General features: G+C 62.9%; 122 protein-coding genes, 1 tRNA gene and 2 pseudogenes. 72 read left to right on the forward strand and 53 right to left on the reverse strand.

Annotated features, from left to right (window positions below; all coding sequences use genetic code 11):
- Nucleotides 1-293: 293 nt before the first annotated feature.
- Nucleotides 294-965, reverse strand: a complete 672-nt coding sequence (locus C0Z18_RS16960) for a dihydrofolate reductase family protein (RefSeq protein WP_102646592.1) — start codon at nucleotides 963-965, stop codon at nucleotides 294-296.
- Nucleotides 966-1,900: 935 nt separating this feature from the next.
- On the opposite strand from C0Z18_RS16960, the gene C0Z18_RS16970 reads away from it, so the two are divergent.
- The 3 genes from C0Z18_RS16970 (at nucleotide 1,901) to C0Z18_RS16980 (ending at nucleotide 4,591) form a co-directional block, all read left to right on the forward strand.
- A complete protein-coding gene (locus tag C0Z18_RS16970) occupies nucleotides 1,901-3,208 on the forward strand; it encodes a hypothetical protein (RefSeq protein ID WP_233217349.1) in 1,308 nt (435 codons plus the stop codon).
- A gap of 228 nt (nucleotides 3,209-3,436) precedes the next feature.
- Nucleotides 3,437-4,243, forward strand: coding sequence for a hypothetical protein (locus C0Z18_RS16975; RefSeq protein ID WP_102646594.1), 807 nt, complete (start codon nucleotides 3,437-3,439; stop codon nucleotides 4,241-4,243).
- Between the two features lie 18 nt (nucleotides 4,244-4,261).
- Nucleotides 4,262-4,591 (forward strand): hypothetical protein, encoded by a 330-nt coding sequence (locus tag C0Z18_RS16980; protein ID WP_102646595.1) that lies wholly within the window; start codon nucleotides 4,262-4,264, stop codon nucleotides 4,589-4,591.
- A gap of 30 nt (nucleotides 4,592-4,621) precedes the next feature.
- Here C0Z18_RS16980 and C0Z18_RS16985 read toward each other — a convergent pair whose 3' ends face one another.
- Complete coding sequence (locus tag C0Z18_RS16985) at nucleotides 4,622-4,933, reverse strand: PDDEXK nuclease domain-containing protein (protein WP_102646596.1); 312 nt, start codon at nucleotides 4,931-4,933, stop codon at nucleotides 4,622-4,624.
- Between the two features lie 696 nt (nucleotides 4,934-5,629).
- On the opposite strand from C0Z18_RS16985, the gene C0Z18_RS16990 reads away from it, so the two are divergent.
- A complete protein-coding gene (locus C0Z18_RS16990) occupies nucleotides 5,630-5,854 on the forward strand; it encodes a hypothetical protein (RefSeq protein ID WP_233217350.1) in 225 nt (74 codons plus the stop codon).
- Between the two features lie 139 nt (nucleotides 5,855-5,993).
- Nucleotides 5,994-7,211, forward strand: a complete 1,218-nt coding sequence (gene bamC / locus C0Z18_RS16995) for an outer membrane protein assembly factor BamC (protein ID WP_102646597.1) — start codon at nucleotides 5,994-5,996, stop codon at nucleotides 7,209-7,211.
- 575 nt (nucleotides 7,212-7,786) lie between these two features.
- Here bamC and C0Z18_RS17000 read toward each other — a convergent pair.
- The 3 genes from C0Z18_RS17000 to C0Z18_RS17010 form a co-directional block, all read right to left on the reverse strand.
- Nucleotides 7,787-8,044: a DNA-binding protein gene (locus C0Z18_RS17000; RefSeq protein ID WP_102646598.1), complete on the reverse strand. Its 258-nt coding sequence runs from the start codon at nucleotides 8,042-8,044 to the stop codon at nucleotides 7,787-7,789.
- Between the two features lie 169 nt (nucleotides 8,045-8,213).
- The gene (locus C0Z18_RS17005) at nucleotides 8,214-8,504 is read right to left on the reverse strand and encodes a hypothetical protein (protein WP_102646599.1); all 291 of its coding nucleotides are present in this window, start codon (nucleotides 8,502-8,504) and stop codon (nucleotides 8,214-8,216) included.
- A gap of 156 nt (nucleotides 8,505-8,660) precedes the next feature.
- On the reverse strand, nucleotides 8,661-9,338 hold the full coding sequence (locus tag C0Z18_RS17010; protein ID WP_233217351.1) for a YdcF family protein: 678 nt from the start codon (nucleotides 9,336-9,338) through the stop codon (nucleotides 8,661-8,663).
- Between the two features lie 288 nt (nucleotides 9,339-9,626).
- Here C0Z18_RS17010 and C0Z18_RS17015 point away from each other — a divergent pair, with 288 nt between their 5' ends.
- The gene (locus C0Z18_RS17015; protein WP_102646601.1) at nucleotides 9,627-9,938 is read left to right on the forward strand and encodes a hypothetical protein; all 312 of its coding nucleotides are present in this window, start codon (nucleotides 9,627-9,629) and stop codon (nucleotides 9,936-9,938) included.
- 216 nt (nucleotides 9,939-10,154) lie between these two features.
- Here C0Z18_RS17015 and C0Z18_RS17020 read toward each other — a convergent pair whose 3' ends face one another.
- Entirely contained in the window at nucleotides 10,155-10,412 is a 258-nt protein-coding gene (locus C0Z18_RS17020) for a hypothetical protein (RefSeq protein WP_146014027.1), read from the reverse strand.
- A gap of 226 nt (nucleotides 10,413-10,638) precedes the next feature.
- Nucleotides 10,639-11,034 (reverse strand): annotated as a pseudogene (locus C0Z18_RS17025) (transposase); the annotation flags it as partial.
- Between the two features lie 741 nt (nucleotides 11,035-11,775).
- On the opposite strand from C0Z18_RS17025, the gene scpB reads away from it, so the two are divergent.
- Together scpB and rluB are read left to right on the forward strand one after the other, a co-directional pair.
- Nucleotides 11,776-12,879: an SMC-Scp complex subunit ScpB gene (scpB, locus tag C0Z18_RS17030; protein ID WP_102646604.1), complete on the forward strand. Its 1,104-nt coding sequence runs from the start codon at nucleotides 11,776-11,778 to the stop codon at nucleotides 12,877-12,879.
- A 59-nt stretch (nucleotides 12,880-12,938) separates the two neighbouring features.
- Entirely contained in the window at nucleotides 12,939-14,690 is a 1,752-nt protein-coding gene (gene rluB, locus C0Z18_RS17035; protein WP_102646605.1) for a 23S rRNA pseudouridine(2605) synthase RluB, read from the forward strand.
- Nucleotides 14,691-14,913: 223 nt separating this feature from the next.
- Here the strand turns inward: rluB and C0Z18_RS33210 are convergent, their stop codons facing one another.
- On the reverse strand, nucleotides 14,914-15,081 hold the full coding sequence (locus C0Z18_RS33210; RefSeq protein WP_199189482.1) for a hypothetical protein: 168 nt from the start codon (nucleotides 15,079-15,081) through the stop codon (nucleotides 14,914-14,916).
- Between C0Z18_RS33210 and rimP the strand changes: the two genes are divergently transcribed.
- From rimP to truB, 5 genes are all read left to right on the forward strand, one after another.
- Nucleotides 15,041-15,499 carry a ribosome maturation factor RimP gene (rimP, locus tag C0Z18_RS17040; RefSeq protein WP_102646606.1) on the forward strand — a complete coding sequence of 153 codons (459 nt, stop codon included), beginning with the start codon at nucleotides 15,041-15,043 and terminating at the stop codon, nucleotides 15,497-15,499. The two genes, C0Z18_RS33210 and rimP, sit on opposite strands and share 41 nt — an antisense overlap.
- Nucleotides 15,496-16,971 carry a transcription termination factor NusA gene (gene nusA / locus C0Z18_RS17045; RefSeq protein ID WP_102646607.1) on the forward strand — a complete coding sequence of 492 codons (1,476 nt, stop codon included), beginning with the start codon at nucleotides 15,496-15,498 and terminating at the stop codon, nucleotides 16,969-16,971. The genes rimP and nusA overlap by 4 nt, the downstream gene beginning before the upstream one ends.
- 95 nt (nucleotides 16,972-17,066) lie before the next feature.
- Nucleotides 17,067-19,970, forward strand: coding sequence for a translation initiation factor IF-2 (gene infB / locus C0Z18_RS17050; RefSeq protein WP_102646608.1), 2,904 nt, complete (start codon nucleotides 17,067-17,069; stop codon nucleotides 19,968-19,970).
- A 166-nt stretch (nucleotides 19,971-20,136) separates the two neighbouring features.
- Nucleotides 20,137-20,505: a 30S ribosome-binding factor RbfA gene (rbfA, locus tag C0Z18_RS17055; protein WP_102646609.1), complete on the forward strand. Its 369-nt coding sequence runs from the start codon at nucleotides 20,137-20,139 to the stop codon at nucleotides 20,503-20,505.
- Nucleotides 20,506-20,565: 60 nt separating this feature from the next.
- On the forward strand, nucleotides 20,566-21,537 hold the full coding sequence (truB, locus tag C0Z18_RS17060) for a tRNA pseudouridine(55) synthase TruB (protein WP_102646610.1): 972 nt from the start codon (nucleotides 20,566-20,568) through the stop codon (nucleotides 21,535-21,537).
- A gap of 119 nt (nucleotides 21,538-21,656) precedes the next feature.
- Here the strand turns inward: truB and C0Z18_RS17065 are convergent, their stop codons facing one another.
- The 4 genes from C0Z18_RS17065 to C0Z18_RS17080 form a co-directional block, all read right to left on the reverse strand.
- Entirely contained in the window at nucleotides 21,657-23,216 is a 1,560-nt protein-coding gene (locus C0Z18_RS17065; protein ID WP_102646611.1) for a DHA2 family efflux MFS transporter permease subunit, read from the reverse strand.
- 52 nt (nucleotides 23,217-23,268) lie between these two features.
- Entirely contained in the window at nucleotides 23,269-24,537 is a 1,269-nt protein-coding gene (locus C0Z18_RS17070; protein WP_102646612.1) for an HlyD family secretion protein, read from the reverse strand.
- A 90-nt stretch (nucleotides 24,538-24,627) separates the two neighbouring features.
- A complete protein-coding gene (locus C0Z18_RS17075) occupies nucleotides 24,628-26,130 on the reverse strand; it encodes an efflux transporter outer membrane subunit (RefSeq protein ID WP_102646697.1) in 1,503 nt (500 codons plus the stop codon).
- Nucleotides 26,131-26,248: 118 nt separating this feature from the next.
- The gene (locus C0Z18_RS17080; protein WP_102646613.1) at nucleotides 26,249-26,728 is read right to left on the reverse strand and encodes a MarR family winged helix-turn-helix transcriptional regulator; all 480 of its coding nucleotides are present in this window, start codon (nucleotides 26,726-26,728) and stop codon (nucleotides 26,249-26,251) included.
- Nucleotides 26,729-27,052: 324 nt separating this feature from the next.
- Here C0Z18_RS17080 and typA point away from each other — a divergent pair, with 324 nt between their 5' ends.
- The 6 genes from typA to C0Z18_RS17110 all read left to right on the forward strand — a co-directional run bounded on the left by typA (nucleotide 27,053) and on the right by C0Z18_RS17110 (nucleotide 36,627).
- On the forward strand, nucleotides 27,053-28,879 hold the full coding sequence (gene typA / locus C0Z18_RS17085; RefSeq protein WP_102646614.1) for a translational GTPase TypA: 1,827 nt from the start codon (nucleotides 27,053-27,055) through the stop codon (nucleotides 28,877-28,879).
- Nucleotides 28,880-29,138: 259 nt separating this feature from the next.
- The gene (locus C0Z18_RS17090; RefSeq protein ID WP_102646615.1) at nucleotides 29,139-32,000 is read left to right on the forward strand and encodes a 2-oxoglutarate dehydrogenase E1 component; all 2,862 of its coding nucleotides are present in this window, start codon (nucleotides 29,139-29,141) and stop codon (nucleotides 31,998-32,000) included.
- Nucleotides 32,001-32,108: 108 nt separating this feature from the next.
- Nucleotides 32,109-33,377, forward strand: a complete 1,269-nt coding sequence (gene odhB, locus C0Z18_RS17095) for a 2-oxoglutarate dehydrogenase complex dihydrolipoyllysine-residue succinyltransferase (protein ID WP_102646616.1) — start codon at nucleotides 32,109-32,111, stop codon at nucleotides 33,375-33,377.
- A 107-nt stretch (nucleotides 33,378-33,484) separates the two neighbouring features.
- Nucleotides 33,485-34,915 (forward strand): dihydrolipoyl dehydrogenase, encoded by a 1,431-nt coding sequence (gene lpdA, locus C0Z18_RS17100; RefSeq protein ID WP_102646617.1) that lies wholly within the window; start codon nucleotides 33,485-33,487, stop codon nucleotides 34,913-34,915.
- Nucleotides 34,916-35,019: 104 nt separating this feature from the next.
- Nucleotides 35,020-36,117 (forward strand): cell division protein ZapE, encoded by a 1,098-nt coding sequence (gene zapE, locus C0Z18_RS17105; RefSeq protein WP_102646618.1) that lies wholly within the window; start codon nucleotides 35,020-35,022, stop codon nucleotides 36,115-36,117.
- Between the two features lie 99 nt (nucleotides 36,118-36,216).
- Nucleotides 36,217-36,627, forward strand: coding sequence for a transposase (locus tag C0Z18_RS17110; protein ID WP_102646619.1), 411 nt, complete (start codon nucleotides 36,217-36,219; stop codon nucleotides 36,625-36,627).
- A gap of 134 nt (nucleotides 36,628-36,761) precedes the next feature.
- Here C0Z18_RS17110 and C0Z18_RS17115 read toward each other — a convergent pair whose 3' ends face one another.
- The 4 genes and pseudogenes from C0Z18_RS17115 to C0Z18_RS17130 form a co-directional block, all read right to left on the reverse strand.
- The gene (locus C0Z18_RS17115) at nucleotides 36,762-37,268 is read right to left on the reverse strand and encodes a DUF2147 domain-containing protein (RefSeq protein WP_102646620.1); all 507 of its coding nucleotides are present in this window, start codon (nucleotides 37,266-37,268) and stop codon (nucleotides 36,762-36,764) included.
- A gap of 154 nt (nucleotides 37,269-37,422) precedes the next feature.
- Nucleotides 37,423-39,111 (reverse strand): ShlB/FhaC/HecB family hemolysin secretion/activation protein, encoded by a 1,689-nt coding sequence (locus C0Z18_RS17120; protein ID WP_102646621.1) that lies wholly within the window; start codon nucleotides 39,109-39,111, stop codon nucleotides 37,423-37,425.
- A 154-nt stretch (nucleotides 39,112-39,265) separates the two neighbouring features.
- The gene (locus C0Z18_RS17125) at nucleotides 39,266-40,498 is read right to left on the reverse strand and encodes a collagen-like triple helix repeat-containing protein (protein ID WP_233217352.1); all 1,233 of its coding nucleotides are present in this window, start codon (nucleotides 40,496-40,498) and stop codon (nucleotides 39,266-39,268) included.
- Nucleotides 40,499-40,534: 36 nt separating this feature from the next.
- Nucleotides 40,535-41,827: pseudogene (locus C0Z18_RS17130) on the reverse strand (collagen-like triple helix repeat-containing protein); the annotation flags it as partial.
- Between the two features lie 651 nt (nucleotides 41,828-42,478).
- Between C0Z18_RS17130 and C0Z18_RS17135 the strand changes: the two are divergent.
- The 14 genes from C0Z18_RS17135 (at nucleotide 42,479) to C0Z18_RS17200 (ending at nucleotide 56,362) form a co-directional block, all read left to right on the forward strand.
- The gene (locus C0Z18_RS17135) at nucleotides 42,479-42,646 is read left to right on the forward strand and encodes a Flp family type IVb pilin (RefSeq protein ID WP_102646698.1); all 168 of its coding nucleotides are present in this window, start codon (nucleotides 42,479-42,481) and stop codon (nucleotides 42,644-42,646) included.
- 126 nt (nucleotides 42,647-42,772) lie between these two features.
- A complete protein-coding gene (locus tag C0Z18_RS17140; RefSeq protein ID WP_102646699.1) occupies nucleotides 42,773-43,282 on the forward strand; it encodes a prepilin peptidase in 510 nt (169 codons plus the stop codon).
- Complete coding sequence (locus C0Z18_RS17145) at nucleotides 43,279-43,746, forward strand: TadE/TadG family type IV pilus assembly protein (protein ID WP_408647029.1); 468 nt, start codon at nucleotides 43,279-43,281, stop codon at nucleotides 43,744-43,746. Before C0Z18_RS17140 ends, C0Z18_RS17145 begins: the two co-directional genes overlap by 4 nt.
- A 97-nt stretch (nucleotides 43,747-43,843) precedes the next feature.
- On the forward strand, nucleotides 43,844-44,770 hold the full coding sequence (gene cpaB, locus C0Z18_RS17150; protein ID WP_102646700.1) for a Flp pilus assembly protein CpaB: 927 nt from the start codon (nucleotides 43,844-43,846) through the stop codon (nucleotides 44,768-44,770).
- Nucleotides 44,771-44,811: 41 nt separating this feature from the next.
- Nucleotides 44,812-46,293 (forward strand): type II and III secretion system protein family protein, encoded by a 1,482-nt coding sequence (locus C0Z18_RS17155; protein WP_102646624.1) that lies wholly within the window; start codon nucleotides 44,812-44,814, stop codon nucleotides 46,291-46,293.
- A 49-nt stretch (nucleotides 46,294-46,342) separates the two neighbouring features.
- Nucleotides 46,343-47,614: a fimbrial protein gene (locus C0Z18_RS17160; RefSeq protein ID WP_102646625.1), complete on the forward strand. Its 1,272-nt coding sequence runs from the start codon at nucleotides 46,343-46,345 to the stop codon at nucleotides 47,612-47,614.
- A 3-nt stretch (nucleotides 47,615-47,617) separates the two neighbouring features.
- A complete protein-coding gene (locus C0Z18_RS17165; protein ID WP_102646626.1) occupies nucleotides 47,618-48,949 on the forward strand; it encodes a CpaF family protein in 1,332 nt (443 codons plus the stop codon).
- A complete protein-coding gene (locus C0Z18_RS17170) occupies nucleotides 48,942-49,910 on the forward strand; it encodes a type II secretion system F family protein (protein ID WP_408647030.1) in 969 nt (322 codons plus the stop codon). The genes C0Z18_RS17165 and C0Z18_RS17170 overlap by 8 nt, the downstream gene beginning before the upstream one ends.
- Nucleotides 49,911-49,913: 3 nt before the next feature.
- Complete coding sequence (locus C0Z18_RS17175) at nucleotides 49,914-51,002, forward strand: type II secretion system F family protein (protein WP_102646627.1); 1,089 nt, start codon at nucleotides 49,914-49,916, stop codon at nucleotides 51,000-51,002.
- A 64-nt stretch (nucleotides 51,003-51,066) separates the two neighbouring features.
- A complete protein-coding gene (locus tag C0Z18_RS17180) occupies nucleotides 51,067-51,924 on the forward strand; it encodes a tetratricopeptide repeat protein (RefSeq protein WP_146014028.1) in 858 nt (285 codons plus the stop codon).
- A gap of 23 nt (nucleotides 51,925-51,947) precedes the next feature.
- Nucleotides 51,948-52,322, forward strand: coding sequence for a DUF3613 domain-containing protein (locus C0Z18_RS17185; RefSeq protein ID WP_199189475.1), 375 nt, complete (start codon nucleotides 51,948-51,950; stop codon nucleotides 52,320-52,322).
- Nucleotides 52,323-52,330: 8 nt separating this feature from the next.
- The gene (locus C0Z18_RS17190) at nucleotides 52,331-54,106 is read left to right on the forward strand and encodes a TadG family pilus assembly protein (RefSeq protein WP_233217353.1); all 1,776 of its coding nucleotides are present in this window, start codon (nucleotides 52,331-52,333) and stop codon (nucleotides 54,104-54,106) included.
- Nucleotides 54,107-54,127: 21 nt separating this feature from the next.
- Nucleotides 54,128-55,522, forward strand: coding sequence for a sigma 54-interacting transcriptional regulator (locus tag C0Z18_RS17195; protein WP_102646629.1), 1,395 nt, complete (start codon nucleotides 54,128-54,130; stop codon nucleotides 55,520-55,522).
- Between the two features lie 57 nt (nucleotides 55,523-55,579).
- Nucleotides 55,580-56,362 (forward strand): DUF2968 domain-containing protein, encoded by a 783-nt coding sequence (locus tag C0Z18_RS17200; RefSeq protein ID WP_102646630.1) that lies wholly within the window; start codon nucleotides 55,580-55,582, stop codon nucleotides 56,360-56,362.
- A 106-nt stretch (nucleotides 56,363-56,468) separates the two neighbouring features.
- On the opposite strand, the gene C0Z18_RS17205 is transcribed toward C0Z18_RS17200, so the two are convergent.
- A complete protein-coding gene (locus C0Z18_RS17205) occupies nucleotides 56,469-57,128 on the reverse strand; it encodes a GntR family transcriptional regulator (RefSeq protein WP_102646704.1) in 660 nt (219 codons plus the stop codon).
- 44 nt (nucleotides 57,129-57,172) lie between these two features.
- A complete protein-coding gene (gene hfq, locus C0Z18_RS17210) occupies nucleotides 57,173-57,658 on the reverse strand; it encodes an RNA chaperone Hfq (protein ID WP_102646631.1) in 486 nt (161 codons plus the stop codon).
- Between the two features lie 372 nt (nucleotides 57,659-58,030).
- Here hfq and C0Z18_RS17215 point away from each other — a divergent pair, with 372 nt between their 5' ends.
- Nucleotides 58,031-59,608, forward strand: a complete 1,578-nt coding sequence (locus C0Z18_RS17215; protein WP_102646632.1) for an FAD-binding oxidoreductase — start codon at nucleotides 58,031-58,033, stop codon at nucleotides 59,606-59,608.
- Nucleotides 59,609-59,644: 36 nt separating this feature from the next.
- A complete protein-coding gene (locus C0Z18_RS17220) occupies nucleotides 59,645-60,061 on the forward strand; it encodes a hypothetical protein (RefSeq protein ID WP_146014029.1) in 417 nt (138 codons plus the stop codon).
- A gap of 44 nt (nucleotides 60,062-60,105) precedes the next feature.
- Here the strand turns inward: C0Z18_RS17220 and C0Z18_RS17225 are convergent, their stop codons facing one another.
- The 4 genes from C0Z18_RS17225 to C0Z18_RS17240 all read right to left on the reverse strand — a co-directional run bounded on the left by C0Z18_RS17225 (nucleotide 60,106) and on the right by C0Z18_RS17240 (nucleotide 67,040).
- Nucleotides 60,106-61,965, reverse strand: a complete 1,860-nt coding sequence (locus C0Z18_RS17225) for an AMP-binding protein (protein WP_102646705.1) — start codon at nucleotides 61,963-61,965, stop codon at nucleotides 60,106-60,108.
- A gap of 97 nt (nucleotides 61,966-62,062) precedes the next feature.
- Nucleotides 62,063-64,624, reverse strand: coding sequence for an acyl-CoA dehydrogenase (locus tag C0Z18_RS17230; protein ID WP_102646634.1), 2,562 nt, complete (start codon nucleotides 64,622-64,624; stop codon nucleotides 62,063-62,065).
- 37 nt (nucleotides 64,625-64,661) lie between these two features.
- Nucleotides 64,662-65,561, reverse strand: coding sequence for a TetR/AcrR family transcriptional regulator (locus tag C0Z18_RS17235; protein WP_102646635.1), 900 nt, complete (start codon nucleotides 65,559-65,561; stop codon nucleotides 64,662-64,664).
- Between the two features lie 243 nt (nucleotides 65,562-65,804).
- Nucleotides 65,805-67,040, reverse strand: a complete 1,236-nt coding sequence (locus C0Z18_RS17240) for an MFS transporter (protein ID WP_102646636.1) — start codon at nucleotides 67,038-67,040, stop codon at nucleotides 65,805-65,807.
- A gap of 233 nt (nucleotides 67,041-67,273) precedes the next feature.
- Here C0Z18_RS17240 and C0Z18_RS17245 point away from each other — a divergent pair, with 233 nt between their 5' ends.
- Complete coding sequence (locus C0Z18_RS17245; protein ID WP_102646637.1) at nucleotides 67,274-67,837, forward strand: GNAT family N-acetyltransferase; 564 nt, start codon at nucleotides 67,274-67,276, stop codon at nucleotides 67,835-67,837.
- 22 nt (nucleotides 67,838-67,859) lie between these two features.
- On the opposite strand, the gene C0Z18_RS17250 is transcribed toward C0Z18_RS17245, so the two are convergent.
- The 5 genes from C0Z18_RS17250 to C0Z18_RS17270 form a co-directional block, all read right to left on the reverse strand.
- Entirely contained in the window at nucleotides 67,860-68,702 is an 843-nt protein-coding gene (locus C0Z18_RS17250) for an RHS repeat-associated core domain-containing protein (RefSeq protein WP_199189476.1), read from the reverse strand.
- A 98-nt stretch (nucleotides 68,703-68,800) separates the two neighbouring features.
- A complete protein-coding gene (locus tag C0Z18_RS17255; RefSeq protein ID WP_102646639.1) occupies nucleotides 68,801-69,649 on the reverse strand; it encodes an RHS repeat-associated core domain-containing protein in 849 nt (282 codons plus the stop codon).
- 65 nt (nucleotides 69,650-69,714) lie between these two features.
- Complete coding sequence (locus C0Z18_RS17260; RefSeq protein WP_102646640.1) at nucleotides 69,715-70,623, reverse strand: RHS repeat-associated core domain-containing protein; 909 nt, start codon at nucleotides 70,621-70,623, stop codon at nucleotides 69,715-69,717.
- The gene (locus C0Z18_RS17265) at nucleotides 70,620-71,450 is read right to left on the reverse strand and encodes an RHS repeat-associated core domain-containing protein (protein ID WP_102646641.1); all 831 of its coding nucleotides are present in this window, start codon (nucleotides 71,448-71,450) and stop codon (nucleotides 70,620-70,622) included. The genes C0Z18_RS17260 and C0Z18_RS17265 overlap by 4 nt, the downstream gene beginning before the upstream one ends.
- Before the next feature lie 51 nt (nucleotides 71,451-71,501).
- Entirely contained in the window at nucleotides 71,502-72,338 is an 837-nt protein-coding gene (locus tag C0Z18_RS17270) for an RHS repeat-associated core domain-containing protein (RefSeq protein WP_102646642.1), read from the reverse strand.
- A 276-nt stretch (nucleotides 72,339-72,614) separates the two neighbouring features.
- On the opposite strand from C0Z18_RS17270, the gene C0Z18_RS33215 reads away from it, so the two are divergent.
- The 5 genes from C0Z18_RS33215 to C0Z18_RS17295 all read left to right on the forward strand — a co-directional run bounded on the left by C0Z18_RS33215 (nucleotide 72,615) and on the right by C0Z18_RS17295 (nucleotide 81,119).
- Nucleotides 72,615-73,577 (forward strand): RHS repeat-associated core domain-containing protein, encoded by a 963-nt coding sequence (locus C0Z18_RS33215; RefSeq protein ID WP_199189477.1) that lies wholly within the window; start codon nucleotides 72,615-72,617, stop codon nucleotides 73,575-73,577.
- Nucleotides 73,578-73,709: 132 nt separating this feature from the next.
- Nucleotides 73,710-77,819 (forward strand): RHS repeat domain-containing protein, encoded by a 4,110-nt coding sequence (locus C0Z18_RS17280; protein ID WP_146014030.1) that lies wholly within the window; start codon nucleotides 73,710-73,712, stop codon nucleotides 77,817-77,819.
- Nucleotides 77,820-77,853: 34 nt separating this feature from the next.
- A complete protein-coding gene (locus C0Z18_RS17285; RefSeq protein WP_146014031.1) occupies nucleotides 77,854-78,873 on the forward strand; it encodes a hypothetical protein in 1,020 nt (339 codons plus the stop codon).
- A 78-nt stretch (nucleotides 78,874-78,951) separates the two neighbouring features.
- Entirely contained in the window at nucleotides 78,952-80,412 is a 1,461-nt protein-coding gene (locus tag C0Z18_RS17290) for a hypothetical protein (RefSeq protein ID WP_102646645.1), read from the forward strand.
- Nucleotides 80,413-80,516: 104 nt separating this feature from the next.
- Nucleotides 80,517-81,119: a TetR/AcrR family transcriptional regulator gene (locus C0Z18_RS17295; RefSeq protein ID WP_102646646.1), complete on the forward strand. Its 603-nt coding sequence runs from the start codon at nucleotides 80,517-80,519 to the stop codon at nucleotides 81,117-81,119.
- A gap of 12 nt (nucleotides 81,120-81,131) precedes the next feature.
- Here the strand turns inward: C0Z18_RS17295 and C0Z18_RS17300 are convergent, their stop codons facing one another.
- The 6 genes from C0Z18_RS17300 to C0Z18_RS17325 form a co-directional block, all read right to left on the reverse strand.
- Nucleotides 81,132-81,626, reverse strand: coding sequence for a PhzA/PhzB family protein (locus C0Z18_RS17300; RefSeq protein WP_102646647.1), 495 nt, complete (start codon nucleotides 81,624-81,626; stop codon nucleotides 81,132-81,134).
- A gap of 46 nt (nucleotides 81,627-81,672) precedes the next feature.
- A complete protein-coding gene (locus tag C0Z18_RS17305) occupies nucleotides 81,673-82,542 on the reverse strand; it encodes a PhzF family phenazine biosynthesis protein (RefSeq protein WP_102646648.1) in 870 nt (289 codons plus the stop codon).
- Nucleotides 82,543-82,574: 32 nt separating this feature from the next.
- Nucleotides 82,575-84,461, reverse strand: coding sequence for an anthranilate synthase family protein (locus C0Z18_RS17310; RefSeq protein WP_102646649.1), 1,887 nt, complete (start codon nucleotides 84,459-84,461; stop codon nucleotides 82,575-82,577).
- Nucleotides 84,458-85,084: an isochorismatase family protein gene (locus C0Z18_RS17315; protein WP_102646650.1), complete on the reverse strand. Its 627-nt coding sequence runs from the start codon at nucleotides 85,082-85,084 to the stop codon at nucleotides 84,458-84,460. The genes C0Z18_RS17310 and C0Z18_RS17315 overlap by 4 nt, the downstream gene beginning before the upstream one ends.
- A gap of 124 nt (nucleotides 85,085-85,208) precedes the next feature.
- Nucleotides 85,209-85,826 (reverse strand): pyridoxal 5'-phosphate synthase, encoded by a 618-nt coding sequence (locus tag C0Z18_RS17320; protein ID WP_102646651.1) that lies wholly within the window; start codon nucleotides 85,824-85,826, stop codon nucleotides 85,209-85,211.
- Between the two features lie 43 nt (nucleotides 85,827-85,869).
- On the reverse strand, nucleotides 85,870-87,021 hold the full coding sequence (locus tag C0Z18_RS17325) for an acyl-CoA dehydrogenase family protein (protein WP_158244250.1): 1,152 nt from the start codon (nucleotides 87,019-87,021) through the stop codon (nucleotides 85,870-85,872).
- Between the two features lie 595 nt (nucleotides 87,022-87,616).
- Here C0Z18_RS17325 and C0Z18_RS17330 point away from each other — a divergent pair.
- Nucleotides 87,617-88,708: a 3-deoxy-7-phosphoheptulonate synthase gene (locus C0Z18_RS17330; protein WP_102646653.1), complete on the forward strand. Its 1,092-nt coding sequence runs from the start codon at nucleotides 87,617-87,619 to the stop codon at nucleotides 88,706-88,708.
- 102 nt (nucleotides 88,709-88,810) lie between these two features.
- Here the strand turns inward: C0Z18_RS17330 and C0Z18_RS17335 are convergent, their stop codons facing one another.
- Nucleotides 88,811-91,090 (reverse strand): two-partner secretion domain-containing protein, encoded by a 2,280-nt coding sequence (locus tag C0Z18_RS17335; protein ID WP_233217355.1) that lies wholly within the window; start codon nucleotides 91,088-91,090, stop codon nucleotides 88,811-88,813.
- 534 nt (nucleotides 91,091-91,624) lie between these two features.
- Between C0Z18_RS17335 and C0Z18_RS17340 the strand changes: the two genes are divergently transcribed.
- The gene (locus C0Z18_RS17340; RefSeq protein ID WP_102646654.1) at nucleotides 91,625-94,024 is read left to right on the forward strand and encodes a glucose/quinate/shikimate family membrane-bound PQQ-dependent dehydrogenase; all 2,400 of its coding nucleotides are present in this window, start codon (nucleotides 91,625-91,627) and stop codon (nucleotides 94,022-94,024) included.
- Nucleotides 94,025-94,047: 23 nt separating this feature from the next.
- Here the strand turns inward: C0Z18_RS17340 and C0Z18_RS17345 are convergent, their stop codons facing one another.
- The gene (locus C0Z18_RS17345) at nucleotides 94,048-95,550 is read right to left on the reverse strand and encodes an acetyl-CoA hydrolase/transferase family protein (RefSeq protein WP_102646655.1); all 1,503 of its coding nucleotides are present in this window, start codon (nucleotides 95,548-95,550) and stop codon (nucleotides 94,048-94,050) included.
- A 317-nt stretch (nucleotides 95,551-95,867) separates the two neighbouring features.
- On the opposite strand from C0Z18_RS17345, the gene C0Z18_RS17350 reads away from it, so the two are divergent.
- Genes C0Z18_RS17350 through C0Z18_RS17360 form a run of 3 tightly spaced genes read left to right on the forward strand, consistent with a single transcriptional unit; the run spans nucleotide 95,868 to nucleotide 97,851 of the window.
- Nucleotides 95,868-96,500 carry a LemA family protein gene (locus tag C0Z18_RS17350; protein WP_102646656.1) on the forward strand — a complete coding sequence of 211 codons (633 nt, stop codon included), beginning with the start codon at nucleotides 95,868-95,870 and terminating at the stop codon, nucleotides 96,498-96,500.
- A 2-nt stretch (nucleotides 96,501-96,502) separates the two neighbouring features.
- A complete protein-coding gene (locus C0Z18_RS17355; protein WP_102646657.1) occupies nucleotides 96,503-97,351 on the forward strand; it encodes a TPM domain-containing protein in 849 nt (282 codons plus the stop codon).
- A gap of 2 nt (nucleotides 97,352-97,353) precedes the next feature.
- Nucleotides 97,354-97,851 (forward strand): TPM domain-containing protein, encoded by a 498-nt coding sequence (locus tag C0Z18_RS17360; RefSeq protein WP_102646658.1) that lies wholly within the window; start codon nucleotides 97,354-97,356, stop codon nucleotides 97,849-97,851.
- Nucleotides 97,852-97,915: 64 nt separating this feature from the next.
- On the opposite strand, the gene C0Z18_RS17365 is transcribed toward C0Z18_RS17360, so the two are convergent.
- The 3 genes from C0Z18_RS17365 to C0Z18_RS17375 are packed head-to-tail and all read right to left on the reverse strand — an operon-like array spanning nucleotide 97,916 to nucleotide 101,678.
- On the reverse strand, nucleotides 97,916-98,215 hold the full coding sequence (locus C0Z18_RS17365) for an ArsR/SmtB family transcription factor (RefSeq protein WP_102646707.1): 300 nt from the start codon (nucleotides 98,213-98,215) through the stop codon (nucleotides 97,916-97,918).
- A gap of 37 nt (nucleotides 98,216-98,252) precedes the next feature.
- Nucleotides 98,253-98,831: a GlxA family transcriptional regulator gene (locus C0Z18_RS17370; RefSeq protein WP_102646659.1), complete on the reverse strand. Its 579-nt coding sequence runs from the start codon at nucleotides 98,829-98,831 to the stop codon at nucleotides 98,253-98,255.
- A gap of 6 nt (nucleotides 98,832-98,837) precedes the next feature.
- Entirely contained in the window at nucleotides 98,838-101,678 is a 2,841-nt protein-coding gene (locus C0Z18_RS17375) for a 2-oxoglutarate dehydrogenase E1 component (protein WP_102646708.1), read from the reverse strand.
- A 387-nt stretch (nucleotides 101,679-102,065) separates the two neighbouring features.
- Between C0Z18_RS17375 and C0Z18_RS17380 the strand changes: the two genes are divergently transcribed.
- The 5 genes from C0Z18_RS17380 to C0Z18_RS17400 all read left to right on the forward strand — a co-directional run bounded on the left by C0Z18_RS17380 (nucleotide 102,066) and on the right by C0Z18_RS17400 (nucleotide 108,024).
- Nucleotides 102,066-103,031 carry a GlxA family transcriptional regulator gene (locus tag C0Z18_RS17380; protein ID WP_102646660.1) on the forward strand — a complete coding sequence of 322 codons (966 nt, stop codon included), beginning with the start codon at nucleotides 102,066-102,068 and terminating at the stop codon, nucleotides 103,029-103,031.
- On the forward strand, nucleotides 103,024-103,575 hold the full coding sequence (gene mug / locus C0Z18_RS17385; RefSeq protein WP_233217356.1) for a G/U mismatch-specific DNA glycosylase: 552 nt from the start codon (nucleotides 103,024-103,026) through the stop codon (nucleotides 103,573-103,575). Before C0Z18_RS17380 ends, mug begins: the two co-directional genes overlap by 8 nt.
- A 214-nt stretch (nucleotides 103,576-103,789) precedes the next feature.
- Complete coding sequence (locus C0Z18_RS17390) at nucleotides 103,790-105,397, forward strand: MFS transporter (RefSeq protein ID WP_102646662.1); 1,608 nt, start codon at nucleotides 103,790-103,792, stop codon at nucleotides 105,395-105,397.
- 12 nt (nucleotides 105,398-105,409) lie between these two features.
- Nucleotides 105,410-106,504, forward strand: coding sequence for an HlyD family secretion protein (locus tag C0Z18_RS17395; protein ID WP_102646663.1), 1,095 nt, complete (start codon nucleotides 105,410-105,412; stop codon nucleotides 106,502-106,504).
- Nucleotides 106,501-108,024: an efflux transporter outer membrane subunit gene (locus C0Z18_RS17400; protein WP_102646664.1), complete on the forward strand. Its 1,524-nt coding sequence runs from the start codon at nucleotides 106,501-106,503 to the stop codon at nucleotides 108,022-108,024. The genes C0Z18_RS17395 and C0Z18_RS17400 overlap by 4 nt, the downstream gene beginning before the upstream one ends.
- A 53-nt stretch (nucleotides 108,025-108,077) precedes the next feature.
- Here C0Z18_RS17400 and C0Z18_RS17405 read toward each other — a convergent pair whose 3' ends face one another.
- Nucleotides 108,078-108,998, reverse strand: a complete 921-nt coding sequence (locus C0Z18_RS17405; protein WP_102646665.1) for a LysR family transcriptional regulator — start codon at nucleotides 108,996-108,998, stop codon at nucleotides 108,078-108,080.
- Between the two features lie 141 nt (nucleotides 108,999-109,139).
- Between C0Z18_RS17405 and C0Z18_RS17410 the strand changes: the two genes are divergently transcribed.
- From C0Z18_RS17410 to C0Z18_RS17425, 4 genes are all read left to right on the forward strand, one after another.
- Nucleotides 109,140-110,384: an MFS transporter gene (locus C0Z18_RS17410; RefSeq protein WP_102646666.1), complete on the forward strand. Its 1,245-nt coding sequence runs from the start codon at nucleotides 109,140-109,142 to the stop codon at nucleotides 110,382-110,384.
- Between the two features lie 44 nt (nucleotides 110,385-110,428).
- Nucleotides 110,429-110,629 (forward strand): hypothetical protein, encoded by a 201-nt coding sequence (locus C0Z18_RS17415; protein WP_102646667.1) that lies wholly within the window; start codon nucleotides 110,429-110,431, stop codon nucleotides 110,627-110,629.
- 111 nt (nucleotides 110,630-110,740) lie between these two features.
- On the forward strand, nucleotides 110,741-111,673 hold the full coding sequence (locus C0Z18_RS17420) for a LysR family transcriptional regulator (RefSeq protein WP_102646668.1): 933 nt from the start codon (nucleotides 110,741-110,743) through the stop codon (nucleotides 111,671-111,673).
- 154 nt (nucleotides 111,674-111,827) lie between these two features.
- On the forward strand, nucleotides 111,828-112,046 hold the full coding sequence (locus tag C0Z18_RS17425) for a suppressor of fused domain protein (protein WP_102646669.1): 219 nt from the start codon (nucleotides 111,828-111,830) through the stop codon (nucleotides 112,044-112,046).
- 49 nt (nucleotides 112,047-112,095) lie between these two features.
- On the opposite strand, the gene C0Z18_RS17430 is transcribed toward C0Z18_RS17425, so the two are convergent.
- Nucleotides 112,096-114,543 carry a two-partner secretion domain-containing protein gene (locus C0Z18_RS17430; protein ID WP_233217357.1) on the reverse strand — a complete coding sequence of 816 codons (2,448 nt, stop codon included), beginning with the start codon at nucleotides 114,541-114,543 and terminating at the stop codon, nucleotides 112,096-112,098.
- Between the two features lie 362 nt (nucleotides 114,544-114,905).
- On the opposite strand from C0Z18_RS17430, the gene C0Z18_RS17435 reads away from it, so the two are divergent.
- Nucleotides 114,906-115,307, forward strand: coding sequence for a DUF6795 domain-containing protein (locus C0Z18_RS17435; RefSeq protein ID WP_102646670.1), 402 nt, complete (start codon nucleotides 114,906-114,908; stop codon nucleotides 115,305-115,307).
- A 443-nt stretch (nucleotides 115,308-115,750) separates the two neighbouring features.
- Nucleotides 115,751-116,899, forward strand: coding sequence for an ADP-ribosylglycohydrolase family protein (locus tag C0Z18_RS17440; RefSeq protein ID WP_233217358.1), 1,149 nt, complete (start codon nucleotides 115,751-115,753; stop codon nucleotides 116,897-116,899).
- Between the two features lie 226 nt (nucleotides 116,900-117,125).
- Here C0Z18_RS17440 and C0Z18_RS17445 read toward each other — a convergent pair.
- From C0Z18_RS17445 to C0Z18_RS33780, 3 genes are all read right to left on the reverse strand, one after another.
- Nucleotides 117,126-117,212 (reverse strand) — tRNA-Leu (locus C0Z18_RS17445).
- A gap of 46 nt (nucleotides 117,213-117,258) precedes the next feature.
- A complete protein-coding gene (locus tag C0Z18_RS17450; protein ID WP_102646672.1) occupies nucleotides 117,259-119,016 on the reverse strand; it encodes a ShlB/FhaC/HecB family hemolysin secretion/activation protein in 1,758 nt (585 codons plus the stop codon).
- Between the two features lie 53 nt (nucleotides 119,017-119,069).
- Complete coding sequence (locus C0Z18_RS33780) at nucleotides 119,070-119,603, reverse strand: acyltransferase (RefSeq protein ID WP_269845318.1); 534 nt, start codon at nucleotides 119,601-119,603, stop codon at nucleotides 119,070-119,072.
- A gap of 736 nt (nucleotides 119,604-120,339) precedes the next feature.
- Between C0Z18_RS33780 and C0Z18_RS17460 the strand changes: the two genes are divergently transcribed.
- Nucleotides 120,340-121,914: a hypothetical protein gene (locus tag C0Z18_RS17460; RefSeq protein ID WP_102646674.1), complete on the forward strand. Its 1,575-nt coding sequence runs from the start codon at nucleotides 120,340-120,342 to the stop codon at nucleotides 121,912-121,914.
- A 116-nt stretch (nucleotides 121,915-122,030) separates the two neighbouring features.
- Here C0Z18_RS17460 and C0Z18_RS17465 read toward each other — a convergent pair whose 3' ends face one another.
- The 4 genes from C0Z18_RS17465 to C0Z18_RS17480 all read right to left on the reverse strand — a co-directional run bounded on the left by C0Z18_RS17465 (nucleotide 122,031) and on the right by C0Z18_RS17480 (nucleotide 127,003).
- Nucleotides 122,031-123,332, reverse strand: coding sequence for an O-antigen ligase family protein (locus C0Z18_RS17465; RefSeq protein ID WP_102646675.1), 1,302 nt, complete (start codon nucleotides 123,330-123,332; stop codon nucleotides 122,031-122,033).
- A gap of 17 nt (nucleotides 123,333-123,349) precedes the next feature.
- Nucleotides 123,350-124,525, reverse strand: coding sequence for a polysaccharide biosynthesis/export family protein (locus C0Z18_RS17470; RefSeq protein ID WP_102646676.1), 1,176 nt, complete (start codon nucleotides 124,523-124,525; stop codon nucleotides 123,350-123,352).
- Between the two features lie 18 nt (nucleotides 124,526-124,543).
- A complete protein-coding gene (locus C0Z18_RS17475; protein ID WP_102646677.1) occupies nucleotides 124,544-125,926 on the reverse strand; it encodes an undecaprenyl-phosphate glucose phosphotransferase in 1,383 nt (460 codons plus the stop codon).
- Nucleotides 125,927-126,091: 165 nt separating this feature from the next.
- Nucleotides 126,092-127,003 (reverse strand): helix-turn-helix domain-containing protein, encoded by a 912-nt coding sequence (locus tag C0Z18_RS17480; protein WP_158244251.1) that lies wholly within the window; start codon nucleotides 127,001-127,003, stop codon nucleotides 126,092-126,094.
- Nucleotides 127,004-127,579: 576 nt separating this feature from the next.
- On the opposite strand from C0Z18_RS17480, the gene C0Z18_RS17485 reads away from it, so the two are divergent.
- From C0Z18_RS17485 to C0Z18_RS17520, 9 genes are all read left to right on the forward strand, one after another.
- The gene (locus C0Z18_RS17485) at nucleotides 127,580-129,115 is read left to right on the forward strand and encodes a mannose-1-phosphate guanylyltransferase/mannose-6-phosphate isomerase (RefSeq protein WP_233217359.1); all 1,536 of its coding nucleotides are present in this window, start codon (nucleotides 127,580-127,582) and stop codon (nucleotides 129,113-129,115) included.
- Nucleotides 129,116-129,202: 87 nt separating this feature from the next.
- Nucleotides 129,203-129,373, forward strand: a complete 171-nt coding sequence (locus C0Z18_RS32975; RefSeq protein WP_158244252.1) for a hypothetical protein — start codon at nucleotides 129,203-129,205, stop codon at nucleotides 129,371-129,373.
- Between the two features lie 118 nt (nucleotides 129,374-129,491).
- Nucleotides 129,492-131,747 (forward strand): polysaccharide biosynthesis tyrosine autokinase, encoded by a 2,256-nt coding sequence (locus C0Z18_RS17490; RefSeq protein ID WP_199189478.1) that lies wholly within the window; start codon nucleotides 129,492-129,494, stop codon nucleotides 131,745-131,747.
- Nucleotides 131,748-131,804: 57 nt separating this feature from the next.
- Nucleotides 131,805-132,932 (forward strand): glycosyltransferase family 4 protein, encoded by a 1,128-nt coding sequence (locus tag C0Z18_RS17495; RefSeq protein WP_102646681.1) that lies wholly within the window; start codon nucleotides 131,805-131,807, stop codon nucleotides 132,930-132,932.
- Nucleotides 132,933-132,959: 27 nt separating this feature from the next.
- Nucleotides 132,960-134,396 (forward strand): hypothetical protein, encoded by a 1,437-nt coding sequence (locus C0Z18_RS17500; protein ID WP_102646682.1) that lies wholly within the window; start codon nucleotides 132,960-132,962, stop codon nucleotides 134,394-134,396.
- Between the two features lie 43 nt (nucleotides 134,397-134,439).
- Nucleotides 134,440-135,498, forward strand: a complete 1,059-nt coding sequence (locus C0Z18_RS17505; RefSeq protein WP_233217360.1) for an ATP-grasp fold amidoligase family protein — start codon at nucleotides 134,440-134,442, stop codon at nucleotides 135,496-135,498.
- 93 nt (nucleotides 135,499-135,591) lie between these two features.
- The gene (locus C0Z18_RS17510; protein WP_102646683.1) at nucleotides 135,592-136,050 is read left to right on the forward strand and encodes a response regulator; all 459 of its coding nucleotides are present in this window, start codon (nucleotides 135,592-135,594) and stop codon (nucleotides 136,048-136,050) included.
- A gap of 208 nt (nucleotides 136,051-136,258) precedes the next feature.
- The gene (locus C0Z18_RS17515) at nucleotides 136,259-137,269 is read left to right on the forward strand and encodes a glycosyltransferase family 2 protein (RefSeq protein ID WP_102646684.1); all 1,011 of its coding nucleotides are present in this window, start codon (nucleotides 136,259-136,261) and stop codon (nucleotides 137,267-137,269) included.
- 65 nt (nucleotides 137,270-137,334) lie between these two features.
- Complete coding sequence (locus tag C0Z18_RS17520) at nucleotides 137,335-138,684, forward strand: lipopolysaccharide biosynthesis protein (protein WP_102646685.1); 1,350 nt, start codon at nucleotides 137,335-137,337, stop codon at nucleotides 138,682-138,684.
- Nucleotides 138,685-138,717: 33 nt separating this feature from the next.
- Here the strand turns inward: C0Z18_RS17520 and C0Z18_RS17525 are convergent, their stop codons facing one another.
- The 6 genes from C0Z18_RS17525 to C0Z18_RS17550 form a co-directional block, all read right to left on the reverse strand.
- Complete coding sequence (locus C0Z18_RS17525; RefSeq protein ID WP_146014032.1) at nucleotides 138,718-153,741, reverse strand: non-ribosomal peptide synthetase; 15,024 nt, start codon at nucleotides 153,739-153,741, stop codon at nucleotides 138,718-138,720.
- A 511-nt stretch (nucleotides 153,742-154,252) separates the two neighbouring features.
- Complete coding sequence (locus tag C0Z18_RS17530; RefSeq protein WP_102646711.1) at nucleotides 154,253-155,785, reverse strand: methyl-accepting chemotaxis protein; 1,533 nt, start codon at nucleotides 155,783-155,785, stop codon at nucleotides 154,253-154,255.
- Between the two features lie 191 nt (nucleotides 155,786-155,976).
- Nucleotides 155,977-156,612: a polar amino acid ABC transporter permease gene (locus C0Z18_RS17535; protein WP_102646687.1), complete on the reverse strand. Its 636-nt coding sequence runs from the start codon at nucleotides 156,610-156,612 to the stop codon at nucleotides 155,977-155,979.
- Nucleotides 156,599-158,185 (reverse strand): transporter substrate-binding domain-containing protein, encoded by a 1,587-nt coding sequence (locus tag C0Z18_RS17540; protein WP_158244253.1) that lies wholly within the window; start codon nucleotides 158,183-158,185, stop codon nucleotides 156,599-156,601. Before C0Z18_RS17540 ends, C0Z18_RS17535 begins: the two co-directional genes overlap by 14 nt.
- 53 nt (nucleotides 158,186-158,238) lie before the next feature.
- Nucleotides 158,239-159,039, reverse strand: a complete 801-nt coding sequence (locus C0Z18_RS17545) for a class I SAM-dependent methyltransferase (RefSeq protein ID WP_158244254.1) — start codon at nucleotides 159,037-159,039, stop codon at nucleotides 158,239-158,241.
- 41 nt (nucleotides 159,040-159,080) lie between these two features.
- Nucleotides 159,081-160,307, reverse strand: coding sequence for a TAXI family TRAP transporter solute-binding subunit (locus C0Z18_RS17550; protein ID WP_158244255.1), 1,227 nt, complete (start codon nucleotides 160,305-160,307; stop codon nucleotides 159,081-159,083).
- A 433-nt stretch (nucleotides 160,308-160,740) separates the two neighbouring features.
- On the opposite strand from C0Z18_RS17550, the gene tssI reads away from it, so the two are divergent.
- From tssI to C0Z18_RS17575, 5 genes are all read left to right on the forward strand, one after another.
- Nucleotides 160,741-163,419 (forward strand): type VI secretion system tip protein VgrG, encoded by a 2,679-nt coding sequence (tssI, locus tag C0Z18_RS17555; protein WP_102646691.1) that lies wholly within the window; start codon nucleotides 160,741-160,743, stop codon nucleotides 163,417-163,419.
- The gene (locus tag C0Z18_RS33220; protein ID WP_199189479.1) at nucleotides 163,416-164,750 is read left to right on the forward strand and encodes a lysozyme family protein; all 1,335 of its coding nucleotides are present in this window, start codon (nucleotides 163,416-163,418) and stop codon (nucleotides 164,748-164,750) included. The genes tssI and C0Z18_RS33220 overlap by 4 nt, the downstream gene beginning before the upstream one ends.
- A 9-nt stretch (nucleotides 164,751-164,759) precedes the next feature.
- Nucleotides 164,760-165,173 carry a lysozyme inhibitor LprI family protein gene (locus tag C0Z18_RS17565; RefSeq protein ID WP_158244256.1) on the forward strand — a complete coding sequence of 138 codons (414 nt, stop codon included), beginning with the start codon at nucleotides 164,760-164,762 and terminating at the stop codon, nucleotides 165,171-165,173.
- Nucleotides 165,174-165,401: 228 nt separating this feature from the next.
- Complete coding sequence (locus C0Z18_RS17570) at nucleotides 165,402-165,710, forward strand: hypothetical protein (RefSeq protein ID WP_146014034.1); 309 nt, start codon at nucleotides 165,402-165,404, stop codon at nucleotides 165,708-165,710.
- 8 nt (nucleotides 165,711-165,718) lie between these two features.
- Nucleotides 165,719-166,285 carry a hypothetical protein gene (locus C0Z18_RS17575; protein WP_102646694.1) on the forward strand — a complete coding sequence of 189 codons (567 nt, stop codon included), beginning with the start codon at nucleotides 165,719-165,721 and terminating at the stop codon, nucleotides 166,283-166,285.
- Nucleotides 166,286-167,106 lie beyond the last annotated feature (821 nt).

Raw genomic sequence — 167,106 nt, forward strand, 5'->3', positions numbered from 1 at the left:
GAGCGGAGGAGGCTTCAGGCGCGGGAATCGACGCGGTAGGGGCGGGCGCCGGTACGTTCGAAGCGGCGGCTGCATCCGATGCGGCGGGGGCGGCCGTCTCGTCGCTGCTCTTGCTGCACGCCGCGATGGTCATCGTGCCGAGGAGGAGGGCCACAACGATAGGTTTGTTCACGATCACGTCCTTTTTCGCAATTGGAAATGGGTGAGCAGAGCATGCCGCCTTCAACCGCTCATGCACCGATCTTCAGATTAGCCAATGCGGCCCATCGCTGCTAGCGCGAGGATCGACGCGCTTATTTCGTAGCCTCATCACTCGTTCGGGGCCGCCGCAGGACGACGTGCGTGGCCTTTTGCGAGGGTACCGATTCGACGCATTGGTATCCCAGCGCCCGCAAGTCGACCCCGTCGAACAGTGACTCTCCTTTGCCGAGCAGAACCGGTGAGATAGCGATATGCATTTCATCGATGAGGCCCGCGCGAAGATACTGCCGGATCGTGGCAGCTCCGCCGCCGATGCGCACGTCCATGCCGGCTGCCGCTTCGCGCGCGAGTTCGAGCGCCTTGTGAATGCCTTCGGTGACGAAATGAAACGTCGTGCCGCCCTCCATTTCGATCGGCGGACGAGCGTGATGGGTCAAGATGAAAACCGGTGTGTGGTAGGGCGGGTTCTCTCCCCACCAGCCTTTCCAGTTTTCGTCCGGCCAGGCGCCGCGAATGGGGCCGAACATGTTTCTGCCGAGAATCCAGGCGCCGACGTTTTTAAAGCCGCGTGCGGCGAAATCGTCGTCGACGCCGGTCGTGCCGCCGTCGTTGCCGAACAAGGTTTGCTGGAATGTGCGGGTCGGAAACAACCACTGATGCAGTTCCGTGCCGCCGAGGCCGAGCGGATTATCGATGCTTTGATCGGGACCCGCGCCGTATCCGTCGAGCGAGAGGGTGAAGCCGTTAACGCGAACGCTTGTCATCGGTGTCTCCTGGGGTGGATGCTGGTCCTCTATACGTTGCGGCGACGCGTGGAGCGGATAGTTAGGGCGGCGATGGCGCCGGACATAGCATCGGACGTAAAACGTTAGCCCGCATTTCTGCTCACACCGGTCAACGCATTGCATAGGTAAGTAATCGACTTTCGCCGACGACCGGCACAACGGCGAAAGGTCGAGGCACATCAGTGTTCGCTGTGCATTCTATCCCGCGTCGGCGCCGAGTGCGGTCAGGTCATTGCATTTGTGCAGCAGGTTGCTGCACAAATGGACTGTCTGGCCAAGCCTCGGCGGAATCCCTCAAGTATTTGAGGTCGCGTGGCGAAAAACCCGCTTGTCGGGAAATGCGGCTTTTAGGTCCCACGCCAACTGATCGATTACTTTTGCCATCCGTCCTTGACGCTATTGTCGCTCGCGGATGCCGCGGCCAATTTGCCTGGCTGGCGCTTTCCTCGTTGCTGCGAAATAAACTGAGTTGCATGGGTTGGCTGTGAAGCAAATGCGTACTACGGTGTTGCTGCGGAGCGGCTTAACTGTGCGCGCATGCTTATCGAGCGAGCTGATTGACCTAAAGGTCAGCCTTCTCGATAGGATGGAGTCGGCGTAATGTCAGTGCGCATGGATAATAGTTTACATGCGACCCAATGCTTTTATGAAGCGAGCGGCTACTTACATGTGACAATTCGGTGCATTATGTATTTATGCATAAATGCAGGGCGAAGGAGCAATTGCATCTTGCAAACTTGCCGCCTTGTCCTAGAATGACTCACACTTAGTTTAAAAAAGTCGACGCTCGCGTCGATAGCCGCACATGGCGCGCGCTTCGCGATTCTATTCGACGCGCCGTCGATAACAATAGATTCGACCAAAACGGTATAAAGAGTTTTTCGAATTGAAGCGCGGAACGGGGGCGAACGCGTATGAACACGACGACTAAGCGGCGCATTTCTCTGTTTTCGTGGCGACCCGCCGCCTGGCAGCGCTTCTTCCTACTGATGGGATGCCTTCTCCTCGTCAATCTCGTAGGGTGGGTCATAAACTGGTCAATGCGTGGCTGCACCGTCGCGCAACGCGGGTACGCCGGAATTCTCGGCGGATTCGTAACGGTTCTGGTTGGCTCACCACTAATCGCGTTTCTTTGCATTGGCTGGTACGCTCGCTTTCACGAATTCGAAAACAGCTTAAAAGACAAGGCGCTGTCCGCTTATCTGCAGCGCTATTGGTCCAAGCGTCTCATCGATGAGTTGAACGGCTCATACGGTGATTCCGATGCTTCCAACGGTAATGGGTGGCGCGAGCGTGCCGACAGTTCGCCGGAGTTGTGCGATCGCTTGTTCACGCGCATTTATCACGAACAGTACGGACTGCTCGCTTTCGTGCTTCCCTACTTAATCTTGTTGAGCGTGGCCTACGCGGCGGCGACGGTGCTCGCTCGGAACTATACGTTTGGACCGTGTAACGGTATCAACGCATCGACTTGTGTATATGGCATTACGCAGCAGATTCTGGTCGCGTCGTTCGGCGGAGCGTTGATGTTCATCGTGAGCGACTCCGTATTAAGCATTAGGCGGCGGGCACTGAACGTCTCCGATGTCTACTGGTATGCGTTGCGAATTATGCTCGCCATTCCTCTTGCACTCGTCGCTGGCGGAATGGACGGCAAGTCCGTGGTGATCGTGTTCGCATTGGCAACCTTCCCCATCGATGCTTTGATGAAGGTCGTCAGACGCATGGGTTTCCCGCAGGTGACGCAGGCTGAAACTGATCTGAGTGCGCCGGACAAGCTGCTGTCGCTGAGCGGTGTGACCTTGCCAATCGTAGCGGTATTCGAGGCTGAAGGCGTCAATTCCATCGAGCAGGTCGGCGCCGCAGATCCGGTCGTTCTATCGATACGCACGGGTTTCCCGTTTCGCTTCACGCTGCGCCTGTGCTCGCAAGCGATCGTACAGCGTCATCTCGGCAACGACGTCGACAAGCTGATCCCGGTTGGTCTTGCTGATGTCCTGCCGATCTATTTCATCGCCAAGACACTGAACAATGAATGGGAACCCAAATTTCCGAAGGTGGACGACGTCGACGAGATAATCAAGAACGCGGCGGCGCGACTGCTTCCAAAGGATGATGAAACGCAGCGAATCGCCATCATCAAAATGAAGTTCAGGCAGATCGCTGCCGAGGAGTTTACGGTCATGCTCGCGCGCATCACGCCGCTTGATCCCGGATTGTAATGCAGCGAGGCGCGGAGAAATGGCGTTCGAGTAGCACCTTTCAGTAGCGCAACGTGGCGATCTCACACAGACCCGAATAGTAAAAATTGGTGCGCGTTCCGTGCCGGCTTCCGTTGTTGCATTCCAACGATATTGATATGGGGTGTCCAAATGCAAAATCGAACCTATAGCATAGTTGCGTCTCTGGTCGCGAGCGCGCTACTCGGATCGTTCACAGGTTGTGCCGATATGACACAAGTGCAGTCTTCCTCTCAGGAGTTTAGCGAAGCCGCAACGAGCCTTGCCAGCGCCCAGCGGCAGATCTTGAACGATCTGAACGCGACCATCGTTCAGTCCTTGCGGGATCGTCAGGAAGAAGCTTATCTCATGGGTAAGCCTTTCAAGCTAGACGCCATATCTCAACCGATACCGCAACCCATTATCGATGCAAGAGTGAGAGCCGCGCAGGCTATTCAGGCGTATGGTCAAGCGTTACTGAATGTCGCCAGCGGCAGCAATGAGACGACGGTCGATTCCTACACCGAAACCCTCGCGAAGGACGTCAAGAAAGCGCTCCCGAACGTGAATATGAACAAAACCGGAGAGGCCGCGGCGGGCGTGACAGGCATTGCCAACATCGCGTTGCAATGGTACGAGTACAAATCGATCACGCAGATCGCGCAGGCGGCCCAACCACATATCATTTCCATTGCCCGGCTCTTTGCCGATGATTCAGTGATTGAGGAGGTATCGGACCAGACGGCCGTCATGATGGACGTGGGAGCGCGCGAACTAATTCTTGCAAAGATCCGCGACGACGAGCGAGTGCCGACCGACAGGCGCGATGAGGCGTTCGTGAAGATGTCCGCACGCTCGCCGTTCGATAGACTGTCGAATGAACAGGCCAATCTCAACCAACTGATGGCCACTCTCGTGCGGTGCAACGCTGCGTTAGCGGCGGGTCAACAGCAGACGTTTTCGAGCCTCGCGCATGCGGCCTATCTTCGCGGAAAAGACATGTATTCGGTATATCTCGATGTTAAAAGCGACAAGTAATCGGCGAGGGGATAGATCATGACAACTACGTATCAGAGCGCCGTGAGCACCCTATCCGCGTCGCTCGATAGCCTGAATCAGGCGTTTAAGGCAGCCAATACCGTCGATGCGAAAGACAAGATCTTCAGCGCGATGGAGGTAATTCAGGATGAGATCAATGCGATCGCAACGGAAGGGCTGACTCGATCGACAGATGCTTATACAGCGCAAGCGGAAGACTTCAAGGCATCGGCGCAGGAACTGGCGCAGCTTCAAAGTGACATCAGGACTTACGTGAATTTCATCTCAACTGCGAATTCCGTGATTACCGCGATCGGGAAAGTGTTGCTGTTGTTCGCGAAGGTCTGATGCCGGGGGAGTGGCCGCCGCTTCACTGCATCACCGCACGCAACGCGGCGCGGCGCGGGCGCTAGCACGAAGCTGATATTGCGCAACGCACATCGGATTGGTCATCCCGCGCAGTGCGTACTCGGCGACCAACCGCTTCTTCTCTCGACATAACAGCAAGCCGATCGTCGACTGATCCTCGGGGCCCTTGAGTTCCTCGTCGAGCGATTGAGCTGCATACCAACTGCGTGCGCTGGGCTCCTTCAGCTTGTCCAGCAGGGTAACACTATGAGACCAAAGCAATTGTGCAACGGCCTGTTGCACAATTGCAGGCGCCGGCCATGCCTGTGCCAACGCCCGCATCTACTTGAGAATGCGCGGTGAGAATCCTTGCATGTCGGGAAACGCGGCCTTTAGATCCCGTGCGAGCCGGTCGATGACCCTCGCTCCCCGAAAAGGAAAGAGAAACTAGCAAGACCTTGATCCGGCAGGGTTCTTCGGAACACATCGGCAAAAGCCGCAACATATCCATGGTGCCCGGGACCGGACTCGAACCGGCAAGCCGTGAGGCGGCGGATTTTCGTCACACTGCATCTTTCGATGCCGGCGATGTGTGCATCGCCGTTCGTGCGCTGGACTATGCCTTCGCCGTCGGGATACACGATGCTGATCGTGCAAGCCGCATTAGGCGCCCCCCGTCTAGTCTCTACACCTTCCGCGAAGCAGCGTTGCGGCTGCGTTTCGGGCTTGGCTCGGCGTTGCCTCGGCGCGCTCGCAACGCTTTCGCGATTGCGTTCGTCCAGGGGGTTCACCGAATTTGAAGGGTTCTGCACCGGTCGTTTCCGGCCGGGCACTCAATTGCTTAAGTCCGCTATGTTTACCAATTTCATCACCCGGGCAGGGCGGACGCGATTCTACCACCGGTCGAGCCGAATTCAATCGCGCAGGGCGATCGGGCCATCCATGCCGCGACCCGTGCGAATCGATCATGCGTCCGCGGTGCTAGCATGGTCGCCATGTTCGTTCACGAGCGGCGAGGAGGCAGCGATGGATGGCTTCATGCGGCATCAGCTGGAAGGCGTGTCGGTCGATATACAAATCGTGCCGGTCGAGCCGAGCGGTTATGCGGCTCGCTTCAGGGTGTCGGGCGAGCCCGGCGACGAGGCGAACTGGCCCGTCGTGCATGTTGCACGCGGTCCGTTCGCCACCGAGCAGCAAGCCGAGGAGGCCGCGAAATCGGCGGCGCTCGAACATATTCTCGAGCAGGGCGGCGGCGCGACCTGAATCCGCTCACGACGCATATCCGATTCGCCGATGAGAGCAGCTCCGGGGTGTGTTTTTACACATGCTTCGCCGGGCCCGGTAAAATGCTCGGCTGACCCATTCACACACTGGCTGGCGAAAGCGCAAGGATTTCCCGAACATGACCGATCTTCGTTTTACCTCGCGGTTCGCCGCTTTGGTTTTGGCCGGCGGCCTCGTGGCCGGTTGTAGTACCTCGTCTCCTACCAAGGTCGATTACAAAAGCGATTCGAAGTCGAAGCAAGCTTCGCTCGCCGTTCCGCCGAATATGCTCGACGAGGCGGCCGATCAGCGTTCATTGCCGCCTCAAGGCGGGGCAACGTCCGCATCGGCGCTCGCGCAAGTACAAAAGGCCGCTCCGCCCGAAAATGCCGTGATGCCGCAAGTCAAAGGCATGCATATCCAGCGCGACGGCACGGAAAGCTGGCTCGTCATCGATGGCCGCACGCCCGACGAAGTATGGCCGCGCGTGCGCCGCTTCTGGCAAGAACAAGGCTTCTTGCTCGTGGTCGACGAGCGCAACAAGCACGTGCTCGAGACGGACTGGAACGAAACGCGGCCCGAAATCAACCTTGGGCTGATTCGCAACACGCTATCCAAGGCAATGGGCAATGCCTACGTCGCGGCGGAGCGCAATAAATTCCGCACACGTCTAGAGGCGGCGCCGAACGGCGGCACCTATGTGTTCATCAGCCAGAAGGGCATGCGCGAAGCGCTCAGCGGCGTGAACAACGACACGACGAAGTGGGAAACGAAGCCCAACGATCCGGCGCTCGAACTCGAGTATCTGAAACGCCTGATGGCGGGTCTGGCACTGGCCGACGCGCGCGGCGACCAAGCGGGCCCCGTGGCCGCGGATATCGCGCCTGCGCCCGCCAGCGATGCCGCTGCGAAGGGCGGCAAGGCGGACGCGGCCGCCGCGGCCGTTGCGGCGCGCAACGCCGAACTGGCCGCGCAGTCGCAATCGTCGCAAAGCTCGGCGACGAACGCGCAGTACACCTCGACCGAACTGACGCTCGACGAATCGTACGATCAAGCGTGGCAGCGCGTGGGCATCGCACTCGATCGCTCGAATTTCACGGTGGACGATAGCGATCGCATGAAGGGCCTATACCAAGTACGCTACGTCGATCCGGGTGATAAGAGCTCCGAAGAGCAGGGGTTCTGGAGTCAAGTGTTCCACGGCCGCAAGGAGAAAGTGGCCAAGCAATACCTCGTCAACGTGAAGGCCGTGACGGAAAACCAAACCCGCGTGGCCGTGGTGGACGACAAGGGCAACGTGGAGACTTCGCGTCCCGCGAAGGAAATCATGTCGTTGCTCGTTAATCAACTGCGCTGATCAACTGCGCTGATTCAGCCGCGCCGCAACGCGCGATTCAAGCAAGCCCGCCGCTCAACACGGCGGGCTTTTTTTCGAGGTGTCGTTTCGCTTCGACGCGTCGAAATGCGCCCCGCCTGTGTCCCTCACACGCCGTCATGTCACGTGACGTTACGCCGTAACGTCACCGCTCGCCGTTTCGGCTACGAAACGATTTCGGCTCTTCGTCGGTGAAATTTTCTTTTGGAATCAGCGATTTGACCGCGTGTCTTAGCATGGCACACAAGCTGCTTTATGGGGTCCGTAGGCAAAAAGCAGGGAGGACGAGGCAGTTGAGGCAGCCTTCGGCCAACAACAAAAGCGCGCCATTGCAAGGCGGCGTCCAACGACGCCATGTTGCCGGTTAGTGCTCGGCAGTCCGAATCGATCCGGAGTCTAGCCTCGAAAGAAACACGGCTCGCGTGTGTCGCGCGAGCCATGGTGGCCCCGTCGCCTATCCTCGTAAGGCGACGGTTTTACCCGCGTTCCACGGAGCGCGGGTATTTTTTTGGGCTTCCGATAACCGATTGGTTAGGACACCGAACGATGCGTATCGATCAATGATTGGCTTGCGGCACGTCGAGGATCAAGATGATGGTCCAATCCGCATCGCCGTCATGATGGTATTGCCGCTCTACAACGATGAACGGTTGCTGCTTGCCGGCCGGCCCGAGGAAGAGTACGTCTCCTTCCATCGGTAAGCATTCGACGGGCGGCAGGGCGAGAAACGCTTCTTGCGAACCGCGCGGCATCAGTTTCTCGATCTTGCGCGATGCGGCTTCGGTCCATTCGATATCCAACTGAATGTTGCTCATGCTGTCCTCTGGCGCACGACGGTGCGCGCGGGTTGCGAAAAATTCGGGTGTTTCGGGTGCGCGACTTTAGCATACCGGGCGCAGCGGTCTTGCCAAACGAAAAAGCCGAAGCCGGCGGTACCGGCTTCGGCTTGTCATATCCCCGCGGCGCACCGCCGCGGCAGTGCGGTTACTGGCTCGCGCCGCTCGCGGGCGCCGCGCCGGCAGCCTTCGCCGCGCCCTTGGCCGCATGTTTGTGCATGGGCTTATGGTGCATCGGCTTGTGATGCATGGGCATAGTTTCGTGCTGTTGCATCGGCATCTGATCTTGCTGCTGCTGGAGCGCTTGTGCCCGCTGCTCGATGTCGGCAGCCTTGGCCGGGTCAGTGCTCATGGTGACCCCGCCTTCATCGGTTTGCGCATAAGCGGCGCCGGCCAGCAGCGAAAGGGAAAACAAGACAGTCAGGGACGCTTTCTTCATTATTGCCTCCGTGCGAAAAGTGGATGGATGGTGGTCCAGATGCTGCCCGTCCGGCTGGACATTGCAAATTCTAGCCAGCATAAGCCCAAGAACGCGATTCGTGTGGAGCAAATGCGACGGTCCGTTACGTCTGGTTACATGTCGGGAATCTCGCCGTCAAAACCAGCCCAACGCTCGATACACGCGGAACTGGACCATACCGATCAGTTCATGCAGCGCGATATTGGCCGCCGCCAAGTTCGGCCGCCGCGGCAGCAGGCCGCAACGAACGGTGCGGCCTGCTGCCGCGCTCGGCTGCGGCGTAAGGCCAAAGCGCCGGAAATCCAGGAGTGCGCGCGGCATGTGATAAGCCGACGTCACGAGCATCAACGAATCGTAACGTTCGCTGCGCAAAATACGTGCGACGTGCTCGGCGTTCTCGTACGTCGTGAGGCTCGTGTCCTCGAGCACGAGATCTCTCGCCTCGACATGCGCTTGCAACAAATACGGCGCATAAGTCTTCGCTTCGGACGCGCTGTGCCGTTGCGGGTTGCCGCCGCTTACGATGACTTCGCAGTGCGGCGTTTGCTGCTTGCATTGCGCATAAAGCGAGGCGGTCAGCGCCAGACGCGGCAACACGTCGGGTTTCGGCACGAGGTTGCCGGCCGCATCGTATCGGGTTCCGCCGCCTAATACGACGATCACGGTGCGCTCGCCGAATCTGGGCGGTGGGGCCCGCTGCGCGTCGCGCTGTACGGCCGCGAGTAGCGGAGCCGTCAGCCATCCGGCCGAGAGCAGCCAAAACACGACGAGGGCGGTGACGGCGATCGCCTTCCTCGCTCGCCGCCAAAGCACGAAAACCGCTGAAAAAAGCGCGAATAAAGTGAATATGATCAATTGAGATAGGGTAACGTATGGTTTCGGGGACAGCGCCGCGTATAGCGGCGATACGTTGAAAGGACCATGGGCGATCGCGCATTCCGAGATGCGGCGAAACGCCCGATTATAGGCAGTACGTACGACATGACGGGACCGGTACGGCCGGTTGCCGCCCCGGCTCGGCGGCTGGCGCTCACCGTACCGGCCGCCGTAAGGCATGCGCCGTCACGCGTGACGGCGGCCGCACTTTAAGAAAGAGTCGAGATGACCACGTATTCCAACGAAGCGGTGCTCGAAGCGCTTAGGCGAGTGCAATATCGTCAGGTTCCCTGGGCCAAACGTCCCGGAGTGTTCGAATATCTGCGCGGGCTTGGCCTGATGGAAACGGTCCGACAGCGGACGGTAGCACCTGGGGCGGGGTTTCATGCTCCCGTGGATATTGCCGTGCTCACCGAAAAAGGCCGCGCGGAATTCAATAGGTTGGCGCGCGAAGAACGAGCGCTCAACTGGTCCGATGCGAAAACCGGCGAATACGCACCGAGCGAAGCGGCTGCCGCTATCGAGCTGCGTTCGTAGTTCGATCCCTTCCGCTTGCCGGCGTCGTCCACGTCACGACGTTGGCGTCACGACGTTCGCGTCAATATCGAACCGAAAAAAAACCCGTATCGCGAGGATACGGGTACCGGATATTTCTGCTGCCACGCTGTGCTCATGGCATTTACTCCGACTGGCCGAACGGCGAGTGGTTCCCTTCGTTTCAATTCGAATTGCGCGAATAACGAATGGCGCGGGTCAGCGCCTTTGACGTCCCTGTGGGCGGGGGCTCGATTCGTTCCAGCGCGCATTGTTCTCGATGTCGCCGCGCAAATTGCCGCGCGGGGCCGATGCGCCGCTCGGCGCTGCCGCGCCGGGCGCGCGCCAGTCCGCTGACATCGCCGGTGGGCGCGGGGCTGCCGGCGGCGTAGCCTGCGCGCGGGCAAGCGTGCCCTGCGCGACAACGATGCCGACGCTGAAAACGAGCAGTCCCGCTGCGTGAATGATTCCCTTCATTCGAATGTCCGGCACGAAATGCCGGCGGCGTGTCGGCATGCCGACACGATAAGCGGGCGGGCGAAAGCGCGCTGTAAATATTAGTAAATGGATGTTTCGGAGCCGCGCCGCCGCGTTGCGCGGCGGACGGCCGGAGAGGGCGCGGCGGCTCTGTTCTCAGCCGCCGCCGGCGAACGGCGCGCTTTCGAGCGCGCTCGGGAGATTGAGGTCCGACCCGTCGGCGTCAGGCCATTTTGGCCGGCGCGCGCCACGATTCCGGGTTGGTCCAGAATGCGCCGCGCAAGCGTTCCGGGCTGCGAGGCGCGGGCGGCTTGACCGCGGTCGCGCCGATGCGTCCGCGCAGCGAAACCTGCCGGCCGCAGGTGCTCAAGCGTTTGACGATCTCGGCAAGCGTGCCATCCGCTTGCCACTCGTCGAAGCGGCGCCGGCACGTGGGCGGCGACGGATAGCGGCCCGGCAGCTTCGACCAGCCCTCTCCCGTCGACAGCACCCACAGCACTGCGTTACAGACGGCGCGCGCTTCGACGCGCGGGCGTCCGCGTCGCTCGCTCCGTGCAGGTTCGGCACAGAACAGCGCTTCGACCAGCGCCCACTCGTTATCTCTCAAATCGTCGAACACCATATGTCCTCACCTCAGCGAAACTGACCCCGGTGCGCTGCCCCGTGCCGCACACCCCTGTGACACCCTCTTGGGGTATCGAGCGAGCCGGTGGGCGCCGGGAGCGATGTGGATCATCGAACGGCGCGCCGACCGCAGCGCGCCGAGCAACGCATGGACCGTGCCATGTCGATGGCGAATGCCTGGAAGCCCTGTTGCCACGGGCTTGTCGGGACGTCAGCTAGGGGCGTATAAGACGCCAAAACGCCGGGGTCGGAAATCAGGGCAATCACCAATCTAGTGCAGCTCCGCGCGTCTAAAGTGCGTCGGCGCCCGCTTATTGCGTTGCGATAAATCGGCGCCACCCGGTGCGATCCCGCGCCGCGGGGCTCGCTTGTGGCGGGAGCATGCGACGTATGCGGCTTGCTTTGCTAGCGCAGCAAGACGGCGCGATCCGCGATGTCTTTCGCCCGGCGGGGGATTGTTCAATATTTGGGCTTCGGTGCGCTTTACGCCACGGCAACGCGAGTTTGATTCGCTGTTTACGCCCCCGGGCTTTTTGCGTAAGATGGCGTTCAGTCACGCGGCGCCTTCTCCGGAAAACCGCTGCTTTGTCCGGCTGGGTCTGGCTCGAGCGCTGCTCGATTCGCCGCCCCCCGGTCCGTGCTCCCATCAATATGACCGATCAAAATCGGGCGAGCGCGTCTTCTGTTCCATATCGTCTGTTTGATCCGGTTCGTTGACCACAGGGTCTGACCTAGCTGCATGAATACCCAAGAGGCGAAGATCGTCCTCGAGACTGCTTTGATTTGCGCGCAGGAGCCGCTCAAGGTCGGCGATTTGCGCAAGCTATTCGCCGATGCCGTATCGGCGGATACAGTCCGTGCGTTACTTGAGGATCTGAGAAACGAATGGTCCGGGCGAGGCGTCGAACTCGTCGGACTCGCAACCGGCTGGCGCTTTCAGAGCAAGCCGAGCATGCGCGGTTATCTCGACCGCTTGCATCCGGAGAAGCCGCCGAAGTATTCGCGAGCCGTTCTCGAGACGCTCGCGATCATCGCTTATCGCCAACCGGTCACGCGCGGCGATATCGAGGAGATTCGCGGCGTCACCGTCAATACGCAGGTGATCAAGCAGCTCGAGGATCGCAGTTGGGTCGAGGTGATCGGTCATCGCGACGTACCGGGCCGTCCCGCGCTGTACGCGACGACGAAGCAGTTCCTCGACGATCTGGGTTTGAAGGCGCTCGACGAGCTGCCGCCGCTTGAAGATCCGACGACGCAAAACGCCGCCGACCTGCTGGCGCAGCACGCGATCGAGTTTCCGGACGATGCGGCGCTGCTCGAAGCCATGGGGCAGGAAAGCGCGGTGGGCTCGCCGGCGAGCACCGTCGAGGGTGAAGCCGCGAGTCGGGTCGAGAGTGAAGCCGAGAGCGGCGTCGCGCCTAGCGAGGCCGCGGCAGCCGGGCAGGCCGGGAGCTTGCTGGAAAGCGACGAGGGCGCGATCGCGGATGGCGGCGAAGACGATCATGCCGAATCGCCGGCGCTCGCTCGAGAGGCAAGCGCGCCCAATGATCGCGAGGACGTGGCCGCGAACGCATCGCACGACGGGCAGGCAAACGTTGCACCGCCCGGCGGCGATACACACGATGCAGGCGGCGCCGATCGCGATGAGGATCGCGACCGGTCGCAAGCGGCATCGGACGAAAGTGACACCGAGCCGCCAAGCCATGCGCATGAAGAGGGGGCTTTACCGAGCGCCGATGCGCGGGCGGCGGACGCCTTCGGCGAACCCGCCCCTGATCGCGGCCAACCGGCCGACGACGCGGACGCTTATACAGACGACGCACCCGCGTCGCGAAGTGCCTGACGTAATCGAACGCACGCTGCGCCTGCAACGGGTGCGCGCAATTGACATTTGAGGTTGTTTTGACGAATACCCACGACACCGATTTGTCCGCATCCGGGCATGCCGTAGACGCCGCGGGCCGCGACGATGCTGCGGGCGGCTCCGAGCACGGCGCCCATAGCGCGGAAACGGGCGATCAAGATCGTCCGCGGCGCGGTTTGCGCCGAGGCCCGCGTAGCCTGATCGCGCGGCGCCGCGCCGCGGCCAAGACGAAGGGCGAGGGCGGCGCCACGGCGCCGGGCCAGGAGGGCGAGGACGCGCAAGTTTCCGCCCCGGCACCTTCGGCCGAGAGCGATTCGCCGGCCTCGGCGCCCACCCGCGCGCCGCGCAAGGCCGCGCAAAAGGGCGGCCGCAAGCCGGCCGGCAATCGCCGCGAAGATGGCGCGGCTCAGGAGCGTGACGGCAAGGAAAAGGATAAGCCCGCGAAGCGCGCCGAGCCGGCCGCGGGCGGGCAGGACGATTTGTTCGCCTACGTCACGTCCCCCGCGTTCGATGCCGATAACGGTACGACGGGCGGCGTGCGCGCGCCGATGTTGCGCCGCGGCCGCCAAGCCCCGCAAAAGCGGGTGCTCGCTCCCGACGACGACGCGCCGAAGCTCCACAAGGTGCTGGCCGAAGCCGGCATGGGCTCGCGCCGCGAAATGGAAGAGTTGATCGTCGCCGGCCGTGTATCGGTCAACGGCGAGCCGGCGCATATCGGTCAGCGCATCATGCCGACCGATCAGGTGCGGATCAACGGCAAGCCGGTCAAGCGCCGCGTGCAAACGAAGCCGCCGCGCGTGCTGCTGTATCACAAGCCGACCGGCGAAATCGTCAGTCACGCCGATCCCGAAGGGCGCCCGTCGGTATTCGACAAGCTGCCGCCGATGAAAACGGCCAAGTGGCTCGCCGTGGGCCGGCTCGACTTCAATACCGAAGGTTTGTTGATGTTGACGACCTCGGGCGACCTGGCCAATCGGTTCATGCATCCGCGCTACAGCGTGGAGCGCGAATACGCGGTGCGCGTCGTCGGCGAGCTCTCGGAGAGTTCGCGGCAAAAGCTGCTGCACGGCATCGAGCTCGATGACGGCCCGGCCAACTTCCTGCGTATTCGCGACGGCGGCGGCGAAGGCACGAATCACTGGTACCACGTCGCGCTCGCCGAAGGGCGTAACCGCGAAGTGCGGCGCATGTTCGAGGCGGTCGGCCTCATGGTCAGCCGGCTCATTCGCACCCGCCACGGCCCGATTTCGCTGCCGCGCGGTTTGCGCCGCGGCCGTTGGGAGGAACTCGAGGAAGCGCAAGTGCGCAGCCTCATGGCGGCCGTGGGCCTGAAGGCGCCGACCGAGGAGAAGGGCGGGCGCCGCCAGGGTGCGGAGCGCCGCCAGCCCGATCCGATGGAGACGTCGATGGGCTTCATCAACCGGGAACCCGTGCTGACCGCGCATGGACGCTTCGAGCAACCGGGCCGTGGCGCGGGACGCCGCGGTGCGGGCGGCTTCGGCGCGGGTGCCGGCGGGTTCGGCGATACGTTGGGCGGCGGCTACGGCAACCGCGGTCGCGGGCAGGGCGGCGGTGGTGGCAGTGGTGGCGGTCAGAAGGGCGGGCGCCCCCCGCGCGACGTGGACGGCAACCGCGCTCCGTCGTCCGGCGCTGCCGGCGGCAAGCGTGCCTTCGGCGGCGGCAACGCCAACCCCAATCGTGCGCCGGGCGGTAACCGCGCCGGTGGCGGCGGTAATCGCGGCGGCGGCGGTCAAGGCCCCACGCCGCGCGGTCGTTCGCGCGGCCGCTAATCCGGCGATCGCGCGCGTGCCCGCCGCGAGCGGCCGCGCGCAGGGACGAGGCCGCAGCGCCATATCGCTAGTCGAAGCTGTTGCGTGAAAGCCCCGTCGCCGGGGCATTCACGCGGCTGCTGCTTTGCAACGCGCCGTGAAAAATGCTAAACTTACAAAGTCGCTGGGCGTGCGGCTTTCTGTGCGGCTCAGGTGCGACCACCGGTAAGAAGATGATGGGCGTTTAGCCCATTTTTTTTTGGCGGTAACGGTTCGGCATCTCGGCCAGCAGCACCATTTCGCGCGCCGGCATGGCGTGGCGCGCGGCCCCGAGGGTTAAACGCGCGAGCGCGAACACCTTAGAGGGCACTGTGCAACTGACGGAACTGATAGAAACCACGGTCTCGAGCATGGGCTACGAGCTCGTGGACCTCGAGCGCACCGGGCGCGGCATGCTGTGTATCTACATCGACCAGCCCGCCGGCATCGCGATCGAGGATTGCGAAAAAGTCACACGTCAGCTCCAGCACGTTCTGACGGTTGAGAACATCGACTACGAACGGCTCGAAGTCTCGTCGCCGGGGCTCGATCGTCCGCTCAAGAAATTGGCGGACTTTTCGCGCTTCGCCGGCAGCGAGGCAGTCGTGACATTGAAAAAGCCGTTGGACGGGCGCAAGACGTTCCGGGGCATCCTGCATGCGCCGAACGGCGAAACGATTGGTTTGGAATTTGAAGGAAAGGAAGGCGCCGCGATGCTCGATTTCACGCTCGCGGACATGGACCGCGCACGCCTGGTCCCGCACGTTGACTTTAGGAGCCGGAAACAATGAGTCGCGAAGTACTGATGCTGGTCGATGCACTGGCGCGCGAGAAGAACGTCAATAAAGATGTGGTGTTCGCCGCGCTTGAAGCCGCACTTGCGTCGGCCACCAAGAAGCTCTTCGAAGAAGACGTGGACATTCGCGTGCATATCGATCGGGAATCGGGCGAGCACGAGACGTATCGCCGTTGGCGCGTGGTGCCGGACGAAGCCGGCTTGCAAGAACCGGATCAAGAAATCCTGCTCTTCGAAGCCCGCGAGCAAGAACCCGAAATCGAAATCGACCAATACATCGAAGAGCCGATTCCGTCGATCGAATTCGGCCGCATTGGTGCGCAAGCTGCGAAGCAAGTCATCTTGCAAAAGGTTCGCGACGCCGAACGCGAGCAAATCCTGAACGATTTCCTCGAGCGCGGCGAGAAGATCATGACCGGCTCGGTCAAGCGCCTGGACAAAGGTAACTTCATCGTCGAATCGGGCCGTGTCGAGGCGCTGCTGCGCCGCGATCAGCTCATTCCGAAGGAAAACCTGCGCGTGGGCGACCGCGTGCGTGCCTATATCGCCAAGGTCGATCGCACGGCGCGCGGCCCGCAGATCGAACTCTCGCGCACGGCGCCCGAGTTCTTGATGAAGCTGTTCGAAATGGAAGTGCCCGAGATCGAGCAAGGCCTGCTCGAGATCAAGGCGGCGGCGCGCGATCCCGGCGTGCGGGCGAAAATCGGTGTCGTCGCTTACGATAAGCGCATCGATCCGATCGGTACCTGCGTGGGTATTCGCGGCTCGCGCGTGCAGGCCGTGCGCAACGAACTCGGCGGCGAAAACGTCGACATCGTGCTATGGTCCGAGGACCCCGCCCAGTTCGTGATCGGCGCGCTCGCGCCCGCCGCGGTTCAGTCGATCGTCGTCGATGAAGAGAAGCACTCGATGGACGTCGTCGTCGACGAAAACGAGCTCGCCGTCGCGATCGGCCGTAGCGGCCAGAACGTGCGTCTGGCCAGCGAGTTGACCGGCTGGCAAATCAATATCATGACGCCCGACGAGTCGGCGCAGAAGCAGAACCAAGAGCGCGGCGTTTTGCGCGACTTGTTCATGGCGCGGCTCGACGTCGACGAGGAAGTCGCCGACATCCTCATCGACGAGGGCTTCACGAGCCTCGAAGAGATCGCCTACGTGCCGCTCAACGAGATGCTCGAAATCGAGGCGTTCGACGAAGACACCGTCCACGAATTGCGCAATCGCTCGCGCGACGCGTTGCTGACGATGGCCATCGCGAACGAAGAGAAGGTCGAGGGCGTTGCACTCGATCTGAAGAGCCTCGACGGAATGGATGCCGACCTGCTGGCCAAGCTCGCCGAGCATCAGATTCAAACGCGCGACGAGCTGGCCGAGCTAGCTGTCGACGAATTGGTCGAAATGACCGGAATGCAAGAGGAAGCCGCGAAGGCGTTGATCATGAAAGCACGTGAACACTGGTTCCAGTGAGTGAATGACCATGGCGCACTGATTAGATAGCGATCTTTGGATCGCATGACCCGATGTTAACCGCAAGGAATCGGTCCTTGCATTAAGAGGAATGAATGGCGAGTAACAACGTAGCCCAATTTGCCGCGGAACTGAAAATGCCGGCTGGGGTGCTGCTCGAGCAGCTCCAGGCGGCGGGTGTCCAGAAAGCGAGCGAGGACGATGCACTGTCCGAAGCGGACAAAGCGCGTCTGCTCGATCATTTGCGCAAGTCGCACGGCTCGGCCGATACCGACAAGCGCAAGATCACGCTGACGCGCCGGCACACGTCGGAGATCAAGCAATCCGACGCGACGGGCAAGGCTCGCACCATTCAGGTCGAAGTGCGCAAGAAACGTGTATTCGTGAAACGCGACGAGGCGGGCGAAGCCGGGGCGGAAGCCGCGGTGTCGCAGGAAGCGCCCGCCGCCGCGGACGAGAGCGCCGAATTGCAGCGCCGCGAGGAAGAAGCGCGCCGCGAAGCGGAGTTGCTCGAGAAGCAAGCGCAAGAACTGCGCGAGCGCCAAGAGGCGCTCGAGCGCGAGGAAGCCGAGCGTCAAGCACGCGAGAAGGCTGCCGAGGCCGAGCGTCAGCGCGCCGAGGAAGAGGCGGTGAAAAAGCGTGCCGAAGTCGCGGCTCGTGAGCAAGCCGAAGCGGAACGCGTCGCCGGCGACGACGAGCGCGCCGCCGCCGAACGCGCGGCTCAGCGTGAAGCGGCCAAGAAGGCCGAGGATGCTGCCCGCGAAGCCGCCGAAAAGGCGCGCGCCGAGCAGGAAGAGATTCGCAAACGCCGCGAGAAGGCCGAGGCCGAGGCACGCGCTATCCGCGAAATGATGAACACGCCGCGTAAGGCGCAGGTCAAGGCGCCCGAGCCGCCCCCGGCACCGAAGCCCGTCGAAGCCGCGAAGGCGGCCGAGGCGAAGGGCACGCTGCACAAGCCCGTGCGTCCCGCCGGCGAGGCCGCGCGGCCCGCGCAAGCGCGCAAGCCGGCCACGGGCGGTACGGCCGCACCGGCAAGCACGCAGCCTTCTTCCACGGCGCCGGGTTCGGCCGATAAGAAGAAGCAAGGCGGCAAGGGCGGCTGGCAGGACGACGCCGCGAAACGCCGCGGCATCAAGACGCGCGGCGATTCGAGCGGCGGTGTGGACCGTGGCTGGCGCGGCGGCCCGAAGGGGCGCGGCAAGCATCAGGATTCGGCTACGTCGTTCCAAGCGCCGACCGAGCCGATCGTGCGCGAAGTGCACGTGCCGGAAACGATCACCGTGGCCGACCTCGCTCACAAGATGTCCGTGAAGGCGTCGGAAGTCATCAAGGTCATGATGAAGCTCGGCCAGATGGTGACGATCAACCAGATGCTCGACCAAGAAACGGCGATGATCATCGTGGAAGAGCTCGGCCACCATGCTGTCGCGGCCAAGCTCGACGATCCGGAAGCGTTGCTCGTCGAAGGCGAAGCGAACGATGCGGAGCAACTGCCGCGTCCGCCGGTCGTCACGGTCATGGGTCACGTCGACCACGGCAAGACCTCGCTGCTCGACTACATTCGCCGCGCGAAGGTTGCGGCGGGCGAAGCGGGTGGGATTACGCAGCACATCGGCGCTTACCACGTCGAAACGCCGCGCGGCGTCATCACGTTCCTCGACACGCCGGGTCACGAGGCCTTTACGGCCATGCGTGCCCGCGGTGCGAAGGCCACCGACATCGTCATTCTGGTGGTGGCGGCCGACGACGGCGTGATGCCACAGACGAAGGAAGCGATTGCCCACGCGAAGGCGGGTGGCGTGCCGATCGTCGTGGCGATCAACAAGATCGACAAGCCCGAGGCCAACCCCGAGCGCGTCAAGCAAGAGCTCGTCGCCGAAGGCGTCGTGCCGGAAGAGTACGGCGGCGATTCGCCGTTCGTCCCGGTTTCGGCGAAGACGGGCACGGGCATCGACGATCTGCTCGAGAACGTGCTGCTGCAAGCCGAAGTGCTGGAATTGAAGGCACCGGTGGAAGCGCCGGCCAAGGGTCTCGTCATCGAAGCGAAGCTCGACAAGGGTAAGGGCCCGGTGGCAACGATTCTCGTGCAGTCGGGCACGCTCTCGCGCGGCGACGTCGTGCTGGCCGGCAGTGCATACGGGCGCGTCCGCGCCATGCTCGACGAGACGGGCAAGGCGACGAAGGAAGCGGGTCCGTCGATTCCGGTCGAGATTCAAGGTTTGTCGGAAGTGCCGGCCGCGGGCGAGGAAGTCATCGTCCTGCCGGACGAGCGCAAGGCGCGTGAAATCGCGCTGTTCCGCCAGGGCAAGTTCCGCGACGTCAAGCTCGCGAAGCAGCAGGCCGCGAAGCTCGAAAGCATGCTCGAACAGATGGGCGAGGGCGAAGTGCAGACGCTGCCGCTCATCGTCAAGGCCGACGTGCAAGGTTCGCAGGAAGCGCTGGTCCAGTCGTTGCAAAAGCTTTCGACCGACGAAGTGCGCGTGCAGATCGTGCACGGCGCCGTGGGCGGCATCAGCGAGTCGGACGTCAACTTGGCCACGGCATCGAAGGCGGTCATCATCGGCTTCAACACGCGTGCGGACGCACAAGCGCGCAAGCTTGCCGAGACGAACGGCATCGACATTCGCTACTACAACATCATCTATGACGCAGTGGATGAAGTGAAGGCGGCGATGTCGGGCATGCTCGCCCCCGAGAAGCGCGAGGTCGTCACGGGCATGGTCGAAGTGCGCCAAGTGTTCAAGGTGCCGAAGGTCGGCACGGTGGCCGGCTGTATGGTCACGGACGGTTTCGTCAAGCGCTCGTCGTCGGTGCGCGTGCTGCGCAACAACGTCGTCATCTTCACGGGCGAACTCGATTCGCTCAAGCGCTTCAAGGACGACGTGAAGGAAGTGAAGCAAGGCTTCGAGTGCGGTATGTCGATCAAGAACTTCAACGATATCGTCGAAGGCGATCAGTTCGAGGTGTTCGAAGTCACGGAAGTCGCGCGTACGCTCTGACGCGAAGCGCGCGGCTCGGGGCGGAGCGGGCGGTAAGCCTCCTCCGCCCCGTTGTTTTTATAGCGGCGCTTCGGCGCGAGCGGCGGGCATAGCCCGCGTTCGTGCCGGACGTTCGCCGGGGTGCATCGGTCATGACAATGCGCCCAAACCGCTAGACGGGTTCACCATGTCGAAGAAACGCACATCCCCAAATCGCAACGTTCAGATCGCCGATCAGATTCAACGCGATCTGTCCGAACTCATCATGCGCGAGGTCAAAGACCCGCGCATCGGTCTCGTCACCATCCAGAGCGTCGAGCTGACGCCGGACTATGCGCACGCGAAGGTTTACTTCACGACGCTGACGGGCGACGCGCAATCCACGCAGGTCGCGCTCAATCATGCCGCCGGGCATTTGCACAATCTGCTGTTCAAGCGGCTGCATATCCATACGGTGCCGACGCTGCATTTCCATTACGACAAAACGATCGAGAAGGCGGTGGAGATGTCGCGCTTGATCGACGAAGCGAACGCCACGCGCGCGAAAGACGACTGAACTGAACGATGGAACGCGCGCGCATCGCAGGCCCGCCGTTCGCGCACTAGAAACGATTCGATGAAACCCTCTCAACGTCCGCGCGTGCCGCGCCGCGCGCTCGACGGCGTCTTGCTGCTCGACAAAGGCCTCGGCCTTTCGAGCAACGATGCGCTCGTACGCGCCAAGCGTCTCTATCTCGCTCAGAAAGCCGGTCACACCGGTACGCTCGATCCGCTCGCATCGGGACTGCTGCCGCTGTGCTTCGGGGAGGCGACCAAGTTCTCGCAAGATCTGCTCGAAGCCGACAAGACGTATGAGGCAACGATGCGTCTCGGCGTGACCACGAGCACGGGCGACGCGGAAGGCGAAGTACTGGAAACGCGGCCCGTCGACGTGGATCTGCCGCGCATCGAAGCGGCGCTCGAGCGGTTTCGCGGTCCGATTTCGCAAGTCCCGCCGATGTATTCGGCCCTCAAGCGAGACGGCAAGCCGCTTTACGAATACGCGCGCGCCGGCCAGGTCGTTGCGCGCGAGGCACGAGAGGTGACGATACATCGGCTCGAGTTGCTGGGATCGGCTTTGCCCGACGTCACGTTCCGCGTCACGTGCAGTAAAGGCACTTATGTGCGCACACTGGCTGAGGACATCGGCGCCGAGCTCGGTTGCGGCGCGCACCTCGTGGCGTTGAGGCGTACGGGCGTGGGCGCGCTCACGCTCGAACATGCGGTGACGCTAGAGGCGTTGGAGGCCATGCCGGCCGCGGAGCGCGATGCGTGTTTGCGGCCCGTCGATGCGCTGCTTTCCACGTTTCCGTCGATTCGCTTGGGCGCCGTGGAAGCGAAGCGTTTTCTGCAAGGGCAGCGATTGCGGTTAGCCGATTTGCCGCCGCTGATCCCCACGCAGCAGCAGGCAGTGGATTTCGGCGAAAGCGCCGACAGCCGTGTGCGAGTCTATCGCGATGAAGACGGCGCTTTGCTTGGCGTTGCGCGCGCCGGACAAGGGGTGCTCGCGCCCGAACGGTTGATCGTGACGGCGCCCGTGCCTGAGTAGTTGGACGCAACCCGACGATAAAAAAATGCCCGGCGGTTCTGAACTGATGAACCGGCCTGGCATTTTCGTTTTGCGGAGTCGCTCTTCATCGGCGCGGCCGGGAAGGCCGCGCGCGGGCACTAGTGTGCGGCCGATGCCGCGGCGCTCGAGTCGCCGCCGCCGGAACGCTCCGGTCGCGTAATCCAGATCAGCCCGATCAGGACGATGAAGATGACCGCGGAGATGTAGAACAAGTCGTTCACGCCGAGTTGCGCCGCTTGCTGCGTCACGAGCCGATCGAACATGCTGTAGCGCTGCGCGTTGTCGAGCCCGAAGGTGCCGAGTTGCGTCATCGATTGGCCGAACGTCGGGTCGAACGCGCTGGCGCGCTCGGTCAACTGCGCATGGTGAAAACTCGTGCGGTGATCCCAAGCGGTCGTGAAGATCGACGTTCCGATCCCGCCGCACATGATCCGCACGAAGTTCGACAGGCCCGATGCGGCGGCGATGCGATTACCCGGCAGCCCCGAGAGCGTGATCGACACGAGCGGAATGAAGAAACCGGCCATGGCGATCCCTTGCACGAGGGTCGGCAACGTGAGCGACCAGGTGTCGACGCCGGTCGTATAGCGCGATCGCATCCAGAAACACAGCGCGAACACGACGAACGCGGCCGTGGCGATCTTGCGCGGATCGGTGCGGGGCAAGAACTTACCGGTGATCGGCGAGAGCAAGACCGCAAACACGCCCACGGGCGCCATCACGAGGCCCGCATCGGTTGCCGTATAACCGATATCGGTTTGCAGCCACAGCGGCAACAGCACGAGATTGCCGAAGTACAGGCCATAGCCGATCGACAGCGCGATCGTGCCGCCCGTGAAGTTGCGCTTCTTGAACAGCGACAAGTCGACCACGGGGTGGTCGGCCGTCAACTCCCATACGACGAAGAACGCGAACCCGATAAGGGCCGTCAAGGCGAGCACGACAACCGTCGTGGACGAGAACCAATCGAGGTCTTTGCCTTTATCGAGCATCACCTGCAGCGAGCCGACCCAGATCACGAGCAGCCCGAGGCCCACCGAATCGATCGGTGCCTTCTTGATGGCCGAATCGCGCGTGCGGAAGATGGCCCAGGTGGCGAGCGCCGCCACGATCCCGACGGGAATGTTGACGTAGAAGATCCAGGGCCACGAGATGTTGTCCGAGATCCACCCGCCGAGAATCGGACCCGCAACGGGCGCGATCAGCGTCGTCATCGACCACATCGATAACGCGAGCGGCGCTTTCGCGCGCGGATAGCTGGCGAGCAACAGCGTTTGCGACAGCGGGATCATCGGGCCCGCCACGGCGCCTTGGATCACGCGCGACATGAGCAGAAACGGCAGCGTCGGCGCGAGCCCGCACATCCACGAGGAGATGACGAACAGCACGATCGATGCGAGGAATAGGCGCACCTGGCCGAGCCGCTCCGTCAGCCAGCCCGTAAGCGGCACGGAGATCGCATTGGCAACGGCGAACGACGTGATGACCCAGGTGCCCTGATCGGCAGACACCCCGAGATCGCCCGAGATCGTCGGGATCGACACGTTCGCGATCGACGTGTCGAGCACGTTCATGAACACCGCGAGCGAAACGGCGATCGTGCCGATCACGAGCGATGCGCCGGTCAGCGGCGGGTGAGGGGCTTGGGGCTGAGCCATTGTGCGGGTGACCTCGGAGCGTTCGTTATGGTGTCGACGGGCAATGCGCCGCTCACATCAGCTTCGCGCCGCCGCTCGCGACCTTCGCGGCGTGGCCGGCGTTCGCGTTTGCGTGCGCGCTGGCGCTCGGCTGCTTTTGCTGCGCGAGGCCGTTGTTGCCGCCGGCATTCTCGGCGATGATGCGGGCAATTTCGGCATTCGCTTCGTCGCCGTACTTCTCGAACACGTTCGTTTGATAAACCGTGTTCGGCGCGGTGCTCAACTGGCTGCCCGTGTCGTTCTTGATGTTCACGTCGGCTTGCATCGACAGGCCGATCCGCAGCGGATGCGCGCGCAATTCGGCCGGATCGAGTGCGACCCGCACCGGCAGCCGTTGCACGACCTTGATCCAGTTACCCGTCGCGTTTTGGGCCGGCAGCAGCGAGAAGGCCGAACCCGTGCCGGCCGAGAAGCCGACCACCTTGCCGTGATAGACCACGGACGAACCGTAGATGTCGGCCGTGAGCCGCACGTCCTGGCCGATGCGCATATGCGTGAGCTGCACTTCCTTGAAGTTCGCGTCCACCCAGACCGATTCGAGCGGCACGATCGCCATCAGCGGCGTACCGGGCGAGACGCGTTGGCCCACTTGCACGGCACGCTTCGCAACGTAGCCGGTGACGGGCGCGGGCAGTACGTTGCGCGCGTTGTTCAGGTACGCATCGCGCACTTTCGCGGCCGCCGCGAGCACGTTCGGGTGCGTGGCGATCGTCGTGTTCGAGGTCAACGCGCGGTTCGAGGCGAGCTGTTGCTGCGCGGCGTCGAGCGCGGCTTGGGCGGCCTTCACCGTGTCGCGGGCGTGCGAGATCTCTTCTTGCGAGACCGCGCCCGTTTGGGCCACGGCGACGCGGCGGCGCAGGTCGTCCTGCGCGCGCGACAGATCGGCTTCGCGTTGCGCGATTTGCGCTTGGAATTGGTCGTTGTTGACGAACAGGCCGCGCACTTGCCGCACGGTTTGCGCGAGGTTGGCCTCGGCCTGCTGCAGGGCGACGCGCGCATCGGCGCCGTCGAGCACGACGAGCGGCGCGCCGGCGGTGACCGTTTGCGTGTCGTCGGCGTTCACGGCGATGACCGTGCCCGTCACTTGCGGCGTGATCTGCACGACGTTGCCGTTGACGTAGGCATCGTCGGTGTCCTCGTGAAAGCGCGCATCGAGGAAGTAATAAAAGCCGTAGGCGACGGCCGCGATGAGGATCACGCCGACGAGCAGCGTCATCAAGCGCTTGCGCCTATTGCTGTTTTGCGACTGCACGCTCGCGGCGGTTTGTTGAGTGTCGCTCATGGAAATGCTCTCCGTTTCTCGAGTCTCGACTTTTCGAAGCTCTATCGTTGAATCTTGCTTGGGTTATTTGTCTGCGTTGCCCGGTGCCGCTCAGCCCTTCGCCGCCGCTTGCGCGACCGTGCCTTCCGAAGCGGGCACGGCGACGCCGGCGGCCTGGGCGTCGAAGCCGCCGCCCAGCGCGCGAATCAGCGCGAATTGCAGATCGCGCCGCTTCATCGTGAGGTTCGTCACGGTCTGCTCCGCGGCGAGCCGGTTGTTGTCGGCGGTCAGCACTTGCAATTGCGGCGACAACCCCGCCTTGTAGCGGATGACCGCCAAGCGGTACGCCTGCGTCGATGCGTCGAGCGCGCGCTGCGCATCGCTCATCTCCGTGTCGATGGCGCGAATCGACGCCACTTGCGTGGCCACGTCGGACATCGCGTTGATCAACGCCTGGTTGTAGTTCGCCACGTCGAGCTCGAAATCCGCGTAACGGCCCTTCAACTGAGCACGCAGAGCGCCGGCATCGAAGATCGGCAGATGAATCGCGGGGCCCGCTTGCAATTGGCGGCTCGCCGCCGTCAAGAAGCGGCCCCAGCCGAAGGCGTCGAAACCGATTCCGGCCGCGAGATTGATGTCGGGGAAGAATTCGGCTTTGGCTTCCTTCACGTTCGCGAGCGCGGCCTGCACTTGCCAGCGCGCCGCGACGATATCGGGGCGGCGCGAGACGAGATCGGCGGGCAGGTTCGAGGGCAGCGTCACCGCGCCGCCCGGTGCGAGCACCGGCTCGGCGATGGCGAGCCCGCGATCGGGGCCCTTGCCGAGCAGCGCCGCCAATTGGAAGCGCACGGCTTTGATCTGGCCGTCGAGATCGGACAGCGTCGCTTGGCTCGTCGCGACGTTGCCGCGCGCCGTTTCCTTTTCGACGTTCGTGTCGAGGCCGGCTGCGACGCGGCCGTTCGTGATCGTGCCGACTTCCTGGCGATTGCGGATTTCGCGGGCCGCGATGTCACGCAGCGCATAAAGCTGCGCGAGCTGGTTATAGGTGCGCGCGACCGATGAAGCGAGCGTGATGCGCGCTTCCTGCATGTCGGCTTCGGCCGACTTCTCCTGCGAGAGCGATGCGTTCACGCGCGCGCGGTTCTTACCCCACAGGTCGAGGTCCCATGAGGCGCTCGCCAGAACGTTGTGCTCGGTGAACCAGCCGCCGCCGAAGGGCGGGGGGTAGAGCCCGTTCGCGGAGAAGCGATCGCGCGTGACCGAGTAGCTGCCCTCGACGGTGGGCAGCAGGGCCGAACGCGCGCTTTCGATGTAGGACTGCGCCTTGGCGATGCGGGCGCGGGCCTGCGCGATCGACGGACTGCCTTGCAGCGCTTCGTCGATGAGCGAGGGCAATTGCGGATCGCCGAACGTGCTAGCCCAGTCGAGCGACGGCCATGCGCCGCCTTCGTTCGGCAGGCTCTGCGCCGATTCGAGCGAGGTGGCCGACGTGATCTGCTTGTCGCTCTTGATACCCGCGTAATTCGCGCATCCGGCCATCACGAGCACGGCCACCGCGGCCGCGATGGCGGCGCGGCCGGACCGCACGCGAGCCGTGATGGAAGAGGAGATCATCGCCCGGCCTTTCGAGGTGAATGTAATCATGGACTTTGCAACTTATTTTTTACGATTGAAGGTCGAAACTCGTTGCCATGTCAGCCAACCGCGCCGACGTAAAGCGCTGCCGGCGCCGCTAATCCGCGGTTGAATCGGCGGTATTGGCGAGAATCCGCCGAAGCATGCTTTTCAAGAACCCCACTTCCTCGGGCGTGAAGCCCGCGAGCGCCTTTTCGACCACGCCGCCGAAGATCGCCGGCATGCGCGCGGCCAGCGCGCGGCCTTCCTCCGTGACGGCGAGGTGAACGGCGCGGCGGTCTTCGGAGCTGCGCACCCGCGACAGCAGATTACGCTTTTCCAGCCGATCGATCAGCCGAGTCACCGCGCTTGCGTCAATCCCGTAGTCGCGCGCCAATTCCGCCGCGAGCGAACAGCGTCCGCTCGCGATCATGAACAGCATGCTGGCCTGGGTGCTCGTGATGCCGAGCTCATCGAGCGTCTTTTGCGTCACCAGGTTCGACAGGCTCGATTTCGCGCGTGCAATCAGATAGCCGACGCTCTCGTCCAACTGGTAGCCGCACACCTCGGGCGGCAGCGGCGCGGGTGTTTTCGTCATGTCGGTTTCCGTGCGATTGCAATAGTTGACTAGGCATGATTATAGGCGCACAACGGTTGACTCGGCAAGCATCGGATCGGGTGGCCGATCCGTACGATTTAAGTAAATCCTTAAAGCGGGCGGCCATTATGGGGCTTTCCGGATAACCTTGCTCGCGGCAGGGTTGCCTCGGCACGGCGCGTGCGACGGTAGGGTTCGGGCCACGTGTTAGGGCATTCGCTGTCACGCTCGCGTGGTAGAATGCCAAGTTACCCAGAAAGTGCGCGCACCCGTTTTGGCTTTCGTCGCATTCCGTTTCGCGCACGCAACCGCCTCCTTATTTCTATGACTCGCGCTATCCGCAACATTGCCATCATTGCCCACGTCGACCACGGCAAAACCACGCTCGTCGACCAACTGCTTCGCCAGTCGGGCACGTTCCGAGAAAACCAGCAGATCGCGGAACGCGTGATGGACTCGAACGACATCGAAAAAGAGCGCGGCATCACGATCTTGGCGAAGAACTGCGCGGTCGAGTACGAGGGTACGCACATCAACATCGTCGATACCCCGGGCCACGCCGACTTCGGCGGCGAGGTCGAGCGCGTGCTGTCGATGGTCGATTCCGTGCTGCTGCTCGTCGATGCCGTCGAAGGCCCGATGCCGCAAACGCGCTTCGTGACGAAAAAGGCGCTCGCGCTCGGTTTGAAGCCGATCGTCGTCGTCAACAAGATCGATCGTCCGGGCGCCCGGATCGACTGGGTCATCAACCAAACGTTCGATCTGTTCGATAAGCTCGGCGCCACCGAAGAGCAGCTCGACTTCCCGATCGTCTATGCGTCGGGGCTGAACGGCTATGCCTCGCTCGACGCCAGCGCGCGCGAAGGCGACATGCGTCCGCTGTTCGAAGCCATTCTCGAGCACGTGCCCGTGCGCGACGCCGATCCGGACGGTCCGCTCCAGTTGCAGATCACCTCGCTCGATTACTCGACCTACGTCGGCCGTATCGGCGTGGGGCGCGTCGCGCGCGGCCGCATCAAGCCCGGCCAGCCCGTTGCCTTGCGCTTCGGGCCGGAAGGCGCGGTGCTGAACCGCAAGATCAATCAAGTGCTCTCGTTCCACGGGCTCGATCGCGTGCAGGTCGAGGAAGCCCAGGCCGGCGACATCGTGCTCATCAACGGCATCGAGGATATCGGCATCGGCGCGACGATCTGCTCGCCCGAGGCCCCGGAAGCCTTGCCGATGATCACGGTGGACGAACCCACGCTGACGATGAACTTCCTCGTGAATTCGTCGCCGCTGGCGGGTAAGGAAGGCAAATTCGTCACGAGCCGCCAGATTCGCGATCGTCTGACGAAAGAGTTGAATCACAACGTGGCGTTGCGCGTGCGCGACACCGGCGACGAAACGGTCTTCGAAGTATCGGGCCGCGGCGAGCTGCACCTGACGATCCTGATCGAAAACATGCGCCGCGAGGGTTACGAGCTGGCGGTGTCGCGTCCGCGCGTCGTGTTGCACGAAATCGACGGCGTCAAGCACGAGCCGTACGAAATGCTGACGGTCGACGTGGAAGACGGCCACCAGGGCGGCGTCATGGAAGAGCTCGGCCGCCGCAAGGGCGAGTTGCTCGACATGGCCTCCGACGGCCGCGGCCGTACGCGTCTGGAGTACAAGATTCCGGCGCGCGGGCTGATCGGTTTCCAGGGTGAATTCATGACGCTCACGCGCGGCACGGGCCTCATGAGCCACGTGTTCGACGAGTACGCGCCCGTGAAGGAAGGCACGCTCGGCGAGCGCCGCAACGGCGTGCTGATCTCGCAAGACGACGGCGCCGCCGTCGCCTACGCGCTGTGGAAGCTGCAAGACCGCGGCCGCATGTTCGTGAAGCCCGGCGATGCGCTCTACGAGGGCATGATCATCGGCATTCACAGCCGCGACAACGACCTCGTCGTGAACCCGATCAAGGGCAAGCAACTGACGAACGTGCGCGCGTCGGGCACCGACGAAGCCGTGCGCCTCGTGCCGCCGATCCAGATGTCGCTCGAGTACGCCGTCGAATTCATCGACGACGACGAGCTCGTCGAGGTCACGCCGCAATCGATCCGCTTGCGCAAGCGTCATTTGAAGGAACACGAGCGCCGTCGCGCGAGCCGCGAAACCGCGGTCGACTAAAGCCGGGGCCGTGAAGGAAAATCCGCGCAATTAACGCGCGGCAGCGAAAAAAGCCACCTTTCGAGGTGGCTTTTTTCTATGCTGGACGGGCATGTGCCGCGATCTAGACTATTCGTTCTGTGATATGCTCCGCGGAGCTAGTTTTAGGTCCTTCCAAGCAAGACTTGATTCGCGCAATCCGCTAAACGGTCAGGCCGTGTCGCGGAAGGTTGAGTAACCCGCTATTTCTCGAGAAGCTCGAAGAAAGGTGAGCGTAAACATGATGAAGCAATTCCAGCTGAACTCGTATTTGTTCGGCGGCAATGCTCCGTACGTTGAAGAACTGTACGAGCAATACCTTGATAATCCGGCGTCGGTCCCCGATAACTGGCGCGAATACTTCGATGCGTTGCAAAACGTGCCTGCCTCGGACGGCAGCGCGGCGAGCGACGTGGCCCATGGCCCCATCGTCGAATCGTTCGCCCAGCGCGCGAAGGCTAATGCGTTCATTCCGCGCGAAACCGAAGCCGGCGGTAATCTCGCCACCGCGCGCAAGCAAGTCCACGTTCAGTCGCTGATCAGCGCTTATCGATTCATGGGCTCGCAATGGGCCAATCTCGATCCGCTCAAGCGCCGCGAGCGTCCCGCCATTCCCGAGCTCGAACCTGCGTTCTACGACTTCACCGAAGCCGACATGGACCAGACGTTCAGCGCGAGCAATCTGTACTTCGGCTTCGAGCAAGCGTCGCTGCGCGATATCGTCAAGGGTCTGCGCGACACGTACTGCGGCACGATCGGCGCCGAGTTCATGTACATCAGCGATCCCGAACAAAAGCGCTGGTGGCAAGAAAAGCTCGAATCGATCCGCGCGACGCCGAGCTTCTCGCCCGACAAAAAGAAGCACATCCTCAATCGCTTGACGGCCGCCGAAGGCCTCGAGCGCTACCTGCATACGAAATACGTCGGCCAAAAGCGCTTCTCGCTCGAAGGCGGTGAAAGCTTCATCGCCTCGATGGACGAAGTCGTTCGTCACGCGGGCGCGAAGGGCGTGCAGGAAATCGTCATCGGCATGGCCCACCGCGGCCGCCTGAACGTGCTCGTGAACACGCTCGGCAAGATGCCGTCCGATCTGTTCGCCGAATTCGAAGGCAAGCACGTGGACGATCTGCCGGCCGGCGACGTGAAGTACCACAAGGGCTTCTCGTCGGACGTCTCGACCGAAGGCGGCCCCGTGCACCTGTCGCTCGCGTTCAACCCGTCGCACCTCGAAATCGTCAACCCGGTGGTCGAAGGTTCGGCCAAGGCGCGGATGGACCGCCGCGGCGACGACGCCGGCTTGCAAGTGCTGCCCGTGCAAATCCACGGCGATGCGGCCTTCGCGGGTCAGGGCGTCGTGATGGAAACGCTGAACCTCGCGCAAACGCGCGGTTACGGCACGCACGGCACGCTGCACATCGTCATCAACAACCAGATCGGCTTCACGACGTCCGATCCGCGCGATGCGCGCTCGACGCTGTACTGCTCGGACGTCGTCAAGATGATCGAAGCGCCGGTGCTGCACGTGAACGGCGACGATCCCGAAGCGGTCGTGCTCGCCACGCAGATCGCGATCGATTTCCGGATGCAGTTCCACAAGGATGTCGTGCTCGACATCGTCTGCTTCCGTAAGCTCGGCCACAACGAGCAAGACACGCCGGCGGTCACGCAGCCGCTGATGTACAAGAAGATCGCCCAGCATCCGGGCACGCGCGCGCTGTACGCCGAAAAGCTCGTGCAGCAAGGCGTGATCACGGCCGACGACGTGGAAAACTTCGTCAAGGCGTTCCGTCAGGCGATGGACGAAGGCCACCATACGATCGACCCGGTGCTCTCGAACTACAAGAGCAAGTACGCCGTCGACTGGGTGCCGTTCCTGAACCGCAAGTGGACCGATGCCGCCGATACGGCCGTGCCGCTGGCCGAACTGAAGCGTCTGGCCGAGCGCATCACGACGGTGCCCCAGAACTTCAAGGTGCACCCGCTCGTCGAGCGCGTGGTCAACGACCGCCGTGCGATGGGCCGTGGCGAAGCGCCGCTCGACTGGGGCATGGGCGAACACCTGGCCTACGCGTCGCTCGTCGCATCGGGCTACGCCGTGCGTCTGACGGGTCAAGACTCGGGTCGCGGTACGTTCACGCACCGTCACGCGGTGCTGCACGATCAAAACCGTGAGCGTTGGAACGACGGCACGTACATTCCGCTGCAAAACGTGGCCGACGGCCAAGCGAAGTTCACGGTGATCGATTCGGTGCTGTCCGAAGAAGCCGTGCTCGGCTTCGAATACGGCTACTCGACGGCCGAGCCGAACACGCTCGTCGCCTGGGAAGCGCAGTTCGGCGACTTCGCCAACGGCGCGCAAGTCGTGATCGACCAGTTCATCTCCTCGGGCGAAGTGAAGTGGGGCCGCGTGTCGGGTCTGACGATGCTGTTGCCGCACGGCTACGAAGGCCAAGGCCCCGAGCACTCGTCGGCGCGTATCGAGCGCTACCTGCAACTGTGCGCCGAGCACAACATGCAAGTCGTGCAGCCCACGACGCCCGCGCAGATCTTCCACCTGCTGCGCCGCCAGATGATCCGCTTGTTCCGCAAGCCGCTCATCGTCGCCACGCCGAAGTCGCTGCTGCGCCACAAGGAAGCCGTGTCGGATCTGTCCGAACTGGCTAACGGTTCGTTCCAGCCGGTGCTGGGCGAAGTCGACGGCACGATCGATGCGAAGAAGGTCAAGCGTGTCGTCGTCTGCTCGGGCCGCGTCTACTACGATCTGATCGCTCACCGTCGCGAAGCGAAGGCGAACGACGTCGCGATCGTCCGTATCGAGCAGCTCTATCCGTTCGCGCACAAGCAGTTCGAAGCGGAGATCAAGAAGTACGACAACGCGACGGAAGTGGTGTGGGTGCAGGACGAGCCGCAAAACCAAGGCCCGTGGTTCTACATCGAGCACCATCTGAAGGAAGGCATGAAGGAAGGGCAAAAGCTCGCGTACAGCGGCCGCCCGGCTTCGGCCTCGCCCGCGGTCGGTTACTACGCGAAACACTACGAGCAGCAAAAGGCGCTGATCGAAGGCGCGTTCGGCCGGCTCAAGAGCGCGCAGATCGCTAAATAACTAGATTGACGGTGAACCGGGAAAGCGCGAGTGCGCTTTCCCGCGTCGCATGGCGACGCGAAATCCGGTTTGCCTCCCACACCAGATAAAGAGTTCAGGAAAGATCAAATGGCTATTGTTGAGGTCAAGGTTCCGCAGTTTTCGGAGTCGGTTTCGGAAGGCACGATGCTTCAGTGGAAGAAGAAGCCGGGTGAGGCCGTGACGCGCGACGAGATCCTCGTCGAAATCGAAACGGACAAGGTGGTGCTCGAAGTGCCGGCCCCGGATTCGGGCGTGTTGGCCGAAGTCATCGTCGCCGACGGCGAAGTGGTCGCGTCCGAGCAACTGCTCGCGAAGATCGACACGGAAGGCAAGGCAGGCGCCGCCGCCGCGCCGGCCGCCGCCGCTGCTCCGGCTGCCGCCGCCCCGGCCGCTGCCGCTGCCGCGCCCGCCGCCACGGCGAGCACGGCCGCTGCCGGCATCGCTTCGCCGGCTGCCGGCAAGCTGATGGCCGAAAAGAACCTCTCGGCCGACCAAGTGCAAGGCTCGGGCCGCGATGGCCGCATCACGAAGGGCGACGTCCTCTCGGCAGGCGCCCCTGCCGCGCGCGCGCCCGCCGCCGCCCCGGCCGCGAAGCCGGCCAAGCCGTCGCTGCCGGACGTGAAGGCACCGGCTTCGGCCGACGCATGGCTGCAAAACCGTCCGGAACAGCGCGTGCCGATGTCGCGTCTGCGTGCGCGTATCGCCGAGCGTCTGCTCGAGTCGCAACAGACCAACGCCATCCTCACGACGTTCAACGAAGTGAACATGGCGCCGGTCATGGATCTGCGCAACAAGTACAAGGACAAGTTCGAAAAGGAACACGGCGTGAAGCTCGGCTTCATGTCGTTCTTCGTCAAGGCCGCGGTGCATGCCCTGAAGAAGTTCCCGCTCGTGAACGCGTCGATCGACGGTAACGACATCGTCTACCACGGCTACTTCGACATCGGTATCGCCGTCGGTTCGCCGCGCGGCCTCGTCGTGCCGATCCTGCGCAACGCCGACCAAATGTCGCTCGCCGATATCGAAAAGAAGATCGCCGAGTTCGGTCAAAAGGCCAAGGACGGCAAGCTCTCGATCGAGGAAATGACGGGCGGTACGTTCTCGATCTCGAACGGCGGCGTGTTCGGCTCGATGCTCTCCACCCCGATCATCAACCCGCCGCAGTCGGCCATCCTCGGCGTGCACGCGACGAAGGAGCGCCCGGTCGTCGAAAACGGCCAGATCGTCATCCGTCCGATGAACTATCTCGCGCTCTCGTACGACCACCGCATCATCGACGGCCGCGAAGCCGTGCTCTCGCTCGTCGCCATGAAGGACGCGCTCGAAGATCCGGCGCGCCTGCTGCTCGACCTGTAAAAGCCGCATGCGCTCGCTCGATTCGAGCGAGCGCCCCCATCGCAATGACCGAAACCGCGGCGGCGCGTATCTGAGCCTCACGCCGCCGCGCATTCAAAAGGATTGTCATGTCTCAAGAATTTGACGTCGTCGTGATCGGCGCGGGCCCGGGCGGCTATATCGCCGCGATCCGTGCGGCGCAGCTCGGCAAGACCGTCGCCTGTATCGAGAAGTGGAAGAACCCGGCCGGTGCGCTCAAGCTCGGCGGCACCTGCTTGAACGTGGGCTGCATTCCGTCGAAGGCGCTGCTCGCTTCGTCGGAGGAGTTCGAAAACGCATCGCACCATCTCGACGTGCACGGCATCAGCGTGGGCGACGTGAAGATGGACGTCGCGAAGATGATGGCCCGCAAGGACGGCATCGTCGAAAAGATGACGGGCGGTATCGAATACCTGTTCAAGAAGAACAAGATCACGTGGCTCAAGGGCCATGGCAAGTTCGTCGGCAAGAACGACGCCGCCGTGCAGATCGAGGTCAGCGGCGAAGGCGAGACGCAGGTCGTCTCGGCCAAGAACGTCATCATTGCCACGGGTTCGAAGGCGCGTCACCTGCCGAACGTCCCGGTCGACAACAAGATCGTGGCCGACAACGAAGGTGCGCTCGCGTTCGATGCAGTGCCCAAGAAGCTCGCCGTCATCGGCGCAGGCGTGATCGGTCTCGAACTCGGCTCGGTGTGGCGCCGCCTGGGTGCCGACGTGACGGTGCTCGAAGCGCTGCCCGCGTTCCTCGGCGCGGCCGACGAAGCGCTCGCCAAGGAAGCGGCGAAGGTCTTCAAGAAGCAAGGCCTCGACATCCACCTCGGCGTGAGCATCGGCGAAGTCAAGGCGTCCAAGGACGGCGTCGCCATCGCCTACAAGGACAAGGACGGCAACGCGCAAACGCTCGACGCCGACCGCCTGATCGTGTCGGTGGGCCGTGTGCCGAATACCGACAACCTGGGCCTCGAATCGATCGGCTTGAAGGCGAACGAGCGCGGCTTCATCGACGTGGACGATCACTGCCGCACGAGCGTGCCGAACGTCTACGCGATCGGCGATGTCGTGCGCGGACCGATGCTCGCGCACAAGGCCGAAGACGAAGGCGTGCTGGTGGCGGAAGTCATCGACGGTCAAAAGCCGCACATCGATTACAACTGCATCCCGTGGGTCATCTACACCGAGCCGGAAATCGCTTGGGTGGGTAAGACGGAACAGCAACTGAAGGCCGAAGGCCGCGAAATCAAGAAGGGGCAATTCCCGTTCTCGATCAACGGCCGCGCGCTCGGCATCGCGAAGTCGGACGGCTTCGTCAAGATGATCGCCGATGCGAAGACCGACGAGTTGCTCGGCGTGCACATCATCGCGGCGAACGCGTCGGATCTGATCGCCGAAGCCGTCGTGGCGATGGAATTCAAGGCTGCGTCGGAAGACATCGGCCGCATCTGCCATCCGCACCCGTCGCTGTCCGAAGTGATGCGCGAAGCGGCGCTCGACGTCGACAAACGCTCGCTCAATAAGTAACGCTCACGCGCCGGCTACGGACACCCGATAGACCGGCAGCGAGACGCCACGATGAAGGCGGGCAGGGCGAACCCCTCCCGCCTTTTTCTTTTTGTATTTGCACGATGAACGTCATCGAATACTACGAGCACGAGCTCAAGACACGCGGTTACTCGTCAGATGCGGCGCAGCGCGCGGCCGTCGATCGTCTACAACAGTGCTACGGGGAGTGGGTGGCCTACAAGGCGCGCCGCTCGTCCGCGTTGCGCAAGCTGATCGTCCACCCGCAATTGCCGCGCGGCGTCTATATGTGGGGCGGAGTGGGCCGCGGTAAAAGCTTTTTGATGGACAGCTTTTATGCGGTCGTGCCGGTGCAGCGCAAGACGCGTATTCACTTTCACGAATTCATGCGTGAAGTGCATCGGGTGCTCGAAGAGCTCAAAGGCCAAGCCGATCCGCTCGACGAACTCGCGCGGCGGATCGCCAAGCGGTATCGCTTGATCTGCTTCGACGAATTTCACGTCTCCGATATTGCGGACGCGATGATTTTATATCGCTTGCTCGATCGGCTTTTTACGAACGGCGTGCAGTTCGTGATGACCTCCAACTACGACCCGGATACGCTCTATCCGGACGGTTTGCATCGGGACCGCTTACTGCCCGCGATCGAGCTGATCAAGGCCAATCTCGACGTGCTCAATGTCGATGCGGGCGTCGATTATCGTCAGCGCACGCTCGCCCAGGTGAACGTCTATCACACGCCGCTTGGCGCGCAAGCCGATCGCGAGTTGCGCGCGGCCTATGCGCAACTGACCGCGGTGCCCGACGAGAGCCCGATACTCCATATCGAGAAGCGCGAGATCAAGGCCTTGCGACGCGCCGACGGCGTCGTCTGGTTCGATTTCGCGACGCTATGCGGCGGCCCGCGTTCGCAAAACGACTATCTCGAATTGGCGACGCGGTTTCACACGGTCATTCTCTCGGACGTTCCGCAAATGTCGCCGCGCATGGCCTCGGAAGCGCGCCGCTTCACTTGGCTCGTCGATGTGTTCTACGACCACAAGGTCAAGCTGCTGATCTCGGCGGCCGTGCGGGCCGAAGAGTTGTACACCGAAGGCCCCATGGCGAACGAGTTCAGCCGAACCGTCTCGCGTCTCGTGGAGATGCAATCGAAGGAGTATCTGGAGACGCCGCGCAGGATCGTGGATACGTCGCTCACTTGACGCTGTCGTGCCGCGCCTTCCACTTTAGGAGTATTCCGATAGGCAGCGCCCGCTCGGGCGCATATCGTGCCCTTTCCTCGTTTGGAGAAGGAGGCGCGGATGACGCCCTATTGCGACATTACCGACGAACAATGGGCGCGTATCTTGCCGCTCTTCCCGGAACTCTGCTCTCGCGGGCGGGTCCGGGGGCGCCCCGTGACCGATACGCGTGCCGTGCTCAACGGCGTGCTATGGGTGATGTACAGCAACGCGGCATGGGCTTCGATCCCGAAGCGCTATCCCGCCTATCAAACCTGTCACCGGCGCTTCACGTGTTGGTACTCGGCAGGGGTGTTCAAGCAGGTATTGATGCGGTTGTACGGCGAGGCCGGCGAGGCGCTGTGCGACACGATGAAAGCACGCATGCGGGAGAAACGTCCGGCCAAGCCACGCAACCCCACGTCGCCGGCATTCGTTACCGTTGATTTGCCGAGGCTCACTTACCTCGCGTCGCTGCGCCGTGCCGCTTAGCACGTGCTTGGTGAGTTAGAGGGCGTCGATGTCATGCGACAAAGGGCGAACGCGGCGACGGCAAACCGCGTTCATGCCGGGGTTGGCATGAACGCATAGCGGCATTGCGTGCAAGCCGGCGCGCATTCGATGCGTTAGTTCTGCGCTTGCGCGGACCCTTGCCGCATCCATGTCTGCGAGCGGCCGAGCAGCGAAATGCCGATGTAGCCGCGCACGACGAGCTTTTGTCCGCCATCCTCGAGATGCATGTTGCATTTGTAGACCTTCCCGTTTTCCGGGTCGAGGATGCTGCCGCCATCCCACTTTTCGCCGTCCTGTTTCATGCTCTTGATGATGGTCATGCCTAGGATCGGCTGGTCCTTGCGCTCATCGGTACACGCCGTGCATAGCTTGCCCGGCTTGTCGTGCGGATCGAGGCCCTTGATCACCTTGCCGCTCAACGTGCCATCGTCGCTTTGCGAGATCTGCACGAGCGCCTTCGGCTGATGCGTGCTGTCGTCGATCGTCTGCCAGACGCCAACGGGCGTATCGGTGCCCTGCGCGAATGCGGCGGTGGCGGCCATGAAGAAAGCGCCGGCCACGGCGGCGCGTTTGACGGTGTTCAAGGCCGTCCGTTTGGCGTGCTGCGAGAAGTGCGTCATGTCTTCCTCCTGGTGATGAACTGTCTGTCGTTCGATGCGCGGCGATCCGCGTCTTATCGGAATCCGCTCAGGATACGCGCGAAAGGTGCGGCTCAATTGATAGTGGAACCTCTAATCAGAAGGGGCGGACAGCCGCTAGCGGCCGCTCGCCTACTCAATACAACTGATACGAGAACGTCGCGTTCAAACGCGGGCTGCGCGACGGGCTTTCGATCGGCGCGTCGCCCACCGCCTTCGCGATCGATAGGTCGACGTTGTAATGCTTGTTGTCGGTCATACGAAATCCGAGTGCGATCGAGGCGAGTTTGTTGGGCGCACTCGTTCCGGTGTGCAAGTAGACACGCGCCATGTCGCAGGCGGCGTAAGGCGTAAAGGTCTGCATGTAGCGGGCGCCGACGGCGATCGCGCGATTGATCTCGAAAGAGGCGCCGAAGCCCGAGTCGCCCGACGCCTCGCCGGGCTCGTAGCCGAGCGCGAAACGCTGCGCACCGAAAGCGATCTGCTCGGACGTGGGCAGCGAATCCGCGCTGTACTGGCCCGTGAACGCAATCGTGGTGGCGAGCTTGAAGGGCCATTCGTTCGTTTGCGAAAAGCTTGCACCTGTCCGCACGAACGTGAGCGAAGCGGGATTGATTTGCACGATGCCGGGTACGTTCGACTCGCCGGCCTTGGAGGCGCCCAGCAGATCGAACGCCTTGGCCACGTTCAAGCTCGCGCGGCGCGTTTGTCCCGCGCGCGTATCGACATAGTCGAGCTGAGCTTGCACGACGCGCACCTGCGAGCGCAGCGCAATCGCGGCGCCGGTCAGCGTGTTCTCGTAACGGTTCTCGTCGTGCGAAGCGTAGGCCGAGAGCGTGCCGAGCAGACTGCGCGCATTGCTCAAATGAAGCGGATAGGCCGCGGCGAGGCCGAGCTTGTCGTTGACCACCGTGCGTTTGACGTATGACGGCAGCCCCGGATTGTCGACGGGATGGCCGCGATAGTGCGAGGCGTTCAGTTTTCCGATCAAGCCTTCGCTGCCGATCGGCAACGCTCCGTTGGCGGCGTAATACGTTTGATCGTCGCGCCCTTTCGGCACGAGCGTGGATACGCTGAGGTCTTCGCCGAGCGAGGCGAGACCGTTTTCCGTCACGGTCACGAGCCCTTGCACGCCCGGATGGTGGAAGTCGATCCCGGTGGCGACGTTGAACGCTTTGCGCTCGACGCTCAAATCGAGCGACGTTGCGCCGTCGGTCGATTTCGGCGGCTGAACGGTCGCGGCGATTTTCACGCCGGGCAGCAGCCCCAGCGCATTGACGTAGTGTTCGAAGCTCGCGCGTTTGAGCGGGCGTTCGTTGCGGATGTGATCGGCGATCGCGCGAATCCGGCGCTCCGTGTGGCCGGGGTTGCCCGTGACGTTGACACTCGAGATGTAGCCCTCGACCACCGTAATGCGAACAGCGCCGTTCGCGAAGGTCTGCGCCGGAACGAAGGCGAACGAGAGCGCGTAGCCGCGGTTTTGATAAAGGCGCGTCACCTCGTCGGCCGCCGCGACGAGCTGGCCGATCGTGATGTCCTTGCCGACGAGCGGCGAGAAATGCCGCGCCACGTCCGCGAACGCGATCGCCTTGACGCCCTCGATCTGGAACGCGCTCGGCGTGAGGTGCGTGTCGAGCAATCGCTGCAACTGCGCCTCGTTCGGCTCGATCCGAAGACTGACGTTCGGTGCGCGGCTAGGCGTTTGAATCTCGGGAAGCGCACCGAGCGGGTTGCCGCTCGCGGGCGGTCTCGTTTGAGCGATGGCCGGGCTCGCGGCCGCGGCGGCAACGGCGAGCCAAAGCCAATGGTTTGGTGTCCTAATCATTGTGTGTTCCTCGTTGGCCGATCGATGAGCGATCCCGGTCGGATCGCCTCTTGTTGTTTTGCTTTTCCGCGCGTGCGTTGGCGTTCGATGCTCGGCACGCATCGGACGCGGGGCACGCGGGCCGCTCGCTCGGCCCGCGTATCGAATGCGGCGGTTACGGGAGCTTGCCGACGAGCGGAAGTCCACCGCCGAAGAGCGAGCTCACGCCGCTCGTCGGCGAACCGGTGGCGGTCGTGGAACTCGTCGAGCCAGTGGAGCCCGGCGCGCCGCCGACGGTGGTGCCGATGGAACCAAGCGCACCCGTCAAGGAGGAAAGCGGGCCGGTGCCGGCGCTCGAGCCGAGCGCGCCGGTCACGGAAGACAGAGGGCTCGCGCCGCCGAGTGCGCCGGTCAGCGAGGAGAGCGGGCCGCTGCCGCCCGTGCCCGCCGACGAGCCACCGGGTTGAACGGTTGCCGTGGAACTGCCCACGAGGCTCGTGATGAGGCCGGGAATCGGTGCGGCGCCGTTCGGGCCGTTCGGATTCACGAGCCCGCCCGCGTTGGTCACGGTGTTGCCGACGCTCGAGACGAGATGCCCCACATCCGCCGCCAATGGATTCGAGGAAGCGCCGGCCACTTGCGCCCCGGCGCTTTGCACGGCGGAGCCGATTTGGGCGAGCGCGCCGGACAGGGGCGCGCCGACGCCGCTCGTCGTTCCAACCGCCTGGGTTTGTTGGCCGAGCGTCACGACGAGCGGTGTGATGGCCGAACTCAGGGGCTGGGTGACTTGCTGCACGGCGGACGAGGACATCGTATTCGCCAAGACTTGGCCGCCGGCGCTCACCCCGTTGGCCGCCGTGTCGAGTGCGCCGGCGAGCGGGGTCGTGACGGGGGCGAGCGGTGCCAACGGCCCGGTGCCGAGCGCGTTCACGGTGGACGCGACGCCGGCGATGACGCCGCCCGTCGCACCGACGGTCGTGCCGAGTCCGGCGGCCGTGGTGCCGACCGGGTCGGGCGTCGAGCCGATTTGGCCGAGACCGCTGCTGAGCGCGTTGGCGGCCGCATTGATGACGCCGCCCGTCGCGGATACCGTGCCGCCCACGCCCTGCGTAACCGCCGGATCGACGCCGGGGACCGACGTGGAGGAAATGGTGGAGCCGAGGTCGCCCGCGGTCGAGCCGAGCGTCGTGAGCGCGCCCGAGGTCGAGTTGGCGGCCGGCGTCGGGTTGGGTGAGGGTGTCGGCGTGACCGTGCCGCCCGCCGAGGACGCGGCGGGTGGCGCCGTCAATCCGCTGCCGCCGCAGGCGGACAGCAGATAGGCGACGGCGAAGGCGGTGAACGGCGCGCGCAGCGACGTCGCATTGGTGCGGGCCGCTTCGATGATCAGGCGTTGCTGTTTCTTGGACATGATGTGCTCCTCGTGGGCTGGGCGTTATTTCTTGGCGAGCGATCCGGTGAGTCCGCTGGTGAGCGAGGTCAGGCCGCCCAATGGGTTCGAACCCGTGGCGCCGGCGCTGCCGGCGCCTGTCAATGCACCGGTGACGGTATTGAGCAGACCGGTCACCGGCGCCAATGCGTTGCTGCTGCCGGTGCTCGTGGCGCCCGTCGTGCCGACGGCCCCGGTAACGGTCGAAACGAGCCCTGTGACGGGCGCGAGCGGACCGGTCGACGTACCGGTGCCGCCTGCCGTCGCAAGCGTGCCGGTGACGGTCGAGACCAAGCCGGTGACGGGCGCGAGCGGATTGGCGGTGCCGGTGCCCGTGACGAGTCCGCCGAGCGAGGCGGTTGCGTTGCCGGTGGAGGCGAGGACGTTGCCGACGCCGCTCGTGACGGGATTGCCGCCCGCCGAGGCGACGGCGCTGCCCGCTTGCTTCAGAGCGCCGCCGGCGGTGCCCAGCAAGCCGGCAAGCTGCGGCCCCGCGCCGCTCGTCATCCCGACCGTTTGCGTCGTCGACGCAAGCGTGGACGTGATCGGGACGATCGCGCTGCTGAGCGGCTCGGTGACTTGCTGAACGGCGCCGCTCGCCAGCGTGTTGCCGAGCGTCGCGCCGCCCGCGGCAATCGCGTTGCCGAGCGTGCTGAGCGCACCGCCGAGCGGCGAGGTGAGGGGGGCGAGCGGCGAGAGCGGACCGCTTGCGCCTAAGCTCGTCGTGAGCGTCCCCGCGCTCGTGACGGCATTGCCCAACTGAGATACCGCGGGACCCGCGCTCACGAGGGTCGTGCCGATCGGATCGCCGGTGGCGCCGAGCTGCCCGAGTCCTTGCGAGATGCCGTTGCCGAGCGCGGATACGCTCGCGCCGACGCTTTGCACGACAGCGCCGGCGGCTTGCGTGGTTTGTGGGTTCGTGCCGGGCAACGATTGTTGACCGATGACGGTACCTAGGCTCGAGACGGTCGAGCCCGTCGCGCTGACGATGTCGCCGCCGCCTCCCAGTGTCTGACCGATCGCGTTGGCCGTCGCGGTGCCGCTCGTGCCGGTGCTTGTCGTGCCGCCGCTCGTGCTGGAGCCGCTCGTGCCGCTCGTGCCGCTCGTGCCGGTAGCACCGCTGCCGCCGGCCCCCGCACCGGCCCCGGTAGTGCCTCCGCTCGTCGCGGCGGTGCTGCCCGCTCCGCCTCCCGACCCGAGGCCTTGGCTCAGCGTGCCCGATCCGCCGCAGGCCGTCAGCGCCAGCATCGTCGCGACCGCTGCCGCACACCATGTCTTGCGCAAAACCCCGTCTTGCTTCCGTGTGTTCATTGCTGCTCCTCGCTTTTCGTTTATCGGATTGGTTGCGGGCGCAAGCTCTGCAATGGGCGTGCCAACGCGGGTACGCGCGGCGTACGAGATATAGGAAGCGGCGTGCGAATGTCGATGACGTCAGCGCTGCCGCGGCAAGCGCGGGCGGATGAGGCTTACGAGCAATGCCGCGTGCGATGGCACGGGCGAGGGCGGCACGAAGCGCACGTAACGTAACGAGTGGGCTGCGTTGTTACCGCCGCGGCCGTAACGTGACATCGGCCCGCGCGGGTTAATGCCGGGGCGAAGGGGCTGTAATGGGCGACTAAGAAAATTAGTAGACCTAATCTAAACTATCGTTTGCCCTAACTCGAAAGCGATCACAAGGCGCCGTCGATGAGGGTAGAGTCGCCCTGTAGTGAAAACGCATCGTCAACGCGCATCGGCCATAAGACAAAAAGCAATGCCGACCGGCCAAGGAGGACGTTATCGATACATCACTCGCAGTTCATTACTAAAACGCACTGCCATAGTCGCATTGCGGGCGAACGGCACATCAACGAAGCCTTATCACGAAGTGCACTCAGTCGGGCAACGAAGCTTGCTCCGACCTTTCGTTGCATGCCGGCGAGCCAATCCCGCGCGACGTTCGTCGATTTTTCGAGGGGCATCATGAACAAGCTCGTCAAGCGTTTCCTTATCGAAGACCGTGGCGTCACCGCCATCGAATATGCACTGATCGCCGGTCTCATCGCAGCCGCCATCGCCACGGTGGTCGGCTCCGTCAGCACGAATATCCAAGCGGTGTTCACCACCGTCGCCGCCGCTATCAAGACGTGATGGCGCGAGTTGTAACTAAATATTAAATAGCCGATTTAGGCATTTCTCGAGAGCGTTTGTATGTGCTGATTGCTTCGGCAATCGGCATGGATCGATTCGAACATTTTCGGGCTTTTCAAAATTCGCATGCTGCTTTCAAGTGCTGTATTCGTGGTTTGGGCCGCACTCGTCGCTTGGTTCGATTGCCGCACGCGTCGTGTGGCGAACCGGCTCGTCGCCGTTGGCGCCGCGGCCGCGTTCGCTTGCGCCGCCGTGCACGCGGCGCCGTTCGGCGTTGCGCCCGCCGCCGCGGCCCTCGGTGCGCTTGTGGGCTGCGCGGCCCTGCTGCCGTTTTTCGCGTTCGGCCTGATGGGCGCCGCCGACGTTAAAGTGTTCGCCGTACTCGGCGCATGGTGCGGGACCGGTCCGCTGCTCGGATTGTGGGTGGCCGCGAGTCTCGCGGCGGCCGTGCATGCGCTCACGCTGCTCGCAAGCGAGCGGTGGCGAGCCTGCTCGGGCGTTCGCTGGTCGCCTTGGCGCAATGGGCAACCGGCGTTCGAGATCGGTACTCGCCGTGCGACGCCCTATGCGGCCTTGCTCGTGGGCGCCGCATCCCTTCATCTGTTGGGCGGCGCCTTGCAAGGGGCGGTGCATTGATGCGTGCGACCCGTTCGTTGCGCGCGCGCATGCGCTGCTCCGGCAGCGCGGCCGTGGAGTTCGCGCTCGTCTTCCCGCTGTTGTTCTTGGTGCTGTACGGCATCGTGACCTACAGCGTGTTGTTCGTCGCCGAGCAGAACCTCACGTTGGCCGCGGAGGAGGGCGCACGCGCAGCGCTCAACTATCAGAGCGCGAGCAGCGTTGCGGCCGCGCTCGCGGCGCGCGGCGGCAACGCGTGCACGGTGGCAAATCAATCGACAGGCTGGCTGGCCGCATACGCGCAATGCGCATCGCAGGTGCAAGGATGCAGTTACGACAGCGCCATGTCGTGCATGCGGATCACGCTGACCTATGACTATGCAAATCACCCGCTCGTACCGAAATTGCCGCTCATAGGGCTCGCGCTACCGCAAACGTTGTCCAGCGCCGCGACGGTGCAACTCAATCCGGAGAACGTGCTGTGAGCGCACGCCGGTCTAGGGTACGCATCGGCGCGCGTGGCGCGGCGTTCGCGCCGCGTCGGAGTTGGAGTTGGAGTTGGAGCTTCGCGAGGACGCAAGCATGAGGCATCTGAACATCACGAAGACGGTGGCGATCGCGTTGATCGCGGCCGCGCTGCTGCTGGCGTTTTATGCGTGGGCATTGAGCCGGCGCCCGAGCGCGGCACCCGCCGTCGTCAAGGCGCAAGCGGTGCCGGCGACGTTTCCGGTCGTGATCGCCACGCATCTGTTGCCGGCCGGCACCGCGATCGCCGGCGGCGACCTGCGCGTCGTCATGCTGCCGGTGCGTCCGAGCGGCGCGTTCGCCGATACCGCGCTCGTTGCGCGGCGCGTGCCGCTCACGGATATCGGCGCGAACGTGCCCGTGCTCGAGGGACAGTTGTCGTCGGGTTTCGCGGAACAAGTGGCGCCGGGCGAGCGCGCCGTGGCCATTCACGTCGATGAGGCGAGTTCGGTTGGCGAACGCGTGCGCCCCGGCAACTTCGTCGATGTTTTCCTGACGCTCAAACGTGACGGCATGAGCGCTGGGCCGCATGCGGAGATCACGCAGTCGCAAACGCGCCTGCTGCTCTCGCGTGTGCGCGTGCTTGCGTTCGGCACGACGGTCTCGGGTGCGGGCAATCCCGCGCAGTTCGGCGTGGGCGCGCATACCGCGGTGTTGGCGGTGCCGACAGCCGAGGTCGATCGGCTTGCATTGGCCGACAGCGCCGGCCATATCGTGCTGGCGCTGCGCAACCCGCACGACGAGGATGCGATCGAGCCCGGCGACGCAGCGAATGACGAAGGTGCGCGACGCGTGAGCGCTGCGCGCGTCGCCGCCGAGCCCCCTTCGGTGCAGGCGGCCGCGGGGGTTTCGCTGAGCGAGCTGTCGCGCGAGCGAGTGCGCTTGCGCGTACCCGAACAACCGCTAGCGCCGCGCAAGCGCACGTATGCCGGTGTCGGCATCGAAGTCATACGAGGCGGCCAAGCGCAAACGCTCGGCAATTGATCGGCAACAAGAAAAGGCCTAAGGCGAGGGCCATCGAAGACATGGCGAACCAAGCAGCGATAGTGAAACGGAGCGCGGCGCTTCTCATAGCGGCGTGTTGCCTCGCGCTCTTCTTATACGGCTTGCCGGATGCGGCGTGCGCCGCGGGAGATCGCGCGCGCCCGCTCGAATCTCGTGCGCCCTCGACGATTGCACTTTCGGTCGGCGAGCAACGGCAGATCGAACCGGGAACGCGTCTGGCGCGCGTGGCGGTGGCCGATCCGGCTGTCGCCGACGTCCTCGTGATTCGCGATGGCGATGGGCGCGGGGGCATACTCGCGATCGGCAAAGCGCCGGGGCGCACGAGCCTGTTGCTCTGGGAGCAGGGCCGGCCGGCGCCGCGAACGTTGACGCTCGTCGTGCAGCCCGCCGCCGCGGCGGCACTCGCGGGCAACGGTGTTCCGAATGTCGAAACTTATGGACAGGACGTGGTCGTGTCGGGCGACGCGCCGACGATGGAGGCGCATCAACGCGGCAGGGATCTCGCGCGCCTCGCGGCGAACGCAGGCAGCCGCGCGAGCGCGAGGCACGGCGATGCGCGAACGGCACAAAGCGGGCTCGCTGGCGGAGGCAAGGGCGAGAGCGCCGATTCGAGCACGATCGTCGACGAGTCGAGCGTCGCCACGCGCAGTGTCGTTCAGGTCGACGTACGCGTGGTCGAATTCAGTCGCACGGTACTGAAACAAGCGGGCTTGAACTTGTTCAAGCAGAGCAACGGTTTTTCGTTCGGCACGTTTGCGCCTTCCGGCTTGAACTCGGTCTCGGGTGGCGGCACATCGAGCTTCCAAGTGACGAGCACCGCGCCGATCGCGTCGGCTTTCAATCTCGTGCTCAATTCGGCGGGGCGCGGCCTATTCGCCGATTTGAGCTTGATGGAGAGCAACAACCTCGCGCGGGTGCTGGCCGAACCCACGCTCGTCGCGCTCTCGGGACAAAGCGCGAGTTTCCTCGCTGGCGGCGAGATCCCCGTGCCCGTTCCCCAGGCGCTCGGTACGACGTCCATTGACTACAAACCCTATGGCGTCGGCTTGACGTTGACGCCCACGGTGCTGAGCGCGCAACGCATCGCGCTGAAGGTCGCCCCCGAGGCGAGCCAACTCGACTTTCAAAACGCCGTGACGATCAACGGCGTATCCGTGCCGGCGATTACGACGCGTCGCGCCGACACGACTGTTGAGCTCGGCGACGGCGAAAGCTTCGTCATCGGCGGGCTCATCGATCGGGAAACGATGTCGAACGTCAACAAGGTTCCGTTGCTCGGCGATTTGCCGATCATCGGCGCTTTCTTCAAACAGTTGAACTATCAGCAAAACGACAAAGAACTCGTGATCGTCGTGACGCCGCATCTCGTCTCGCCGCTCGCGAAGGACGCTGCGTTGCCGGCGACGCCCGGCGAGCGCTCCGAGCAGCGCGACGGCGCCGTGTGGCGCTCGTACTTGGGCGGCGCGCTCTCGCGCGATGCCGGTCCGGGGTTCTCGCGATGACGCGCGCCCGCAACCAGTGCGATGCAGGCGACGCACGAGGAGGTGCACCATGAACGCAAGAGCGCCATCGTTGAATGAAGGCGAGTGCACGATCGCCCGCCACTTCGTGTTCGCGACGAGCGAGGAGGGCAGCGCGCGTTGGCTCGGCGATGCCCTTGCCACGACGGGCGCCGTGCAAAGCGCGCCGCATGATCCGGCCGCGCTCGCGCAACGCGTCGCTGCACTGCGGCCGTCGCTCGTTTTCGTCGATTTCTCAGGAGCCCTAATCGATTCCGCTACGCGGGCCGTGCAGGCCGTGCGCGCGTTGGCGCCGCAGGTGCCGATCATCGCGGTGGGCCGGCTCGCGCAGCCCGAGGGCGCGATCGCCGCGCTGCGCGCCGGCGTACGCGACTTCGTCGATCTGGCGGGCGGCGCGCAGGAGGCGGCGCGAATCGCGCGCGAAGCGCTCGAACACACCGCGCGTCTGCCCGCGCGCCATGGCCGGCTCACGGTGCTGCTCGGCGCGCGCGTGGGCGTCGGCGTGTCCACGCTCGCGGCGCATTTGAGCGTACTCGTCCACAAGCGCGGCGCCCGCGCGCGGCGCCAGGCGGCGCTCATCGATCTGGGATTGCCCGCCGGCGACGGCTTGCTCTATCTGGATACACGAAGCGAATTCGACTTCGTCGAAGCGGTTCGCAACCTAGGCCGCTTCGACGAGACGTTCGTCCACACGGCGCTCGCGCGGCACGCAAGCGGGCTCGCCTTGACGGCGCTCGCGCCCGATCTCGCGTCGTTGCGCACGGTGTCGTATGCGTCGGCCGTGGCGTTGCTCGCGCGTTTGCGGACGTTTTTCGATCATCAAGTCGTCGACCTCGGCGGCTTTTCCAATCACGAGTTCGTCGCGCAGGTCGCGCAGGCCGCGGACGACGTCTGGCTCGTTTGCGACCCCGCGATCGCCTCGCTCGTATCGGCTGTCGAGTTGCTGCGCGAGTTGGCCGCGGTGCAGTTCGACACGGCTCGCATCGGCCTCGTCGTGACGAAATACGACGCGCGCCTCGGGCTGACCGCCGAACAGATCGCGGCGCGTCTTGCCTTGCCGCTCGTCGCGACGCTGCCGTCGCGGCGCGTGCCGCTGCTGCAAGCCGCCAATCAGGGCAAGTTGCTGATCGATACGGCCGAGCGCGATCCATACGTGCGCGCGGTCGACGCGCTTGCCGAGCGTATCGCGCCCGCCGCCGACGATCTCGCGCAGGGCGAGGCGGGTTCGTGCGACGAGCCGGCCGCGCCTGCTCGATCGATGCGCCTGACGCGATTTTTCCACCTTCCACCGAAGCGGTCATAGACGATGGCAAACGAAATCGAATTTGCCGACGATGCTTCCTCGTTCGCGCACACGCAGCAGTTCCAGGACATCAAGAACGCGGCGCACGAGCATTTGCTCACGCGTATCGAGGAGCTCGGGGCGGAGTTCGGCCGCTGGTCGCGCACGGCGATCAATCAGTTCGTCGATCTGGAGATGGACAGCTTCGTGCGGCTTCGCAGAATCCCGATCAACGAAAGCGAAGTGAGGCTCATCGCCGAGGCGCTGACGAAGGAGCTCGCGGGCTTCGGGCCGATCGAGGACTTGCTCGGCGATCCCGCGGTCGAAGACATCCTCGTCAACGGCTACCGCGACGTGTACGTGTCGCGCCACGGGATCTTGACGAAGATGCCGGTGCGCTTCGCCGACAACGCGCATTTGCTGCGCATCGTGCGGCGTATCCTCGCGCCGATCGGCCGGCGCTTGGACGAATCCAACCCGATGGTCGATGCGCGCCTGCCCGACGGCGGGCGCGTGAACGTCGTGATCGAGCCGCTGTCGATCGATGGGCCCGTCGTCTCGATTCGCAAGTTCCGCAAAGATCCGCTGCGGCCATCCGATCTATTGGCGAACGCAACGTACAACGCCGAAATCGGCGCGCTGCTCGAGGCGGCCGTGGCGGCGCGTTGCAACGTGCTGGTCTCCGGCGGAACGAGCTCGGGCAAGACGTCGCTTTTGAACGCACTGGCGTTTCATATCCCCGAGCCGGAGCGCGTCGTCACGATCGAGGATACGGCCGAGCTGTCGTTGAATCATCCGCACGTCGTGCGTCTGGAGAGCCGGCCCGGCGGCTTCGACGGCTCGGGGCTCGTCACGATTCGCGACTTGCTGCGCAATACGCTGCGGATGCGGCCCGATCGCATCATCGTCGGCGAAGTGCGCGGCGGCGAAGTGCTCGAGATGTTGCAAGCGATGAATACGGGGCACGACGGCTCGATGGGTACGGTGCATGCCAGCTCGCCGCGCGAGTGCCTCTATCGGCTCGAAATGTTGGCCGGTTTCGCAGGTTTTCAAGGCACGGAATCGAGCTTGCGCAGGCAGATCGCCAATGCGATCGACTTCATCGTGCAAATCGGCCGGCTTTCCAATGGACGGCGGCGCATCTTGTCGGTTACCGAGGTCACCGGTCTTTCCGACACGATCATCGCGACGCAAGAGTTGTATCGCTACGAACCCATCGCGGGACAGGACGGCGATGAGCTCGATCATTGGGTGTCGCTCGGCATTCACCCGCACTCGCCGAAGCTCGCGCGCTTCAGAAGCGTGCTCGGCGCGAGCTTCGACGACGGCTTCTCGCAAGGAGGATTCCGTGTCTGAAGGCGTGGCGGCATTGTTGGCGGTGGCGCTGGTGTGCGCGGCGCTCGCGCTGATGCTCTGGCAACGCGCCGCGCGCAGCCAGCGCCGGCTCACGATCGAACGCTTCGTCGAGCGCCGTGTGCTCGCGTCCGGAGCCGGGGGGGCGGCCAGCGTGCCGATGTCCGGCAAGGCCGCGTCCGCGCCGCCGCAGGTGGAACGCGCAAGACAAGAGGCGGTGCCGTTTTGGCCCGAGGTGCTCGAGCATCTTGCGGTGCGCGCCGGGTTGGCCGGCGCGGGCAAGCCTGTGGCGATCGCGTCGGCGGGTATCGCGCTCGGCGTCGTATGGATCGGCGTACGCGTGAGCGTCGTGGCGGCTTGCGCCGCCGCGGTCGCATCGGCCGCGGCGGTCGCGCTCGCGGTGACGGCGCGCGCGCAACGGCGGCGGCTCGCGATCGTCACGCAGCTTCCCGCGTTTTTGGACGGCATCGTGCGCCTCGTCACGCTCGGCAACAGCGTGCCGGCCGCGTTCCAAGCAGCGTTGAAAAGCACCGAGGCGCCGTTGCGCGAATGTCTCGACCACGTCTCGCGCATGATGCGAGCCGGTGCGGAGATCGATCGCGCGCTCGCGCACGTCGCGATCGTCTATCGAACGCGCGAGTTCGAGTTCGTCGGGGCGGTCTTGCGCTTGTCGGTCAAATACGGGGGACGGGCCGATGTCATGCTCGAGCGGATGTCGGCTTTCATGCGCGATCTCGAACAGGCCGAGCGAGAGCTATCCGCGATGTCGGCGGAGACGCGGCTGTCGGCCTGGGTGCTCGTCGCGCTGCCGATTCTGATCGGAGGGTTCCTCGTGGCGACGAACCCCACGTATTTCCAGGCGATGTGGGGCGACGCCGACGGGCGCCGCCTCATTTGTCTCGCGTTCGCTTTGCAGGCCGTCGGGGGCTATCTGCTGTATCGCATGACTCGGTTGAGGGCATGAGCGATGAGAGCCGATCGAATCATGGCGCTGGCACTCGCGCTCGGCGCACTGGGATGCCTGTTGCTCGCTTACGTTGCGGTGAACCGCCTGAAGGCCGCGCGGCGCGGAGCCCGCACGCTCGAGAACGCGCTCGAGCGGCGTGCGGCGATGGCGGCGGCACGCGCCGAGACCGACGCACGCGCGGCGCCTGGCGGCGTGCCGCTCGGCGCTGTGCCGCAGGCTCGCTATATGACGGCGCCGGCCACGGCGCAACGCGGCGAGGCCGGTGCGCCCGGTGCGCCGCCGCTGGCTGCGCCGCCCAGGACGATCGCCCAACAACTGACGGCATGGCGGGCGCGCTGCGGCCAAGCAGGCGCGCGATGGCTCGATACGCCGCTGGGCAGGCAAGTCGTCGCGGCCGAAGACCGGCGCCTCATCGAGCAATGCGGGTTCGTCGACATCAACGCGCGGGGACTGTTTCTGCTCTCGCGCCTGGCTTGCGCACTGGCGGCGCCGCCTTTGGCGGGTTGGCTATGGGGCGCCGACGTACCGGGTGCATACCGCATCGCTTTTGTCGCGGCGGCTTTCACGATCGGCTTCATGGTGCCCAAATTCGCGCTGGGGCGGCGCGCGGCCGGGCGCCGCGGCGCGGTGGCCGACGAAATGCCGGTGCTCGTCGATTTGCTGCGCCTGCTGCAAGGGGTGGGTCTGTCGCTCGACCAAAGCCTGCAAGTGACGATCAACGATTTCCGCGCGATGCTGCCGGTGCTCGCGGGGGAGCTCGAATTGGCGCAGCGTCAATTCGTGGCGGGACGGACGCGCGAGCAATCGCTGCAGCGTTTGGCGGCCAGTTTCGACAACGAGGATTTGCGCGCGGTCGTGCGGCTGATGATCCAGGTCGATCGGCACGGGGGCGCGGTGCAAGAACCGCTGAAACAGTTCGGCGATCGGTTGCGCGAGACGCGGCGCGCGAGGTTGCGCGAAAAGATAGGACAACTAACGGTCAAGATGACCGGCGTCATGATTTTGACGCTTTTGCCGGCGCTGTTGATCGTGACGGCCGGCCCTGGTTTGCTGGCGGTGATCCGGTCGCTGGCCGGTGTGCATCGATAAAGATCGAGCGCGGCGGCCGGCCCGCAAACCAATGCCGGGTTCCACAGAGAGATTGAACGAATCGATGAACGAGGCGATGAACGAGGCGATGAATCGAATGATCCATGATCGTCCGGCGATCCGGGTGGGCCGGACGCGTTCGCGGCCACGCGCCTTGCTCGCCGCGGCGCTCGTCATCTCGTGCGCCGCCTGCGCGTTCAAGCCCTCCGGTTACGGTGCCGGCGTACAGGCGGAACGCGCGGCGGCGCAGTCCGTGGCTGAAAAGGACCCGGCGCCCGATACGCCGGGTATGTACCTCGCGTTGATCGACCGGATGCAGCGGCAGGGGCTCTACTACGCCTCGCTGGCGCATATCGACGCCTACGAAAAGCAGTATGGCGTGACGCCCGATTCGACCTTGCTGCGGGCGCAGGCGCTGCGCGAAACGGGCCAGAGCGCCGCGAGCGCGGATGCCTATCGGGCGTTGCTCCCGACATCGCTCGCGGCGAGCGGCTACCACGGCCTGGGCTTGCTTGCCGGCGCCGCCGGGGACTTCCGAGGTGCGTGCCGCGCGTTGCAGCAAGCGGCTGCGCTCGCGCCCACCGATGCCGCCACACTGTCCGATCTCGGTTATGCGCGGCTGCGCGAGGGCGACGTGGCGGGTGCGCGCGTACCGCTGATGCAAGCGGCCGAGCTCGATTCGGGCAACGCCCGCGTACAGGCGAACGTCGTGTTGCTATTGCTGGCGCAGGGTCGAGTGAAGCAAGCGCGCGCGTTGATGGACGCGCGGCAGTTCACGCCTGCAGTGCGTTCGGCCCTGCATGACGATGCGGCGAAAGTCGCGCGCGCCGCGCGTGAGTTCAAGAGCGATCCCAAGAACGATCCGATCGCGGCGCGCGATCCCGCGGACGTGCAAACGATTTCCGGGCGCAGCGATCGATGAATGCCCGTAACGAAGGAGAGGCGATGTATCGACGAAACCCCGTCACGAATCGGCGAGCGCGCGTCGCGATCGTCGTGATGCTCATCGCGGCCGGCCTAGGCGCCGCGGTCGAAGCGTGCGCACAGTCGGGCGCAAAACTGGGCGCAAAACGGGGCGCCGCCGATATCGGGCAGAGCACACGTTCGTGGCTCGAGTTGCAGCGCACGAACGCCGCGGCGGCGCCCGCGTTGCCGATGCCGGGTGCCCAAGCGACGTTGGCTTACGAGCGCTATATGGACTCGTTCCGCACGAAAATCCCGGAGTCGTTCGGCTCGACGCTCTCGGGCGAGAGCGGGGCGGCACGCTTCGATCGGTGGAACGCCGGATCCGGGGCGATTGCGCCGCCGGGTGACAACTGAGCGCTCCCGTGATCGTGCCGCGCGCCCTCATGCGCCATGCGAGCGCCGGTTTGCCGCTCGTTCCGAAGCGGCCGATGCGTCGCGCTCAGCGCGGCACGATTGCGCCGATCGTCGCGCTGTTCATGACGGTCGTGATCGCATCGCTCGGTGCGCTCGACGTGGGCAACGCGTTCTTCGCTCGACGCGCCTTGCAGCGCACGGCCGATCTCGCGGCCTTGGCCGCGGCGCAGACCATGGACGACGCGTGCGCGAAGCCGACGGCCATCGCGCGGGCGAACGCGGCGGCCAACGGCTTTTCGACCGATGCGGCGGGCCAATCGATGAGCGTCGTGTGCGGACGTTGGGATACGAGCGCCAATGCCGCCCCCAGCTATTTTGCCGCGACGAGTGCGGCGACGCCGCTCAACGCGGTCCAAGTGACGGCGACGCGTAGCGTGCCGTATTTCTTTCTCGGCCCGGCGCGGCAGATGAGCGCCAGCGCAACGGCCGAGGCGACGAATCTCGGCGCGTTTACCGTGGGTACCACGCTCGCGCAACTGCAAGGTGGCCTCGTGGGGGCGTTGCTCAACGCGCTGCTGGGTGCCGATGTGAATGTATCCGTTGCCTCGTACGAATCGCTAGCGAACGCGCGCGTGCGGATGCGCGATCTGATGGCGGCGGCCGGCGTCGGCACCGTCGACCAGTTGCTGGCCACGCAGGTGAACGTCGAGCAATTGGCCCGTTTGATGGTCACGGCGTTGTCGTCGACATCGATTGCCGATGCGAATTTGCAAACCGACGTGGCGACACTGCAGGCGATCGCGGGGAGCAGCGGCGCCGCGAATGCGGTCTCGTTCGCGCTCGGCGGCGAGCAGGGCGGCCACGGCGTGATCGCGCTCGGCGCGGCCGATGGCCAAAGCGCGCTCGACGCGACGATCAGCCCCTTCGATGCGCTGCTCGTCGCGGCCGAGATCGCCAAGGCGGGGCAACCGCCCATCGACGTGGCGACCGGACTTCAGATCGCCGGCTTCGGCGCGACGCTGAAGGTGCAGATCGTCGAGCCGCCCGTGTTGGCCGTCGGCGAAGCCGGCGTCGATTCGGTCAAGCAACGCTGGCGCACGCAGGCGAGTACCGCGCAGGTCCGCGTTTATCTCGACGTAACGCTCGGCACGCCGGCGCTGCCCGTCATCGGCGGCGTGCTCCTGCATGTGCCGCTCTCGCTCGAGGTCGCGCCCGGCACGGCCTGGTTGCAGGCGACGAACTGTGCGGCGACGCAGGCGGCCAGCACCTCGACGATCGGCGTGCAACCAGGCTTGGCGAATCTTTGCCTGGGCGATCCGCCCACCGACCTCTCGGCGTCGCAGCCGTTTTCGTGCACGCGGCCCGCGACGCTCGTGAACGTCGCAAACGTCGTCACCGTCACGGCCAACGCCGCGCTGCCCGCCGTCGTGCCGCCGTCGTCCGCCACGACGCTGACCTTCGTGGGCGCGACCCCGACCGACGGCGCGTACCAAAGCGCCAATTCGAACGCCGTCGGCGGCGTGTTGGCCAATGGGCTCGATGGCCTCGCCGCGTCCCTCGCCCAACCCGACGCGTTGAACGTGACGCTGCTCGGCGCGCTGTCGCTGCCGGTCGGTCCGCTCGTGGACGCGCTGCTCACCGTGCTGACTCCCGCGCTGGGCCAGTTGCTCTCGGGGTTCGATGCGGCCGTCGATCCGCTACTGCAGCTGCTCGGCGCGCAAGTCGGCGTCGCGACCGTCCACGATCTCTCGCTGACCTGCGGCGTGTCGAAATTGGTCTATTGATGTTTAGGATCCCTAATAACGATGAAAACCGGCCATACGATCGAGGAACTGGACATTTATGTCTGGGAGGGCAAGGCTGACATCGTCGAGCGCGTGGTGCGCTGCATGTCGAGCTTCGACGTCGACGTGATCCGCGCCGACGATATGACGAACGCCCCCGAGCGCAGCGTCTCGCGCGCGTCGCTAGCCGTCATCAGCGTGAGCGTGATCGGCGCCAGCGGCGCCAAGCTGCGCGATTGGCAGGCGCATACCGGCATGCCGGTGATTTGGGTGGGCGCGCTGCCGCGCGAGCGCGACCCCGCCACGTACCCGCCCGAGTACTCGCATGTGCTGCCGCTCGATTTCACGTGCGCCGAGCTGCGCGGCATGGTGGGCAAGCTGCTGACCCAGTTGCGCGCACATGCGGCGCAAGCGCCCGAGCCGAGCGTGCTCGTCGCCCATTCCGAGTGCATGCAGGCGCTGCTGCACGAGGTCGATACGTTCGCCGATTGCGACACGAGCGTGCTGATCCGCGGCGAGACGGGGGTGGGCAAGGAGCGCATCGCGCAGCTTCTGCACGAAAAGCACTCGCGCTATCGCGACGGCCCGTTCGTCGCGGTCAATTGCGGCGCGATTCCGGACGGGCTTTTCGAGTCGCTGTTCTTCGGTCATGCGAAGGGGTCGTTCACCGGTGCGGTGGGCGCGCACAAAGGCTACTTCGAGCAGGCGGACGGGGGCACCTTGTTCCTGGACGAGATCGGCGACTTGCCGTTGTATCAGCAAGTGAAGCTGCTGCGCGTGCTCGAGGATTGCGCGGTGACGCGGATTGGATCGGCGATGCCCGTCAAGGTCGATTTCCGCCTCGTGGCGGCGACCAACAAGGACTTGCCGCAACTGGTGAAGGACGGCACCTTCCGGGCCGATCTGTACTACCGGCTCGCCGTGATCGAGTTGCGCATCCCGTCGCTGGAGGAGCGCGGGGCGGTGGAAAAGATCGCGATCTTCAAGGCGTTCATCGCCGCCGTCGTGGGCGCCGAGCGATTGGCGGCGCTGCCGGAGATCCCTTATTGGCTCGCCGATGCCGTGGCCGATACCTACTTCCCCGGCAACGTGCGCGAATTGCGCAACCTCGCCGAGCGTATCGGCGTGACGGTGCGTCAGATCGGCGCGTGGGATGCCGCGCGGCTGCGCCGGCTCATAGCCCACGCCCGCAATGCGCAGAGCGCGCCGGCCGAGACCGCGGTGCAAGGGCTCGTCGACCGCAGCAAATGGGACATGGCCGAGCGCGAGCGTGTGCTCGCGGCGCTTGCCTCGAACGCGTGGCGAAGGCAAGACACAGCACAATACCTCGGGATTAGCCGGAAAGTCTTGTGGGAAAAAATGAGGAAGTACCAGATATTCGATGAGGAGCCCGAAACGCGAGAAAGTGAGGGATAATGGCGCGCTTGAGTCAAGCTGTCTCAAAAGTAGAACTATTCCAGCAGGAAACGACACATGAGCCACTATTCGCGTATGCGGGGGACCGCGCTAACAGCGCTTATCGCAATCGGGGGATTGGGTATAAACGGTTGTGCCACGGCGCAGTCGGCCGCGGACGACACCGCAAACGTTGCACCGGCCGCAGCGGCTCCGGCTGCTCCGGCGGTGCCTGCCGTCACGGCTTCGCCGGTGGCATCGACGCAGTTGTCGAGTCCGGTTACGGCACCGGATCAGTCCGCGTCGGCGGCCGCTGACACGACCGATGGGCAGGGCGATGTTGCGCAATTGCAACAGCTCATGCGCGGCAACGAGCTGTCCGAATTGCGTACCGCATACAACGGCACGTATGGCGCGAGTCTGTTACTGCACGGCGAGGATATGACCTACTACGCCGTGCTGTTCCAGCAGAAGAATTTCTGGCGCGTGATCAAGACGACGAACGCCGATTACGCGGAATCGGTCTACGCCGAATTCGTGCGGCGCAGCGCGCAGCTTGCCGACGTCGAAATCAAGCGCACGGTGCTCGCGGCGCAAAAGGCCTATACGGAAGCGTTGCTCGCCAAGGCTCAAGCCCGAGCCGATCGCTTGCAAGCGGATCTCGAGGTGGCGCACAAGCAGCAGGCGCTCGTCGCGAGCCGCCAGAAGCAGGCGCGCGAAGAGGCGGCTGCGCTGCAATCGCAAAAGCGCGCGGCTCAGGAGCAGTTGAGCGCCATGCAGCACCAGATTCATCTGTTGCAGCGTGAAACGCAGCAAGGCTTGCCCGCCACGCATCCGCATCCGCGCCGCCGTAAGCATTGAGCCGCAGGTGTGTCGAGCGCGCATGGGTGCGCTCGATACATCGCATCGACTCGCTTAGCCCCGCTTCGCGGACGCGGCTCGCATGCGGGTTTCGGATGGGCTGGCGCTAGCGCCGCCCCTCGGGGCGCGCTTGTGTGACGACGCGTTCGACGATCTGCTTGGCGCTGGTCAAGTGCGCCACCGTCATGGCACGCGCGCCGCGCGCGTCGCGCTCGCGGCATGCTTGCAAGATCGCGGCGTGCTCGTGCTGAAACGCTTCCGTATCGGCGAGCAGCATGCTTTGCAGCCGCTCGTAGCGCTCTACTTGACCTCGCAACTCGCGAATCGCTTTCAATTGCCGGCCATTGCCGCACGGCGCGTACAACAGTTCGTGAAACTCGCGGTTGAGCTCCCCTTGCTTATCGGCCGTCTTCGTCTTGCCCAGCAAGCGATGCACGAGTTCGGCGCGCACGAGCGTTTCCTCGTCCATGCGCTTGACGGCGCGATAGATCGCATCGCCCTCAAGCAGCATCCGCATCGCGTAAATTTCCTCGACGTCGCTCGGCTCCAGCGCTCGCACGACAGCGCCGCGATTCGGATAGATCTCGATGAGCCCCTCAGCTTCGAGCTTTTTCAGCGCCTCGCGCAATGGAATGCGGCTAACGGAAAAACGGCCCGCCAGTTCGCGTTCGACGAGGCGCATCCCGTCGTGTAATTCGCCGTTGGCTATCGACTCGCGCAGCGATTGGGCGAGTGCGTCGGCGGTGGAATCGATCTTCGGTTGCATGCGAGCGGTCGGCCGGCCACGGCTGCCCAAGGCAGCCGCAGCGGTTATTCGTCGCGGTGATCGGAACCGTTCGAATCGGAGGAGGGGGTGCTGTTCTGCAACGTGCTGAACGGGCGGCGGCGGCGCGTGACGACGACAGGTCCTTCGGACGAACGATGCTCGCTGCCCGAGGACGGGGCGTACCCTTCACGCGGCTCGCGCGGTTCGCGCGGCTCTCTCGGTTCACGCGGGCCCGACCCTTCGCGCGGGCCCGAACCCTCACGCGGGCCGTGCCGTTCGCCGTAACCGCCGGGGCGCGGACCACGCGGACCGGGGCGCGTGCCCGTGTCGATTTGGATCGTCGAGATGGCGCGTTTGTAGATGCCTTGCAGGCCGACGGGCGTGCGCAGCATGACGAGGTATTGGTCGAACGACTCGATGCACCCCGTGAGGCGAATGCCGTTGACGAGATAGATCTCGACGCGCTTGCGCTCCTTGCGCGCGGCGTTCATGAAGTCGTTCTGCGGATGTGATTCGGACGGGTTCGGCATTGCGAGTACAGCAGCGAGGGCTGCTCCACGGTTAGTTGGCGGCTGCGCGACAGTGCGCGCACGATTCACGATTGGCCAGGATTTTACCCCGGGCGCGCGATGCGCGTATCGATTTGGCTGAGATCGTCCGTATTCGTGCGCCGCGGCGTCGTATTTCGCCGATGTTTCGCACTTCTCGGCCGCGCGCGGCTCGCGCCGCGCCGACGCGGCGGCGCGCCGATGCGAACGGCCCGAAAAGCGGTATTCGCCACACGCGTTTTCTTGAAGCGGCACAGGCAGTGCCTATGATGAATGAAGAAAATTCGGACGGCACGAGTCCACCGCTTTTTTGCCGTCCCTCAACCCTCCTCGTTACCAACGAACGAGCAGCCGATGACGCCCGTGCGCCCCCCGAACCTGTCCGAAACGCGCTTTTTGCGGGCGTTGCAAGCGTTCGCGTCCGTCGTCGGAGCGGCGAACGTGCAAAGCTCGGCGGATCGACTGCGCGACTATGCCGATCCGTTCACCCCGCAACCGATGGCGGAGCATTTCGCCGCATCCGCAGCCGTTTTGCCGCAATCGTCCGATGAAATTCGCGAGGTGCTCGCGATCGCGCGCGCGTATCGTCTGCCGTTGTGGCCGGTCTCCACGGGGCGCAACTTCGCGTACGGCGGCGCCGCGCCGCGCTTGAGCGGTTCGGTCGTGCTCGACCTCAAACGCATGAATCGAATCGTCGAAGTGAACGAGACGCTGGCCTATGCGCTCGTCGAGCCCGGCGTCACCTATTTCGATCTGCATGCCCATCTGCGCCGGCACGGCATACCGCTGTGGATCGATCCGGCCGCCGCGGGGTGGGGCAGCGTGCTCGGCAATACGCTGGAGCGCGGCTTCGGCTACACCGCCTACGGCGATCACGCGGCGAACCAATGCGGGATGGAGGTCATGCTCGCGAACGGCGAACTCGTGCGTACGGGGATGGGGGCGATCGAGATCGGGCGCGCGTGGCAGTCGTACAAGGCGGGGTTCGGGCCATCGTACGACGCGATGTTCATGCAATCGAACTTCGGCATCGTGACGAAGCTGGGCCTGTGGCTCATGCCGCAACCGCCCGCCTACCTGCTGGCCCAAGTGAAGTTGCCGCGTGAAAGCGACCTCGAAGCGGCCGTCGAAACGCTCCGGCCCCTCAGATTGAACGAAACCATTCGCAACCACGCCGTCATCGAAGGGGCGATCCGCTATGCCGCGGGTGTATCGACGCGAACCGATTGGTACGACGGCGACGGTCCGCTGCCTGAATCGGTCGTCGGCGACATCGTCGCGCGGCTCGGCATCGGACGTTGGAACGTTCACTTTGCCGTGTACGGCGAGCCCGACGTCGTCGAGGCGCGCTTCGCCTCCGCCCGGCGCGCGTTCGCGCGGGTGCCCGGCGCGTCGATCGAAGCGCACCGGTATGGCGCGGGCGACGTGCCGATCGGCGGCGGGGAAGGGAACATGGCCGGGATCCCCGCGATGAGTGCGTTTCGCATGCTCGATTGGCGCGGCGGGAATGGCGCGCACGTCGACTTTTCGCCGATTTGCCCCTTCACGGGCGGCGATGCGATGCGGCAATACTCGGTGTCGAAGGCGCGATTGGCGGAGTACGGATTCGACTATTACGGCGGATTCACGGCCGGCGAGCGGCACTTGCACCATATCGTCGCGACTATTTTCGATCGCGACGATCCGAGGCAAGTCGAGGCCGCGGCCGATCTGCAGCGCGTGTTGATGAGCGACGCGCGCGCCGAGGGGTACGGCGTGTACCGCACGCACCTCGCGACGATGGATTTCGCCGCCTCCCAATACGATTTCAACGACGGCGCGCTATTGAAAATGTCGGAGACGATCAAAGACGCGCTCGATCCCGACGGGATTCTCGCGCCCGGAAAATCCGGCATCTGGCCGCGTGCTTGGCGGGCGAAGCGCGGCAACTGATGCGCGCGGCGCCGGTGTCTGCAAGGAGTGGCGAAAGTGGACCGACGCACCTTCCTCGTCTCGAGCTTACGGGCGGCGACGTTCAGCTATGCGTGGCCGGCGCTGCGTTGTCTTGCCGCCGGGCGAGCCGCGCCCGAGCCCGCGCTGCTCGTGATCGACTGCGCATTGCCGCTGAGCGTCTCGTACGGGGCGCTGCGGCGCGGCGAGTGCGCGCGATCGCTGATCGCCGCGGGCGACGCCGGCACGCTCTGGCATGCGTGGCTGAGTGATTGGCCGGGTAGGGCGATAGGCGTGTTGCGCCCATCCGATTGCTTCGTACTGCGAAATTTATCGATTGCTCACGGCCGCGATTGGCAATCGACGATCATCGATTCGCCCACGACGGGAAACATGGCGAGGTCTACCGCCCTTGCATTCGAGATCGGCGCCGTGGCGCCCGCGTCCAGGCAATGAAGCGCGCCGGGACGCGGCAAGCGCCGCATCGATGCGGTCGAGCGTCACCGTGCGCCGGTCGCGGCCTCCTGCGCACCGTTGGTGCCGGCGCGGCCGGCCGACGCATTGCGCAGCGTGCCGAGCTTGGCAAGCTCCTCGTCGCGCAGTGCCCGCCGCAAGATTTTGCCGACGTTCGTTTGCGGTAGCTCATCGCGAAACTCGATCAGCTTCGGCACCTTGTAGCCGGTCAAATGCTGACGGCAATGTTGCAAGATTTCATCGCGCGTCAGCCCCGGCCCCCGCGGCACGATGAACACCTTCACGCGTTCGCCCTGGGCTTCGTCGGGAATGCCGATTGCCGCCACCTCGCGCACGCCCGGATGCATCGCCAAGACGTCCTCGATTTCGCTCGGATACACATTGAATCCGGAGACGAGGATCATGTCCTTCTTCCGATCGATGAGTTTGATGAAGCCGGCGCTGTCCATGATGCCGATGTCGCCCGTTGCGAGCCAACCGTCGGCATCGAGTACTTTTGCCGTTTCGTCGGGTCGCATCCAATAGCCTTTCATGACCTGCGGTCCCTTCACGCATAGCTCGCCGGCCTCGCCGATGCCGGCCCACGCGCCGTCTTCCTTGCGAAAACGCACGAGCGTGGAGGGAGCGGGCAGACCGACCGAGCCGTCGAACTCGCGCAGATGCTTCAGATCGACGGGGTTCAACGCGACGATCGGCGAGCACTCCGTGAGGCCGTAGCCTTCGACGATCGGCTTGCCCGTTACCGCTTTGAAGCGATCGGCGACGGCGCGTTGCGTCGCCATGCCTCCGGCCATCGCCAGCTTCAGGTTCGAGAAGTCGCGCTTGCAGAATTCTTCGTTATCGAGAAATGCTTTGTACAGCGTGTTGATGGCCAGAATACCGGAGAAGGTTTGATTGCGCAAAATCCGCATCACGCGCTTCATGTCGCGCGGATTCGCGATGAGGATGTTGCGGCCGCCCAGCCCTAGGAAGATCAATCCGTTCACTGTCAGCGAGAGGATATGATAGAGCGGCAGCGGTGTGAGCACCGTCTCGACATCGCCGCTCAATTGACTTTCGGCCCACGCTTTCGCTTGCAGCAGGTTGGCCACCACGTTGCGATGCGTGAGCATGGCACCCTTGGCGACGCCGGTCGTGCCGCCCGTATATTGCAGGAACGCCAGGTCGTCGTGCGTCAGCGCGACCGGCGCGAGCGGGGACTTGGCGCCCAACGCAAGTGCTTCGCGCATGCGCACCGACTGCGGCAGGCGATAGGGCGGCACCATTTTTTCAACGTGCTTGAGCACGAAATTCAGCAATCGGCCTTTCGCGTTGATCGTCTCGCCCAGCAGATCGCCCAACGCCGTGACGACGACATGTTCGACCGCCGTGCCCGGCAGCGCCTGTTCGAGCGTCTTCGCGAAATTTTCGAACACGACGATCGCCTTTGCGCCGCTGTCCTTCAGTTGATGCGCGAGCTCGCGCGGCGTATAGAGCGGATTGACGTTGACGACGACGGCACCGGCCTTCAGCACGCCGAACAACGACACGGGATATTGAAACGTATTGGGCAGCATGATGGCGACGCGATCGCCGCGCGCGATGCCGATGCGTTGCAGATAGGCCGCGAACGCCTTTGCCTTGCGCGCGAGCGTGTCGTACGACATCTCCGAGCCGATGCTGACGAAGGCGGTGCGGCTGCTGAAACGCGAGGTGCATTCGTCGAAGAAGTGGGCGACCGAGGCGTATCGATCCACGTCGATTTCGCGCGGCACGTCGGGCGGATAAGAGGCGTACCAAATGCCGTCCGTACCGGCTGTATCGGCTGTATCGACCTTATCGGGCTCGAACCGTTCGATGCCGCTTGCCGCGTCGGATGCCGCCTGCGGGGCAATGGGTTGATCCATGTTGTTTTCTCCCTGGGTTATCGTCGCCGCGACGATCCAGGCGGCATGCCTGAGTATGCCGCGGCGATTAAGGCCGATCGAGGCGATCGGCGCTTGTTCAAAGATCGGCCGGTGCCGCCGCGCCGATCGGCCGCTCGTCGTCACCGCGCGGAGCGCGGGATGTGGCGGGGGCGGCGGGCGTATCGTGCGAGCCGTTGGACGGTTCGCTTTGCGACCGATCGAAATCGGTGGGAAAGTCGTCGACGTGAACCAAGGCGGCGCCGTCGTGCGCATATCGGTCGAGCACTTCGCGCTCGCGTGGCTCGATCCAGCCGCGCTCTTCGGCGATACGTGCCCAGAGCGGCAATTCGGCCAGGCTTTGCGGCATCGGGCGCGCGTGACCCGCGCGAACCGCGTCGCGCAATTTCGTCTCGATCTCGGCCACTTGCTGGCAAAGTTCGAGCAACCGCTCGCCGCAGGCGATCGGATCGTTCGAATCGGGCTGAGCCGGCACGTGCGAATCGGCGAGAAGCCGTTCGCGCGCGCCGCACGGTGTTTGGAGAAGCAGCGCGATCGTACTGACGAGGCCGTCCGAGGGCGGGCGATGCCGCAGGCCGAGCGGAAACGCAAGGGCATGAATCAGGACGGCCGCGAATCGATTCGGGTAGTTCGCGAAGAGCCCATCGAATGCTTGCTCGGCCGCGAGCAGCGCGTCCTTGACGCCCCATCGCACGAACGGAAGGTCCTCGGGGTGCGAGCCCTCGTCCTCGAAGCGCTTGAGCGTGGCGGACATCAGCACGAGTTGCGAGAGGACATCGCCCAGGCGCGCGGATAGCCGCTCGCGCCGCTTCAACGCGCCGCCGAGCAACAGCATCGACGCATCGGCGACGAAAGCGAACGCGATGCAAAGGCGCGTGACGGCGCGATAGTAGCGCGCGAGCGCGGGACTCGCGCCGGCGGGTTTTTTGAGGAATGCGCCGCACGTCAAGCCGTGCACGACGCTGCGCAATGCGTTCGATGCAAAAAACGCCGCGTGTCTGAACAGCGCATGATCGAAAGCGATGAGCGCGCGTTCGCCGTCCTCGTCGCGCGCGGCCGTCATCTCCTTGAGCAGATACGGGTGACACCGTATCGATCCTTGCCCGAAGATGATGAGCGAGCGCGTGAGAATATTGGCGCCTTCCACGGTGATCGAAATCGGCAATTGCTGATAGGCGCGCGCAAGAAAGTTCGACGGGCCCATGCAGATGCCTTTGCCGCCGGCGATGTCCATCGCATCGTTGATGACGCGGCGCGATCGTTCCGTCACGTGATACTTGGCGATCGCCGATAGCACGGCAGGCTTTTCGCCGAGATCGACCGCTTGCGCGCAGAGCCGGCGCATCGCATCCATGACGTAGAGATTGCCGCCCATTCGGCCGAGCGCTTCATGAATGCCTTCGAATTTGCCGATCGGCGTTTTGAACTGGCGGCGCAGCGCGGCGTAGGCGCTCGTGCCTCGCACCGCGAGCTTGGCCGTGCCGACCCCGGCCGAGGGTAGCGAAATCGCGCGGCCGGCCGCGAGGCATTCCATCAGCATGCGCCAGCCGTTGCCCACCTGCGCGGGCCCCCCGATCACCCAATCGATCGGAATGAAGACGTCCTTGCCCGAGGTCGGGCCGTTTTGGAAAACGGCGTTCAGCGGCCAATGCCGCCGGCCGATCTCGACACCCGGATGCGAAGTGGGAATCAAGGCGCAGGTGATGCCCGGCTCCTCGCCGCGGCCGAGCAGTTGATGCGGATCGCGTACGCGAAACGCGAGACCGAGCACGGTGGCGATCGGCCCGAGCGTGATGTATCGCTTGTCCCAGGTCACGCGAAAGCCCAACGTTTCGCGGCCCTCGTGTTCGCCTGTGCAGACGATGCCGACGTCGGGAATCGCGGCCGCGTCCGAGCCGGCATAGGGGCTCGTCAGCGCGAAACACGGTATCTCCTCGCCGCGCGCGAGACGCGGCAAGTAGTAGGCCTTTTGCGCCTCGGTGCCGTAGTGCAGCAGCAATTCGGCGGGGCCGAGCGAGTTGGGCACCATGACCGAGACCGTGGCGGCCGAACAGCGCGACGCAAGCTTCATGACCACCTGCGAATGCGCATAAGCGCTGAAGCCTTTGCCGCCATGATCGCGGTCGATGATCATGCCGAGAAAGCCTTGGCGCTTCACGTACTGCCAGGCTTGCGGCGAAAGGTCCTGCCAGCGGGCGGTGGTTTCCCAGTCGTCGGCGAGACCGGCGAGCGTCGCGCATTCGGTGTCGACGAAGGCACGCTCCTCGTCGGATAGCGCGGGCGGCCCATGCGCGAGCAACGTATCCCAGTCGGGCCGTCCGGTGAACAGTTCGGCATCCCACCAAACGGTGCCGGCTTCGATCGCGTCGCGCTCGGTCGGCGACATCTCGGGCAGTGCCCGCCGGAAGAGCGCGAGGATATGCCGGCTGACGATCGCGCGACGCAGCGGGGCGAGGGCGATCACCAGGGCCGGCAAGACGAGAACGATGCCGAGCGCGATACATACGGCGATGTTCGCCGCGCCGGTGAGTACGACGATCGCGAGCCAGACGGCGAGCGTGCCGAGCCACCAGAGCGCGGCGGCTTCGGTAAAGATCAAGATCGTACCCGCGACGGCGAGCGCCACGACGAGCCATGCCATGATCGTTCCTTACGAGCGGCGCGCGCGCCGGCCCTCGTTAGAGTGCGGGGCGCGCGCCTTCCGGCAGTTGCGCGAGCGGCGCGCTCGCTGCTTGTAGCTTCGATGCGGCCACGAGCGGCGACGCGTCGGTTTCGCTCGCGCGCTCGAGATCGTCGCGTCCGGCTGCCTCGCCGCCGACGACCGGTGCATCGAGCGGCCCGCATGCGCTGATGCTCGCCGCGGCGTCGCAACCGTCGCCCGCATCGCCGAGCACGGCGGCGAACGCGGCGAGTTGCGTGGCATCGGGCAGCGGCGCTTTGAGCGCGGCCACCATCAGCGAAGCGAGCCGGGCGATCAAATGCAGATCGCTGATCGTTTGCCCTTTCGAAAACTCGGCGATGAGACTGTCGGTGTCGGCGCCCGCGAGCACACCCGACAGTGCGCCGATCGCGAAGTGCAGCCGCCAACCGAGTTCCTCGCGCGGCAGATGCGGCAGGGCACGCTGAAACGCATCGAAGAACCGCTCGGCCACGTCGGCGTAATGCCCATTGAGAAAATCGTGAATGAAGGCGGACGGATCCGTATAGGCGCGTCCGAGCAAGCGCAGGAATGCCGGGCCGCCGGCGCGCGTGTCGCGCGAAAGGCGCAAGGCCGGAATGAACATGGCCCCGAGTACGTGCTCGCACGTCAAACGATCGTCGAGCTGTGCGTTGAATCGATCGAGCAATTTCAATCGTTCGACGTTCAGCTTGTCGAGCCGGCGCGAGAGCATCGCGTGGATCAGCGCTTCCTTACTCCCGAAGTGGTAGTTGACGGCTGCGAGATTGACGTCGGCGCGCGAAGTGATCTGGCGCAGCGACATCGCTTCATAGCCGCATTCGATGAAAATGTCTTCGGCCGCGTCGAGAATGCGTGCCTTGGTGTCGCCGGTGCTCCGGCTCGATGTCCGACCTGCCATGTGCGCCTCCCATGCCGGTTACCCGGCCGCGAACAAGCGATTCAAGTCTCTGATTGAAATTTGCTAATTTTTAGCACGATAAAAACGCGAAGAAATCGGGGCAAGCGTTCTTTATCGATGGACTCCTCTAGAGAGAGTCTCAGGGCTCGATCGCGCTGCGTTGCAGCACGTCAAGCATAGCGCGGGAGTGGAAAGGAAGAAAGGCGCCGTAGCGCCTTTCTTTCGTTGCTTAGCGGTAAGCGATCAGACCGAGGACGACGAGGAGGCGACTTGCTGCGCCGAGCGCGTCATATCGATGCCGCGACGCTCGGGGCCGAACAAGATGAACACGGCGATGACCACGGAGGCGACGCCCGCGACGACGGCCAGCGCAAAGGCATAGTTATTGCCTGAGCTTGCGGCCACCGAGGCTTGCATGGTCGCGTTGATCGATGCGATTAGGTTACCGAGCTGATAGACGAGGCCCGGAAAGGTCGCGCGCACTTCATCGGGCGAGATCTCGTTCAGGTACACGGGGATCACGCCCCAAGCGCCCTGCACGGAAATTTGCATGAGGAACGCACCGACCGCGAGCATGAGCGCGCCGCTCGAGAATGCCCACACGGGCAGCACGGGCAGCGCAATCAGCGCCGCGATGCAGATGGCGCGGCGCCGGCCGATCTTCTCCGAAATCATGCCGAACAGCAGACCGCCGACGATGGCGCCGATGTTCAGGACGATCGCGATGATCGACACCGTATGCGGATCGAAGTGATGCTGCTCGCGCAGGAACGTGGGATACAGGTCTTGCGTTCCGTGAGAGAAGAAGTTGAACGCCGTCATCAGAATGATCGCGTACAGCGCGAGCGTCCAATTCTTGCCGATCGTCGTGAGCAAGCCGGCGCGTTCATGCCGTGTGGTTTCCATCGCCTTCCAGGCCGGCGATTCCTGTACGTTGCCGCGGATGTACAACACGAGCAGGGCCGGCACCACGCCTACGAAAAACATGCCGCGCCAACCGACGTATTGATAAAGCACGCCGAAGACGATGGAGGCGATCAAATAGCCGCTCGGGTAGCCCGCTTGCAGAAGACCGGAGACGATGCCGCGCGAGCGCGGAGGAATCGTCTCCATCGTCAGCGCCGAGCCGACGCCCCATTCGCCGCCCATCGCGATGCCGAACAAGGCGCGCAATACGAACAGCGTCATGAGGTTCGGGGAGAAGCCCGACAGCAACTCGAGCAGCGAGTAGATGGCGACGTTGATCATCAGCGTGGGGCGCCGGCCGAACCGGTCGGCGAGGCGGCCGAAGATGATGGCCCCGACGGGGCGCATCGCCAGCGTCAACGTGATCGCGAAAGCGACGGCGGGGATCTTGGTATGGAATTCGCTCGCGATATCCTTGAGCACGAATACCATCAGGAAGAAATCGAATGCGTCGAGCGTCCAGCCTAGGTAGGCAGCGATCGTCACATTCCGTTGTTCCTTGGTCCACTTCATGGGTTCTCTCTCCTTGGGTCTCCAGGTCTTGCGCGCTGGTTGCTCCACTCGCATGCTTATGGCGCCGAGCGCGCATCTCCCCGTGGGTAGTTGGAGTGTACGCGCTCTTTAAGCGAATGCAGGGTTCGGGATCGATCATCTACGGGCAATCCCTATGCCTGCGGCGCATGGTATGCGTGGCGAATGGATAATCGTTTGGTACTTGAAAGGTTCGTTAAAAGGGTAACGTTCGAATGAGTGAGGGCAATGGCATCGATTCAAACGATGCGGCGGGGACGGACGGCTTCGGCGGTGCTTTGCCCGTACTCGATACGCCGCGGTTGCTGATACGCGGGCGCACGCTCGCGGACCTCGATGCGTGTATGGCGATGGACCGGGACCCGGAAGTCACGCGCTTCATCGAAGGGCCGTGGAACGATCCGGTCGAGCACCGGCGCTTCTTGCATTTCCGGATCACGCGTCCTTATCCGCCGGGGCTCGGATATTGGTCGATTCGAGAACGTGCCGCGCCGGAAAAGTTTTTGGGGTGGGTCATGCTCATCCCCGATCACGGCGTGGGGCCGGAGGTCGAGATCGGCTGGCGCCTCGTGCGGGCGGCTTGGGGAAGGGGGATGGCGAGCGAGGCGGCGGGCGCGCTCGCGGCGCATGCGTTCGAAACGGTCAAGCTCGCTCGTGTCATCGCCGATATCGATCCGCGCAACGCGGCATCGCGCGCCGTGGCCGAGAAGATCGGCATGAAGCTGGTCTCGCTCGACGCGTCGTGCGCTCGCTATCGATTGGAGTCGGGTAACCGGTAGCCGGCGAGCGAGCTAAAGCGAACTAAAGCGGCGCGCGCAAATAGCCGTCCGTCCATGGCTGGCCGAACAGGCTCGTGAGTAAGTCGCGTTGGGCCGGCAAGGCGCGGGCGCCGGTCACCTCCGCGCCGGTTACGCGTGATCGAAGCCAGTCGTATCGACTGCTGGCGTAGCCGAGCCGCTCGGCCAACTCTTCCCGTTGCGTCTCGTCCAACACTTTGCCGTCCGCCTCCAGCAGCCTGGCGGTTTGGAACTCCGCCAGCCTGCGCTTATCGGAAAGCACGGACGCATCGGCGTCCGGATAGCGTTGACGCCATCGTTGAACGATTGCCCTCGGGTCGAGCCGCACGTCGGCTTGTGCCTGGGCAACGTAATCGGCGAGCGTTCGCGGCGCCGCCGGCGCTTCTTGCTCCTGACGCGCTCTCTTGACCTCGGGCACCGGTACGGCTTGCTCCGGCCGATACGCTTTTCGTTTTCGGGCGCCGGTGAGCCGGTTGCTTGGACCCGGGGCTTCGTCGAACGGGCGATTCGCAAGGTCGAGCGCCGTGCTTGGGTCCGCCGTGCCGCTGCGTTCGTCGGCGGCACGGGCTAGCCGCGCGGCGATGGCGTCGATCAATTTGACGCCAAGGGCGTCCCGGACCGCTGCGTACGAGGGCGCATGTCCCGATGGATCGCATCGATTGATCGGGTCGCCGCAGCAGTAAGCGTAAAGGTTGACGCCGCCCGCGTCGAACGGACTCATGACGTCCGGCGCGCAAAAGCGCATCAGCGACGGCAGATACACGCGATAGCCGTTGCCGAGCGCATAGCCGGGTAAAACGAAATCCAAGCGTGCGCCCGTGTATCCGAAAGCCAAAGGTCGATTCATCGCATATCTCTCCACCAACGATAGCTGCATGGTCATTGCGCAAGTTCCGATTCATCGAGTCGAGGCCGCGCGCAGGTCGAACGATGTCTCGTTTCGGCTCAATAGGGCAGAAGACGATCGAAGGCCGTTTGGGCATCCAAGCCCGGCGGTTGCGGGCGGTCCCGGACAAGCGCATCGAAGGTGTCTTCGATATCGCTTCGGATACGGCCCAGCATTTCCTCACGCTGATCGTCGGCTAGGCCACTTGCATGGACGCCCCGCAATCGGTCCATCAAAAAGAAGAGATGTTCGTGCCAAAGCCGCTGCCCGCCAAAGCCGTGAACGCCGACGGCGGGGGCGCGTCCATATAACGAATTGGAGCGTAGCAATCGCGGTTCGAGTCCGTCCAACTCGGTCAGCCTGGCGTGCGCGCTCGCGGAGGCAAGCCGGAGGCGGCGCGCCGATTCGTTGCGTATGGCAGCCACGGCTTGCCGAGTGGCCTCGGCCCTCTCGGCGGCGTGCGCGTCGGCGGCATAATGCTGCTGCAGTCGAGCCTCATCGTCCTGTTCGGCGCGATACGCGGCTATCAGTCCAATGCGGTCTTCGCGCGTCGATCGGCGCAGGCTCGTATAACGCCGAAAACGCCTCGAGAAATTAGACGACATCGAGTGGAGCGCGGATTGTCCGGCAGCGATCGGTTCATCGAACCGGCGCGCGCGCACACGGCGTATCATTTTGCCGACCCAGCTCCATGGCGCGTGTCCCGACGGGTCGCTTAGATTGATCGGATCGCCGGCGCAGTAGGCGAACGGATTCATCCCACCGGCGCCGAACGGGCTCCAATCGTCGCCCGAAACGAATCGCATCAGCGTGCCGCTATAAAATCGATAACCGTTTCCCAGGACGCAATGGTGCGTACAGCTATCCACGTAGCTTCCTGTGTAACCTATTGCGAACGTCCTATTCACGGGGGCCTCTTTGCGATCGGCGCCCTTGTCGCGCGCCTTCGGGTACTTGGATTACGCGAGCTCGCCTACCGGGGCAGCGACTCGGCGTTGGGCGGCGTATCGGGCGCCATCGCGACGACGGCCGGCGTCGTTCGGTGTTGCCAGTTCTCGGTGCCCGAGATCCACGCGTTGCCGGCGAACTTACGCCAAGCGTCGTTCTCCCACGCGTAATGCACATGCGCCAATACGCGCATCTCGCCCTCCTCGCGGTTGAGCGTCCACCCGATCGTCAACGTTTGTCGATAGCCCCGTCTTTGCCAATCGTGCGATGGCACCGCGCTGAAGATGGGACCCAGGTCGAACGCGGGCGGGTCTGCTAGCAGTGAGGTGGCCGCTTGAATGCGGCCGACTCGGTCGTCGCCGGGTAAGGCTGCCGCGGGCTCGGTTGCCGGCCGGCGCCAATTGCCCTCGGGCGCTGTCCGATTCACCGGCCGGCGCCAGTTTCCCTCGGCGGCTGTTCCACTCGCCGGCCGGCGTACCCAGGGCCTGACCGCTGCGCCGGGCGCAGGCGTTCGTGGCCGCGCACCGGAACTCGAGCCAGGCGTATGGGCGTCATTAGGACCGTCCGTGCGTGGCTCGAGATTGTTTTCGGTTTCGAGTGCCACGATGGGGCGATCGGTTTCGCTTCTTGGGGCGGCGCCTGCTCGCTGCGCCGAATCGGTAGCGCCGGGGGCAACACGTTGGACTGCTTCCACTTCGCCGAACTCGATATTCATGTGTCCGGATGGGTCCGCGCGGTTGATCGGATCGTTGTCGCAGTACGCATAAAGATTGAGGCCGCCCACGCCGAATGGGCTTAGCGCGTCGGCGGCATTGAATCGCATCAAGGATGGCAGAAACCAACGGTAGCCGTTACCGAGCGGGAAGCCCGCGACGATGGAATCTCGATAGGCGCCGGTGAATGTTTGAAGCAGATCGAATGGCATGATGGTCATTGTCCGAAGCCGGCGCTATCCATGGTGGGAACGTGGATATCGAAAATGTCGTCGAAATCGAGCTTCAACAGGTCGTGTAGGGCGCTTGCCGTCAGGAGGCGTTCCCTCAACTCCGGGTAGAGCATGTGCTCGACGCTCTTCGCATGATTGATGAGCGTACGGGCCGCCTCCAATTGCTGGAGTCCCTTCGTTCGTTCGGCCCAAGCGCGCTCATTGTCCGCGCGCGGCTCTGCGCTGACACGCGCGCGGGCGCGAAGCATCGACGCCTCGCCGCGATGGGTTTCGGCTTGCTCGAGATTGTTATTGGCGCGCGTCAACTGCGAATAGACGGCGCGCTCCGTTTTCCGCAGCTTGAGCACTTCCCGAGAGCCGGGCGGCGGTACGCGCCTGCGCGGTCGGGCGGGGGCATGCGGCGTTTGCGCCGGCAGACCGCCTCGCTCGCTACCCGCTTCGTCCGAGGCCGTGCTCGCTGCCTTGAAAGCGCCGATGCTGGTGTCGCTGGACAAACCGCCAATCCGATCCTTGACGCGATCGCCGAATGTATTGGCAACCCGCGAGCCGATGAATTTGACGATGACCGCACCAGCGGCACCGATCGCTAAGCCTATCGGCAAAAAGATGTGCCCGCTAGGGTCGCGCCGGTTCAGCGGCTCGGCGTCGCAGTACGCGTAGGGATTGAATCCGCCGTCGTCGAACGGACTCCAGTCGTCGGGCGCGGCGAAGCGCATCGACGACGGCAAATACGCGCGATAGCCGTTACCCAACGGGTAACCGGCTCCAACCGGGTCGGCATAATATCCAGCCCAACACAGCGATCCCGTGCTCATCGATTCGCTCCTGAAAACGACTGTTCGTCCGAGTGGTCCGAGTGTCGGCGGTCAATCGTCGATTTCCCCGAGCCACCATAAGATTTCGCGGAAGTTTTCCCGAGCGCGTAGGTTTTTCCCGGCGTTATAGTTGTAACGCATGTTCCATATGCCTTTGCTGCTGTACCCCAGAGCGGTGGAGACCTTGTTCGTGCCTGGATAGCCAATTAGGCAACGCGCTCTGACTTTTCTTTGTTGCAACACCCTGACAAATGAGATCAGCTTCTTTTGCGGAACGAAATCGTGACCGCGCGGAAACGATAGCGTTGGCCAATAGCGTTTGATTTCGTTGCGCGTGATGCTTTCGTGAAGGTCGACCGCTGCTTGCAAAACTTGACCGTAGGTGGGGGGCGGCTCCCATTGCATATCGATATCGGAAAGCGATGCGACGGAGACCGCGGGCGAGAGTTTGGTCGGCGTCGTCAACGAGCGAACGCCGCTCGCAGCGGCGGCCGGTTCGGTACTGACCGCGCGTTGCATGGCAATCGGCTCATGCTCGGGCGTGGATCTGTTGGTTTCCATTGCGGGACTCGGCGATCGGGACGGCGTCCGGGTCGCGAGCGCGCCGTTGCCGTCGAGGAAACCCTGTAATTCCAGGTCCTCCCGCGCGTACGTCGCGTCGATCTCCGGCATCCACATATGGCCGCTCGGATCCCGCCGATTGACCGGATCGGCTTCGCAATAGGCGTAAGGGTTGATGCCTCCTTTACCGAACGGGCTCCACCGGTCTGCCGCGACAAATCGCATCGAGCCGGGCGAATACCAGCGATAGCCGTCGCCAAGCGGATAGCCGGCCACGATGCCGTCTAGGAATTGCGCCGTATACCCGAAGGCTCCGAAAGTGGTCATTTCGTTTTCCCGACACGATTGGATTTGAATTTCGTGAAAGCCGGCGATGCGATAGTCCGATCATAACAATGCCGGTTCGATCGTATCGTGCGCGAATGAAATGACAGGCGACGCGATCGAATTCAAAGCTCAATAAGTAGGAAATAAAACCGATCGAGATCGTCGTCTGCGCTGGCTTGGTAAGAGATATAGGTACGCGGCGAGGCGCCTAGCCTACGATCGGTTTCGTCGTATTCAGAACGGCGAATTCGACATTCAAAATGCTAGGAGGCCCTTATGGGTATGGCGACGGTCGTGGGCTACACCGGTCAATTCAAGGACCCGGTCGCATTGAGTCACCCCTTGGGCAACGGGTATCGCCATTACTTGCCCGGCCTCATGCGCTTCGCCGCGCCCGATCGTGTCAGCCCGTTCGGATCGGGGGGGCCCAATCCATACGTCTACTGCGCGTGCGATCCCGTGAACCGATTCGACCCGTCCGGCCATGTTTCGGCTTGGGCCGTGTTGGCCGACGTGGTCATCGACACCGCGATCGCCGCGGACATCGGCGTGAGCGTCCTGACGGGCGACCCCGTGGGCGCAGTACTCGGCGGTTTGGCGCTGGGAACGACGATCGCGTCTCAAGTCGAAGCGCAACAGGGCAATCGGACCGCCGCCATCTGGTTGGGGATGGCATCGATGCTGGTGTCCGTGCCGGCGATGATTCGCGCCGGCACACAGGTGGCGAAGCTTGCAAGCATGGCGAGCGAGATATCCACTGAATCGGCGACCGCTCGCGAGACTTCGATGGTCGCGGAGGAAGCGGAGCCGCTCGCCGAGAGGCCGCCCGGCGCCGAGTCGGTTGCGCCCGAGGAGGGCAGCAGCGCGGCATCGCGCAGAGCTTCCGTCTCGAGCCAGTCGGAGGTTTCTTCTCCGGTAACGGCGGGTGAGGGCGCCGACGCGGCACCGCTCCTATCGCGTCCCACGGGAACCGTGCGCCTTCGATTGGCGCAGGGGCTTTCTCTCGCGGCGGTGGGCGGCAATATTGGCGGAGGGGTCTTGACGAGCATCGATGCGCTGACCGAAAAGCCGGTCATTGCCGCGCGCTCGCTGGGGAGAAGCTACGGCAACGCCGGCGCGATGCAATCGAACAACCCGTACCGCCCGATGCCGTATGCGAACCCTTATTCGCCGAACACCTACAGCCCGTACGCGCCGTATAAGTTTTATTACAACAGTCCGTTGGTAGCCGGCGCGTGACGATCGCCGCCGGCCCGTCGAAGCACCGCTTGTCAAAGCGCACGCATCGCTTGTTTTCTTGCCGCATTCGCTGCCGATAGCGACGAGCGCCGTGCAGCGCGTGCCAGCCAAACCTATTGGGGAATTGAAGAGATGACTACTCCAACCTTTGTCACCCAAGCCACCAATTTTACGAGCGCCTTGGCAGGCGGTGTGGATCCGCGAACCGGCCTGTACACGGTTTCCATCCATTTGGGGCAACTCACCGGCAACCGGGGCGCGGGACCCGTGCTGCCGCTTACGCTGCGTTACTCGCCGCTGAATCGCGCGAACGTGGGACTCGGCATCGGGTGGACGCTGGGTCTATCGACCTTGCAGTTCGGTTTGAAGCCGGTCATCTGCGTTTCCACCGGCGAGCAGTATGGACTGACCAAAACCGGAAATACCTATTCGGTCGCGCAGCAACGGCTCCAAAGCTTCAAGTTCGTACAGCAAGACGCCAGTCATTATTGGATCGCACATAAATCGGGCGACCGGGAATTGATCGAGATCCGAGGCGATTCGGGCTACGTCAGCAAGTTGTACACCGCGGCCGGCCACGCATTGACGTTGACGTGGGATACGACGCTGGCGGCGCCTCGGTTGATCCGCGTCGTCGACGCTCTCGGACATGTGTTATTCGACGTGCCGAATGGATACGGGGCGAACGGCACTGTGTTTTCGCTCTTTCCGGCCTCGACCGATAAGACGACCGGCGAGGCATACAACGTCGTCCTTACGTCCAATAACGGTTTGGTTCAGGACGTGACCATCCAAGCTCGGGACTGCGAGGACCAGACGTGGACGTTGACGAACGCGAGCGTCGACCAAAAAAATCATTGGGGGCAATGGATCACCGAAGTAACCGGTCCCGGCGGCTACCAAGACAAGATCGAGTATTCGGCGAACCATTCCTTGCCCCCGGGCGGGCCCGCCGAGTTCATGCCGTGTGCCGGGAAATACACACGCACCCCTGGCGGGGGACAGACGCAACTGGTGTCGAACTATACCTATTCCGACTTCAACTTCCTGGGTGGAGGCGCTAGAAACATTCGCTGGTACGACGATCGCGACAGTCTGATGGAGTTGCCCTTCGACCCGAACTATTGCTACACGAGTACAGAGACGGAGCTGGCGTCTGTACAAAGCGGCCCGGACGTGACGACTAAACGAACGTACAACGCATACCACTTGCAGCAGCAGGTCGACGTCACGAGCGATGCGCGCACGCAGACGACGGTAAGCAGCTATGGCGGAATTGCAGCGAATACGGTGCTGGCGCAGCAGAAGGCCTGGTATCAGTTTCCTTCCGCGAAATCCGCCAGTTGGAACGGTGGGGCCACCGAAAACTCGTCGTTCGAATGGGATGATTTCGGCAATCCGTTGAAAAAAATCGACCCGGACGGATCGATCACGCAGTGGAGCTACTACAGCGAGAGCGGCGAAATGGGCAAGTGCCCCCCGGAGCCGAATGGGTTCCGGCGGTTTGCAAAATGGAAGCTCGTCAATCCCGGTAAGGTTAGGGCGGCCGATTGGATCAAGGGCTCAGCCCCGGTTCGGCAAACGAACTATACCTACGACACGGCACAAGCCGCGCCCGGGACGGACAAAAAGCTTGTCCTAAGAGTGTTCGAACAACATGTTTCCGCTGTTTCGGCCGACGCGTTCGGCGGGTTGACGAGTCCCACGCCGCTGTCGGAGGTGACTTACCACTATTGGTCATCCGGCATCGCGGGCTCGGATGAATACGATGCGGGGCGGCTCTACCATCGGGCAACGAAGCACTATGCCAACGATGGAACGGGAGCGAGCTACCACAGCACGGATGACTATGTGTACAAGTACTACGACAAGGGTGATCCGCATTTCCCTTTCGGCTTGCAAACGAGCCGTCAATCGACGTCCACCGGCGTGGATGGAAAGAGTCTGACCATCTTCGACACGCATATCAAATCCACGTTCACGGACCGGATATGGCAGGAGGTCGACGTACAGCAAAACTCGACGTCATACGTCTACGATCGCTTGGGGCGCCCCAAGCAGCGCATCATGGATCCGGGGAAGGTCGGCTATACGAACATATTAACGTACACGTACAGCATCGACAAAACCGGCGCAACGCCGTTCCAGGTCACGCAAAAGGACATTCGCGGGAACAGAGTGCGGTATTCGATGGACGGCTTGCGGCGCCCCTATAAGAAAGAGGTCAATGCGGTCGATATCGATGGTGCGGATTCCGAAAAATTCTATGAACTGTCGACAAAACAGTTCGACGGTATGGGGCGCCTTTGGAAAAGCACCGCCTCGGACGTCGCGTTCGAGTCCGCGCAGCGGCAGATCCGCTACGCGCTGACCGGCACGCACAGCTATGACGGCTGGGGGCATCCGAAAAAAACGGCGTACAGCAATGGGGTGGTGGAATACACGACGTACGACCCGATCGCGAAATCGGTCAAGACATGGTTGGGAAGCTCCGCGTCGCAACTGACGTCCGGTTCGCATGTCACGCATTACGATTACAACTTCAGCCAGAAGCCATATCGGGTCGAGCGTTACAACGCCGCGCCTTCGTCCGCCTGCTACAGCGTGCACTACTCGACTTACGATGGATTGCACCGCGTGCGCAGCGAGACGGAGGAGGTGGCTGCCGGTGCGACCACGCTGCCGACGACCGCTTATGAGTACGATCACTGGGACCGCGCGTTCAATACGACGCTGCCCGATAAATCGGTCGTGGTGCGCAGCTATAGTCCCGACTCGCCGGAAAAACGGGTAACGAATATTCAGATCACGAAAAGCGCCGGCGATTTGACCTCGCTCGTGTCCCCCGGTGTGCGCCAGTTCGACGCTTTGGGGCGGGTCACCCAAAGCTATCTGGGCGCGAGCGAGGGCAAACGCTTTTGGACCTACGATTACGGAAATCCTTGGGACACCCGTCCGACGACGGCGACGGACCCGACCGCCATTACGCGAACGTATTCGTACAGCTACGAATTGGGAGAAGCCGTCGAATCGGTCACGACCTCGGGCTCCGCGAAGATCGAGCAAAACTTCGGGTACGACAAGAGCGCGGGGCTGCTGACGTCGGCGAACGCCAGCGACGGCGATGCCTGGACGTACAACATGTTCACCTCGGGCCGATTGCAGTCCGAGCAGAGCACCGGCGGGAATGGGCCGGCCATGAGCTATGTCTACACGGTCTCGGGCGCGCCCTACAGCTACACGCATATCGACGGCGCGACGCAAACGATTAGCCGCGACAAATATGGCCGCGTCTCTCAGATCGCGGACGGCATCGTCCTCGTCACGCTCTCGTACGACGCGTTGAACCGGCGCATCGGCTGGACCGCGACGCAGGGGCAGCACACGTTGAGCACCGCGATATCGCTGGACGATTTCGGGCGTGAGACGAAACGCGTGATTCGTGACAACAAGACGCAAAAGAGTTGGACGATCAGCCAGGCTTGGCAGGCCAACGACCTATTGGCGACGGTCACTTTCTCCAAGGGAAGTCAACAGGTTCGAGTCGAGAACTATACGTACGATTCACGGAATCGCTTAATCGATTGGTCGGTCAATCCGTACTACACCACCGAATTTCCTTGCGATAGGTTCGGCAACCAGATATGGAAGCAATCCTTCGTATTGGATGCGTTGAACAATATCACGCAGGTCACGACTTCCTTCATCAACCCGAAGGCGACCAACGTTGCCGTGTTCAAGTTCGAAGATCCATACGATCCGTGCCGGTTGACCAGCGGAAGCAACACACACCCGAGTTATCGAGCGACATTCAAGGTGACGTACGACAAGGCGGGAAGAATCACGGACGACGGCATGGGTACCACGTTCACCTACGACGAGCTCGGCCGGGTATGCGCCGCCGCAAGCGAGCTGACCAAGCTCCACGGAACTTATACCTACGATGCGCATAACCGCCTCGCCTCACAGACGATCGACTCCGATCCGATCAAGTTCTATTACCGGGCCAATTCGCTCGTGAACCTGGTTCAAGGAACGAACCAATCGAGACTGTTCCAAGCATCGATCGTCGGCGCGGTGGCACAGACCAATATCGGTGACGATGCCGGCTCTTGGCTTTTGGGCACCAATCAGTTGGGATCGGTGTTGAACGCGAGCGACGGTCAAAACACCGATACGCACGTCTATTCGGCATACGGAGAGGAGGCCATCAACCCAAAGAAGGCGGCCGGCGAACAGTGATCGTTGCGCGAATCGATTCGATAGGGGATGAACAATGTCAGTGAAAATTGAAGACGCCGGCGCGTATGCGTGTGAAATCTATATTTGCACGCCTACGCTTACTGCAAGCCTCGCCATGGATGGCGTGACGCAAATTCCCGTCAAGGTGAGCTACGCGATCCTCGATGCGGCGGGCAACACTATTCCGGATCAAGACAACGCGTCGGTATCGCTTATCGGTTATTCCGATGGCGCCGCGATGGACGGAGCCGGTTGGACGTGTGCGACCTCTCCCGGAAAGGACGTGATCGGCGGCGTGGGCGGGTGCGATGGCGTCGTGCCGAGCGGCGGCACGGTTCAATACGTGCCTCGCACGTTCTATGTATCGCACGCGTATAGCGAGCAAAGCGACAAGCCCGTCTTCACGATCGCGGTGAAGTTGGACGCGTCCAATACCCAGGCCGGCCAAGTCTGGACCACGAAGAGCGGCGCGACGGCCATCGGCAACTCGGACAATACGACGCTCAACCTGACGCAGATCACGGGCCTTCCCACGTTGAGTCTGTATTTCGCTATCGCAAGCGGAAACAACACGATCGTGAGCAACGGAAATATCCAACTTCCGATCGAACTCGATTACCAAATATCGTCCGATCCCTCCGGTGGCACCGGACGGCCGCTTTCGACGCAAGGCAATTCCACCAACAAGCTGGTTGCTAGCGCGAACGGGCAAGATTTCAACGGCTATAGCGGCGGTTTGGATCCTCGCACATACGGTGCTTGGCACTACGGTACCAGCGGCGGGGACTCGAGCATCGCATTCACGCCCGGCGATGCGACGTGCAACGGATGCGGTACGGCGATGCTTCAGGGCGATCAGTTGACCAACACCTACTACGTCACTCACACGAAGAGTTTGATGAAAACACAGGGCGTCCAAATCGCGGCGTCGGTGACCTATACGCCTCCCGGCGCACCGTCTATTACGTGGAGTACGGATGTTAAGAAGCGGACGCCGCAACGCGCTTGCCTCTACGTGGTTGCTTTGAGCATGAATCAGGACGAGGAGTCTTGAGGTCGAGGCCGACCGATTCGCGGCGACGGACAGCCGTTTCCGCTGCCTATCGCATACACGCTATTTGCCGAGGACATCATGAGTGGTGAAACAATCGAATGCTACGTGTCTATCGAAGTCGACGCGCACAACGTCATTTGCGCGAACGGCGTGCATCAAGTCGTCTTGTCCGTTTGGTACAAATTCTCGCGCGATGGGGCTGCCGTTCCCGGCGTGGGAAAAGAAAACGTCAAGATTGAACTGGTCAATCAGGAAACAGGCCTTCCGCTGGGAGGGTACGCGGAGTGGCTGTCGTCGGAACAAGAGGGCTATTCGAGGTTTTTCGAACGGCGCGAGGGCGAACTCGGAAGCAAGCCCGGCGACGCGGCGGGCTATGTTCAGGCGAAGGTCTATGTGTCGCACGCACTCAGGCGGGAAGGAGAAGGTGCGATGCTCGTGGGCGCCCGAGTTTTCGTGAGCGACCCGCAAACGCCTGAAGTCGCCTATATAGGGCGCTCCGAGCATGGCGTGTGCGTTCATTGGCGATCGATGGATCAGCTCGGATGGGAGTCCTTTCAGGCGTCGGATCCCGTGGTGATCTCACACCCGGGCGAACTGGACGACGGATTCCGAGCATCGGGCGAGTATTACAACGCCGGGAGCGGAAATTTGTGGCGCTCGGCGAATATCTACATCAAGTTCAAAGACCCGAACAAGTCGGTTTCGAAATGGGACTATTCGCCCTCCAATTCATATAACATCTATTCGACGAGGCGCTACGGATATTACGAGACAGCGGCCTACATTTGGCCGTTCGAAGGGAAATTCGGCGACGAGTTCCAGGACGGCACGGTCGACCTCTGGTTTCCCTCCGGTTTCGAAAGCTATACCACGTCCTTCCAGCCCGGTAGCGGCTTCGTGATTACGCTCGTGTCTTATGTTCGCCTTAACTATCCAGTCTACTCCGATGATTCGGCGAGTTACTACAACGATGCAATCACGATTCATGACGAGTTAGGATCGCCTATCGAATTGTATCTCAATCAAATCATTCCGAATCGTTGGATCGATATCAAAAAGCCCAACAACGAATTCTCTGCAATTGTTTTGGGTAATGGGCAGAATCAGTTGAGCGGGCGGTCGAATGTTTATGGAAGGATGAAGAATTATCAGTACGGCTACGCCTGGCAGCATAGCGACTCCGCGGCCGATTCCACCATTAAGTGCGATGGCAGTAGTTCCGGAGATATCGGCTACGCGTTTATCGTGGGTAACGCCGGGAACCAGAACGGGAGTTTATGGAACGGTCGCATGGGTTGGAATTTCTGCAGTCCAGGCGATACGGACAATTACGGGGATCGTTTGGTTTATTGCAACTGCGATGGTTCCGCGGTCATCATGAACTACTATCCGGTCTGGGATTGTCATGGCTTCTGCATCGCTTATGCGGGGCAGACGGGTTTTATGAAAGGCGGCGTATCGGGTAGCCACGTCATGTGGATTTCAGGTTCCGGAGATTTCGAGGATCGATTCGTCTGGTGCTTCGAGCCGAAATGGTAACTGCGGTTGGGTTCGCGGCAATACAGGCGGATCGGTTGCCACGACCCGAAGCGTTACGCTATGCTCCGGCATCGTTCCTATGAAAAATCGGAGCTTGACCGAAGATGCCTGTCGCCGCTAAGCCGGGTGCACGAACCAAGCCGCCGGAGACACGGCGCAACGACATCATGAACGCCGCGCTGCGGCTGTTCGTCGAACAGGGCGTGGCCGCGACTACCGTCGATCACATCACGGCGGCGGCCGAGGTTGCGAAGGGTACGTTCTATCTTTATTTCACGTCGAAAGACGAGTTACTGGCCGCGCTCGGGGCACGGTTCGGCCAGGAACTGCTCGAGAGTATTCATAAAGCGACCCGGCGCATCGAAGGCGATTGGCAGGGCCGGCTCGCCGCTTGGGCGAAGGCGTATGCCGCCGGTTACTTGGCATCGGTGCGCGTCCATGACGCCGTATTCAGCGGAACATGGCCGCGCCCGCGCGACGGCCAACTCGACAATTGCGTCGTGGACGATCTCGAGCAGCTGCTCGACGAAGGCAAGCGAGCGCTTGCTTGGTCGATCGAGGATACGCGCATGACGGCCGTATTTTTATTCGGCGGCATTCATAGCATCGTGGACGATGTGTCGCGCAGGCAAAGCCGCACGACGCGTGCGAGCTTGGCTCGCACGGTCGAGACCTTGGCATTGCGCAGCGTCGGCTCACCGAACTGACGCCGCCCGCGTTCAGTCTTTCGGAATGCCGTCGCGCAAGATGCGCGGCACCGGAATGCCGAGCGCGACCATCTGCCTAAACGGGTTCATGAATTCACGCTGCTCTTTGATCTTGCCGTCGCTGAACGAGAAGCTGTGAATGAAGTGGTTCTCGTAATGGCCCTCCGGATAGCCCGGGAACACGATTTTCCCGTGTCCCCCGCACTCCACCCAGAAATGATTCGGATCTTGCGTTTCGAAGATTCGAACATCGGTCCATTGCCAGTCCGGGAAGCATTTCAACGACCACGTCGCGTGCTTTTTGAGCGTCTCGTGCCCACGTGCGACGATCGGTTCGAGCGTATCGTTGGTCCATAATCCTCCCACGCCGTCCGGCGCGAAAAGCTCATAGCGCGTGAGGCGTGCTTCGCCGCGGCGGCTCATGTAATCCTCGACCACGGCGCGGTTGCGGCGGCGCACCTCGGAATCGGTCTGCTCAACTTCGACTGCCGAAACGACCTGTGACATGTTTTCTCCTGACTACGGTTGATGACGGGGCTCGCGGGCCCCATGGTTATGACCAGCGCACGAACTGGCCTCGAGCGACGATGACCGCGCTGCCCGACACGTGGATGGGTCCCAAGTCGCCGAGCGTGCCGCCCACCTTCGCGCGCATTACCGAACGGCGTCCCATCTCCACGCCTTGCTCGATTTCGATGGTTTGCCCGAAGTCGAGCAGCCCGTGCCGAATCAAGTGCAACGCGAGCGGTCCGGCGGCGGAGCCCGTGGCGGCGTCCTCGGCCACGCCGTAGGCGGGCGAAAACATCCGCGAGCGCCATTGATTGCCGCTGCCCGCGAAGCAATTGGCCGCGACGTCCGGCAACAACGCGAGAATGCGTTGATCCGGCTTCACGGCGGAAAGCGCTGCGAGGCTCGGCAGACCGACGAAAACATGGCGTGGGCCGTTTCGATAGACTTCGACGGGCAGCGTGGACGCATCGAGGCCGAGGCCTCTGAGCAGCGTGTCCTCGAATTCGTAAGAGGACCATGTGGGTACGGGTTGCGTCATCGTCGCGGCGGTCATGTGGCCGGCCGCATCGCGCTCGAGCGCAAACGGAACATCTCCCATTGCCGTCTCCATTACGAGCCGATTCCCGCTATGCGTGCGGCCGAGCACGAATGCGGTGCCGAGCGTCGGGTGGCCGGCGAACGGCAACTCATTGACGGGCGTGAAGATGCGCACGTGATAGTCGCCGCTGCTTTTCGGCCGGAACACGAACGTGCTTTCCGATAGGTTCAACTCGCGCGCGATGCGCTGCATATCGCGCGCGGACAGGCCGGTCGCGTTCGTAAAGACGGCCACCGGATTGCCGCACAGCGGCGCGTCGGTGAAAGCGTCGGCTACGACGTAGTCGTAATACTCGGGGGACTCGGAAGCGCTCATTGGATGATCTCGAAAATGAAGCGAAGGGCGGTTCAATGGACCGGTTCGAGCTGCGTGGACAGCACATTGAGCAAGGCCTCGGAGACGATGCCGATGCCGCGTTCGGTCAATACCGACTCGGCGTGGAATTGGATCGACGAGAATCCTTTCCCTCTGAGCGCGTGAACCTCGTTGGTTCGCGCATCGCGGCAAACCTCGACTTTCTCGTTGTCGTGCCAAAGTTCGTCGCTGCCGTACGTCGCGCTAAACGTGTTGTAAAAGCCCACACGCTCGCGCGTGCCGAAATAGTCGATTTCGTGCTGCACGCCCTGGTTGGGCTGATCGCGCCGCGCGATCGGCATGCCCAGCTCGAGGCACAGCATCTGATGGCTTAGGCATACGGCGAAGAAGGGCCGATGTTTGGCGAGCGCATCGGCCAGTGCTTTGCGCAGCGTGCGCACGCGCACGTCGGTATGGCTGCGCGGATCTCCGGGGCCCGGCCCGAAGACGGCCAAGTCCCAATCGCCGGTGCGTACGCGCTCGTCGTCGAAGCGCGCGAGCGAGACGGTAAGCCCCATCGCGCGCAACTGATGATCGAGCATCGACGTGAAGGCATCTTCGGCGTCGATGATGAGCAGCTTGCGCCCTTCGAGTCCCGGGATCGCTTTCGTACGCTTGGCGGCATCGGACAGCCAAAAATCGGAAATGCCGACGTTGCGATCGCTCAACGCCGAGCGCACGAGCGGATGAGCCGAAAAGTCTTGAGTGGACGTTTGACCGAGCGCGTTCAACACGGCTTGCGCCTTGGCGCGCGTTTCCGCGGCTTCCGAGTCCGGGTCCGAATGCCTCACGATGGTCGCGCCGACCGAGACCCGCAGTGCGCCGTTGCGGTCGATATCGGCGGTACGAATGAGAATGGCCGAGTCGAGTTCTGCGCGATCCTGCTCGTCGCGGCCGAACAGCGCGACGACGCCCGCGTAGTAGCCGCGTCCCGCTTCTTCGTACTTCGCGATCACGCGGCAGGCGTTTTCGATCGGGCTGCCCGTGACCGCGGGAGAAAACAACGTCTCTCGCAAGATCGCGCGCGGATCGGCTTGCGTCTCGCCTTCCAACACGTATTCCGTATGTGCGAGACGCGACATCTCCTTCAGTTTGGGGCCGATCACTTTGGCGCCGCCGGTGCAAAAACGCGCCATCATTTTCAGCTCCTCGTCGACGACCATGTAAAGCTCGTCGCTTTCCTTTTTGTTCGCGAGGAATTCGACGATGCCGCTGAGCGTCGGGCCGCTAGGCGGGTAGCGATAGGTCCCGCTGATCGGATTCATGCTCGCGGTGCCCGCCTTGACGCTCACATGGCGCTCGGGGCTCGCGCCGATCCACGTCCGATCGCCGGTATGCACGAGGAAGGTCCAATAGGCACCCACTTCGCGGCGCACGAGGCGCCCGAAGGCGGTCAATGCCGTGACGAGCGAGTAGTTGTCCAATCGCGCGCGAAAGGTGCGCTTCAAAACGAAATTGGAGCCTTCGCCCGCGCCGATTTCGTCCGCGACGATTCGCTTCACCTGCTCGGCGTACGCGGCATCTTCCACGTCGAACTGGCCGTCCGAAACGTCGATCGGCACATCGGGCCAGTCGCGCAGCGCGGCATCGAGCGCGATGCGTTGCTCGCGCTCGATGTGCAGCACGCGCAACGGCTCGCCGTCGTCCACGGCGGCGTAGCCGCGTTCCACGAGTTGCCGGTAGGGGACGACGGCGATGGCGGAGCGGCCTGCGCGGCCCGCCGGAGGCAAGGGAATGTCGTCGAGCCGATCGCAGCTCAGCGCGTCGCCGGTATAGATTTCGAGCATCGGCTCGCGCGAGCGATCGCCGCGCACGAGCAGGGCGAAGGGGCCCACACGTTCGGGCTCGGTCAGCAGCGAGGAAAGCAGCGCATCGTTCATTGCCAAACCTCCTCGGTTCTCGTGACCACCGCGCACGAGCGCGCGGCGTAGTTCAGCGCCATCAAGTGATCGTCGCGATTGAAGTCGGCCACGGCGTCGGCGACGATGAACGTTTCGATATCGTTCGAGAAGGCGTCGATGGCCGTGGCGAGGATGCCGATGTGCGCGTAGACGCCGCAGATGATCAGTTGATCGCGGCCCGCCTCGCGCAGCGACCGGAGCAGATCCGACTTGAAAAAAGCGCTATAGCGCCATTTGGTGAAAATCCAATCGCCCGATTGCGGAGAGAGGCCGCCGGCAATCTCGCGGTCGGCGGGTGCCACGGCCATACCAGGGCCCCAGAAGTCTTTCAACAATCCCCGCTGCGCGGGCGTCATGCCGCCCGGTTGTGCCGTATAGGCGATCGGCACGCCGAGTTTGCGCGCGCGCGTGACGAGATGGGTCACGTTCTCGACGAGCGGGTGCGCAATGGCGTGAGCGGGTAGCGGGCGCAGGAAAAAGCGCTGCATGTCGTGCACGAGCAGCGCGGCGCGCTCGGGGCTCGGATGCCAGCTCGCGATATTCGCGCAGACGTCGGTCGTGCCCGGAACTTGATACGGGGCGATTGTCGGAATGCCAGCCATGGATATCTCCCAGGTTCATTCGAGTGCCGGCCCGCACTCGTGGTAGTCGTCTCATGGACCGCCCGGCGGCGTGGACGAAGCGCCGCCGGGCGATGCCTACGGTTATGAAAAAGTGAGGAATCGTCTACGGTTGCAGCCGCTGGTTCGACCACGCGCCGGCCGCGTTTTCATAGCGCAGCCGCTTGTAAATGCGATCGGGCGAAAACTCCCAGAACTCGAGGACGGTGGGGCGCACGATGTAGCCGACCCATCCTTGCGGCCGCGCGAGCGATGCCGACCGGCCGACGAGTTCGATCTCGTCGGCCAGCGCGCGCTCGTCTTCGAGCGGAGCGCTTTGCCGGCTGACGGTCGACATCGCGTGCGATTCGTGAGGGCGCGATTCCCACAGCGAGTCCGATTCTTCTTCGGGCAGCAGCGTCACCTTGCCGGTGACGATGACTTGCCGCTTGGTCTCGCGCCAATAGAACACGCCCGAGGCCCATCCGGTCGCGGCGATATCGCGGCCTTTCGGGCTATGAGCGTGCGTGGCGAAGACGAATCCCTCGTCTCTCACCTCGAGGACTTGGATGATCCGGCTGGACGGCACGCCATCGGCGCTCACCGTGGCCAGCGCCATCACACCGGGCTCGGACGCGTTTTGTGCGATCGCGTGCGCGAACCAGGCGCGCACCGCCGTGATCGGGTTGCCGGGCGAATCTTTGAAGATCGATTCGTTGCCGGCGGTTTCATCGATAGTTTGCATAGAACACCGCTCAAGTCGAGGTCGGGTCGGCGCTCGAGGAGGCTCAAGCCGCTTCCCACGACGTTTTCAATTCCGCGTGACCGATGAGGTCCGTGGTCCAGGCGCTTCGAACGTACTGCTCGAAATTCATGTCCGGCCGCAGTGCGATGTGCGAACTCAGGGTTTGGATGTCGCGCCAGACGCGCTGCAAGGGGCCGTGCTCGACGGGCGTTTGGCTGCCGTCCGGCTCGGCGAGGCGCCTCACCGCACCCAGCACGATGTCCGCCGCAACCGACGCGTCGCGCGCATTGCGCGCGGTGAGCGCGGGCGGCAGGCCGCCTGCGTCCGCGATCTCGCACGCGCGCTCGACGAGCAAACGAGCGGCGTCGATCTCGGCGGCCGAGCGGGCATAGGCCGCGCCTGCCTGCGCGGACGGCGCCGTGTCGCCGAAGGCCGCGCTCCAATATCCGAGAGCGGCGATCGCCGCGCCTAGCGCGGCTGCCACGAACAAGTGCGGATCGGCGGCGATCGGCGAGACGTGATAGCTCGGGCCCGGCGCATGCGACGAGCGTCCGCCCCAAAGCTCGCTTTTCGGAAAGGTCATGTCGCGCGGCACGAAGACGTCGTCGAGTGCGATCGATTTGCTGCCGGTGCCGCGCATGCCGAGCGGATGCCAATCGTCGATCACGCGAATGCGCCGCGACGACATGGGGACGGCCGCGTAACGCGGTGCCCACTCGTCGCCGCTCGGCTCGATGCAAAGCAACGCCCAGGCGGCGAAATCGACACCGGATAACGAGTGCCATCGCCCCGACAACATCCAGCCGCCGGCCGCCGGCGAGGCGTGTCCGGTGGCGCGAAACGATGCGCAGATCGGCGTATCCGGACCGTCTCGCCAGATCTGCCGTTGGGTTTGCGCGGGCAAGTAAGCCGCCATGCGAGCGGCGACCGCATAGATCGCCGCGCACCAGGCCGCGGAGGTGCAACGCATCGCCAACGCTCGAATGCTCGGCACCAACGCCGAGAACGATCCTTGGACCCCTCCGAACTTGCGAGGGACGAAATGACGGACGAGTCCGCGCTCGACGAGCACGCCGACGACATCCGGATGCAGTCTTCGAATTCGATCGGCGCTCGATGCATGCATGCCGAGGACCGCTATCGACCGATCCAAGCGTTCGTTAGGACGCTCGACGTCGGTCACTGGCTCGAACATGTTGCTATCTCCGAAATGAGAATGGCACATGCGGCTAGGTGTTTTTCGCTACCGATATGCACGGTTTCTCCTTGCCATTCGGCGCTGAAATCTATTCACGGAATGCATATAAGTAAACGTCATTTCAATCAATTATCTGTTTCATGTGTGTCTCAATCCGTTCGATTGACGTGCAAAAGCCGCTACAAGAAAAGGTAGTAATGGACACGTAAAATCGAAGCCGACGGTAAAGGACGCGCGTTGTTCTTTGCGCGCGGTGCGGTTGCAAACCGGATTGAGTACGTGATAGCCTGAGTATGACTGGGAGTCAGTCAATTGTCACGAGGTAGTGGCGTTTTCAGGGCTGCAAGATATGGTAGGGCTTGCGAATGTCCTCGTGGCGGCGGTCCGCGCGGGGGCGGGATGGAAGGCGAATCGTTATTAAGAAATGATGAAAATGGGATGATAAAACCGGTTATTCCTTGCGCTGCTTTTCTGGATCGTTTCCGCTTTTTAGCGAACGAACTGCTAGATATCTTAGTTGCATATTCGGCGGTGCTTGAATAGAGTCCGTGCGTGGTTGGATCCCGTCGATTTACCGAAAGGAGGAAGTGCGATGCAATCGAAATCGTGGTCGGCAGACCATGGCGCTGTGCAGAGCTTGCCGTCCCCGGCGCAATTGTTGGACGCACTGCCGTCGACGCCGCGCGCATTACACACCGTTCAGAAGGCCAGAAGCGCAATCGTCGATATCCTGAACGGTGCAGACGATCGGCTGGTCGTGATCGTCGGGCCGTGTTCCGTGCACGATCCGGTTGCCGCACGCGACTACGCCGCGCGCCTCGGCTTGCTGCGCGCGCGTTTCGCCGATGAGTTGGAAATCGTCATGCGCGTGTATTTCGAGAAGCCGCGCACGACCGTGGGCTGGAAGGGGCTCGTGAACGATCCTCTGCTCAACGGCAGTCATCGGATCGACGTGGGGCTTTATACCGCTCGCTCGCTTCTGTGCAATATCAACGATCGGGAGATGCCGGCGGCCACCGAATTCCTCGATCCCCTTTCGGTCAGATACTTGAGCGATCTCGTTGCTTGGGGGGCGATCGGCGCACGCACGGTGGAATCGCAAATTCATCGCGAGATGGCCTCGGCGCTGCCGTTGCCGATCGGCTTCAAGAACGGCACGGACGGAAACGTGCAGGTTGCCGTCGATGCGATGTCGGCGGCGGCGCGTGGACACCGCTTCATATCGGTCGATGCGCAGGGCCGGCTATGCGCGTTCAATACACCGGGAAATCGCGATACGCACTTGGTGCTGCGCGGCGGCGGCGAACCGAATTACGAGGCGCACTGCGTGGACGCGGCTAGCAAGCGCATGTCGGCCGCGCATTTCAGCCCGCGCGTGATGATCGACTTCAGCCATGCGAATAGCCGCCGGCAGTATCGCAATCAAGTGAGCGTGTGCGCGGACGTCGCCGATCAAGTGGGGCGCGGCGACGCGCGCATCGTCGGCGTGATGATCGAGTCCAATATCAAGGAGGGACGGCAAGAGGTCGTGCCGGGCACCGCCCTCGCGTACGGACAGAGCATTACCGACGCATGCGTCTCGCTCGACGATACGGGCTATCTATTCGAGGCGCTTGCCGATGCCGTCCGTGCGCGCAGGCGTGTGCGCGCCGAACAGACCGAGCGCGAGCCATTGCGCGCGTAAGGGCGCTGAGCGGATGCGATCGTTCAAAGCTGCGGCCTGGCTTGAGCGGTCGCGTTGGCGAGCGCGCGCATGCGTGCGAGGGTTTGCGCCGCGCTCGTCCGTTTATTGCGGGGGCAGGGCGCTCGCCGCTTGCCAGCGCAGCACCGGGTGCGTGGCACCGGCGGGCATGAGCCAGGCACCGTTCGCACCGAAGTCCCATCCGGCGAAGCTCGATGCGCGGCCCATCTGCGCGGTCGTCAAGCCGTGGCTCGACGGCGCGCCGCCGCCGTTGGTCACGCCCGTCGTCTCGACGTTCCAGTAGTTGTCGGCCGTGACGGTGCCCGAGTTGCCGCTCGTGATCGCGCCGATGTAGGGGGAGACTTGCCAATCCCCCGTCACTTGGCCCGTGGCGAACGATTGCTCGATCGTCCCGGTATTGACGCCGACGAGGCCGGCGGGCACCGACGGATGCTGCATGCCCTGAACCGCGCCCGTCGAGTACGATTGCGCGATCGTGCCGTCGTTTTGACCGACGAGACCCCCCATATAGCTTTGCCGGCCCGTGACGTTCACGCTGGCGGCGGAGCGCTCGATGAGCCCCGTGTTCCATCCGGCCAGACCGCCCAACGTCATCTCGTCGAACGAGAAGATCGAACCGCTGGCGAACACGTTCGCGATGTGCCCTTGGTTCAGTCCCGCGACGAGTCCCGCAGGCGCCATCGTATAGGCCGGATTCACGATCGACTCCGATGAACCCGATACGCTCAGGTTGCGCACGACCCCCGTCGTGCCGATGACGCCGAAAAGCCCGGACGGCAACGGCGATCCATCCACGGGCGAGTAGACGGCATTGAAGCTCAGGTTGGCGATCGAATGCCCCATTCCGTCGAACTGACCGGAAAACGCGTTGGCCGGGTCGCCGATCGGGGTGATGCTGCCGCCTTGCAGATTTTTGCCGAGCGCGTAGTTGCCGGCGAGGTCGTGCGATACGTTTTGCAAATCGCCGAATGAGTTGACGAGTCGATAGCCGGTGATCTGCGTGACGAGGCCGCTGCCCGCCGCCGGCGTCCATCGCTTGTTGGCGAGGAGCGTACCGGGCGTGTATCGACCGTTCATGTCGTACAGCGCGGTGACGATTCCCGTGCTGGCGGACCAATCGAGCGTGCCGTTGTTGGCGATCGAGCCGCGGTTGTCGATGCCGGTGACGTCGGCACGCAGCACGAGATCGCCGCCGCCTTGATTGCGAATCGCGACGCCTTTATCGACGGCGACCGAACCGTAAGCGTCGAAAGTAAGCGACGCGTTGCCCTTCCAGCCGAGGTTCGTGCCGACGTCGATATTGCCTTGCGTGGTGGCGACGTCGATCGAGGTGCCCGCGTTCAGACTGTTCGTCAATGTGTTGCCGATGGACCGCGTGACGGTGAAGCGCGGCGTCGTGAGATTCCATTTGGCCGCACGCACGGTTGCGCCGAGCGGGTCCTGTGCGAATGTCGCGGCCGAGGTATCGACGGTGCCGCCGGTGCCGTTCGCATTGCTTGCGCTGACGGTGGCCTCCATATCCACGGTGCCCGTATCGGCGACGAGCCACACGTGGCCGTCGCGCTTCGCGGTGCCGGTTGCGCGGATGGCGGCATGATTGCCGCTCAATGCGAAGACATTGCCGTCTGCCGCCTGTAGGCTGATTTGCGCGGCGTCGAGCGCGCCGACGTTCGTGACGTTGCCGTGGCTGCCGGCTTTCACGAAGACTTGCCGGCTCGTGGATGAATCCTGCAGCAAGACCGTTTGGCCCGCCGCGAGTTCGGCCGAGCCGTTGGGGGCGGAAATTGAACCGAGGTTCAGGACTTGGTCGTGCGCGATCAGCACGACGTCGCCGCCGCTCGATCCGATCTGGCCGAGATTGACGACGACGGCATGTGAGCGGCCCGCCAACGTCAACGGGCCGCCCTTCATGAATGCGCTGTCGTTCGCATCGAGCGTGGACGCGACGAAGCGGCCGCCCGTGGCGATCGTGCCGCTCCGGCCGACGACGATGCCTTGGGGGTTGACGAGATAGACGCTGCCGGTGGCCGAGAGCGTGCCGAAGATCATCGAGAGATTGCCGCCCGTCACACGGTTCAGCGTGGCGCCCGTGCCGTTGTTGAATGCGACGCTATTGCCGTGACCGATCGAAAAGCTGTCCCAGTCGAGAACGCCGCGCGGCCCGTTCTGATTGATCGTCATCGCGTTGCCGTTGCTGACGATCGTGCCGCCTCCGGCCACGAAGCGGCCGCCGCTCGGCAGTGTGCCCGCGTGCACCGCCGGTGCCGCGCCGTATAACGTTGCGATCGCCGCCAGTACGAGTGACCTAAAACGCTTAGGTTGCGCCTGGAAGTGTATCGAAGTGAGTTGGATGGTTTTCATCATGCCCCGTATTTACGTCGATATTCCGTTGCGGAATGCCATTGAGTTGTCGTCCGCGGTCGAGAGATGCCGCTCGATACGCAACCGAGGAAGCAACGATCATAAATTTGTCGATTTAAAAATCAATCAATAATTAATGCTGATGAGATGGCTTGCCGGTGGGCTGAGCGTGTTTCCGGACATCTGAATTTTTGAAGTAAAAGTGAGTCGATGATTTAGTAAAATCGATCGATCAGGGAAATTAATTCTATTGAAAGTTCTGTCTATGAGAAGCGGATGCCACCGCGGGTTCGATATCGCTGGGGACCCGCATGAAAGTGCTCGCGGTAAGCGGAGCGCGCGTTGGGTATGCGCGTTGCGCGTGCCTACTGGCGCATCCGTTGGTGCGGCGCGCAATCGGGCTTCAATCGTCTTCAATCGGGCTTGGTCGGATTTGGAACGATTTTTGCGCTTGGTCGGAGCAAGTCCGGCGCGAGGTGCCGTGAAGGCGCGGCGCGTCGTTCTCCCAATCGTCACCGAGGGAAGGTTCAGACCAGCATGTCCACCTCATCCAGTTCAATCCGCATCGGCAACGTGCTGTCCGCGATCTTTTGCGGCCTCACGGCACTTTATCTCCTCATCGGCGGGGCGTGGCTCCTGGCGGTCGGCGGCTCGCCGTATTACATCGCGACCGGCATTGCGCTCGCCGTCGTCGCTTGGTTGATCCGGCGGCGCCATCCGGGCGCATTCGTGCTTTATGCGCTCGTATTGGTGGGCACCGCCGGATGGGGACTCTGGGAATCGGGGCCGGACTTCTGGGCGCTGGTGCCGCGCTGCGACGTCTTCGTCGTTTTCGGCGTGTGGCTGCTGCTCGTCGCGAGCCCCTCGCTCATGCCGCCGCGTGCCATTCCCGTCGGGGCGCTGCTCGGTGCGCTCGTGATCTGGGGCGGGGTACTCGTGTACGCCGCCTTCAACGATCCGCAAACGGTGAACGGAACGCTCAGCGCGCAGGCCGCGGCGCCCGCACCCGCAAGCGGCGCCGGCGCGGCCGATTGGCCTGCTTATGGCCGCACGGAGCAGGGCACCCGCTACTCGCCGCTCGCGCAAATCACGCCGGAGAACGTGAAGAACCTGAAGGTGGCGTGGACCTTTCGTACCGGGGATATGAAAGGGCCGAACGATCCCGTGGAGATCACGAACGAGGTCACCCCGCTGAAGATCGGCGACATGCTGTATCTATGCTCACCCCACCAGATTTTGTTTGCGCTCGATGCGCGTACCGGCGAGTTGAAATGGAAGTTCGATCCGAAGCTGAAGGCCGACCCGTCGTTCCAGCACGTGACCTGCCGCGGCGTGTCCTATGCCGACCTCTCGGCGGCTGGTGCCGGCGCCGCGGGAGCCACTCCGGGTAGCGGCACGGCGGCGGCGGGCGGTGCTTGCACGCGCCGGATCTTTCTTCCGGTCAACGACGGTCATCTCTATGCGCTCGACGCGCAAACGGGCGCACGGTGCGCCGGCTTCGCGAACGACGGCGACCTGGACCTCCAGCACGACGAACCCGTGACGACGCCCGGCATGTACGAACCCACTTCGCCGCCGGTGGTGACGAGCAAGGTGATCGTCGTGGCCGGCTCGGTCGAGGACAACTTCTCCACGCGCGAACCCTCGGGCGTGATTCGCGGGTTCGACGTCGGCACGGGCAAACTGCTGTGGGTGTTCGACCCGGGTGCGCAAGACCCGAATGCGATGCCGGGCCCGGGCGGCCATTACACGTGGAACTCGCCGAACTCCTGGGCGCCGGCCGCCTACGATCCTTCGCTCGATATGGTGTACCTGCCGATGGGCGTGTCGACCCCCGATATCTGGGGCGGCAACCGCACGGCGCTGCAAGAGCGATATGCCAGCGGCTTGCTGGCGCTGCACGCATCGACGGGCAAGCTCGCGTGGTTCTACCAGAGCACGCACCACGACCTATGGGATATGGATCAGCCCTCGCAGCCGACGGTCGCCGATATTACCGGCAAGGACGGCAAGACGGTGCCGGTGGTCTATGCACCCGCCAAGACCGGCAATCTGTACGTACTCGACCGCCGTACCGGCACACCGGTCGTGCCCGCGCCCGAGCGCCCGGTTCCGCAAGGCGCCGCGCCGGGCGATCATGTCGCCCCGACGCAGCCGTTTTCCGACCTTACGTTCCGCCCGGCCAAGAACCTGTCCGGCGCCGACATGTGGGGCGCGACGATGTACGACCAACTCGTGTGCCGCGTGATGTTCCATCAGCTTCGCTACGAGGGGATCTATACGCCGCCGTCGGTTCGCGGAACGTTGGTCTTCCCGGGCAACCTAGGCATGTTCGAGTGGGGCGGGATTGCGGTCGATACCGACCGTCAGATCGCGATCGCCAATCCGATCGCGCTTCCGTTCGTCTCGCGGCTCATTGCCCGCGGGCCGGGCAATCCGATGGAGCCGGTGGCTGGCGCCAAGGGAAGCGGCACCGAGGTCGGCGTTCAGCCGCAATACGGTGTGCCGTACGGCGTGACGCTCAATCCGTTCCTCTCGCCGTTCGGTCTGCCTTGCAAGCAGCCCGCGTGGGGCTACATGGCCGCCATCGATTTGAAAACGAACCAAGTCGTTTGGAAAAAGCGCATCGGCACCTCGCGAGACAGCTCGCCGATTCCGTTGGCGTTCAAGCTGGGCATGCCGATGCTGGGCGGCCCGATCGTGACGAGCGGTGGCGTGGCGTTCATCGGCGCGACGGCCGACGACTACATCCGCGCTTTCGACGTCGATAACGGCAACGAGCTTTGGCGCGCGCGTTTGCCCGCCGGTGGACAGGCCACGCCGATGACCTATTCGGCAGGCGGCCGCCAATACGTGGTGATCGCGGCGGGCGGGCACGGTTCGTTCGGCACCAAGCTCGGCGATTACGTCATCGCGTACGCGTTGCCGAATAAGTAGGCCCGGCCGAGGCGCCGCCATGTTCATCGATGGCCGAGCATCGAACCCGTTTCCTTGTAAGCCGTATACATCGCGAACGCGTTGCCGAGATCGTGAGGCGTTTGGCCCCCATACGCGAGCGCGTCCCGATAGTACTCGCGCAGCACGTCGCGATAGCGCGGATGGGCGCAGTGCTCGATGACGAGCGTGGCACGTTCGCGCGGCGCGAGACCGCGCAAGTCGGCCAGCCCTTGCTCGGTCACGATGACGTCCACATCGTGTTCGTTGTGGTCCACGTGCGGGACCATCGGGACGATGCTCGAAATACGTCCTTCCTTGGCCATCGACTTCGTCGCGAAGATCGCACAGGCGGCGTTGCGCGCGAAATCGCCCGAGCCGCCGATGCCGTTCATCATGTGGGTGCCGCCCACGTGCGTCGAATTCACGTTGCCGTAGATGTCGCATTCGAGCGCGGTATTGAGCGCGATCAATCCGAGACGCCTGATGACTTCGGGATGATTGCTGACCTCTTGCGGGCGCAGCACGAGCTTGTCTCGATAGCGGTCGAGTTCGGCGAGCACCTGGGCTTGGCGGGGCGCTGACAGCGTGATCGACGAGCCGGAGGCAAACACTATCTTGCCCGCGTCGATCAGGTCGAACGTGGAGTCTTGCAGCACTTCCGAGTACATCGTGAGTGCTTCGAACGGCGAGTGCGCAAAGCCCGACAGCACCGCATTGGCGATCGTGCCGATGCCGGCTTGCAGCGGCGGCAATTGCGCGGGCATGCGACCGCGCTTGACTTCGTGCTGCAAGAACTCGATGAGATGGCCCGCGATGAGGGCCGTTTCTTCGTCGGCGGGCAGGACCGTGGAGGGGCTGTCCGCCTCGTTGGTGATGACGATCGCTGCGATCTTCTCGGGGGCGATCTCGATCGTGGGCGTGCCGATGCGATCCTGCACGTGCACGATCGGCAGCGGCTCGCGCCGCGGACGGCGCCCCGGAATCCAAATGTCGTGCATGCCTTCGAGCGCGGCGGGCTGCGCCAGGTTGAGCTCGATGATGACCTTTTCCGCGAGAATCGCGAAGCTCGCGGAATTGCCCACGGAGGTGGTGGGCACGATGCCGCCCGTTTCCGTGATGGCGGCGGCCTCGATGATCGCCAAGTCGAGCTTGCCGAGCAGGTTGGCGCGCAGCATTTCGACTGTTTCGGACAGATGCTGGTCGACGAACATGACTTCGCCGCTGTTGATGGCGCGACGCAAGGTGGGATCGGCTTGAAACGGCAGGCGGCGCTCGAGCACGCCCGCTTCGGTCAGCATGCGGTCGATGTCATGACCGAGCGAGGCGCCCGTCATCAACGTGATGCGCAGCGGCTCGCTTTCGTCGCGCGCGCGGCGCGCGAGTTCGATCGGCACGGCTTTGGTGTCGCCGGCGCGCGTAAAGCCGCTTGCGCCGACGCGCATGCCGTTGCGCACTAATCGCGCCGCTTCGGCGGCTGTCGTGATTTTCGAGCGCAGGGCGGCGCAACGAACGCGGTCTTCGTACATCGTGTCTCCTGAAAGGCGCTAATGCTTCTCACGACCCAGTCAAGCTTCGGCGCGCATCCTTCACGGGCTTGGATTCGCCGCCGGGGGGAGGGGCATTGCGAAGGTCGGAAATCACTATATGTCTCAAACCACGGCCGATTAATAAGCGAGCCGGAAAGGATCTTTCCGGGAGGCCGTGGGATCGGAGGGAGCCGCTTCTTTGAGGTGCGTCAAGGCGGCGCCGCTTGCGGTGTGCCAGATTGAACGAATTGAATGAGGGAGCCGCGGCGAGTCGGCCGATCGCGTCGCGCCTGCCCGCTCGCTTCGGGAGAGAGCAGATGCGACGACTATGGCTCGCGGTGACGATGCTCGTGCCGCTGCTGTTGACGGGCTGCGGCTATAACCGGCTCCAGGCGCAGGACGAACAGATCAAAGCGAGTTGGGCCGAGGTCGTGAATCAATATCAACGGCGAGCCGATCTCGTGCCGAACCTCGTCAATACGGTGAAAGCGTTCGCTCAGCAAGAGCGCGACGTACTCACGCAAGTCACCGAGGCGCGCGCGCGGGTCGGCTCGGTGCAAGTGACGCCCGACGTGCTCGACAACCCCGAGGCGTTCGCGCGATTCCAATCGGCTCAGGGGCAATTGACGGCATCGCTTTCGCGTTTGCTCGTCGTCTCGGAGCGTTACCCGCAGTTGAAATCGGATGCGAATTTCCGCGACTTGCAGGCTCAGCTCGAAGGCACAGAGAACCGCATCACGGTTGCGCGCAATCGATATATTCAAGCCGTGCAGCAATACAACACGACGGTGCGTTCGTTTCCTTCCAATTTGACTGCGAAGTGGTTCGGATTCAAAGAAAAGCCGAGCTTTTCGGTGGCGAACGAAGCGGATATCGCAAAGCCGCCGCGTGTCGATTTCGGCGCGCCGCCGGCCGGCTCGAAGCCCGCTTCGGCAGGAATGCCCAATTGAACATGCTGCGCACATGGTTGGTTCGTCTCGTTGCGGGCATCGCGCTCGCCGGTGCTTGCACGGCGGGCGCGCAAGTGCTCGTGCCGCCGCTGACGGCCCGTGTGACGGATGAGACGGGCACGTTGACGCCTGAGCAAAAGAGCGCGCTCGAGCAGACATTGGCGCAGTTCGAGCGACGCAAAGGTACGCAAATCGCCGTCTTGATCGTACCGACGACGCAACCGGAGACGATCGAACAATATTCGCTGCGCGTCGTCGAGCAATGGAAGCTCGGACGCCGTGCCATCGACGACGGCGCATTGCTGATCGTGGCCAAGAACGATCGCACGCTGCGTATCGAAGTGGGTTACGGCTTGGAAGGTGCGCTGAACGACGCGGTCAGCAGCCGGATCATCCGCGAGATCATCGTGCCGCGCTTTCGCGAGGGCGATTTTTACGGCGGCATTGCCGAGGGTGTCAATCGGATGATCGGCGTAGCCGACGGCGAAGCGCTGCCGCCTCCAAAAAGTGGAGCGGGGCGCGAATCGTCCGATCTATGGCGCCTTGCGCCGATCGTTTTCATGCTCGCGGTCGCGCTGGGCGGTGCACTGCGTGCGATCTTCGGCCGATTGCCCGGCGCGGCGATCGCCGGCGGCGGGGCGGCGTTGGTGGCGTGGTGGTTGACGTCGGCGCTCTTCGCAACCATCGCGGCGGGCCTGCTGGCATTCGTGTTCACGCTGGCCGGGACGGGGTTGGGCGGCTATGTCGGCACCTATGGGTTCGGCCGGCGCGGCGGGTCGGGCGATAGGAACGGCGGATTCCACGGGGGAGGCGGTGGCTTCGGTGGCGGCGGCGCATCGGGGAGGTGGTGACAATGAACGCCCGGCGTATCGTTCGACATTTGCTGACCACGCATTCGACGCTTTCGCGCGCATTCGATCGGGACACGTTGCGCTCTATCGAAGCGGCGGTGGTGTCGTGCAACGCGCAGCACGTGGGCGAAGTGTGCTTCGCCGTCGAAGGCGCGCTCCATAGCGCGGCGTTGCTACGCGATCAGTCGCCGCGAGAACGCGGGATCGAGGTGTTCGCGCAGCTTCGCGTATGGGATACCGAGTACAACAACGGGGTGTTGATCTACGTGCTTCTCGCCGACCGGGCCGTGGAGATTGTGGCGGACCGTGCGGTTCATGCCCGGGTCGGCATCCAAGAATGGCAAGCGATTTGCGACGCAATGCAGGCGGCGTTCGGTCGCGGCGCGTATCGTGATGGCGCGCTAAACGGTATCCGTGCGGTCGGGCAGCACCTGCAACGACATTTCCCGGTAAGCGGACCGGGCCGCGATCCGATGCCGAGCGTGCACGTGATTTCTTGACGGAGCGCCGCCCAACATCTTCACGTGGACCGGCCTCGGGGGTAGGCCGTTTTCACGAGTCGCATCATAGATGCCGGTAAACCTGATCGGCAAACGTCCGTATTACCTCTTCATTGCGCGAGAGAAACATCCATTGTCCGACTCGCGTCGAGACGAGGAGTTTCGCTTCGACGAGAACGGCGAGGTGCGCCGATACAGTCGACTGAGAGCGTCCACTGCGTGTCTGGATTGTGTGCGCAGGCACGCCGTGGCCGAAATCGACATAGCCCGCCGGAAACGCATCGGCCGGAGACTTCAACCACACCAGGATATTTCGCCGTAGCGGACTGGCGAGTGCCTTGTGAATTCGATTTGCGTTGATCATTGCATCTTGTCGTTGTTTGCCCGCTTCGCTCATGGTTTCAACCTAGCGGTTTCAATAGCGTTTTGGCGATCGTCCGCACGGCGCTTTCTCCAAGATCCTCACGCACGAACGACAACGCTAAGTGGATCCCGGCACTCGCGCCGCCCGACGAATAGAGGTTGCCATCTTTCAGGCAGCCGGGGCTGGAGATGACGTGCACGTGCGGATATTCGTTTGCGAGGCGGTGGGCGTCGCGCCAATGCGTGGTGAGCCAGCGACGGTCGGCGAGGCCCGCGCGAGCCAATAGGAACGCACCGTTGGAAATGCAGGCGAGTCTGCGCGTGGTAGGCCCGGAGTTCCTGAGCCATGCGACGAGTTCGCGATGCTCACCAGGCGAACTCATGGCAGGAGAGCCCGGCACCACGACCGCGTCGAATGGCGCGTGCGTTTCCAACAGACATAGCGTCGTACCCACAGCCGTGCCATTGGAAGACACGACGGGCCCAGGCGAGGGACCGACGAGATGCGGTTCGTAAAGTGCCTTGCCGGACAGGCGATTGGCTTCATGAAGCACGTCCATTGGCCCGCTGACCTCGAGCAGTTGGAATCCCGTATAGAGCATCATCGCGACACGCATGCGCCGTTACCCGGCAAACGCCTGCTCGACCAGCGCGGATTGCCGAGCCGCGTGCGCGGAGTGGTAGCCGGGTGCGGTCGACGCGCCGGCACCGGGACCGGCGTAGCGCAGGGTCGCGCCCGCAGGCAAGAGGTCGCGCAGTTGCGGCTCGACGAAACTCCATGCACCCTGGTTGCGCGACTCCTCCTGGCACCAGACGACGGTCTTCAGGTTGGTGTAGCGCGCGAGTTCGGCGGCCAGTTCTCCTGCGGGGAACGGATAGAGCTGCTCGAGACGGATGATCGGCGTATTGCTCCCTGTCGCACGCCGATGCTCGAGCAACTCGAAATACACCTTGCCCGTTGCCACGATAGCGCGCTCGACGCGTGATGTCTCCCGAGCCTCGATCTGGGTTTCCGGCAGCACTTCGTGGAATTCTCCCTCGCTCAGCGCTTCCAACGTGCTGACCGCTTCAGGATGCCGCAGCAACGACTTTGGCGTCATGACGATGAGCGGGCGTCGAGCGGCGGCGAGCCCTTGCTTGCGCAGCAAATGGAAAAGCTGCGCGGGCGTGGTGGGCTGAGCGACGCGCATGTTCTCCTGCGCGCTTAGCTGCAGGTAGCGTTCGAGTCTCGCCGATGCGTGCTCTGGCCCCGTGCCTTCCTGCCCGTGAGGCAGGAAGAGTGTGAGTCCGCTGCGTTGCCCCCACTTTGCGGCGCCCGCTGCGATGAACTGGTCGATCACCACCTGCGCGCCGTTTGCGAAGTCGCCGAATTGCGCTTCCCAGATCACCAAGGCGTCCCGGTTCACTGTCGTGTAGCCGTACTCGAACGCGAGCACGGCCGACTCGGAGAGAATGGAGTTCGTCACGCTGAAGCGGCCTTGCTTCGTCGTGCCTGCTTCGCCGATATGATCGAGCGGAATATGCACGCCCTCCGGCCGGTTCACTCGCGTTTGATCGTGCAAGACGGCATGGCGATGATTGAAGGTCCCGCGTGCGCTGTCCTGCCCGCTTAGTCGCACGCCGACTCCTTCGCCGAGTAGCGACGCGAACGCCAGATGCTCTCCCATGCCCCAATCGAGCGGACGTTTTCCGGCGGCCATTTCCCGGCGGCTCGTCATCACTTTCTTGACGAGAGGATGCAGCGCGAAGCCTTCCGGAACGTTCGATATCCGATGGGCGAGACTGCGCAGCCTTTCGGCTGAAGGCGTAGTGTTCGCGATTGCAGCGGTACTAAGCCGCGGCGCGTGCGCCTGCCGATCGGTGGGCGCATCGGAGCCGCCGGTTTCTTTGGCTTGCTCGAGAAGCTCGCGGCGCGCATCGAGGTAGCCTTGGGCTTCGTCGGCTGTCACCACGCCTTGTTGAATCAACTTGCGCGCATAGAGCGTCCTGACGCCAGGATGACTTGCGATCGCGCGATACATCATCGGTTGCGTGATGCTCGGGGTGTCCTGTTCCTGGTGTCCGTATCGCCGGAAGCACACGAGATCGATCACGACGCTCCGCTGGAATTCGGTTCGATAGTCGAGGGCCAGGCGCACTGCCATCGCGACGGCTTCCGGGTCGTCGCCGTTCACGTGCAAGATCGGCGCCTCGATCATCTTCGCGACGTCCGTGGTGTAGAACGACGAACGCGCATCGCGCGGGTCGGAAGTCGTGAACCCGATTTGATTGTTGACGACGACGTGTACCGTGCCGCCTGTACCGTACCCGCGTGTGTAGGACAGGCTCAAGGTTTCCATCACGACCCCTTGGCCGGACATCGCCGCGTCGCCGTGAATCTCGACCGGCAGAACCTGGGCGCCGTCGGTGCTGCCCAGGGCCTCGCCCTTGGCGCGCGCCATGCCTTGCACGACCGGGTTCACGATTTCCAGATGCGATGGATTGAATGCGAGCGTCACGTCGACCTGGCCATCAGGCGTATCGACCTGACTGGCGAAGCCCTTGTGATATTTGACATCGCCGGCGAGAAGGCTTTCCGGATCTTTGCCGTCGAATTCGTCGAACAGCGTGCGCAGCGGCTTGCCCACGGTATTGACCAAAACATTCAGGCGTCCGCGATGCGCCATGCCCATCACCACTGAACGAACCTTCTTCGACGCGCCGTACTGCACGATTTCATCGAGCAGCGCGATCAACGATTCCCCGCCCTCGAGCGAGAATCGCGTTTGTCCGATATAGCCCGCGTGCAGGTACTTTTCGAAGCCTTCGGCTGCGGTCAGTCGTTCGAGCAGTCTGCGCTTTTGCGCAGGCTGCAGCGATGGTGTCGCGCGTGTGGATTCGAGCCGCATTTGCCACCAGCGTCGCTGCTCAGCGTCCGTGAGGTGCATGAACTCCGCGCCGAGCGTGCCGGTGTACGTCTGCTCCAGCGCCGTGACGAGTTGTTGCAGCGTAGCGTCGTCGTCGAACAGGAACGTGTCGGCGGTGCTGAATTTCGTCGACATGTCCGCGGCTGTGAGCCCATAGTAGGCCGGTGTCAATTCGGCGTACGCACGGGGCGGCATCCAGGCCAGCGGCTCGAGATTGGCCGCGCGCGTGCCGATCATCCGAAACGCGGCGATGAGAGACTGTACCGCGACTTGCTTGCGTGCAAGGGCAAGGCCGGAGTCGGGGGCGAGGGCGCCATTGGGCCGGACGGCCAGGCCCACCGGCTGCTTGGCCAGTTCGACGAAGCTCGAAATGACCGGAGCATGCGGCTGGTCATCGCGATCGCTGCCGTCCATAGCAGGTGTTTCACGCAGTGCATCGAACCACGTCCGCCATTCAATGGCGACCGCATCCGGATCGGCCAGGTATGCTTCATACTGCTCTTCGATATAAGGGGCGTTGCCCCCGAAGAGGAAAGAGGTTTGACGTTCCTTCAACATGTTCAGTCTGCCCTTGGTCGGTGCGCGGCCCGGCATCGTCCGCGATAGGTGAGTGACGGCAATAACGCCTACCGGGTACGCCCGGGTTGCCTGTCGAGCCGCAATCGTGAATACAGTCTAGTGACGGGGACCCGCGAGGGAAATGCGCGCGTGGTGCTGCGGCCTGCCAATTAATGAACGTTTTGGGCCACGCCCGCCGAATCGCCCCCCGTTGCCGCCGCCATACGACTCGGCGCGTTCGGCGACGACTTGTTACACGGAAGCACAAGACTTTTTCCTAGGACAGGCGGCACTCGATGCGGGCGATGCATTAAGCTGCGCCAGCGTGCTCGTTAGGGCAGTAAGTTATGAAACGCAAACGTTGCTATCACCAGTGAAGGTCACGGCATGAAAGTCGCCATTGTTGTATTCGATGGTGTGCAGGCGCTAGATGTTGCAGGCCCACTCGACGTGTTTGCGGAGGCGAACGCTTTCCTCCCGGACCATCAGCGCTATGAGGTGACGCTCGTCGGCCGGGAGGCGGGCGTCGTAACGTGCTCGAACGGCATGCAGCTGGCGGTTTCGCTCGGCTATGCCGATGGCGACGCTCAATGGGATCTGCTGGTCGTAGCGGGAGGTCCGAAGTTGCCCGACATGCATCCGTCAGACGATCTGCTCGCCTGGCTGCAAAAGCAGGCGAGCTGCGCAAGCCGCTTCGGGTCCGTTTGCAACGGCGCATTCGTGCTGGCCCGCGCCGGCCTTCTGGATGGCAAGGATGTTACGACCCATTGGTCGGACGCCGGCCGTCTCTCCGACGAATTCCCGCAGGCCAACGTACAGCCCGATCGGATTTTCGTTCGGGACGGACGGCTATTCACTTCTGCGGGCGTCACCGCAGGTATCGATCTGTGCTTGGCGCTCGTTGCGGAAGATTGGGGCCACGAATTGGCCGTGCGCGTAGCGAAACGCCTCGTGGTGTACATCCAGCGCGAAGGCGGCCAATCTCAGTACAGTCCGTATATCGGGGCCGGCAAGGACGAGGACACGATACTCGGCAAGGTGTATCGATACGTGAGCGAGCACATCACCGATACCCTCTCGATCGAGGTGCTCGCTAATGCGGCCGCGGTTAGCCGCCGCACCTTGTCGCGCGTATTTTCGAAACACGCGAAGGTCACGCCTTCCATATTCGTCGAGCAGGTTCGCGTCGATTCTGCTAGAAAACTGCTCGAAGAGACGGACGTCCCACTCAAGACAGTGGCGTTCAAATGCGGTTTTCATAGCGCCACGCATATGCGCACGACGTTCTCGCGGCGCCTGAATGTCACGCCAAAGCAATATCGCCTTCGTTTCAGGGGGGAGGCGAGTGCGTAGCGGCGGCTATGCGGCGGGGCAAGCGAACGCAGCTGCGGCCCAACATCTTCCCGACCTCATTGCGCCGGGCTTATCGGTACTGTTTTGTGGAATCAATCCCGGTATGAGGGCGGCATCGACGGGACATCATTTTTCGGGCAGGGGGAATCGGTTCTGGAGAGTTCTCCATCGAGCTGGGTTTACACCCGAAGAAATGAGCCCGGAGCACGACCGTCGATTGTTGGAGTGCGGCTTTGGCCTGACGACGGCCGTCTCGCGGGCGACGGCACGCGCGGACCAATTGTCGAGCAAGGAGATCCGGGCCGCTGCGGCGCAGCTCGAACAGAAAATCCAACGATATGCGCCGAGGTTCGTCGCCTTTCTCGGCAAGATAGCGCTCGCCGAAATCTCCGGCAAGCGCGATATCCGGTGGGGATTGCAAACCGGCAGTTTCGGTGGCGCACGCGTCTGGGTCTTGCCCAATCCGAGCGGCCTGAACCGGTCGTTCGACTTCGACGCGCTCGTGGCCGCCTACCGCGAGCTTCGAGTCGCGGCCGCGTGCTAGTGCTTCCCGACGGCGATTGGCGCGTATCCGCATAAAGTTCCGACGCAAGGGCCTGGCAACATTCTTGTACAAGATGGCCCAAAACCAAACCGGCCCGGGCTTTTCGTAATCCAGCTCATCTCTGACAATAAAGCTCTCGGCAGACGGCAGGAATTGGCGGCCTTCCGACGAAATTCCATATTAATCAGTAATCCTAAGTTAATCCGATTCGACCATGACGACAGTGAACCCTTTGACGGATGGAACGGGAGCGGCCACGATTTTGATGTCGCCGGATCGAAGCTCCGCGCGGCCCGAATCCGCACCCGCGGCCACTGAGTTTACGACCCGGATTGCTGTGGGACTGATCGGCATGTTGTTCGCTTCGTTGCTGGCCATTCTCAACGAGCAAGTTACCGCTGCGGCGATGGCCGATATTCAGGGGGCGCTGCTGATCGGACATGACGACGGAACTTGGCTGACCGCGCTCTTCGAAGCGGCCAACGTGGCCACGATGGCGTTTGCGCCATGGTTCGGCGTGACTTTCACGCTGAAGCGGTTCACGATGGGGGCGGTACTCGCCACCATGCTTTTCGGATTGCTGTGCCCGCTTGCGACGAATCCGGCGATGCTCTATGTCTTGCGCATCTTGCAGGGAATCGCGGGAGGGTGTCTGCCTCCCATGCTCATCATCGTCGCGTTGCGCTATTTGCCTGCGAAATTCAAGCTGTATGGCCTCGCAGGCTATGCGCTCACCGCTACCTTCGGTCCCGCGCTCGGCACGCCGTTAGCCGCATTGTGGACGGAGTTCGTCGACTGGCGCATGGCGTTTTGGCAAGTCGTCCCGCTCGGCGTGCTGTGTTGCATCGCAATCCAGAAGGGGCTTCCGGCCGACACGGCGAAGCTCGAACGGTTTCGGTCGTTCAACTGGATCGGTTTCGTCACCGGCTTCCCCGCGTTCGCCATGCTCGTGACGGGGCTCTTGCAGGGCGACCGCCTCGACTGGTTCGGATCGGAGTTGATTTGCGCCATGTTTGGCGGCGGGGCGCTACTGCTCGTGATATTCCTCGTCAACGAATGGTTTCAGCCCGTGCCGTTTTTCAAGCTCCAACTGCTTGCCCGCAGAAATTTCGCGCATGGGCTCGCGACGTTGCTCGGGACCGTGACGTTGCTGGTCGGCCTGGCGGCGATACCCGGGCAATCGCTTGCCGCCATTCATGGTTACAGGCCGCTGCAGACTGCACCGCTCTCGTTGTTACTCGCGGTCCCGCTGCTCGTGACGCTTCCGTTGACGTCGGCATTCTTGAATACGCGGCGCGCCGATCATCGTTGGGTGATCGCGACAGGCCTGTCCCTGATGTTCGGGACATGTGTCATGGGTAGCTTCATGACGTCCGATTGGATTCGCAACAATTTTTATCTGCTGCAGTCGCTGCAGATCGTCGCGCAGCCTATGGTGATTATGTCGATTCTGATGGGGGTCACGACCGGCTTGCCGCCAACGGAAGGTCCGTTCGCCTCGGCGATGTTCAACACCGTGAAGACGTTTTCCGCCGCCATCGCTACGGCTTTGATTCAGGCAATGGGGACCGCACGCGAGCACTTTCACTCGAACATGCTCGTCGACCAGTTGGGAAACCGTACTGCCGCCATGAGCTCCGGCGTCTACGGGCACGATGCGTTGGGGCAACTTGCGCATCGCGTCCACGAGCAAGCCCTCGTACTGACATTTGCCGATCTTTATCGCGTGATGGCATGTGTTGCCATCGCTCTTCTTTTCCTTGTTCCTGTGCTGCCGGTGCGAATTTTCCCGCCGTGGAGCACGACACCCTCTTCGAAGTGAGGATCGCTTTTCATGTCGACAACCCACCCAAACCCAACGTCCATATCATTCAGTCGCAAGTGGTTCCGTGTTGCCGGAGTCGCCATCGGCATCGGTGCCATTGCCTGCGCGTGCACGAGGCTATTTTCGCTGTCCAATACGGAATCGACGAACGACGCTTACGTCTCCGCGGATTTCACGCTCGTCGCGCCGAGAGTCGCGGGGCAGATCGCGCAGGTCTTGGTAGACGATAACGAGAGTGTGAAGGCCGGGCAGTTGCTGGCGCGCATCGACGACAGCGATTACCGCGCCCAATTGATGAGCGCCAAGGCGGAAGTGGCGGGCGCGACGGCATCGGTTGCGAACTTTGACGCTCAGATCTCACGGCAACCCTCGCTGGTCGAGCAGGCGCGCGCTACGCTGCGCTCCGACGAGGCGTCGATCGTCTTCGCGCGGGCGAACGCCGCACGCTACCAGAGTCTTTCCTCGGCCGGCGCGGGGACCGCGCAGGAGCAACAGCAGACGTCGAGCGCACTCGACGTGCAACTGGCACGGCAGGCGCGCGATCAGGCGGTGCTGACTGCCACCCAGCAGAATTTGGATGTCCTGCGCACGGAGAGGGACAAGGCAGTGAGTGCACTGGAACACGCGCAAGCCGGGCTCGAGCAGGCGAAGCTGAACCTCGGCTACACGGAGATCCGCGCGCCCATCGACGGCAAGGTGGGACGCCGGTCGGTACGGGTCGGCACATTCGTCACGCCGGGCACGCCGGTACTCGCGATCGTGCCACTTTCGCAGGTGTACGTGGTCGCCAATTTTCAGGAGAACCAGATTACGAACATGCGGCCGGGCGAGCGCGTGCGCGTGACGGTCGATAGCCTGCCCGGCGTGGTGATTCGCGGCCGGATCGACAGCCTGGCGCCGGCGACTGGCTTGAGTTTTGCGCCGATCGCACCGGACAACGCGACGGGTAACTTTACGAAGGTCGTGCAGCGCGTGCCGGTCAAGATCGCAATCGATCGCGGGCAGCCGGCCGCGGCGGCATTGAGCGTCGGGCTTTCGGTGGAAGCGGAAGTGGCGGTTGGCCGGGGCGCGCAAGCGAGGGCCGAGGGAGCGGAACGAAAATGAACGCGAGCCGATACTCTATCCACGCGATTGGCCTCGCGGCCCTCGCATGCGTTGCAATTGCAGGTTGCACGGTCGGCCCCGATTTCGAGCCTCCAAAGTCGAGCACGCCGGAGGTTTTCAACCGCACGCAGACCGCGCAGGCACCGAGCAAAGCCATTGAGGCTCGATTTGATCCGCAATGGTGGACACTTCTCAACGACCCGGTATTGAACGGTTTGGAAGCGCGATTGGCCGACGCGAGCCTGGACGTGGCAGCCGCCTCCGCGCGCCTGCTGCAAAGCCGGGCGGTGCTCCGCGTGGCCGGGGCAGCCGAATATCCGACGCTCGCAGGCACCGGATCGTACGACCGGGAGCGCGGCAGCGAAAACGGTATTCTTTCGTTGCTTGGCGTGACGCCAGCCGAGAGTGAGCCGCTGTCGGCTTCGGGTAGTGCGCCGCTCGGCGTGGCGGCAATGCCGGGCGCCAAAGGTTCTCCGGCTTACAATCTTTACCAAGTTGGCTTCGACGCTTCGTGGGAGATCGATCTCTGGGGGCATGTGCGCCGCAGCGTGGAGGAGGCGAAGGCGCTTTCGCAAGCTTCGTACGAAGACCGGAACGCGGTATTACTCAGTGCGCGGGCGGAACTTGCCCGGGACTATATCGAACTGCGCGACACGCAGAAACTCGAGCAGATCGCGAAGCAAAATCTGGCCATCGCCGACGACGCCTTGAATCTCACGAAGTTGCGCGCGCACGAAGGTGTCACGACGAATCTCGACGTTTCGAATGCTTCGGCCCAGGTCGCCAATATCGAAAGCCTGATTCCCACCCTCGAATCGCACTCGGAAACGACGATCAATGCGATCGGCCTGCTGCTCGGCGAAGAGCCGGGCGCGTTGCGGCAGACGCTCGCCGCAACGCAAGACGTGCCCGTGCTTCCGGCTCGGATTCCGATCGGTTTTCCGTCCGAACTCGTGCGGCGCCGGCCCGATATCCGTCAGGCGGAGGCGCAACTGCACGCGGCCACCGCCTCGATCGGTGTGGCGAAGGCGGACTTTTATCCACGCATCATGCTCAACGGAAGCGCGGGTTTCCAAAGCCTTCAACTCTCGAGTCTGGCCAGTTGGGCATCCGGACAGTTCGTCGCCGGTCCTTCCATTACGTTTCCCATTTTCGAAGGCGGCCGCTTGAGCGGGACGCTCGAGTTACGTAAGGCGCAACAGCGCGAGGCCGCGATTGCCTACAAGAAGACCGTGGTTCGGGCGTGGCGAGAGGTGGATGACGCGCTGATCGTGTACGACGCCGAACAGCGTCGCCGCGACCGGCTGGCCGAGGCCGTGTCCATGAACGAGCGCGCGCTCGCGGTCGCGCGGGCGCGATACAAGGCCGGCGCGCTCGACTATCTCGATGTATTGAACGTGCAGAAGCAGTTGCTCGAAGCACAGAGCAATCTCGAGCGAAGCCGGGCTGCGGCGGCTACGAATCTCGTTACGCTCTGCAAAGCGCTTGGAGGTGGATGGGAGTCGACCTCCGGCGGTTGAGGCTGCGCACGGATCTCGATGCCCGATGGGATACGAAGCGCTCGCTCGTCCCATTAGGCCGCGCCGACGTTGACGAGTTCGCTCGCGGTGCGCTCGCGCAGGCGCGACGACGCGAAGTCTAGAAACGCGCGCAGCTTCAGCGGCAGAGGCGCTTGCCCCGCATGCACGAGATTGACGGGTAGCGGGGCTGTTTCGAAAGCGTCGAGCACGACGTGAAGTTCATTGGCGCGCACGGCGCGTGCGACTTGATAAGACAACACGCGCACGAGCCCCACGTCGAGGATTGCAGCTTCGATAGCGGCGTCCGCTGTATTCACGGCAAGCCGCGAATGAACGGGCACCGACTGCTCCGACTTGCCGGAGCCAAAGGTCCATGCGCGCTGGGAGGCGAGGGCCTCGAACGTAATGCATTCGTGGCGGACGAGGTCCCCGGGCTTAGCCGGCAGACCGCGCTTCGCTAGATAGTCCGGGCTCGCGCAAACGACCCGGCGCACCATGCCGACTCGCGTTGCGACCAACGTGCTGTCGGGCAACTCGCCGATACGCACCGCCACGTCCGCGTGTTCATCCATTAGATGAACGACACGGTCGGTGAGCACGAGATTGATGTCGATCTCCGGATACTGCGCGAGAAACTCCGCCACGACCGGCACCACGTGCAAGCGGCCGAACGCCACGGGCGCGGTGACGACGAGTTCGCCTTTGGGCGCGGCGTATTCGCCTGTTGCGGCGCGCTCGGCCTCGCCTATCTCCTCGAGAATGCGGCGGCATGCAGCCACATACGCGCTGCCGGCCTCCGTCAATGATAGCTGTCGAGTCGTACGGTGAAACAGACGCGTTTTTAGGTGCGCTTCCAGTTCTCCCACCTTGCGGCTGACCGATGCAAGCGGCATGTCGAGGCGCCTTGCGGCAGCCGAGAGACTGCCTGCGTCGGCGACCGAAACGAGGATGGCCATGGCTTCTAGGCGATTCATCGACCCTATCGAATATTGGAAGGATGAATCTCGATCGTGAGGGATTCTCTTTGCAAATGCAAGCGCGTAACGTTCCGTCTCAATCCGGGTCGCGGCAATTCGCAGCAACCCCGAAGCAATTCAGCGAATAAGGAGATCGTCGTGAAGGGCGTACCCGACTCAACCGCAAGCCCCGTGTCCGCCGTTGCATCGCGCGGCAAGATCGTGATGATGGCGATTATCGCGGGAGCCGTGATCACCAATATCTATTGCACGCAGCCGATATTGCCGCTGATTGCGGCGGGGCTGCGGGTCGACGTAACAGCAGTCGATCTCGTCGCCGGTGCGGCGCTGCTCGGCTTTTCGACGGGGCTCGCGCTGCTGTTGCCGCTGGGGGACCGCTTCGACCGGCGCAAGCTCGTGCTTATACAAATCGCGCTTGCACTCGTTTTCGCCGTAGCGTCGGCGCTCGCTCCCGGAATCTGGCCGCTGATCGCGGCTTCGTTTGCGCTAGGCATCGTAAGCTGCGTGCCGCAGCAACTCGTCCCTTTCGCCGCCGTGATGTCTTTGCCGAGCGAGCGGGGACGCAACGTCGGCACCGTCGTGAGCGGGATCATGGTCGGTATTTTGGTCGGCCGCACCATCGCCGGGGTGATCGGGGCCCAGTGGGGCTGGCGTGCGGTGTACGGCGCGGAAGCCGCGTTCATGGTGCCGGTATTCATTGCCGCCGCCGCGCTGTTGCCGAAGGGCGTGCCCTCCACCCAGCTTACGTACGGACGTCTGCTCGCTTCTCTATGGCCGCTCGTTCGCGACAATCGCCCGATTCGTGAGTCGATGATTATCCAGGCGTTGTTGTGGGCGTGCTTCAACGCCTTCTGGGTCAACCTCGCCGCGCTGCTCAAGAGCGGACCGTGGCATCTCGGAAGCGCCTGGGCGGGCGGGTTCGGCATTATCGGCGCGGCGGGCGCATTCGCTGCATCGTTGGGCGGCAACGCTACGGATCGTATGGGTTTTCGCAAGGTGATCGGTGCCAGCATCGGCGTTGCAACGCTCGCTTATGTGATTCTGTCCGGCGCGGCTACGTCGCTCGCTGCACTGATCGTGGGTGTCATCGTGCTCGATATCGGCGTGCAGTCCGGGCTCGTATCCAACCAGACTCGCGCATTCTCGGTCGATCCGAAAGCACAAGGCCGGATCAATAGCCTCTACATGACGGCCACGTTCTTCGGCGGCGCCATCGGCGCAACGGTCAGTGGCTGGCTCATGAGCCGCTTCGGCTGGCCGGGCATCGTAATGTTCGGTGTCGTGCTGGGGATTTTGGCTTTCGCTATCCACTGGATCGGCGCGCCGCGAGCTACCGCGAGTGCGATTGCTTCGAGCGCGGATCGATTGAAGGCCGAGCGCTGATCGTACGGTTACTTGGACTGGTGATTGAATCGGAGAGGTACATCATGAAGTTCGCAATGAAAACCGAAATCCACACGGACGATCTGTGCACGATCGTGCGTGCGATGAAATCCGTCGATTCGGATGCGCAGGTCGAGGTCGATGTAGGAGCGCAAACCGTGACTGTCGACTCGTGGCTGATGCCGGAAGAATTTCTCGTTGCTTTCAACGACGAAGAATTGGAAGTGAGTATTGCGCAATGGTAATCGTGACTGCAGCGGCCGGGGATCGCATCGGCGTCTGTTCATTGATCCGCGACGAGTTGGATGCCATAACCCGTTGGAAGCGCGGGACTCAAGAGACGAGGGAACACATGTATGCAACGCAAATTCGACGATCTGGTGTTGGGTAGCATAGAGCTGTTTTGCCTCGCTGCGGAGTTGGGCAGTTTTACGCTGGCCGCCAATGCGGCGAGTGTTACGCCCGCGGCGGTCAGCCGTTCCGTTGCGCGGCTCGAAGAGCGGCTCGGGGTGCGGCTTTTCGTGCGCACCACGCGCCAGATTCGCCTCACGGATGCCGGGCGGCGCTATTTCGAGCAATGCCGCCGGGCGTTGACGCAGCTCGTGGATGCCGAACGCGAGGTAACGGGAGAGCAGTCGACGCCCGCCGGCGTGCTGCGCATCAGTATGCCGACCCCATACGGGCACTATCGCGTGCTGCCGCTACTGCCTGCGTTTCACGAGCGCTATCCCAAGGTCCAAATCGAGACGCATCTGAGCAACCGCAACATCGATTTTGCGGATGAAGGCTTCGATCTCGCGATACGAGGGCGAGCGCCGGCCGACTCGAGTCTCGTGGCGCGCAAGCTCGAAGACGCGGAACTGGTCGTCGTGGCAGCGCCGGCCTATCTCGGGCGCGCGGGCGTGCCAAACACCGTGGCCGATCTGCAGGCGCATGAATGCATACAGTTCGAATTGCCGAGCAGTGGACGTAATCTCGCATGGACCTTCGAAGGATCGCACGAAGATGGCGATGTGCCGACGAACGGCAGTTACGGGACATCCGGCGACGCGCTGGCAGGCGTCACGCTCGCGCGGGCTGGTGCAGGGCTTTTTCAGACGTATCGCTTCGTGGTGGAGGAGGACCTGCGCGAAGGCCGGCTCGTCGAGGTGCTGCGCGATGCGGGACGGCGTACGCGGCCGTTTATTCTGCTTTACCCACACGCACGCTACTTGACGTCGCGTGTGCGCGCCTTCGTCGACTTTCTGGCGGAGCGAGTGCAAACCCCGGTGGGTGTGTCGGCCACTTAGTTGCGGGCGGCTAACCGTATTGGCGTAGAGTCATCATTTCCGGTCATAACCGAGGTCAGCGAAATGCCTGTTGTTACCAGCCGGCAGAGAGTGCTTGCCGGGCATACGGCCCTAGCCATGGGCGTGGAAAAGCCGCCCATCTTTCGATACTGGGATGAGAATAGGCGCAGTAGCGTATGCATTTCCATTTCTCTGGGCCGACAAACTCAAGTCCACGCTGATCGGAGGCACGCGAGTAGCATGGCTGCTCGCGGTGCCGGTGTCGAAAGCGGAGACCGCCTATGCCCAGACCTACGGGCCACAGAGTCTGGAGGCACGCTTCGCGGAAATGGATATCGATATCTACGACCTCAATCGTGCTTCGGTGATTTGATCACGCGAGAACATCTCGAACCAATCAGGTGGACCGTGATTCGTGCGAGTCAGTGCGCGTTGATTTGCCACGCAAGCACGGGGTGATTCGCGCCCGCCGGCATCGCCCAGACGCCGTTCGGGCCGAAGTCATAGCCGACGAAGGACGCGGGTGTGCTCATCTGGGCTGTCGTGAGCCCGTTCGAGGCCGGAATAGGGGTGCCACCGCCAACGCCCATCGCGGTACCGGTCGTTTCCGTGTTCCAGTACACGTCCTTTGCGATCGAGCCGCCGTTGTATTCAGCGATGCCATAGGGTCCGAGGTAGCCTGCGCCCTGCGACGCATTGAACCCCAACACCGCACCGGTTGCGAACGACTGGCTGATCGTTCCGTTATTCGTGTACACAAGTGCCCCGCCACCCAGGCAGACAAACTCGTTACACCCCGTCATGACCGCACCGGTTGCATAAGATTGGCTGATCGTCCCGTTGTTGTTGCCGACGAGACCGCCCGGAGATCCGATGCTGATTCCGCCGAGTACGCCATAGACGCCTCCGTACACCGTCCCCGACGCGTACGATTGAGTAACCACGCCGTCATTCTCGCCGACGAGCCCACCCACGTTCGCGCCGGCGATGGTCGCAGCGCTGCTCGACGAGCGCACGATGGTGCCGCGGTTCACGCCCACGAGTCCGCCGGCTGTCGTGCTATTTCCGCCCGCCGTTTCGGCGGCGCTGACCGTGCCGGACGTGTTGACGCGCAAGACGGTCCCGTCGTTTTCGCCGGCCAGGATACCCTCGGTACCGCCCGTTGACGTCAAATCCGGGGCGGCCTGTATCGTTGCACTGCCATTGACGTTCAGGTCACGCACCACGGCACTTTTACCCAGGGTCGCGAACATACCCACCGCCGGTGCACCGGTCCCACTGCCTTGCATCGTCAGCGAACTGATCGTATGGCCTCTTCCGTCGAATTGCCCGGCGAACGGCGTATTGCCGCCGCCAAGCGGGACATACGAGCCGTTGCTGGTGGCACTCGCGTCGATGTCCCGGCCCAGCGCATAGTTACCGGCGAGATCGGCCGCGACGTTCTCTAGATCCGCCAAAGAATCGACGAGCTTATAGCCCGTGATCTGCGTCACGAGACCGCTGTCGGCGGGGGCGGCCCACGACGTATTGGACAGCAGCGTGCCGGGACTGTAGCTGCCGTTCATGTCGTAGTAGGCGCTGACGATACCGGCGCTCTTCGACCAATCGACGGTGCCGTCGTTGGCCACGCTGCCGCCGTTGTCGATCGCCGTCGCATCCGCGCGCAGCGTAAGGTTGCCGCTGCCTTGGTTCTTGAGCGTCACGCCCTTATCGACGTCGATGCCGTGATAGGCGCCCAAGGTGAGGGAGGCTGCGCCATTCCAGGCCATGCTCGACGCAACGTCGATATTGCCGTTTCCACCCGCGCCTCCCATCGTTTGCAGATAGATGGAGGTACCGGCGTTCAAGCTACGCGAGAAGGACAATGCAGCGGCGTTGCCGATCGTGAAGCTTGGCGTCGTGATGTTCCAAAGACGGGCCGATACCGTCGGGCCGCAGCCGCAAAAGAGGAGGTTACCCGCGAGGGTGTCGACCGTGCCGCCGCTACCGTCTGGATTTTTTGCCTCGATTCTGCCAGCGAGTTTCACCGTTCCGGTATCGGCCACGAGCCAGACGTGACCATCGCGCGTGGCGCTGCCGGTGGCGCGAATCGCCTGATGATTACCCGAGAGCGCATAGACGTTTCCGTCGGCCCCTTGCAGGCTCACTTGGGCAGCTTGAATGGCACCTTCATTGAATACCGTGCCTTTGCTGCCCATCTGAACGAAGACTTGCCGTCCGCTCGACGAATCCTGTAGGAGCACCTCGCTGCCTGCTGCCAGCTCTGCGGTGCCGTTCGGCGCACTGATGGTGCCCAAATTGGTCGCGGTTTTGGCCGAGACGAGGAACACGTCACCGCCCGTCGAACCGATCTTGCCGAAATTGATGACGCTCTTGTCTGAACTGCCCGGTACCGCCGATAACGTCAGCGGACCGCCGTTCATGAAGGCGGTGTCGTCGGCATCGAGCGTGGAGGCGACAAACCGTCCCCCTGTCGAGACGATGCCGCTTGGGCCGACGACGATGCCGTGGGGATTGATCACGTAGACGCTGCCCGTGGCCGAGAGAGAGCCGAGGATCATGGATAGATCGTTCCCGGTGACGCGATTCAACGTGGCGCCGGTGCCGTTATTGAAGTTCACGCGATTGCCGAAGCCGATCGAAAAGCTATCCCAGTCGATCACGGCGCGCGACGAGTTTTGATTGATCGAGAGCGATGTCCCATTGCCTGCGATCGAGCCGGTGCCGGCGACAAAATGACCGCCACCAGGCAACGTGCTGCCTGCGTTCGCCGGAGACGGTGCCCCGCACAGCGCTGCAACCGCGCTGAGCACGAACGACAGCATCGGCTTTGACTTGACCGGAAACTCGGTACCTCGTACGCGTTTCATAATAGTCCTTGTCAGTTTCGTCGGCGTTCCCTCACGGAATGCCATGTGGGTGCCCGTGCGCATAGAATCGATTTTCGGGCTGAATGACCGTTTGAATGATGAATATGTTTTTATGTTTCGATTGTCAATTTTTATTTAGGGATAGTATTTTTCGGTCGCTAAATAGTATTCGTTGGTCAATTGCATCTATATATGCATTTCGAGTTTTGTAATGTTCGAAAACGTATCGAAAGATTTTTGATGGAAGCGGTAGCGCGCTCTCGCAACATGCGAGACCGGAAGCTGGTGTGGAATGTGCCGTGTCGATGATGTATCGTCGATGATGGTCGGGGTTTTTAGGCGCGTTGCCGGAGGGAAGGGCCATGGGCGTGTTCAGTCGCCTCGTGTTGTTTTCGGAAGTTCGCGGCACCGTGTTGAAGGAAGGCAAATCGGTGGCGGGAGCCGAGCTGGTCCAGAAGGTGGTGTGGTCGGACGATGAGGATAAAAATCCGACACGGCATACGAAGACCGACGAAAACGGTACTTTCGCGTTCCCGGCCATAGAAAGCAGCGCCGGTCTGCTTCGCTTGATTCCAGCGCAACCGACGATCCAGCAGACCATCGTGATCCGTTATGAGGGCGTGGAGTACATGGCGTGGATGCACGGCAAGGGCTCGTATGCTGCGAATACGGAACTCGATGGCCGGCCGATCAAGCTGATCTGCGAGTTGACCCGCCAGCCCGATTACGAGGGTAAGCATTACGGAATCTGCAGAGTGGTCTGACCACTGCGGCGGCGCCTCCCTGATCACCACCGAGGCAAGCCACTCAATTCAGGTTTTCCACATGACGGCCCGCTTACGCCGGCGTTGATGAAGAAGCTTGGTCTCGGGCGTTACGTGAATGGCGTGCAATTGGAAGACATCGATAACTAAAGAGGGAAACACAATGCGCGAATGCTTGCCGCGCTCGCGGCAGGGCTGGTCGAGGTGACGAGTGTGTTCATTGCTTCATACCACTCCGCTTTCGCAATGCGCATGGAGGCGCCGCTCGACGCCGGCGTTTTTAACGCTCGGAATGGGAGCGGCCGAGACCTGGTAGAGTCTACGCTCGGAGAATGTCATGAAAGCAGCGTGAGACATGTCGCTTCGCGTCAATCCCGGCACTCCGGGCGCCCATTCGAAAGGGAAAGATGCCGACGGATATCCGGAGAACGGGGAGGGCTAACGTGACAGGACACGAAACACATAAGTCACATGCGCAGGCAGTGCGGTCCCGCGTGTTCGACATACCGGCAGGTGAGCGTTTCGAAGGTTGCCTTCTTGGTGGTGCGGTAGGCGATGCACTCGGTGCGCCAGTGGAGTTCATGCCGAGAGATGAGATCGTGCGCCGCTTCGGTCCCGGCGGGATTACAGAATACGCCTCGGCGTACGGTCGCATCGGCGCTATCACGGACGACACTCAGATGACGCTTTTCACGGCCGAAGGTCTGTTGCGGGCATGGGTCCGCGGCTGCCTGAAAGGCGTTTCGACATATTCCGGCGTCACGTCACATGCCTATCTTCGCTGGTTGCTCACACAGGGACTCAAGCCCACCAATAGAGTAATGATCGAAACCGATGAGATGGGTTGGCTCTTCCGGCAGCCTGAACTTCATCATCGGCGTGCACCGGGAAACACATGTCTTTCCGCGTTGCAGGAAACTCAATCACTGGGCAAGCCTGCGACAAACAGCAGTAAGGGATGCGGCGGCGTAATGAGGGTGGCGCCCGTAGGACTGTTTGGCGCTCAGAACATGTCGGAGATGGAGGTTTTCGATCTCGGCGTTGAGCTTGCAGCGCTAACGCATGGTCATCCCACAGGCTCGCTCACGGGGGGATGTCTGGCAGCTATGGTTCACGCACTCGTTCAAGGCCGGAATCTGCAAGTGGCATTGGATATCGCGAAGCGGATTCTGGTCGGGAAGGCTCAGCATGAAGAAACACTCCACGCGATAGAAGCAGCCGAGCGCCTCGCGACGTCAGCGTTGCCACGGGAGGTTGCCATTGCCGAACTCGGTCAGGGCTGGGTCGCAGAGGAAGCGCTCGCTATTTCGGTCTATTGCGCGTTGGTAGCAAAAGATTTCCGCGATGGCATCATCCTGGCTGTGAATCACGATGGTGACAGCGATTCGACCGGTTCGATTACCGGTAACCTGCTCGGAACGATGCTTGGTGTGACCGCGATTCCGTCACATTGGCTTGACGCTCTGGAGCTTCGCTCCGTTATTGCCGAGCTTGCGGGGGATCTGTGTCGATATCGCGAATGGGACATGAGCGACAATTCGCCCAATCATCATTTAGTGCGACAGGTCTGGGAGAAATATCCGGGATTCTAACTGAGGTGGATTGCCTCTGAAGGGCCTGGGCGCAATGATGAAAAAAGGCCGGCTAAAGCCGACCTTTTAAATATGGTGCCCAGGAGAGGACTCGGTCACGCGAGCGCGACCCCGGCTGCGCTTGCAAGCGCAGCCTTTCGAGTCCCCACGTAAGGTGCGCAGGCACCTTACTTCCTGGGCGTAATAATGAAAAAAGGCCAGCTAAAGCTGACCTTTTTAAAATACTTGGTGCCCAGGAGAGGACTCGAACCTCCACGATGTTGCCACCGCTAGGACCTGAACCTAGTGCGTCTACCAATTCCGCCACCTGGGCTCGCTGCGAAAGCGAAGGCGCTATTGTAGCCAGTTCGGCGCGGCTGTCAACTACCGATGACCACGAATACCTGCGCGATCGGCGCTTTCGACGCGCCAGGCACCACGGCGCGCAGCGGTTGCCCATACGTCACCCGTGCATTGACGAAGCGCGACCACTGAAAACGCACCCCAAGCCCCACACTCGACAACATGCCCGCCCGCACCTCGCTCGGCTGATCGGCCTTGTTCCATACATGCCCCGCATCGACGAACGCGAACGGTTGAAAAGCCGGGCCGTCGTCGCCGAAAAACGCAAACGCGGGCGCACGCAACTCCGTCTGCAGGTTCCATCCACGATCGCCCTGGACGCTGTAAGGCTCATACCCGCGCACGGTGTCGTCACCGCCCAAGCCCATCTCCTCGCTCGGCAGCAGGGTATTGGGCGTCCACTGGAAGCGCCCGCGAGCCGAAACCGTGAAGCCGGCCCCGACCGTCAGGCTGCGCTCGGCCAATAGCTGTAAATAGGTATAACGCGCGGTCGCACCATGGCGAGAGATTTCGAATTCGCTGTCGGCGTTGCTGCCGTCGAGATGCCCAGGGCTCGAGACGAGCGCCAGGTTCGCGTGCGTCTGGCCGAGCGCATCGCTTTTATTGGCGTCGTAGGTCACGAGAAACTGATGGACGTGCGTGTTCGCATCGAAGATCTGCGCGCCGCCGAACTCCAAGTCGTTGTTGGACCGCTTGAAGTCATAGCCGAACTGCACCTGTTGTTGCCACCCGTCGACGAACGGCAAGTGCCGGTCATAACGGAAGCTGAACTGCGCCGAAATCCCCGCTTGATTGAAGCTGTCCGGCAAACGCGGCGTGCTGCGCGCATAGACGCCGAACAGCTCGACACGATCGAGCCACGGCAGCGGCGCGGAGTAGTTGAACGAATGCGCTTCCATGCGGGGACGATTGGGCCGCCCCTCGATCGGCGGATTGCCGCCGAATAAATCGTTGCTGGCCGTGTATTGGTACGAGATCTCTTGGTCGAGACCGAACAGGTTGCCGTAGTCGATCCCGGCGAAAAAGCGATCGCGTCCCAACTGAGCCACGCCGGCGTCGTCGTACCCCGCCGTGACGCGCAGCGGAAAGCGATCCTGCGTCTGCAAGATCACATCGGTCGAATTCGGCGCCTGCCCGGGCGCATACACGACATCCACCCGCCGATACGGGTTCGCATTCAACAGCGCGAGCCCGGCCTCGATATCCGACTCGTGGACCGGCGCGCCGGTGCGCAAGGGCATCTCGCGGATGAGTTGCGCCTGCGAGAACCAGCGATTGCCGCGTGCGCTGACCTCGCCGAGATGAAATTCGGTCACCGCGATGCGCACGACCCCGTCGCTGATATCCTGCTCGGGAACATAAACATCCACGAGCGGCAAGCCTGCGCTTCGAAACCGTTCGATGACGGCGCGGCGTATTTCGGCCAGGCCCGCGAAAGTCAAAGGACGACCGATGTCGTCGGCAAAGCCGGCGAGAAACGCGTCGTCGAGTTCGGGCAGATTGACCTCGGCGACTTGCTGTCCCTCCGGCAAGCTCTGCGACCGCACGGCGGCGCGGCCGTCGTCCTTGACGAAGACGAGCCCGCGCAATAGTGCGACGGCGACTTGTTGCGAGCCGCTTTCCGGCGAGGGGGGGCGAGGCGGGCCGCTCGGCCGGCTCGGCGCCGGCGGCGGGGTAGGTGCGACATCCCGATAGGCTTGCGCCGCGGCCGTGGCGCTCACCACGGCCAGCGCTGCCGCGGTCCATTTGAGTCTGCCGCCGAATATGCGCTTCATGCGTGCGTGAGCTGCATCGATTTATCGAGTCCCCGTCCCGCGCATGACGATCGTTACGCGCGCACTATGTCTTTGATCTTACGTGCGGGCACGCCGCCCACTAACGTGTAAGCCGGTACGTTTTTCGTCACCACGGCGCCCGCGGCTACCACGGCTGCTTCGTGTATCGTCACACCCGGCAAAATGGTGGCGCCCGCACCTATCCAGACCTTGTCTTCCACGCGGATCTCATGGTGGTCGAGTCCGCGGCCGACGTTCGGCGCGAACACGACGTCGTGCGTCGCCGTTTCGAACGATACGCGCGGCCCGATTTGCACGTCCGCGCCGATCGAGATCTTGCTATTGCGGCAAGCAAGGCGAGTGTCGGCGTTCAAATAAGCACGGTCTCCGATCGAAATACCGCGCAGCGTCTCTTCGTTCAGACTGAGTTCGACGCTCAACGGCCCGATGATCGTCACGTTCTCGCCGATCGTAATCCCCGCCCTGCGATAGAGAGCGGGGCGCATCCGGTTGAACGGGCCGTACGTCGGCATCGCATTGCCGAGGCTCATGAACAAGTGTCGTTTGAATGCCGTGAGTAGCTTCATCGTCCTGCTTGCATGCCAGCGCATCGCGCTCCAATGCGCAAGCCTAACGCAGCCCGGCGGTTCAGTCCCTTACGTGGCGTATTGAGCGGGTTTTTTGTCGCAAATCCGGGCTTCGGGCGCAACCGGTACGTTCGGCCACGCCTTTGCCTACGCGGGTGGCGTCCTCTGCGGCGGGTTTATTTCCTACATTTAAAGGGTCGAATTAAAATTTAAAAATAGGGTGTTTAAAAATTTCCGCGGGCGGCATTTATTTCCGAAAATCCTACAAACAATGTTCGAAAACTAGGGCATTCCCCTATGTGGTATCGGTAATAACGTGTCGCCAAGTGGTAACAAAATGATACGAAAATACACACTTCGGCAAGATTGACAGCGCGGACGTTTTTACGGCCCATCTGTCGGAAGAATCCTACATATTTCGCGCACGACCTACGCAATGTTCCGACTGCGCTGATTTCGCCGGTATGCGCATTCGCCGATACTGCGTGTCAACAAGTTGCCGCCGACATCGCCCGCCGCCGCACGGGGCATCGAGACGGGGCAAACGTAGCGGGTCTTGCGAGAAGTGATGCGCCGGTTGCGGCTTGAAGGTTTCGAATTTAGTTAGGAATCCTAACTGTTTGTCAGTTGTTCGCGGGTCGGTCCGGCGTACCGGATTCGGGTTCGCAAAGCCGCTGGCCCATTACCACCCGTTCGGCTCGAGTCCGAACTCGACGCTGTAGAGAGACCCAGTAAGATGAAACGACGTCAATTCCTCGGCTGCCTGACGGCGGCGGCAAGCAGCTACGTTCTGGTCGCATGCGGCGGCGGTGGCGGCGCAAGCACCGGAAGTGCAACGAACGCGGCCGGCGGTACCACCGCGGTCGCCAACGCGAGTACGACGGGGACGTCGACGGCTTCGCCCGACGGGACTACCGTGCCTTCCGCCACCTCTATCGTGGACAACGGCGCAAACGTTTGGACACTCTCGAACGGCTACATCTACAAGAACGGCGTCAAGGATCCGAATTCGTACAACGTGATCATGCTGCTGTGGTACGGCGGTTCGGTTTATCAGGAAAACACGAGCAAGGCGTTCTATCAGTACACGGGCACGACCTGGATCGCGTGCCTCGATCCGCGCCTGGGCGGCACGTCGGCCGACGGCACGGCCATTCCGCCCGCGTCGTACATCATCGATAAGCAGAACAACCAATACACGCTGTCGAACGGCTACATCTACAAGAACGGCGTGAAGGATCCGTACTCGTACAACGTGAGCATGTTGCTCTGGTATGGCGGCATGATTTACCAAGAAGGCACGGGCGGGCAGTTCTACGTGAAGACGTGGATGAATACGTGGAAGCCGTGCCGCGACCCGCGCATCAACCTGGCCGCGACGGCCGGCTCGTTCTATGGCATCAACGGTCACTACGATTACCCGTTCACACCGACGCAGGTCGTGACGGCGCTGCAAGCGCTGGGCTGCACGACGTATCGCGTGGGCTGCATCAACACGTCGACGCAATTGAGCCGTGTCGTGGCGTTGGCCAAGGCGTTCCAAACCGCGAACATGACGCTGTTCTCGCTGCTCGACTACGGCCTGCGCGACTCCACCGGTACGCTGTTCACCAGCGAGTCGGCCGCCTATAGCGCTTCCTACACGGGCGCGGCGGCGATCGCAACGGCGCTGGCGCCGTACGGCGTGACGATGTACGAATGCGGCAACGAACTCACGCGCGATCCGGCGATCATCCTCAATTCGGCGACGGCCGGCACGAGCAACGCCGACTTCAACAACGCGAATTGGCCGATCATGCGTGGCTCCATTCGCGGCATGATCGACGGCATCAAGTCGGTTCAGCCGGGAGCCAAGGTGGGCGTGAATTTCTGCGTGGCCGATATCGCCGCGTCGGACATGCTCTGGGACGGATTCCAACCGGACGGCTCGGGCGGTCATCCCACGGTGCGGTGGGACATCACGACTTGGCACAACTATCAACCGTACGGCGACATCTTCAATGTCGGCACGGACGGCGCGGGCCCCGGCTTCAACCTGCCGTCGTATTGCAAGGCCCGCTACGGCGTGCCGTTCATGATCACGGAATGGAACGCGAGCCCCGAGCAAAACGAAACCTTCCGATCGACCTACGTCACGCAACAATTGGGCGAGTTCTACGCGGCGCGCAAGACGCAGGGGATTCAGTCGGTGATGTACTACGAACTGACGAGCGGCGACTATACCTACGGCATCGTGCTCGACGACCTGACGCCGATTCAACCGACGTACGGTTCGTTCCAGTCGTTCGCGAAGAGCAACCCGGACAATTGATGGGTTGAGCTAACCCGCCGACATCGGCGAACGAAAAAAAGGCTCGAAGCCAAGGCGCGCATTCATCGCGCGGCGGCTTCGAGCCTTTTTGCTTGCTGCGGCGGCTTTCGGCCCAGCTAACGGCCGGTGTTCGGCGCGGGGCTCGCGGCGATCCGTGGCCCGCGCCTCGGAATCGGCGCACGCGGCGGTGCGGTGGGCACGGCCCGGTGGGCGAAGGCGGGATAGGTCACGCGTACGCGAGAGGCAAGCAACAACGAGATGACGAGCGCGATCGGCAGCATGTTGGACGGGGTCGTCAACCGGTGCTCGGTCGCCGACATCGCAAGCAGGCACACCGAGGCGAGCTCGACGAACCGGTAGGCAATGAAATTGCGGCCGTTCTCGCGCGCCGCCGCCCACGCGCCGCGCTGGCACCAATCAACGAGGCGCCAATAGAAGGCGAGCATCAGCGACAAGCCGACGACGCCCAGTTCGGCCAGCAAGTTCAGATACGAGTTGTGCGCGTGCGAATCGCTGTGGGCGGCCGTGATGCCGACGGCTCGCCCGAACGCGCCGAAGTAATTGACGACGAGCCCGATGGTGTCGTCGAACGACCCGAAACCCATCCCGATGAGCGGGCTTTGACGGAAGTAGGCGAGGGCACGCGGCCAAAGCCACTCGTACCGGATATCGAGGTTGGCCACTTTTTCGTCGGCGTTTTCGATGCTGAACTGATAGCCCATGTAGTCGGTCGAGCCGTGCGTGTGAAGAGCGGCGATCGTAAGCGACGCGGCGATCAGGCCACCGACCATCGTCGCGAACATCCAACGCTTGCGACCGAACACGACGTAGGGCAACAGCACGAGAATCCCGAACATGGACCCGCGGCTGTAGGTGGAAAACAGCATCAACGCATTCATACCCATCAGCGCAAGCATCGAGCGGCTGCGCTTCATCGAATAGCAGGACAGCCCCAAGCACAGCAAGATCGCGAGGAAGCCGCCCGCGGCGTTGCGCGCGATGAAATAGCTGCCGAACGTGTCGGACGGATGGCGGAAGATCGTCAGCAGGCCGTTTTGCGCGACATACCAAAGGTAATAGGGCGCGTTGATGAGCACGGCGAAGGTGTAAAAGCGCCGCAGCACCTTGTTCAGGTCCCAGCGGTGCACGTAGACGCACCCGGCGAGGATCGGCATGTAAGAGACGAAGAAGTTGCCGTCGTGCCGGTAGAAATCGAACTCGAGGAACGATTCGGGGTTGTAATAGAGCGTCGAAAAAATGGCGAACGCGCCGAAGATCACCAGCGGCGTCATGAAGGCGGGATAGCGGCGTCCGAAGAACCGCCACCCGCACACCGCGATGGGCACGAACCCGATCGCACTGATCGGAACGAAATTGGTGACGCTGAAAATCAGCGCGATCAGGGAAACGTAGGCCACTCGCGTTCGCCCTCGACTTACTTGGTGACGATTGCCGCCGTCAAACCGGCGTTGATCGCAGGCAACAGCAAGCTCAGGACGCGGTTGAAGCGGACGAGCGGGCCGTTGTCGACGTAGACCACATCCTTCGGTTGCAGGTCGAATTGGTTGGCCAGCAACATGGACACGGGCGAGGCCGAGTCCAAGTGGTACACGAGCGGCTTGCCGTTTTCCTGGCGGATCACGTAGAGCTGGCGCGGATTGGCCGTGCCCTGGTTGATGAACCCGGCTTGGCTGAGCGCATCGCTGAGCGTGAGCAGCCCGTCGGTGGTGGGCGTCGCGGCGGTCGGCTTGTTCACTTCGCCCATCACGTACGCTTGATTTTGATCGCGCGAGGTCACGCGCAGCATATCGCCCGGCTGGAGCAAGATGTCCTGCGGATTCTTGCCGTTGACCGACATCAACGAGAGATTGATCGGGTACGACGTGCCGTTGCGCGTGAGCGTCAGATGGGAGCGATCGGCATTGCCCGTGAAGCCGCCGGCACGGTTGATGGCTTCCGTGAGCGTCATCGGAATGTCGTTGATCGCCTCGCCGCCCGGCGTGCGCACTTCGCCGTCCACATACACTTGCGCCGAACGGTACGATGCCACCCGCACCGTCACCTGAGGTTCGCGGAATTCCTTGCTCAAATCGGCGCGCACTTGGCGCTGCACTTCTCCGATCGTCTTGCCCGCCGCATGGATCGGGTGCGACAGATACGGGAAGCTGAGATTGCCTTGGTCGTCGATGACGAAGCCTTGGCCAGGGTCGCCGGGCTTGTTGTTTTGAACCTGCTGACCGAGCGCCGCCGCGAGTTCGGGGTGATCCCAGACGGTGACTTGCAGCACGTCGCCGGGACCGAGCTTATAGGGGCCGGGCTTCGCGAACAGATCGAGCTGGTTGGCTACCTGCATCTGGCCGTCGCCAGCGTTCAATTGCTTGATCAGATTCAGATCGATCGGCACGATGGGAATCTGCTCGGCCTCGCGGACGGCGCCGTCCGACGTCGTCGAAACGGGCAGGGACGCCGGTGTCTCCATATGCTGGCCCGGAACCACGGAGCATGCGCCGAGCAGCGTCGAGAGCACGGCAAGTACCACCGTGCGGCTCTTCGCGGCGCGTGCACGCGTCGTGTTAGCGGTCTGGGCAAGCTGTTGTAGTGTCGTTTTCATTGTTTGGCACTCCATGCATCAATAAGCGTTCGTGTGGCGCAGGCCCTTGAAGATCGTCGCGAGGATGATCCGCATATCGAGCCGGAACGACCAGTTGCGCAGGTAATAAAGATCGTGGGCGACGCGCTGCTCCATCTTCTCCACACGCTCCGTTTCACCCCGAAAGCCGTTCACTTGCGCCCAGCCCGTGATGCCCGGTTTGATGCGGTAGCGATGGATGTAGCCCTGAACGATCGGCTGATAAAGGTTGTCGTGCTCGATCGCATGTGGACGCGGCCCGACGACCGACATCTCGCCGCGCAGCACGTTGATGAACTGAGGAAGCTCATCTAGGCTGGTGCGGCGAAGGAATGCGCCCACGCGCGTGACGCGTGGATCGCCTCGCTTGGCCTGTTCGAGCACGCCGGCCTTCGGGACATGCACGCGCATCGAACGGAATTTGTAAATCGTGAACACACGCCCGTCCACGCCTTTGCGGCGTTGTTTGAAGAAGACGGGACCCGGCGAGCTCAGTTTCACGGCGATCGCAATGGCGATCATCACCGGCGCGAGCGCCAGCAGCGCCGCGGCGGCGAACAGTCGGTCGAACAGGTCTTTCTTGATCAGCGCGGCCGGGGGGACGGGAGACGCGACCAGATTGATCGTCGGCAGTCCTAATAGGTTCGTCACGCTGCCCTCGAACAAGGAGAGCGTGCGCACGTCGGGCATGAAGCGGATATTGACGAGGTCGTTACGGAATTCGTTGACGAGCTTGAGGATGGCGGCTTCCTCCGTCAGCGGCAGCGCAAGCCATACCTCGTCAAGATCCTGTTCGCGCACGAACGAAGCGAACGCTTTATGGTCGTCGAACACCGGCAATTCCGGGTGGGCGAGCGGCGCGGCGCCGGGATTGACGTTATAGATGGCCGTGGCCCGGAAGCCGGTCGTGGGTGCGATTTCGATTTTGCGGATGATGTCGTCGCAATGGCTGCCGCAGCCGGCGATCGCCACTTGGTGCAAGTTCATGCCGGCCGTGCGCATCCGGGCGAGCACGGCATGCATCCACAGCCGGCCGCCGATGATGGCGACACCCGTGAGCAGGGTCCAATACCCGAACCATAGGCGCGAGACGAGATTGACCATGTGCAGCGAGAACATCAGCGCCATGTCGCCCACTTGGACGAGCGCCCAGGCGAAGGCGACCTGCCGGATCAGCGCCCGTTTCGAACGGCCGCGCCACGACTCGTACACGCCGAACGTCGGAAACACGAGCAGCGACAAAGCGGCCGAAAAGGCGACGAAGGCCCAATACAAGCGTCCGTCGGCCACGTCTTCGAATCGCAACTGCGATGCGATCAGGGCGCCCAGCACGATCATGCCGACATCGAATACCCGCGCCCATAGGTCTTGCAGTCCACGCATTTGTTCACTCCCAACCTGTGATCGTCGGTGATCGCCCTGCGGCGATCGGCGCGTCGCGACGCAAGCGTGCTCGACACACCCATCGGTTCGACGATGCGTGTGCGAAGTTGCGATGCCGCGTCCGCGAGTGGTCCATACGCCGGTTCCTCCGGCGAACAAGCCGCGCTACTGACTCAGCGCATGCTTGCGGTAAATGGTGGGCGACACGCCATAGCGTTTTCGGAACAGCCGCCCCAGGCGGTCGCCGTTACCCATGCCGCAGCGTCTTGCGATTTTGTCGACGGGCAGCTTGGTGCCCACCAGCATCGCGCAGATCGCCTCGAAGCGAAGCTGCATCAAATACTCGAGCGGCGTGACGCCGAACTCGCTTTTGAAGCGCCGCAAGTAGTTGCGCACGCTCATGGCGGCGACGGCCGCCGCATCGGACACGGAAATGTCGCTGCCGAAGTTTTCCCGCATCCAACGCGTCGATTCGTGAATTTTGTCGACGGTGGTGTTCAAGCTCGGCGTCTCGCTGCGCGTCTTGACGACTTCGCCGACCGAAGGCGGCAGGCTGCTCGCGATCCGTAGCGACATGTCTTCGCCGTGGTCGGACGCAATTTGCGTCAAGGCCATCTGCGCGGCTTTTTGGTTGAGCGCCCACGCCGGCATCGAACCGGAACCGATCCAGAAGACGGGCACGCTAGGACGCACATGGACGCCGATATCCACGCCGAACGCGGACGTGTGGCGTGTCGCGGCGGCATGGGCCGGCGTATTCGAGCCCGATAGCCAGCGCGCAAGCTGGACGTCGAAGCCCGATGTCACACGCACGTCGTTGCTCGCGACGTATAACGCATGAAAGTCGCCGACCGAATACGCATCGAGCCGCTGGGTCATCACGGCGATCGACGACGAACTCGTGACGGGCCCGCCGAGTTTGGACAGCAACGACACTCGGTACGGCGGCTGATCGCTGGAGAAGCGCATCAGTGCGTTGGCCAATTGAAAGACCTCGCTGATCACGCCCGTCGTAAACAGGCAGTGACCGTCGAAGATGAGGATCCCGATATGGCGCGCGTCTGCCAGCGAGGTCATTTCTCGCCGCATGACGTGCGGTGAAGTAAGTACAGTGGCGCGATCCACGAAGCTTTCCTCCGCATGGTGAACACACATAGGGTGTTGCGGTGCATCATCGTAATCATCATGATGCCACGTCGATTTTTGTAGAAAAAGCTGGCCGAAATCGACGTGTATTTGGCGCCAGTGGTCGTCTCTCGAAAATATATGCGCCGTAGTATTTTTTATATTTTTGTTATAAATTTTTACAAACTCGAATTTTTTTCATGCACCTCCTTCTGGGCACCGGAAACCGGCCTGGAGGCCTTGTGCGGCGGAGTTCGGTAAAAAGTTGGCGTATTAATCGGAAAGATTGTCGATTCGCATAATTGCATCGATCTGCCATTTACCGATCTTAAGCGTTCGGGCATTCGGAATGTTTGTCGTAACTCGACTAAATCGGTCAACACATCGGGCTTTTGCGACCATCGGGATTGCGCATCTTCATGTCTGGCTATGCTTCACAGCAACATGAACCCAAGCGGTGTCGCGGGTCTTTTTTTGCGCGCCGTTGCCGTACGTTCATGCTTATGGACCCACTAGGAGAACAAGCTGATGAGTACTCCTGTTGAAACGAGGGAGAGGCCGCGGATGAACGGTGTGGCGCCGCAGTTGCGCGCACCGCATACGCTTGCCGCGCAAACGGCGCTGCGAACCCGGGCCGTCGTGCTCGCGGGCGGCTCAGGTACGCGGCTTTGGCCGCTCTCGCGCAAGCATTTCCCGAAGCAGCTGGTCGATGTGCTCGGGGCGGGATCGTTGCTGCAGATGACGGTCCGGCGGCTGCAGCGGCTCGCCGATGTCGAGCTCGCGATCGACGAGTCGCCGATCATCGTGTGCGGCGCCGAACATCGTGCCGTCAGCGCTCAGCAGTTGGAGCAGCTGGGCATTCGCGCGCGCTTCATCATCGAGCCGAGCGGACGCAACACGGCGCCGGCGCTGTCGCTGGCGGCGCTGCATGCGCTGGAGGACGGCGGCGACGCCGTGCTCGTCGTCATGCCGGCCGACCACATGATCGCGGATGTCGCCGCGTTCCAACGCGCCGTGGCGGTGGCATCGCGCCACGCCGAGCGCGGGGCGATCGTGACGCTCGGTATTCGGCCGACGCGCCCCGAGACCGGCTACGGCTATATCGAGCCGGGCGACGAAGTGGACGGCACGGCGCGCAAGATTGCGCGTTTCGTCGAGAAACCTCCGATCGAAGTGGCGCGTTCTTACTTGGCCTCCGGCAAGTATTTCTGGAACAGCGGCATCTTCGTGGTACGTGCGAGCGTTTGGCTCTCGACCTTGCAGGAAATGCAACCCGAGACGTATTCCGCTTGCTCGGCCGCCTATGAGGCCGGCCAAGACAGCTCCGGCGGCTACAAACCGCACGAACAATTGTTCGAGCAAGTGCCGTCCGATTCCATCGACTACGCCGTGATGGAAAACCTCGCGCGCGGGGGCGAAGTCGAGGGCGTCGTCGTGCCGCTCGATGCCGAATGGTCCGATTTGGGCTCTTGGGATTCGGTGTGGGATGCGCTCGGCAAGGACGAGAGCGGCAACGTCGCATCGGGCCGCGTGTTGATGGAAGACGCGAACTCTTGCTACGTGCGCGCCGAGAGCCGGCTCGTGACGTGCGTGGGGGTGTCCGATCTCGTGGTCGTGGAAACGGCCGATGCGGTGCTCGTCGTCGATCGCTCGCGCGTGCAGGACGTGAAACGCATCGTTGGGCGTATCGCCGACCAGCAAGGGCCGGAAGTCGATGCCCACCGCAAAGTGCAGCGCCCGTGGGGTTGCTACGACTCGATCGACAAGGGCGAGCGCTTCCAGGTCAAGCACATCGTGGTGGAAGCGGGCGCGCAACTCTCGCTGCAGCTTCACCACCATCGCGCCGAGCATTGGATCGTCGTACGCGGCACGGCACTCGTCACGCGCGGCGAAGAGCAGTTCTTGCTCGGTGAAAATGAATCGACGTATATCCCGCTCGGCGTCAAGCATCGGCTCGAGAACCCGGGGAAGGTACCCCTCGAACTCATCGAAGTTCAATCGGGCGCTTATCTCGGCGAGGACGACATCGTCCGTTTCGAGGACGTCTACGGACGCGCGAACTGAACGGCGCGGCCGCGAGCGAAGTCTTGCGAGCGGCCGCGGCGCGTTTGCCGGCGGAGCATACGTGGCAACCGTTTTAGAACTCGATCCATGAACGTTTACGACGCTGCGTTGGAGCATGTCCGAAATTCGATCACGACGGCGGAAGTGCTGGGCCTGAAGTCCTGCGCGATCCTCGTGTCCGATCTGAAGCTCGTGCTCGAGATGCTGGAGGATGCCGTGCGGAACCAGCAAGGCGGCACGCAACAAAAGGCGCAATAAGGCGGACGCGATCCTGACAACGCATTCATTTTCGAGGACGACGCCAGTGAATGATTTGGCTTTGAATTCTCTTTACGTGCAAACAAGCGGCGAACGCAGCCAGATGTCGGCACGCGATATGTTGAGACTCTTGCGCGACCACATCGTCGAGGTGTTGGGCGTCGCTTTATTCGTGACCGCACTGGCGCTCGCCTACGTGTTTCTCGCGACGCCCGTGTACGAGGCCGATGTGCTCGTGCGCGTGGACCAAACGGAACCGAATGCGCTCGGGCTATCGACGCTGAACGGGCAGCAGGGGCAGCCTTATACGCCGCCGGCACCGTCGCCGTCGGCGGAGATGGCCGTCATGCAAAGCCGCTCGGTGCTCGAGCCGATCATCCGAAAGTATCGGTTCGACGTCACGATCACCCCGAAGACGCTGCCCGTGATCGGCAGCTTGGCTAACCGCTTCGCCACGCCCGGGCAACCGTCGGCGGCGTGGTTCGGCATGCGCTCCTATGCATGGGGCGGCGAGCAAGTCCACATCGGCCAGCTCGACGTGCCGCATTCGCTCGAAGAGCGCGATCTCACGTTGACGACGCTCGAAGGCGGCCGCTACGAACTGAGCGGGCCGGGCGGTGCGATCTTGACCGGCAAGGTGGGCGAGCTCGCGCGTTCGAGCAACGGCGTGTCGATGCTCGTTACGCAGCTCGTCGCGCGGCCGGGCACGCAGTTCGGCGTCAAACATTGGGCGATGCTCGATGCGATCAAGCGCTTCAGCAAAGATCTGAAAGTCAGCGATAAGGTCAAGGACACGGGCCTCGTGCAGATCGCCTATACGGATTCGCACCCGGGTATGGCGGCCGAGATCGCGAACGCGATTTCGCAGCAGTACATGGCGACGGCCGTCGCCGCGCGTCAGCGCAACGACACGGCCACCCTCGCGTTCATCAACAAGGAGTTGCCGCGCCTGCATGCGGACCTCGAGCAAGCCGAGCGGGCACAGGCTTCGTTTCAGACCAGCGCTCAATCGATGCAGCCGACCACGGAGGCGCAAGCCTACCTGCAAGGGGGCATCGACTTCGACCGGCGCATCGCGGACCTGCAGATCCAGCGCACGCAGTTGCTCGACAAGTACACGCCCGATAGCCGTTGGGTGCGCAACATCGACCAGCAATTGAGCCAGTTGCAGGCGCAAAAGGATCAGTTCAACGCGCGCTTTACGGCCATGCCCGCATCCGAGCGCAAAAACGCCGACCTGGCGCGTAACGCGAAGGTGGCCGAAGCGGTCTATCTCGGCATGACGCAAAAGGCCGAGGAGCTCTCGGTGCGTCGCGCCAGCACGACCGGCGGCGCCCACATCGTCGACGAAGCCGAAGTGCCGTTCAAACCCGTCAAGCCCGAACCGCTGCTGATTCTGCCCGGCGGCGCCGTGCTCGGTCTGTTGCTCGGCACGATGTCGGTGTTCGTGCGCCGCCATGTGATGACGGGGGTGACCGATCCGCTGTTCGTCGAAGCGCGTTTGGGTGTGCCGCTGATGGGCGAGGTGTTCTACAGCCAGCAGCAATTGCGCTTGGATCAGGAGATCGGTGCGCTCCAGCGCCGCTCGTTGGCGTCGCGCAGCACGCCGGGAGCCCCGGCGCGCCTGCCGCAGCACGCGAGCGCCGATGCGCGCGCGGCCGCGCCGGGCGCCGGCGTGTCCAAGGTCTTGGCCGACCGGTATCCCGACGATCCGACGATCGAAGCGCTGCGCAGCGTGCGTACCGCGCTCTCGCTCGATCTCGCGCACGCGCCGAACAACATCGTGATGATGGCCGGGCCGACGCCTTCCGCCGGTAAGAGCTTCGTCGCCGCGAACATGGCGGTGTTGCACGCGGAGGTGGGTTCGCGCGTGCTTCTGATCGATGCCGACATGCGCAACGGCCATCTTGCGTACTTCTTCGGCCAACCGAATCGAGGCGGGCTCTCCGAGGTGCTCAAGGGCGCCATGCAGCCCCACCAGGCGCTGCGCCGCACGAGCGTCGAGGGCTTGACGTTGATGTCGTGCGGCAGCCGCATCACGAATCCGGCCGCGCTGCTCATGCGTCAGAACTTCCGCGCGATCTTGCAGCAGTTCTCGCAAGAGTACGACCTCGTGATCGTCGATACGCCGCCGTTCCTCGTCGTGACCGACGCCGCGATCATCGCGGGCGACGCCGGGGCCACCGTGCTCGTGCTGCGCTCGGGCATGCAAAGCGAGGAGGAGATCGCCGAAACGGTGAGGAAGCTCGAGCGCTCGGAGGCGCGCGTGACGGGCGCGGTATTCAACGCGATTCCGCCTACCCGCAGCCACCGCTATTACGGCTACTACGGGTCGGGCGACGACACCGAGCCGGTGTTCGACGCCCAAGCATGAGCGTTGCAAGCGCGCGTGCGCGCGCTTGCTGCCGCGGCCAATTCAATTAGGAGAACTATGCGTCTCGTGGTCAACGGCAAGTTCACCGCGCAACGCCTGACGGGCGTTCAGCGTGTGGCTTTCGAATTGATGCGTGCGGTCCGATCGAAGCAAGCGGTCATGGACGAGATCGAGGTAGCCGTTCCGAACAATGCGATCGCTTCGGCCTCGCCGATCGAGCGCCTGCGGCCCGTGCCGTGGCTCACGGGCGATCTGTGGGAGCAGATCGCGTTGCCGATCGCCACGCGCGGCGAGTTGTTGCTGAGCTTGTGCAATAGCGGGCCGGTTTTCAAGCGGCGCCATGTGGTGATGGTTCACGACATGGCCGTCTACGACACGCCTCACACCTTCTCGCGGCTGTTTCGGACTTGGTATCGCGTGAAGTTTTCGATGCTCGTGCGCTACGCCCCGATTTTGTTGACGGTTTCCAATTTTTCGAAAGAGCGCATTTGTACGCTCCTGGGCGTGGACGAATCGCGCGTGCGCGTCGTGCGGCCCGGCACGGATCATTTCGAGCGCATCGCGGCGCAGCCGGCGATCGTCGAGCGCTTGGGGCTCGCGGGCGTGAAGTATTGCGTGATTGTGGGGAGTCTCGATCCGCGCAAGAACCTGGCGCGCGTGCTCGCCGCGCTCGGCCGGCTCGGCCATTTGCGCGACGTGACATTCGTCGTCGTGGGCGGCGCCAACTCGCGCGTCTTCGCGCAGTCTGGGGCGTCCGATTCGGCCGCGCCCGCGGACGGCGCGAATGCGCAGATCGTGCGGGCGGGATATGTCTCCGACGGCGAGCTCAAGGCCCTGTACGAACACGCTGCCTGTCTCGCGTTTCCGTCGTTGTACGAAGGGTTCGGCTTGCCGCCGCTCGAAGCGATGTATTGCGGATGCCCGGCGATCGTGTCGCGCCACCCGGCGCTGGCCGAGGCGTGCGGCGACGCGGCGATGTATTGCGACGGCGAGTCCGTGGAGGACATCGCGCAAAAGATCGAGCGGATGCTGACCGACGATACGTTGCGCGCGAGCTACAAGCAGGCCGGCTTGCTGCATGCGCATGCCCACGGTTGGGATCGCGCCGCGAGCGAGCTGATCAAGATTCTGAGAGGGGAGACCTATGAAGCCGAGCCGGCGGTTGCCGTTCGATCGGCCGCATAGCTTCCCGATGAGCGAAGAGCGATTTGCATGACTGAGCTGTTTGGATTTTCCCGCCGCCGCAGAGCGCTGCTGGCGGCGCTCGCCGCCACGGGGGCGACATCGAGTGCCGCCCCCGCGTTGGCGCACGCCGCCCGCCGGATGGCCGGTTCAGCCACGGGCGAACGCAGGATGGCGCAGTTGATCGGCGCCAACGGCTGGCCGATGACGGCGGCCGACGTTGCCATGTGGAAAGCCATGGGGCTTAGCTGGGGCCGCGATTCGGTCGGCCCGGGCCAGCGAAACTCGCCGGACGACGCGGTCGAGGTCGATAAAACGGGCGCGGCGTTCGATCACGATCTGCCGCCCGTCATCGTGCAAAACAGGCGCAATGGAATCGGCTCGCTCTTGCTGCTGGGCTATACCCCGAAGTGGAATGCGAGCATCCCGGGGGACACGCGCTCGGCCCCGAAGGACGAAACCGTATGGACGCGCTATGTCGAAGCGGTCGTACGCACCTATAGCGCGCCGCCGTACAACGTCCGCTATTTCCAGATATGGAACGAGGCGGCCGGTCCTTTGTCGGGCGGCGCCGCGCAGGCGACGTTCTGGCACGGCAAGAATTTCAGCGCGCGAGCCGAGCAAGCGAAGCCGTACGACCGCGCGATGCAAGATTACGTCGAGCTCGTGCATGTGCCCGCGGCGAGAATCGTGCGCAAGTATGGCGGTTTTGTCGTCTACGGCGGATGGCCCGATCAGGGCGGCTTGGAGACGTATATGCAATGGCTCGAGTATCGCAGCCCCGTGGTCAAGGCGCGCATGCTCGATTGGGTCGACTATCTCGACACGCATTACCTCGGCGTGGATGCGCTCACGCCGCTCTACGAGCGGTACGTCGCGAACGGGCCCGCGCGCGGCATCTGGCAAACGGAAATCGGCGATCGCTATATGCGCGATCCGCATTACCTGCCGACGTATTTTTTCAAGTTCGCGGTATGGGCGCTCGGCCACGGTTGGGACGACCCCAACAAGTATGTCTCGATGGTGTACCACTGGGACGGATTCGAGCCGTATCGCCTGACGCACCGGGGCAACCCGCGCACCTACAACGTCTCGGGAACGTCGCTCGTGGTGCTGAACAAGGTGGTGGGAGGCGCGCTTGCTCCGTTCGACGGCCGTGTCCAATTCGGGCAAGGCGCTTCGGGGCTCGCGTTGCGCTCCGGCTCCGATCTCGTGCTCCAGGTGCGTGCATCGGGGCCGGGCACGGTGCGCATTAGCGGGCTGCCGGGCGTGCAAGCGGGCACGCTCGGCGTGACGATGGTGGATGCGTTGACCGGCGAGGCCGCGGACGCGAGTGCGATTTCGGCTCGGTCGGACGGCTCGGCGATGTCGATCGATTTTCGGATGCCGGACGCCGGCAATGGAGGAGACGGGGCGAAGCGCGCGCACCTAGCGTATCTCGTGGTTTCGCCGCGCGCGGCCGCATGATTGGAAGGAGCGGCCGCTCAACTATAAATCCAGGAGATCCGACGTGAAGGAAGTCGAAGTAGCACAGCGCTTGCGTGCCGGCGGGGGGAGGGCGGTGGCGTGTTCCCATTCGAGCGGTGCGCCGGTATCGGCGCCCGGCGTGTCGGTTTCACAGTCGCTGCATGCGGCGCCGAAAACCTCGCGTGCCCCGGTGCTCCGTGGCGCGGTGCGGGCGCTGGCTCGCACGGCCAAATACTTCTTGCCCGATTACGCGGTCGTTCAGATCCAGCATCGGCGGCAGATGGGGCGGTGGGCCAATCTGCACGCGCCGAAAACGTACAGCGAGTCGATCTTGCTCCGCTGTCTGCATCCGGATACGCGGTGGGTCGAACTCACCGACAAGCTCGCGGTACGCGAATACGTGAGGCAAAAGATCGGCGACGCGCATTTGATTCCGCTGATCGCGGTGCCGGAGACGTTTACGCGCGAGGTCTTCGACGCGTTGCCGAACGCGTTCGTGATGAAGGCGAACCATGGATGCTCGTTCGTCGAGGTCGTGCGGGACAAGTCGAAGACGTCGTTCGAGGCTTTGAATGCACTCGCGCAGCGGTGGCTCGCGACCGACTATTACCGCGTCCTGCGCGAGCGCCACTATCGTTTCATCAAGCCCAGGCTTTTCTTCGAACAGCTCCTGGTTGACGAGGCCGGCAAGATTCCGGCCGATCTGAAGGTGCACGTTTTCGGCGGGCGGCCGCAAGGGCCGCTCATCCACACGATGATCATCGCGGACCGCTTCGGCGACGCGCGCGGCGACATCTACGACGAGCACTGGCACCGGATGCCGGTGCGGTTCGGACGCTATCAGCCGAGCGACGCTCCCGTGCCGCGGCCTTCGAATTGGACCGACATCGAACGTATCGCCACGCGTTTGGCGGAAGATTTTGCCTACGTTCGCGTGGACCTTTATTCGACGGGCGACCAGGTCTATTTCGGCGAGTTGACGTTCACGCCGGGTGCGGGACGCATGCCGTTCGTGCCCGAAAGTCATGAATATTTTTGGGCGCGTCTGTTGAAGGAATCGATCGAGGGTTTCGAGCGAATGCGGCGCGCAGGCTGCTTGTAAAGATTTGCGGCTTGAGAAACCGGGGTCGTCTGCTAGTATCCGAAGCAAAGGCATGCGCATTCGGTATGGGACATGCTTGCGAAGGAGACTGCCATGGTTGCCGAGATCGGTTCTAACGGCGAGATGGTCGACATTTTGCTCGTCGAGGATAGCCCCACCGATGTCATGCTGACGCGCGAAGCGCTCGAGTATCACAACGTACTCAATCCGCTGCACGTGGTCGAGGACGGCGTCGAAGCGCTGGCCTATCTGCATCGCGAGGGTGCGTACAGCGACAGAGCGCTACCGGGCCTCATCATTCTCGATCTGAACTTGCCGCGCAAGAACGGTCGTGAAGTACTCACCGAAATCAAAGGCGACCCGTCGCTTCGATGTATTCCGGTGGTGATCTTGACGACGTCGACCGCGGAGGAAGACGTGATCGGCACCTATGAAGGTTACGCCAACTGCTACGTCACCAAGCCCGTGGACTTTCAACAATACGGGTACGTGGTGCGGGCGATCCGCCAATTTTGGTGCGGCGTCGTCACGTTGCCGTCGGTTGCGCGATAGGGAGCCCGCGACCCGCCTAATCGGTCAAGACCTCGGGGTTTTTAGCCCGCTTTTGGCTAGGCATATTTGTGTCGCTTATTCTGCAATGCAACACAACGGGATCGCCGAACCATTCGCTTGGCGAGGGAGGAGGCAGTGCGGCGAGCGAGCCACGCTGCCGATCATCGAATAATTTTCAGTGAACGATGTCTAAAGGAGTTGCGTGCCGATGAAGTCCGTCACGATCGCGATCTGCAACTATAACTACGAGCAGTTCCTTGCCGACGCCATCGATTCCGCCTTGGCCCAGGACTACCCTGCGACGCGCGTGCTGGTGGTGGACGACGGTTCGACCGACCGCTCGCGCGAGATCATCGCCAGTTACGGCTCGCGCATCCGTGCCGTGCTGAAGCCGAACGCCGGCCAGGTCTCCGCATACAACCGTGCCTTGGACGAGATCGACACCGAGTACGTGATCCTGCTCGATGCCGACGATTTGCTTTATCCGGCGGCGGTGACCGAGGTCATGCGCCGTTTCGATAGCGCCGACTATGCGAAGGTGCAATTCCGGCTCGACGTCATCTCCCGGGACGGCGCGGCCACGGGCGTGACGGTCCCGCATTCGGACGCACCGGCCGACTGCGGCTCGTTGTTGCGTCAAGGCTGGCTTTATCCGTCGCCGCCCGCGTCGGGCAATGCCTACAAAACGAGTGCGTTGCGGCGTTTTTTTCCGATTCCCGAAACGTCGGAGGGCCGCTACGGCGCCGATTTTTTTGCGATTTACGGTGTGGCACTCGTGGGTCAGGTCGCCTCGATCTCTCACGCGCTAGGGGCGTACCGGGTCCACAAATCGGCACCGAAGGACGTGTCGTTCGCCAATTCCGAGAAGAACACGAAGGCCCCGAAAGCGTACATGGCCCGCTGGGGCGCGCTGCGATTCGTCGCGCGCGAGCGGCTGCGCATCGATCTGCCTGAAGCATTTCATGATTTTTCGCACGAGAAGGCCATTTTTTGCAGCGAGGTGTACGGCGCGCCGTTGATCGAGCGGTGGCGTTGGTTCGCGTTCGAATCGCGCGACTACCTCCACTCGATCGTGGCCAATCCGTTTTGGGGCCTGGCGAAAAAACTCGCCACCATCGGCCTATCGTGCCTGTGCCTCATTCCGTACGCACCGCTCTCGGATTACGTGGTGCGCTTCATCTCCAATCCGCTAGCGCGCCGAGGCAGCGCGGCCCACTGAGTTGCGTGGGCCGGCGAGCCGGGCGTTCGCGTCGCTTCAAGGGCGGCGGCCTATGACATATTGCTATGGACAAGAAAGAGAACACCCGCGTACTCGTTTTCGTGTACGCCGGCTACATCATGAGGTACTTGTACCTCCTGGTGGTCATCCCGTTCTATGGGCGTGTGCTCGGCGTGACCGAGTACGGCCGCGTGCTCGCGGCCATGTCGTTGATGAACGTCATATGGATGCTCGTAAGCTTCGGCTTCACGTTTGTGGGCATGCGCGACGCGTCGCGGGTGCATGAGAAGCACGAGCACAACCATATCTTTTCGCTGCATACGAGTGCCCGGATGTCGATGGGCGCCCTCGGTGTCCTGATCGGCCTCGTGGCGACGTTCTGCTCGCCCGTGCTGTCGGAGCGGCCGCTGATCGGCATCTTCGCGACGTTGCTCGGCGTGATCAACGGATGCAACGTCAGTTGGCTGTTTCAAGGGCGGCAGCACTTTCGAACGCCGATCATGCTCGAAGTCGTGGGCTTCGTCTTGAGCCTCGTGCTCGTGCTGCTGCTCGTTCATGGGCCGTCCGATTCGACGATGGTGCTCGCAAGCTTGTTCGTGGCCGGCGTCAGTACGATGGCGATTGCTTACCTGTTGACCATCAAGGATCTCGGTTGGCCCCGGCTGCGGCTGCGCGGCATTGCGGCGCTCATGCGCGATTCGACCATGTTGTTTCTGTACTCGACGGGTTCCGTCGTACTGACGTCCGCGTCGACCTACTTGCTCACGCTGCTCTCCACCCCCACGCAAGTCGGTTATTACGGCGCGGCGGAGCGGTTCGCCACGATCGGCCTGAGTCTCATGGGGCCTGCCTCGCAGGTGTTCATCCCCACGATATCGAGGCAGATCGCGCAAAACGATCACCACGGCGCACGCGTGACGACCAGGCGCGGCGCCACCTTGTTGCTCGGATACGGCTTTCTCGCATTGGGCGGTGCGCTCGTGCTGTCCCCTTACGTGCTGCCGCTGATTCTCGGCGCCGCGTTCAAACCGAGCGCCCATGTACTGCAATGCTTCGCATGGATGTTCCCGTTCTCGGCATTCAACCAGTTCGTCGCCTTTTACGTCCTGTTGCCACGCAAGAAGGATCGGCTCATGGCGGTCGCGGGACTCATGTCGGCGTCGGCCAATCTGACGTCCGCGCTGTTGCTCGCGCCGCATTTCGGAGCGGTCGGGATGGCGCTCGCGCGTGTAATCGGCGAAGGGACGCTGTCGCTGACGTTGCTCGTGTTCGCATGGCGCACGGGCTTGCTCGGCGCCATTTTCGGTCGAGCCACGCCCGGCGACGAGCCGAAGCGTCAAGCGTCAGCGGATAGGGGGCGCGACGATCGCGTCCGCGGCATGACCCAACTCGTCGAGCAAAACGATTCGACCTAGCGCATCGCGGGGCCGGCGCAAGCGCGATCGTGTTCATGGCGCCGCCGCCACGCGCTCGAGCGCCGCGGCGAGCGCAGGTCCGATCTGCGCCAATGCGTGCGGCCGCATCATGGCCTCGTGCGCGCATTGTATGTCGTGCGTTTCGATGTGGCCATCCACGTAAGGCTGCCAAGCGGAGGGTGTCCGCGTGCCGGGCTCGCCCGAGCCAGCCTGCCGGGCGCGGAAGAACAGGACGTCGCCGCGGTACTTGCGCGGCGTGAACCGCGAGGCCAGGGCGGGCGCCGCTTTCAATTCGTGGAAGACCGCATCGATGACGCCGTCTCCAAGCGCCGACAACGCACCGGCGGAGGCGTCCACCAGTTGCTGCTTCACGGTCTGCAAGGTCAACGGTTGATCGGCCGACTGCGGCGTGGCGTCGGAAAGCGCGCGAACCAACAGGCGCATGAGGTCCTGATCGTCGGGTTCGTCGACTTCTTCATCACGGGCAAGCGGGTAGCCGTCGAGCATGACGAGTTGCTCGACGCGCTCCCCGATGTCCTGCAACTGTGTCGCGATGGCGTGCGCGATGTGGCAACCGAGCGACCAGCCGAGCAGATGGTAGGGGCCCTCCGGCTGAACGGCGCGAATCTGCGCGAGATAGTCGGATGCGATCGCCTCGATCGTGGTCGCGGGCGGGCCGTTACCACGCAGGCCGCGTGCCTGCAACGCATAGATAGGCCGCTCCGGAAGATATCGCAAGAGGCCCGCGTAGGGCCAACTGAAGCCGCCGGCGGGGTGGATGCAGAACATCGGCGCGCCGCTGCCGTCCTTGCGCAGGGCAAGCATGACCGCGAGCGCGTCGGAGTCTGCGCCGCGCTCGATTCGTGCGGCCAACTGAGCGATCGTGGGCGATTCGAACAACGTGCGAATCGACAACTCTCGGCCGAGTGCCGCGCGCACCTCGCCGATCATGCGCGCGGCCAATAACGAATGGCCGCCGAGCATGAAAAAGTTATCGTGCCGGCCGACGCGATCGAGACCGATCAGTTGCGCCCAGATTTCGGCAAGCGCCGATTCCGTCTTGCCGTGCGGCGCTTCGTAGCTCGGCTGATCGAGGCCGGCGTCGCTTGCCTCGGGCAGCGCCCGGCGGTCGAGCTTGCCGTTGCTCGTGAGCGGCAACGCGGGCAGCGCGGTGAAGGCGGCGGGCATCATATAGTCGGGCAGTCGAGCTTGAAGATGGGCTCGTAAAGACCGTGCAATCGCATGGGGATCGGCCGCCTCCTCGCATGTCACCACATAGGCAATCAGGCGCGTTTCGCCCCGCGCGTCTTGCGTGGCGACGACGGCCACATCCCGAAGGCCGGGATGCGTTCGAAGCTGTGCCTCGATTTCGCCGAGTTCGATGCGAAAGCCTCGAATCTTGACTTGCTGATCGTCGCGACCCAGGAAGACGAGCCGGCCGTCGGACAGGTAGCGCGCGAGGTCCCCGGTGCGATACATGCGCGCATCCGCTGTGCCGGCTGCGATCGCGAAAGGATCCGGAAGGAAACGTTCGGCGTCGAGATCGGGGCGATTCAGGTAACCGCGCGCGACACCCGCGCCGCCGATGTAGATTTCGCCGACCGCGCCCGTGGGCACCGGTTGGCCGTGAGCATCGAGTAAATAGATGCGGGTGTTCGCGATCGGACGGCCGATCGTGTGGACGGATTGACTCGGATCGATGAGACCGGACGTGGCGACGACCGTGGTTTCGGTCGGCCCATAGTTGTCGACGAGTTGAACCGACTCGGGCAAAGGCACGCGTAGCGCGCTGAAACGATCGCCGCCGATGAGTAAATGCCGCAGACTCGCGGGCAAGCCCGAGTCGAGGGCGAGCAGTGCCAGCGGCGTCACGAGAAAGGCGGTATCGATCTGCTGCGACCGCCACCAACGCAGCATGGCCGCGGTGTCGCCCGCAAGCTGCGCCGGCGGCAGCAACAACGTCGCGCCGCAGGCCAACGCGGGCCAGATTTCCCAAGCCGTCGCATCGAACGCGAGGCCGGCCATGCAAGTCGTGCGGCTACCGCTCGCCAGCTCGAAGCGATCCGTGTGCCAGGCGATCAGATTACCCAATTGCCGATGCTCGACCATGACGCCCTTGGGCGTACCGGTGGACCCCGAGGTGTAGATGACGTACGCGAGGTGATGCGCGTCGAGTCCGATCGCGTCGGGGCGAAGGTTCTCGGCGGATGCGTCGTCCCACTCCAGGTGCGGCCCGTCGAGATCGAATACCGGCACGCTGTCCGGCAAGCTCGCCCCCATGACTTCGCGCGTCGCCCGATCGACGAGCAGGGCGATCGGCTCGGAATCGGCAAGCACGTAGGTTACGCGCAGGCCGGCGTGGGCGGGATCGATCGGCACGTAAGCGCCGCCCGCTTTGAGTACGGCGACTAAAGCCACGGCGAGTTCGACACTGCGCGATACGCAAACGGCTACGCGCGAGTCGGGCCGCACCCCGCGCGCGCGAAGGAAGCGGGCAAGGCGATTGGCGCGCGCGTTCAATTGGGCATAGGTGATACGCTGTTCGCCCATTTCGACCGCGATGGCCTCCGGGGTGCGCGCAGCTTGGCGCTCGACGAGTTCATGCACGCAGACGCGGGCGGGATAGTCACGCCCGGTGGCGTTCCACGCCGCGCTCAATTGTTCGTATTCCTCACCATCGACGAGCGGTACGCGTTCGAGCGATAGGCGCGACCCGTCGGCGATCACGCGCAGGATCGTCGTCAAATAGCCCACGTGGCGGGTTATCGTCCGCTCGTCGAACAGTGCCACGGCATAGCGGAGCGCGCCGCTGACGGCGCCGCCGTCATCCGCCAAGTCGAGCTCCAGGTCGAATTTGGCTTGATCGAGCGAGCCGGGGACGGGCTCGATCCGCAGGCTCGGCGACTGCAGCGGGCCGATGTCGATCTCCTGCCACGCGATCATGACTTGGAAGATCGGTGTATGGTCGAGCCGCCGCCACGGCTGCACGATTTCGACGACTTGTTCGAACGGCAGGTTCTGGTGCTCTTGCGCACCGAGGACGGTATCGCGCACGCGGGCGAGCAGCTCGGCGATGCCCGGCTCGCCGGCCAGGTCGATGCGAAGCGCGAGCGAATTGACGAATAGGCCGATCAACGGCTCCAATTCCGCGCGCGGACGATTGGCCGTCGGCGTGCCGATCACCACCTCTGATTGCCCCGATAGCCGCGAGAGGACGACCGACCATGCGGCCGCGACCAGCATGAACAGCGTCACTCCCTGTTGCCGGCAAACGCGGCGCAGCGCTTGGGTCAAGTCGGTATCGAGCGCGACGGCAACGTGCGCGGCCTCGAAACGCTGACGCGGCGGGCGCGGTCGATCCGTGGGCAAAGTCAATAAGGCCGGTGCGCCGCCGAGCGTCCGGCGCCAATAGTCGGTTTCGCCGGCAAGGCGCTCGGCGTTGAGCCAGCGGCGTTGCCATGCGACATAGTCCGGATACTGAACTTCGAGCTCGGGTAGCGGGTCGATCTCGCCGTCCTGCAGTGCTTGGTAGTGCGCGAGAATCTCGCCGACGATGACGCGTATCGACCAGCCGTCGGAGACGATGTGATGCTGCACCAGCATGAAGACATACTCGCCTTCGGCAAGGCGGACGAGGCGGGCGCGGATGAGCGGCCCGGCGAGCAGGTCGAAGGGCGCGCGTGCTTCGGCTTCGCATAGCCGGCGCAGCGCCGTCAACGCATCGGCGGACGCGCTCAAGTCGTCGATTCGCCAGGGCATTCCTTGCTCGGGCGGCAGCAGGCGCGCGGTCGGCCCACCTTGCGAAACGGGGAAGACGGTCCGCAATGCCTCGTGCCGGCGCCACACGCTGTCGAGCGCGCGGTGCCAATGGTCGACGTCGAGCGTACCGCGCAACCGCAGCACGACGGGGACGTGGTAAGTCGTGCTGTTGCTGTCGCCTTCCAGCGCCGTGAGGAACCAAAGGCGCTGCTGCGCGAACGATAGGGCGAACGTTTGCTCGCGCTCCGCGCGCGTAATCGGCGGCAGCATAGGCATGCCCGTTCGCGTTGCGGCGGCGGCAGCGGCCTCGGCGAATGCGCATAGCGTGGGGTGGGAAAACAAGGTCGACAGCGGAAGCTCGATACCGAAAAGCGCCGGCAAACGGCTCAGCAAACGTACCGCCAATAGCGAGTGGCCGCCCAGGGCGAAAAAGTTGTCATGCCGGCCGATTCGATCGACGTGAAGCAACTCGGCCCATAGCGCGGCCAATGCTTGTTCGACGTCGTCCCGCGGCGCGTCGTAATCCTGGCGAGCGAACGCCTCATCGGACGGCGCGGGCAGCGCCTTGCGATCGAGCTTGCCGTTAGCGGTGACGGGCAGCGCCGCGAGTTCGACGAAGGCGGAAGGCACCATGAACTCCGGGAGCTTCGCCAGCAGATGGACGCGTAGTGAGTGCGATAACTGCGGCTGCGCCGCGGTTGCGTGACCCTCGCGTACCGTGACGTAGGCAACGAGGCGCGGCTCGCCGCTGTCGTCTTCACGCGCCAGGACGACGGCTTCGCGCACCGACGCGTGCGCGGCGAGTTGTGCTTCGATTTCGCCGAGTTCGATGCGCAGGCCGCGAATCTTGACTTGGTGATCGTTGCGGCCGAGAAAGACGATGTTGCCGTCGGGCAGGTAGCGGGCAAGATCGCCCGTGCGGTACATCCGAGCATAGGGCTTGCCGGCGGCCGAGGCGAACGGGTCTTCGATAAAGCGTTCGGCCGTGAGTTCGGGCCGGTTCAAATAGCCGCGCGCGACGCCCACGCCGCCGATGTAGAGTTCGCCGACCGCGCCGGTGGGCACCGGTTCGCCGCGCTCGTCGAGCAGATAGATGCGCGTGTTGTCGATGGGTTTGCCGATCGGCACGATGTCGGCGTCGAACGTTGCGGGGCAACTCCAGGCGGTGACGTCGATGGCCGCTTCGGTGGGGCCGTACAGATTATGCAGGCCGGTGGCGGGCAACAGGTTCCGGCATCTGCGCACGGTGGCGGCGGGCAGGGCCTCGCCGCTGCACACGATGCGCCGCAACGAGGTGCATTGGGCGGCGCCCTTCGCTTCGAGGAAGCCGGCGAGCATCGAGGGCACGAAGTGCGCGGTGGTGACGCGCCGCTCGGCGATGAGCGTGGCCAGACGGTGCGCATCTCGATGGACGCCGGGCGGGGCGATGCACAGCGTTGCGCCGTTCGCCAGAGTCCAGAAGAATTCCCAGACGGAGACGTCGAAGCTGAACGGGGTTTTTTGCAGAACGATGTCATCGGCTTGGAGACGATAGGCGCGCTGCATCCATACGAGGCGATTCACGAGCGCGCGATGCTCGTTTTTCACACCCTTCGGCATCCCGGTCGAGCCCGATGTGTAGATGACGTACGCGAGATGATCGGACCTGAGCCCTAGAGCTTCGGCGTCCGGATTCGAGTCGGTGTCCCCTTGCGGCGGCGCGAACGGCGTGTCGATGCGAACGACGCTCGACTGCGAATCGAGGCACGCATGCAATGTCCGGCCACCCGCCTGATCGACGAGCAGCGCAGCGGGACGAGCATCGCCGAGAATCCGTGCGAGGCGATCGGCCGGATAGCTCGGATCGAGCGGAACATAGGCGCCGCCCGCCTTGAGCACGCCCAACAGTGCGACGACCATGGCTACGCTGCGCTCGGCGCACACGGCAACGAGGGAATCGGGCCGAACGCCGAGTGCGATCAACTGGTGCGCGAGGCGATTGGCCCGCGCATTGAGTTCGGCATAGGTCGAATGCTCGTGACCGAACACGACGGCCGTCGCATGGGGCGTACGCTCGACTTGCTGCTCGAACAACTGGTGCATGCAAAGATGCGCGGGAAACGCCGCGTCGGTGTCGTTCCACCGAACGAGCGTCAGCCTGCGCTCCTTTTCATCGATCAATGCAATTTCATCGAGCGGCATCGACACATCGCCGCATACCTGGTCGATGAAGCCGAGCAGGCGGTCCGCATGCCGCGTCACGGTCTGCGTATCGAACAACGCGCGATTGAATCGAAGTTCGAGATCGATCGATGCCGAGCGTCCGAATTGCGTGAACAAAAAGGAAAGGCCGCTTTCGGGGCCTGACAGCCAGCGGATCGGGGCCGCTGCCGCGTCGATCTCCACGCCGTGCCGCAAGAACAGCGTATTGACGCTGACATCCGTCTGGCGTGGATCGAGGCGGCAGACGCGCACGAGTTCGCCGTAGGGGTAAGCCCCGTGCCGCAAGGCGCCTTTGAATGCCTCGCAAACGCACGCTAATGCCGCCGCCGCCGTACGTTGGGCCTCGATCTCGGCGAAGTCCGCATGCAACGGCAGCACTTGCGCGAATTGCCCCGGAATGTCGAGCGCTTCTCTTGACCGATTCAGGAACGAGATGCCGACGGTCACGTCGTGTTGCCGGCTTATCCGCGCGAGGTAAAGCGTCGTCATCGCGGTCAGGCATTCCGCGGGCGAGAGCGACAGAATTTTCGCCGCGTCGGCCAGCTTGTCCCGCAGCGCCTTGGACACCGAACGACGAACCGAAGCCACGAGCGCGGGTACGTTCGTGTTGAAGGGACGGTCGGCCAATTGCGTGACCAGCGGCGGGCTTTCGATCGCGGCGCACCGGTCGCGCCAGTATTCGGCGTCCGTCGCGTAGGCGGGGGAGGCGAGGTAGCGGTGCTCGGATGCGATCGTGTCGAGGAAGAAGCGATCGGTTTCGAATCGCTGCGAGGGGTCGTCCGCCAGCGCCGCGTAGTTCTTCGCGATTCGCTCGAAGAGACGAATCGCCGACCAACCGTCGTTTTGCACGTGGTGTGTGCGCAATGCGACGAGTATGCCGTCGGCTGCTTCGAAAGTGGCGACGGCGCAGGTCGTATCGGGGATGGTCCCGCACAAGCGATGGTGCCAGTCTTGCACGACCTGCCATGCGTCGTCGTCCGCGATGGGCCGGGTCATTTCGATGCGCTCGTGCAGCGTGGCGGGGGCGAACGTCTCGCGCTGCAGCCCCAACGCGGTCCATTCGAGCCGGAAGGATTGATTCTGCGTGACGAGTGCGAGCGCGGCCCGTGCGAGCCGTTCGCGATCGACCGTGGCGGGGCAGCGCATGACGGCCACCGAAGAAAACGCCGTTCCTTCCGGCGCGGCCTGCTCGCGCAACCACAACGATTGCTGCGAAGCCGACAGCGGATACCATGCTCCGGAGGCGGATGCGCGCCTATCGACGAGCCGCGCCACCGCGCCGCCGTGCGGGCCGAGGCGCGCGGCGGACAGGCTCGCCTCCCAAATCGAATCGATCGAGCTTTCCGGATGCTTCGAACCGTGCGAAAGCCATTGCATGTAGAGCGCGGCGATCGCCTCGACACTGGACTCGTCGAACAGGTCCGCGCTATAGATGACGCTGCCGGTCAGGGCATCGCCGTGCGTTTCGAAGATGACCGCGAGGTCGGCGCCGCGTGCCACTTCTTCGCGTGCGATCGGTTCGCCTGTGAGACCGGCGAACGAATCGTCCGCGTCGGCTATGCCGTGCTGAAGCTGGCAGAACACCTGGAAAATCGGATCGTACGACGACGAACGAGGCGGATGGACGGCCGCGACGATATCGGCGAACGGCAGCGCCGCGATATCGAGGGCCGACAGCAGCGTGTCGGCGGCGGCTTCCCAGTGCTCGGCCAGTGCCGCGTTCGGTCGGACGCGGTGTCGAAGCGCGATCGTATTGACGAAGAGCCCGACCATCGATTCGGTGCCGGCCGCCTCGCGTCCTTCGGCGACGGTCCCGATCGTGATTTCGCGGCTATGCGCGAGGCGTGCGCACAGCAGGGCGAGCGTCGTTTCGAGTACGACGAAGGGTGTCACGTGATGGGCTGCCGAAGCGCGCCGGATTGCGTCGGCCACCTCTGCGGGAAACTTCAACGCAACCCTGCCCGCTTTGCTCGACATGACGGGTGGGCGCGGCCGGTCGGCCGGCAGGTCCACGCGGACAGGGGCGCCGGCAAGCATCTCTTGCCAGCGGCGCTCGAGGTCGGCGACACGCGGCGCGTCGAGCGAATGCCGCTGCCACGCGGCATAGTCGCGGTACTGAAGCTCAGGCGGTGCGAGATCGGGGGCGCGGCCTTCGGCGAGTGCTTCATAGGCCGATGCGAAGTCGCGCCAGATAAGCGTCCACGATGCCGCGTCGACGGCGATGTGATGGACCGCAATCAGTAAGATCGCCTGTGCGGAGCCGTCGGCAAACAGCGTCGCGCGAAAAATCGGTCCGGTAAAGCAGTCGGGCGTTTCGGCCGCGGCGAGTTGAGCCGCGCGCAGTCCGTCGCCGTCGAGATCGGCGGTTCGCCGAATGTCGAGCGTGAACGCACCGGGTGCACCGATGACAGGACGAACGGTGCCTGTTTCCGCATCGGCCTCGTAATGCGTGCGCAGAATTTCATGGCGGTCGACAACGGTGCGCAGCGCTCGATCGATCCATTCATGATCGGCGATGCCCGACAGCAGGAGCAGGTTCGACGAATTGAGCATCCCTCGCCGCGACGCCGAAGCTTCGATCGCCAGCGCGCGTGCTTCGGCGAAGGACAACGGCAACTCGCCGCGTCGATCGATGCGCACGATTCGGCCGAGCGCATCGGTGGCGTCGATCGCGGCGACGGCCGCGGCCAGTCGTGCGATCGTCGGGGCCTCGAATACGGTCCGCAGCGCGACGCGCTTGCCCGTGGTCGCATGGAGCCTGGCAACCATTCGCATGGCGACGATCGAATGTCCGCCCAACTCGAAGAAATCGTCGTGCCGGCCGATCCGATCGACGTGAAGCAACTCGGCCCATAGTGCGGCTAATGTCTGTTCGGCTTCCCCCTGCGGCGCTTCGTAGTGTCGCCGAGCGAACGCCTCGCCGGCCGGCGCGGGCAGTGCGCGGCGATCGAGCTTGCCGTTGGCGGTCACCGGTAATGAAGCGAGCCGGACGAAGCCGACCGGCACCATGTAGTCGGGCAACCTCGATAGAAGATAGGCGCGCAGCTCGGAGGTCAGGTTCGTTGCCGCCGTGCTTTGTTGCGCCTCGTTCGTGGTGACGTAGGCAACGAGGCGCGGCTCGCCGCTGTCGTCGTTTCGGGCTAGGACGACGGCTTCGCGCACCGACGCGTGCGCGGCGAGTTGCGCTTCGATTTCGCCGAGTTCGATGCGCAGGCCGCGAATCTTGACTTGGTGATCGTTGCGGCCGAGAAAGACGATGTTGCCGTCGGGCAGGTAGCGGGCAAGATCGCCCGTGCGGTACATCCGAGCATAGGGCTTGCCGGCGGCCGAGGCGAACGGGTCTTCGATAAAGCGTTCGGCCGTGAGTTCGGGCCGGTTCAAATAACCGCGCGCGACGCCCACGCCGCCGATGTAGAGTTCGCCGACCGCGCCGGGGGGCACCGGTTCGCCGCGCTCGTCGAGCAGATAGATGCGCGTGTTGTCGATGGGTTTGCCGATCGGCACGATGTCGGCGTCGAACGTTGCGGGGCAACTCCAGGCGGTGACGTCGATGGCCGCTTCGGTGGGGCCGTACAGGTTATGCAGGCCGGTGGCGGGCAACAGGTTCCGGCATCTGCGCACGGTGGCGGCGGGCAGGGCCTCGCCGCTGCAGACGATGCGCCGCAACGAGGTGCATTGGGCGGCGCCCGTCGCTTCGAGGAAGCTGGCGAGCATCGAGGGCACGAAGTGCGCGGTGGTGACGCGCTGCTCGGCGATGAGCGCGGCCAGACGGTGCGCATCTCGATGGACGCCGGGCGGGGCGATGCACAGCGTTGCGCCGTTCGCCAGAGTCCAGAAGAATTCCCAGACGGAGACGTCGAAGCTGAACGGGGTTTTTTGCAGAACGATGTCATCGGCTTGAAGACGATAGGCGCGCTGCATCCATACGAGGCGATTCACGAGCGCGCGATGCTCGTTTTGCACGCCCTTCGGCATCCCGGTCGAGCCCGATGTGTAGATGACGTACGCCAGGTGCCGCGAGGTCAAGCCGAGGCTTTCCGCATGGGGATTGCGGGCCGGCGCGTCGTCGTTCTCCCCGGTTTCGTACTCGCCGAGATCGATCACCGGCAGGGGCTTGGGCAGCGCGTTCGTCGCTGCGCGAGAAGTGCGATCGACGAGCAGCAGCATGGGGTCCGCATCGCCGAGGATATAGGCGAGGCGCTCGCTCGGATGGCTCGGGTCGAGCGGCACATAGGCACCGCCGGCCTTGAGAATAGCCAGCAGAGCGACCACCATGGCGATGCCGCGCTCGGCGCAGACGGCGGCGAGCGAGTCCGGGCGCACGCCGTATTCGATCAGTCGATGGGCGAGTCGATTCGCGCGCGCGTTCAGTTGCGCATAGGTCAAACGCCGACCGTCGAATGCGACGGCGGTCGCGTGAGGCGTCTCATCGGCTTGCCGCTCGAACAGGTGATGCATGCAGAGCGCCGACGCGAACGGACGATCGGTGGCGTTCCAGTTCTCGACGAGGCGGTATCGTTCACTCGCCGGCAACGTGAGAAGCCGATCGAAGGGATCGCCGGACGCCGCCTCGAGCGCCGCGCCGATTCGCTCGAGAGCGTGTTCCAGGTAGGCGCATAGTTGCGTCGGCGAAGCGGGATCGACCGCCTGTGCGCTGAGGGTGAGGCCATGTCCATCATCGTCGACCGACATCGCAAGCGGGTAGTTCGTACGCTCATGTCCGCCGAACCATTGAACCCCTGCTATCGAATCGGCGGCGCGATGCGGCATCGACGAATTGTGCCGATAGTTCAAGATAGCGTTGAACAGCGGCGTCGTCGCACCGGCGGCGCTGCACCGTTGCGCCAGCGCGAGCGAGGCATGCTCGTGCGCCAGCAACCGCGTCAACCGTTGTTGCGCGGCGCGTGCGGCGTGCTCGACGCTATCCGCGCCGATATCGATGCGCAGCGGGAGCGTGTTGATGTACAAGCCCATGGCGCGGTCGACGTTCGAGCCGGCGGCCATGCGCCCGAACAACACCGTGCCGAACACGACCTTCCTTTCGCCGCTGACGGCGGCAAGGACGGCGGCCCAGCCGAGGTGGCAGAGCGCGGCCACGCCGACGCCCAGGCGGCGGGCTTGCGCACGGAGCCGCTCGCACAGCGCGGCGGGCAATGTGCGCGCTGCCTCGATCGCTTGCGTGCCGTCGTAGCGCACGCTTGCGAGCCCATAGGCCAAGGTCGGCGCATCGATATCGGCCAGCATCTCGCGGAAGAATGCTTCGTGAGCGTGCGGCGGTATGCCCAAGCGCGCTTGCGCGACGAGGTCGCGGTAAGGCACGGGTTCGAGTAATTGCGCTTCGCGGCCGCTCAGCGCGGCTTGCACTTCGGCGTGCATCAATTCGAGCGTGCTGTGATCGCCCACCATGTGATGCAGCAAGACGAGCGCATCCCAACCGCCGTCCGTTGCGCAATCCGGTGCGAGGACGAACCGCAGCAACGGCGCGCAAGTCAGATCCATCCGATAGCGATCCGCGTTGAAGCGTTGCCGCAATTGTTCGCTGACGGGCCCCTCGTTCGGATCGAAGGACAGCGTCTCGACGGGCAATCGCGCTTTGCGATAGACGATCTGAACGGCTTCCGAGAGTCCATCCCAAGCAAATGCGGTACGCAGCACATCATGCCGATCGACGACGCGCTGCATCGCCGCCAGATATCGATCGAGCGTCGCGCGGTCGGCGAAATGCATTTGCGTACTGAGCAGATACGGATCGGCTGCCTCGCTCATCAGGTGGTGAAAGAGGATGCCGTCTTGCAGCGGCGCGAGTGCGTAGATGTCCTGGACGTTGTCGATGCCGCCCGGCACGTGCTCGACGATGTGGTCGATTTCCGCCTGCGACAAATCGGCGAGCGGCAGCGCGTCGGGTGTGATGGCCTGCGGGCCGGCTGCCAGTCGATTGGGCGGGACGACGATGCGCGGTTCATGGGCTCGTTCGTCTTGCAGCGCCGCGGCGAGTTCGGCCGGCGTGGGGTGCTGGAACAGTGCGCGGCCGGCGATGGGCCAGCCATGGCGGCGCAGTCGTTCGATTGCCTGGATGGCAAGCAGCGAGTGGCCGCCCAGGGCGAAGAAGTTGTCATGCCGGCCGATACGGTCGATATGGAGCAAGTCGCTCCAAATCGCCGCGATGAGGCGTTCGATATCGGTTTCCGGCATTTCGTCGCCGTGATGCACGAACGCGTCTTCCGACGGCGCGGGCAGCGCGTTTCGATCGAGCTTGCCGTTGGGCGTCAACGGTAACGCCTTCAGCGGCACGAACGCCGCGGGCAGCATGTACTCGGGCAAGCGTGTTTGGAGGTGGGCGCGCAGTACGCGGGCGAGCTCGGATGCGTGAGCGCCGTTCGGCTGTGCGACGACGTAAGCGACCAAACGTGTTTGACCATGCGCGTCGGGCACGGCGGCGACGGCCGCCTCGCGCACATTCGGGTGGCTCAGCAATTGCGTTTCGATTTCGCCCGGTTCGATACGAAAGCCGCGGATCTTCAGTTGTTGATCGTTACGGCCGAGGAAGACGATGCGGCCGTCGGGCAGGTAGCGGCCCAGATCGCCCGTGCGGTACATGCGGGCGTGCGGTTTGCCTGCGGCGCGCGCGAACGGGTCGGGAAGGAAGCGTTGAGCGTCGTCTTCGGGCCTGTTCAGGTAGCCGCGCGCGACGCCGGCTCCGCCGATGTAGATCTCTCCGATCGCGCCCGTCGGCACGGGCTCGCCGTGCGCATCGAGCAGATAGATGCGTGCGTTCTCGATCGGCCGGCCGATCGTATGAACGGTTTCCTCCGGCACGATGGGGCCGCAGGTCGCGACGACGGTCGCTTCGGTGGGACCATAGTTGTTGATCAACTGCACCGACGCAGGCAGCGGCGCGGGTACGGCTGTGAATCGGTCCCCGCCGATCAACAGGCGCCGCAAACCGGCCGGCAGGCCGGCTTGAATAGCGAGCAGGGCGAGCGGCGTGACGAGGAAAGCGCAATCGATACGCTGGCTGCGCCACCACTCGAGCATCGTGGCCGTGCCGCCGGCGATATCGGCCGGCGGGAGCAGCAAGGTCGCGCCGCAACACAGCGCGGGCCATATTTCCCAAGCGGCGGCGTCGAACGCTATCCCCGCGGTGCTCGTGGTTCTGCTGCGGGGGCGCAGTTCGAAGCGGCGGACGTGCCATGCGATAAGGTTGCCGAGTTGCCGATGCTCGACCGTGACGCCCTTGGGCGTGCCGGTCGAGCCCGATGTGTAGATGACGTACGCCAGATGGTCCGAGCGCAGCCCGAGTGCCTTGGGCAACGGATCGGCACTCGAGCCCTCGCGCCACGGCGCCTCGGCCGCATCGAGTTCGATGAGGGGCGTGTTCGTTTCGAGCAACTCGACCACCCTCTGCCGCTGGGCGCTATCGACGAGCACGGCCAGCGGGGCGGCATCGCGCAGAATGTGAGCGATCCGTGTCGCGGGGTATCCGGGGTCGATCGGCACGTAGGCGCCGCCGGCTTTCAGGACGGCCAGCAGTCCGATGATGAGATCGATGCTGCGCGGGGCGCATACCGCGACGCGCGTATCGGGACGCACCCCGAGCGCGATCAGATCATGAGCGAGGCGATCGGCGCGCACGTTCAGTTCGGCGTACGTCACGCGGCGATCGCCGCATTCGAGCGCAACGGCATCCGGCGTGCGTTCGGCTTGGCGCTCGACCTGTTCGTGTACGCATAAATGAGAGGGATAGTCGGCTTCGGTCGCGTTGACCTCGTCGAGCAAGCGCGCGCGCTCCGCCGCATCGAGCAGCCTCACGCGTCCGATGGGCCGGCACGGATCGGCCAGCGCTTCCTCCATGAACGCCACCATGCGCCGCGCATGGGCGGATAGCGCCGGTGCGTCGTGCAAGCGCGCGTTGCCGTCGACGTGCAGTTCGAACGATGCCGTTCCCGGTTGCCCGGTGACGGTGACCGCGAAGTCGTTCACCATGCCGTTCGATAGCGAATGCATCGTGCCGCCGGCGGTACCGAAACGGAACGAATTGTCGAACGCGATGAGATTGATGCGGGGACCAAAGATCGGCGCGCGCGGTGCCCCGGTCATCTGCCGGATATCTTTGATGCGGTACTGCTGGTGCTTCAAATGTTTGAAGATCTCACCGGCGACGCGCTCCGATAGATCGACGAGCGTGTCCCCGGCCCGCATCGGGATGTGCAGCGGCAGCACGTTCGCGAACGAACCCGGCGTATCGCGCGTTTCCTTGGAGCGGGCGGCGACGGGAAAATCGAAGACGGTCGCGCGTCCGTCCGTGTAGCGGAACAAATAGGCGGCAATGATTGCCGTCACTACCTGCGGCCACTTGCCGATCCGCTCCTCGGCGCGCAGCAATTGCTCGGCCAGCGTATCGGGCATACGTATCGAGCTGCGCAAGAACGCTCCGGTCGAATCGGGCGGGCCCCCGTTCAACGTCGCCGGCTCTGGCAACGTTGCCGCGTATTCGCGCCAGTAGGCGTGATCGGACGCGTAGCGGGGCGATGCCCGATAGCGGTCGTCGCTGTGCAACAACGTTTCCGCGGGAGCGAAATCGCAGAGCGGAATCGGGCGTGCCTCGATCAGCGCGCCGTAGATCGCTTCGACGCGCCGGGCCGCGAGCGTCACGCTCATGCCGTCCATGACGATGTGGTGATAGCGCTGATACCAGACGTAGTGCCCTTCGCCGAGCTTGAAGAGCCGATAAACCATCAGCGGCCCGGCGATGAGATCGAACACCTGCGCCGCCAGCGCCTGCATAGCCGAGAGGGCTGCCGCGAATGGATCGGCTGCACCGGACACGTCGATATGTTCAAACGGAAGCTCGGGCGGTAACCCACGCCACTGCGCCGGCGCGGATTCACCCTCGACGAAGCGAAAATGCAGGATCTCGGCTTCCGCTACGAATTGACGTAGAGATTTTTCGAAAACAGCGGGATCGATTGGGCCATGAATGGCCATATACCCGCCGCTGTCATAAAAAGGATTATTCGGGTCTAGTTTTTGCGAAAACCACATTTCCAATTGCGATGCGCTCAGGTCGAGCAATCGGGTAGTTTTGGATTCGCTCACGACGATACGCCTCGAAGAATGATGAATCCCCGCATTCGCTGTCTGGGGCCGGTGCAGGCAACGACCGTGCCGCAGACATCCATAAAGGTCTGTTCGTTAACGTCGGGTAATGGCGAGACTGAATGGATGCGACGATTCGATCGTTCCCGATCAGGGAGGCGATCGACGCAATACGGATACTACGCTAGCAAATGTTTTACTATTTGGCAAAGATTGTTTTCTGCGATGACTGGTGAGCGGAATGAGGGGGTTTCGTTTTACATGGTCGTTTAAGGGGGTTATCTATATGATAATGAATTTCTGGAATGCCATTTTCGCATCATTGAAAGGATCGTAAAGTCGCGGCATTTCGTTTGCCGATGGAATCCAAGCAAAAAGGCGCACCGCATAGCGGGCGCCTTTTACATTCGCCGGAGGAACGCGACAGAGAATGTGCCCGGCTCGCGCGACGGGCGCGAGCCGGTGGGGCCGCCTGCGCGCTATGCGTTTTCCCTATTCGGCGGGTGGCATCTCAGGCTGCTTTCAGCTTGAAAACCTCGACCGCCTGTCGCAACGATTCGGCTTGTTCTGCCATCGACTGGGCCGCAGCCGATGCTTGCTCGACGAGCGCCGCATTTTGCTGCGTGACTTCGTCCATCTGAGTCACCGCGATGTTGATCTGCTCGATCCCGGTCGTTTGTTCCGAGCAAGCGGACGAGATGTCCGATACGATCGCCGTGACTTTTTGAACGGACTCGACGATCTCGCCGATCACGCCGCCCGCGCCGCGCACGATGTCCGCTCCGGCATGCACGCTGCCGGTCGATTCCTCGATCAGTGTCTTGATTTCGCGCGCCGCGTTCGCGCTGCGCTGTGCAAGTGTGCGCACTTCGCCGGCGACGACGGCGAAACCTCGCCCCTGCTCACCGGCGCGGGCGGCCTCGACGGCGGCATTGAGCGCGAGAATGTTGGTCTGGAACGCGATGCCCTCGATCACGGTGATGATCTCGCCCATCTTGGACGAGCTTTGCGAAATGTCGGCCATCGTATCGACGATGCGGCCCATCGCTTGACCGCCTCGATCGGCGATTTGCGACGCCTTTTCGGCGAGCGAGGTGGCGTCGTTCGCGTTGGCCGTCGTCCGCCGGACCGTTCCCGTCAACTCGTCCATGCTGGTCGCCGTCTCTTGCAGGGAGGCAGCTTGTTCCTCCGTGCGCTGGGACAGGTTCAGATTGCCCGCGGCGATCTGCGAGCTTGCCGACGCAACGTTTTCGGCATTGCGCCTCACGTTGGTGACGACGCGAGAGAGGTTCGATTGCATCTCGTGCAGTGCGCCGAGCAACTCGCCGATCTCGTCCGCTCCCTCGGCGCGAATGTGCGCGGAAAGGTCGCCTGTCGCGACGGTGCGCGCCACGCCGACCGCGCGATTGAGCGGGTGCGTGATCGAGCGGCTGAAAACGAAGGCACCCGCGAGGCCGGCAGCGAGCGCCACGAGCATCAACGCGGTGCTGATCATCGAGGCGCGGTGCGCATGGTCGGCTGCCTGCGCCGAGGCATCGGCGCTTAGCGCGGCGATTTCATGCGCGGCTTGCGCGAGCAACGTGGACGGCTGGCGATCGACGCCGGCCACGACATGGTCGCCGGCCGTCGGGTCGAACTGCGCGTCCTTGAAGGCATCGAACCCTTTGCGATAGCCCTGGCCCATCGTCTCGTGAGCGGTCAAAAATTGCTGAACGAGATCGCGCGCGGCGCCCGGCGGAAGCTTCGCGAGCAAGTCTTTGCATTGCGCGTCGACGGTGCGCTCATCGTTCTGGAACGCTTCCCAGCCGTGTGTGAGCTTTTCGGGGTCCTTGCCGCGCAGCAAGATGTCCTTCCATTCCTGGACTTGCATCTTGAAGTTGAACAGCGCGCTCGAAATTTCGCGCTCGTTGGCGACCTGTCCCTGGATGACGGCTTCATACTCGTCGATCGACTGGTTCAGGGAATACAGACCGTAGGCGGCACTCGCGAACATCAGCAGCAAGAACGCGGCAAAGGCGAGGGGTAACTTCAGAGAGAGCTTCATAAGGCGCTTCTTTAAGATAAATGGCAGCGCCGACACGCCGGGGACGCAAAGGCTTGGTGATCGATTCGATCCGTCCCTTGTCGTGTCGGCGCCGTGAGAAAGCTGGCGTTGCACATCTATTGACGGCGGTGCGCGGCGTTACTTTAGGGTTCGTTAAGGCTTTCGATACATCCGATGATTGCTTCGGGCTCCTAACGATTGGTTAGACGAGAATAGAGGGTCGGAAGCAGAGCCGTCATAGTCAGACTAAAGACGCAAAACCAGGTCATGCCATAGAGGTACACCCAGATCATCGCGTCGCTGCGCCCGAGCGCGTTGATCACGGTGTTGCAGCGGCTGACGAGTTCCGGCACGCCTATGACAGAGGCGGCCGAGGATGCCATCACGATGACGACGAAATAATTGACGAGATGCGAGACGAAGAGGCGAGCGCTCGCCCTGGAGCCGGCGCGCCAATCGCGCACGGGGCCCAGCAAATTGTCGGACGTAAAGCCGGATACGGCGAGCGAGAGCGCCAACGCCGCTTTCAACCATGCCGGCAACGCAACCGTTACGTCGACGAGCGGCAAGACGAAGGCATCCGGCAGCATGAATATTAAGTAGTACTGAAAGACGAATGTCGGAACGTTGCGCGATGCGCTCGTTAGCCATCCGCCGGCTCTAGATGCGGCGGTGCGGGTCGAAAGCCGTAGCACGGCGAGCGCGAAACCCGCGGCGAGCCCGAGGACGAGAGCGACGAATGAGATCGCAATGTTCCAGACGAAGCCGCCCGCGAGGTACGGCGTCCATGCGACCAGCGCGCGGGCCGTCCATTCAAGCTGCGTCATCGGTCCACCTTCGAACGATCGCTTGCAGCAGACGCAAGACCAGCCAAACGAGGCCGGCAAACGCAATCATCAACGTATTCATCATGGTCGCGACATTGCCGTGCTCGGCGACGATCGACGTCGAAACGGACAACAACTCGGGCACCGCGACCGCGCTTGCCATCATCGTTGCCTTCGTCACGTTCACGAGGTAGGCCGTGACCGGCGCATGCGCGAGTCGTAGCAGCACACCGAGCGTGGCCGGCCGAACGACGAAGTCCGGCCTATGCAAGCGAACGTGGCGCGCGGCGTCGTCGAGCGCCCTCATGATGCCGGCGCCCGTATAGCCGCTCAGCGATGCGACGACGATCCAAAACGCACTCGGATGCAGGTGCCAGCGCGCGGCCAAGACCGAGCCGAGACCGAAAGTCAGCACATAGATTTGCAGTAACGGCGGTGTCGTGCGCGCGAGCAGCGCGAGGGCGCGCAACGTGCTTCGCGCGGCCGCGATCGGCGCGGCGGCAAGCAACGTCCACGCGATTGCGCAGGCTAGGGCGCCCGTCACGCAACAAACGGTCAGGGCCAACGTCAGGACGATGGCGCGGAGGAACTGGCGCCGCTCGTAGTCGTCGTAAAGGTACGTGAGATCGATGCCCGTGCGCTCCGCGAAGGCGAGGCCCCACCGTCGCAAGCCCGTCACGTCGGTCGAGGTGACGAAAGCCGGATTGCGGCACGCAACCGGCCATCGGCCATCCTCGGCGCGAGTACAGACATAGCGGCCGGCGCGATCGCGCGCGGTCCACAACCGGTGCATCTCGGCCAAGAACGGCGAAGGCGGCAGATTCCATTTCCGTTCGAGCGCAAGCAAGAAGCCTTGCCGATGCCAATCGGCCACGGTGTCGCCGATGAAGCGATCGAGCGCGCTGCCACTGTCTCGCCGCGCGATGGCAATTGCCCACGGCGTGGAGAGTTGGGGCGGCAGCGCGAGCCGGTAGTTGCGCCGGACGGACGAGCGCAACTCGCCCTCGATCGCGGTGTTGTCGAACAGCCATCCGACGCATCGGCCGTCACGCACCGCCATCTTGGCGTCGCGCCCGCTCGGGTAGACCGCCAAATCGAGCAAATAGCGCTTGGCCATCTCCCGGTTGAAGTAACTGCCTTGCGTGGCGCACACCGTGGCGCCGCGCACGTCGGCCCACGTTTCGATCGTCGAGTCGGCCCGCGTCATGAGCGCCGCACCGGAGGCGTAGTAGTCGGGTTCGATCAATGCGGCGATCTTTCGCCGCTCGGCGGTATCGCCTAGCGTGGCGATCGTCACATCGGCTCGGCCCTCGTCGAGCACCTGCAGCCGGTTCGTCGCCGTGACGGAGATCGTCGTCAGGCTCACGCCCAAGCGGCGCGCGAGGTCGGCCGCGAGGTCGTCTTCGAATCCTTGATGGCTCGCATCGTTCCCGAGCATGCCGAAGGGCGGATAGTCGGTCTTCACGCCTACGATCAAAACACCGCTCGCGCGAATTTCACCGAGGCGATCCGACCCGTGCGCTAGGGCGGCCGAATACGGCAGCAGGCATGCGGCGACGACGGGAACGGCCATACATGCCCAGCCGAGAATCGATCGACGGCACGCCCGTGCGGGAGCGACCGGCATCATGCCGGCACCGCGAGTGCGCGGATCCCATAGCCGAACGCGGGCGGCAAGATGCGAGCGGCCAGCCGATCGAGGCCGGACAACGCGCGCGATTGCGCGATCCACCATTCCGGCAGCAGGCTCTCGGCCTCGCAGGCCTGCACGGCGTAACCGGCTTCCGAGAGCTCGCCGCGCAATTGCCGCGGCGAATAGAGATGATAGAAGAACGTCAACGGCTGGCCGTCGATGTGGCGTGTGAAATAAATGTTGCCCGATTCGCTGAGCGGCGGCAGGGCCACGTGCATCCGGCGCGCGAGCGACCATTTCAACAGTTCTCGCGGCCGGCGGCGCAGCGCCGATGGGACCGACACGACTAAGCGGCCGTGGGCGCCGAGCAACCCTCGCATCCGCTTGAGCGCCGCGACGCGTGTGGCCCGATCGCCCAAATGCGAGAGTACGCCGAAGAGCATCAGGATCATGTCGTAGCGCGGCGAACGGCCGAGGCGGGACCAGTTGCCGTGGATCAGCCGCACACGCTCGCCGAACGGCGTGTGACTCAATGCGTTCTCGAATTGCGCGAGGGACGCGGCTGAAATGTCGTATGCGGTGATCTCCGCGTTGCTGCGGGCGAGCAAGGCCAGTGCATATCGACCGTTGCCGCAACCGAAATCCAAGATCCGCTCGGCGTCGGCCGCGCCGTTTCTCAACAAATACTCGAGCGTCGCGGGATTGGGCCGGGGATAGCGCGCACGATAGCCGTCGTTTTGAAAATAGCGATCGTAAGTGTCTGCCATGTCCTTGGCGATAAGGTTCGGTTTCACGTCGGCGCTCCCCGGTTGAACGAATCGATTGAGTTGTGCGGTTATTGCCCGATGGTTCGGCGCAGCTCGGCGAGTACGCGCGCGGCGCCTCGCGCCTCGGGCGCCAGATGGCTCGCCAGCTTGCGAGCCAGAGTGAGCGCGGCGCGTGGAGGCGGGGCGCCTCGGCGGCGGCGTCGCCTGATCCACCAAAGCGCCGCATGAGCGAGCGCCGTCTGCAAGAGCACGCGTACGCGCTCCATCTCGTAGACGACATTGAGCGCGCTCATCGCCACCCATAGGGCCAGTAAGGGCGTCAAATACGTGTCCAAAACGCTCGCGACGGCGATGGGCAAATGCGTATAGATCCACGGTGTGCCGCTGCGATAGAAATCGTCGACGAGACGATCGCGCTGCGTCCCGTCGCCCGAATAGCGAGGGAACGCGCCCGCATCGTTGACGTACGTACGCTGGCGATGGACATCGCGCATCGCTTCGAGGACCGCATAGGCGGTGGCGGGCGCGAGATCGCGCCGGGCGACGACGGAAATGGTGGCGGCAAGCAGTCTCGTGTCGCGCGGCGGGATGTCGCGCGGCAGATCGTAGATGCCTTCTGGCAAGGTGACTTGATTCAGATAGGGCAACTGCGCGGCCAACGCGTCTCGTTGCCCCACCTCGATCATGGCGAGGTCCGGGTCTTTCGCCAAGTCGGCCACGAGGCCGCTGTCGGCGGCGAGGATGAATAAACCGGCGTCGAACGCGCCTTGCTTCAAACTGGCGATGGCGTCTCGCAGCGGAAGAAACGCCATGCGGGTGTTGGCCTCGTCGATCGCATCGAGCGCGAACACGCGTAGGACCGTGTCGCTCGTCAAGCTGTTGCGAGGCGGCAGTACGAGCGATAGACCGCGCAGATCGGAGAATGCGCGGATCGGATGCGAGCGCTCGGCGCGACGATTGGCAAAAATGAAGATCGGCTGGAGTTGAACGTCGCCGAGCGAAATCAGTTTCGCCGTGCCGGCCGCATCGCGGCTGCCCGCTGTAAAGCCGAGATCGAGGTGTGCGCGATCGTCGGCGACGCGCGCCTCGATCTCGCTCGTGTTTTGAAACGGCACGATCTCGACGCGGTACCCCTTGCGCTCGATCAGCGCCTTGTACTGCTCAGCCGTTTCGTAAAAGCTGCCGCCGACAGGGCCCGCGGCAATCCGAATGCGCGGGGACGGCTGCGCATGGATGCCCGCATAAAGAAGCACGCCGAATGCGCATGCGGCTAGCCATGCGTGCGTATGTTTCACTTTGAACCAATTCGGTCGCCTATCCATGGTTTGAACGAGCCATGCTTTCGCCGGGACGGCTCGTTGATCTCCCAACAGTCGGGTTGGCTGGGTGGCGATGCTGCCGCTGGGTGCGTGAATGGGCGCCTCGCCGGGAATGGGGGCGATTCTGCGAGCCGAGAGGCCGCGTGACCATGCGGCATCCGTCGGGGGCCGCGGAGCACGGGAGCGTCGATCCTTGGTTATCCACCCGGGAATCGCCTAAGAATCGGCATTTAAGTAACGAAACGAAAGCAAATTGTAATGATTAATTCGGAAATATCTTCATATACAGATGGGTCTATGCCTATGGTTTGAATCCGAGTGAATGGGGCTATCGATTTCCTCGTGGCACTCAATTAGAATTCATCCCTCACGAAATCCCGCGGTCTGCGTATAAATAAGGAGTGCCGACATGACGTTCGGCCCGCTTTTCGACGCGCTGTTTTACGGCAATGCGCAACACAATCGGTTAATCAAGCTCGATACGCCGTTGGGCGAGGATTGGCTCGTCCCGCTGCAGGCGAGGGGCACCTCCAAGCTTGGGCGCAATTACGAGTTCGTCGTGGATGCCGCCTCTGCACGGGGCGACCGAATCGACTTGAAGACGCTCATCGGTCAGCCGGTCACGCTTTGGCTGCAGCAGACGGATGGCTCGTATTTGCCGCATCACGGCTATGTTCAGGCGTTCAGCCGTTTGGGCGGCGACGGCGCGCTCACTTACTACCAATTGAGTTTTTCCTCGTGGATGTGTTTTTTGCCGCTGCGCCGCGATATGCGCGATTGGCAAGAGCAGCCGGGCGAGCAGATAGTGGCCGACGTATTCGATCAGCATCCGCAGGCGCAGGGCGCTTATCGCTTCGATTTGCGCCAAGCGATGCCGCGCTATTCGAATCGCGTGCAATGGGAGGACGACTGGAACTTCGTTCATCGCAGCTTGGAAGAGGCGGGCGTGTTCGGACGTTTCGAGCAGGCGAAAGACGGGAAGTCGCATACGCTCGTGCTGATGGACGATTTGTATTTCGTCCCCGAGCTCGAGCAAAAGACCGTGCGCTTCTTGCGCACCGGCTTGCGTGAGGAAGTGGACGGCTTCACGCAGTGGAAGGAGCGGCAGCAGATTCAAAGCGCGAAACTGACGACGCGCACGTTCGACTATAAGCGGCCCGATCTGCCCAAGCAGGTGGATGGGGCAGTGAGCACGCGCGAGGACGTACCGGCGCAAGGCGAGGTGTACGACTATACGGGTGCTTATACGTGGGGCGTTCGCGACCGCGGCGAACATCAATCGACAGTGCGCGTGGAGTCGTGGGAATCGCAGATGAAGCGTTTTCAAGGCATCGGCAGTTGCCGCGCCTTGATGCCGGGGTATTGGTTCACGCTCGAAGGGCATCCCGTGCATGACAAGGGGCCCGAGCAAGACCGCCAGTTTGCGATCCTCTCGACGGCTTGGACGATTCGGAACAACTTGCCCGGGATGGACGACATCGCCGACTTCCCGGAAAGCCTGCGCGCGGAAGTCGAGCAAGTGGCCGGCAGCGATGCGGGCGGCGTGAAGGTTCGACATGCCGACGGCAGCGAAGGGTTCTTCCAGGTCGAGATCGAAGCGCAACGGCGCCGCACGCCGTTTCGCAGCCCGCTCGAGCATCACAAGCCGGTCATGCAATTGCAAAACGCGATCGTCGCCGGGCCGGATAGCGAAGAGATTTATACCGATTCGCTCAACCGCGTGAAGGTGTGGTTTCCGTGGAATCGACTCAATCCAGGCGACGAGCGCGCGTCCGTTTGGGTGCGCGCGGCTTTCCCCGACGCGGGCTCGAAGCGCGGTGGGCACTTTCCGCTGCGCAAGGGTGACGAGGTGGTCGTCGGCTTCATGGGCGGCGATTGCGATCGGCCGGTGATCTTGGGCCGCATGCATGGCGGGGCGACGCCGCCCGTGTGGCATACGAATGGATTGTTATCGGGGATTCGCTCGAAGGAATATGGCGGACGCGGGTTCAATCAACTCGTGATGGACGACTCGACCGGGCAAAACCGCGTCCATTTGTATTCGACGAGCGGCGATTCGCATCTGCACCTGGGCTACCTCGTCGATCACACCGGCAATACGCGCGGAGCGTATCTCGGTAGCGGTTTCGATTTGAAGTCGAATGCTTATGGCGCTATTCGCGCCGAGCAAGGGTTGTATGTGTCGAGCCACCCGGCGTCCGCCAAGCAGCCGATGGACGTGCGGCCGGCCAGCGCGCAACTCGTCAATTCGGAAAGCATCGTCGAGTCGCTTTCCGACATTAGCGTCAAGCACCAAGCGGAAAGCTTGAAAGAAGGCTATGACGCGTTGAAGGCGTTTACCGATGCGACGCAAAAGAGCGTGGCGGGAACGGCGTCGGATAACGGCCGGACGGCGGGTGGCGGCACGGGTAGCGCCAATGGGTTTGCCGAACCGATCATGCTGATGGCGAGCCCCTCGGGCATCGCGTTTTCGACGCAGCAGTCGACCACCGTTTCGGCGGATCGGCACGTCAATGTCGTCACCGGCGGCAGCACGCATATCGCGAGCGGGAAGTCGGTGATCGCGTCGGTCGGGGAGAAGCTGAGCTTGTTCGTGCAGAACGCGGGGATGAAGCTGTTTGCGGCGAAAGGCAAGATCGAAGTGCAAGCGCATTCGGATGCGATCGAGTTGACCGCGCAAAAGGCAGTGAAGGTGGTGTCGGCGACGCAGACGGTGGAAGTGGCAGGCAAGCAGGAGATCTTGCTGACCTCGGGCGGCGCGTATATCCGCATCAAAGACGGCAACATCGAGATTCATGCGCCGGGGACGGTGGATGTGAAGGGGGCGCAGCGCAGCTTTAGTGGGCCGGCCAGCATGGGCTATCCGATGCCTATCATGCCCATCAACCACTTGTATGATCGCCCGGTTTGGGTAGTTAACGATCAGGGGGATGCGATTCCAAATCGCCCGATTCGTGTGCATCTCAAGAATGGACAGGTTGTGACTGGGAAAACGGATGCGGACGGTGTGGCGAAGCTCGCAATCAGCGATCAGGCCGACATTCTTCGCGTTGAGATTCTTAAAAAGTTGAGTGGAAAAAACGTATGATTCCCCGCTCTGATTCACCGGCGAGTGACCCGCTTCGGGGTTACGAGGACACTTTTCCGGGTTTTTCGCGGTTGCGTCTCAGCCCTGACGCATTTGATGCCGAAAAGTCACTCGAGCAAAGTGATGTTTGCGAGATTGGTTATGTCTGCGAAGTACAAATCGACGGGGGGCTGATTCAACGACTGCGTGAAATCGCGGAGTTGAGAGAGGTGCAACACCACGATGATGTACCTTTGACTCCTAGGACTGGCCCGGACGATCCTGCACCTGCACCTGCACCTGCACCTGCACCTGCACCTGCACCTGCACCTGCACCTGCAGGTTCACCGCAAGCTAAGCCAAAAAATAAGAACAACGAATCTGACCACCAGCAATTGATCGCTCGGCTCAATAAGCCACCTCACGTTATCCAGTTTAAGGGCGTTGAGCTTGATCGAAATGAGCGTTTGAAGATCGTGGCGGCCGTTGCTCTTTGCGAGAGCGGCCACGATCCGTTTACGGCTGAGAATCTTGATAGCGAATTTCATTCGAAACGCAGTGCGAACTTGTCATACGGGCACATCGTTCACATCGGCCTTTCATACGGCATCATTCAGTTCACGCAGGACAGTGGTGCGTTGGGCAAACTGCTGACAAAGATGCACGAGAAGGACCCGGAAAAATTCCAAACGACTTTTGGCGATAACTATCTCGAACTATTAAAACTCACGACGAGTGGAATCGATGTGCCCAACGTCGATTACGTATCTGGGCAGGCGCATTGGAATGAGATCAGGAAGAAGAAGGAAGGCAAGGACCTGGCCGCGCTAGCTGACAAGAACAAGCTTCCGAAGGAGAGCGAGATTCGAGGCAAACGCGTCCAACCGATTGCGATTACCGTCGGAGGAGCTAAACAGGATCTCTGGGAGGGTACGTGGAAGCAAAGATTCATCGACGCGGGAAAGATTGATGTGTTTCAGGAGGCTGAGCTAGAATTTGCAGTCGAGGGTTACCTAAATCCCGCGTTAGCGTATTGCAAAACGAACAACATCCGCTCCGGGATTGGTATCGCGTTTGTCGCTGCATGTCAAATTCGCGGCGCTCCGCGCAAGCTTATCGTAAACGCGGCCAAGGAAAAAAAATTAACGACGCCTTTTACTAGTGGTGAAGATGAACGAGCTGCAGTCGAATATTTGTCGAAGCTCAGTTTGAAGTCCAATAACAAGGTGGACGGCACGGCGGTTCAAAAAGATGAGATTATTAGAGCAGGAAAGCTGCTAAAAGATGAGACCGGTTTTCTGGTCGAGGATTTGTATTGGACGGATACGTATACCACAGAGTATGACAAATAGGATATGAAGATGCGATTTCTTAAAGTGATGATTTCGTTAAGCGTGATGTCGTTTTCGACGGCTGTCCTCGCTGTTGATTGCGATTCGCCTCCCGGTGGAGTTGGCCTCGATAGTGCACAAGCGAACCTTCAATGTGTGGAGAGAGTCCAAAAAGAGAATGATAAGAAGCTCAATGCGTCATATAAAAAGCTGCTTGGTATTTTGCGGGATAATTCGGATGAGGAGAATTTTTCGCATAGCCAACTCGTTTCGACCGAGCGTGCTTGGATAGCATTTAGGGATGCGGAGTGTGAACTGAAAGCTAGTCTTGCTGGTGGTGCACATCAGTGGCGTGTTGTAAATCAAGCTCAGTGCATTTCGGATATGACGGCAGAAAGAACTTCTCAGTTGAACAAATACTACGAGGACGCAAGTGATAATTGATTCGCCCCGTGGCTGGTTTGTGGAATTGAAGTATTACGTGTTTTCGGATGTCCACGGAAATCGCTCTGAATGCAGGGTAATTTGACAAAGTTTCGGGTAATTTCTCTCACTTTGGCGATTTGGTGTGCCAATTGTTCCGCTCAGGCGGATGCTGGAAGCGTTGACACAGTGAAAACTGTTGCGGGCCTCATGGGCATTTCGAAGGTCGATCGTATGAGGATCGACTCTGTGACCTTTACCGTCCAGCTAGCGGGGTATGATTTCGATAAGCTTTACGGCCTGCGTTACCTTTACTATACGGAATCCGGATCACGCGACAGACCGAGCGGCCGGGTGCTGATGGAGGATTTTATCGGAGGTGCGTCTGATACTCCTTCCATTGCACTTTATGATTTTCGGAAGGGCCGGCCCGAAGTGGTTCAAATCACCGATAAGTTGGATGTCGAGAATGTGCGATGGCGGCCGGACGCGGTTTTGTTGGAAGTCGACGATCAGTGGTATGAGTTTAAGAGGGGAAAACTTTCCCGATTGAATTAAAGGCCAAGATGAACAATTCCGCCACGGTGGCTTGCCTCGCTATCGCTATCGCGAGTTCGTGCTGTCACGCGGCTGCATTGCCTGATTGCTTGTCGACATCTGACGTCTCGATCATTAGCCACGATGTTTTCACCGACTTTCCGAGCAGGGGAGCGTTCGAGAAATTTGTCGACTCGGGCAAGTTCGAGTTGCTGACCAACGTCGCCGACGGTGCCATGCTTCGACGAGCCGGAAGACCAGCCAAGGAGAAGATCGATTGGTTGTTGGGCGTGTTCCACGATCACGAGGCTGTGTTCAAGGACATGTCGGGGTTTGAACGCCCCAGGTTTTCCTATATGAAAGGACAACTTCGTGGCAAAGAGCCCTCTGTGGACGATGGCCGTACGACAACCACGTTCCCGAAGCACGAATGCGTTCGGGAGGTGACGTATCGGGCAACCGGCCGGCAGTGCGTAATGTCGCAGGAGCTAAGCAATCTATCGCTTACCTTTATCAAAGATGAACAAAAGCTGAAATTGGCGACCGTCGAACTATTTTTTGTAACGTGTTCGGAGACGGGAGCGACGAACCGTTGAGCACGGCATGCACCGAGTCAAAGCTCAAATGACTACACGTCTAATGCTCAAAATCCTTGTGACCGTCACCGCAGTCATTGGGCTTGTGGGTGACGCTGATGCGCACCTGGTCAGCGGTTGTACTGTCGAGGGAACCATCGCTCGTAGACTAGAAAGCTGATTCAGCTCCGATGTGCCATTGGAGGGCGAAGTGGTACGTGTGGCAAGGATTTTTACGATTGCGATTTTATCGCTCGTTAAGTGTGATGTGGCAAATTCACAGAGTCAGTTATCAAAAGATAATCGAACATTGTGTAATGAGGGGGAGGAGGTCTATTTCAGTTGTCCGCTGGATAACGGAGCGACCGTTTCCGTGTGCGCGCGGGATAACACAGCCCCCAATCGGGGTTATGTGTAGTACCGCTACGGCACCAAGGACGAGATCTTCGTATTTCCCGATCGAAGTGTGCCGCCGGCCAAGATGGTCAAGATCAGCGATGTTTCCGAAGGCAGTATTCGTGGTCTACATTTGAAATTCTCGAAGGGCCCGTACACGTATGTCGTCTCATCGGTTTCGCCAGGCGAAGTCTATGTTTCGAAAAATGGGAAGGTCATATTTGACAGATGGTGTTACGCTTCGATGTATAAAGTTTTTTCCGATAAAGTTTTCGATGGAGTCAATCAGACTCCCGTATCGAAGGTCGATATTCACTAACAGGCTGTTGAAATACCTCCCGCAGACGTCATCCGAGCGGGAGGGGTAAACGTTGAAAGAAGGAATCGACCAACACTGAGAGCGAAACGATGCGCGGAGCGGACGGCTACACCGAGACGATGTTCAC

Origin of the sequence: Trinickia dabaoshanensis (assembly GCF_002879885.1) — a bacterium.
Lineage (GTDB): Bacteria > Pseudomonadota > Gammaproteobacteria > Burkholderiales > Burkholderiaceae > Trinickia > Trinickia dabaoshanensis.

What these genes read in the sequence shown, in the direction of transcription:
- C0Z18_RS16960 (WP_102646592.1), bottom strand. Translation starts at nt 965, where the DNA reads ATGACAAGCGTTCGCGTTAACGGCTTCACCCTCTCGCTCGACGGATAC.
- C0Z18_RS16970 (WP_233217349.1), top strand. Translation starts at nt 1,901, where the DNA reads ATGAACACGACGACTAAGCGGCGCATTTCTCTGTTTTCGTGGCGACCC.
- C0Z18_RS16975 (WP_102646594.1), top strand. Translation starts at nt 3,437, where the DNA reads ATGACACAAGTGCAGTCTTCCTCTCAGGAGTTTAGCGAAGCCGCAACG.
- C0Z18_RS16980 (WP_102646595.1), top strand. Translation starts at nt 4,262, where the DNA reads ATGACAACTACGTATCAGAGCGCCGTGAGCACCCTATCCGCGTCGCTC.
- C0Z18_RS16985 (WP_102646596.1), bottom strand. Translation starts at nt 4,933, where the DNA reads ATGCGGGCGTTGGCACAGGCATGGCCGGCGCCTGCAATTGTGCAACAG.
- C0Z18_RS16990 (WP_233217350.1), top strand. Translation starts at nt 5,630, where the DNA reads ATGCGGCATCAGCTGGAAGGCGTGTCGGTCGATATACAAATCGTGCCG.
- bamC (WP_102646597.1), top strand. Translation starts at nt 5,994, where the DNA reads ATGACCGATCTTCGTTTTACCTCGCGGTTCGCCGCTTTGGTTTTGGCC.
- C0Z18_RS17000 (WP_102646598.1), bottom strand. Translation starts at nt 8,044, where the DNA reads ATGAGCAACATTCAGTTGGATATCGAATGGACCGAAGCCGCATCGCGC.
- C0Z18_RS17005 (WP_102646599.1), bottom strand. Translation starts at nt 8,504, where the DNA reads ATGAAGAAAGCGTCCCTGACTGTCTTGTTTTCCCTTTCGCTGCTGGCC.
- C0Z18_RS17015 (WP_102646601.1), top strand. Translation starts at nt 9,627, where the DNA reads ATGACCACGTATTCCAACGAAGCGGTGCTCGAAGCGCTTAGGCGAGTG.
- C0Z18_RS17020 (WP_146014027.1), bottom strand. Translation starts at nt 10,412, where the DNA reads ATGAAGGGAATCATTCACGCAGCGGGACTGCTCGTTTTCAGCGTCGGC.
- scpB (WP_102646604.1), top strand. Translation starts at nt 11,776, where the DNA reads ATGAATACCCAAGAGGCGAAGATCGTCCTCGAGACTGCTTTGATTTGC.
- C0Z18_RS33210 (WP_199189482.1), bottom strand. Translation starts at nt 15,081, where the DNA reads ATGCTCGAGACCGTGGTTTCTATCAGTTCCGTCAGTTGCACAGTGCCC.
- nusA (WP_102646607.1), top strand. Translation starts at nt 15,496, where the DNA reads ATGAGTCGCGAAGTACTGATGCTGGTCGATGCACTGGCGCGCGAGAAG.
- infB (WP_102646608.1), top strand. Translation starts at nt 17,067, where the DNA reads ATGGCGAGTAACAACGTAGCCCAATTTGCCGCGGAACTGAAAATGCCG.
- rbfA (WP_102646609.1), top strand. Translation starts at nt 20,137, where the DNA reads ATGTCGAAGAAACGCACATCCCCAAATCGCAACGTTCAGATCGCCGAT.
- truB (WP_102646610.1), top strand. Translation starts at nt 20,566, where the DNA reads ATGAAACCCTCTCAACGTCCGCGCGTGCCGCGCCGCGCGCTCGACGGC.
- C0Z18_RS17065 (WP_102646611.1), bottom strand. Translation starts at nt 23,216, where the DNA reads ATGGCTCAGCCCCAAGCCCCTCACCCGCCGCTGACCGGCGCATCGCTC.
- C0Z18_RS17070 (WP_102646612.1), bottom strand. Translation starts at nt 24,537, where the DNA reads ATGAGCGACACTCAACAAACCGCCGCGAGCGTGCAGTCGCAAAACAGC.
- C0Z18_RS17075 (WP_102646697.1), bottom strand. Translation starts at nt 26,130, where the DNA reads ATGATCTCCTCTTCCATCACGGCTCGCGTGCGGTCCGGCCGCGCCGCC.
- C0Z18_RS17080 (WP_102646613.1), bottom strand. Translation starts at nt 26,728, where the DNA reads ATGACGAAAACACCCGCGCCGCTGCCGCCCGAGGTGTGCGGCTACCAG.
- typA (WP_102646614.1), top strand. Translation starts at nt 27,053, where the DNA reads ATGACTCGCGCTATCCGCAACATTGCCATCATTGCCCACGTCGACCAC.
- C0Z18_RS17090 (WP_102646615.1), top strand. Translation starts at nt 29,139, where the DNA reads ATGATGAAGCAATTCCAGCTGAACTCGTATTTGTTCGGCGGCAATGCT.
- odhB (WP_102646616.1), top strand. Translation starts at nt 32,109, where the DNA reads ATGGCTATTGTTGAGGTCAAGGTTCCGCAGTTTTCGGAGTCGGTTTCG.
- lpdA (WP_102646617.1), top strand. Translation starts at nt 33,485, where the DNA reads ATGTCTCAAGAATTTGACGTCGTCGTGATCGGCGCGGGCCCGGGCGGC.
- zapE (WP_102646618.1), top strand. Translation starts at nt 35,020, where the DNA reads ATGAACGTCATCGAATACTACGAGCACGAGCTCAAGACACGCGGTTAC.
- C0Z18_RS17110 (WP_102646619.1), top strand. Translation starts at nt 36,217, where the DNA reads ATGACGCCCTATTGCGACATTACCGACGAACAATGGGCGCGTATCTTG.
- C0Z18_RS17115 (WP_102646620.1), bottom strand. Translation starts at nt 37,268, where the DNA reads ATGACGCACTTCTCGCAGCACGCCAAACGGACGGCCTTGAACACCGTC.
- C0Z18_RS17120 (WP_102646621.1), bottom strand. Translation starts at nt 39,111, where the DNA reads ATGATTAGGACACCAAACCATTGGCTTTGGCTCGCCGTTGCCGCCGCG.
- C0Z18_RS17125 (WP_233217352.1), bottom strand. Translation starts at nt 40,498, where the DNA reads ATGTCCAAGAAACAGCAACGCCTGATCATCGAAGCGGCCCGCACCAAT.
- C0Z18_RS17135 (WP_102646698.1), top strand. Translation starts at nt 42,479, where the DNA reads ATGAACAAGCTCGTCAAGCGTTTCCTTATCGAAGACCGTGGCGTCACC.
- C0Z18_RS17140 (WP_102646699.1), top strand. Translation starts at nt 42,773, where the DNA reads ATGCTGCTTTCAAGTGCTGTATTCGTGGTTTGGGCCGCACTCGTCGCT.
- cpaB (WP_102646700.1), top strand. Translation starts at nt 43,844, where the DNA reads ATGAGGCATCTGAACATCACGAAGACGGTGGCGATCGCGTTGATCGCG.
- C0Z18_RS17155 (WP_102646624.1), top strand. Translation starts at nt 44,812, where the DNA reads ATGGCGAACCAAGCAGCGATAGTGAAACGGAGCGCGGCGCTTCTCATA.
- C0Z18_RS17160 (WP_102646625.1), top strand. Translation starts at nt 46,343, where the DNA reads ATGAACGCAAGAGCGCCATCGTTGAATGAAGGCGAGTGCACGATCGCC.
- C0Z18_RS17165 (WP_102646626.1), top strand. Translation starts at nt 47,618, where the DNA reads ATGGCAAACGAAATCGAATTTGCCGACGATGCTTCCTCGTTCGCGCAC.
- C0Z18_RS17175 (WP_102646627.1), top strand. Translation starts at nt 49,914, where the DNA reads ATGAGAGCCGATCGAATCATGGCGCTGGCACTCGCGCTCGGCGCACTG.
- C0Z18_RS17180 (WP_146014028.1), top strand. Translation starts at nt 51,067, where the DNA reads ATGAACGAGGCGATGAACGAGGCGATGAATCGAATGATCCATGATCGT.
- C0Z18_RS17185 (WP_199189475.1), top strand. Translation starts at nt 51,948, where the DNA reads ATGTATCGACGAAACCCCGTCACGAATCGGCGAGCGCGCGTCGCGATC.
- C0Z18_RS17195 (WP_102646629.1), top strand. Translation starts at nt 54,128, where the DNA reads ATGAAAACCGGCCATACGATCGAGGAACTGGACATTTATGTCTGGGAG.
- C0Z18_RS17200 (WP_102646630.1), top strand. Translation starts at nt 55,580, where the DNA reads ATGAGCCACTATTCGCGTATGCGGGGGACCGCGCTAACAGCGCTTATC.
- C0Z18_RS17205 (WP_102646704.1), bottom strand. Translation starts at nt 57,128, where the DNA reads ATGCAACCGAAGATCGATTCCACCGCCGACGCACTCGCCCAATCGCTG.
- hfq (WP_102646631.1), bottom strand. Translation starts at nt 57,658, where the DNA reads ATGCCGAACCCGTCCGAATCACATCCGCAGAACGACTTCATGAACGCC.
- C0Z18_RS17215 (WP_102646632.1), top strand. Translation starts at nt 58,031, where the DNA reads ATGACGCCCGTGCGCCCCCCGAACCTGTCCGAAACGCGCTTTTTGCGG.
- C0Z18_RS17225 (WP_102646705.1), bottom strand. Translation starts at nt 61,965, where the DNA reads ATGGATCAACCCATTGCCCCGCAGGCGGCATCCGACGCGGCAAGCGGC.
- C0Z18_RS17230 (WP_102646634.1), bottom strand. Translation starts at nt 64,624, where the DNA reads ATGGCATGGCTCGTCGTGGCGCTCGCCGTCGCGGGTACGATCTTGATC.
- C0Z18_RS17235 (WP_102646635.1), bottom strand. Translation starts at nt 65,561, where the DNA reads ATGGCAGGTCGGACATCGAGCCGGAGCACCGGCGACACCAAGGCACGC.
- C0Z18_RS17240 (WP_102646636.1), bottom strand. Translation starts at nt 67,040, where the DNA reads ATGAAGTGGACCAAGGAACAACGGAATGTGACGATCGCTGCCTACCTA.
- C0Z18_RS17245 (WP_102646637.1), top strand. Translation starts at nt 67,274, where the DNA reads ATGAGTGAGGGCAATGGCATCGATTCAAACGATGCGGCGGGGACGGAC.
- C0Z18_RS17250 (WP_199189476.1), bottom strand. Translation starts at nt 68,702, where the DNA reads ATGAATCGACCTTTGGCTTTCGGATACACGGGCGCACGCTTGGATTTC.
- C0Z18_RS17260 (WP_102646640.1), bottom strand. Translation starts at nt 70,623, where the DNA reads ATGACCATCATGCCATTCGATCTGCTTCAAACATTCACCGGCGCCTAT.
- C0Z18_RS17265 (WP_102646641.1), bottom strand. Translation starts at nt 71,450, where the DNA reads ATGAGCACGGGATCGCTGTGTTGGGCTGGATATTATGCCGACCCGGTT.
- C0Z18_RS17270 (WP_102646642.1), bottom strand. Translation starts at nt 72,338, where the DNA reads ATGACCACTTTCGGAGCCTTCGGGTATACGGCGCAATTCCTAGACGGC.
- C0Z18_RS33215 (WP_199189477.1), top strand. Translation starts at nt 72,615, where the DNA reads ATGGGTATGGCGACGGTCGTGGGCTACACCGGTCAATTCAAGGACCCG.
- C0Z18_RS17280 (WP_146014030.1), top strand. Translation starts at nt 73,710, where the DNA reads ATGACTACTCCAACCTTTGTCACCCAAGCCACCAATTTTACGAGCGCC.
- C0Z18_RS17285 (WP_146014031.1), top strand. Translation starts at nt 77,854, where the DNA reads ATGTCAGTGAAAATTGAAGACGCCGGCGCGTATGCGTGTGAAATCTAT.
- C0Z18_RS17290 (WP_102646645.1), top strand. Translation starts at nt 78,952, where the DNA reads ATGAGTGGTGAAACAATCGAATGCTACGTGTCTATCGAAGTCGACGCG.
- C0Z18_RS17295 (WP_102646646.1), top strand. Translation starts at nt 80,517, where the DNA reads ATGCCTGTCGCCGCTAAGCCGGGTGCACGAACCAAGCCGCCGGAGACA.
- C0Z18_RS17300 (WP_102646647.1), bottom strand. Translation starts at nt 81,626, where the DNA reads ATGTCACAGGTCGTTTCGGCAGTCGAAGTTGAGCAGACCGATTCCGAG.
- C0Z18_RS17305 (WP_102646648.1), bottom strand. Translation starts at nt 82,542, where the DNA reads ATGAGCGCTTCCGAGTCCCCCGAGTATTACGACTACGTCGTAGCCGAC.
- C0Z18_RS17310 (WP_102646649.1), bottom strand. Translation starts at nt 84,461, where the DNA reads ATGAACGATGCGCTGCTTTCCTCGCTGCTGACCGAGCCCGAACGTGTG.
- C0Z18_RS17315 (WP_102646650.1), bottom strand. Translation starts at nt 85,084, where the DNA reads ATGGCTGGCATTCCGACAATCGCCCCGTATCAAGTTCCGGGCACGACC.
- C0Z18_RS17320 (WP_102646651.1), bottom strand. Translation starts at nt 85,826, where the DNA reads ATGCAAACTATCGATGAAACCGCCGGCAACGAATCGATCTTCAAAGAT.
- C0Z18_RS17325 (WP_158244250.1), bottom strand. Translation starts at nt 87,021, where the DNA reads ATGTTCGAGCCAGTGACCGACGTCGAGCGTCCTAACGAACGCTTGGAT.
- C0Z18_RS17330 (WP_102646653.1), top strand. Translation starts at nt 87,617, where the DNA reads ATGCAATCGAAATCGTGGTCGGCAGACCATGGCGCTGTGCAGAGCTTG.
- C0Z18_RS17335 (WP_233217355.1), bottom strand. Translation starts at nt 91,090, where the DNA reads ATGATGAAAACCATCCAACTCACTTCGATACACTTCCAGGCGCAACCT.
- C0Z18_RS17340 (WP_102646654.1), top strand. Translation starts at nt 91,625, where the DNA reads ATGTCCACCTCATCCAGTTCAATCCGCATCGGCAACGTGCTGTCCGCG.
- C0Z18_RS17345 (WP_102646655.1), bottom strand. Translation starts at nt 95,550, where the DNA reads ATGTACGAAGACCGCGTTCGTTGCGCCGCCCTGCGCTCGAAAATCACG.
- C0Z18_RS17350 (WP_102646656.1), top strand. Translation starts at nt 95,868, where the DNA reads ATGCGACGACTATGGCTCGCGGTGACGATGCTCGTGCCGCTGCTGTTG.
- C0Z18_RS17355 (WP_102646657.1), top strand. Translation starts at nt 96,503, where the DNA reads ATGCTGCGCACATGGTTGGTTCGTCTCGTTGCGGGCATCGCGCTCGCC.
- C0Z18_RS17360 (WP_102646658.1), top strand. Translation starts at nt 97,354, where the DNA reads ATGAACGCCCGGCGTATCGTTCGACATTTGCTGACCACGCATTCGACG.
- C0Z18_RS17365 (WP_102646707.1), bottom strand. Translation starts at nt 98,215, where the DNA reads ATGATCAACGCAAATCGAATTCACAAGGCACTCGCCAGTCCGCTACGG.
- C0Z18_RS17370 (WP_102646659.1), bottom strand. Translation starts at nt 98,831, where the DNA reads ATGCGTGTCGCGATGATGCTCTATACGGGATTCCAACTGCTCGAGGTC.
- C0Z18_RS17375 (WP_102646708.1), bottom strand. Translation starts at nt 101,678, where the DNA reads ATGTTGAAGGAACGTCAAACCTCTTTCCTCTTCGGGGGCAACGCCCCT.
- C0Z18_RS17380 (WP_102646660.1), top strand. Translation starts at nt 102,066, where the DNA reads ATGAAAGTCGCCATTGTTGTATTCGATGGTGTGCAGGCGCTAGATGTT.
- C0Z18_RS17390 (WP_102646662.1), top strand. Translation starts at nt 103,790, where the DNA reads ATGACGACAGTGAACCCTTTGACGGATGGAACGGGAGCGGCCACGATT.
- C0Z18_RS17395 (WP_102646663.1), top strand. Translation starts at nt 105,410, where the DNA reads ATGTCGACAACCCACCCAAACCCAACGTCCATATCATTCAGTCGCAAG.
- C0Z18_RS17400 (WP_102646664.1), top strand. Translation starts at nt 106,501, where the DNA reads ATGAACGCGAGCCGATACTCTATCCACGCGATTGGCCTCGCGGCCCTC.
- C0Z18_RS17405 (WP_102646665.1), bottom strand. Translation starts at nt 108,998, where the DNA reads ATGAATCGCCTAGAAGCCATGGCCATCCTCGTTTCGGTCGCCGACGCA.
- C0Z18_RS17415 (WP_102646667.1), top strand. Translation starts at nt 110,429, where the DNA reads ATGAAGTTCGCAATGAAAACCGAAATCCACACGGACGATCTGTGCACG.
- C0Z18_RS17420 (WP_102646668.1), top strand. Translation starts at nt 110,741, where the DNA reads ATGCAACGCAAATTCGACGATCTGGTGTTGGGTAGCATAGAGCTGTTT.
- C0Z18_RS17425 (WP_102646669.1), top strand. Translation starts at nt 111,828, where the DNA reads ATGAGAATAGGCGCAGTAGCGTATGCATTTCCATTTCTCTGGGCCGAC.
- C0Z18_RS17430 (WP_233217357.1), bottom strand. Translation starts at nt 114,543, where the DNA reads ATGAAACGCGTACGAGGTACCGAGTTTCCGGTCAAGTCAAAGCCGATG.
- C0Z18_RS17435 (WP_102646670.1), top strand. Translation starts at nt 114,906, where the DNA reads ATGGGCGTGTTCAGTCGCCTCGTGTTGTTTTCGGAAGTTCGCGGCACC.
- C0Z18_RS17450 (WP_102646672.1), bottom strand. Translation starts at nt 119,016, where the DNA reads ATGAAGCGCATATTCGGCGGCAGACTCAAATGGACCGCGGCAGCGCTG.
- C0Z18_RS33780 (WP_269845318.1), bottom strand. Translation starts at nt 119,603, where the DNA reads ATGAAGCTACTCACGGCATTCAAACGACACTTGTTCATGAGCCTCGGC.
- C0Z18_RS17460 (WP_102646674.1), top strand. Translation starts at nt 120,340, where the DNA reads ATGAAACGACGTCAATTCCTCGGCTGCCTGACGGCGGCGGCAAGCAGC.
- C0Z18_RS17470 (WP_102646676.1), bottom strand. Translation starts at nt 124,525, where the DNA reads ATGAAAACGACACTACAACAGCTTGCCCAGACCGCTAACACGACGCGT.
- C0Z18_RS17475 (WP_102646677.1), bottom strand. Translation starts at nt 125,926, where the DNA reads ATGCGTGGACTGCAAGACCTATGGGCGCGGGTATTCGATGTCGGCATG.
- C0Z18_RS17480 (WP_158244251.1), bottom strand. Translation starts at nt 127,003, where the DNA reads ATGACCTCGCTGGCAGACGCGCGCCATATCGGGATCCTCATCTTCGAC.
- C0Z18_RS17485 (WP_233217359.1), top strand. Translation starts at nt 127,580, where the DNA reads ATGAGTACTCCTGTTGAAACGAGGGAGAGGCCGCGGATGAACGGTGTG.
- C0Z18_RS32975 (WP_158244252.1), top strand. Translation starts at nt 129,203, where the DNA reads ATGAACGTTTACGACGCTGCGTTGGAGCATGTCCGAAATTCGATCACG.
- C0Z18_RS17490 (WP_199189478.1), top strand. Translation starts at nt 129,492, where the DNA reads ATGTTGAGACTCTTGCGCGACCACATCGTCGAGGTGTTGGGCGTCGCT.
- C0Z18_RS17495 (WP_102646681.1), top strand. Translation starts at nt 131,805, where the DNA reads ATGCGTCTCGTGGTCAACGGCAAGTTCACCGCGCAACGCCTGACGGGC.
- C0Z18_RS17500 (WP_102646682.1), top strand. Translation starts at nt 132,960, where the DNA reads ATGACTGAGCTGTTTGGATTTTCCCGCCGCCGCAGAGCGCTGCTGGCG.
- C0Z18_RS17510 (WP_102646683.1), top strand. Translation starts at nt 135,592, where the DNA reads ATGGTTGCCGAGATCGGTTCTAACGGCGAGATGGTCGACATTTTGCTC.
- C0Z18_RS17515 (WP_102646684.1), top strand. Translation starts at nt 136,259, where the DNA reads ATGAAGTCCGTCACGATCGCGATCTGCAACTATAACTACGAGCAGTTC.
- C0Z18_RS17520 (WP_102646685.1), top strand. Translation starts at nt 137,335, where the DNA reads ATGGACAAGAAAGAGAACACCCGCGTACTCGTTTTCGTGTACGCCGGC.
- C0Z18_RS17530 (WP_102646711.1), bottom strand. Translation starts at nt 155,785, where the DNA reads ATGAAGCTCTCTCTGAAGTTACCCCTCGCCTTTGCCGCGTTCTTGCTG.
- C0Z18_RS17535 (WP_102646687.1), bottom strand. Translation starts at nt 156,612, where the DNA reads ATGACGCAGCTTGAATGGACGGCCCGCGCGCTGGTCGCATGGACGCCG.
- C0Z18_RS17540 (WP_158244253.1), bottom strand. Translation starts at nt 158,185, where the DNA reads ATGGCCGTTCCCGTCGTCGCCGCATGCCTGCTGCCGTATTCGGCCGCC.
- tssI (WP_102646691.1), top strand. Translation starts at nt 160,741, where the DNA reads ATGACGTTCGGCCCGCTTTTCGACGCGCTGTTTTACGGCAATGCGCAA.
- C0Z18_RS33220 (WP_199189479.1), top strand. Translation starts at nt 163,416, where the DNA reads ATGATTCCCCGCTCTGATTCACCGGCGAGTGACCCGCTTCGGGGTTAC.
- C0Z18_RS17565 (WP_158244256.1), top strand. Translation starts at nt 164,760, where the DNA reads ATGCGATTTCTTAAAGTGATGATTTCGTTAAGCGTGATGTCGTTTTCG.
- C0Z18_RS17575 (WP_102646694.1), top strand. Translation starts at nt 165,719, where the DNA reads ATGAACAATTCCGCCACGGTGGCTTGCCTCGCTATCGCTATCGCGAGT.